General features: G+C 48.0%; 200 protein-coding genes and 4 pseudogenes (2 of these 204 cut by a window edge). 84 read left to right on the forward strand and 120 right to left on the reverse strand.

Annotation, left to right across the window (positions count from 1 at the left end; genetic code table 11):
* Together feoB and A3OW_RS0108140 are read right to left on the reverse strand one after the other, a co-directional pair.
* Window positions 1–192, reverse strand: partial view of a Fe(2+) transporter permease subunit FeoB gene (feoB, locus tag A3OW_RS0108135; RefSeq protein ID WP_020562936.1) — the 5' end (the start) only. Its footprint begins 2,145 nt before the window's first position; the window shows 192 of its 2,337 coding nt (coding positions 1–192); its start codon is at window positions 190–192; its stop codon lies beyond the left edge, outside the window.
* Window positions 189–425: a FeoA family protein gene (locus A3OW_RS0108140; protein ID WP_020562937.1), complete on the reverse strand. Its 237-nt coding sequence runs from the start codon at window positions 423–425 to the stop codon at window positions 189–191. The genes feoB and A3OW_RS0108140 overlap by 4 nt, the downstream gene beginning before the upstream one ends.
* A gap of 322 nt (window positions 426–747) precedes the next feature.
* Between A3OW_RS0108140 and A3OW_RS0108145 the strand changes: the two genes are divergently transcribed.
* Window positions 748–1,752, forward strand: a complete 1,005-nt coding sequence (locus tag A3OW_RS0108145; protein WP_020562938.1) for a class 1 fructose-bisphosphatase — start codon at window positions 748–750, stop codon at window positions 1,750–1,752.
* A 174-nt stretch (window positions 1,753–1,926) separates the two neighbouring features.
* On the opposite strand, the gene A3OW_RS0108150 is transcribed toward A3OW_RS0108145, so the two are convergent.
* Both A3OW_RS0108150 and A3OW_RS0108155 read right to left on the reverse strand, forming a co-directional pair.
* Complete coding sequence (locus tag A3OW_RS0108150; RefSeq protein ID WP_020562939.1) at window positions 1,927–4,623, reverse strand: SMP-30/gluconolactonase/LRE family protein; 2,697 nt, start codon at window positions 4,621–4,623, stop codon at window positions 1,927–1,929.
* A 376-nt stretch (window positions 4,624–4,999) separates the two neighbouring features.
* Entirely contained in the window at window positions 5,000–6,346 is a 1,347-nt protein-coding gene (locus A3OW_RS0108155) for an IS5 family transposase (protein WP_020562940.1), read from the reverse strand.
* Between the two features lie 564 nt (window positions 6,347–6,910).
* On the opposite strand from A3OW_RS0108155, the gene A3OW_RS0108160 reads away from it, so the two are divergent.
* Window positions 6,911–7,306, forward strand: coding sequence for an exosortase system-associated protein, TIGR04073 family (locus A3OW_RS0108160; protein WP_020562941.1), 396 nt, complete (start codon window positions 6,911–6,913; stop codon window positions 7,304–7,306).
* An 86-nt stretch (window positions 7,307–7,392) separates the two neighbouring features.
* Here the strand turns inward: A3OW_RS0108160 and A3OW_RS29045 are convergent, their stop codons facing one another.
* Window positions 7,393–7,536 carry a DUF3175 domain-containing protein gene (locus A3OW_RS29045; protein WP_083918283.1) on the reverse strand — a complete coding sequence of 48 codons (144 nt, stop codon included), beginning with the start codon at window positions 7,534–7,536 and terminating at the stop codon, window positions 7,393–7,395.
* Between the two features lie 203 nt (window positions 7,537–7,739).
* On the opposite strand from A3OW_RS29045, the gene A3OW_RS0108165 reads away from it, so the two are divergent.
* From A3OW_RS0108165 to A3OW_RS0108200, 7 genes are all read left to right on the forward strand, one after another.
* The gene (locus A3OW_RS0108165) at window positions 7,740–9,152 is read left to right on the forward strand and encodes a multicopper oxidase family protein (RefSeq protein ID WP_020562942.1); all 1,413 of its coding nucleotides are present in this window, start codon (window positions 7,740–7,742) and stop codon (window positions 9,150–9,152) included.
* A gap of 246 nt (window positions 9,153–9,398) precedes the next feature.
* Complete coding sequence (locus A3OW_RS0108170; RefSeq protein ID WP_020562943.1) at window positions 9,399–9,776, forward strand: nuclear transport factor 2 family protein; 378 nt, start codon at window positions 9,399–9,401, stop codon at window positions 9,774–9,776.
* A gap of 227 nt (window positions 9,777–10,003) precedes the next feature.
* Window positions 10,004–11,245 carry an RNA polymerase sigma factor gene (locus A3OW_RS0108175; RefSeq protein WP_020562944.1) on the forward strand — a complete coding sequence of 414 codons (1,242 nt, stop codon included), beginning with the start codon at window positions 10,004–10,006 and terminating at the stop codon, window positions 11,243–11,245.
* 285 nt (window positions 11,246–11,530) lie between these two features.
* The gene (locus A3OW_RS0108180) at window positions 11,531–11,887 is read left to right on the forward strand and encodes a YciI family protein (RefSeq protein ID WP_020562945.1); all 357 of its coding nucleotides are present in this window, start codon (window positions 11,531–11,533) and stop codon (window positions 11,885–11,887) included.
* A gap of 254 nt (window positions 11,888–12,141) precedes the next feature.
* Window positions 12,142–13,020: a GyrI-like domain-containing protein gene (locus A3OW_RS0108190; RefSeq protein ID WP_020562947.1), complete on the forward strand. Its 879-nt coding sequence runs from the start codon at window positions 12,142–12,144 to the stop codon at window positions 13,018–13,020.
* A gap of 53 nt (window positions 13,021–13,073) precedes the next feature.
* A complete protein-coding gene (locus tag A3OW_RS0108195) occupies window positions 13,074–13,433 on the forward strand; it encodes a DUF1428 domain-containing protein (protein WP_020562948.1) in 360 nt (119 codons plus the stop codon).
* Window positions 13,434–13,454: 21 nt separating this feature from the next.
* Window positions 13,455–14,003, forward strand: a complete 549-nt coding sequence (locus tag A3OW_RS0108200; RefSeq protein WP_020562949.1) for an SRPBCC family protein — start codon at window positions 13,455–13,457, stop codon at window positions 14,001–14,003.
* 41 nt (window positions 14,004–14,044) lie between these two features.
* On the opposite strand, the gene A3OW_RS0108205 is transcribed toward A3OW_RS0108200, so the two are convergent.
* The 15 genes and pseudogenes from A3OW_RS0108205 to A3OW_RS0108285 form a co-directional block, all read right to left on the reverse strand.
* Window positions 14,045–14,281 (reverse strand): TIGR02647 family protein, encoded by a 237-nt coding sequence (locus A3OW_RS0108205; RefSeq protein WP_026223420.1) that lies wholly within the window; start codon window positions 14,279–14,281, stop codon window positions 14,045–14,047.
* 172 nt (window positions 14,282–14,453) lie between these two features.
* Window positions 14,454–15,806, reverse strand: coding sequence for a L,D-transpeptidase family protein (locus A3OW_RS0108210; RefSeq protein WP_020562951.1), 1,353 nt, complete (start codon window positions 15,804–15,806; stop codon window positions 14,454–14,456).
* Window positions 15,807–16,067: 261 nt separating this feature from the next.
* The gene (locus A3OW_RS0108220; protein ID WP_020562953.1) at window positions 16,068–16,787 is read right to left on the reverse strand and encodes a dienelactone hydrolase family protein; all 720 of its coding nucleotides are present in this window, start codon (window positions 16,785–16,787) and stop codon (window positions 16,068–16,070) included.
* A gap of 15 nt (window positions 16,788–16,802) precedes the next feature.
* Window positions 16,803–17,297 carry a low molecular weight protein-tyrosine-phosphatase gene (locus A3OW_RS0108225; RefSeq protein ID WP_033412272.1) on the reverse strand — a complete coding sequence of 165 codons (495 nt, stop codon included), beginning with the start codon at window positions 17,295–17,297 and terminating at the stop codon, window positions 16,803–16,805.
* A gap of 192 nt (window positions 17,298–17,489) precedes the next feature.
* Window positions 17,490–18,737 (reverse strand): IS256 family transposase, encoded by a 1,248-nt coding sequence (locus A3OW_RS0108230; protein ID WP_026223421.1) that lies wholly within the window; start codon window positions 18,735–18,737, stop codon window positions 17,490–17,492.
* Between the two features lie 413 nt (window positions 18,738–19,150).
* Window positions 19,151–19,765, reverse strand: a complete 615-nt coding sequence (locus A3OW_RS0108235) for a DUF4400 domain-containing protein (protein ID WP_020562956.1) — start codon at window positions 19,763–19,765, stop codon at window positions 19,151–19,153.
* Between the two features lie 5 nt (window positions 19,766–19,770).
* Complete coding sequence (locus A3OW_RS0108240; protein WP_020562957.1) at window positions 19,771–20,331, reverse strand: hypothetical protein; 561 nt, start codon at window positions 20,329–20,331, stop codon at window positions 19,771–19,773.
* A 10-nt stretch (window positions 20,332–20,341) separates the two neighbouring features.
* Window positions 20,342–22,162, reverse strand: a complete 1,821-nt coding sequence (gene traD / locus A3OW_RS0108245) for a conjugative transfer system coupling protein TraD (protein ID WP_020562958.1) — start codon at window positions 22,160–22,162, stop codon at window positions 20,342–20,344.
* Window positions 22,152–24,350 (reverse strand): annotated as a pseudogene (gene mobH / locus A3OW_RS0108250) (MobH family relaxase). The gene traD and the pseudogene mobH overlap by 11 nt, the downstream one beginning before the upstream one ends.
* Before the next feature lie 3 nt (window positions 24,351–24,353).
* Window positions 24,354–25,055 (reverse strand): PH domain-containing protein, encoded by a 702-nt coding sequence (locus A3OW_RS0108260; protein ID WP_020562961.1) that lies wholly within the window; start codon window positions 25,053–25,055, stop codon window positions 24,354–24,356.
* Between the two features lie 55 nt (window positions 25,056–25,110).
* Entirely contained in the window at window positions 25,111–26,451 is a 1,341-nt protein-coding gene (locus tag A3OW_RS0108265; protein ID WP_020562962.1) for an ATP-binding protein, read from the reverse strand.
* Window positions 26,452–26,536: 85 nt separating this feature from the next.
* A complete protein-coding gene (locus tag A3OW_RS0108270; RefSeq protein ID WP_020562963.1) occupies window positions 26,537–27,613 on the reverse strand; it encodes a hypothetical protein in 1,077 nt (358 codons plus the stop codon).
* Entirely contained in the window at window positions 27,585–28,991 is a 1,407-nt protein-coding gene (locus A3OW_RS0108275; protein WP_020562964.1) for an MBOAT family O-acyltransferase, read from the reverse strand. Before A3OW_RS0108275 ends, A3OW_RS0108270 begins: the two co-directional genes overlap by 29 nt.
* Window positions 28,992–29,114: 123 nt before the next feature.
* A complete protein-coding gene (locus A3OW_RS0108280) occupies window positions 29,115–29,735 on the reverse strand; it encodes a hypothetical protein (RefSeq protein ID WP_020562965.1) in 621 nt (206 codons plus the stop codon).
* A gap of 1 nt (window position 29,736) precedes the next feature.
* A complete protein-coding gene (locus A3OW_RS0108285; protein ID WP_020562966.1) occupies window positions 29,737–30,321 on the reverse strand; it encodes a hypothetical protein in 585 nt (194 codons plus the stop codon).
* 811 nt (window positions 30,322–31,132) lie between these two features.
* On the opposite strand from A3OW_RS0108285, the gene A3OW_RS0108290 reads away from it, so the two are divergent.
* A complete protein-coding gene (locus tag A3OW_RS0108290) occupies window positions 31,133–31,873 on the forward strand; it encodes a hypothetical protein (RefSeq protein ID WP_026223423.1) in 741 nt (246 codons plus the stop codon).
* Between the two features lie 46 nt (window positions 31,874–31,919).
* Here A3OW_RS0108290 and A3OW_RS24425 read toward each other — a convergent pair whose 3' ends face one another.
* From A3OW_RS24425 to A3OW_RS24440, 8 genes are all read right to left on the reverse strand, one after another.
* Complete coding sequence (locus A3OW_RS24425; protein ID WP_020562969.1) at window positions 31,920–32,858, reverse strand: ParB/RepB/Spo0J family partition protein; 939 nt, start codon at window positions 32,856–32,858, stop codon at window positions 31,920–31,922.
* Between the two features lie 73 nt (window positions 32,859–32,931).
* Complete coding sequence (locus tag A3OW_RS24430; protein ID WP_020562970.1) at window positions 32,932–33,771, reverse strand: ParA family protein; 840 nt, start codon at window positions 33,769–33,771, stop codon at window positions 32,932–32,934.
* Between the two features lie 173 nt (window positions 33,772–33,944).
* Window positions 33,945–35,639 carry a tyrosine-type recombinase/integrase gene (locus A3OW_RS24435; protein WP_020562971.1) on the reverse strand — a complete coding sequence of 565 codons (1,695 nt, stop codon included), beginning with the start codon at window positions 35,637–35,639 and terminating at the stop codon, window positions 33,945–33,947.
* Complete coding sequence (locus A3OW_RS0108310) at window positions 35,636–36,556, reverse strand: DNA-binding protein (protein ID WP_033411644.1); 921 nt, start codon at window positions 36,554–36,556, stop codon at window positions 35,636–35,638. Before A3OW_RS0108310 ends, A3OW_RS24435 begins: the two co-directional genes overlap by 4 nt.
* Before the next feature lie 5 nt (window positions 36,557–36,561).
* Window positions 36,562–36,690, reverse strand: a complete 129-nt coding sequence (locus A3OW_RS28825; RefSeq protein WP_020562973.1) for a hypothetical protein — start codon at window positions 36,688–36,690, stop codon at window positions 36,562–36,564.
* A 66-nt stretch (window positions 36,691–36,756) separates the two neighbouring features.
* On the reverse strand, window positions 36,757–37,245 hold the full coding sequence (locus tag A3OW_RS0108320; protein WP_020562974.1) for a hypothetical protein: 489 nt from the start codon (window positions 37,243–37,245) through the stop codon (window positions 36,757–36,759).
* 6 nt (window positions 37,246–37,251) lie between these two features.
* Window positions 37,252–37,959: a StbB family protein gene (gene stbB / locus A3OW_RS0108325; protein ID WP_020562975.1), complete on the reverse strand. Its 708-nt coding sequence runs from the start codon at window positions 37,957–37,959 to the stop codon at window positions 37,252–37,254.
* A 32-nt stretch (window positions 37,960–37,991) separates the two neighbouring features.
* Window positions 37,992–38,474, reverse strand: a complete 483-nt coding sequence (locus tag A3OW_RS24440; RefSeq protein ID WP_020562976.1) for a hypothetical protein — start codon at window positions 38,472–38,474, stop codon at window positions 37,992–37,994.
* 891 nt (window positions 38,475–39,365) lie between these two features.
* Between A3OW_RS24440 and A3OW_RS27700 the strand changes: the two genes are divergently transcribed.
* The 6 genes from A3OW_RS27700 to A3OW_RS0108355 all read left to right on the forward strand — a co-directional run bounded on the left by A3OW_RS27700 (window position 39,366) and on the right by A3OW_RS0108355 (window position 43,279).
* Window positions 39,366–39,614 carry a hypothetical protein gene (locus tag A3OW_RS27700; RefSeq protein ID WP_157385833.1) on the forward strand — a complete coding sequence of 83 codons (249 nt, stop codon included), beginning with the start codon at window positions 39,366–39,368 and terminating at the stop codon, window positions 39,612–39,614.
* A 1-nt stretch (window position 39,615) separates the two neighbouring features.
* On the forward strand, window positions 39,616–40,566 hold the full coding sequence (locus A3OW_RS0108335) for a hypothetical protein (protein ID WP_020562977.1): 951 nt from the start codon (window positions 39,616–39,618) through the stop codon (window positions 40,564–40,566).
* Window positions 40,563–41,501, forward strand: coding sequence for an integrase domain-containing protein (locus tag A3OW_RS0108340; protein ID WP_020562978.1), 939 nt, complete (start codon window positions 40,563–40,565; stop codon window positions 41,499–41,501). The genes A3OW_RS0108335 and A3OW_RS0108340 overlap by 4 nt, the downstream gene beginning before the upstream one ends.
* The gene (locus A3OW_RS0108345) at window positions 41,485–42,027 is read left to right on the forward strand and encodes a helix-turn-helix domain-containing protein (protein WP_020562979.1); all 543 of its coding nucleotides are present in this window, start codon (window positions 41,485–41,487) and stop codon (window positions 42,025–42,027) included. Before A3OW_RS0108340 ends, A3OW_RS0108345 begins: the two co-directional genes overlap by 17 nt.
* A 220-nt stretch (window positions 42,028–42,247) precedes the next feature.
* A complete protein-coding gene (locus A3OW_RS0108350) occupies window positions 42,248–42,706 on the forward strand; it encodes a helix-turn-helix domain-containing protein (RefSeq protein WP_020562980.1) in 459 nt (152 codons plus the stop codon).
* A 3-nt stretch (window positions 42,707–42,709) separates the two neighbouring features.
* Window positions 42,710–43,279 carry a PIN domain-containing protein gene (locus A3OW_RS0108355; protein ID WP_026223424.1) on the forward strand — a complete coding sequence of 190 codons (570 nt, stop codon included), beginning with the start codon at window positions 42,710–42,712 and terminating at the stop codon, window positions 43,277–43,279.
* Window positions 43,280–43,399: 120 nt separating this feature from the next.
* Here A3OW_RS0108355 and A3OW_RS0108360 read toward each other — a convergent pair whose 3' ends face one another.
* Window positions 43,400–44,545 (reverse strand): hypothetical protein, encoded by a 1,146-nt coding sequence (locus A3OW_RS0108360; RefSeq protein WP_020562982.1) that lies wholly within the window; start codon window positions 44,543–44,545, stop codon window positions 43,400–43,402.
* Between the two features lie 329 nt (window positions 44,546–44,874).
* On the opposite strand from A3OW_RS0108360, the gene A3OW_RS0108365 reads away from it, so the two are divergent.
* The 4 genes from A3OW_RS0108365 (at window position 44,875) to iteS (ending at window position 49,732) form a co-directional block, all read left to right on the forward strand.
* Complete coding sequence (locus tag A3OW_RS0108365; RefSeq protein ID WP_020562983.1) at window positions 44,875–45,450, forward strand: hypothetical protein; 576 nt, start codon at window positions 44,875–44,877, stop codon at window positions 45,448–45,450.
* 95 nt (window positions 45,451–45,545) lie between these two features.
* Window positions 45,546–46,013: a DHH family phosphoesterase gene (locus tag A3OW_RS24445; protein ID WP_020562984.1), complete on the forward strand. Its 468-nt coding sequence runs from the start codon at window positions 45,546–45,548 to the stop codon at window positions 46,011–46,013.
* A gap of 316 nt (window positions 46,014–46,329) precedes the next feature.
* Window positions 46,330–47,487 carry an anti-phage ATPase IteA gene (gene iteA / locus A3OW_RS0108375; RefSeq protein ID WP_020562985.1) on the forward strand — a complete coding sequence of 386 codons (1,158 nt, stop codon included), beginning with the start codon at window positions 46,330–46,332 and terminating at the stop codon, window positions 47,485–47,487.
* Window positions 47,441–49,732, forward strand: coding sequence for a S8 family anti-phage peptidase IteS (gene iteS, locus A3OW_RS0108380; RefSeq protein WP_020562986.1), 2,292 nt, complete (start codon window positions 47,441–47,443; stop codon window positions 49,730–49,732). Before iteA ends, iteS begins: the two co-directional genes overlap by 47 nt.
* Before the next feature lie 186 nt (window positions 49,733–49,918).
* Here the strand turns inward: iteS and A3OW_RS0108385 are convergent, their stop codons facing one another.
* The 9 genes from A3OW_RS0108385 to mads1 all read right to left on the reverse strand — a co-directional run bounded on the left by A3OW_RS0108385 (window position 49,919) and on the right by mads1 (window position 76,737).
* On the reverse strand, window positions 49,919–52,561 hold the full coding sequence (locus A3OW_RS0108385) for a DEAD/DEAH box helicase (protein WP_033412279.1): 2,643 nt from the start codon (window positions 52,559–52,561) through the stop codon (window positions 49,919–49,921).
* A gap of 10 nt (window positions 52,562–52,571) precedes the next feature.
* Window positions 52,572–60,080, reverse strand: coding sequence for a sacsin N-terminal ATP-binding-like domain-containing protein (locus A3OW_RS0108390; RefSeq protein WP_020562988.1), 7,509 nt, complete (start codon window positions 60,078–60,080; stop codon window positions 52,572–52,574).
* 101 nt (window positions 60,081–60,181) lie between these two features.
* Window positions 60,182–65,632 (reverse strand): methylation-associated defense system ATP-binding protein MAD8, encoded by a 5,451-nt coding sequence (mads8, locus tag A3OW_RS0108395; RefSeq protein WP_020562989.1) that lies wholly within the window; start codon window positions 65,630–65,632, stop codon window positions 60,182–60,184.
* Window positions 65,629–67,311, reverse strand: a complete 1,683-nt coding sequence (gene mads7, locus A3OW_RS0108400; RefSeq protein WP_020562990.1) for a methylation-associated defense system protein MAD7 — start codon at window positions 67,309–67,311, stop codon at window positions 65,629–65,631. Before mads7 ends, mads8 begins: the two co-directional genes overlap by 4 nt.
* A complete protein-coding gene (gene mads6, locus A3OW_RS0108405) occupies window positions 67,308–71,450 on the reverse strand; it encodes a methylation-associated defense system protein kinase MAD6 (RefSeq protein WP_020562991.1) in 4,143 nt (1,380 codons plus the stop codon). The genes mads7 and mads6 overlap by 4 nt, the downstream gene beginning before the upstream one ends.
* Window positions 71,450–72,844 carry a methylation-associated defense system restriction endonuclease subunit S MAD5 gene (gene mads5, locus A3OW_RS0108410; RefSeq protein WP_026223426.1) on the reverse strand — a complete coding sequence of 465 codons (1,395 nt, stop codon included), beginning with the start codon at window positions 72,842–72,844 and terminating at the stop codon, window positions 71,450–71,452. The genes mads6 and mads5 overlap by 1 nt, the downstream gene beginning before the upstream one ends.
* A gap of 55 nt (window positions 72,845–72,899) precedes the next feature.
* Window positions 72,900–74,504, reverse strand: coding sequence for an HNH endonuclease (locus A3OW_RS0108415; RefSeq protein WP_020562993.1), 1,605 nt, complete (start codon window positions 74,502–74,504; stop codon window positions 72,900–72,902).
* On the reverse strand, window positions 74,504–76,501 hold the full coding sequence (mads2, locus tag A3OW_RS0108420) for a methylation-associated defense system DNA methyltransferase MAD2 (protein WP_020562994.1): 1,998 nt from the start codon (window positions 76,499–76,501) through the stop codon (window positions 74,504–74,506). The genes A3OW_RS0108415 and mads2 overlap by 1 nt, the downstream gene beginning before the upstream one ends.
* Window positions 76,502–76,530: 29 nt before the next feature.
* Window positions 76,531–76,737, reverse strand: coding sequence for a methylation-associated defense system helix-turn-helix domain-containing protein MAD1 (gene mads1, locus A3OW_RS0108425; protein WP_020562995.1), 207 nt, complete (start codon window positions 76,735–76,737; stop codon window positions 76,531–76,533).
* Window positions 76,738–76,897: 160 nt separating this feature from the next.
* Here mads1 and A3OW_RS0108430 point away from each other — a divergent pair, with 160 nt between their 5' ends.
* From A3OW_RS0108430 to A3OW_RS0108470, 12 genes and pseudogenes are all read left to right on the forward strand, one after another.
* The gene (locus tag A3OW_RS0108430; protein ID WP_020562996.1) at window positions 76,898–77,257 is read left to right on the forward strand and encodes a helix-turn-helix domain-containing protein; all 360 of its coding nucleotides are present in this window, start codon (window positions 76,898–76,900) and stop codon (window positions 77,255–77,257) included.
* A gap of 6 nt (window positions 77,258–77,263) precedes the next feature.
* Complete coding sequence (locus tag A3OW_RS0108435) at window positions 77,264–77,776, forward strand: hypothetical protein (RefSeq protein WP_020562997.1); 513 nt, start codon at window positions 77,264–77,266, stop codon at window positions 77,774–77,776.
* 100 nt (window positions 77,777–77,876) lie between these two features.
* On the forward strand, window positions 77,877–81,401 hold the full coding sequence (locus A3OW_RS0108440) for a TM0106 family RecB-like putative nuclease (RefSeq protein WP_020562998.1): 3,525 nt from the start codon (window positions 77,877–77,879) through the stop codon (window positions 81,399–81,401).
* Window positions 81,402–81,621: 220 nt separating this feature from the next.
* Entirely contained in the window at window positions 81,622–82,341 is a 720-nt protein-coding gene (locus A3OW_RS0108445; RefSeq protein ID WP_020562999.1) for a uracil-DNA glycosylase, read from the forward strand.
* Window positions 82,338–82,727: a DUF805 domain-containing protein gene (locus A3OW_RS0108450; RefSeq protein WP_020563000.1), complete on the forward strand. Its 390-nt coding sequence runs from the start codon at window positions 82,338–82,340 to the stop codon at window positions 82,725–82,727. The genes A3OW_RS0108445 and A3OW_RS0108450 overlap by 4 nt, the downstream gene beginning before the upstream one ends.
* 10 nt (window positions 82,728–82,737) lie before the next feature.
* Window positions 82,738–83,040: a hypothetical protein gene (locus A3OW_RS24450; protein ID WP_020563001.1), complete on the forward strand. Its 303-nt coding sequence runs from the start codon at window positions 82,738–82,740 to the stop codon at window positions 83,038–83,040.
* Window positions 83,041–83,202: 162 nt separating this feature from the next.
* Window positions 83,203–83,772: an RNA-guided endonuclease InsQ/TnpB family protein gene (locus A3OW_RS28830; protein WP_269746794.1), complete on the forward strand. Its 570-nt coding sequence runs from the start codon at window positions 83,203–83,205 to the stop codon at window positions 83,770–83,772.
* Window positions 83,735–84,076 (forward strand): RNA-guided endonuclease InsQ/TnpB family protein, encoded by a 342-nt coding sequence (locus tag A3OW_RS28835; RefSeq protein ID WP_198291299.1) that lies wholly within the window; start codon window positions 83,735–83,737, stop codon window positions 84,074–84,076. The genes A3OW_RS28830 and A3OW_RS28835 overlap by 38 nt, the downstream gene beginning before the upstream one ends.
* A 34-nt stretch (window positions 84,077–84,110) precedes the next feature.
* Window positions 84,111–84,395 (forward strand): annotated as a pseudogene (locus tag A3OW_RS28840) (zinc ribbon domain-containing protein); the annotation flags it as partial.
* A 32-nt stretch (window positions 84,396–84,427) separates the two neighbouring features.
* Window positions 84,428–84,592 (forward strand): DUF4113 domain-containing protein, encoded by a 165-nt coding sequence (locus A3OW_RS29050; protein WP_157385834.1) that lies wholly within the window; start codon window positions 84,428–84,430, stop codon window positions 84,590–84,592.
* 170 nt (window positions 84,593–84,762) lie between these two features.
* Window positions 84,763–86,109: an AAA family ATPase gene (locus tag A3OW_RS0108465; protein ID WP_026223427.1), complete on the forward strand. Its 1,347-nt coding sequence runs from the start codon at window positions 84,763–84,765 to the stop codon at window positions 86,107–86,109.
* The gene (locus A3OW_RS0108470) at window positions 86,109–86,699 is read left to right on the forward strand and encodes an RloB family protein (protein ID WP_020563003.1); all 591 of its coding nucleotides are present in this window, start codon (window positions 86,109–86,111) and stop codon (window positions 86,697–86,699) included. Before A3OW_RS0108465 ends, A3OW_RS0108470 begins: the two co-directional genes overlap by 1 nt.
* A 254-nt stretch (window positions 86,700–86,953) precedes the next feature.
* Here the strand turns inward: A3OW_RS0108470 and A3OW_RS24460 are convergent, their stop codons facing one another.
* The 10 genes from A3OW_RS24460 to A3OW_RS0108525 form a co-directional block, all read right to left on the reverse strand.
* Window positions 86,954–87,220, reverse strand: a complete 267-nt coding sequence (locus A3OW_RS24460; protein WP_033411647.1) for an HU family DNA-binding protein — start codon at window positions 87,218–87,220, stop codon at window positions 86,954–86,956.
* 155 nt (window positions 87,221–87,375) lie between these two features.
* A complete protein-coding gene (locus A3OW_RS0108485) occupies window positions 87,376–87,930 on the reverse strand; it encodes an EAL domain-containing protein (protein WP_157385835.1) in 555 nt (184 codons plus the stop codon).
* 99 nt (window positions 87,931–88,029) lie between these two features.
* Window positions 88,030–88,251 carry a hypothetical protein gene (locus A3OW_RS0108490; protein WP_083918170.1) on the reverse strand — a complete coding sequence of 74 codons (222 nt, stop codon included), beginning with the start codon at window positions 88,249–88,251 and terminating at the stop codon, window positions 88,030–88,032.
* A 4-nt stretch (window positions 88,252–88,255) separates the two neighbouring features.
* Window positions 88,256–88,804, reverse strand: a complete 549-nt coding sequence (locus A3OW_RS0108495) for a hypothetical protein (RefSeq protein WP_020563007.1) — start codon at window positions 88,802–88,804, stop codon at window positions 88,256–88,258.
* The gene (locus A3OW_RS24465; protein WP_020563008.1) at window positions 88,801–89,703 is read right to left on the reverse strand and encodes a recombination-associated protein RdgC; all 903 of its coding nucleotides are present in this window, start codon (window positions 89,701–89,703) and stop codon (window positions 88,801–88,803) included. The genes A3OW_RS0108495 and A3OW_RS24465 overlap by 4 nt, the downstream gene beginning before the upstream one ends.
* 12 nt (window positions 89,704–89,715) lie before the next feature.
* Window positions 89,716–90,063, reverse strand: coding sequence for an H-NS histone family protein (locus A3OW_RS0108505; RefSeq protein WP_020563009.1), 348 nt, complete (start codon window positions 90,061–90,063; stop codon window positions 89,716–89,718).
* A gap of 32 nt (window positions 90,064–90,095) precedes the next feature.
* Complete coding sequence (dnaN, locus tag A3OW_RS0108510; RefSeq protein ID WP_026223428.1) at window positions 90,096–91,196, reverse strand: DNA polymerase III subunit beta; 1,101 nt, start codon at window positions 91,194–91,196, stop codon at window positions 90,096–90,098.
* A gap of 65 nt (window positions 91,197–91,261) precedes the next feature.
* The gene (locus tag A3OW_RS0108515; protein WP_020563011.1) at window positions 91,262–91,537 is read right to left on the reverse strand and encodes a hypothetical protein; all 276 of its coding nucleotides are present in this window, start codon (window positions 91,535–91,537) and stop codon (window positions 91,262–91,264) included.
* An 84-nt stretch (window positions 91,538–91,621) separates the two neighbouring features.
* Window positions 91,622–94,741 (reverse strand): SNF2-related protein, encoded by a 3,120-nt coding sequence (locus tag A3OW_RS0108520; protein WP_020563012.1) that lies wholly within the window; start codon window positions 94,739–94,741, stop codon window positions 91,622–91,624.
* Window positions 94,741–95,613: a hypothetical protein gene (locus tag A3OW_RS0108525; protein ID WP_157385836.1), complete on the reverse strand. Its 873-nt coding sequence runs from the start codon at window positions 95,611–95,613 to the stop codon at window positions 94,741–94,743. Before A3OW_RS0108525 ends, A3OW_RS0108520 begins: the two co-directional genes overlap by 1 nt.
* 327 nt (window positions 95,614–95,940) lie before the next feature.
* Between A3OW_RS0108525 and A3OW_RS0108535 the strand changes: the two genes are divergently transcribed.
* Window positions 95,941–96,357 carry a ParB/Srx family N-terminal domain-containing protein gene (locus tag A3OW_RS0108535; RefSeq protein WP_020563015.1) on the forward strand — a complete coding sequence of 139 codons (417 nt, stop codon included), beginning with the start codon at window positions 95,941–95,943 and terminating at the stop codon, window positions 96,355–96,357.
* Here A3OW_RS0108535 and A3OW_RS0108540 read toward each other — a convergent pair.
* The 5 genes from A3OW_RS0108540 to A3OW_RS24475 all read right to left on the reverse strand — a co-directional run bounded on the left by A3OW_RS0108540 (window position 96,354) and on the right by A3OW_RS24475 (window position 99,693).
* A complete protein-coding gene (locus A3OW_RS0108540) occupies window positions 96,354–96,770 on the reverse strand; it encodes a hypothetical protein (RefSeq protein WP_020563016.1) in 417 nt (138 codons plus the stop codon). The genes A3OW_RS0108535 and A3OW_RS0108540 overlap by 4 nt on opposite strands.
* 126 nt (window positions 96,771–96,896) lie before the next feature.
* A complete protein-coding gene (locus A3OW_RS25930; protein WP_198291301.1) occupies window positions 96,897–97,529 on the reverse strand; it encodes a sulfite exporter TauE/SafE family protein in 633 nt (210 codons plus the stop codon).
* Window positions 97,530–97,634: 105 nt separating this feature from the next.
* Entirely contained in the window at window positions 97,635–97,910 is a 276-nt protein-coding gene (locus A3OW_RS28240) for a hypothetical protein (RefSeq protein WP_020563017.1), read from the reverse strand.
* Between the two features lie 134 nt (window positions 97,911–98,044).
* Entirely contained in the window at window positions 98,045–98,218 is a 174-nt protein-coding gene (locus A3OW_RS28245) for a hypothetical protein (RefSeq protein ID WP_198291302.1), read from the reverse strand.
* 383 nt (window positions 98,219–98,601) lie between these two features.
* Window positions 98,602–99,693, reverse strand: a complete 1,092-nt coding sequence (locus A3OW_RS24475; RefSeq protein ID WP_020563018.1) for a hypothetical protein — start codon at window positions 99,691–99,693, stop codon at window positions 98,602–98,604.
* A 374-nt stretch (window positions 99,694–100,067) separates the two neighbouring features.
* Between A3OW_RS24475 and A3OW_RS27715 the strand changes: the two genes are divergently transcribed.
* From A3OW_RS27715 to A3OW_RS0108730, 32 genes are all read left to right on the forward strand, one after another.
* Window positions 100,068–100,208, forward strand: coding sequence for a hypothetical protein (locus A3OW_RS27715; RefSeq protein WP_157385838.1), 141 nt, complete (start codon window positions 100,068–100,070; stop codon window positions 100,206–100,208).
* A gap of 76 nt (window positions 100,209–100,284) precedes the next feature.
* Complete coding sequence (ssb, locus tag A3OW_RS0108560) at window positions 100,285–100,716, forward strand: single-stranded DNA-binding protein (protein ID WP_026223430.1); 432 nt, start codon at window positions 100,285–100,287, stop codon at window positions 100,714–100,716.
* A gap of 122 nt (window positions 100,717–100,838) precedes the next feature.
* Window positions 100,839–101,816, forward strand: a complete 978-nt coding sequence (gene bet / locus A3OW_RS24480) for a phage recombination protein Bet (RefSeq protein WP_083918171.1) — start codon at window positions 100,839–100,841, stop codon at window positions 101,814–101,816.
* Between the two features lie 469 nt (window positions 101,817–102,285).
* Window positions 102,286–103,347: a YqaJ viral recombinase family nuclease gene (locus A3OW_RS0108570; protein ID WP_020563022.1), complete on the forward strand. Its 1,062-nt coding sequence runs from the start codon at window positions 102,286–102,288 to the stop codon at window positions 103,345–103,347.
* A gap of 90 nt (window positions 103,348–103,437) precedes the next feature.
* On the forward strand, window positions 103,438–103,791 hold the full coding sequence (locus tag A3OW_RS27720; protein WP_157385839.1) for a hypothetical protein: 354 nt from the start codon (window positions 103,438–103,440) through the stop codon (window positions 103,789–103,791).
* Window positions 103,792–103,871: 80 nt separating this feature from the next.
* A complete protein-coding gene (locus A3OW_RS26350; RefSeq protein WP_020563023.1) occupies window positions 103,872–104,369 on the forward strand; it encodes a hypothetical protein in 498 nt (165 codons plus the stop codon).
* 423 nt (window positions 104,370–104,792) lie between these two features.
* The gene (gene tnpA, locus A3OW_RS0108580; protein ID WP_026223431.1) at window positions 104,793–105,203 is read left to right on the forward strand and encodes an IS66-like element accessory protein TnpA; all 411 of its coding nucleotides are present in this window, start codon (window positions 104,793–104,795) and stop codon (window positions 105,201–105,203) included.
* Entirely contained in the window at window positions 105,179–105,529 is a 351-nt protein-coding gene (tnpB, locus tag A3OW_RS0108585) for an IS66 family insertion sequence element accessory protein TnpB (RefSeq protein WP_020563025.1), read from the forward strand. Before tnpA ends, tnpB begins: the two co-directional genes overlap by 25 nt.
* Window positions 105,530–105,560: 31 nt before the next feature.
* Window positions 105,561–107,120, forward strand: a complete 1,560-nt coding sequence (gene tnpC / locus A3OW_RS0108590; RefSeq protein WP_020563026.1) for an IS66 family transposase — start codon at window positions 105,561–105,563, stop codon at window positions 107,118–107,120.
* Window positions 107,121–107,461: 341 nt separating this feature from the next.
* Window positions 107,462–108,439, forward strand: coding sequence for an AAA family ATPase (locus tag A3OW_RS0108600; protein ID WP_020563028.1), 978 nt, complete (start codon window positions 107,462–107,464; stop codon window positions 108,437–108,439).
* Complete coding sequence (locus A3OW_RS26355) at window positions 108,439–109,176, forward strand: hypothetical protein (protein WP_020563029.1); 738 nt, start codon at window positions 108,439–108,441, stop codon at window positions 109,174–109,176. Before A3OW_RS0108600 ends, A3OW_RS26355 begins: the two co-directional genes overlap by 1 nt.
* A gap of 81 nt (window positions 109,177–109,257) precedes the next feature.
* Window positions 109,258–110,538 (forward strand): DUF3150 domain-containing protein, encoded by a 1,281-nt coding sequence (locus A3OW_RS24495; protein ID WP_020563030.1) that lies wholly within the window; start codon window positions 109,258–109,260, stop codon window positions 110,536–110,538.
* Window positions 110,539–110,615: 77 nt separating this feature from the next.
* The gene (locus tag A3OW_RS27725; RefSeq protein WP_157385840.1) at window positions 110,616–111,167 is read left to right on the forward strand and encodes a hypothetical protein; all 552 of its coding nucleotides are present in this window, start codon (window positions 110,616–110,618) and stop codon (window positions 111,165–111,167) included.
* Window positions 111,168–111,255: 88 nt separating this feature from the next.
* Complete coding sequence (locus A3OW_RS0108625) at window positions 111,256–111,753, forward strand: hypothetical protein (RefSeq protein WP_020563032.1); 498 nt, start codon at window positions 111,256–111,258, stop codon at window positions 111,751–111,753.
* 26 nt (window positions 111,754–111,779) lie between these two features.
* On the forward strand, window positions 111,780–112,088 hold the full coding sequence (locus A3OW_RS27730) for a hypothetical protein (RefSeq protein ID WP_157385841.1): 309 nt from the start codon (window positions 111,780–111,782) through the stop codon (window positions 112,086–112,088).
* 85 nt (window positions 112,089–112,173) lie between these two features.
* Window positions 112,174–113,973 (forward strand): VWA domain-containing protein, encoded by a 1,800-nt coding sequence (locus tag A3OW_RS0108630; RefSeq protein ID WP_020563033.1) that lies wholly within the window; start codon window positions 112,174–112,176, stop codon window positions 113,971–113,973.
* 101 nt (window positions 113,974–114,074) lie between these two features.
* Window positions 114,075–114,476, forward strand: coding sequence for a hypothetical protein (locus A3OW_RS0108635; RefSeq protein WP_157385842.1), 402 nt, complete (start codon window positions 114,075–114,077; stop codon window positions 114,474–114,476).
* On the forward strand, window positions 114,473–114,727 hold the full coding sequence (locus tag A3OW_RS27735; protein WP_157385843.1) for a hypothetical protein: 255 nt from the start codon (window positions 114,473–114,475) through the stop codon (window positions 114,725–114,727). Before A3OW_RS0108635 ends, A3OW_RS27735 begins: the two co-directional genes overlap by 4 nt.
* Window positions 114,728–115,448: 721 nt before the next feature.
* Window positions 115,449–117,056 carry an ATP-binding protein gene (locus tag A3OW_RS27740; RefSeq protein WP_020563036.1) on the forward strand — a complete coding sequence of 536 codons (1,608 nt, stop codon included), beginning with the start codon at window positions 115,449–115,451 and terminating at the stop codon, window positions 117,054–117,056.
* Between the two features lie 80 nt (window positions 117,057–117,136).
* Entirely contained in the window at window positions 117,137–117,505 is a 369-nt protein-coding gene (locus A3OW_RS0108650) for a hypothetical protein (protein WP_020563037.1), read from the forward strand.
* Window positions 117,506–117,516: 11 nt separating this feature from the next.
* Complete coding sequence (locus A3OW_RS27745; protein ID WP_157385844.1) at window positions 117,517–117,771, forward strand: hypothetical protein; 255 nt, start codon at window positions 117,517–117,519, stop codon at window positions 117,769–117,771.
* 164 nt (window positions 117,772–117,935) lie between these two features.
* Window positions 117,936–118,163 carry a hypothetical protein gene (locus A3OW_RS0108655; RefSeq protein ID WP_020563038.1) on the forward strand — a complete coding sequence of 76 codons (228 nt, stop codon included), beginning with the start codon at window positions 117,936–117,938 and terminating at the stop codon, window positions 118,161–118,163.
* Window positions 118,160–119,230, forward strand: coding sequence for a DUF7146 domain-containing protein (locus tag A3OW_RS24500; RefSeq protein ID WP_020563039.1), 1,071 nt, complete (start codon window positions 118,160–118,162; stop codon window positions 119,228–119,230). Before A3OW_RS0108655 ends, A3OW_RS24500 begins: the two co-directional genes overlap by 4 nt.
* Before the next feature lie 13 nt (window positions 119,231–119,243).
* Window positions 119,244–119,510 carry a hypothetical protein gene (locus tag A3OW_RS27750; RefSeq protein ID WP_157385845.1) on the forward strand — a complete coding sequence of 89 codons (267 nt, stop codon included), beginning with the start codon at window positions 119,244–119,246 and terminating at the stop codon, window positions 119,508–119,510.
* Window positions 119,511–119,874: 364 nt separating this feature from the next.
* A complete protein-coding gene (locus A3OW_RS27755; protein ID WP_157385846.1) occupies window positions 119,875–126,606 on the forward strand; it encodes a hypothetical protein in 6,732 nt (2,243 codons plus the stop codon).
* A 24-nt stretch (window positions 126,607–126,630) separates the two neighbouring features.
* Window positions 126,631–133,728: an Ig-like domain-containing protein gene (locus tag A3OW_RS0108690; protein ID WP_157385847.1), complete on the forward strand. Its 7,098-nt coding sequence runs from the start codon at window positions 126,631–126,633 to the stop codon at window positions 133,726–133,728.
* Window positions 133,729–133,738: 10 nt separating this feature from the next.
* Window positions 133,739–134,218: a hypothetical protein gene (locus A3OW_RS0108695; RefSeq protein ID WP_020563046.1), complete on the forward strand. Its 480-nt coding sequence runs from the start codon at window positions 133,739–133,741 to the stop codon at window positions 134,216–134,218.
* Window positions 134,219–134,902: 684 nt separating this feature from the next.
* Entirely contained in the window at window positions 134,903–136,159 is a 1,257-nt protein-coding gene (locus A3OW_RS0108710) for a TolC family protein (RefSeq protein ID WP_026223433.1), read from the forward strand.
* A complete protein-coding gene (locus A3OW_RS0108715; protein WP_020563050.1) occupies window positions 136,156–137,631 on the forward strand; it encodes an efflux RND transporter periplasmic adaptor subunit in 1,476 nt (491 codons plus the stop codon). The genes A3OW_RS0108710 and A3OW_RS0108715 overlap by 4 nt, the downstream gene beginning before the upstream one ends.
* 1 nt (window position 137,632) lies before the next feature.
* Window positions 137,633–140,770: an efflux RND transporter permease subunit gene (locus A3OW_RS0108720; RefSeq protein WP_020563051.1), complete on the forward strand. Its 3,138-nt coding sequence runs from the start codon at window positions 137,633–137,635 to the stop codon at window positions 140,768–140,770.
* A gap of 63 nt (window positions 140,771–140,833) precedes the next feature.
* A complete protein-coding gene (locus A3OW_RS0108725) occupies window positions 140,834–141,193 on the forward strand; it encodes a hypothetical protein (protein WP_020563052.1) in 360 nt (119 codons plus the stop codon).
* 329 nt (window positions 141,194–141,522) lie between these two features.
* Window positions 141,523–141,768 carry a hypothetical protein gene (locus tag A3OW_RS0108730; RefSeq protein WP_157385848.1) on the forward strand — a complete coding sequence of 82 codons (246 nt, stop codon included), beginning with the start codon at window positions 141,523–141,525 and terminating at the stop codon, window positions 141,766–141,768.
* Between the two features lie 236 nt (window positions 141,769–142,004).
* On the opposite strand, the gene A3OW_RS0108735 is transcribed toward A3OW_RS0108730, so the two are convergent.
* The 14 genes from A3OW_RS0108735 to A3OW_RS0108790 form a co-directional block, all read right to left on the reverse strand.
* Complete coding sequence (locus A3OW_RS0108735; protein WP_232422346.1) at window positions 142,005–144,350, reverse strand: heavy metal translocating P-type ATPase; 2,346 nt, start codon at window positions 144,348–144,350, stop codon at window positions 142,005–142,007.
* The gene (locus A3OW_RS0108740) at window positions 144,350–147,502 is read right to left on the reverse strand and encodes a CusA/CzcA family heavy metal efflux RND transporter (protein WP_020563055.1); all 3,153 of its coding nucleotides are present in this window, start codon (window positions 147,500–147,502) and stop codon (window positions 144,350–144,352) included. The genes A3OW_RS0108735 and A3OW_RS0108740 overlap by 1 nt, the downstream gene beginning before the upstream one ends.
* 54 nt (window positions 147,503–147,556) lie before the next feature.
* The gene (locus A3OW_RS0108745) at window positions 147,557–147,892 is read right to left on the reverse strand and encodes a YnfA family protein (RefSeq protein ID WP_198291303.1); all 336 of its coding nucleotides are present in this window, start codon (window positions 147,890–147,892) and stop codon (window positions 147,557–147,559) included.
* Between the two features lie 86 nt (window positions 147,893–147,978).
* On the reverse strand, window positions 147,979–149,463 hold the full coding sequence (locus tag A3OW_RS0108750) for an efflux RND transporter periplasmic adaptor subunit (RefSeq protein WP_020563057.1): 1,485 nt from the start codon (window positions 149,461–149,463) through the stop codon (window positions 147,979–147,981).
* Entirely contained in the window at window positions 149,460–150,824 is a 1,365-nt protein-coding gene (locus A3OW_RS0108755) for a TolC family protein (RefSeq protein ID WP_020563058.1), read from the reverse strand. The genes A3OW_RS0108750 and A3OW_RS0108755 overlap by 4 nt, the downstream gene beginning before the upstream one ends.
* 99 nt (window positions 150,825–150,923) lie before the next feature.
* Window positions 150,924–151,379: a hypothetical protein gene (locus tag A3OW_RS27020; protein WP_083918172.1), complete on the reverse strand. Its 456-nt coding sequence runs from the start codon at window positions 151,377–151,379 to the stop codon at window positions 150,924–150,926.
* A gap of 528 nt (window positions 151,380–151,907) precedes the next feature.
* Window positions 151,908–154,154 carry a copper-transporting P-type ATPase gene (locus A3OW_RS0108765; RefSeq protein ID WP_026223437.1) on the reverse strand — a complete coding sequence of 749 codons (2,247 nt, stop codon included), beginning with the start codon at window positions 154,152–154,154 and terminating at the stop codon, window positions 151,908–151,910.
* 76 nt (window positions 154,155–154,230) lie between these two features.
* On the reverse strand, window positions 154,231–154,608 hold the full coding sequence (locus tag A3OW_RS24505) for a DUF2934 domain-containing protein (RefSeq protein ID WP_232422347.1): 378 nt from the start codon (window positions 154,606–154,608) through the stop codon (window positions 154,231–154,233).
* Window positions 154,609–154,701: 93 nt separating this feature from the next.
* Window positions 154,702–157,401 carry a cation-translocating P-type ATPase gene (locus tag A3OW_RS0108770; protein WP_020563061.1) on the reverse strand — a complete coding sequence of 900 codons (2,700 nt, stop codon included), beginning with the start codon at window positions 157,399–157,401 and terminating at the stop codon, window positions 154,702–154,704.
* A gap of 179 nt (window positions 157,402–157,580) precedes the next feature.
* Window positions 157,581–158,693: a copper resistance protein B gene (locus A3OW_RS0108775; protein WP_232422348.1), complete on the reverse strand. Its 1,113-nt coding sequence runs from the start codon at window positions 158,691–158,693 to the stop codon at window positions 157,581–157,583.
* 32 nt (window positions 158,694–158,725) lie between these two features.
* Window positions 158,726–160,471 carry a copper resistance system multicopper oxidase gene (locus A3OW_RS0108780; RefSeq protein ID WP_020563063.1) on the reverse strand — a complete coding sequence of 582 codons (1,746 nt, stop codon included), beginning with the start codon at window positions 160,469–160,471 and terminating at the stop codon, window positions 158,726–158,728.
* 250 nt (window positions 160,472–160,721) lie between these two features.
* Window positions 160,722–160,979, reverse strand: a complete 258-nt coding sequence (locus A3OW_RS27760; protein ID WP_157385849.1) for a hypothetical protein — start codon at window positions 160,977–160,979, stop codon at window positions 160,722–160,724.
* A 186-nt stretch (window positions 160,980–161,165) separates the two neighbouring features.
* Window positions 161,166–161,936 (reverse strand): SLOG cluster 4 domain-containing protein, encoded by a 771-nt coding sequence (locus tag A3OW_RS24510; RefSeq protein WP_051091797.1) that lies wholly within the window; start codon window positions 161,934–161,936, stop codon window positions 161,166–161,168.
* A 230-nt stretch (window positions 161,937–162,166) separates the two neighbouring features.
* Complete coding sequence (locus A3OW_RS0108790; protein ID WP_198291304.1) at window positions 162,167–162,787, reverse strand: c-type cytochrome; 621 nt, start codon at window positions 162,785–162,787, stop codon at window positions 162,167–162,169.
* A 167-nt stretch (window positions 162,788–162,954) separates the two neighbouring features.
* Between A3OW_RS0108790 and A3OW_RS0108795 the strand changes: the two genes are divergently transcribed.
* Window positions 162,955–163,632, forward strand: a complete 678-nt coding sequence (locus A3OW_RS0108795; RefSeq protein ID WP_026223439.1) for a heavy metal response regulator transcription factor — start codon at window positions 162,955–162,957, stop codon at window positions 163,630–163,632.
* Entirely contained in the window at window positions 163,629–165,032 is a 1,404-nt protein-coding gene (locus A3OW_RS0108800) for a heavy metal sensor histidine kinase (protein WP_020563067.1), read from the forward strand. The genes A3OW_RS0108795 and A3OW_RS0108800 overlap by 4 nt, the downstream gene beginning before the upstream one ends.
* Window positions 165,033–165,145: 113 nt before the next feature.
* On the opposite strand, the gene A3OW_RS0108805 is transcribed toward A3OW_RS0108800, so the two are convergent.
* The 21 genes from A3OW_RS0108805 to A3OW_RS0108915 all read right to left on the reverse strand — a co-directional run bounded on the left by A3OW_RS0108805 (window position 165,146) and on the right by A3OW_RS0108915 (window position 185,495).
* A complete protein-coding gene (locus A3OW_RS0108805; protein ID WP_020563068.1) occupies window positions 165,146–165,718 on the reverse strand; it encodes a hypothetical protein in 573 nt (190 codons plus the stop codon).
* Window positions 165,719–165,740: 22 nt separating this feature from the next.
* A complete protein-coding gene (locus A3OW_RS0108810) occupies window positions 165,741–166,985 on the reverse strand; it encodes a hypothetical protein (RefSeq protein ID WP_020563069.1) in 1,245 nt (414 codons plus the stop codon).
* Window positions 166,986–167,142: 157 nt separating this feature from the next.
* The gene (locus tag A3OW_RS0108815; protein ID WP_157385850.1) at window positions 167,143–168,507 is read right to left on the reverse strand and encodes an HD-GYP domain-containing protein; all 1,365 of its coding nucleotides are present in this window, start codon (window positions 168,505–168,507) and stop codon (window positions 167,143–167,145) included.
* Window positions 168,508–168,940: 433 nt separating this feature from the next.
* A complete protein-coding gene (locus A3OW_RS28550; protein ID WP_232422350.1) occupies window positions 168,941–169,354 on the reverse strand; it encodes a hypothetical protein in 414 nt (137 codons plus the stop codon).
* On the reverse strand, window positions 169,354–169,926 hold the full coding sequence (locus tag A3OW_RS28555; protein ID WP_232422351.1) for a hypothetical protein: 573 nt from the start codon (window positions 169,924–169,926) through the stop codon (window positions 169,354–169,356). The genes A3OW_RS28550 and A3OW_RS28555 overlap by 1 nt, the downstream gene beginning before the upstream one ends.
* Window positions 169,927–169,956: 30 nt before the next feature.
* Window positions 169,957–170,628 (reverse strand): class I SAM-dependent methyltransferase, encoded by a 672-nt coding sequence (locus A3OW_RS24520; RefSeq protein ID WP_157385851.1) that lies wholly within the window; start codon window positions 170,626–170,628, stop codon window positions 169,957–169,959.
* A 295-nt stretch (window positions 170,629–170,923) separates the two neighbouring features.
* On the reverse strand, window positions 170,924–171,220 hold the full coding sequence (locus tag A3OW_RS0108835; RefSeq protein ID WP_020563075.1) for a c-type cytochrome: 297 nt from the start codon (window positions 171,218–171,220) through the stop codon (window positions 170,924–170,926).
* A 366-nt stretch (window positions 171,221–171,586) separates the two neighbouring features.
* Complete coding sequence (locus A3OW_RS0108845) at window positions 171,587–172,342, reverse strand: hypothetical protein (protein WP_020563077.1); 756 nt, start codon at window positions 172,340–172,342, stop codon at window positions 171,587–171,589.
* A gap of 37 nt (window positions 172,343–172,379) precedes the next feature.
* Window positions 172,380–173,693 carry a hypothetical protein gene (locus tag A3OW_RS0108850; protein ID WP_157385852.1) on the reverse strand — a complete coding sequence of 438 codons (1,314 nt, stop codon included), beginning with the start codon at window positions 173,691–173,693 and terminating at the stop codon, window positions 172,380–172,382.
* A 110-nt stretch (window positions 173,694–173,803) separates the two neighbouring features.
* Window positions 173,804–174,820 (reverse strand): sodium:calcium antiporter, encoded by a 1,017-nt coding sequence (locus tag A3OW_RS0108855; protein WP_020563079.1) that lies wholly within the window; start codon window positions 174,818–174,820, stop codon window positions 173,804–173,806.
* Between the two features lie 9 nt (window positions 174,821–174,829).
* On the reverse strand, window positions 174,830–177,964 hold the full coding sequence (locus tag A3OW_RS0108860; protein ID WP_020563080.1) for an efflux RND transporter permease subunit: 3,135 nt from the start codon (window positions 177,962–177,964) through the stop codon (window positions 174,830–174,832).
* Window positions 177,965–178,188: 224 nt separating this feature from the next.
* Window positions 178,189–178,509: a hypothetical protein gene (locus A3OW_RS0108865; RefSeq protein ID WP_020563081.1), complete on the reverse strand. Its 321-nt coding sequence runs from the start codon at window positions 178,507–178,509 to the stop codon at window positions 178,189–178,191.
* Between the two features lie 243 nt (window positions 178,510–178,752).
* Window positions 178,753–179,337 carry a cation transporter gene (locus A3OW_RS0108875; protein ID WP_020563083.1) on the reverse strand — a complete coding sequence of 195 codons (585 nt, stop codon included), beginning with the start codon at window positions 179,335–179,337 and terminating at the stop codon, window positions 178,753–178,755.
* A gap of 58 nt (window positions 179,338–179,395) precedes the next feature.
* Window positions 179,396–180,532 (reverse strand): efflux RND transporter periplasmic adaptor subunit, encoded by a 1,137-nt coding sequence (locus A3OW_RS0108880; RefSeq protein ID WP_026223442.1) that lies wholly within the window; start codon window positions 180,530–180,532, stop codon window positions 179,396–179,398.
* Window positions 180,529–181,749 carry a TolC family protein gene (locus tag A3OW_RS0108885; protein ID WP_157385853.1) on the reverse strand — a complete coding sequence of 407 codons (1,221 nt, stop codon included), beginning with the start codon at window positions 181,747–181,749 and terminating at the stop codon, window positions 180,529–180,531. Before A3OW_RS0108885 ends, A3OW_RS0108880 begins: the two co-directional genes overlap by 4 nt.
* Window positions 181,750–181,846: 97 nt before the next feature.
* On the reverse strand, window positions 181,847–182,782 hold the full coding sequence (locus A3OW_RS0108890; RefSeq protein ID WP_020563086.1) for an FAD:protein FMN transferase: 936 nt from the start codon (window positions 182,780–182,782) through the stop codon (window positions 181,847–181,849).
* A complete protein-coding gene (locus tag A3OW_RS0108895) occupies window positions 182,754–183,341 on the reverse strand; it encodes a carboxymuconolactone decarboxylase family protein (RefSeq protein ID WP_020563087.1) in 588 nt (195 codons plus the stop codon). Before A3OW_RS0108895 ends, A3OW_RS0108890 begins: the two co-directional genes overlap by 29 nt.
* A 156-nt stretch (window positions 183,342–183,497) precedes the next feature.
* Window positions 183,498–183,941, reverse strand: a complete 444-nt coding sequence (locus A3OW_RS0108900; protein ID WP_020563088.1) for a hypothetical protein — start codon at window positions 183,939–183,941, stop codon at window positions 183,498–183,500.
* Window positions 183,942–184,577 (reverse strand): methyltransferase family protein, encoded by a 636-nt coding sequence (locus tag A3OW_RS0108905; protein WP_020563089.1) that lies wholly within the window; start codon window positions 184,575–184,577, stop codon window positions 183,942–183,944.
* The gene (locus A3OW_RS0108910; RefSeq protein ID WP_026223444.1) at window positions 184,574–184,807 is read right to left on the reverse strand and encodes a DUF2933 domain-containing protein; all 234 of its coding nucleotides are present in this window, start codon (window positions 184,805–184,807) and stop codon (window positions 184,574–184,576) included. The genes A3OW_RS0108905 and A3OW_RS0108910 overlap by 4 nt, the downstream gene beginning before the upstream one ends.
* Before the next feature lie 238 nt (window positions 184,808–185,045).
* A complete protein-coding gene (locus A3OW_RS0108915) occupies window positions 185,046–185,495 on the reverse strand; it encodes a DUF411 domain-containing protein (protein ID WP_026223445.1) in 450 nt (149 codons plus the stop codon).
* Window positions 185,496–185,872: 377 nt separating this feature from the next.
* Between A3OW_RS0108915 and A3OW_RS27025 the strand changes: the two are divergent.
* Window positions 185,873–186,582 (forward strand): annotated as a pseudogene (locus A3OW_RS27025) (IS5 family transposase).
* A 465-nt stretch (window positions 186,583–187,047) separates the two neighbouring features.
* Here A3OW_RS27025 and A3OW_RS0108925 read toward each other — a convergent pair.
* Window positions 187,048–187,392, reverse strand: coding sequence for a hypothetical protein (locus tag A3OW_RS0108925; RefSeq protein WP_026223446.1), 345 nt, complete (start codon window positions 187,390–187,392; stop codon window positions 187,048–187,050).
* A gap of 1,616 nt (window positions 187,393–189,008) precedes the next feature.
* Between A3OW_RS0108925 and A3OW_RS0108945 the strand changes: the two genes are divergently transcribed.
* The 11 genes and pseudogenes from A3OW_RS0108945 (at window position 189,009) to A3OW_RS0108990 (ending at window position 196,449) form a co-directional block, all read left to right on the forward strand.
* A complete protein-coding gene (locus tag A3OW_RS0108945) occupies window positions 189,009–189,413 on the forward strand; it encodes a MerR family transcriptional regulator (protein ID WP_020563098.1) in 405 nt (134 codons plus the stop codon).
* 136 nt (window positions 189,414–189,549) lie between these two features.
* A pseudogene (locus A3OW_RS29055) lies at window positions 189,550–190,285 on the forward strand (mercuric transporter MerT family protein).
* Window positions 190,286–190,303: 18 nt separating this feature from the next.
* Window positions 190,304–191,980, forward strand: a complete 1,677-nt coding sequence (gene merA / locus A3OW_RS0108960) for a mercury(II) reductase (RefSeq protein ID WP_020563101.1) — start codon at window positions 190,304–190,306, stop codon at window positions 191,978–191,980.
* Window positions 191,981–191,982: 2 nt separating this feature from the next.
* Entirely contained in the window at window positions 191,983–192,342 is a 360-nt protein-coding gene (locus tag A3OW_RS26360; protein WP_051091799.1) for a MerR family transcriptional regulator, read from the forward strand.
* Window positions 192,343–192,375: 33 nt separating this feature from the next.
* On the forward strand, window positions 192,376–192,801 hold the full coding sequence (locus A3OW_RS0108970; protein WP_020563103.1) for a MerC domain-containing protein: 426 nt from the start codon (window positions 192,376–192,378) through the stop codon (window positions 192,799–192,801).
* Between the two features lie 6 nt (window positions 192,802–192,807).
* A complete protein-coding gene (locus tag A3OW_RS27765; protein ID WP_157385854.1) occupies window positions 192,808–193,185 on the forward strand; it encodes a YHS domain-containing protein in 378 nt (125 codons plus the stop codon).
* 24 nt (window positions 193,186–193,209) lie between these two features.
* The gene (locus tag A3OW_RS27030; protein WP_083918175.1) at window positions 193,210–193,515 is read left to right on the forward strand and encodes a hypothetical protein; all 306 of its coding nucleotides are present in this window, start codon (window positions 193,210–193,212) and stop codon (window positions 193,513–193,515) included.
* Window positions 193,516–193,539: 24 nt separating this feature from the next.
* Window positions 193,540–194,538 (forward strand): CobW family GTP-binding protein, encoded by a 999-nt coding sequence (locus A3OW_RS0108975; RefSeq protein WP_026223448.1) that lies wholly within the window; start codon window positions 193,540–193,542, stop codon window positions 194,536–194,538.
* 156 nt (window positions 194,539–194,694) lie between these two features.
* A complete protein-coding gene (locus tag A3OW_RS24545; protein WP_157385855.1) occupies window positions 194,695–194,946 on the forward strand; it encodes a hypothetical protein in 252 nt (83 codons plus the stop codon).
* A gap of 34 nt (window positions 194,947–194,980) precedes the next feature.
* Window positions 194,981–195,340, forward strand: coding sequence for a nitrate/nitrite transporter NrtS (gene nrtS, locus A3OW_RS28250; RefSeq protein WP_020563106.1), 360 nt, complete (start codon window positions 194,981–194,983; stop codon window positions 195,338–195,340).
* Window positions 195,337–196,449: a TSUP family transporter gene (locus tag A3OW_RS0108990; RefSeq protein ID WP_020563107.1), complete on the forward strand. Its 1,113-nt coding sequence runs from the start codon at window positions 195,337–195,339 to the stop codon at window positions 196,447–196,449. The genes nrtS and A3OW_RS0108990 overlap by 4 nt, the downstream gene beginning before the upstream one ends.
* 496 nt (window positions 196,450–196,945) lie before the next feature.
* Here A3OW_RS0108990 and A3OW_RS0109000 read toward each other — a convergent pair whose 3' ends face one another.
* The 3 genes from A3OW_RS0109000 to A3OW_RS0109005 all read right to left on the reverse strand — a co-directional run bounded on the left by A3OW_RS0109000 (window position 196,946) and on the right by A3OW_RS0109005 (window position 198,543).
* Entirely contained in the window at window positions 196,946–197,695 is a 750-nt protein-coding gene (locus A3OW_RS0109000; RefSeq protein WP_020563109.1) for an IS5 family transposase, read from the reverse strand.
* A 411-nt stretch (window positions 197,696–198,106) separates the two neighbouring features.
* A complete protein-coding gene (locus A3OW_RS29060) occupies window positions 198,107–198,292 on the reverse strand; it encodes a DUF3330 domain-containing protein (protein WP_408605648.1) in 186 nt (61 codons plus the stop codon).
* Window positions 198,241–198,543 carry a hypothetical protein gene (locus tag A3OW_RS0109005; RefSeq protein ID WP_020563110.1) on the reverse strand — a complete coding sequence of 101 codons (303 nt, stop codon included), beginning with the start codon at window positions 198,541–198,543 and terminating at the stop codon, window positions 198,241–198,243. Before A3OW_RS0109005 ends, A3OW_RS29060 begins: the two co-directional genes overlap by 52 nt.
* Before the next feature lie 371 nt (window positions 198,544–198,914).
* Here A3OW_RS0109005 and A3OW_RS0109010 point away from each other — a divergent pair, with 371 nt between their 5' ends.
* The 5 genes from A3OW_RS0109010 (at window position 198,915) to A3OW_RS27775 (ending at window position 202,531) form a co-directional block, all read left to right on the forward strand.
* Window positions 198,915–200,483 (forward strand): MFS transporter, encoded by a 1,569-nt coding sequence (locus A3OW_RS0109010; RefSeq protein ID WP_157385857.1) that lies wholly within the window; start codon window positions 198,915–198,917, stop codon window positions 200,481–200,483.
* A gap of 173 nt (window positions 200,484–200,656) precedes the next feature.
* Window positions 200,657–200,929 (forward strand): WGR domain-containing protein, encoded by a 273-nt coding sequence (locus A3OW_RS27035; protein WP_083918176.1) that lies wholly within the window; start codon window positions 200,657–200,659, stop codon window positions 200,927–200,929.
* A gap of 17 nt (window positions 200,930–200,946) precedes the next feature.
* Entirely contained in the window at window positions 200,947–201,234 is a 288-nt protein-coding gene (locus A3OW_RS0109015) for a hypothetical protein (protein WP_020563112.1), read from the forward strand.
* A gap of 85 nt (window positions 201,235–201,319) precedes the next feature.
* Entirely contained in the window at window positions 201,320–202,120 is an 801-nt protein-coding gene (locus tag A3OW_RS0109025) for a hypothetical protein (protein ID WP_157385858.1), read from the forward strand.
* A 9-nt stretch (window positions 202,121–202,129) separates the two neighbouring features.
* Window positions 202,130–202,531, forward strand: coding sequence for a hypothetical protein (locus tag A3OW_RS27775; RefSeq protein WP_157385859.1), 402 nt, complete (start codon window positions 202,130–202,132; stop codon window positions 202,529–202,531).
* Window positions 202,532–202,743: 212 nt separating this feature from the next.
* Here A3OW_RS27775 and A3OW_RS24555 read toward each other — a convergent pair whose 3' ends face one another.
* The 28 genes from A3OW_RS24555 to A3OW_RS0109175 all read right to left on the reverse strand — a co-directional run.
* A complete protein-coding gene (locus A3OW_RS24555) occupies window positions 202,744–202,998 on the reverse strand; it encodes an RHS repeat-associated core domain-containing protein (RefSeq protein WP_033411666.1) in 255 nt (84 codons plus the stop codon).
* A 129-nt stretch (window positions 202,999–203,127) separates the two neighbouring features.
* Window positions 203,128–203,535, reverse strand: a complete 408-nt coding sequence (locus tag A3OW_RS0109040) for a hypothetical protein (protein ID WP_020563117.1) — start codon at window positions 203,533–203,535, stop codon at window positions 203,128–203,130.
* A gap of 8 nt (window positions 203,536–203,543) precedes the next feature.
* Window positions 203,544–203,879, reverse strand: a complete 336-nt coding sequence (locus tag A3OW_RS0109045) for a YbaB/EbfC family nucleoid-associated protein (protein ID WP_020563118.1) — start codon at window positions 203,877–203,879, stop codon at window positions 203,544–203,546.
* Window positions 203,880–203,887: 8 nt separating this feature from the next.
* The gene (locus A3OW_RS0109050; protein WP_020563119.1) at window positions 203,888–207,061 is read right to left on the reverse strand and encodes a conjugal transfer protein TraG N-terminal domain-containing protein; all 3,174 of its coding nucleotides are present in this window, start codon (window positions 207,059–207,061) and stop codon (window positions 203,888–203,890) included.
* Window positions 207,062–207,084: 23 nt separating this feature from the next.
* Entirely contained in the window at window positions 207,085–208,437 is a 1,353-nt protein-coding gene (locus A3OW_RS0109055; RefSeq protein WP_020563120.1) for a conjugal transfer protein TraH, read from the reverse strand.
* 3 nt (window positions 208,438–208,440) lie between these two features.
* Window positions 208,441–209,208: an EAL domain-containing protein gene (locus tag A3OW_RS0109060; protein ID WP_157385860.1), complete on the reverse strand. Its 768-nt coding sequence runs from the start codon at window positions 209,206–209,208 to the stop codon at window positions 208,441–208,443.
* Between the two features lie 311 nt (window positions 209,209–209,519).
* Complete coding sequence (locus A3OW_RS0109065; RefSeq protein ID WP_020563122.1) at window positions 209,520–210,470, reverse strand: S49 family peptidase; 951 nt, start codon at window positions 210,468–210,470, stop codon at window positions 209,520–209,522.
* 4 nt (window positions 210,471–210,474) lie between these two features.
* Window positions 210,475–211,512 (reverse strand): conjugal transfer protein TraF, encoded by a 1,038-nt coding sequence (traF, locus tag A3OW_RS24560; RefSeq protein WP_020563123.1) that lies wholly within the window; start codon window positions 211,510–211,512, stop codon window positions 210,475–210,477.
* Window positions 211,509–212,303, reverse strand: a complete 795-nt coding sequence (locus A3OW_RS0109075) for a hypothetical protein (RefSeq protein WP_157385861.1) — start codon at window positions 212,301–212,303, stop codon at window positions 211,509–211,511. The genes traF and A3OW_RS0109075 overlap by 4 nt, the downstream gene beginning before the upstream one ends.
* A 42-nt stretch (window positions 212,304–212,345) precedes the next feature.
* Window positions 212,346–214,751 (reverse strand): type IV secretion system protein TraC, encoded by a 2,406-nt coding sequence (gene traC / locus A3OW_RS0109080; protein WP_020563125.1) that lies wholly within the window; start codon window positions 214,749–214,751, stop codon window positions 212,346–212,348.
* A 216-nt stretch (window positions 214,752–214,967) separates the two neighbouring features.
* Window positions 214,968–215,276, reverse strand: coding sequence for a TraA family conjugative transfer protein (traA, locus tag A3OW_RS0109085; RefSeq protein WP_020563126.1), 309 nt, complete (start codon window positions 215,274–215,276; stop codon window positions 214,968–214,970).
* Between the two features lie 244 nt (window positions 215,277–215,520).
* Window positions 215,521–216,009 carry a type IV conjugative transfer system lipoprotein TraV gene (traV, locus tag A3OW_RS24565; RefSeq protein ID WP_083918178.1) on the reverse strand — a complete coding sequence of 163 codons (489 nt, stop codon included), beginning with the start codon at window positions 216,007–216,009 and terminating at the stop codon, window positions 215,521–215,523.
* Window positions 215,990–216,814, reverse strand: a complete 825-nt coding sequence (locus tag A3OW_RS24570; RefSeq protein WP_020563128.1) for a thioredoxin fold domain-containing protein — start codon at window positions 216,812–216,814, stop codon at window positions 215,990–215,992. The genes traV and A3OW_RS24570 overlap by 20 nt, the downstream gene beginning before the upstream one ends.
* Window positions 216,795–218,375 (reverse strand): TraB/VirB10 family protein, encoded by a 1,581-nt coding sequence (locus A3OW_RS26365; RefSeq protein ID WP_020563129.1) that lies wholly within the window; start codon window positions 218,373–218,375, stop codon window positions 216,795–216,797. Before A3OW_RS26365 ends, A3OW_RS24570 begins: the two co-directional genes overlap by 20 nt.
* 18 nt (window positions 218,376–218,393) lie before the next feature.
* Entirely contained in the window at window positions 218,394–219,509 is a 1,116-nt protein-coding gene (locus A3OW_RS0109105) for a TraK domain-containing protein (RefSeq protein ID WP_020563130.1), read from the reverse strand.
* Window positions 219,506–220,153, reverse strand: coding sequence for a TraE/TraK family type IV conjugative transfer system protein (locus A3OW_RS0109110; protein WP_020563131.1), 648 nt, complete (start codon window positions 220,151–220,153; stop codon window positions 219,506–219,508). Before A3OW_RS0109110 ends, A3OW_RS0109105 begins: the two co-directional genes overlap by 4 nt.
* A gap of 8 nt (window positions 220,154–220,161) precedes the next feature.
* Window positions 220,162–220,443: a type IV conjugative transfer system protein TraL gene (gene traL / locus A3OW_RS0109115; protein WP_020563132.1), complete on the reverse strand. Its 282-nt coding sequence runs from the start codon at window positions 220,441–220,443 to the stop codon at window positions 220,162–220,164.
* Between the two features lies 1 nt (window position 220,444).
* The gene (locus A3OW_RS26370) at window positions 220,445–221,098 is read right to left on the reverse strand and encodes an OmpA family protein (RefSeq protein ID WP_083918179.1); all 654 of its coding nucleotides are present in this window, start codon (window positions 221,096–221,098) and stop codon (window positions 220,445–220,447) included.
* On the reverse strand, window positions 221,082–221,633 hold the full coding sequence (locus tag A3OW_RS26375; RefSeq protein ID WP_157385862.1) for a transglycosylase SLT domain-containing protein: 552 nt from the start codon (window positions 221,631–221,633) through the stop codon (window positions 221,082–221,084). The genes A3OW_RS26370 and A3OW_RS26375 overlap by 17 nt, the downstream gene beginning before the upstream one ends.
* Before the next feature lie 372 nt (window positions 221,634–222,005).
* Entirely contained in the window at window positions 222,006–223,589 is a 1,584-nt protein-coding gene (gene traN / locus A3OW_RS0109130; RefSeq protein ID WP_332309822.1) for a conjugal transfer protein TraN, read from the reverse strand.
* Between the two features lie 100 nt (window positions 223,590–223,689).
* Window positions 223,690–224,803 (reverse strand): IS630 family transposase gene (locus A3OW_RS27045; RefSeq protein ID WP_085984329.1). Its coding sequence is split into 2 segments (ribosomal slippage): window positions 223,690–224,377 and window positions 224,376–224,803, totalling 1,116 coding nucleotides; the frame shifts between segments, so codons are not numbered across the junction.
* Between the two features lie 9 nt (window positions 224,804–224,812).
* On the reverse strand, window positions 224,813–226,009 hold the full coding sequence (locus tag A3OW_RS0109145; protein ID WP_020563137.1) for a hypothetical protein: 1,197 nt from the start codon (window positions 226,007–226,009) through the stop codon (window positions 224,813–224,815).
* 5 nt (window positions 226,010–226,014) lie between these two features.
* Window positions 226,015–227,175: a TraU family protein gene (locus tag A3OW_RS0109150; RefSeq protein ID WP_020563138.1), complete on the reverse strand. Its 1,161-nt coding sequence runs from the start codon at window positions 227,173–227,175 to the stop codon at window positions 226,015–226,017.
* Complete coding sequence (locus A3OW_RS0109155; protein ID WP_083918182.1) at window positions 227,175–228,359, reverse strand: TrbC family F-type conjugative pilus assembly protein; 1,185 nt, start codon at window positions 228,357–228,359, stop codon at window positions 227,175–227,177. The genes A3OW_RS0109150 and A3OW_RS0109155 overlap by 1 nt, the downstream gene beginning before the upstream one ends.
* Window positions 228,319–228,876, reverse strand: a complete 558-nt coding sequence (locus A3OW_RS24590; protein WP_020563140.1) for a S26 family signal peptidase — start codon at window positions 228,874–228,876, stop codon at window positions 228,319–228,321. Before A3OW_RS24590 ends, A3OW_RS0109155 begins: the two co-directional genes overlap by 41 nt.
* A complete protein-coding gene (locus tag A3OW_RS0109165) occupies window positions 228,860–229,162 on the reverse strand; it encodes a hypothetical protein (protein WP_020563141.1) in 303 nt (100 codons plus the stop codon). The genes A3OW_RS24590 and A3OW_RS0109165 overlap by 17 nt, the downstream gene beginning before the upstream one ends.
* The gene (locus A3OW_RS0109170) at window positions 229,159–229,740 is read right to left on the reverse strand and encodes a TerD family protein (protein WP_020563142.1); all 582 of its coding nucleotides are present in this window, start codon (window positions 229,738–229,740) and stop codon (window positions 229,159–229,161) included. Before A3OW_RS0109170 ends, A3OW_RS0109165 begins: the two co-directional genes overlap by 4 nt.
* A 20-nt stretch (window positions 229,741–229,760) precedes the next feature.
* Window positions 229,761–230,686 carry the 3' portion of a DUF475 domain-containing protein gene (locus tag A3OW_RS0109175; RefSeq protein WP_020563143.1) on the reverse strand. It continues 136 nt past the right edge of the window, so only the last 926 of its 1,062 coding nucleotides appear in the window; the start codon falls outside the window, past its right edge — the gene reads right to left on this strand; its stop codon occupies window positions 229,761–229,763.

Here is a 230,686-nt window from a genome sequence, read left to right on the forward strand (position 1 = left end):
CAGCGAATAAGTGCCAGGCAGGTCGACCAGTTCGATCGTTTTATGGTCGAAAACGTAGACGCCCGTTTTTTTTTCTACCGTGACGCCGGGCCAGTTGCCGACATGCTGTTTGGCTCCCGTGAGCGCATTGAACAGAGTGGTCTTGCCGCAATTGGGATTGCCGACCACGCCCACGGTAAAGTCGGCTTTCATTGAAGTTTCTCGATCAGCAGAATTTCGGCTTCGTCCTTGCGCAGAGTCAGCGAAAAGCCGCGCAATTTGATTTCGACCGGATCTCCCATCGGCGCAAAACGAGTCACGCTGAACTGGGTACCGGGCGTCAAGCCCATGGCCAGCAACCGTTTCCGGTAGGCCTTGCCGCTTTTGTCGAAGCCGACTACTTTTCCGAGATCGCCCACAGCCAGATTTTTCAAGTTGATTAACATAAACGGATCCTGAAAGGTAAAGTGGCGGTAACAGTGAATTTAGAACTAATCAATAATCATTCTCATTAAGTCTAAATATAACATAGAACGGGAACGATGAACATAAGCTGAATAAAATTATCGGTCGGGCGAATTGTGGGCAAGCAGGCCCCATCCTTTTAATATAGTAGTGAATCCGGAATTTATGAGTGATAGAATAAATAAAGCGCGGCACTTGCCGAAATCCTGAACAGCCTTCATAACCGGCAACTAATCTCGCCGATCCCAACTTTTAATAACCTTTTGGTCATCCCCCCCTACAAAACGGAGATAGATACGGACAATGGTCAATCATGTCACAATGACCCAGTTTCTGATCGAACAGCAACGCGAATTTCCCGGCACGTCGGGAACCTTCACCCTGCTGCTCAACGACATCGTCACCGCCTGCAAGCAAATATCGCACAAGGTGAACCGCGGCAATCTGATCGGCGTTCTGGGCAGCGCCGGAACGGAGAACGTGCAAGGAGAGGTCCAAAAGGAACTGGACATCATTACCAATGAGATCATGGTGAATGCCTTGAACTGGACCGGCCATCTGGCCGGAATGGCTTCGGAGGAAGAGCACGATCCGATCAGGATTCCCGCCCAGTACCCCAAAGGCAAATACCTGGTGCTGTTCGATCCTCTGGACGGCTCTTCCAATATCGACATCAATCTGACCGTGGGCACGATTTTCTCGATCCTGCGCTGCCGCGAAGGCGTCGATCCGGAACCGGAGGATTTTCTGCGCAAAGGCGTCGAACAGGTCGGGGCCGGTTTTGTCCTGTACGGACCCTCGACGATGATGGTGCTGACCACCGGTCACGGTGTCAACGGCTTTACCCTGGACCAGGACATCGGCGAGTTCATCCTGACCCACCGCAACATGAAAATCCCCGAAGATACCGGCGAATTCGCGATCAATATGTCCAATCAGCGTTTCTGGGAAGCGCCGGTCAAACGCTATATCGACGAATGCGTCCAGGGCAAGGACGGTCCCCGACAGAAGAATTTCAACATGCGCTGGATCGCATCCCTGGTAGCGGAAGTTTACCGCATCCTTACCCGCGGCGGCGTGTTCCTGTACCCCTACGACACCCGCGACCCCAACAAACCCTGCAAATTGCGCCTGATGTACGAGGCCAATCCCGTCGCTTTCATCGTCGAACAAGCCGGCGGCGCCTGCTCAACCGGCCAGGAACGCATGCTCGAAGTCAAGCCGCAAAGCCTGCATCAGAGAGTGCCAGTGATCCTGGGATCGAAAAACGAGGTTGAGCGGATCGTCCGGTATCATCTGGAAGGCTGACCCAATCAGCAGTTTATCCGGAAAGAAGGCGCTGTTCGGCTTTGGAGGCCTGCCTAAGTTCCAATACCGTAATAAAAAATCTTCAATGAACTGTCCAGGAACGGAAATTAAGAAATCGACACTCAGGTCGGGACGACAAAGCAAAATTGCCATCCCGATCTGATTAATATTCGATTACTTGGTGGTGGCACCGGCGCTGTTCGAGTAAGCCGAATTACCGCCGGTATTCGAGGCGCGTACCCGATAACGATAAGCTGTCTTGCTTCTCAAGTTGCTGTCGGTATAGGTAGTGCTATTGGCCCCGACCGTTTTAATCTGAGCAAAGTTCGAACAAGTGGAACCTTGGCAGCGTTCAATCCTGAACTGCGTTTCGTTGGAGGCATTGTCCGTCCAGGCCAGTTTGATTTGGGTCGTGGATTGGGCCGTGGCCGTCAGATTGCTGGGGGCGGCCGGCAACGAGGCGGTAACGGTAATGCCTGCAATATTGGAATACGCCGAATTGCCGGTCGTGTTGTAGGCTCGAACCCGATACCGGTACGTGCTGCCCGCAGTGGCCGTGGTATCCGTCCAACCGGTTACGTTCTGGCCCACCGCGCCGATCTGGCTGAAGTTGGAGCAAGTACTTCCCATGCAGCGTTCGATCTTGAAGCCCGTTTCATTATTGCTTTGATCGCTCCAGCTCAAATTGACCTGGTTTCCCGAACCTATTACGGCGGTCAGCGTCTTGGGCGCAGACGGCGGGGTGGCGGTTAACGTCGTCGTGGTCGCGGTATTGGAATAAGCCGATTTGCTGCCGTTATTGGTGGCGCGTACCCGATAAGAATAGGATGTTCCTGCGGTTAAGCCGGTATCGCTGTAAGAGGTTGTGTTTGCTGTAACCGTGGCGATGACGGCAAAGGCACTGCAGCCGGCTCCTTTACAGCGCTCGACAATAAAGCCGGTCTCGTTATCGGAGACATCGGTCCAGCTCAAATTGATTCCCGTGGTCGATACGGCACTTGCGGTCAAGCCTGTCGGCTGAGCGGGGGCCAGATAGGTGAATTTCTGAATGCGATAGTTTCCACTGTCGTAGACATAGACGCCACCCTGGGTATCAGTGGAGATAGTATTAGGGAGAATAAACTGGCCTTCACCACTGCCAATACTCCCCCATTCACCGAGGAAAACACCGGAACTGCTAAATTTCTGAATCCGGTGATTGCCGTTGTCGGCAACATACACGTTGTCTTCTGCATCCGTAGCAAGCCCTAGATGATATAGATAAAACTGTCCGGCTTCATGTCCCCAGGTTCCCCATTGGGTTAAATAGGTGCCAACGCTGTCAAATTTCTGGACGCGGAAATTGCGGAGATCGGCTACATAAACATTCCCTTCCGTATCGGTCGCTATGTCTACAGGTCCCCAAAACTGGCCCGCATCGGATCCATAAGTTCCCCATTGAATCAAAAAGTTTCCTGAATTGTCGTATTTCAGAATCCGATTATTACTAGAATCCGAGGCATAGAGGTAGCCATTGCCGTCGAATGAAATATCGGCAGGCGTCCAAAACTGACCGCTTGCAGGATCGACCAGCTTTACTTGACTCAAGAATGAACCGGAGCTACTGAATTTTTGAAGGCGGCTATTCCCGCTGTCTATGACATAGATGTTGCCTCCAGCATCCACTTTAATCCCCCAGGGAAAGCTGAACTGGCCATTACCGCTACCTTCAGTTCCCCATTGGGTCAAAAGATTTCCGGATCTGTCGAATTTCAGGATACGATGATTATTCGTATCCGCAACGTACAGGTTGCCGCTGGCATCGTTGGTGAATCGAGGTTCAGAATAAAAATGACCTACCTCGTTAGAGCGATTGCCCCATTGCGCAATAAAGGATCCTGTACTGCTGAATTTCTGTACGCGGTTATTTCGACTGTCCGCGACATAGACCTTGCCGGTAGTATCTACTGCAATGCCTTCTAGATAATCAAAGGCTCCTTCTCCGCTGCCTGAAGTCCCCCATTGAGCAATAAAACTGCCGTCAGAGGTAAATTTTTGAATGCGGTAATTTAAATTATCGCTCACATAGACGTTGCCGTCGGCGTCGACAGCAACACCCACTGGAGATTTGAACTGGCCTTCACCAGTACCTTCAGTACCCCACAGAGCAAGAAAATTACCGGCGCTATCAAACTTCTGGATACGGTCATTAGAAGTATCCGCAACATAAACATTGCCGTTAGCATCGACCGCTATGCCTTCAGGATAAAAGAACTCTCCTTCTCCATGGCCGATAACAGAGGCTCCCCATTCGGTTAATAATGTGCCGTCACCATTGAATTTCTGAATAAGGTTATTAAAGGTGTCCACGACATAAACATTGCCGCTCGCATCGACCGCTATGCCAAAGTTATGAGCATAAAAATCTTCTCCCACCCCCCACTCACTCAAGAAATTACCGCTACTATCGTATTTTTGAATGCTATGAAAGTACCAAGGCATGGCCCCCCAGATATCGGCGTAGAGCATATAGTTATATTGGGCAACATAGACATTGCCGTTAAAATCCACAGCGACGCCATGAGGATAAATATATTCCCCTTCCCCGCTTTTCTGGATCAGAAACTGACTCAGAGGGACGCCTTCCGAAGTAAATTTTTGAATACGGTGACTGAAAGTGTCGGCGACATAAACATTGCCCAAGGCGTCTGTAGCAACCCCTCTGGGATTGTGCAAAACCCCGCCTTCATTGCCCCATGCGGTCGCAAACTCGGGAGGCGCTTCCGCGTGGACGGCAAGAGAAAATAAAAAAAGGGTTAAGACCATTAACCAGGCTTTTGCCCAGGAAAACTCACGTAACGATCCTATAAAATCAAATTCGTTCTTTTTCATTATTAATTGTATCCATGTTGTTAATTGATTTTCGTATTCATGATGAACGGTTTATCCGGTCGCCAAACCGGATGCAGTTTTCAATAAGTAAAGACGCTTAACCGATTTTAAACCTGGAATCGTCCATCATCGCGCCGGTGAAATAGCCATTCGGGCAAGGTTTGCTGGAACCCAGGACACAGTGAGATGTTTATTCGTCCGCCGTCCATGGGTCTTCATTCCGGCATGCCCCTCTTGCTCCTTTATATTTGCCGAATTACAGATTTTTCTTGGCTTGATTCTATAAAGCAATTTCATATTTTTATCGTAGGAAGTCGGTTCGCTTACGATAAGTAGTCGTCCCTGAAAAAGTCATTTTTTTGAAAAAAACAGCTCATTAGGAAACATAAACAGATTCCTGAACCGTTTTATTTTGTAAAAACCGGCAGATGGCTTCCCCGATTTCCGGCCAAAAAATCCTCAACCGCCTGAGGATTAAACGCATGTTGTGTCCAGCGGCGCAGAGAACGGCATTCATGGCATCACCGAGTTGGCCTTTCAGGTAATTTCTGCTCAGCAAGCCATCGTTCTTCATGTGTCCAATCACCGGCTCGATGGCATTGCGCCGTTTTAACGCGGTTTTCAACCGTCGGGTATGGACTCCCCGTTTTTGCCTTGACTTGTACAGGGTGACACCGGGTATTTCTCGCCCCCGATAGCCCAAATCCACAAAAGCTTCTTTGGCTCGGGTACCGCTCAGGATTTCAGCTTGTTCCAGGCAGGAGTACAAGGTATCGCCGTCATAAGGATTGCCGGGAAAGCTCCTGGCGCCCAGCACGAAATTACTTTTATTGGTCACCGTGATGCCGACTTTGACGCCGAACTCGTATTTTTTGTGTGCTTTCCCTTTACTGATGCATTCCACTTCCGGTGCATGAAAGCTGTAGAGTTTGTTTTTGTCGGTGTGTTTCTGATTCAGTATCCGCTGGGTTTTGGCCAGGGCGTCCTGAAGCCCCCTTTGCGCGGCCAGCTCCTGTTGCGGCAGTTGCCGCAGGATATCCCGATAAACACGACCGACCAGGGTTTTCAGTTGCTTCAGGGCTTTTTGCTTACGCTTCATTTGCTTGGCATGATGATAACGATGCGATTGCACTAACAGCAGCGGTGCCTTTTTATTGTAGTTCTGTCGCAGGGGCAGCCCGTGTTGTCCAGCCAGCTTGACCAGCTCCCGACGGCATTTTTCGTACAACTTGCCGTCCGTCGGAAAGCCAACCGCTTTTTCCTGAACGGTAGTATCGACGGTGACCGATTGAAAATCTCGTTTCTTCACGGTCCGGGTAGCGACGCCCGCCTCGATCGTCAATAACAACAGCCACTCACAGCCGGCTTCACCGATCCGTTGCCGCCATTTCGTCAGCGAGGTCGGATGACAGGGAACCTCATGCTGAAAAAAGGTTTCGCCACAAAAGTACTGCCAATAACCGTTTTCAACCCAGCGTTTAACGACCGCTTCATCCGATAAACCTTCCGCATGTTTCAGATAATGCAATCCGGCGATCAAACGGGTCGACAACGCCGGGGCGCCTTGTTCTGCTTCAAAAAACGGGCCGAATTCTTCGTCCAGCCGAGCCCAGTCTATTTTGCTGGCCAATCGATAAAGTTCATGTTTCGGGTTCAAAAACTCGTCCAGGCGAGTTTTGAAAAGGTCATTTTGCACAACTTCCTGAGGACGTTTGGGCTTCATTTTTCGGTGAAAATTTGCAAGAAAATAAAACCCATTTTAACATTTTCTTGCAATTTTTGACCTCATAAATATCCATTTATATGATATTAATCAATTTCTTATGAATTAATCAGGGACGACTAAGTAGGGTTAGAGCACATAGCCAGAATATTTCAACCCGATCTTTCCATCATCTAGCAAATATCCCGAGTATAATTTTATGATTTATAGCTCTTTCATTTTTTTTCGATATGAGTCAGACGTTAAAAAATTAGGAACGTGAACCAAGAAGAACGCCTAACCGGCAAGACTCTCTGCCGGTGCAGCGATTTAAATATCTATCCCCGAGAAAGTCTATTTGATCAGTATTAGAATCAGAAGTATGAAATGCCGTTTTTTGATCCCGGCAAAAAATCCGGCAAGAATATCTAACCGTCCGAATAGTGAACGTTGAAACGAAGCTGGGATGATTGGAAACTCTTTCTTTAATTTCAACGATTCTCTTTTTTGACCATTCGAATCGATTGGTTTATGATTTAGTAGTGATTCGATATCACTTTTTAAAACAAAGAAGGAGAAAAGAAAATGTTGAAATTTAATCGCGTATTGTTGATAGCTTCCATTGCGATAAGTACTTACGCGTCAATGGGCCATGCCGGCGAGAGCGAGCAAAGCTATATGTCTCAGGTATCCGGCAAATTTACCCGGGGCTTCGCCAATTTATTCACCGGCTTGGGCGAAGTACCCAAAAACATAGTCGACGCCAGTAAAAAAACCAATCCCGTCGTAGGAGGAACCGGCGGCTTGATTATGGGAACGCTGGATACGCTCGGCCGGACCACTTCGGGAATATTCGACGTCATTACCAGCCCTATTCCGACCAAAAGCCTGGTCCAACCCGAATACGTTTGGCAGGACTTCGATCATCGCACATCGTATGGCGATGCTTATAAAGTCACTGTTGGGCCTATCGCCGAGTAATATCGATTTACCCACAAGCTAAAGCGGCGTTTACAACCCGTCAAGAGCAAATCTTTCTCCCCGCTTCCATTCGGGGAGAAATTTTTTCAAGATCGCTTGATATAAAACACCAGTATCGACGTCGCCGAACGGAACGGATCGGTCTTGCGGCGCGTGCCGGCCTCGACCGAATTCCGGAGCGATTCGGCGACACGTTTCGGCTCTTTCCAGATGAAAATGCCCTCTTCCAGGCTTGGCTTTTACGCCTAACCCGGGCGGACCATTTATCGACTGCGGGAGAGACGATCTTTTTCGCCATGCGCCTTTCTCTTCAAATTCAACAGTTACGAACGGCTTGTGCATGGAACAGGTGGCTTCAGGCCGTCATCCGATCGGTATTCTTGTTAAAATAAGGCGATACGCACTTTGCCACTATTTGAACCTTCGAAACCCAATGATCGAATCTGTTAAAATCACGGCAGCCGGCCTTCTGCTAGCCTGCTTTTTTTCCGGGCCGGCCGCCGCCGACCCGGCACAGGCACCCGCCTCGCTCGCCCAGCGGCTGGAACAGGAATTCAAGGGAGGTTATCCTGAAACCCGCAAACCTACGGGAAAGGTACAAACTGTGGATCTGGTCGCGGACGAGGCTCAGTGGGGCATCGTGCCGCCTTATCAAACGGCGGTCTGGGCCTATAACGGCACGGTGCCGGGGCCGGTGCTTCGCGTCAAGCTGGGCGATACGCTGAAGGTCAGGCTGACCAATCGACTGGAACAGGCCACGACGATGCATTGGCATGGCGTCCGGGTTCCCAATGCAATGGACGGCGTACCCGGCGTTACCCAGCCTCCGATTCAACCCGGCGACAGCTTCACCTACGAATTCACGCCCAAGGACGCCGGCACTTTCTGGTTCCACCCGCACCTGAATTCTCCCGAGCAGATCGAACGCGGCCTCTACGGCGTCCTGATCGTGGAAGATCCCAAGGAACCCAAGTATTCCCAGGATCTGGTCTGGGTGCTGGACGACTGGCTGCTGGAAAAAGGCGCCGAAATCTATCCCGAATTCGTCACCCGTCACGACCTGGCCCACGACGGCCGCTGGGGCAATCTCTCGACCGTCAACGGCCGGTTTCGGCCGTCGATCCCGGTCAAGGCCGGCGAAAGAATCCGCATCCGGGTCGTCAACGCCGCCAACGGCCGGGTATTCGCTCCGGCGTTGGCCGGACTTGCCCCGAAGGTCATCGCGGTCGACGGCATGCTGACCGCAGCCCCCTTCCCGTTACAATCGTTTTATCTCGCTCCGGGCAATCGGCTGGATCTGGACGTGGTCATTCCCAAAAACGCGCAAGGCCAAGTCCTGGCGGTGACCGACGTCTTTGACGGAGACCCTGCCGTGCTGGCCTTTCTGGACGTTGCGCCTGAAGCGGCCGTCAAAACGCCCGGCTTCGAGCCTCCGAAGGCGTCTCATTTTCCGGCATGGTCCGAAGCCATGAAGGCCCCGCTGAACCACGAATTCATTCTGGATGCCGAACGCGGCGGACCTTACGGCATTACCTGGACGATCGACGGCAAGGCCGGCCACGACAACCTGGCGGCCGTGCTTCCGTTCGGGCAATTCAGCCGGCTGCGCTTCACCAACCGCTCGGGACGACTGCATCCGATGCATTTGCACGGCCAGTTCTTCAGGCTGCTCGCCGTCGACGACCAGCCCGCACGAGAAAACTTCTGGCGCGATACCGTCCTGATCGGTCCCGAACAATCGGTCGATATCGGCCTGGTGCCGATGGACAAAGGCTTGTGGGCCAATCACTGCCATATTCTCGAACACGCCGAGTCCGGCATGATGAGTACGATCCGGGTGGAATGAGCCGGCTCCCCGTCCGATTGGACTCATCCGCAGCAAGGCCGCCTCGAAAGTCTACCGCCCAAGGTAATTCTTGACAGTTCAACTTCAATTAGACGAAGATAACCGGGCCTCATAATGAGCAGGCGGCTACCCGACCTTGTCTTCAACGCTTGATCACTCTCAGGAATGCTGCCATGAATACTTCATTTAAATACAACCCGATCCGCTTTAACTGCAACACTAGGTAAATTCGACCTTCTCATTCTCATGAACAGCGAAGCACAGAAAATCGAAGCCACCAGCCGTAAAATCGTCGAAATCGAACTCAGAAGGGACGCCGACGCGTTGGCCCCTTATATTACCGAAGACTACGTCGGCATCGATCCGTCGGGTGCGCTGATCAACAAAGACATTTCGGTCGGGCGCTATCGCCGGGACGATTTTCGTTTATTCGAACACGGCATTTCCGACATAGCCGTATCGGTCTTCGACGATACCGCATTGGAGATCGGCGTCATGACTCTCAAAGGCCGGCTGGGCGGCTTCGAATTCGGAGGTCGCTACCGTTACAGCCATTTCTGGATCAAAACGACGGCCGGTTGGAAAGTTCGGGCCTCGCAATTGACGCCCATCCTGCGCGATTGAGCCGTCTCTGTATTAAATGCCGGGGCGCTCGCCGTTTTCAAAAATCAGTCCAACCAAGCGCCGACGGATTCCGGGCTGGAGCGTCAATCGGTTCGAATAGAAACCATTTAAAACAAGCCGAAACGCCTGAAGATGGCGGATAGAAACCGCCGGTTAATACAACCTTAACGGTTTAATGCTATTTTCTTCCCGATTTCCGCGCTTCCCATCGATCCCGAGCCATCGCTATGGAAAAAAATGTCATCCGGCATCAGATTGAAACGGTCTACCGCCACGAATCGAGACGCATATTCGCCACGCTGCTGCGGCTGCTGGGCGATTTCGACGCCGCCGAAGAAGCTCTGCAGGAAGCCTTCAAAGCCGCGGCGCAGCATTGGCCGGAGGACGGGCTGCCGGACAACCCCAGGGCCTGGCTGATCTCGGCCGGACGCTTCAAAGCCATCGACCGGATCCGGCGCGAAACCCGCTTGAATACCGCCAAGGAATGGCTCCAGGCACAATGGGAGGAAGAAGAGCCTTCTTCCGCCGAGGACGACGCGGCCATAGAGGACGACCGTTTGCGCCTGATTTTCACCTGCTGCCATCCGGCGCTTACGGCGGAAAGCCGGATCGCCCTGACTCTCCGGGAAGTATGCGGCCTGACCACCGAAGCGATCGCGAATGCCTTTCTGATTCCTTCCGCCACGCTGGCTCAAAGGATCGTGCGAGGCAAAGCCAAGATTCGCGCCGCCGGCATTCCTTATGAAATTCCTTCGCTCGACGAATTGCCGGAAAGGCTGGACAGCGTTCTGGCGGTCGTTTATCTGATCTTCAACGAAGGCTACCACGCTTCCAGCGGCAACGCCCTGACCCGTCCGGACCTGTCGCAGGAAGCCATCCGGCTCGGGCGGCTGCTGCTGGATCTGCTCCCGGATTCGGAAGTCATCGGCCTGCTGGCCTTGATGCTGCTGCACGAATCCCGGAGGACTGCGCGCACCACCGACGACGGAGACATCATCCTGCTCGAGCATCAGGACCGTTCCCTGTGGAACCGGCAACTGATCGACGAGGCGAGAACACTGCTGCGACGCGCATTTGCTTCCGGCCAGATCGGCAGTTATACGATCGAAGCGGCAATCGCCGGTCTGCATGCCGAGGCCGCCGGCACCGTCGACACCGACTGGAACGGCATTGTTTTCTATTACGACATGCTGCTGACCGCGGCGCCTTCGCCGGTCGTCGAACTGAACCGGGCGGTGGCCGTCGCCATGTGCGACGGGCCGGAAGCAGGACTCGGCCTGATCGAAGCGATTTTCAGGCGCGGCGATCTCATTCATTATGCTCTCGCGCACGCCGCCCACGCCGATCTGTGCCGTCGCCTGGGCCGGAAGCAGCAGGCGCGCCTGTCCTATCAAAAAGCGCTCGAGTTTTCCGTGCAGGAGCCGGCGCAAAAGTTTTTACGGCAACGCCTGGAGCAACTGAACGATTGACACGATCCGGTAAGACGGAACAGTCCGCAATGAGCCGTTTTCCTGATTCTCCGGAAGACATGGGATTTGTTTTTCGATCCTAGGCCTTCTTCCGTGTCGGCCGTCTGTTACCGAAAAATTTATCGAAAAAATTTTTCCGCGCTGTCGATTTGCCGGTTCATCGAACGTCTATAGAGCAAAGACTTTAATTTCAGCAAATAAAAATAAAGTCATGGCCGCCTCTTCATTGAAGTACGGCGGAAAACCCTTTTTTCAACGCCGATAAAACCCGTCAGGAGCGAAACCATGAAATATCTTTTACTCGTCTACAGTAAGGAACAGGACTGGACCGAACAGGAGCGCGCCGAATGCATGGCCGAATCGACGCAACTGTGCCACGAACTGCACCGCAACGGCCGGTTTCTCGCAGCTTCCCCCTTGCAGCCGGTGGCTACCGCCACTACCGTCAAAGTCCGCGAAGGCAAATGGCTGATCACGGACGGGCCGTTTGCCGAAACGCACGAACAACTCGGCGGCTATTTTCTGGTCGAGGCCGACCATCTCGACGAAGCCATTGCCGTTGCCGGACGGATTCCGGCCGCCAGAAAAGGCACCATCGAAATTCGGCCGCTGCTGGAAACGACGGGGTTGCCTCTTGTTTAATTATTTTTCCGGCTTTGGTCGAAAAAAATGATTTTCAAACGACCAGTAAGAAAACCAAGGCAGTCAAGGAGGCAGATTTCCCGAACCGCCGTTATTTCTCATTTATAGACGCAGTGGCCTTGAAAAAAAGCCGCGATATTTTTTAACCCCAGCATTTAAGAAGCTCTTATGGACAATGAAAAGGGAGATTCGGGCGCTACCCGATAAAGGCCGCGATACTTAATTAACAGTTACTGATCCTATAAGGAGAATCTATGAAAGTCATGGTGATGGTCAAAGCGAGCAAAAGTTCCGAAGCCGGAGAAATGCCGAGCGAAGAATTACTGACCGCAATGGGCCAATTCAACGAAGAGCTGGCCAATGCCGGCATCTTACTGGCGGGCGAAGGACTCCAGCCCAGCTCGAAAGGGGTCCGGGTGCGCTTTTCCGGAAACGGCCGAACGGTCAGCGACGGCCCTTTCATCGAAACCAAGGAATTGATGGCGGGTTATTGGTTATGGCAGGTCAAGTCGATGGAGGAAGCCATTGACTGGGTCAAGCGCTGCCCGAATCCGATGCCCGAAGACTCCGATGTCGAAATACGCCCTTTGTTCGAAGCCGACGATTTCGGAGAGGAATTCACGCCGGCGTTGCGCGAGCAGGAAGCCGGCGTCCGGGCGAAAGCGCTGGGGCTCGGCGCCGTCCGCTTTGCACATTACGACGAAAAAGTCATTGCCGGCCTCAACGAACGGTACACACTGGAAACCCGCAGCAACATCCCGATGCAATGGCGGCGCTTTTTGCCGTTTCTGGGCAATATTGCCGGGCAAAAAGACAGACTGGCTTACGGCGTGTGCCGATGCACCGGCGAGGACTGCAGTTTCGATTATCTGACCGGCGTAGAGGTCGATAATGATACCGGTCCATTGCCGGCCGAATTTTCTCGGGTTCGGATTCCGCAGGGCCGCTATGCCGTGTTTACCCATGCCGGGCACGTGAGCCTGATGCCGCAGACGATGGACACCATCTGGATGAAATGGGCGCCGGACTGCGGCCTCAGGATTGCCGATTCGCCCAGTTTCGTACGTTATACGGAAACCTTCAATCCGGCTACCGGGACGGGCGGGATCGAGATTTGCCTGCCTCTCGAATAAACCTCAAACCAAGCACTCTTTAACTCTGCATTTAACTCGAAGGAGAACCGATTATGCCTTATGTGGACGGCTTTTTACTGCCTTTGCCCATCGCCAACGTCGAACAATACCGGCAACTGGCCGAGGCCGCGGGAAAACTATGGATCGAACACGGCGCCCTGGCTTTTCGCGAGTGTATCGCGGACGACGTGGCGACCCAAGGAATGGCCGCTTTTCCGGACGTGATTAAAACCGGCGAAGGCGAAACGGTGGTATTTTCCTACATTGTTTTTCAATCCCGCGAGCATCGGGATGAAGTCAATGCCAGGGTCATGGCGGACCCCAGGCTCCAGAGCCTTTGCGATCCCGACCATCCTCCGTTCGACTGTAGCCGAATGGCTTACGGCGGATTTAAAACCCTGGTCGAACTTTAATCCAATAACGGAGAATAGCCTATGAACTATCTGATTGGGGCCGCTGCGGTGATCATCACCGCGATTTTGGCTGTATCGGTTTTGGCGTTAAGGAAACCGGATGAATTTGTCGTTCGGCGCACGAAAGCGATCAATGCCGCGCCTGAAGCCATATTTCCTCATATCAACGATCTGCGCCGATGGGAAGCGTGGTCGCCGTATCTGAAAAAATATCCGGCGATGAAAGGCCGCTACAGCGGAGCCGCAAGCGGAGCCGGCGCGGTCTACGAATTCGAAGGCAACAAGGAAGTCGGCAAAGGCAAGGTCACGATCACCGATTCCACCCCTTCCTCAAGAATTGCCCTGCAACTCGACATGATCGAACCCTTTGCGGCCAGAAACCAGGTCGAATTTACCTTGAAACCTAACGGTCATGACACGCAAGTCACCTGGTCGATGTCGGGAAAAAACAATTTTTTCGGCAAGATCGCCAGCGTGTTTCTCGACATGGACCGGATGATCGGCAAGGATTTCGACAACGGACTGAACGATCTGAAAATCATCATGGAGAAACAAGGCGGCCACGGATAACTTCGAAGACAGGGTGGTCACGCCCTGTCGATCCTTATCACTCAGGCCGGCTTGAGTATGCTCAGAACGGCCTGGGCCTGTTCGGCCGCTTCGCGTCCGAGATGGGTCAGGTAGCCGCCGTCTTCCTGGGTCAGCAAACCTTTGTGATAAAGCCGCCGGGTGGCTTCGATAACGCTCGGCTCGGCTGTTTTATGAACCTTGATGCCTTCCTGAGTGGTGGTGAGATTGTAGCGCACCAGCACGTTCAGCTCGTCGACAAGATCTTGGGTATAGGGCATGATAAATCCTCTTCGTTGATTGGCGACATAGCATAAAGCTATTTGCACGGAAGGAATAATTTTTTTAAACGTTTTTCCGCCGCCCGCCGGCAAGAGCCGAAAAGCGGCGGAAAGATCGGACGAAGACGGTTACAGAATAGCCTGTGGCCGGGATGGATCGGAGAGAAAATAATCAGGTCTTGTTAACCGAAACCAGGCTGGCCGGCTCCAGCAGCTCGGCGTCCAGTTCAAAATCGATGCGCAGGCGTTTGGCCGCCTTTTTGACTTCGTTCCGGTTTTTATAAGGACCGGCAATCACTTCATAGGTATCGTTTTTCTGAACCTTGCGGGCGGGAATCGGAGGCCCCTGGTGATTGAGCATGGCGACCAACTGCTGAGCCTCCACTTCATTATCGAAACTGGCCACGCGCATTGCCCAGTCGCTCTCCTTGAGTTCTTCGACCAGAGGCTGTTGGTACAGTCGGCCGGGATGCGCCAGTTGCAGGGCGTTTTGCGAAAGCTCGGCAATGTCGGGGCTCTGTTCCAGGACCGGCGTGGGCACGCCGTCTGCGCGCGTCAGGATGGCGTCGACTTTTTTCCAGTCGATGGCAACGCCTTTTTTATCGCCGATTTTGCGCAGTTGTTTCAATAACTGTTTTTGCAACTGTTTTTTGCTGCGGACCCATTTCGGCAAGGGCTCGTGGGCTTCCAGATAAAGCATGCCGCCGTCCCAGGCCACCAGGTAGGGTTGATGGACGATCCGCACCGGCAGGCCGACCGAGGTCTTCTTGAACAGCACTTCGATGTCTTCTGGATAAAGCTGCACGCAGCCGTGGCTGATCTGCATCCCGATGCCGTAGGGTTTATTAGTGCCGTGGATCAGATAACCGGGAATGGCCAGGCGCATCGCATACAGTCCCAACGGATTATCGGGCCCCGAACGCACCACGCTCGGCAGCTTGTCGCCTTTCAGCGCGTGTTCCCGGTGGATGGAAGGCGGCACATGCCAATTCGGATTCGCCGTCTTTTCGGCAATGCGGGTCAGCCCCATCGGCGTATTCCAGCCCTGGCGGCCGATGCCGACCGGATACGTATAGAGTTTGCCCGGCTCGTTTTTCGGATAATAAAAAAGGCGCATGTTGGCCAGATTGAGCACGATGCCCTTGCGCGGCGCATCGGGCAGAACAAACTGCAACGGCAACAGCACGCGGCTGCCGGTGGCCGGCGTCCAGGGCGGAATCGCGGCGTTGGCGATGCTGACGTCGTTGAAGCCCAGACCGTAGTGCCGGGCAATATCGGACAGGGTATCGTTTTCCCGGGTATCGACGACGGCCAGTTGCCCGACCATGTCCTGGCCGTCCGCCAACCGGAATTCATGGCTGGCGATGGTTTCTACCGTCGGTTTGACTTCCGGCATCACGGCGACCGGTTGCGGTTCATCGCCGAACAAACCGTTGAACGCCTGACAACCTGCCAAAAGACTGCTGAGCGAGATAATACTGAATAATAAAAGACGGGGGATCGGTGACTTATCGGTGTTGACCATAACGCTACGAACTATCTCTTGAGGAGCTGGAGTTGCCGGGAGCACGGGAGACCCGCATTATAAAGACGAACGGATTAAGGATAGATTAAAAAACTCCATTTCCTGAAGGAAAAAGCGCAGAATGAGCCCATCGGGAAATCAGGATTTTGTAAAAATTAACTCCTCGATAGGGTTGATCCTGTATGGAAGCGGCTCCCGACGAGGATTCGATTTCGGGAAGCAGCTTTTGGCCGAATTCTTAGAAGCCGGCCGCCGCAAAATCTAGCCAAAAATCTCTTCGAGAAAATTCTTCATGGACTGCCATGAACGGCGGTCGGCCTCCTTTTGATAGACGGTGCCGAAACCCGGATCGTTGGCCAAGGGATTGGTGAAAGCATGCATCGTATTGCCGTAGGCATGCAGTTGCCAGTCCGCTCCGGCCCGGGTCATTTCCTGCTCAAAAGCAATCACTTGTTCGACCGACACCATGGGATCGTCATGGCCGTGCAAAGCCAGGACTTTGGCTTTGATTCGATGGTTTTGGGTATGCTCCGGAGCGCCCAGCAAGCCGTGAAAGCTGACGACGCCCTTGACGTCCGCGCCCGATCGGGCCAGATCCAGCACGCACAAGCCGCCGAAACAAAAACCGATGGCGGCGATCCGTCCGTCGTCCACCCAGGGCATCATCTTGACCGCGGCCAGGGCCGCCTCCATCCGCCGCAGCAGCAATCGGCGGTCCTCCATGAAAGGCTGCATGAGCTTGGCGTTCTCTTCGGGCCCGGAACCGCGGACGCCCTTCCCGTACATGTCGAGCGCAAAACCCAGATAGCCCAGTTCGGCCAGTTTTTTGGCCTTGTCTGCGACAAAATCGTCTCGCCCACCCCAGGCGTGATTGATCAGCACGGCAGGACGCCGCCCGGAAACGGCATCGTCATAGGCAAAAAACGCTTCCAGCACGACGTCGCCGTCCATGTAGGATACGGTGTTCGACAGGATCGTCATCGATGAGCCTCCGTATTATGCAGTTGATTTGATTTTTCCCGCTTTCTGCAGCGCGGTCAGAAAGCCCTGGGAAGCCTCTTCCACCATGTCCAGCACCCGCTCGAAACCGTGGGCGCCGCCGAAGTAAGGATCAGGCACCTCTCGTATGCCCAGATGCGGCGCATATTCGAGAAAAAATTTGATTTTATCCTGATAAGGTTCGGGGCAGGAATGGATCAGTATCGAATAATTGTCCTTGTCCATCGCCAGCACGTAGTCGAAATTTTCGAAGTCTTCCGGCTCGACCTGACGTGCGCGCAGATGAGACAACTCGATGCCCCGCTCTTTCGCCGCTTTCTGGGAGCGCGCATCGGGCGCCTTGCCGATATGATAATCGTGGGTTCCGGCCGAATCGATCTCGAACAGATGGGTTAAATTTCGCTTGTGGACCAGTTGAGTAAACACCCCCTCCGCGGTGGGCGAACGGCAAATATTGCCCATGCAGACAAAGAGAACTTTAATTTTATTCATAATAAACAATAACATATATCAATTAACACCCCCAAAAATACACGCGTAAACAGCCAATTGCGATCTAATTAAAACAATAAGTTATGCAATTATTTTGGGGAAGGATTTATATTTCACATGGCATTATAAGGTATGTTAAATCCAGACCCAAAAACCTTCGAGCTATTGTCAAATCTGGTGTTCAGTTGTTGATCAAGCGGCGATCCGGTCAGTAGTGACTACTTCAATGCCGTCCTTGAATGGGACGCCAGTAATCACTTTGGCGAGATAATCGAACCCTCGTTGGCGTCGCCAGGTTTTCTCGGCCGATTGCCCTAGCTTAAACAGCATGTGCAACATCCCGTCCCGCGAGAGACAACCTTTAGCCCGCTGCGTCCGATGTCGAATCGTGGCGAAGGTCGATTCGATCGGATTGGTGGTGCGAATACTTTGCCAATGCTGAGCCGGAAAATCGTAGAACGCCAGGAGTTCGTCGCGATCTCGTGACAAACACTCAACCGCCTTGGGATATTTGGCGTCATACAGCGTGGCGAACTGGTCGAACGCGCACTCAGCGTTCTTCTTGGTGTCAGCCTGCCAAATGTCGTACAGCGACTGTTTCATCTTGGGCTGTACTGATTGCGGGACGCGGTTCAGGACGTTGTTCATTTTATGGACCCAGCAGCGTTGTTGCCGGGTGTCGCTGTAGACCTCATCCAGCGCAGCCCAGAAACCCATCGCCCCGTCGCCGACTGCGAGTTTGGGACTGTTCAAACCGCGCGCTTTCAAGGCCAACAGCACCTCCCGCCAACTCTGCGTCGATTCGCGTACCCCGTCTTCAATGGCTAGAAAGCGTTTCTCGCCACGCTCATTAACGCCAATAATCACCAAGGCACACAGCTTGGCATCTTCCGCGCGCAAGCCGCTGTAGATGCCGTCGGCCCAGAGGTAGACCCACTGATCGCGGTCCAGGCGGATCTTTCGCCAATCCGCATATTCCGCCGCCCACTCGCGTTTTAACCGCGCCACGGTGCTGGCCGACAAACCCTTGGCTTCCGGACCAACCAGGACTTCCAGCGCCACTTCCATTTCACCGGTAGAAATGCCTTTCAGGTACAGCCAGGGCAAGGCTGCCGATAAGGAACGGGTTTTGCGCACATACGGCGGCACCAACGCAGAACGGAACGTGGCGCTTTGGCCGTCTTTCGCCCGGACTTTCGGAACCTTTACTGACACCGGCCCGATGCCGGTCTGAATCTCCCGCTCCGGCTGGTATCCATTGCGGACGACCGCTGCTCGGCCCTCGGGCAACCGCCGTTCGCTCAGGGCTTCCATGAAAACGGCTAATTCCGCTTCGATGGCTTGCTCGATCAGCTTGCGAGCCCCTTGCCGGATCAGATCGGTCAACGGATCGGCGTTCTCTTCTCGACTCGACAGATCGATTACATTACTCTTCTTCATCGTGGCGTATCCTTTGGCTTGATTGTTTTGTTTGGTCACAAGTAATCAACCAGATACGCCGCTTCTCTTCAACTACCAAACACCAGATTTAGTTATAACTCGGAAAACCTTCGCTGAGTGCCCAATTACAGATGATTTCGTGAGCCTCAATGCCATTGCATAAAAATGAATACTTCAACTCACATCTTCAGCTAAGGAGTCAATGAACTATTCAAACCCCGTGCACTACATCACTACCAGGAAGTAGTTTTTCAAAAATAGCCCATCAACTCAGCAATTTCTGCCGACTATCTAGATCCGCCTGCCGCCATCGGCGCGCGGATTTCGGCCTAAGCCCTCTAGCAATGGCAGCCTGAACAGGTATAAATTCGTCAACCCCAATCAGCGTTTACCTCAGAATATTGCTTTTTTGATCAGTAATTCGGATAGTGCGCGATTGCCAAACTAATAAAAACGCTGATCAGAACAGCAATAGTCGGAATAATGGGTAACGGTATTGGGATAGGACAAATCAACCATAAAACCAGCATGCAACTTAATGCTAAAAGCATGTGTGCCGATGTGTTGTAAATAGGGGGCACAGGAGATGTAAAAGTCTCCGATTTCAGCCGTCTTTCAAAAACTCCAGCAAAGAAACCCATAACTATAGGGATCACTAACCAGCTTCCCCACTTTGATAAAATGACCATTCTTAAGGCAAAGCTGTAGGCTTGCAGTTTAACTGAAGCAGCCCAATCCCCAGGAATATCGGCGATCGCCTCTCCGATATGATCGCCACTATTTCGGTATTTATCCGAATCGTCATGTCGATCCCTGAAGTTATTGGCGAAAGTTGAAACCGAGGTAAGATTTTTTTTGTATAAATCAATTATTTCTTTATTGATTTCTTCTCTTTCTCCCAAAATGCTGATTGCTGAATTGTAATCGGCTTTTATATAGTTTGAAATTGTCTTGGGATTCAATAGCGCTGGGAGTAACAGCGGTGTAAAAAACATAATCATCAGCCATATGAGGAAATGTTTTCCCATCCACGTTATTCCAGTAATCCAGCTAACTTTAACTCATTCATGGTAAACACCCTTGAAGCGCATAGTAATTCGCTTTGGGCGCTGGAAAAGGCGCTGTGTGGCTCCTTGACCCATGTCAATTCTTCGCTGGTTGTCGATTTCACGATTTCATCCAAGTAACCCTCAATGCTTGGATCGTATATTGTCCACAGGCCACTACGTTTGATCATGAGCGTCAAACCAAGGCACTGAACCAATTCGGCCGAAACTCGCGTGATAAATGCTTTTTGTTCAGTCAGATCGTTGTTATCTCTTGAGATAGATTTTTCAGCCTCCGCAAAGCCAGCGTTGAGACAATTAACCAATAAACTTTCACCGTCTTTCCTATGGTCTGGCCAATACAGTGTCAACAATGAGGTTAATCGCAGCGAAGCTTCCCGAAGATTAGGCCATCTCGTAAATAACTCCTGAGAGCTGGGATAGCGTTTCGTTGCCCTGCAGGCCTTTTTCATTTCAATCGAAGCTGATTCAAGCGGATGTGGCAAAGGTTTTTTCAAAAAAATTATTTCGGCTGACTGATCATGCATGTTTTTAATCCTAATGGGTAATGATGGGCAGTCGTCCCTTAATGACCCTGCCGCCGGCGATTGATGCAATGTAATGAAAATTGGGCAGGTGCCCGAGAAGATGTTGCGGGAATAAATCATGCTCACCGAAGCTCAATGATTGCCCACTATTCCCAGAATAATTGATGATGTTTTCGGAAGAATTTACCGCGCTTGACATATTTTGTTGCACGGTTTTGATATAGGTTTGTCCAAATGTTTCCACAACAAATTGTTGGGTGTCGCCGTCCTTGATCCGGAGCGTGATAAGATTATTGCAGTTGCCGACGACCTGTCTGGCTCTTGCCTCGTCTCCCAGTCTGGCCACAATATCGGGTAACGTTTGTGTCGCCATGACAACCTGAAAACCGGCGCCGCGGCCTTTATTAAGTATTTGGATAAACGGCAAATTGACGACTTCGGCCGCCTCATCGACAAACATGGAGATTCTGCCTGGCTTTTTCCCGCTGTTGTAGATCATCCCGGCCACGGATGCGAAGTCAGCCAGCACTATCGAGCCAATTGCTGAAGAAACAATGGAATCGGATAAGGAATCTAGCCCTACGTATAAGACATGCTTACCGGAAATGATCGTTGATGTATCAAATATCTGTCGGGAATCGCGGGTGTCATCTTCGTTTGGCGATAAAAGTTCACCCAGGTCTCCAGATGTCAACATATTTAGCACTGGGATAAGAGAGGCGATCATCTTCGAAAAATGAAGCCGGTTGTGTTCGACAAGTGACAACAATCCATCGATCCCTTCAGAACCCTTAGGACCGTTGCTCATCGTCGCGCGATACCATTCAATCGTTGCCAGCCAATCTGGATTTGTAATTGTCTCCATTTTTTTCGCTTTGCCAGCCTTGGCCTTGGTAAAGAAGGGTTCCGCGCTACCCTCTTTCCAGTTAGGCTCAACGCGGTCCGCATGTGCCTCGATGGCGTGTACCAATAATGATTCCGCCCCGCCTTCTATGTAATACCGCAATTGTTTGATTGAGGGACGTTTACCCGTTTCAAGAAGACCTTGTGCGACCAGATTTAGCGCCCTGAAAGCAAATGCGGTAAACGCATCTGATCCACCGGTCTGTGATGGGAGTAATGCGGCTATCCTGGACGCAATTTCAGTTGTACGAGTGAAGTTCCGCATTGGATCCAAACGGACTGAAGATTTAGGGAATGCCGGATGAAAAAACAAGAATGAATCATCTCGTCCTGCCCTTGAGCATTCGAGTTCCATGCGATCACGCAATTCTTTGTCGCCCTTTGGATCGATCATAATGACTGTATCGCCCCGGTGAATGGCTTGGGTAACCATTACTTCGTAAGCCCTCGTTTTTCCGGCACCCGTGGTGCCAAACATGATGGTGTGACCTTCAAGCGATTTAAGCGGAATCAAAACGTCTTTTTCTTTTCCTAAGTTCAAACCATGAATCCAGGGGCTCCCAGGACTCTCTTGGTCATGGTTTATTTTGGCGCCCGACAACATATAATCGACTGCCCGTTGAGTATGAATAGGCATCCAGTCGAATCCCCAGCCAAACCACATTTTTTCTGGCTTGCCCATTTCCAGGAGTTTTTCGACATCCATAAACGTCAGCATTTCGCCAACTTTTCCACGCCCAACTAAATCAAGACCCTTGATAGCAGACTGGAGAGCCATGAATCCAAAACACAACCAAGGAATCATCATTGAGTTTCCACCAGGCAATACAATGTATCCGGCAAATGACGTTGCGGTAGCCACAAACCAAGCAGCGGCGATATACAATTCGTAGGGTTTGCGTATATAAGGATCGTAGTTATTTGCCATTCACTAAGTCCGCCTTTACCAGAAAATAACGCGATTGAGGTTTTCCTGAGCTATCAAGGCCCGTTTCATAACCATCGATCATTTCAAGTAAACCAGCTGCTTTCAGTACAGATATGCAGTCTTTCAGGTCCATTTTTGTATCTTTCAATCCGATTGATTTAATTTTTGTTATCCCGCCTGGTTGTGACTCAAGATATTCAACGGGTAGTTTTTTTAGTCTATTTAAAATTAAACATGCTCTTCCTGATCCATCATCGCTTTTTGCGTTCTCTTTCTCTTTTGCCTTTTTACCCAACAAGCTATCTAACTCGGGTGAATTTGTTTTTCCTGCTTCTTGTTCTTTATGATTTGACTTGATTTTTTTAGGCTCATTTTTTGATGAACCAATTAAAGAACCTAAGAGATCTTCAGTGCCGTTATCGTCCGTAGTGATTTTCTCATTGGCGTCCTGAATCGTTACTTGATTCTTTTCGGGTATTTCTGCCTTCTTGTCACTCTCAAAAGTAAGTTCACCATATTCGAATTCTTTTGCGGGTAGATAGTCGGCCGCATAATCATCGTCATAATTGTTTATTGCCAAGGTATCTGTATGGCTTGTGTTATCAGAACTAAATTCATTATTTCTTTTATTATTTGAATTCCTCTTGGTTTTGTTTTTTGTTTGAGTTATTTCAGGTTTTTGAAAAAAAATGCTCGTATCGATTAATTCATCATAAGTTGGCAAGACAGTCTGCATACCACCATCTGCATTAATATCGGTATTTTGGGGCTCGTCATTTTCATCGGTCCCTTCTTGGTTGTGATCTGTTTTTTTCTCTTGTGTATCCTCGATTTTTTCCGAATGAATTTCGTCGAATTGATCCTTCGATGTATGTTCATGAGCTTCACTATTAATATTTGATTGGTCATGTAATTCAATTCGATCTTCCGAATCTTCGTTGTCATCAACTTTGATCCGAAGATTTCCATCGATCGGTTTATGTTGAGTTTTTACAAACAGAATTTCATACCGGGCTAATTTAAGCGCTTCTAGATGCTTCTTTTCTTTGCTCTCGGCTACAGGGACACCAATATCAAACAAATATCCACCAAGTCTATTCTTCTCAATAATTTCGGCATCAAGGAGGATATCGGCCAATATCTCTTGCGTACTCGGAATAAATGGGCATTCAGCAGACTTTAATTGAACTTGCATATCGTTTGCTGCCAATGGCCACACCAGAAACACCCCGTCCTGACCGTGCCAAATACGGCCATTCTCATCATTGGGTACCCAACGTTTTTTCTGAACCAAATGCCGCATGGCATCGATCAACCAGGGTTCCAGATGCATGCCCGCCAATGGTTTGCCATAGCGATCCGCATAACTCCATTCGTCTCTCTCCATGATTTTGTATCTCACTGTGTCAACGATGTTAGCCAGTGGGTTGCCATGGTCTTTTTGATCTTGTAATGCTGCGTAGAGCGTTTTGTAAATTGCCTTTTCACCAGTGGCAAAAATATCCGTTTGTTCCTTCTGAATGGATTATCCTGCCATGATATAAACCGTTGACCGATCTTCCTTATCGCTCCATCGAATGTGATAGCGTTTCAATTCATTTCTTTGAAGCCATTCATAAAGTGATTCAGCACCTGGTCGCCATTCAATACCCTTATCCTCGGCATACACCGATATTTTGGATATGGCGGTAATTGCCTCGCTAAATAAGCCTGCCAGGAACGCAGCGTGAGTCCAAAGCGATTCTTCTTCTTTTCTTATTTCAGGCGTTGCTCGTGTCAATATTCTTCGTTCTGCGTACCTGATTGAAAACAGAGAGACTTCCAGGCAGAAAGAAAATAATCCTCCCAACAACTTGAAATGATTTTTCTCGGAAGCAGGCAGCAAGTGCGTCATTTCAGCAAGATGCCTTATCGGGGACATGATCTTTTTTTCTACTTCATCCTTGTTATGTGCTCCAGCCAATCCTCTTGCCAAAATGATTTGCTTGATCATTTCCTTATTTTTTTCGATCAGCAAATCAGTGGGAATAACGGGTATACCAGTCGGGAAGCCTGGCAATCTCTGTGAATATTCCTCAAAGACATCCAGACTAATTGACTGGGCATTTACAACATCTGATTTCTCAAGATTTAACTTGCTACGTGCAGGCTTTTTTTTCTTAAAAATCGCAGCAATTTTTCTGATCATTATTTATCCATGAAACTTGATGTAATGGTCGATGAGATTCTGAATATTCCGACGCATCGATATGGGATCGATGGTGTTTCTGAACTCTATGTCTACCGTTCCATTCGTGCCGGCCGAATCCAAATGAATGGTGCCAATTCCCATCAATCTGTCTAATACGCCTTGTTGAACACCAATTGTTTTTATATCGCCAAATCGTATTTGTACTTGGGACTGAGCAATAATCCCCTTTTTGAGGATGATGCCATCATCGTCAATGTAAAGTTTTTCGGCAAAGTAGCTGTAAATAAACCTCATTCCATAAAGGAAGAGGAATACACCGCTCAATCCTAGTAGATCGCCAATTCCTTTTAAATTAAGCCATTCGGGAATCGTTTCGATGCCAAAGCAATAAAATACCCAACCCATAACCCTGTATGGGTTCATGATTAGCAAGCCTCCTAGAATTATTTCCAAATAATTTGTTACAAATCCTCGCCAAGCTTGACGGAACTCGCAGGATTTGAACTCGTTTTCTGTTTCGCCTTTTTTATTTGATTTTTTGATGCTTGATTGAATCCGATTTGCCGTAAAGCCCAAATGGTTATCGGGCATTACGGTGTATTCGTCGCCCGTTTCCCGTAACAACAATTCGCACATGTCCATCGCATCGTCGAAGCTTGCAAACGAATTCATCCTTAAATTCATCAGTTTGTTTTTTGACATGACTGGTTCTCCTGAGTGCTTGGTTCTCATTTAATTAAGCTGCATTCAATTTGGTTTAGTTATGAACTCGTGAATTCGGAACTCTGACCATCGTAAATCGCGATCGCGTCTCGCCCTTGTTGCTCATTTGTGCACCGATGACTTGAAATGGCTTGATGTATTGCATGTATTTTGATTCCACCTTCATTTTTCTTACTAAGTTGTCCCAATACATTTGATCGACACCCAAGACGATCTTTGTGGCAACGTTTGAAAAAAAGTCTTCAGAAAAATGTGTAGGCGATTGGCTCGCGCAAATAAGGCCAAGGCCAAACTTCCGACCTTCTTTAGCAATGGTGTTCAGGATGTTGTTTTCATCCTCGCGGAAGAATAAATGGGCCTCATCTATGATCATGATGTCCCGCAACATACCTTCATCCTCCCTTCGAACCGGGCCTCTTTCGAGTGCAGATGAAAAAATTTCTTGGAGCCTGAACTCAACAAACATTCGCTTTTCATCTTCACGAAGTGCTGTGATGTCGTAGTGCCAAACTGGATTTGATGGATCGAATGGTGGTTGCTGATTCTTGAATATCCCGCTTGCTTTGAGATTTTCGAATCGCTCAACAACCGATTTCAAAACTTCTTTTGATTCATATTTGATGAAGTCTTCCAGTTCCTTGCCGGTTTCCAGGTTCTCTATGTAAGCTTTATAAGACTTGATCGCTTTTTGACGCAGATCCATCGCTTTCTCTAGCAAATCGCCATCAGGCTTTGCGCCAGGCGCTGAAAGCTGCTTGTTTATTTTGTAGAGCTTCGTTGTGATTTTGTTTAGTTCTTCCAGAGCTCTTCCAGCTTGTGTGTCACTTCCAATAATGAGCTGTTTGAGTTTGACGAATGCGTAACGGCAAGCGTCATCCATGGTTGGGTAACGTTTTGGGTATTTACGATCAATTCCATCATGCAAAACCCAGGATTTGTAATTGTCAGCATAGAACCCGTTGGCTGCATAGAGATCGGTAATTAAATGCCTCATGACAGCTTCTTGCCTTGAACCGATGGGACGGCATCCATTAATTGTTGCAATAAAGTCTTGTACACGCTTTCTCACGCCACCGAAATGACGATCCTGACTTACTACAAATGGATTTAGCCCGTATTCTGTGGATTCCGAGAACCTGACGGACGATGTTCCGCTTAGATCGATATCGCCATGCACGTCCATGATATGAATTCGTGGAGCGGGTGAAAAGTGATGCATTTGTTGAATCACTCTTCGCAAAAACGTGGTTTTTCCCATGCCTGTTTTTCCCATAACCAGCATATGGGCATTCACCAGGCAATCGAAATCGCAAAACACCGGGGAGGCTTGATTTTTTGACAAGAGATAATCATCTTGTCCGAGCTCTATCTTCATTTGGTCAACATCAAGTAATGATGTTGCTATTCTAAAAACGCGTTTGTGCTTACATCGGGGTGAAAGGCGCGATTTTTCAGTCTCTTTAGCTTGAGCCGATAATGCCTAACCCGCAATCAAGCACCTTGCCTGCCTCAACGTCTCTAAAATGTTTGTAGTCGTAAAATCGTTTATTTACGTCCTCATTAATGAGTAATCGAGTGCAATCACTGAGATTTGCCTGACCAGTTAACTCGGTCATCCTTTGCTTGAATTCATTTAGGCGATCTTCTCTGTATGCGTTTGCAACATAGGGATGAAGCGGGTTTAGATAAAACCTTGCATCCACTTTTTCTTGCTTGAGCCATAGAACTAGATCCTTGAATTCACTAAAGCGGTTTTCGATCCAGGGCGTTGCCATTGAAGGTTTGGGATTGATCGGAAATTGTTTGCGAATGAAAGCTTCGTGATCTTTTTTGATTTCGCGGTCGTAACGGTCGAGGTAATATCGTCCCGTTCCCTCTATGTCATACCTTACCGAGGGTTCTCCGCGTAAAACGGTGACAAGCCGGCTAAATCCGTCAGACAGACTCGATGCGAATAAATAATTAAACAACACCTTTTGCTTACTGCTTTCATCGGCTATCGGGTGTAACTGGTAAGCCGGGCCATATGACTTGATGTCCGTAAAAGCAATTGGCTCCAAACCATATACGATGTTGCTGATTGCCACGCCTTCGTGCTTCAAACCTTTCAGCGTTGCCAAGATTTCATCGGGCTTTGCGGCCAGAAATGCAAGATTGTAAAAGCGTGTCCCAGGCAAACGCGCTTCTAATAAAGATGGCTCAATCATGCCCATGATTGACGATCCCACAATGAATGCGTTCGGTAATTCATGTTTTGATTTTTGGTGCTCGTCTGGCGATTCGTTAATTGCCGAAACAATATTTCCAGATGCCAGAGGCGATCTTTCTCTTGCATCCCTTACAAGATGTTCGACCTTCAAGTATCGTTCGTTTGTAGTCGACGATGTGTATCGAGCACCAATCGAGTGCTTGTCACTGAATATCTGGTACGGGTTAACCACCACATTCCAGGTGGGTAACGCCCAGGCAACAGCTCCGGTACAAAGCAAGCTGGCTTTCCAAAATGAATCAAAACTGCCAATAGATAAAGCTTTCATGTGATCCTGACATCCAAATACTGGTTAAAAATAAAGCGGATAGATAGCCAACATTTCTTAGTGAAGGCCGCAGTGATTGAACTTCTTTTTGCGCGTTCACATACGCAATGCAAACCGAAAGTAGAATTCCGATTTGAATGAATTCCATACCAGAAATAAGACTGGTTTGTGCGCAGCTATTACAAAGGCCAGACAGCATGCTTGGGACAGCAACACCGCTGATGCCAACCATCCCTTTCCAGATTGAAATAGCATGACCAACCGATTCGGCTCGAAACACAACCCAGGCCACTGTCACCGACAGAAACGTTAATCCGATTGCCGCCGTTTCCGGAAGCGCATATCGGGTTCGTTCCCAAACTCTGTGCATACCAATGAACAAACCATGCAAGAGTCCCCACAAAACAAACGTCCATGCGGCGCCGTGCCAGAAACCACCAATGATCATTGTCAACCCCGCTGCCATGACTCCTTTAACAAATCCATTCCTATTTCCGCCAAGCGGGATATACACGTAGTCACGTAGAAATCTTGATAATGTCATGTGCCACCGCTTCCAGAAGTCGGCAATGCTTTTCGCCTGGTAAGGAGAATTGAAATTTTGAGGCAGGATGATTCCGAACATTAAGCCTATCCCTATGGCCATATCGGAGTATCCGGAGAAATCGAAGTAAATTTGCAATCCATATCCCAAAGATGCCGTCCACGACTCAAAGAACTGTAATGACGTGTCAGTTGCAAATAACGGGTCTACTTTTTCGGCGATCCTGTCGGCAATGACGCTTTTTTTGAACAGCCCAATTACAAACAAAAACAAGCCTTGGGAAAACAGCCGTGCATCAAATGCAATCCGCTCTTTGAGTTGCGGCATGACATCCGAGTAATGAAGGATTGGCCCGGCAATAAGGTGAGGGTAAAAAGAGATGGAGAAGGCAAATCGTCTCAGGTTGAAGTCTTCTACATAGCCTTTGTAACAGTCGACTAAGTAAGCGATAACCTGAAATGTGAAAAATGAAATCCCTAGCGGCAAGACCAACTTCAACGGTTCGGCGCCAGATCCAGTCAAGTCATTCCAATTTTCAATGAAGAAGTCTGCGTATTTGAAGTATCCCAGCAAACCAATGTTATAGATCAAGCCGATGGTCAATAAGGGCTTCGATTTTGTTCTGGAAATTTGCATTCCAAGAAAAAAATTGCCAATGGCATTGCCAATCAATAACGGGACGTACCGCGTATCCCACCATCCGTAGAAATACACGGAACAAATAATGACCAGTAATTGCGCGTCATTTTCACGCTCCAATTTTTGGAGCGTCCACCATGTTGCTATTGATAAGGGAAGGAAGAAATAGATGAATTCTGGCGAATTGAATAGCATGTTTGCTCCTGATTACCGGTACAAACATGCTATCCACTACACAAAAACTTATCCGTGTAAAAGGACGCTTAAAAACGCCTCTTTTGGTTGATCGACTGTCCTATTTTGGGACAGCCTAGAGTTTCACAATCTATCTGGTCGGCGAGCGCGTAAAAACCTTTCTTTTTGGGTTCTTTCTTTGATCAAAATAACGCTGATCGCGCTCAACGAGCGATGCAATTTTTTATTATCCAAATTTTCTTGCATCAAGCCGCTAACAGCTTCAAGACCCATTTCAAGCTCTCTATAACTCATTAAATACGGGCTCACTGGCAACAATCTGGGTTCATAAATCCTTTGAACCGATTTGTCTTCCAGGCGGGCCTGTTGTTCATTCAAACGATTTGCTCTCTCTACTTCTTGCTCAGGACTCAAGTATTTCGGATAGTAGGTTTCTCGAATGCGTTCAGTAACCAAATACCATGCACCCTCGTCGAAGTACTCTTGTTTATCCGGATAGGTAACTTTTCTGTTCTTTCTAAATCTTTTGTTGACTATCTTTTGATGGTTTTCATCGAACGCCTGCAATTGCTCGCATTCATTCCGCAATAGCTCATGGCTCTTATCCTTATTGAAACCCGAGCTGTTCCCTCTCTTATCGACACACTCTTCGATAGACAAATATTCCAGGAGATCACGATCCCGGTTAATGTTGGTGCATGCCGAAATCAGTATTGCCTGTATAAGTACCAAAGCCAGTTTCATTTTACCCTTGGCGTTGCTTAAGCTCGCGGCCAAACACAGATTCTAGCTCTCGGTACCGCCATGGACTGCAAAGTGTTTTATGCCCAATCGTCGATTTAGTAGCCATCAACTCGTATAGCTCTGTCAGATTCGTGCTGGAAATCTCGTTTAATCGGTTTGGAAAAAGATTCAGTTTGTCGTTACGAGCCTTAATGGATTTTTGTGCATCAATATCGGCCTCTAGTCTCGGTTGATACTTATTGCTCAGATCTTTTGGAAGCCTCATTTCTGGAAAATTCTCATCAATGTAAAGTCCTTTTACAAATTCCCAGCAAAGTGAATTTTTTTCTAATGGGTCTTTCGAGGCATGTTTTCCTTGCCCGGAATTCCCATCAAGGTTTGATTCAGAAAATTTTTGAACCATCACTATCCGATGGCATTCGTGATGGGCTTGCAAATATCCCTGCTCTCCACTGATTTTAGTTTCTGTCATACGCTTCATTGCGCATGCATCCAGCTCTGCATTTTTTTCCAGCGCGAATCGTTGGGCTTGAGTACACCCAGTCAACCAGCCCGCCATCATCATTAAAACAACCAATCTAACCATAACCTTTCTCTCGACCCCCCACGGGCGTTTAACTATCGAATTTACCCTGATCCAGCATCTCACACCCTTAAAACAATGCAAGGGTGCATCGATGTCATCTTTCTAATCCTGGGGGGCGGTGGTAAACCCGTGAATTAACCTGAAATAATGAAAAATTTATTTAGTAATTCACTAAAAAAATTCATTTATTTACATGATTAGTGATGATTACCTTAATTATCATCACTTTGCATGAAATCCAGGCAATACAATTTCAACGAGGTATTTTGCAGGCTATCAGATGCGCCGTATCTCGCTAAGAGCCTAATCTAAAAGGATTATTACGCCTCTACAGATAGACTTTGAGAACGATGCGCAAGCAAACGTCGGCGGAGAAATTCCCGGAAAGCCCGATGGCTGGACGGTTTTCCGATCAAGGAAGCTGCGGAACGTCACGAGCATTTGTTGAGTTATCTGAGCGCGAGAAACGCCAACTTCTAGGCGTAGACGGAAAGGGTTACCGGAAGCAATCTTCTTGACGACGGAGGAGTGATCGGTGGCCAAGGATGGCCGGAGAACTTTGCCTCCGGAAACCGGTTAATTGCCGCCGAATCTTGAATAGGGCACCTGTACCAGGCAGGCTCCCAACACCTGTACCAGGCAGGCTTGTGTTCTTGCTACGTTTTGGATAATCTTATTGATAAGGTGATCTGACCGAACCTGCCGCCGGGTTAAACAGATATTGCGAATTCAAGCAATCCATACACTCGACCTCAATCATGGTTGATGCGTAATCGGCGGACATCGACCGAAATTTGATTGGAGGTTTTTCATGGCTTCAATTCCGCTTTCGAAAATTTCTTTGGGTTCCGTAAAAAAATCATTACGGACGCAATACCCTGATATTCGATCATCACATTTGAGTGAAGCGCTTGCTGCTTCTTTACGTCGTCGCACACATGCATCGCTCCTTGCTGAATTGCCCAGTTTGGCCGTTGATCCTCCGATTGAACTGCTTGACGAGGCGCTGTTTGATCAACGTCTTCAGGAGTTTGGTTATCAGCCCGACCCAGAATTCAGTTTTGAATGCCTAGAAAAAACGCATGTGATCCGTACAGCCGATATGTCTGCTTGGGATATCGAGTATAAGAGTGCTCGCGAAATGGCTTGGCGCAATCTAATAGTGCTAACAATCAATGCCGGTATAGAATTGAAACTATTTTCCTTGCGCCCTGATGACAATCGCTGGCCAGGGGCTGACAAGAGGGAATCTTGTCTATTTAATTTTTTATTGCCAAATGGCTTGCCGGCTAAAGGCTACGTATGTGATGCAGGCTGGGGTGAATTATCCGTACACGCTGCGGTGAATCCTAATGGGGAATGGGTTAGGACGTCCAATGCAGGGTTTCATGCAGGTGATGCATTTGCTGCTAGTTGGCTGGAGCGTAAAAATGGCGCATGGCTTCAATCTTCCACGTCGATGTTCAATTGCAAAAAGACAATTTTACATGCCCTCGCTGAACAAGTTGTAGAGCCTTTAGGTTACGGAGATAGGGGTAGGGTTATCATGTAGCCACCCTGCCAGGTTCGGGACTCCCCCGAAGAATCGGGGGAGGATTTCAGCGCTTCAATAGTTCACTGACAAATTCATGAAGCGACTTTTCCTGTTCTGTGCTCAGCGCGGCGCATGACAATGTCAGAGTTATCTTTCTTCCATTGTTTTTTAACTTGCCTACTGCCTTGCCTTTTTCGTTAATGAAAAGCATGGGTTCTGAATTTGATTGACTTCCAGGTGATAAACTTGGTTTTTGAATGGATGATGCTAATGTCGCTATTCTTTCGATCTCGGAAGCTACTCTTATCTGGGTCAATTCCCCGGCTTCAACGAGCTCAATCGCTTGTAGCGTTGCTTCACGATATCTTTGGTGGTCAATTGTTTCTTTGGCAAAGAGTCTCTTCAGTTCCTCTGCTGCAGTTCGATTCAGTAAAAAAGGGTTTTTATCCAAAACCGATCTCAACCACTCCGGCAGTTCCATAAACGCCAAATAACGGTAGAGTTCGCTTCTCGTTTTTTTAAGATAGCGAGCTAATTCAGTTCGGCTTCCAAAATTTTCTTCCACGCCATGAATGGCCAATGCCACTTCATAATCGCTCAAGCCTTCGCGATCAAGGTTTTCAGCCACCGCAATCAATCGCATTTGCATATCATCGGCGCATTTCACTATTGCGCTGATATGCGGTTTTTTAAGTTGCTGATGAGCACGCCAGCGTCTTTCGCCAGCGATAATTTGAAACCGGTTTTCATGTTTTCTAACAACGATAGGTTCAATCAAACCGTGCACATCGATTGATTCAGCAAGCTGTTCAATTTTTAATTGGTTAAAGTCTCTCCGGGGTTGCCATGGATTCGGGTCTATCAATTCCATTGCTATGGGTTGACTTTCGCCGTCGCTACTGGTCAATGAAAAAATTGGGCCCGAGGCCAAGTGTTGATCGAGATTGTTCTTGGATAAAGACTTCAACTTATCAAGAGGGGATTGCTTTTTGGTTTCATTCATTTTGGCGTTCCTTGACTGTCTCATTCTGGGACAGAGAAATTTTTTTTTCGACCCTTTGTGAGACGAGTCCTATCTAATTCACGATGGTTTCTTGGTTGTTTTGTTCCAGGCCTAACTTTTCGATCAGATACTGCGCCAATTCCTCAAAATCCTTAGCCACTTTCCCGTCTTTTTCCATTTTCCGTATCGGCATCCGGGCAATTGACGCTTCGCCAACCTTTGCGCCTGCATGGATTACCATCGGCAATATATTGCCAATCTTCTCCTGTACTGTTTCAAAAATAGCTTTGCAGGCCCGTCTTCTTTCATCGTGTCTTGAAATCAATACACCGATATTGATCAATTCCGGATTGATGCTTTCTTTGATCCGATTTATATATGCGGTAAGGTCGGCTACCCCGTATAAAGGGTACTGGCTGCTGGTTTCGATCGGAACTATGTAGTGGGTTGATGCGGCCAACGCATTGCCAGTAAGCAATCTAAGTGACGGCGGAGTGTCGATGATGATGATATCGTACGCTTCGCGTAACATTTCAATACGCCGGCGCATCTCTTCGTATGGCCTTGGTGAATAATTTCTCAGCGACTCTTCAACTGACTGATCAAGTTCAAGCGATCCCGGTATTAAATGCACATTTTCAAATCCTGGGTTTGTTTCGATTTGAATCGACTCCATGATTTCCTCAAGACTGCCGCGAAACAATACGCTTGAGTTTTTACTTAATGTAGATGGGTGCGCGACACAAACATGAGTGCTTGCATTTGCTTGAGGATCAACGTCGATTAAAAGCACATTGAATCCTTGAGCGCCTAATTCGGCTGCCAAATTTACAGCAAGCGTTGTTTTGGCTGAGCCGCCTTTTTGAATGGCTACGGTAATGACCGGCGCTAATCCTGTTTTTTTCTCGCTCATTGTTTTTCCTGTTTTTTAAATTGAGTGATTTATGTGCCTGTGTCTCATTGTGGGACACAGCGATTCCTTCGAATCACGGTTCATTTTCCGCATATTTGAAATAATGCAACCAACCACAAAAAGATTCCTTTCCAGGAGGGTGTCTCATTGTGGGACAATTTTTATCGCTGCGACTAAGATGCCTTTTCTTTGTCACTCAATCCCAGTATGGCCTTGTATCGCTCATCCCGGTCGGTATGAACATAGATAGAGGTCGTGGCAATGTTGCTGTGACCAAGATTGTCTCGAACGATTGCTAAGGGGACACCGCTGGCAACAGCGTGACTACCATGGGTGTGCCGCAGCCAGTGCGTACTGGCTCGCTTTAGTTTTTCTGCTGCTAAAGGGTCTTTATCAGCTACTTCACTCGCCGCCTCTTCGAAAAATCCTTTGAGTTTTTGATATAGTCCTGACGCGCTAAGCGCTTCTCGACTTTCCCCGCGCAGCTTTCCGATAATGGGCGTGTTCTCTGACACGTAGCCAACTGGACCGAGCTTTCTATCCCGAAGATGAGCATTAATTCCATCCATAAGGCTTGGTGGGATGGGTATCTCTCGATGTTTATTACCTTTTCCAATAACATCAAGCCACCATTGATCGCCATCAAAGTTTGATACTTGCTTCAGGTCGCCAACTCGTGCATGCACTATTTCGTGTAACCGAAGCCCAGTTTGATATGCAAACTTTAGGATAAAGACCGTGCGCTGGTAACCATTGCGTTGCGATTCTGTTAAAGCAGTATTTTTTGCCTGATTCTCAGCAAATACGTTAATTTGCCCCCATAATGCAGGAGACAACACACGGTCTGTACTGTTGGTTCTTCGCCCATATCCTTGTGTGCTTAACCCTGTAAAAGGATTGCTATCCAAATAGCGCTGCCCCACCAGCCATTCACAAAGACCGCTCAGGATGACTTCGGATTGGCGAATGCTGGATGGTTTAAGTGGCCCTTTTAATGGGCGCCATTCCGGAGACCATCTTGGCGCTGGCTTGCCAACCCATCGATTGGCTGGATGGGGATCAGCAAGAAACCGCCTGTATTCAGCACAGTCAGGCATTGTAATTGAAGACAAGGCCTTTCCTTTCTCAAGGATCGCCCAAAGCAGGAATCTTTCAGCTTCTTTACGATATGCGCGGTGTGTTGATGTGTCGTCGCCCCAGAGCGATAGCCATGCCATAATTGACTCGTAATCATTACGCGCATCAATTCTGCATCGTTCTATGGGTGCCCGGTTTGTACCGGCTTCACCTGTTAAATGCGCAGGCGGAGCAAACCGTTCCAATGGTGCGATGCGATTACTAACGACAACCACATCAAAATTGGTCGCCTTTTTAGACGACAGGTCTAAAGAGATGCCTATATCATCCGCTGATGTCGAAAAAAAATCGTGGATTGCTTCTGCTGATTGCTTCCCAAGATTGGGTACTTTTTTCCACCAACTGCCACCGTGCTGATTGATAAACGCTGCGAGTTCAGCCAGTGTTTTTATTTTTTTGACGCAGGCTAACCGAGCCGAAATTTGCTGCGGGAGCCATCGGTTGTAATGATCTTCTGATTGAGGCTTGGGATCTGGCTTTGACTTGAGCGTATCAACAGATTTGAGTGCTCGATTCATCCATTCCTGGCTGTATTCCCGATCCTGCTCCCATAGTTTTGCATCACCATCTATTCCTAGTTGCTGTGCTTTTCTTGCAAGTTTTTCGCGTAGCAGCCTAACAACACGCATAACCTCATTTCGGTCTGCGTCGTCGAGATACATTTCCCCTATGACATCCCATGAGATGCCTTGAATCCAACTGCGTATTAATGCTAATTCACTAGGATTCAAAGTGAAATCCTTTCGCCGGTTAGTTTTTCTGCAGGGCGGCGCTGTTTTTTGACCAACGCCTGCAACTTAACGGATCGTTCTTTCTCTTGAAGCAACGCTTTTTCCGTGCTTGACAGTTCGGCCCGCAATTTGTCGACTTCTGCCTCTAGCTTACCTTGGCGTTCTAACTGATCTCCAACTTGATTCATGATTTGTGTCAGTCTTGCGCGTAACGATTCCTGATCAAGCCTTGCTGTTTCCAGGGATCGATTCAAGTTTGAAATGATTCTGGCTTGCTCGTTCTTTGCCGATTCCTTTTCTTCCTCAATCCGCTTCAGATGCCAAAGATGATCTTTCTCAGATTTTTCCGACCATTCCTTGGCTTGAATCTCGTGTGATTTTCGTGCTTCTTCGAGTGCACCTTCTGCTCTTGAAAGATTTTCTCGATTAATAGCCAATGCGAATTCTGTTTCTTTGAAATTTTGCGTTGCGACTTCCAGGTTTTCGACCAAGCCATTAACCAAAGCGATTTGTTCGGCCAAGGCTTGGTTCAGTTCGTCTTTTTCAGACTCCCGTTGCTGTTGATTTTCTATTAATTTTTGTTCGAGACATTTGAGGTGAGATTTCCATTCAGACTCTCGGAGTGATAGCTCTTTCTCTTTTGCTTCGTATCCCTTCTTTGCCTCAATAAGAGCTAGATTCCAGAGTGATTCTGACGCATCCACGATAACCGCAGGTATATTTGGATTTTCTAACTTTTTACGATGCTTTTCGACAAAATGCAGAGTCCAATCATTCATCGCCCGCTTGATTACGGCGGGGCTATTCACATGAATGCGATCCCGAATGGCTTCAATCGTAGGAAACCGTCCGTCTTCCAAAAACACTGAATTGCAGCATTCGTAGGCAAGGGAATAGGTATCTGATCGCTTTTCCATTTCGCTCACTTCCCCAGGGACATTGCCAAGTCAAAATTCAGCTGAAGTTTTTTTTGTGCCCGTGTTGCGGCAACAGAAAGAATATTCAGAGCTTCGGTTTCAACAAAGCATTTCTGTTCTTGCGTTAATTGCATGATTTCCTCGCGTCTGAGATTTTTCTAAAAAAATCTCACGGACTTTAAAAAACGCAAGCGGCACTATTAATACGCTTGCTCAATCCTCGACCTGGTTTTTTCGTCAAGTTCACTCCATACGGACATTACTGCTCTTCCTAATGCCGCCTGTTCATCCCTTTCTCGACCAAACATCCAATAGGCGCCAACAACACTGACGGCCGATCCTGAGACGGCGATAGCCAGCGCAATCAATACTTGCGACCGCAGCGACAACCCATCCGATCGCTTCACTTCGTTGACCATCCGATTCACCGTTTTGGCCACTGATGCATTTAACTTTTCCTCGAACGCCTTTTTTTCCTTCTCTGCCACTACCGCAAATTCGACCTGCTTTTCGTGTGCATGACTTTCCACTTTTGAAATCGATGAAGCCAACTTGTCTTCCAGTTCAAGAACCAGTGGAACCATTTTGGCCTCCAAATCGCCGATCCTTTCAATGAGCACGCCGACGTCACCAATCGCTTCTATAATGAGCGCGTCCCTTGTCGTTCGTGGATGCCTGGTTTCGCTCATGGTCTTTTAGGAAAATAGTTCCACGTAACAAGCGTCCAGATTTCGATTAACGCTTTTTGCCAGAGCTTTAAGCCCAAACATCTCACTCCAATGGCTTCGCTTTTTATCATCCGCGTCCCTGTTATCGTGTAACAAAGCCTTATAGTTTTTTGGGTCAGATAGCAATTTTTCGATGGATAACTTTTTTATTGCCAAAACATCAAAGAGCTCGTTTTCAAAAATGGCCGCTTTTGTATTGATTATTGCGTTGTTATTTTTACTAACATAATTAAGCAAAATCTGAAATTCATCATCAACGCTTGACTCGACACGATTAAATATCACCCTTACCTTTTCTTTCGGCACTCCTAATCCTGCCAAAGTACCAATCATCGATGTTGTTTCTCTCTGCTCTTTTGTACCGTTTGTTACCGGTATAAGAAAATAGTCGAACTCAACATGTGATTCGTCGAATTTATGCATGCCTTCCAAAAAATCTTGGATATTTGATGCACCGATATCGATTATCACATCATCTTCTACCATTAACCGTTTGAACAGCTCTCTGAACTTTTCCCCTTTTATTTTTTCAACCGCTATACCAATACTCTCCGCCGTTTCGTTAATGCTTTCCACCGCAATTATTTGCGCTCCATTCATGCGTGGTGATAATAAATGCGTTGCGATAGTGGTTTTTCCAACGGTACCCGTAAAATTCATGATGGCTACTTTCATTGCCTTATTCCATTTATTGTTTAACTTGTAATTTAATCTTCTTGTTCGTTATCTTTAATTTCATCGTACTCTTCGTCATGTTCTCTAAGGGTTTTTATCCGCATATCTCGTATCTCCTTGGGAGTCAAAAATTTTTTATTGGCTTGTTCATTAATTGATTTTTCTTGCTGAGAATCTTTTGTTACTAAAACACTTGAATTATTTTCATGGATATTCAATCTTATAATTCCTTTGTTTCCTTTTTGGTTTGTTTCTGGTTCTTGGTTATTGCCCTTTCTCTTTTTTCTAATCCGGTATAAGTTTTTCTCGAAAGTTTTAAGGCTCATACTGATACCAAGCGACTCGCTAATCGCTTCAAGAACTTTTTCCCGGCGCACCCCGGATGACAAGGCTAACTCCACTGAGTCAATTACCTCCCTTAATTTGGCTGCCTCTGATTTCCCATCAATCCCGCTTGCCAGCTTCGCTAGCTTTTCAATCGCATCAGTTTTTCTGTTACCCAACGAACGCCCCATAAAATGTCCTACTAGTGCCCTGCGACTATCCTGCGGCGGTACTGAACTGTCATGAATTATTCATTTTTTTGTCCTGCACGCGTCCTATGAATGTCCTGTGGTTTTCCTTTAAATGACCTGCAAGTGTCATGTGCCAGCTTACCTAGAACCACAATGCAAATCAGATCGAAAGAGGCGGGAAAACCGCTCCTTTCGTTTTGGCGATGGATTGACGTTGACAATAGCTATTAGCTCAGTAGAGAATAAAAATTCGTTTATGGGTTTCCTGCATCAGGACGCACTAACCCGACAAGAACTGCGGCGATCGCAGTATAAAAAGCTTCGACCTCACCTGGACAGCCCATGTGGCGGCACGGATGTCACCAGGCCTAGGCTCACCAACACTGAGTCCTTTCCATCTTTTCCCGGCATATGCGCTGGAAAATCATCGCACTCAAAGTGCGTCTGTCGATCGCAGCATTGGCTGCTGTTGACCCATAAACCCTTTATCAATTATTTGCGCTTTGAGCCCTTGGACGGTAACGCGTAATCAAATCTGACTGGTCAATTTTTTTTGCCCCTGGTCTTTTTTAAAAACATAGACACTTACAGTCTATGCCAACCCCTCAAAAATCCGCCTTGTAAAACAGAAGCCTATCCACTCCGCGCTTCCAAATTCTCAATAGGAAAAGCTGGGGTTTCTCATATTTTCACTTTGAAAAAGCTCAGAATCAGGTATGACCCGGCCAAGAATATTGCGTTGGCTGGCTCGATTGACACCCACCTGTTAGGCATTTTTCATCAAGTTTTCGCCACGCGCGGCGGAGAAGAAGTAGCGCATTGACGTTTGTTTTTTCTACACCCTGCTGGGAGGCCAGTCCCAAGCACCTTATGCTCACCGTCGAGAGAACTGTGTCCGTAGAAAAAGAGGCGTTGGGGATTCCTGTAGGAATTCCCACTGGAGCCGGTTATGCCTGCTCTCGACGTAAAAGATTTTTTTGGACAACCCGGCTCCACCCCAGAGCGGCTTGTAAAAGCTGTTCCGGCGTGGAGCTGTTGCAACATGGAGCAACAACTTTTTTCTATGAGGAATTTATGGAGACACTGACAAAATCAGAAAAGCACGCTTTCAAACATATTTCGGAATGCATGGCTTTGTAATATGGATAAAGCCATGTTGCGCCACAAAACCAGTCTTCATCAGCTATACAAAAACGGCGAGGCTGAAATAACCCGAGCTTGTAATGAGGATTCCAAAACACAAAAACGACTGATTAACCAATGGCTGAGTTTTTGTATTTGGTCGATTACCAAGGACGGTAATCACCTTGAAAGCATAAGATCGGTAACCAGCGAACATATTATCCGTTACGGACAATATCTAAAGTCAGAATTCGACAACGGAAGATTTGCCAGCACATTGAGCGCGACGAGTTATTTGTCCGGCATAAATACCCTGATGAAACTAATCCATGGTGGCAACTGGGAAAAGATCAGTCCTATAAAGGATTGCGGCTTGGAACCTATTTCTCATATTCCAAACAAGAAACCTGGATTAGACAAAAATGGCCTGCCGGATATTGAAAGTCTGGCCGGTTATTTACTCGAACTTCAAATGTCGCTTGGCGTTGTTATTCGAGAAGCCCTAATTCTGGATTTAAGAGAAGCGCTGATTGAAGGACGCTCGACAGGATTTGTAACCATTACCAACTTTCAAAATGGAATCCGGAGAAAGGTCCCTTGCCGCCCATCTGCCATCAAAGCCATTGGCAATGGTATAGCGGCCAGGCGCTTGCAAAAACTATTGCCGAAAAAGTGGGAATTTAACGATTTTCTATCAGCCCATAACAAACTGGCAGCGAGAAAGGGCTACTCAACCAATACCGCCAGAGGCATTTATGTTCGCGACCGGTATCAAGAATTGGCCGGTGTCGAACCGCCGATCATTTCCGGACTCGGTCAAACTGAACACTGTCAAAAACTTTCCCAATATTCCAATAAGACACCATCCGAAACCAAAGGCATCGACAAAAAAACCCGTCACAATATTGCCAAAGAGATCGGTGTGCTCGGCATAGAACAACTCAAAGAATACCTGGATAAAAAACCATGAGTCGAAATTACGAAATCGGCAGCCGGGATATGTTCACGGCCGGGAAAATGCTACTGAAAGATCGTTCACCAAATGGGTTCAAAACCAAATCCGATTACAGCGACCGCTGGCGTCTGTTTTGCATGTACGCAGAAGAAAATGGCGTGAAGAAAATGGAAGATGTCACCCCTGCGTTCGTCATTTCCTATGGCCAGCACCTGCAACAGCAACTTGAAGCCGGCATCTATTCCAGCGCGTCGGCGCCAAAGAATTACCTATCGACTGTGAATTGCGTCATGCGTTTGGCCACTGGAGGCCTATGGAAAACTGTTAGGCCGAGTAAAGATTGCGGCATCGAACGCAGAAAATACATTCCCAAGGAATCCAAGGCGCTACCAGAAGCCAAACACCAAGAAGTCCAGCAAACGATCGATGATCGGCTGTCCAAAATTATGGATTTGCAACGAGTCTTGGGGCTTCGCTTCAAAGAAAGCTGCCTTTTCGATGCCAAAACCGCTTTGAAACAACTCGAAAAATTTGGCTTCATTACCATCCAGGCCGGTACCAAAGGTGGTCGACCCAGGCGATTGTTCTGTGACGATAACATGCGGAACGTCATTCAAGCGGCATCCAGTATTCAAAACGGAAAATCAATGATCCCTAAGGAAATGACCTACATCAAATTCCGCCAGGAATGCTACCAGCAGGCAAAGGTGAATGAAATTGCCTTCCATCCGGAACGTCATGCCTTCGCGCAAAAGCGTTACCGCGAGTTAGTCAATGCGCCGTGTCCACTTGAGGCTGGATGGGAGCACAAAGGCCGGATCGAAAAACTGGCCGAATACCTGTCAACTTCCGTAGAAGAAGCCAAGGACATTGACTGCAAAGCCCGCCTCAAAATCTCAATGGAATTAGGTCATTCTCGCGTGGAGATCAGCAATGCGTACCTGGGCTAGGGAGCTGGAATCTTATACTCATGACTACGTACGCCGGGGTGGAAAACAAAACCGCCGCAAGCAGGTTTCCTTGATCGTGAACTTCCTGGAGTTCACCGACGCCCAAGAAGGATTGACCTCGCTTCACCGCTTGGGCAAGCGTCATGTCATCAATTTCTGGAAAGGGCATCGAGATATGCCGGAGAAATCGGCCTACGATTATTGGTTAGGGTTTTGCCAATTATGGAGTTGGCTTGGAAAATCCGAGAAGCCACCGCGACCGCATAAAATGAATGCTCATTCTGATAATCCAGGAACTGAGGAAGCCAATTCTCAAGCGGTTTTGTGCTTCACCGAAATATCTGCCGCCATCAAGACTGCCCGTGAGGCGAAAAGCATGCCGATCCTTAAGCTTGCAAACTTGTCAGGTTGCGATCCCACGATCCTCAATGAAATCGAAGCCGGTCAATATGGCGCTGCCACCATTTCAGACATCCAGAATCTGTTGAAGATTTTAAGCGTCAATCTGACCCTAGCTAGGACATAACCTTCTGAAGACTTAGTACCGTGTCTTTTCGTTTATTTCATTTGTTTCGTTTATTTCGATTGTGTATAATGTGCTAGTGACTTTTTTACTGACGACTTACTGAAATTTAAGCTTATTACCAATCTTCAAAATCACACATAACGACATACGCATTCAAAAATAGCTGAAAAATCGACATCTAAAGACTGATAAGCACAAACTGACAATACTAGAGAAAACAATGAATACTAAAGAAAGTCCAGGTCTTCCAACGGAAGCCGAAGTTTCGTTAGCAAAGGAAAGCAGCCGGTTGCTCTCCTTGTACTTGAGCACTAAAGAAGAATCACAATCGATCAGAGTCATTGATCAAGCAGGTGAACATGAAGCGGTCAGAATTCCCACTGCCGCATTTCGCTTATTGATCGATGTGCTGTCCGAAATGGCTCAAGGCAATGCAGTCAGTATGATTCCTGTGCATGCGGAACTCACAACACAAGAGGCGGCTGACATGCTCAATGTTTCCCGTCCGCATCTGATCAAATTGCTCGACAGCGGCGTGATTCCTTTTCACAAAGTAGGCACCCATCGTCGTGTGCGTTATCTCCATTTGGTAGATTACAAAGCGAAGGTCGATTCGGAACGATTAGCAGCGTTGGAAGAACTATCAGCCCAGGCACAAGAACTAAATATGGGTTATTAATTAATGACAAGCTTTTCCGTAGTCTACGACGCATGTGTATTGTATCCAGCACCCTTGCGCGATTTACTGATGCACCTTTCTCTGACCGATCTATACCGAGCAAAATGGACGGCGGAAATCCACGAAGAATGGATGCGAAACGTCTTGACCGTTCGTCAGGATTTGACACGCGAGCAACTTGAACGAACACGAAAACTGATGGATACCAGTGCCCGTGACTGTCTGGTAACCGGCTACGAATTTCTGATCCCAACTCTGGCTTTGCCAGACCAAAACGATCGGCATGTGCTCGCTGCTGCAATACGCAGTCAGTCGAGTGTTATTTTAACTTTCAACCTGAAGGATTTTCCTGAAACGGAACTCGAAAAATACGATGTTGAGGCGCAACATCCGGATGAATTCATTTCAGATCTGATCGACTTGAATGCGGCCAGGGTCTTGGCGGCTATTGCCAAACACCGACAATCCCTAAAAAACCCGCCAAAATCGAGCAAAGAATATTTGGATACCCTGTTGCAACAAGGGCTGCCCGAAACTGTTAGCCAGTTACGGCAATGGGAATTATCATTTTAAGCTCTGGCAAATGCTCCACAAGGCCAGCAGAGATTTTTCTGGATGAATAGCTACCAAATCAAAGATTTCATTTACACACGGGTGGCATTGCCACCCGTGCTTTAATAATGAACGTTTCAATTATTGAATCGCTTCGAATAATTCTTGAGCTTTTGTACGAGCTTTGACATCGTCTTCTTGGCCAAGGGGTTCAATCCTGATGCCCTCTCTGCCATCAACGAACATTGGGCCACCGATGTCATCGTCGTAATGGGATCCATCCTCATGAATAGCGTAATAGTCGTCTTGAGTCAGATCGGTACCTAAAAGTTGAGAGAGATAAATCCAGGTCCAACAACGCAACAAGTTACCCTGGTCAAATTCTTCGATGAGTCTTAGCATTGCTTCCGTTTCACCCTTTTCAGCCGCAACGGTTAACCAGGAATGGACATCCTGATAACGATCTAATTTTTCAGCTATTTCTGCTACTTTTAGTGGATCATGATCAAGCCCATTTCTGGTTTGTTCAAAAAATGTGGGATCATCAAAAAAATCTGCCAAATCGATCAAAGCGAGTTCATTTCCTAAGCGTCCCGCCTCACGGAGATGGTGCTCGTACTTTTGATCCTTCGCAACGGTGAATGCATACTGTTCAGCCCATTCTTTCTCCACTCCCGCTAATACACGGCCACTTTTTTCTTGGTTATACCAAAAATCAAACCCTGGTGACCGTTCGTCTACATCTACGGGGGAATGGATCAAAGCTAAAGCATAATGGGCACTGGCATTCCCTCTTGTAGCAGCATCTTCAAGGGTTTTCAGTAATTCTTGTGAAATCAAGTCTTGAGGTTCGTCATGGAATGGAGGCCAATCCTTGTCGACCCATTGCTCCAGATTTTCGTCTTCACTTTCGTCAACATCCTCTTTCTGCCAATCTGAATAACCTCGATAGGATAATTGCTGCCTTAGCTTCAATATCAAATCGGAAAGCAACAAGACATTGATCCGCTTCTGTTCTATTAAAACCGGAAATTCGGCGACAATGAAATCGGCGACATCATTTGAGTATTCAAGCTCCAAGCAGCGTTTATGTAAGGCCTGTGATTGCTGGATGCAAGAATGTTCCTGCTCGCCTGGCAACAAAATAGAGTGAGAACTCAGTGCCGCAAAGGAGTTATAGCCAAATGCGGTAGCTAAAAGTTCGTAGATATGAGTCCTTTTGAAAGTGGCGGCAATATGAGCCTGGCAGTATTGATGTGTCTCGAAGACAAATGCTTTGATAGTCATAAATAATTTCCTCAACACTTCATCGTTCTGGGATGAATGCACACGTTTAACGTCCCAACGACGAAGCCATTTAAGAAAATTAAATCAATGACGATATTTGATTGACCTGTTTTTACTCGTGTGCAAGTAAGGCGGGCGCCATAGATTATTCTAGTCGTTTGATTAATGCTCGTCAAAAAAAGGAAGGAAGGCAAATTCCGCGCTAAGGAACAATTTTCACGAAACCAACGCTCTTGTAACGAAAGATGCTCAAAAATCACGCCTTTCGTTGTGACCTCACATGTTGTTTTTCATTAGGATCATGCATTTCAAAGGAGACCGAATAGTTCATGCATAAGCAACAAATCATCATCTATCCAGAATACAGTGCGGATAGTCTTGGATCAGCCTGGGCCGCGTGGGAGTTTTTTGGCGATGGAGCCTATTACATATCTTATCGCTACAACGATCCTATGCCTCCGTTTGAGAAGGGTGCCGAAGTTTTTGTCCTGGGCTGTGGTATTCCTTTAGGAATGATCTATGAAGCAGCCATGCAAGCTGAACGGATCGTCGTCATTGAGAGCCAGTCGCATTATGAAGCAAAGTACTTGGAACAGCTCAATGCTCAGCTGTTAGCACACAACGTTACCTTCATTATTGATAGTTCCCGAAGCGCTTGCGTCATGTCTTGGGACTTTTTCAAACACACCAAGACGCCGCTCTTATTGGAGATGATCCAGGATCATAATCAAGGAAGGTTTTCTATTGAGACATCCAGGGATGTCGTAGCCGCGCTGAACAATCGTCTTCCTATGGATCTCATGGAATTCGGGGGAATTTCTGTTGGCGAATTAAGAGCGGGGAGTCGCTATTTTTGCGAAAGCTTGTTTTGGGCATCCCAGCCCAAGCAAGCGGCAAAAACTTAACGCGACCGCTAATGGCTGCGCCGCCCCAGCCGTCCTGCTCCCTCGTTTGATACCCAACAAGGGGTATCAAACTGAGTGCGCAATGACTCGACGCGATGTCGGATGGCTTTGCAATTTCACTCCGCAAACAGCGCTCCGTGAAATCGCCCAGCCCTATCGCTTCTGGGGACTACTCGGCTTCCCGCCTCGCAGCGTCGGAAGGGAAAGCACTGAATGAGCAGACTCGAAGAATTGCCGCCCGATTAATGCAAGCGCGTCATGCGGTTTGTTTTGGCGATGTCGTTGGGATGGCCATCAACGCGCCGCCGGCATTTGCCAACGATCTTGGCCTGATGCTATCCATGGAAAGGGGAAGCTTTGGAATAACGTATCACTTCAATGGCGAGCGTAATGCTTGGCTTTGTTCGCTTCGTTCAAATGGCTCTGTCAATGTTGGGTTACTAGCTGAGCAGTTTGGCGGTGGAGGAAATGAACGAGCTGCCGGATTTTCGGTACAGAGTGGCGAGTGTGATTTTCTTTTTCCTGCGTCAAAAGGGGTAAAACTGCAAAAACACAACATGTAGTATAGTTAGACTGACTTCGGCGCTATTTGTCGGGGTCTTTCCCGCGCGGGCCCGGGTTGGTGTATTCAAAATAGCACCCGAAGGCATTCGGTTGATCTATTACAAAATACTGGACGCCGGTAACGCTAAGATCAATATAGCGCGGTCATGAAGAATCTAAGCAATGGTGATGGCAGCAAAGCTAGATGCAGCCCCATGGCGACCAATCGTATTAGTCAATATTTATTCCATAGATAAATCTCAATATGCGAAATAATTTTCGTTTTAGTGAAACAAAAGTCGATTTTATTGAAACAAGATTATATAATTCGCAACTATGGATAATCTCTCCGAAGTTCTAAAAATTCTAGAAGGTGCCCTGCAGCATAACGTGCGCAAGGCTGCCGATTACGCCGCTTTGCTCGCTGATAAACTGGAAGAAAAAGGCGAGGTGAAACAGGCTTCCATGATCCGGCAGAAACTTGCTCGCGTGCCCCAGGAATTATTCTCTCCAGCCAGCATGAGCCACAGCCTTCCAGTAGATTCGGAAAGCCAGCTTCATACAGTAGACGAAGAGCGTCCTAACATTACAGATATCGAACTGGCTTTGCCGGGAAATGTTAGGATCAGACTAAATGAGTTTGTCGGATCAGTTCGCGCTGTCGAACAACTAGCTGCCGCTGGCCTGCGTCAACCGGCCAGGCTCTTTCTATACGGCCCCCCAGGATGTGGCAAAACACAGGCTGCCCGACTGATCGCCGCTGAATTAAACTTGCCGCTTCTTACTGTGCGTTGCGACACTTTAGTCTCATCGCTTCTGGGGCAAACCAGTCGAAATCTACGCCGAGTGTTTGAGCATGCCGAAAACCGTCCCTGCATATTATTTCTTGATGAATTCGATGCGCTTGCAAAATCGCGAAGCAATGAAAGAGAGATCGGCGAATTACAACGAGTAGTCATTGCCCTTTTGCAGAACATTGATGCGCTGTCACCCGAAACGCTCCTGATTGCTGCTACTAATCATGATGAGTTATTGGATCGTGCAGTTTGGCGACGCTTTGCATGGCATATTTCTATGGGGTACCCAGATTCAGAACTGCGTGCGCAAATTTGGTCGATGAAGCTAGGGGATCGAGCACCAGTGGAACCGTCTGCTGCTTTGTTAGCGGAGCTTTCTGACGGACTTTCCGGCGCCACTATCGAGCATGTGGCGCATGACGCTATCCGCTCTAATATTCTTCGTGGGGAATCACGAATAGATGAGGTTGATCTGCTGCGACGCCTTGGACTCACCATTGCAATGACTCGCGGCCTGCGCCTTGACTCAAAAGAACGAGAAATTGCGTTTCTAAGAGATTGGGCGCCGCGTCAGCTAACCCTGCGAAAACTCGCAAATTATTATGACGTCTCGGTAAGACAAATCTCTAATGCCGCCAAAGGGGAAATTAATGACCTCAAGTATCGAAAATCCGATTCTGCTCGTTCAGCCACGTAAACAAGATCTAAAGCAGCGCATCATTGAGGGTTTTGGCGAACCCAAGGAAATCGTCGAAGTCACGCCTACCTTCCGGAATGCGTTGGTTTCACGCATTGTAAGAGCAGCACAAGAACTACAACGTAGCTTTACAGATTATCCAACCATCCCAGCGGTAGTTGCTCTCCGGTTGCATGTTGAGGCAATGGCAAAATCACACCGGCCAATGTTACTGTTGGAGCGCGTTGGGATGCTACCTATTGGTACACGGCAATTCGGTGAATTATTACTTCCTGCGACGACCGGCAGTCTAAAGCACTTATCCGAGATCGTGGAAAATAATGATTCAAAGGCAATTCGAGCAAATCTATCAGCCATTGCCGAAATTTTCCCGTGGAGCATCAACGATGTCCTAGGTTGGAATGAGCTTAACGAAAAAGACGCAAGCGCGTTGAACCTCGCAGCATGGATCAAAGCAGATAAACCAATACTAATTGAACGTTTTATTAGTGATGAAAAAACGACAGATAGTGCTCTTGCAACAGTCGTTAACTTAAAGTTGCAACAAATTAATGCAAAGATTGGCACAACGATACCGAAGACATTAGGTGAAACTTCGGTTTTTATCCGCATATCCTCACTTGACGATGCAATGCTACTTGCCGCATGTCCAGCAGTGAGAAGGATTACTCCCGTTGACGAATTTTCTCCGATCGAAGTCCGACCACAGATGTTTGCTCTGCTTGGTGATGCCCCAGCAGATTTGTTACCACCGCCGGAGCCTGATCTTCCAGTAGTTGCAATTGTGGATAGTGGTATCCAAAAAAACGATACTATCCTTAAATCATGGATTGCAGCGAGGGAAACTTTCGTATTGCCACCGGATACTGATCATCTTCACGGCACCTTCGTTGCTGGATTGGTGACCGGTGCGAGAGTGCTAAATAATGATGATTCTCTGTTTCCCGTAGCAAGATCAAAAGTGCTTGATGTAGCTACCCTCTCTACCGGTCTGACGACCGCCGATGAACTTCTTCTCAACATAGAGACCGCAATTAAAGGCAATCCGGATGTTAAAGTTTGGAATTGTTCTTTTGGCTCCAAGGTACCAGGACATGCTGAATTGTTCGGTCAGTTTGCCCAGGATTTAGATATATTGTCCGATAAGCACAGCGTGTTATTTGTCATTTCCTCCGGTAATTATGAGACATTACCTCTGCGAAACTGGCCTCCTAGCGCCGATCTCGGCGGTATGGACAGAATCAGCCAACCTGCAGAAGCCTTGCGTGCAATTACAGTTGGTTCAGTAGCCCATAAACCCTCCTTGGTACAACCAAATGATCCTTCGCCATTTTCCCGGAGAGGACCAGGCGCTGCAAAAACGCCGAAACCCGATGTTGTACATCACGGAGGTAATTGCTCTAGCAATGGTGAATTCTTTGGCTCCGGTATTCGCTCATTCCTTCCTGGTGGAAAACTCGGAGAGTCGATCGGCACAAGCTTCTCTACACCTTTAGTATCGACTCTTGCTGCTAATGTATGGCAGACGCTTGACAGACGTGGTCACTCAGCTAACCCTGAGATCGTCAAGGCGCTGATGATCCATGCGGCAGCGCTGACATCCCCTTTGCGTAAAGCCGATGAGCGAGATTACTATGGCTTCGGTATCCCGAGTTCTGTGCTTGATGTTTTATTTTGCGCACCCGATACTTTCACCTTAATGTTCGACGCTGAACTTTACGACGGAATTTATTGGGAAAAAACACCATTCCCTGTTCCTGCCTGTCTCCATTCAAGCGGCACTCATCTTAGGGCGGAAATTTTAATGACCTTGGTGTATTCCCCACCTTTAGATGGTAAACATGGCGCTGAATATGTTCGAGCTAATGTCGATGCTTCATTCGGTAATTACGATCCAGACGACGACGGTGAATTGCATCATCACGGGCTAGTACCACTTGATGCGCCTCGGCGAGAGGACTTATACGAGAAAGCTATGGTTGATCACGGTTTTAAGTGGTCTCCTGTAAAGGTCTATCACGGTCGATTTCCTCGCGGCAAGGCCGGAAAAAATTTCCGCTTGAAGCTTGAGCTTCTGCGGCGTGCTGGTGAACCGTCGCGACGGGAACCACAACGCGCTACTGTTATCCTTAGTTTTAGGGGGCTTGAAAAGGGGCAACCGGTATATGCCGATGGTCTTCGCGCCTTGCGCGCTGCGAACTGGGTGTCGAACGCGTTAGCAACCCACGAAGTTATCCGACTTTGATATCTATGCATCCAAAAAGCTGAATTAAGCATATGCAGCGTGCGCCCTTCACTGTGATAATTGGCGCATATTAGTCCCGGCTGAGTACGGACGAAGAATCTAACGAATATCAGAGTCGAGGAAAATCGCTTAATTAAGTGAATGATCTTGGAATCTTCGCAGAATCTTTATGATAAAAAATCCAGGCTAGAACGGCATTAACAACGCATGGTCGCGTATGCTAGGGATTTTATATGGAAGACCAAGACTTGGTAAGTGATGTTCTAAAAAGTTTTTAGCATCCACGAACAAATTTGTAAGTACTGTCAAATCCATATCATTATGGATCTGATCATTTTTTGTCTCTTTGCCCCGAGCTTCGGCTAGTGTCAAAAGTACTTCCCAATCTTTCAAAAGTTTAAAGCCTTCTTCGAATAAAAGTACGCCAACTAAGGTTTCCCTCATAAGTACCCCCGTATCGGTTACCCTATCAAATATCAGAAACAGAGCGAGCGGTGCAGACAGAAATTGAATCCTTGCGAGAGGGGACTCCAAAGAAAGAGCCTGATCAATGGCCTGATCAAATATTGGATGGCCAACACCACAAACGCTGCCAGATTCTGATCGATATGATCGATCAAAATATAAACACGAATATGAAGATTTAATCGAAGGGTGATTCATCCATAATTGCGGTGTTTTGAACGATATCTCCTTACCATGAATTTCCGGACGCCGAGAGTTATAAACCAAACTTGAAAGAAAAAAGCTTTGCAAGTTGGGTAGATCTAATGGTGGTACGCTCTGCAATCCAGTGAGATCAAAACTCTGTGCATGTCCTACAAGGGTCTTGATCGTTTCTATTGCTGATTCACCTCCGAATGTTTTTGATTTCTCATCGAACCATTCTGATAAGCGTGTCTTTTGTACATCTATTGCCTCTGAGAAAATCTCGTTGAATATAGTTGATCCTGTCATACCAAGAACGAGCTGTAGCAAATCCTCAGGCTCGTCCATAGCATTACCGAGGGCAAGCATTATCGCTTCTAGCTTTGCTTCCAATTTGCTCCAAACCAGTGATTCAACAGTGTCAGGATTACGAAGTGAAACAACTTGTACGGGTTTCACCTGACCATAACGATTTAGACGGCCAACTCTTTGGTGCAATCTCATCGGATTCCAAGGTAAATCGACATGGATTAAACAGTGGCAACGCTCCTGCAAGTCAATTCCTTCACCACCCGCTTCGGTCGAGACAAGAAAACGGATTCTTCCTGAGTTAAACGCATCGGCAACATCTTCTCTCTTCGAATGGACTGGTTGAACTGTACCATCAGGAAATGGAATAGCCGCCAAATAATCGTCACCATTGATAAAGCCGACACAATTCTGCCCAAATGCTTGCATCAGCGCAGAGATCACTAACGCTTGAGTCGCCTTATATTCAGTAAACAGTAGCACCTGTTCGCCGGCAAAACGCTCCTGGATTACTTGAACAACCCTCTCTATGCGCGTTTCAGAATCGATTCGCTCAGCTAAATCTACTAGCTCACGAAGATGCTCAATCTCATTTTCCATTAACTGGAGGGAACCTTTTTTATTTTCGGTTTCCCACTTCAACAAGGCCTTTTCAAGCTCATCACTATTTTCATCTTGATCGTCAAATTGCTCTATTTCATCGCGATACTTTGCAACTACGCCCGCAAGTCTTGCCAACCTTGTTTGAAGTGCGATCCGAACTGCAGCAATCGAACTCGATGCAAGTTTCTGTAACGCAATCAAAACCAACATTACCTGACCTCTTTGCGCTTTGCTTAAACTGGATGCGTAAGCTTTTCCAGAAAGAATAAAAGCGGTCATCTTTTGATAAAAATCATCCTCAGCATCGGTGTATCGATATGTTTCTGGGAACTGTTGTATAGGTTGAAATAGCCGTTTTCCAGACATATCAACAACCTTTTGTTTCGCATTACGAAGCAGGAAATCAGGGAGTTTTTCCAATTGAGTTCCAATAGAATTCTCAGGTCCAAATGATTCACGATCTAATAATCGCATCAGTGACCAAAAGCCATAATCTTTTCCACGGTGCGGCGTACCTGAAAACAAAACGCAGGATTTTATCTTCCCAAACTCTTCAAGTTTTTCTAGTAACTGATATCCGAGGGTTTTGCTAGAACCCTCTTCAACATTTAAGTGATGCGCCTCATCAACGATAACTAGATCCCATTGATCTGCATCCAAAAGACGTTCATGTCGTTGGTTTCTATCCAACCTAATAGTTGGCAATGAAGCAACAACTTGCTGATGAGTAGCCCAAAAATCGGTTCGGATGGTATCGACCTCAGGTCTATAGACTGCAAGCCGAATATCAAACATGGTCCGAAGTCTTTGTTGCCACTGCTCAACTAATTTTGCCGGAGTTAAAATTAACAGCCTTTTTACCATTCCTTTTGATAATAACGGCCAAAGAATTAATCCTGCTTCAATCGTTTTTCCCATGCCAACATCATCAGCGATAAGCATGCGAATCGGCCATTTTCTGAGCGCCTTGTGACAGACCCATAATTGATGCGGCAATAATGAGATTCTAGATCTGGAGAAAACCCCCCAAGCTTCATTAACTGAACGAATCGCCGAAGCCTGAGCTCTCAATAATGCTGCATCAGAGTCTGACCAGTTCTCTGATCTTAAGGCTCCCATTACGGTTACGAGTTTTTTCAGTTCATTAACCGGTAATTCCTCAATGCCATGATTAAAACGGATAACAGCAGTAAAGTCTGAAATCAGTAATACTTGCCCTTGTCCATACCGGAAATGTAATACTTCATCTGCAGGGGACAACAGCGCCATTTCATTTCTCCTAAAGTATGTTTTCAAGAGCAACCTCTCCATAGGCTATGATGCGGAGTGGGATATCAAAATCACCTCCAAATGTTGGATCATCAAGCCCAGAATCGACAAGAATTTGATAAATATCCTCACTGGATTCTGGTTCTGCATATCCCAGTTTGACAAACAATTGGCGAACGCCGAAGGATGGTATGAATGCACGGCGTTTTGCTTCATAAGAATCCAGCACTTTGATTCTTAGTAGCTCTCTGATTACAAGATTTTGCCCCTTTTTCAAACTACGATTAAGCGAAGGAGCAGACAGGTCATCGTCCCCCTGAAATATTGAATCGGCACTAGGGTTTAATACCGAACCAAACTCGTTTTCAGTTCTTTGATCAATGGTTCGAAAGACGTGAACATACATTTCAAGCCAACGAGCAATTCGAAATAGCCGTGCGAAATTGTCCATCCATAAAGAATATTCCTCGTCATCTATTTGTTTTTCACAGTATTCCTTGAGCACATTGATCCATTTCTCAACGCCATCATGATCTGGATTAACGTTACAAAAGACACTCCACCAGCCTTTATCGTCCAGGGATTGAATGAATCCACGATTTTGACTATCTTTCACACGGCCAAAACGCTGCATCAAACCCAATCCAAATAGGGTCATCCATGCGCGTCTGTCAATTGGATCAACTTCAAAGTTACGAGAAACATTATGTGGCCAAAATTGTTGCTGATATCGCTCTAAGAAATTTTGACGGCCTATTTTCTCCCACCAACGGGCAATGCTTGCTAGCTTCTCGCAAGAGTCCAATGCAAAATTTGGAAGGATTAAGGGACCAGTATATACAAGAGACTCGGGAAACAATCTTAAACGGATTTCAAGCCTAGTTTCATTAGGCAAATCTTTGACAAGTTCCAAATACATATCCAAATGCTCAAGCCAGGATCCACTAAGTTGCATTCGAATCAAGATAGCCACGTCCTTAGCATTTTGGCCCTGTCCTAGATATATCAAAGCTGAACGTCGCGTCTGGTTATCATCTGCACCGAGAATAAATTCTGCAATATCGTATGAACGGAGTGATCGACTGTTCCTACATCTTAAAAAAAACTCTAGACTTTCTTTTTCCTCATAGTCGTCATCAAGTAGATGATCAAGTGGAGCGAATCCAGCAATAATGTTTTCATCGTGACCAGTTAGCTGAGAAGATACCAATGAAGATGCAGGCATCCAGGTACCGGCTTTCGAAAGAAATAATAAATCTGCGAAACTAGCACTTACTTCGAACTGTTCTGACCAAGAAACATCCTTTAACAATTCGGTGGTCAACTTGTGAAGACAAATTGACGTGGGTGGGTCGCACCGTTTCCGTTCAATACAGTTCAGCAAAGCCTTAACAGAAAGCTTACGTGTTTCATTTTGACTAAATTCACCTATCAAATTAGCAAAATCATCGGCAATCCAATTTGCAAAAGGATATATTTTTGTAAATGCAGACCAATTAGCTAATTCAGTCAGCACAGCTTCGGATCGCCACCAGCTCGTAGGAAAAGATACCCACGGTACCTCATTAGATAAAAATTTTGCCCATTGTCCTTCCATGCCATTGGGGACTGACTTTGTCTGTCTCACTAAGGATCTTAATGTGGACAAGATTAAGGATTGCGCAAGTTTAGAAATCCCAGATTCACTGGCATCAGGTTTTTGCAGCAAGGTACGCCAGAAACTATTCCAGAACTCGGTTTGTGCCAGGTCAACGGTCAGATGCAAATAATCACGGACGTTAACCCAATCTTGCCCGCATTCGGAAAACAATTCGGCCAGGGATCGCCCCAAGTCAGATCCTAAACGTTCAGCCAACTTGTGGTTATAAGAGCTATTGGATGCTAATCGAGAACGGCCGGCATCAACCTCGAATCCAGCATTCACAACAAAACCCAGAATTTCAGACTCTCGGGTGGGCGCCATTACCCATACGGACGGAACTGCTCCATCGAATTTTTCCGCGCCGCGTGATCCTACGCGAAACACAACACTTCCTTGATCCCCTCTGAAAACTAGAACTCTTGTTTGTCGCCAGCCGGTGGATGAAGGAATATCGACTTTGCCAATTTCGAAATTTCCAATCCTTGTATCAGGCAGCCAGCTTCCTTTTGGAATATGCTTCGCTAAACCAATAATTCGAATGTCGCGAATTGTCTTTGCAAAGATTGCAAGTAGTCCAGACATTGAAGCAAAGCGCTCAGTGACCTGCTCTAGCTCAGTGTTTTCATTGAGAGGTATTTCGGCCAATGTCCCGGGCCTGCGCTTCTGAGGCTGCCAATTTTTTAAAATGACTGCCGCTTTACTTGAATCTTGCCAATTTTCAGGCAGAACACCGCCTACGATTTCAAATTTAAGGTCCCCGCTGAGTATTCGCGGCGTATTTGAAGCCAGTAGTACACTTTTGAAGCCGAGTCCAAATTTTCCAGTAACGCCGGTTGAAGAACTCTTATCAGAGGCGGACAAAATTAGCATTTTCTCTAAATCTCGCCGAAATTCATCAGTGCGATTATCTTCGATTGCCGGTGGACAATAATTGATTGGTCTGCCCCAATGGCATACCCGTATAATTCGATCATTAATATCAACAACAAATTTGTTATCGGTATCAATCTCAATTGATGCCTCGCCATCCAACAGGAATTTCAGCTCGACCGTGGCATCGTCTGCATTTTGAAATAGCTCAAACAAAATGCCAGATGGGTCATACTGATAATCTCGCAATTTGTCGCGAACCGCGGACAAAACCCCTGCCTGGACACCCTGATTATTTACCAATTCGCTGGCCAATTTTTCCAAAGACTCCCGCAGAGTTTTGTTGAAACTGCCATCACTGTTAAGGCTATTCTTCGCTGATTGCTCAAATTCCGTTTTGGCACGGCGTGCTTTATCGTAGCGTTTAAGAGCCGTATCAAGGGCGGGATGTTTTTTTTGAGCCCCAATTTGACGTAGAACTATCGGCAAATTGTCAAGAATCAAGGCCCTTGCGACCGACAATTCAAGTTGATCGCTTTCTTCCAGCTGTTCCCAGAGTGCGCGCAAATCCGGCAAGCTCTGCGCATAAGCTTGTCGAAGCAAGTATTCTGTCGTTTTGCGGAGAATTTCGGATAACTCCGAGGAGGATCGTGTATTCAAGTCGGGAATCTTTCGGATCCGAATCTCTACTGAATAACCACCTTTCCAATAAAGACCGCCAGCGATAAGATTATTAATATTACTTTCAAGAAGAACCTGAATATCATCCCCAAACAGGTTGGGTAGGACAATCGAGTCGCCCTCTATTTCACAAACCCCAACCGTTAACAATCCAAATGCCTCAGCGGCCGTCAGTCCTTGCATCCAACCTCTAGCACCATCATCACGAGCTCCAGGTGTCTTCCAGCCAAGTAAATCGTACAGATTATCCACAGAATATGGGTGTAACCATCGCTCAGCTAAAGAGCTAAATTGTGTACCTAAAGTTGCTATAAAAGCTCCAACCGTGGGATGCCTGACTAAGGATTCCCAACTTTCAAAGTAATGCTCAATAATTCTGGGGGCAGCAGAAACCATTAACTTGAAAGTAGCAGTCTCGGTTTGTGCTTCAGGTTGGTGGCTTGATTTATTTTCAACGCTAACAATCAAATGCGCCAAGATACTTGAGGCTTTAGGATCAAGCAAATAGGAGTGGTCTATGCCTATCCCGCCGTCACAAATTTCGGTCGATTTTCGCCAAAAATTACTTCGCGTAGGTAGACAAATTGAATGTAAATGAATAACAGCTTCATTGCTTGGGTAAGTTGCCAACAATTTCAGGTAAATTAAAAACCAGTTTATCCTTATGCTATGTTCTATAGTAGAATTGGAGAGACGATTCAATACAGAAACGACTTTATCTATTGCAATTGGCCTTTGAATATTTGGAAGTATTTCTGCACACACCGTTTCCTGGTTAAACATTGTGCAAACATGCTTAATAAAACTCCAGCCTGACAGCCCTAATTGATCGACAAAAGGCAGTATTTCTGGCAACTCCGCTGCATCCACTTGCCGTATACAACCTACGTGATAATCCTGGATTTCCCCGAGCAATAGCCCAAGTTGTTTTGCAGCTCCTTCTGCATTTGAAAACAGGCAGCGAGCATTGTTAAAACCTGGATGCTTACGCACCTTTTCATCAATGGAGTTCACACCGCAATAACAATAATCTGCCAGTGATGCAAGCCTATCTATTTCATCCTCTAAATCAACAAGATCAATAACATCTTCCGGAGCGATTACCAATCCGTGGTGCTGTAACGGAAGCCATTTGACGGTTTTGAGGGAGTCCAAAACCTCAGTATTTAATTTTTCGTGCGACTTCGACGCCAACTGATCCAGTATCAAAGTCCAAGATGCCTCTGGTTTACCCATAGCAAGCGCGGTTTCGATGATAGCGTTCGCATCGAAAGGACGGATGAATTCCTTCTGGTTTTTCTCATGCTGAGCATTTCTTGATAATGCAATTACCCGACAATACGATGATATATCCCGGGATATTGGAAGCTCAGTCTGATAATAAGCCCTAGATTGGATGGCCCCTAATGCACCAGTGATGTCTCTATGCAGAGGCAATGCGCACCAAAGTTCTCTCTCTTCAATAGATGCGAGGATAAGATCTAGTTCCTGCTCGGAAAAATCAGAGCCATTAATTACTGAAAAGTCTCTGATTTCTCGTAACTTACTGATAACTTCCTTGGGTTCGACTGCTTTTATGCCAATTTCTTCCCATAGATCAGGCGGGATCGAGTTAGCTAGAGAAGTAGATAGAATATTCCATTGTGCCTGATCAATCATGCTCCAAATTTTGATCCAGGGTGAACCTTTAACTCTAGGCTCAATCCAGAGTGACGAGCTATCATCCTGGAAATGACCGGTAGAACCATGCAATAGATATCTTAATCCGCGCCGAGTCTCCTCATTTATGACGCCCTCATGGAGCTTCTTGATCAAGGCAAGCCGCTCAGCTTCGCCCCCCAAAACTTTCGCGCCCAACTTTCCACCAACACAACGCAATCCATCTGCCTGGTTAGAGCTTTGTAATAAAACTCCCGATCCTGACTCACGCAGAATCTTTCCAGTCTCACTATCAATGACAAGCAGTTCTTCATCGGGTAAGGCTTTAGCCAGCAATGGAACGAAACCAAGCCGCTCTTTTGTTGAAGTTCCGCCAGAAAATACAAAAAGGTTACCGCGTTGTTGGAGTGACAGAAGTGTCGCCAGATTGCTAGCAACCCGCCTTTCCTTTATGGGGCATGTGGTCCGGATGACGTGTAGCTCCTTATTCAATCTTAGCAATTCTGCACGTTCGGAATCGTTGGTGCGAAATTTAAGCAAATAATCCGCTGCTTCCAAAAAACCTTCGACATTTCCACTAGTGTCATCAGTAACAAGACGGTTGATGACCTTTAACCATATTGTCAGGTCATTATTATCCGGCTCCCCTGATGATGAATACTCACCTGTTGGATCAATATCTCTGGGAAGTAAAACGGTCTTAGTATCGGCGGCAAAGAGTTCAGAAAATATCTTGTTGGATACCGCCTTGACTGCATTCGAATCTGTAGTTCCAATCGAAACTCGTCTATCTTTGCGCAAGTGTTGTACAACAGAGCGGAAGCGTTCGCGGTTTTTGCGAATATCAGCCAGAGGTATGACGCGAAGCGCTCTCCGGATTAAACCAAATAAGATGTCCTGGGTTGACTCAACTCCAACGTATCTTCGTGTTTCTAACTCAAGAAAGCTAGCAAGGTACTCCAGTCCTGTCTGAGTTCCGAAGGTTCTACTCAAGTCCCCATCCGTGGCAAAGCTCAGCGCACAAGCCAAGCTTGCTTCATTCCATGTTGAATCTTCAATGGTTAGACGCGGCCTGGAATCGTCGATAAAGATGGCATTAGCAATCCCTTCCAGCCCAGGCAATACCTTCCAGGGTCGCTGTGGGTCATCAATCGGGGCTTTCGGTAATGGCAGCAGTCGCCTATCGCAATTTACTGGAATCAGTTCCCAATTGCGGCCAGTTGCTGTTATCACACATACCCAAGAGTGAGACTGGCAAAGGTAGTATCCATATTTTCGAAAAAAACTTTGCCCGATTGCGGAGCGCGCATTTTGAATAGCCTCCGTAAGTAACAAGATTTCTTCATCGGGCATTTTTGCCGAGCTGACAAAATCGCTCAGGGTCAAAAGTATGCTCGGCAATACTAATTTTTGGGCAAGCGCCTGATTCCAAAATATCGCTAATCCACTTTCATCAATATCATTGGCTAGATCTTGAGGGCATACTTCGTTTAGCTTTGCATAACCATTGATACCTCGCCGCCCAGCATCGACAAAAAATTGACCATGCAAAATAAATTGATAGCGGTTAGATGATCCAGGAATGATTGCTCGATATGTATTTTCGCCTTCTTCGACAGGCAAAAAAACTGCCCAATCGATTGTCAAATGACCAGCCTCGTTTGCTATGGACTGCAAAACTACAGCAGCTTCAGCCTTTGACTTGTCAGAAACTTGCTGAAATTGGTGCTGCTCATTAAACCGATAAGACTTAGGCCAAGCGTGTAATGCACGGAAACTTTCAAAATGGCTCGCGATTGGGTTCTCTTCATGGGGACAAATTTGGACCCCAGAAAACCTTATCACAGCCTGTGCTGAATTCCTGCCAAATACGTTTCCAGAAACGCGCAAATCAGCGGTTCTATGATCTAGACGCTCTTCACCCTGAGTTTTAATTTCAATTTTGAACCCTGGAAATACATCATCTCCTACATGCTCGATAACTGTAAGGTGTTTCAGTAGCGGCAGAATGCTTCCCAGTGACTTATCAAGCTTATCTTCTTTAAGGAATTGCAGTTCTTTTGAGCCAGGTTCGCCCGGAAAGCGTTCAACAATCACCCCTATGCCGTTACCAAAATCGTCACGCTTGTGGATTTCCTTACGCAATGGTATCCACATTAAGAACCAGGAATGCTGGTTTGCTGTATAGGTTTCTGCGAATTTATTCAGCTTGGACCAATCTGAATCACTAATATTTTCCCAGCTGTTGTGAAAAGCTTCTTCTTGAGAATCGGAAAACCATGGATTAAGAATCTGCTTATGGCATTCTTGTCCATCAAACGCCAAGTAAAAAAAGGCCTCACACAAATGAAAAACACTTTTCATTCCAAGTCCGAACTTGCCAATTGCAGTGTCATCACCAGCTTTAGTATTAATTCCAAAAGACGCTATGGCTGCCCCATCAGATTTTTTGAAATTACCATTGTTAAAAATCCATAATGCCGGACCGGATAACAGTGGATGTTCTATAGAATCAGCAAAGCCAGGATGATGCCCAAAAACTATTTGAGATGCTCCCGCGTCATCCGCGTTTTGGATCAATTCCTTCAGAATAGGAAAACCACTGTGATACCGATCACGAAGTGTTCGTACAATTTCTGAGATTAAATTCTGACGAAACCCTGGCATCGAATAACCTATTACTTAAAGTTAAATTTTCTGAAATGTTCTGTATACGTATGAATAATGAAACATGACTTTTAAAATTCGCTGACTAGCAAGAACACATATTAATTATTAGCAACTGCGGTCTTTGTATTGCCACCATGCCTTGTAATTCGTGGCCGACATTTGATCTTGACTGCACCTCTGGTGAAAGAATCATCAGAAGCTTTGCTCGACCAAACATAAGCTTCACCGGTACCAAGATTACTCATTTTGTCCGAGGTCAACTCACCGAGGGCGGCGTTAGCTTTCTGGATATGCTTTAACCAGGCGGGCGAGTTAAATTTATGCATGATGATCTGTGAAGACAGCTCAATCAGGGACACGGGGACCGATGGTGGGTCTTGGGATGCCACCATGATGCTGGTTCCTTTGTGGCGCATCTCACGAACCACTTCAACCAGTCCTGAAACCAAATCATCATTCTCGATGTACTTGTGTGCTTCATCGAAAACCACCAGTTTGTTAAATGCACTTCCCTGATAAGTTGCTTCCGAGAATATCTGCAGCATCACCACGAATAGACCAAGCGCCTCGTCCTTTTCGATGTACTCATCACGCAAATCCACGATAATCAGGCGGCCTGGACGAATTAAATCCTGAAGCCTCTGGTTATCGTCGATGTATTCACTTGCAAACATAAGGCGTGTTTGTGCCAGTTCCTTCAAATGATCCGACAGACCTGAGTTTTCAATTCCGGCTCTAAGCGCATCCAATGTTAGGTTTTCCCGAAGACCGCGCATGATCAAATTGATCTGACGCATATACATGCTTTGACTGCCAATGGCGCCCATTAAAAACTTCCAATGGGCTGCTTTAAGCTCAGAGGCAGAAAATGCTATTGGCTTTACCTCGATTTCCGGATATTCCGCTTTGCGATCATCCACCTTGTTCGCAGGAGTCAGTATGAGCACATCCTTTAGTGCTTCCGGATTGGCCTGGTAGCGTTCTCTCAGAATATTAACTTCTTCGTCTACCGAGTTTGGATTAATCATCGAGGTGAACTCGGGGGCATAATCTTGCGTTGGGCTGTAATGGAAAATAACAGTAGCCAGTGGACTAGGCAGTACATTGATGTGTGGAAGTGGCATGGAAACCATCTCGATCACGGTGCCCAAGGTATAACTTTTGCCGCCCCCTTGAACGCCAAACAGGCTGATCGTATGGGTATGATTCAAATCCAGGGCAATCTTTCTGCCGGACACCTCACCAATCACTCCATACTGAGGTGAATTGCCATTCACGCCTAACATAATGTCGTATCCAACTTCAGCCGAAAGAGCAGGCTCTGAATCCTTGTGTTGAGACATTTCCGCATTGAGATCAGAAGGCGTCTCCGAAACAACCGCCATTACAGGTTCTTCATCATTTATTTCCGCATCGAAAATAGCTGGAGTAGCTTCAGGTTGATGGGTTGGTTCCGATTTTTCTTCTTCCTTATCGACAGATACTGGAGCTGTATCCTCGACGACGGACACGGCTAAATTTTCTTGCTCGTCCGACAACAAATCATCAGCAGTCCAAGCTGTTGAACGGTCCCGTTTAGGTGCGATAAACGCTGCCGTTTCAAGTTTCGGCACGTTTGGAATGAGTTGTTCGCTGAGAAGACACACAGTCGGTTCTTTCTCAAGGTCGACCGAAACAGGCTTCCGGCAGTTTTCCAATAAGGCATGAATCAGGTTCTTACCAATGCGATGAAATTCAATGCCGACTTCATTATCAGGTGCTTCGGAGCCATTTTTCTCAAAATCAAAAATCAAAGCACAACGGCGAAATTGAAGAGAGTAGCCTTGTTCAATCGAATCCAAAAAGCTGCGAGCTTCTTGTCCGGCTGTCTGGTCGAAAATTCCATAGCGTAAAGACCGATCCAGATAGAATTTCAAAATCCTTGCAAGCTCTCTGCTCTTGATCAATCTGTCAGGCCGATCAGGTTTTTTAAGCGCCGGATCGAAATGGCGCTGCAAAATACGCTCGCTTTGGTTGACCTGTGAAGAGATCTTTTCCTTGAGTTGGTTGAAAGCCGCAAAGTCTCCTACCTGTGAATAACATTTCACTTCAACCAAGTTACAGCTGATGGTTCTTTTTGCCAAATCGAGATCAAATAATGCGAGATCGGTTCGCTGAAGACTGACAGCGTCAGTAACTTCATGCGCCTCTCCGCTGGAACGATAAAGATTGGTATGCGCATCCAATGGCACAATGATCTGATTATTCAGAGCACCCTGATATTCCAAGTAAAGTCTGGCCAATGCTAAACCAAGTGCTTCTGCTTGCTGAGTTGGGGCTGAAATGAGTTTTAACGCCAATTGACCGGAAAGCGATCGAAGGTTCGCCAGAATCTGTACGGCTTGCTCGCTGTCTACCGATAACCCATGCTTCAAGAGAACGGGCTTCAGCATGGCTTCAAGTTCCTCGTTCGATCTAGAAGAGATAATCAGGTTATGAGTAGCCTGGGAACTCATTCCAGGCACAAAATCAATCAAATAATCGGGCCGGTTCTTTTTTCCACCATGGTCAAAGAACTCAATGCCCATATTACGATCAATCGTAAAGACCCAATCGCTAATTTGGTGTATCTCATAGATCAGTTCTCGCTGAGGCACTTCGAGTCCAAGCGTTACAACGGGAACCGCCTTGAAATTTGATCCCGATGTCGCAACCGCGGAAATTGCATGACAAAGCTGACGGCTCATCGTAGAAAGCAATTCGAAGCATACCGATTGGTCTTCACTATTGAGAAAGCGCCCAATCACCGGGCTTTTATTCCAATAGGTTCCAGACTCATCGTCGACAAATTCCGTGTCGAAATCTTGTATCAGGCCATGAAGCGATGGGATTCCTTGAGACTTTTGGGCGATGGAAATTTCTTCTGCAGGGAATATATCCAACAAAACACTAATATGCGCTGAAAACGCTTTGGCGTTCTCATGGAATTCTTTTAGGGAATGTTTGGCTAAATTCAATTTGGAAAACAGATGGCTACCAGTCGATGTCGCGAACGCATCGGCTGCCTCATTGGCAGTGATCCCGGGACGAATCATAGATTCCAAGGATTCGCCCAGAATTGGCGAATCCGGATCTGAACTAAATAAGCGAATGTCATAGCGAAGATCAGCATGCTCTTTCTTTTGCTGCAATGAGAGCAAAGCATCAGCCATTACTACGCCGGCCCCTGGATTGAAGATATTGACGGATAATTCTCGAACGTATGGGTGCTGAGAGAGGTAACGTTCAATCTTATCAGCAATCACCTGTCCTGAAATGTCAGACGCAGCCACTGTTGGTTCTGACAACCCAAGCGCATAACAAATCTCCGCCATCAAGCCACGAGAGTTTGCCTCTGTGGTAGGAGCATAAAGCGCCCAAAATGAATTGAGATTATCGACCGGTGTAAAAGTCCTGCCATCCTCGACAGGAATCCCAACCGGAAACGCGGACGGGGCAAGCCCTTCCAAAAGTGCCGATCTGACATGCGGTATATGATCTTTTCCTCCCGTTTTGATTTTTTCAATCCAATTTTTGCCAAGCGTTACCCAGCTGGCTAACCATAATGCCCGAATTGGATGAGTCGGTGAAACCAAAACCGCTTCGCGTAATCTTCCGCGGAAATCGGTCAACACCACGTGCACAGAGTCCACCGACAGGACGTTGCGCAACGATTGAAGATGCTGCTGTCTCTCACTCCCAGACGTTGTTTCTGCTTGTCGCATCAGACTGCGAATAACGTCCAAATAGGCTTCTGCATAGGCTAAGCAAGCCTTTTCACTATCCTGGAACGAAAGTCCCTGCATTACCAATTCCGAAGACTTGTTCCGAATAACAGAAAACATCTCTTCCCGAGCCGCTAGAAATGAAGCTATAGCTGTCGTGGTTGGAAAGGTCAATCCTGCTTCTGAAAGCGGCTCAGCGATATCCATATTGATTTGCATCCGCCACCCAGAGGGATGCTTGGGTTCAGCCAATATGCGCTGCTCAATGGTTTTAAGAATGCGAGAAACCGGGATCTGGACGGTACCATCGCGACCAAATTTGGCATGCAGCGTTTCTTGCCGTGACTGCTTTTTCGAATGGCCACCCTCCGCCCAGGTGACACCAGTTACGGTAATCTCATCAGGATTCCGATCATCACTCAAAGCGGTGAACTGCAAACGAATAAGCGCGTGTTCGAGACTCCGTTCGATCGGTACCGCTCTTTGCGGTGGCTCCTCATCCAATTTTCCACCTGGCAAGACATAAAACGGCTCGCTCTCATACGAGCGCTGAGACGATTCAGAATCAAGGCTTGACTCCATTGGAATAGGATCGCCGTCAGATGTCCAAGGCAGAACCCTAATGAAATGCCAACCTTCCTCAAATTCAATTTTATTGAGCTTGTCCAAGCTGGTTGTGCATTGCAAGCGACTGGGTGTCCAGGCTTTAACTTTCTTGGATCGGCCAACGGGACCATCATTTTGGGAAATGATTTGCACAGAGAAATGCTCAAGACCACTGACCTTTCCAGGGTGGGGGGCTACCTCAAAGACGATGTTCATCTTACGTCGGTCATTGGGCACCAGAACTTGTTGGCCGATTAGATCAGATAGCTGATCATTGGCGTCTGGCGCCTGAATAACAGGAAGATCCGTTTCCAAAACCCTTATCATTACCTTGTCAAGTGAGAGCTCTTCCTTGAATTGCCATTTATCGAAAGAAATACTCCACCAACTCTTGTCGGTGGCAATTGGCAAAGTCCATATTTCTGGTTCGTGCACATCAAGCCGATCGAAATATGCGAACAAGCGCGATTCGAGCGTTTTATCGCTCAACCCAAGATCTGATATTCGGCCACGCATTGATTTATGCGATGCCATCAAATTCCGAACACAGTTTAGATTGCGACGAATCTTGCCAATCACCAGGCCAGGTTCAGCAAAAAGTTTGAAATCCGGAATAAGAGTCAATTCATAAAGACTCGCGCCCAGCGTCTCCCCATCAATACCGTTTTCAAGCGCCGTTAAAAGATATCTTGCGCGGGCAACTTCGTCCGCAAATTGCCATTCCTCTTCGGTGAGCAGGCTGAAAAGATCTCGGACATGTCCAATAAAAGCATTTGGTAAAAGAGCTAGGAGCGAATTAATCAGTTCCTCGTAAATATCAGCGAATGTCAATTCTTCAAATGTGGCGATTCCAAAGGAATCCTCGGCACTTGTTCGTAATGAAGTGGGAATAAAGACCAGAAGCGGTTGACGTAATTCTCCATTAATGTCCGGATTTCGTAATTCGACCAGCTTGGTTGACGTTACTCGGAAAGGAAGATTTTCCTGTTCGTGACGTCCCAGAATAAAAATATTGCCATTTGGCTGACTCCGCCGGAGTTCCTTGCAGACTGACTCTATAATGTCGTCATCAAGGTCTGTCACTCGCATACAGTGTCCAACACCCCTTTCGGAAAGAATGGTTTCAATCCTTGGGCACATCAAACGAGCAACGGCCGTGTTTAATTTCTCCTGAGATATTTTGACAAAGGCATTGCTCATTGCTTGCCTCCATCATTACCAGAGGTATTGGTTTTGCCAATCGAATAGCGTGGTGATATTTTCTGCGTCACATAAGCATCGGACATATCTACATAGAAACCGATTTCACGCAGGCGACGCTTGAAAGCTTCAACGTTAAGCCTCAATGCTCTGCGGTCCAAGATGCTACTGTGTACCTGGTATTTCTCTGGAAGCACATCGATATATAATCCATAGCGATTTCTCAAGAAAGCCAGCAGTTCTTCAATGCGGATTTCTCGGGTAACAAAACGACCGCCATCCTGCGTCAGAACCGCTACTTGCAACAGCACTTCCAATAATTTACTGCCGAGCACAAACCGTCGCGGACTTCCTTTAGCTCGCGATTGGGCGAGTAGCCCATTTTCTTTATTCTTCTGAAGAAGCGAGTCTAAGCATTCTGTTATGTATTGGCGATGATACTTGCCCCGATAGGCCATTAAAATTTCGATAAACGACTCGAATTCTCCAAGACCCATTGTTGTTACTTCCCGGATTTCTGGGTCGACATCATCATTTCCCGCCGTGGATTCTTCAATCAAACTCGCTAGACGAAACTTGAAATATGCTTGCCTGTCATTTTCGTATTCAGCATTCAACAGAGAAACCAAGTCACCGACCGAAAATACGCCACTGGCAGGAGAGGCAATCTTCCCTGTCTTTTTGCTCAGGTACTCAGCCATCTCATCGAGTTTCTTCACAATGAAATTAGCTTCCACGAAGGCAGGAATTTGGCGATATAAGCGATCGGTTGATTTTCGTGCCAGCTCCGACATGTGAGGGTTATTCACGTCCCCCATATCCACGATCAACGACAGTCGATAAGGACATCCTTCCAAGGCATTATCGCTTCCAGGGTTTATAGGGCAGGCCTTTATGCCGCAAAGATCGTTACCAGATCGTTGCTTAACTAATTTGGGCAGAATTTGTAAAAGCTTGAGGTGATAAATGGCCAAATGAAACGCCATCAGCGTTTTAAGATAATCGACGAGTACCGATCGTGGAACATAAGGCTCGTAGGCTAGTAGACGTAGTATGTCATCAGCCATGATATCAGCCTGCCCAATACAAAGCGGTTGGAATCGGGAAGGCTCTTTCGAATCCTTCATATCCTGAGTGACCTGGTGGTCTAATCGGAGTATGGCCTGGGTTTCCACGTCCACGGGTGAACTAGGATCGTATCGATCGGTGACAAGATCGATTCCTGGAAAGAAGAAGGCCTTCAAGGCGTCACGCGCCGCTTGTCCTTTACCTTTGCGGGCATAAAAAAGCATCCAGTAAATTTGTTCCGCTGCACCATAATCGCGCGTATGTTTGGCGTTGCGGAACTTATAGGTATTGCCATGCAGAGGCCGCGGCGCAGCAATTGCTTGGTTCGCCTTGCCTCGATTAACTACATCCATGAGATCTGTTTCAATCCAGCGGTGTACCACCTGCGGATAACGATCAAACCCTGCGAACCACTCGGGATGCTCGATAAAATCCTCCGTAAATTCTTCAACTGTTAAATCGCCTCCCCGCGGTGGGCGACGGCTGGCGTACCCATCATATTTCAACCGGGGAAAGAGCATGGTCAGTACTCGATCCATCTCGATATGCTTGAAATCAACATAGGTGGTTTTGGGAGTCCGGAACTCCTTGTCTCTACCTTTTATGCTCATGCTTCAACCTTCTTGCCTGCTTTTTCCAGGTGCAGGACACCATTTTCTTCGCGGCGTATCTGGAAAAACTCAAACCCTGTTTCCGTCAGAAGCACTTCCTGATAAGGGGCCGCGGATAGCACATTCTTGAATACCGCCAAGCTCAAATAAAAGCCTTCTTGTTCCTCGATACTCGGCAGGTAACCTTTATTCAACTGTGTCAGCATTTCATAAATATCAAGATTGATGCGAAGGTTCGCTTGGTGCCCGTCGCCGGAGTCATAGGAAAGAACGAGTGCTTGCGGTAAATATTCCAGGAATGGATGGGATGATGTTTCGTGCTCAGCGATAAGTGAAAAACGTCTACCATCGAAGATACGGTAACTGCGGATAGTGCCTTTATCTACTTGACGAACGCGTAACGCGAGCTGATTACCAAGTCTGGACGGCTCACTAAGTCCTTCACCCCGATTAATCGCTCGCAAAATAGGCGCGACATCCATCATGCTTTTGCTTGCGGAATCTTTAATTCCGGATAAAAAGGGATCAATGCTTTCATAAGGCAGCATTTCTTTCCAGCCGCCATCGCGTCTTTCGAAGAAATGCCGACGCCGCATATGACTCAGATAATTTCTATGTTGGCTGATCAGCCGGCCTCTATTTTTGGACGAATAATCACGCGGTAGATGCTGAAATAGCGTCTCGATCAATTCGTCGTCGTAATGGGCTCTCTCTGAAAACGAGAAACGACTCATCGCTTTGGTTTTTGGATTTAAGAAACCGAGTTCCCTGTCCAGGTCAGGGTTGCTGATTTCTGCAACGTCAATTTCCCGAAGCAATGAAATCATCCGGTCATTCGATCCCTCAGAGCCTCCAAGCCAGGAATTAAAATAAAATCCGTTGAGGATGCGGTTTTGGTTATCTTCTCCACCGTTCTGGTACAAGTGATGGATACCATCGCAATCTCGTGTTCCAACGAGCATGAAGGCAATGGCTGATCGCAGATCACGCATCGTGATATGTAAACGACCGCGCAGATGGGTAATGGTATAAAGCATCTTCAGACGCTCTATTACTTTGGGCCCAGCGACGGGATCTTGGAAGGTAATCGCATTGTGGTAGACATAGCACTTCCCCTTAAGATCGCAGCTCTCGCAGGCATTCCAATATTCCCTTTGCGTCATACGATCGATCAATCGCTCCATGATCGAATTTTGATCATTCTCGGTTTCGGCAATGACTGAACGCAGGTTCAAATTGATAATAGCCACTCCGTTTTCCGGTGCGAATCCTGACAAACCACGCTGAACCAGTTCTCCCAGAAATGGAAACTCGCTTTCACGTTCCAGGAAGAAATCAACCAACCGACCTTCATTGATGGCAATCAAACGTGTTTGATTACTTGGCCAACTGGCATAATTTGTACCCATAAATGGACTGAAAAACTTCTCCAGCACAGCATCATTGCGTTCATCACCTTCATCCTGGCTACCATCGTAGTTACTTTGATAGGTGTGTCCTTTAAGCGGGAATACAGCGCCGTTTGCACCGCGTTGAAACTGTGCCCCTTTGCTCTCTGCAAATGCCTCGAACTGCTGAATGAATGCGGTTTTACCATCACCGGCATTACCGCTGATGATGACCAACCGGAACTCACCCTGTAACAACGCCGGCATAAGCCTATCGTCCAAGTAGGTAGAAACATAGGTGGCTCTGCCAATGTCATCCAACCCCCGTGTTCCGGCATTGGAAATTTGACTTTGGCTATATAGCGTCAGCAGATGAGTAACGAAAGGATTGCTGTTGGGCTTGGCCGATTCGAATTCCAGCTTCGAAACCACCTTGGTTCCTACGGCAATTTCACCTGTGGTTAAAACTGAGCGATAGCGTTTCACTTCAGCCAGTGCTATCAGAAATTCATCGGCCGATGCATAACGATCCTTTCGATGTGGGGATATCGTTTTCATCAGCACATTGATCAGCGATGAATTAAGATCAGCGCACCCTTTGTACTGTTTGGGATCATTGGGCAAAACTTTGATTGGTGGTGTCGGGTCGTCAAAAGGATATTTGCCGGTCAAACATTCGTAAAAAGAGATTCCCAAGGCATAAAGATCTCTATCAATGCGATCAGCGGCAGCCGGTTCCGCCGTGTAATCGTAATCCGGTGGCAAATAACGGCGTGTTCCTCCACCGCCTTGAATTTCATCATTCTCACTGACAGCGACATTAAAATCGATTATGCGCACACCCTTGTCAGTCCAAAGCAAATTCGATGGCTTGACATCCTGATGGTACACGCCATGTTGATGAAGATGCTTTAACCCTTCTGCAGATTCCAAGGCGATACGCACGGCATCCTCTATGGACAATGCCTCTGCATCAATCAAGTCAGAAACATCAAGGCCTTCCAGATACTCGAAAACGATGTAAGGCGTTCGTTTGTCGTTCATTAAGCGATCAGCCCAAACGACTTTTACGACGTGAGGATGGTCGGGAAGATTAGTTAATGTCTTGTACTCACGACGCAAACGTTCAAAGACGCTACGTCGATCCTTCGTTACCAATTTGATAACCCGAACCACATCATTGAAAGAATCGAATACCTTATAGGCAACACCAAATCCTCCGCTGCCCAGTTTTTTCTGAATTCGAAAACGATCTGCAAGAATGAAGTCGGGAGGTAAATCAGTAAGGTCTTCTGGTGTTATCTCGGTAAGGACGACCGGCATACCGTTGTCTGTGACAGATTCCTTTTTCGCTTCTGGCAAAATTAAATCGTCCAACGTTTTGCGGGCAAGCGCTGCACTGATATGGCGTTCTTCCGGATCAAACTCACAGAATTTTTGTAACCACTCGTCCATTCCTTTTGGCAAATCAGGCTTGTGGTCCGATGGCTTCATTGGAAACTTTCCATCTGCCTCCATCATCTGATCTACATTCTCAAATGGCAGCTCGCCAGTGAGTAATTCATAGATAATCAGCCCAGCCGCGTACAGGTCAGATGCAATGCTTGCTTCAGTTGGATCACGAAAACATTCAGGCGCTTGGTAAGCTGGTTCAAGGTCATCAATAATTTGGTCAGCAATGGTCGACGTTCTATCTTTGCCCACTCTGGCAAAATCAAAATCCGTGATCCGTGTTTGCCCAGTTTTGCTAACCAATATGGCATCAGGCGTTAAATTGCGATGGATGACTTCATGTTTATGCGCATGATCCAAAGCAGCAAGAAAATCACGGATGACCTGAAGCTTTTGATCGAACGTCAAGGCCAATGACGACTTTGCCAAGTGTTGGCGGAGTACATATCCAGAGGCATCATCAGTAACCAGAACGACTTCTGTGTGATCTTCAGAGACAATCAAATCCCTCACAGCCAGAACATTGGGGTGTGCCGGCATATGGGCGACCGCTTTGTATGCATTAGCAATCCGTCGGAATTCAGCTTTGCGTTCAGCTTCCTCCTGGTAGGGATCGGTTTTGTAGACACGCAAACGGGTGTAACCACCGCTTTTCCCTAACAGGGAATGGCGGGCACGGTATTCTGTGTATCGATCAGTTCCCCCGAGTTTTTCTTCGACAAGCCAGTTATTGAATGTTGGGGGAGCCGATTTAGGTTTTGCTGTACCTTGAATGGCCTTGTCGATCTGGCCGTGGTATTGACGAATATCATTCAGTCGGTGACTAGGAATCTTACTTTTATCGGCAAAAAATTTGAGGCAACGCTTGTAATCCGTGACATCAGGACTATCGACACCAGAAGGATCGTAGAGCTGAGCATCATCGGAAGTTAATAAAACTGCAGCCTGGACATGTACTTTGCGCAGTTCGGTAAGTCCTTTGTTACTGTCAGAAAGCAGCGTGTTCATCACCTTGGCGTGGTTACGCAACTTGGCGAGTGGCGAATGGAATTTTTGTCGTCCCTCTGGGTACCATTTGGCGCCATAGACATCAATATTGCCCCGTGTCCCTTTGACATCCACCAAATAAACCGCGTGAGGAGCAAGAATGGCAATGTCGATTTCGAATACTTCTTCGCCCTGTCGAATTTCGAAGTTGTGGTAAATCAGCCATCCATCAGGTAGATGATCCCGAAGAAAACCAATAGCCTGACGCTCGGTTTCATTTGCGGGTTGCCCGATGGGTATGACCTTGGCCACTACCAACCTCCTTTCTCAATGGCTTGCTCGACAAGAGTGCGAGCTTGATCCTCAAGCTCTATAGCTCGATCGCGTGACTCATAGGCATTAATAACAAGTTGATTAATTTCATCTTGGACCTGCCGTGAAGGATAAGGAACTGGTAATTCATGAAGAAGACTGATTAATGGATACTGCAGCTTTGATCCAAATGAAATTGATCTTATCATCCGGAATGCAATTTCTGATCTCATAAACGCAAACAAGCATCCAGGAAGCATCTCTCCTTCGTCTGCAATAACGCGATAAAAAAGTTCCGAGTAAGCTCTTTCTGCAGCCTTGCCCCAAATCAACTCACTGCGGCAATACAATTCAAATTCACCAAAAGTCCCCGCACCGGCAATCAAAATCGTCCCAGGTTCAACAAGAACTTCTTTATCTACACAGGATTTTGCAATCCACCGTCCTTCAGGGCGTAACCAAAAGATCTCCTTTTGCCCAATCATGTGGTAAGAATGTTCGGGATCAGCATCTATTCTGTTATAACGCCCGCCCCGCTTAATAGACCCGGGTAGGCATATCTGCTCTAACGACTTCCAATCAGTAGACTTAATCATATCCACAAGGCGGCAAAATCTCTGATTGTAATTGAGTGCGCGAAGTGAACGAATATCTACATTTGAACTAAATCCAAGATCTGAGCCCCATGAGTGCCAGTCTGCTTGAGTAATGTCAGACAATCCAACAGAACTGAAGAAAAGGTTTGTAGCCTCATTAAGTTGGTTTTGCCCTAGCGAAAGTAGCTGAGCCGACTCTTCAACCAGCTGATGAGCATGTCCCTCTACTAGACCTAATCTCGGTACTGGTAGGTTGGCAACTTGATGTGGCTCGATACTTTGAATAATTGAGCCATAAGTTCCAGACACCACAATAGGAATGCCGAACCGTGATGACAAAAAGGCGTAGAGGTACCCTGGTTGTACCTTATTTGTATTTGGCACAACCCGCATGACATGTTCTGAGCAAGCCATTCCATCCATCGCTTTGCGCCCGTATGCCATTCGCCCGGTTGTCCCAGATCGAGTTATAAGAGTCCACCCCTTACGGATGGTGAAGTTAGGGTTCTTTTCTACTTGCCTTTTTGATAAAAGCGGCTGTGAGGATAGGTCAAATGCAAGTATATCTGTGCTCCCCATGAATGGAACGCCGTATTCTGCATCGACAACATATTGTCTTCCTTCCCTTCCTGCGTGAAAAATTCCATCGGTGATAGTTTCTAAAGTTTCAGTTCGAAGTTTTTTCAGTAGTTCGATAGCCTCGATTGCACCTGACATATAAGGTCCGCAGTCTAAGCGACGACCGTTATGTGTTAACCAAGTACTAGGAATAACTTTTGTCTGAAATTTTCTGCTCATAAAGTTACCCATATAGCTTTAAGTAAAACTTGAACATTCGTAATTACCCCTAAGATCATTTGATCATCTCAACCAAATTGATTGCTTTTGGCATAACCTGTACACCTTGAGGGCTCTTACCAGTCTCAAAAACTGTCTGCCAAAAACTATTATTTTGCTTGCCACCAAATACGGTCTCGGACAAATCTTTGTTTACCCAAAGCGGCAAGTCAGCAAGGTTTCGAATAAAGCGCCTTATGTTTTCCCAGAGTTGATCAGGGAAGGGATATTGGAAAAGTTTTTCCTCTTGGATGGGCTTTCCAGAATTTATGAAATAGAACTTGGCAATTTGCTGTACATAACGCAACCAGTTGTAGACCACTTCTTCTTTACTCATCCGGAATGTACAGAGATGCCCGTGAGGGAAGTTCTCCCCCTTCTGTAAGCGATTTTCAATTTTGTCAGTGCCGATATCGCTGTCAAATTTTCCGATATAGATTTCCTCGGCGATTATGTTCATCAGATTGAGAATCTGAGAGGTTTCGAGTTCTCGCGGGTTTTCTCCGCTTTCAGCACCGTAATCTAAACGGGTATCAAGCACTTCTTGGAAGATAAAAAAAGAATAAAACGTTTTATCGATCGAGCTATATGACAAAGGCCGTTCCTTGCCGCGACCACCGTAGTCGATAAAATCACGCAGTTTGTTATCTTGAGAAGAAGTAATTCCATCTCGCACAGCATCGAGGATATAGCGCTTCATCTCGCGTGATTGCCCTTTGAAGAAGGTAACCAAATCACGTTCGCTAAATCCATAGTAATCTTCATTGCGACCTGTTTCTTTACGATAGCGCTCAATACGGTCTTGATACAGTGTGCTACCTAAGTGCCGTTGTACAGACTTATCAAATGCTACCTGTTTAAGGGTTGTACCAGCATTCGTGTTTGTCGTGATCAAAGTATCGGGATCTGGATCTATAAACACGCGAACAGGCATTGCCTTTGCCCCCAGCATAATTTGGGCTGCCGCCTTGTGTTGTCCATCAAAAACATAGACCGCGCTCTTACCTTCAGAGGACGTAATCCAAGCCAAGGGAACATGCAGTTGTGGCCGTTTCAAGTAAAACTCTTCAACTAGCTTGCTGATATTGCTGCCGATGGATCGAGGGTTAATGCGATCATCATGCCTTAAATATTGAATGGGTAGTTTTACAAAGAAATAATTAAATCCACTTAAATCGTCTTCATAGAGTGGTACTTTGTAGATAGTGTCGTCGCCTACATCACTTAACGTGTATTCAATGAAACCAGTATTTTGTTTAAAACTAAGCTCCGCGTTGCCGCCGTTTGCTTGTTTCAAAATATCACCAAGATTTGGGCTACGATTTTCAGGCTCCACAACTTCTTTAAGGGTTGCAAAGCGTTGGAGAATACGCGCTACTTCGAGGTTTGATGCTTGCTTAGAGCGATTACAGCTCGCATGGGAAAGCGCAAAGTTGCTTGGATCGTCTTTGCCACCGGTCTTCAAAGGGATTACGTGATCAATGTCCAGGCTATCTTTATGTAACGCCATGTCCACTTCTTTCTCACAAATAAAGCAGTTGCCCCCTTGAGCTTCATGCAGTTTTTTGATCAGTAATTTTCGATCTTCGACACTCTGCCGGCTTAAAAAAAGTGAAGCCATTAGTTATGCTCCTTGAGAAATTCACGGTACTTCTCAGCGATCACAGGCAAATCGTTGTCTTCGATTTTTTCACTGCGAGTTAGTGTGCGCTCTACAAAACGACCACCTATACGGATGCGTTCGATGTGCTGTCTAGGCTCGACAATTTCTTCTCCTTCAGGCGTGCGTTTATAGAGCTTGTTGCCACGACGGTCGAAACCGACCTTATCCGCAACAGCCATGAACACTGGGTATTCCTCTGCACCGCCTAACGCCTCGATGCGCTTTTCTTCTACGCTCTTTCGTCGTAGGAATAGTAAGCTGGTGAGAATGTTTACATTGGCTTCAGCAATGAATGCTTCAACAGGGAGGTCAACGGAAGCCAAGACTTGAGTTTCCCGCATGATCCACCAACGGATGTATTCCGCTGCAGGGTTTCCAAGAATACCGTCAGGCAAAACAATACCCAGGCGCCCTGTACCGAGCTTTAACCATTTGATACACCGTTCAACAAAAAGAATTTCAGGGGCAACGCTACCCTGTAGCCTACCGGTATTCCGATAACCGCCCTCATCATCACGTTCCCATACATGCGCCAGTTCATACTGTTCCAGAATATGCCGATCTGTAATGGGAATGTCCGATCCGAACGGAGGATTGGTTGCGACAATATCGATACTGCCAAATGGAATTTCTCTTTTGGCGTTATCTAAATCAGCAAGATGGCCGTGCGGAAACTCCAGTGAATTGATGTTGTAGATATGACCACGTCCGTCGCCGGCGAGGACCATGTTCATTTGTGCGGCACGAATCAAAAACGGGTCAAAATCAGCTCCGAAAACATTGGCAGCCGCATATTCTTTCAACCGCTCGTGGACATTGAGAAATTCGGTGGTATTTTCATTACCTGCCTCAGTGTGTTGCTCAGCACGAAATTTCTTCAGCATGTGACCAAGGGTGGCAACTAAGAAACCGCCTGTACCACATGCAGGATCTAGAATCGTTTCATTTTCCTTCGGGTCGAGCATCTCGATGACCAGTTTCACCACACCCCGCGGCGTGAAATACTGTCCACGGTCCCCACGAAGGTTTACGCCAACGAGTTCTTGATAGGCGACACCTTTAGCATCAACATCGGTACGGGTGAAATCATATTTAGCCAATTCCGAAACGATGAAGGCCAAAGCGCGATCTGAGAGCGTGATTTCTTCATTTCCACGGAAAATATTTCTGTATTGTTTTTTGACCTCAGAGAAGAGTTCTTCAATACGCTTACGGACTGCCGTACGGCCCTCTGCCTCAAATTGCTCCTTGGGGCCCGCCCAGAATCGGCGCTGCCAAGCCTGACGTTGTTTGGATCGCAGATTTTCATCGTGCATCTTGCAGAAAATTAGGTAAAGAAACTGCCAAAAAGCTGCGTCTTTTGGCATTCCTTCGTTACCGTGAATAAAGTTATGGCAACGCCGGAACGTTATCTTCAGCATTTCATTGTCAGCAACGCGCGTATGGGCGTCAGACAGCACTTCTTTGGTCCCAACAGACTCTTCTGCAAGAGGCCAGTCGCCAATTGGATTACACTTGGTTTCAAAGCGCTTCTGTTCTTTCTCGACGAAAAAGAACTCCAAACCATTCGTCCATAACCCGTATTGGACCGCTGCGACTTCGCGCATAATCGTTTCAAGCTCGTCCAGATCTTTTGCCGCCTGATCAAAGTCACGAATTCGAACAACATTCTTGCCGATATTGGGTTCTTCACGACAAAGCACGGCACGACCAAGATTTTCGATCACGTGCTCCTTTCCATGATGGAAGATAGCTACGTCGATTTTCTTGCGCCCACCAATGGAGAAATCAAGCTCCATATCTTCCGGTGAAAATCCGTACTCATGAATCAAGGCACGAACCACCCGTTGCCTTACCAGTTCTTTTTTCGTTTCCTTGACTTGTTTGCCAGAAACATAATCCAGCGTGTAACCGGCTGGAATAGTGCTTTCGGCCTGATTTTTAACTGCGCTCATATTGAAACCCCGTTCGCCTCAAAATTCGGTCATTCTGGATGACCATCCCCCAAATCCTGGGGCGTTTGTTTTTGTTGTTCTATCCAAGCATCAATGTCTTTCCGTGAGAAGCGCCATTGGCCGCGAACCTTGAATGCCGGGAGTTCTCCTGATTGAGCCATGGAATAAACGGTCTTCTCGCTAACTTTGAGTAAGGCGGCAACATCTTTTAGCTTCAAGACTTCATCATTCTGCATGCCATCTCTCCTGCGAGACCGCGTTGTTCAAAGGCGTTAACGTTAAGACAGTGTGTTATCTAACTAACAGTAATATCGGTCAAAATATACCAAAGCTTGGCAATTCTTACCAGATAAATTTTGTGTTGCAAAACACTAAACAGCGGGATATAGTAATCTCATGAAAAACTTTGGCGAAACTATTCGCGATCTCAGAGTCGCCCAAGACCTTGGTTTACGAGAGACTGCTGTCAAGGTAGGAATTTCACCTGCCTATCTCAGCCGCATCGAACGAGGCAAAGAAAGCCCACCACGTCCTGACATCATCAAGGAGTTAGCCCGCATACTGGCAGCTGACCCCGATGTGCTGTTCCGCCTGTCTTCCTCAACTGACCCCGAAGTGGTGGATTACCTTCACGATCAGCCCGAGGTAATGAACCTTCTCCGTTACATTAAGGAAAGCCAATTCACAGAGGAGGACATTAAAAGCCTAGTTAAGGCGGCAGAAAATATAAAGACCCGCTCACAGCCAATGGACTGATCACACATGAGAGTGCTAAAGCTGATTTACATTATTGGTGTTTACGACCCCGCCTACGACGACTCCTGGCCGTGGCATTGCCAATACGAATACGGACGTTATCTTTCTGCAAAGCATAGAATTTGCGGACGGGAACGAGCGGCAGAATTTTCCACTGAAAAGGAAGCGAGGGATTTTTACTATCAGTGGAAGCATGCACGAAAATTCAAATTCGAACTGATACCCGTGCAGTTTTGGGTAACGGAGCCAGACCCGGTTTACCCCACAGATCATCCAAAATCAATTTTAAAATCCATTACGGAAAATGAGCCGCATTCAATAAAGATGACTGCATCTTTTTGGTTTTACGCTCAAGATATTTCTACATTGTATTCCGCGAAAACACTCAAGAAACATCGCGAAGCGCTTTTGAAATACGGCATTGATATTGACCAACCCAGGCCGGCTCATCTGGAAATAAAGCCTGAACCACCCGTTATTAACGAGCCTAAAAAATCAAAATTGACCATCGTGAAATAATTATTCTCGGGGCTTTCAAGGAGGTATTGCGTTTTTAAGATGTTGTCGATAATCGACTCATGCTTGGCAACATTAACCAATATCATAGAAAGAAAACCCCATGTATAAGAATTCCAATAATCAGCTCGTTTTCTCCCCGTCCGATCTCGTCCTTGCCATGCGATCCCCCTTCGCATCCTGGATGGAGCGTCTGGCAATTGAATCGCCTGCCATGATCGCCGGCATTGAAAAAGATCACGACCCCATGATGGCTTTGTTGGCCGCCAAGGGTAATACCCATGAGTCCAACTTTCTCAAGTCCCTGCAGGATACTCACGGCGCCGAGGCTATTGCGATCGTCAAAAGCACATCCCATCACGACAAGGCGATGGAGACCCTGCAATACATGCAAACCGGGTACCCCTTCATCTACCAAGCCTATTTGTCGCGAGACGGCTTCGCTGGCAGCGCCGATTTCCTGGTCAAGCTCGAAGGCAAATCCGATTTAGGTGATTACCATTACGAAGCCTGGGATACCAAGCTCTCTCAAACGACTCGCCCGTATTTTCTGATCCAGCTTTGTTGCTACTGCTGGATGCTGGAATCGATCCAAGGCATCATCCCAAACGAGGCCGCAATAGTCCTCGGCGATCTGACTGAAGATCGTTTTCATATCGCTCGCTATTACAGCTTTTTCGATCGCTTGAAACGCGACTTTCTCAATGCGCAATACGCATTCACCGCAGATTTCGCCTGCATGCCTGACCCGGCCTATTATAGTGATCATGGGGCCTGGGTTTCGTTCGCAAAGGATTGGATCGAAAGAACAGACAGCCTGAGCCAAATCGCCGGCATCCGGAAAAGCCATATCCGAAAACTCCGTGCGGTTGGCATTGAAACCATGAAGGAATTCGCCGTTAACGACATCCAGCCGGTCAAAGGAATCCCTAATGCGACACTGGCAAAACTGAAAGCCCAGGCAGAAATTCAACACGATTCCCGCGGTCTCGAAAAACCGCTATTCAAAATCCTCCAGAACGATAACGGCAAGGGGTTATCCTCATTGCCGCCTCCATCAGCTTTGGACTTGTTTTTCGACATCGAGGGTCATCCGTTGTATGACGGAGGCTTGGAATATCTTTGGGGCTGCAGTTACCGTTGCCCCGATGCGGCGCAAGGAAAACTCTATGCCTTCAAGGATTGGTGGGCGCACACTCCTGAACAAGAAAAAGCCGCATTCGAAGGGTTCATTGATTGGGTCTATGATCGGTGGAAACGCGATAACACCCTACATGTCTACCACTATGCCAATTACGAAGTGGCCGCCATGCGCAAACTCTCCACCCGGTATGAGACCCGAATCAAAGAAGTTGCCGAAATGCTGGCCAACGGCGTCTTCGTTGACCTGTATATAATTGTCCTGAATGGCGTCCTCATTGGCGAGCCTCGTTACAGCATCAAAAACGTCGAGCACCTGTTTAGAAGTAAGCGGACAACGCAAGTTGCCAATGGCGGTGATTCAGTCATTGCTTACGAACTATGGCGTGAACAAGGCGGCGTTACTCGCTGGACTGACAATGCCAACGGCTATCAGTCTTGGCTTGCCGATCCAGCGGTTTTTGATTGGACGCAATGGACTGAGTTGAAGGACATTCGCGATTACAACATCGATGACTGCGAAAGCACGCTGGAACTAGTCGATTGGCTGCGTGAACAACAATCCATCGCCGGCATTGCTTATGCCGTCAAATCCGATGACGCAACTCCTGACCAGGATAAAACCGAACGACAAATTCAGGCAGCTGAGAATAAACAAGCACTCCGTGAGTGGCAGCAACGCCTGTTCGAACGCTTCGAGGCGAGTGAATCACTTAAAAACGATCCCAACGCGCAATTGGTCATGGATCTGCTGGGATTTCATAACCGGGAACGCAAACCCAAAATCTGGGCTTATTTCGAGCGACTGGAAAAACCAGAAGAGGAATTGTTCGACGATGATACCTGCGTCCACGACGTGGTCATCACTGGTCAAATGCTATCCGATGATGGCGTTCTTTTCCGTTGCAAATTCGACATCAAGCAACCGGTTAGAAAAGACAAGTTTGCTACCGGGACGGTAAGAGGTACTGACATTCGAGTGAAAAGCATTCGTTTTCCGGAATCCGAAACGGATGCGCTGGTTGAATTCATCGCTGATCCTGATCAAATATCAAAGCTTGGTACCGATCGCATGACCTTGTTCGCCGACGAGCCCTTTATCAATACCGAGACTTTGGAAACCCGGTTATGCGAAGTAGCGGAAGCCTTGTTCGATGGCCGGCTGCCAGGCGCAATTCAATCGATACTGAATAAGGAAAAGCCGGTTTTCAACACGGACACTGATCCCGCTAGCGATTACTTGCCGATCACTCGCTCAAGATTCCCCGAAGACGACGCGTATCTGCAAGCCATCATTTCCGCGGTCGAAGCTATGGATAACAGTACGATGTGCATCCAGGGCCCTCCCGGTGCCGGCAAAACGTTTACCGCCAAGCACATTATCACCTCATTGGTGAAAGCAGGGAAACGTGTCGGCGTTATGAGTAATAGCCATGCTGCGATCCTGAATCTCCTGGATGCCCTCCACGAACCCACCAAACACGCCCGAATTGCTAAAGTCGGTGGCTTTGGTTTTAAACAGGACGCATTCAAGGAGAGATATTCTGAAGAAGATTTTCCGAATTACGTGTACCGGACGTCCATGAGCTTCACCAAACGCGATCCTTATCATTCGTTTGCTGTGGTCGGGGCAACCGCCTATGCCTTTGCATCCAGTACTGCTTTTGAATCCCCGCTTGATTATCTTTTCGTGGATGAGGCCAGCCAAGTGGCCTTGGCCAATCTGATCGCCGTGGCCGGATGCGCAAGAAACATCGTCCTGATGGGCGATCAAATGCAGTTGGAGCAACCCATTCAAGGAAGTCATCCTAGGAGTTCAGGTTTGTCAGCTTTGGATTACATTCTTGGTGAGCACGGCGTCATCCCTGACGAGATGGGAATCTTTCTGGAAAGGACGTACCGCATGCACCCCGCTGTTTGTCATCCACTATCCGAGGTGGTTTATGAAGGCAAACTCAAGGCTGCTAAACACAATGACCGACAAATTGTTTCGGTACCGGACTCGAAGCTGATCAAGCAGTCCCATGGGGTCATGGTGGTCAACGTTGATCACGATGGCAACCGGCAAAGCAGCGAAGAGGAAGTGGATGTCATCCAGCGGCTCATCGATGACCTCAAAACGGGGCGTTGTACCGCTAAAAATGGCGAAGCTCGCTCAATTGCCAATGAGGATATCCTGGTTGTTGCTCCTTACAACATGCAGGTGAATTTGCTCAAAGACCGTTTAGGCGACCAAATCGCCATCGGCACGATAGACAAGTTCCAGGGTCAGGAAGCGCCCGTGGTGATTATTTCCATGGCCGTCAGCGATGTCGAGGAAAGCAGTCGAGGACTCGATTTTCTGTTCGACATCAACCGTCTAAATGTTGCTGTTTCCCGTGCCCAGGCCTTGGCTATTATCGTTGCCAATCCGGGATTAGAACGCTGCCGGGTTTCATCGCTTGAGCAAATGGAAAAAGCGAGCTTTTATTCGAGGCTGGTGTCATGATGACCACTGTTCCAATTTGCGTTGCTTGCAAACACAACTGGTATTCTGCGCCGGGAGGATGTATGAGCAAGCCATACCCACATAGCCGATGTCTATTTTTCCAAGAGGATATACCTGCCGTCGTGGAAAAACCCGTTGGCTGTGATGGGACAAAAAGCCCCAAATGGACTCGAAGCGAAGTGCCGGTGGGTTGTCCGACGTTTACGGGGGCACGGCAATAATGGGCGCGATACCATTACCTTGGGTAAATCTTTTGTCGAACGCAGGGAATCCGCAGGTTCTTAATGCGATTGCGGATATTGAAGGGAAGCTTGATAATATTTCCAGGCAATCAATTGTTCTGCCAGTTGCTGATCACCGTTATAAAGCGCTTTCAATCAATCCGGAAAATGTGAAATGCGTGATTGTTGGCCAAGATCCTTATCACGGCATTGCTAAAATCGGTCTTGAATCCGGAGAAACAAAGTCGGTACCGGAAGCGATGGGGCTAAGCTTTTCGGTACCCAAAGACGTAAAAATCCCGCCTTCCTTGCGCAACATTTTCAAGGAGCTGAATCAAGACATTGGTTGCCGGGTGCCTGAACACGGAGATCTAACCAACTGGGTTGAGCAAGGTGTTCTGCTTCTCAATAGAATGCTTTCAGTTGAGAAAGACAAACCAGGCTCGCACAGCAAACTCGGCTGGCAGCCAATAACTGAAGCACTGATATCAGCCTTGTCTCAACAGCATTCCGGCATTGTGTTCATTCTTTGGGGAAACCATGCCAAATCGATTCGATCGTTCATCGCGGATAATGGGCATACCATCATCGAGTCGAGCCATCCGTCGCCGATCGGTGGATCATGCAACAAAGGTTTTTTCGGTTCGAGACCGTTTAGCCGTGCAAATGTGGCTTTAGCAACCCTTGGGAAAAAATCAATCGATTGGAGTATTTCGTGAATTATTACTTTGCCGCATTTAATAAATACGCCGTCTTCAAAGGCCGTGCCACCCGAAGTGAATATTGGTTCTTCACTCTCTTCAATATCTTCGCCGTCTTGGGATTTGGCCTAATCGATCAGCTGATGGGTATTTTTAATTTTGATGCCGGTTACGGGCCATTGAGCGCTATTTATACGCTGGCGATGATTCTCCCTGGTCTGGGCGTTTCGATAAGACGTTTACATGACACGGGGCGTTCTGGATGGTGGTTCCTTATTACAATCATTCCAATTATCGGGCTTCTGGTGTTTTTGTATTTTGCCCTGCAAGATAGCGATCCAAATCCAAACGATTATGGTGAATCGCCAACATGGAAATACAACATCCAAAATATTTCTCGATAATCGTTCAGGAATGATTGAGCTGTTTTTTTTCGAAAGCGAAGCCGAAGCCATAGCAGCTGCTCATACACTTGAAAAGCTTGGCGGAGGAGCGAAGAAATTGTTGGCTGAATGCATCGAGCATCAAAGCATCACCCGAAAATCCGTTTCAGAATCTGCCAGAGCTTTGGAAAATGAAGGATTCATATTTATCAAAGAATCTGATGATTTGTTCGACAAGTCGGTTCAAATGAAACCGTCCCTTTGGGGCGAAGAAGCTATGGACGTGCTCGAATTTCTAGCCCAGCGTGTATATTCTGGCACCCATTCCAACTGAAAACCGCTACCAGCTCCGACTAGAACCCGACCGACTTTGATCAAAATACGCGGCAAACCCCGCTCCTTCAGGTCGAGGAAGGACAGCGCGGTCGAGAAGCGGCCTCTTGCATATTCAAAAACGCGTGAGAGCATGAAGATATGAAACGTCTTCAAGCTTCAAATCCGAACTTCGACCAACCGGCGATCAGCAGCGGTATATATATGTTTTGCAGGCGCTTGCCGTTTCGTGTTCAACAAGGCATTGGCGTTGCAGATCGAAAACCATGCTGCCGGTGAAAGATTCATTAACTATGTGGCAATGGCCAAGAATCTCACCGCCTGGCGAAATGGAAGCGAAACACCTTGGCTGAAAGATGATCCCGTTCACACCTTGCAGCACGCGCTCAAAGATATGGAACGAGCTTACAAGAATTTCTTAGACAATCGGGCCGATTTCCCGCGCTTCAAGAAGAAAGGCCAAGGCAACAGCTTCCGCTATCCGGATCCGAAACAGATCAAGCTCGATCAGGCCAATAGCCGGATATTCCTGCCCAAGCTTGGCTGGGTGCGGTACCGCAATAGCCAGAACGTGTTGGGCGCCGTGAAAAACGTCACCGTGTCCAGCAAGGATGGTAAATGGTTCATCTCGGTCCAGACCGAGCGCGCGGTTGAAAGGCCGGTTCATTCATCGACCGCTATTGGTTGGCATCGATATGGGCATTGCCCGGTTTGCCACGCTGAGCGACGGTAGTTTTCTGGCGCCACTCAACAGCTTCAAGCGCCACGAACAGGCATTGGCCAAAGCCCAACGGGCGATGAGCCGCAAAGAAAAGTTCAGCAACAACTGGAAAAAGGCCAAAGCCCGAGTCCAGAAAATTCATGCCCGTATCGGCAATGTTAGACGCGATTACCTGCACAAAGCCATGACCACGATCAGCCAAAACCACGCGATGGTGTGTATCGAGGACTTGCAGGTTCGGAATCTATCCAAGTCAGCGGCAGCTAGCGTCGAAACGCCAGGCAAAAAACGTCAAGGCCAAATCCGGCCTGAATAAAGCCATCCTCGATCAAGGCTAGTATGAGTTTCGACGCCAGATGGACTACAAACTGGCTTGGAATGGCGGACAACTCATTGCTGTGCCACCCAAGAACACCAGTCGAACTTGTCCGTGTTTTGGTCATATCGCCAAAGAAAACCGGCCAAGCCAAGCTCGGTTCGAGTGCGTGGCGTGTAGCTTCCTGGAAAATGCCGATCTCGTCGGCGCGATCAATGTATTAAGGGCGGGACACGCCCGGTTAGCCTGTGCAGAGACTTCGCACGTTGGAGTGTCGGGCCAGGAACCCACCGAAGTGACTCAGGCCATTGCCGCCTGAGCGCCGAAGAAATCTTCTTCCTTTAGGGCAGAGTGGATGTCAAGAAAACCATCGATCTAATCAATCGTCGTTTCCCCAAAGGAGTTTCTATTGCATCAACGGGTTTAGCAAAACCTGGAAATCTAAAACGGAAAGAATTTCACAGCGCTATACCGACGGATTGGAATGAGTTGGTTAGAGCCAAATGTATACCTTGATTTCTATTCGCATCTGTTGCGAAGCATCGAAATGTTTAATATCAAAAATACCATCAATCTAGAAAATCATGCTTAACGAGAAATTTTCTCTTTAAGAATTGACTTTATGACTTGTCTTACTTATATTTGAGTCAAAATACACTACATTTTTATGCTTGAATGGTAGCTAAATGCTAATTAGTTTCTCTGTCAAAAACTGGATGTCGTTTCGGGATCAAGTCACCCTTTCCATGGTGGCAAGCCGGGAACGCCAGCACGGGGAGAGGGTGCCCAACCTGGGCAAGTTCCAAACCCGTGTGCTTCCAATCGCCGCCATCTACGGCGGCAATGCGGCGGGCAAAACCAATTTTTTCAAAGCGCTGAGCTTTGCCAGAACGCTGATCGTCAAGGGCACTCACCCTGACAGCCTGATTGCGGTAGAACCGTTCCGACTGGACAGCAAAACCCAAGAACTACCCTCAAGCTTTTCCCTTGAGCTACTGATCGACGAAATCATTTACGCATTCAGCTTTTCAGTCACGCGCAAAACAATCCTGGAAGAAAAGCTGGTTCTGATCAACAGCACCAGCGAGAAGGTGCTTTATCATCGGCTTCAAAGGAAACCCAACTTCGACGCCTCATTGGCAAAAGATCAATTCTTGCAGTTTGCCTTTAAGGGAACCCGAGACAACCAGCTTTTCCTGACGAATTCCGTCTCCCAGCAAGTCGACAACTTCCGGCCGGTCTATGACTGGTTCAAGGACACTCTTGAACTGGTAGCACCTGACTCCCGTTTCGAGCCCTTTGAGCAATTCCTTGACGAAGCACATCCGCTTTACGCCACCATGAATCAGATGCTGCCCCAACTCGATACCGGGATAGCGCATTTGGGTAGCGAAGAGATTCCTTTCGACAACATTCCATTGCCCGAAACAATGCGGATGATGCTCCAGGAAGATGTTAAGGAAGGCACCTCCGTTCGATTGATGTCTGAGCCAATCAACGAACGCTTAGTCGTCACACGCAAAGAAGGCGAACTGATTGCCAAAAAACTCGTCAGTTATCATCCAAAATCGGACGGTAGCGAAGCCAAATTTGAGATCCGCCAAGAGTCCGATGGTTCTCAACGCGTCATCGATCTGCTGCCGGCTTTTCTGGAATTGTCGGCGCAATTTTCGAAGAAAGTATTTGTGATCGACGAGGTTGACCGCAGTTTGCATACGTTGTTGACTCGAAGGTTGCTTGAAGCCTATCTGGCCAACTGCACCACAGAGAGCCGGTCTCAGCTACTGTTGACGACTCATGATGTGTTGCTTATGGATCAACAACTATTACGCCGTGACGAAATGTGGGTGGCTGAACGGGATAACACCGGTGCTTCGACCCTGCTTTCCTTCAGTGACTACAAAGACGTGCGTTACGACAAGGATATTCGTAAAAGCTACCTGCAAGGACGGTTGGGAGGCATTCCACGGATTTTGCTGGGAAGCGCAATGGCGAACCCTGGCCCTTCCAGAGAAAATACTGCGGAGCGCTGATGTCGGCCAAAAGACGTAAGTTTCAAAGGCCGCTTGGTGAACGCAGATATCGGAAGCTGTTCGTCATTGCTGTTGAAGGGATCAAGACTGAACCGCAGTATTTTGCGATCTTCAATAACCAGCAATCGATAATCCACGTCAATTGTTTAAAAGGCACCTCAGACAGCTCGCCGCCACAAGTTTTGCAACGCATGGAGGATCATCTGAAGAAAGAATCGTTGAAATCTTCGGATGAAGCTTGGCTGGTGGTCGACAAAGACCAGTGGACGAACGATCAACTCGGGCAACTTTATGCCTGGTCTCAGGCACGCGAAAATTACGGTTTTGCCCTCAGCAATCCCAAGTTCGAATATTGGCTGCTATTGCATTTTGAAGACGGCGCCGGGATTACATCTTCGCAAGATTGTACCGCTCGCCTAAAACGCCATCTCCCCGACTACGACAAAGGGATTAATATCCGAAAAATTAGCAATGCCCGAATTGCTGATGCCATTCGCCGTGCCAAATCGCGGGATAATCCGCCTTGCCCTGACTGGCCAAAGGCTTGCGGAGGGACCACGGTTTATAAATTAGTTGAAAAAATAGTATAAATTTTAGCTATTGAATTTGCGCCAGAAAGTCGTCCAAATACATCCACAACAAAATTCCTGTTGTCATAATAAAGATTAAGGGATCGGTGAATATAGCCACCAACACAGCTCTTCCGAACGATACAACGAAATCCAAACTTGCAGCGATGTATTTCCAAATTTGCTTGATTAAGCTGGGCAATGAAATCGTTTCGATGAAAAAATGTCCCATTATCGACAAAAATTTTCTCATTGCCCTATCGTTTGTTATGCGTTTACCGCATCCCGCAATACTTTTGCTGGGGTGATTTTAACCACCTTTTTGGCCGCGATTTAAACATCTCACCGGTTCTTGGGTTGCGGCGCTCCATTTCCGGCTTGTCGTTTACTTTGAATTTTCCGACATCCTGAAGCGTAAACTCGCCTGAGCCAATCACTTCACTTTTGATTGTTTCAGCCAGGCTTTTTAAAACGTCTTCAACCTGTTTCTTGTTCAGACTGGTGTCTTGTGCAACTTTGGCTATCAATTCGCTCTTGTTCATGTTTTTCCTCACGGTTAAAAAATTGGTTTTTTTGAAGCTTTATTTTGTGTGACTTCTTCAAAATAAGTCACGTTGAAAGACGCGTTTTTTCGACCTATTTTGGTTTAGAGATAACAGAATCTCGACTCTCTCGACCAAAACCCTTGCCAAGCATTTCAACCGATAGATCGAGCAAAACTCAGGTGCCGACTGGTTTCGATATGCTCAGCGACTATCGTCATTTTCTTTGTGGAAAAATGGCTAATCATGTGCTGAAGGATTTCACGGTTTTCTATAATGGCCATGGCCAATTTCAAAAAATTGCCATCAATTTTGAGTACATCGGGCTGTGTAAGCGTTGTTCGAAGCATACCGTCCATGCCGGCGCCAACATCATCAACTGAAATTAGTACGCCATGCTCTTTTCGCCATTCGACAAGCCGTTCAGCAGCCCCGTGAAGATCATTATTTGACGCAAAATCCTCTGTCCATTCGAGGCATAATTTCCAATTCAATGCCGCTGCTCTCACAACTTCATCTGTAATACCCTGAACCGAGTCCGTGGACAGATTGACGGCAATCGTTTTGCGTTTCCATTTGTCCGGCGCATGGTTGTTGGCCAAATACTCAAATAGTTTTCGGTCGACCTCCACCCATGTTTCATGAGCAGATCTTGGTCCGCGAAACAAAGCTTCCCAGAACAAAACAGGGCGACTATGTTTGACTGCCAAGATTGGTTCGCAGGTGTAATTGGGTATTGGGCAACTAAACATGATCCTCTCTGACTAAAATTTGAAAGTAATAGGGCATCCGTTCGAAGCGATATTGCACTAAAACAACCATCGCCACACCCCGATAGAACTGGTCACTGTGAAACCCATTTGCATGGCAACCATAGACCAGGTTCTGGTTTTTACGCCATAGGTAAGCCAGGCGGCATTCGACAGCAAAAAGGCTACAAATCCCCAGCCAGAGAATGAGGTATTGAGGCCGAGAATCAAGCTCCCAAGCAAACCGGTAATTGATCCAAACCATTCAACGAATTTAAGCATTTGATTACCTACCTGCCTTTGAAAGCTGGTTGAATCGATCCAAAAAGGATTTTCTTGCTTGTTCTGGCGACTGTGGCTTTATTCTGAAGGGTGCCATCGGTACATCAGCGATAGCACTCCATTCTGCATCATCACTTTTTGCTTCCATCAGATCCCTTTGTTCCGTGGCCAGCATAATGAGATCAGCCTTCTTTACCGATAGCGTCATACCTCCATAAAGACCGAATCTCTCAAACAAGCAAGCTTCTATCCGCTTTTCGATGGCCTTGTATTCCGGCAAAAGCTGTTTCAAAGGCGAAGGAACGTCTCCAACGTAAGCTTCGGCCGCATCATGCATCAATGCCGCAAACTGATCGTCTTCTGGGACCAGATAGCTCACCAAAACCGAATGCTGTGCCACGGAGTAAAACTCCCTCGTGTGCCCGCCAAATCGACAGGTATGAGACAAAGCATGGGCAATGTCGTGAATACAAAATACGTTTGGATCAGGCGCTACAAAGTTGATGTATCGACCGGAACGTGATTGGATCGATGGGATGATTTCTGGAATCACACAGCCTTCCGTTTCGCTTCGCCACCAAACACGGCGACCAGTTTCTCGATCAGATCAGCCATCCCGCCGGCGAATAATGTCAGATCGGCTTCGAATAAAGCGGCTGCAGAGTCGTATTCTTCATCCCGGTTCTCATTGAACAAATCGATCAGACGGATTCGCTTAATTCCAAGGTTTGCATCGAGATCAAACGCTAACTTGTCTTCCCATGTCAGCGCGATCTTTGTCACTCGACCACCGGCATCGACATGCGACCTGACATCCGGCGACAGAAGGTCAATGTTTTTCAGCTTGATGACACCATCTTCATCCGTCGAAATAGAAGCGCTGTTCCCAGGCGTGAAACCTTCAGGGAATCGGTTGCTCACCCAACCCGTCATCGTTCCCGGCACGTTGTTTTCAACTGACAAGGGCACAACAGGCAGCGAACCAATTGTCTTCCGCAAATGCGAAAGCAGTTTTTCAGCGTTGCTTGCCGACGAAGCATTGACGATGACCTGATGTTTTACGCGATCGACATAGGCTATCGTCACGGATTCCTTGCTTAGCGCGCGCGGCAACAACTCGTAAATGATTTGGTCTTTCAGCTCCGTTCGCTCTCGACCTTTGACTCGGCGTTGTTCCCTGGACTCGATTTCCGTAATTCTCTCAATGAGAATCTTGTTGATCGAAGCCGAAGGAAGAACCTTCGATTCGGTTTTAAGCGCGATAAGATCGTACTGCCCAACTCGGTAAACCAGGTTATTTTCTTCAAGGAATTCAGCCGGCCTCGTCCAGTCGACAGAAACAACATCCGTTGGCGAACACGGCGTAAACATTTTTTCATTTAGCTTGTCGACAAACTGAAGCAGATCGAGAGACTGAGTTAATGAATAGACCGAAACATTTTTGAATGACACGCGCGGAACTCCTTACTGGCCCTTGTCGATTAAAAACTCATCCTTGTTTCGCCCAGACGCAATTAACTCCTGCATCCATTTCGGCGCAACACCCCGACCGGTCCAGGTTTCTTGCGGATTGGCTGGATTTTGATACTTCGCCGTAACCTTTCCGGTCTGACCGCCACGTTTACGCCCGCCAAACTTTTCCATTGGTTGTTCGAAATTGACTTCAACAGTGGCACCGATAGAAGCAGCCAAGTCTTTGATTTGAGCAATGACTTCTTTGCGCATGGCCTTTTGTTTTTCGGCAAGTTGCTGCTGTGCTTCCGTAATCAAGGCTTGCAGTTCGGCAGGTGTTTTGTTGACCAGATCTAACATGTCGTACTCCGTTAGGATAAAAAACTGATATTTTAGATGCGCATCGGCATTATGATGTACCTAAATAGTGACTTGCCGGGCGCCTCAAGAAAACAGGCACTGGCATTGGCGGCAACAGTCATCTTGACGTTGTCATCATCGATATTGCTTACGGCATCAAGCATGTATTGCGCGTTGAAAGCGACAGACACCGAATCGCCCAGGTAATCAATCACTACATCCTCTTCGGCCTCGTCATGCTCTGGGTTATTGGTGCTGAGCTTCAACGAGCAGCTTTCTATATCGAAATTCACGCCCTTGTATTTCTCATTGGAAAGCACTTCGACGCGCATCAATGCTTCTTTGAGCGATAAACGATCAACACCAATCGAACTTAAAAAGGGCTGATTCAAATTACGACTAAAATCCGGAAATCGCCCATCAACCAACTTTGAAGCGAAAGCCACGTTTTTATATAAAACTTCAATCGTATTGCTCGAAATTCGAATTTCCGCATCCGTATCCGAATCATCCAGCAAACGACTCAACTCCTGAACGGCTTTTCGCGGCAAAATGATTTTGGTGTCTTGACCGGTTTCTCCAATATCGTCTTCATACAATGCCAGCCTGTGACCATCGGACGCCACCAGTTTCAGCTTTGAATTTTTGATACTCAATTCCAGACCATTTAGGTAAAAACGCGTGTCATTGATCGCCATGCAAAATGCCGTTTTATCAAGCCCTTCTTTTAATTTTCCGGGATTGACCTTGAAGCAAGTTTTGGTATCGTTGCGATTGAATTCCGGAAAATTATCGGCAGGCAATGTATTTAAGGTATAACGTCCACGCCCGGAAGATACTTTTACCTTGTCACCATCCAAATCAAACTTGATCGCGCTGTCTGCGGGTAATAGCTTACAAATATCCAACAGTTTTTTGGCTGGCAACGTGATATTTCCTTCATCCCGCACATCGTTCATATTCAAATTGCTGATAATTTGAACTTCCAGATCAGTGCCCGTCATAACCAAACGATTATTCCGGCATTGAATCAATACATTCGAAAGAATGGGCAATGTCTGGCGTTTATCGACAATGCGAGCGATTTGTTGTAGCGGGCCTAGTATCTGTTCGCGGTTTACTGTGAATTTCATCGGTTATCCTTATAAGTTCAGCGTTAAATCCATTTTATTGACCGAAGAAATAATGCAAGCTCATTTTAGGCCGTTTTCGCCAAACGGCTTAGCTCGGTTACCACGCAGCCAGAAACAGAGAAGCTTTCATCCCATTTTTCATTTAAAAAACATTCGAATAGACTTTCATGCGCTTTGTGAATCAAGCGATCCAGTAGTAAATACACAATATTCCCCTTGTTGTCTTTCTTGAAATCCAGCGCTTTGGCTTCAATCGCCGACGAACTTCCCCGGAACTGAATAACCAGATCACGGGTGGCTTCGTTGATGTTTATTTGTTTGATGACACGATTGTTTTTCATGGGGTGCATTTGATTTGATTATCGAGAATAAGTCAGGTTGAAAGGCTCGGGTTTTAATGCGCCTTTTAGTTTTTAACCAATTTTTCAGGCGGCGAGTCTTCTCAAATAGTCGATTCGCTCTTTTAATTCGGGTATCGAGTTGATGAAACGATACACAAACGCGTCAAAATGCACGAAGTCTTCCTCGTCGTTTTGTTCGCCATAATCCATGCCTGCTTCACTGGCCAGGGTTTTCCATTTGATAAGCTGCCCCATGTATTCATCGATCGAGCCTTTCAAATGCAGAAAATGACAGGACACTTCGCTTTTTTGTTGCGGCCGGATCAGCCGGTAAATGGCCTGAAATTCTTCCCGCGATTTGTAGGATCGGTTATAGAAAATCACGCTGTTGAGCATGGGTAGATTCAGCCCGTCCTGAGTAACACCCAGACTGGCCAGCATCACCTGATCGTTTCCGTGACGGATTCTCTCATTGAGTTTTTCCGTGCGCTTGGCTATCGTTTCTTCCCCGGTGAACACAAGATTACTGATGTTTCTTTTGTTCAGTTCTGACGACAGTCGCCGCAATACCACTGGGTTTTTCGCGAACACGATAGGCCGCCGACCATTAGCGATTTCATGCTTGATCAGGTTGATACAAGCGATCTCCTTACTGGTCAGGGATTGAAAGCCTTTGCCGTATCCGGACACCATGCTTGGCACATTGGCCGCTTTGAAACAGGCTTCGAGCCTGGCTAAGATCATAGTCAGGTTTATGGCCTTGCCTTCTTCGCCGCGCTCTTTGGCGTATTGCTTGTACCACGTTGCGAATTCTTCCGCGGTCTTGACGTAGAGCAGCAAATGATCGATTTCCCACTCGACGTTGATAGGATCGCAAAGCGTTGGTACCGGAAACTTCACATATCGACTGACGGCCGGTTCTTGCTGAACCCGGCGCTTAATGATGGGTGCAACCCATGCCCGATAATCCTGTAAGAACGCTTGCTTGATCTTCGGTACCTCACGCTTGGCGCCTCTTTCGTGGCTATCCAAAAATTCATTGGTCGCCCATTCCAGGGTGACATAACGGCGGGTGAATTCGTCCCGTCCGGTCGGCTGGCATTCGGCGCCATTGAACAACCGCTTTTCAATGAAACCGCCATTCATCGAATAGGGTTGATAAGCTCTTTCTTGATCTGCCACAAAGGCCGCTAAATTCTGCATTTCTCTTGGGTAATTGGGACAGGGCGTACCATCCAGGATGTATTTACGTTTGGCTCCTAAGCACCATACAGATCGTGTTTGCTGAGAAAAATGGTTGGCCAGCAAACCACCTTCATCGCACAGCACGTTTTTGATTTTCTTCCGCAGAAATTTAGCCAAGGTTAGCTTCGGGAACCTGGGGTCGACCGCTCTTTTCAAACGCTCATAACTAACAATATTGACCTTGCCCAGCTGCTCAGTGTCCGTTTTGGATTTCACCACCTTGTAATCCGTAATACCCAACGTTTTGAGCTCGTTGACCATTTCCGGTACCAGTCGAGATTTCAAAACGATCAGTGATTTTCCATTGATAAGCAACGCTAACGAAATCGCCAAACGAGATTTGCCCAAAGCCATCTGCCAGCCGCAAATGGCGCCCTTGGGCTTAAATGCCAGTTCACAGAGATCTTCGAGTTGATAATCCCAAGTAAGCCACTCATCGATACCGAGCTTTGTCGCCTTTGCTTTTAATCTGCCGATCTCGCGAGGGTATTTGTTCGCGATAGGCGGATAAATTTCTTCCCAAAACCCGGCATCAACAACCGCTTTTTCTGGGGTAAACAACGTAAAAAAAGTGTCATGGTCACAGGTAAATTCCCCGCGTCCAGTTTTGACAATAAATCCCTCGTTCACCCGTTTCACGGCAACGGCCTCATTTTTCGATACAACTGCGCCTTTTTGCGAGCGGTTGATCAATGCCATTCTGTTTGCCGTCGCTTTAAATTCCGGCGTGCCTTTTCGAAAAACTGTGCGTCCGAATGGAATTCCCATTTTTTCATATTCAACAACGATCAATTTAATGCCGTCGATCAATTGCCGACTAACAACCGGTTCGCCACCGGCCGACCGAATGACATCGCACACGGAATTCAACGCCCAGAAAGGATCATCCTGCATGCTGATGACATCCAGATTCAATTGAAACTGTCCGGCATAACGGGTTTTCGTGGGGTACTTATGCAGGTGGTCGGAAAAGAGCCGAGTTCGATAAACCGCGTTTTTGACTCGACCTTCCGTGGCGCCATCGAAAAATTCCAGCTTTATCCAGCGACCCGCTCTTTTTAACATCACCGTTTTGTCCCCCGTGACGGGCGTGATGATGACAGGCTTGGAGGGTTCTAAGCCGATAACACGAATGGGATTGCGGCTATGCCCCAAGTCATCGACTGCCCGGCAGCTCAATTGAAAAAGCGTTGGTGGTACCGAGTTTTCGTTGATTGGTCCGGTTTTAATGCGAATATGCTCCGGCGCATTGGCGGCAGGTCCTTGAAGCCGTCTTCCGAAGATCATCAGAACCGTGTTCACTGACTGAACATTTTCTTCTTTGAATGTATTGCTTGGCAGATCAAATAAAGCCCGCAATCTGTCGGCAATATCGGGCGATTGATTCACTAGGTCTTTCGTCGTCGCCGGCACAACCGCGGCAACAACGTCACAATGGCTCAAGGCCTGGGATAAGGCATATTCGTGAGACACGGCCGATGTGTCCGGGCCGAATTTCCCGTAATGGGTAACACCTGGGAACGCTTTAAGAAACGGGCTCGACAGCGGAATGGAAAAAGGTGGATTGATGATGGCCGCGCTAAACCTATCCAGTTCCGCCGACTCCATGTCTGCATGAACCAGATCGAACAGATAGCCATTCCCGTCAAGAATTGATGATACCTTTTCGACTATCTGACCATCGACATCCAGCCCGCACAAATGAAACCGCTTGGGATCGGCATAGCGGAACATACCGGCACTGCCAATGCTGTTATCCAATAAGCGATAACGGCTTTCGCCAACGAAGGCCGGCGATAGGGCTTGCCAAATAAAACGGACCAACCAATCGGGTGTAAAGAACTGGGATAGGGTTTCTTTGCGCTTATCATGCAAAGCGCCAAGGGAGCCGGCTTTTGATGCCGTGCTGCCTTTTGACTGGAACTGATCAAGTTCTGCAGGGAGATATCGCGTTAGCATTAGGCAGCCTCCTGCAAACCGGTTTTTTCGATGATTCGATCCGCGGCTTCTGCCTCGCCATTGATCATCAGGAAAGCAATCAACGCATCGAACGCTTGAACACTGAATCGGTACTCGTGTTTATCTTTGAAGCAGAGGATTTCAAGATGCCCACCTTTACCAAAAACCGTTCTGGAAGCGATTTTTTCCCAGGACCAACTAAGACTCTTGACAGCCGAAATGTACTCGCTGATTGCAACACCGAATGACACTCCGGATTCCTTTTCTATGATGCTGAAGGCATCCATTAAGGCGGTCAGCTCGTTTACTTTTGAATAGGCATCGTGGTAACTCACAGACCAGGTTTGGCAAATGACGCGTCCAGCTTTTTTGTAAGGCTCGTAATATCCCCGCTCGCATTTCAAATTCAAACGATCAATGATTTTACCTGCCAGCATGTTGAGGCCTTTTTCTTCCAGGCTTTCCACTTGTTCATTAATCGAATTGGCGATAGCGTCAAATTTCACTTCGGCCAAATAGGCTTCAATCAGTGCCTTGTCGGCTTCCAGATCGCCATCGGCATGAGACCAAAATTGTTCCGCAAAGGATTCTCGGCGACTCCGGTTGGATATGAGCCTGTACAAATCAGAATTCAAAGACACCCTCGCCGGGGTTCCCTTGGCATGCTGATTACTCAATTTTCCACAAAGATTTTGGAGGTAGTTTTTGGAAACAGCTTCGAAGCATTCGCCAATATAGAGCCTGGAATCACTGACGGAAATACCAAGGCCAGACAAGAATTGCGCATGCTTGATTAACTCATGGCGCGATTCCACCATTTCAAGCAGGCGAGATTGGATATTTGATTGAATTGATTTGGTAGTGATAGGCATTTCGGATTCCTGTTTTTTGTGTTTTGAATACACGGTAAAACAGGTTGCCGGGAATGCAATACCTTACAAAACGTTATTATCGGGTTTTTTATTTTTTCAGCGAGGTCCGAAACTAAATTTTTCGCATTGTATAATGATAAGACCCTATGTGATCAGAATTGACATTGAAGGCACCCATCATGATAAGTACCTTTGCAAAATTATCCAGGCAGTGCTTTCAACAAAAGTGACTGATTTACATTGAAAATATTCTGTTTAAACCGCAGGAAAAATACCGGATTATTTTCGCCAATGTACTTAGTCTTCACACTTTAAACAAATTTTTCAATGAAATTAAAAATAATCAAAAAATTTACCCCTTGTCCTATTGACGATGGAGATGAGCTATTTCCGAATGGAATATTCGAATTCAACATTACAAAGATGCTCTCATTTATTGAAAAAAATCCTGATAAATTTGTTTTAGAACAAGTTTCAGTAACTAAATATAATCAAAATTTTTCTAATCTAAATGAACATCATATCAACTCTGTCGATATTTATCGTCCTGTTATTTTTGCCGAAATAGCTCCTGGAAAATTTAATTTGATTGATGGCAATCATAGAATGGAAAAAGCTCGCAGATTAGGCACTAATACCATATCAGCATTCAAACTAACTGTTGAACAACACATTAAATTTTTGACTACTGAAAAAGCTTATTTGGCTTATGTCGAATATTGGAATAGCAAGCTGAAAAGCTAATATTTATTACCCGGCCTAGATTTCGTCCTAAACAATCTCAGAATTTCCTTGTTCGACTCTGAGCGATCCATGACAAAAATCGCTCCTTCTCGACTCAACGCCATATCTAATAAGGATTCCAAATAATTCCCGCATTCTTTTTGAACTTTGTCTTCCAGCTTACTCCGTGCTGAAACATACATGCTGACATAGCGCGAAGCATTCTTTTCGGCATCGTATTCAATCCGAATCCAGGCCTCGCCCGGTGGATCGTTGCTTTTGGTTTCGCCATCGGCTAGGAACAATACGGAATCGCCATGACGATCCTTGGCAATGGAAATGAATTCTTTCTGACTAACCTCTAATACTTCACCCGTAAAAGGCCAGCCTGATAACCCAATTCGTTGCAGAATCCAGCGTTTTTCCCAACGCATGTCGTCGTTGTCGACTTTTTTGGGTTAGGTCGAAGTGCGACTCTTTACCCATGAACCACCATGTAACCAGCAATGGTGACCAACAGAACAGCCACGAACCGCTGAAATGTTTCATGAGGCATGCGCTCAATGACTCGCTTGACCGACCACGTTCCCAGCATCATCGCTCCCCATCAGCGCAGCCAGAAACCAAAGCTCCCGATCGAGAACAATATATTTCTGGTAGACCACGGTCTTTACGCCATGCATCACAAGCGCGGTCGTCGCCTCGCTGGCAATGTATGCAACTGGAGGCAACCCGATCGACAGGAAGATGGCGGCGCCAAGAGGCCCAGCGCTGCCCACCAAACCCGACAGGAAGCCGACCACTCCTCCGCCCATCACCAACAGAATGGAGCTGCCTTTGAGCTTCAATACATCGAAATACTTCAGCGCAACGAATATCAGGATGACGGCACCAATCGCGCGCATGACCAAATCCTTCGGTAGCTGGATGAAGGACAAGGCGCCCAAGATGCTGAGAGGGATAGCCCCGAGGAGAAATAGCACGACCGGTTTCCAATGAATCTGTGAAAAGCCGAAGCCGGCCCTGGAGAGATTGCCGATTAGCTGAGCGATGGTCAGCAACGGAACCGCATGCGTTACCCCCACGGTTTTAACGTGCAGCGGCAGCAGGAGTAGCGCGCCCCCAAATCCTGCCGCACCTGAAATTGCGGCGGCGGAGAATGCTGCGACAAAGAGGATGAGAAGTTCGAGCATCTGGTTCCATGGACCCAATTATTATCCAGACCGGGCTAACATAGATATTTTTACAGTTTATTGTCAAGAATGAGCTTCAGTGTCATATTTTCTAAACTGTTTAACCTACATTTCATGATTGATGTTGTGCAGCGATTCGTTGCTCAGTCCACCTTCGGCGAAAACCAGATGCACGGTCAACGCAGTTTCGGTGGTGCTAAGCCCCCCAAATGTGCAAATGATGCGCATCGGTAACGGTCGACAACCCCAGTAAATAGTTATGCACTGCCGCCACAGGATTTCATCATAGATGAGCAAAATGCGGTCGAGCACGCCATGCTCGCGCATCAGATCTTCCACTGGAGAGACTTCTTCAACCTTGTCCTGCTTCGTCTGTTTCATAGAGCCTCTTCGGACAAAGGCAATCGTAGGCTGCACGAATACCGCCGTCCCACATGCTAAGACGCCGGCTTTTTGGATAAATTGTCTGCGTGTCGTGTTTTGCTGCAAGTCCAAGCGATAACCACCAATGTGGTTTATGCAATCGCGGGTAAATCCGGTGAAGTTAAATAGGAATGCCCGCAATGATCATTAAAGCCGACAATCGACAGGATTAACTGCGATTGTGGCTTTTGGATTGATGCCAGCCAATAAGCTCTTGCACCACGTTCAATCACAATGGTCGTTTCATAAATTATGAGATCCGACATTTAGCTCGCTTTACAAGGTTAATTTTTTGGATAAATATAAGGATAAAGGGATAAGGGGCGAAAAAATCTATTTTTGTTTATAAAAATTATTTATTTATATTTTATACCCGTACCCAATACCTACCGACGGCACCAAAGTTATCCACAGATTTGACTGTTTTCAAGCCTAAAATCTGTATCCCGTACCTTATACCTACCGCTTTTTTTGACACCCGTACCTCATACCTACCGAATTTTTCATGGGGTGTACCCTATACCTACCGTTTGTTTCTTTCAAAAACCTGATTTCTAGCTCTCGATTTACACCCCCGTACCCTATACCTACCGAATGGTGTACTCTAAACCTACCGAAAAAGTCTATAACCCGTACTCTATACCTACCGCTATTTGTCCGACTTTTCCTTAACAAGATTCGCGTTTGCATTTGCCTTTTTCGACTCGCTTGAAAATTTTCCTGCCGGGTAGGTTGTGTAAATAACATCTTGAACTTTCCCCCTTTCACTAAGAACTTTCGATTCTTCGAAAGGAATTAGACTTTCTGTTCCGTATATGCTCAAAAGTTTCGGTTCTAATATCCCTTTATTGACCAGTTCTGTAAGCGAATTCCTTACGTATTGCATCGCTTTTCGATGGCTACCGAAGCTTTCAAGTAAACCGCTATCCCGCTTGATCGTGCTGAAACGAATTTCAAATTTTTGGCCGATTGCGGCATAAGTGAATTTGGCTACGAGGTACTTATGTAACCATCGAGTAAGTTGCGTATCGTGCGACATCATCAATTCGTAGTTGAACTGCCGGTAGTCCATAGCTCGAAGCGCTTTGGTAATCAACGGATGAAATTCCACATACCACCTTGCATTTGGGTCCTCAGCAAGATCAAACCGGGAAACTGACGACAACCACTTAAAGTAGTTGCAGGTGTCAAAAATTTTTGTTTTGTTGTTTTCTGCTGTAATTTCGATCGAACTGCGAGCCATGATGCGAAGGCTCTGGACTATTTCCTGGTAGGATCTTGTATGACCTCTTTTTTTGAGTTCTTTGCGCAACTGATGGATTGAAAAACAAACACCATACCCGGATTCGTCGTGATAGCCATGATTTTGCAATGTTGCTATTTTTCGAAGTGCGGCCTCGATCAGTTCTTCATTCCCGCCTGGGTAATATTCGGTAATAACCCCGTTTTCGATAAGTCTCGCCGGCTGTATCTCAATCTTAATTTTGCTGCCCTGATATAAGCTGTTTCTAACAAGTAGTTGAGGGAAAATTCCCTCTTTTCGCAGTTTGTAAGCCCATTGCCGCGAAACAGAATAGAGCGGCAAGCAATCCCACAATGGGATTGCGTTGGACATTTTTTCACGCTGATCTTCGTTGTTGCACAGAAACGTTTGGAACAAGTCGATTTGCTTACAAACAAATGCTTCTTTCGATGGTGGATTGAATTTATTTTCGTTATCGGTTTTTTCAGATGATGACATGACCGCAAACCGCGTCGCCCAAACTATTTCTCATCCTAAGCACATTCGAAAAATTGCAACGGGGTGAATGACGCGAGAAAAACGACTCTTTTGTTTTGCGGACGCTGAAAGGCAAGCTATTTCAAGCTTCTTTTGAAATTCACAATCGGTACAAGTCAGGCATAATGTCGATAGCGTCTTTCCCGATCGCTCTTGGGGAGTGATTCGGAAAGACGGATTTTTGCAGCCCTCTAAGAGGACTCAAAAGCAAGTGCCAGTTCAGCACTCAAAAATAAAGAACCTGTTAAGCGCCTTCGGCGTGATTTTTAAACCCAACAAGGGAAACACTTTCCCTTGTTGGAGTGGTGTTTCCCTTTATTTTTTGGAGAAACACCATGAGAACGTTCATTGTCATTGCCATATTCCTTTATGGCATCGGAACCGCATTGTCTGTAGCCAAGGATACCTTGGATACTGGCAAATCATTGATTGCCAACCGGCAGGCTCAAATTGAAGCCGTTTTGGCTTCTAATTAAACCCTTTGGGAGATCTTTCACTCCCTGCGGGTGCATTGGTCTCCTTTATTACTTTCTTTTCATTAGGAGAACCAACATGTATAACAAATCTACAATCATCGGCCGTTTAGGAACCGACCCGGAAATTCGTTATAGCGCTGACCAAAAGGCCATTGCCAATTTGAGAGTGGCTACTACGGAATCCTGGAAAGATCGTCAATCCGGCGAACGCAAGGAGAAAACGGAATGGCACCGTGTCGTTCTGTTTGGAAAACTTACCGAAACCGCGCGCGACCATCTCAAAAAAGGTGCTTTAGTCTTGTTTGAGGGTCCGTCACGTACACGTAAATGGCAAGATAAAGATGGTAAAGATCAGTACACGACGGAAATCCATGCAGAAGTCATGAAGATGCTTGGTTCTAAGTCATCCTCCTCTTCTGCTGCTGGTACTTCCTCACCCTCGCAAGCGCATCACTCTGATGATTATCCACACGATAATTTTGACGATTTTGATGACATTGCATTCTAGAGTACCCACGGCGTTGCTCCGTCATTGAGCTTAGCAATTTCTTAGCTTTTCCCTTTGGGACATCATTTGCCCCTTGGGTCTCATGGTGTTCCTTTCTTAATTTCATTTTTTGGAGAAACACCATGACTTCTAATGCTAAAAATTCGTCAAACACACTAGTCAAAAAATTCGCCGATAAATTCAATTTTCCAGACGAAAAAAAATTGATTGATACCTTGAAAGCCACTGCTTTCAAAATTAAAGACGGTGTTGTCACGGATGAGCAAATGAGCGCTCTGTTGATTGTTGCTGATCAATACGGCCTCAATCCTTTTACCAAGGAAATTTTTGCTTATCCCGATAAGCAGAATGGCATCGTTCCTGTTGTGTCTGTTGATGGTTGGTCTCGGATCATCAATCAGCATTCCGACATGGACGGCTTAGAGTTCATCTATTCGGATGATGTCGTCGATTTGCCAGATGCCAAGCCTTGTTCGTCCTGGATCGAGTGCGTGATCTATCGAAAAGGTCGCTCACATCCCGTTCGAGTCAAGGAATTTCTGGATGAGGTTTATCGGCCACCGTTTGAGGGCACCAATCAAAAAACTGGCGCTCCATACAAATCATCAGGTCCTTGGCAATCCCATACCAAACGGATGCTACGCCATAAATCATTGATTCAGTGCTCGCGTATTGCCTTTGGTTTCGTCGGTATCTATGATCAAGATGAAGCTGAACGCATTATTGAAGGTCAAGCAGAAATCATGATTGATCCAGCTGCCATGGAGCCCAGTGACAATGCTAAGCGCATTCTTCCAAAGCTCATCAAAAGAGCCTCTGAAAATGCGTCATGGCAAGCCGCACTTGATTATGCCGGTGAAAACTTCTCTGGCATTGATTTGAACTTCATTACGCAGGAACTCAATAAGGCCAAAGTTGCTGCTGAAGCCGCATTACCTTCTGCTCACAATGAAACCAAATCACCTCACCAAAACGCTTCAGCGCCTGACCAGAGGGAACCCGTTCCTACTGTTGCCACTACACAGGCAGCACGGGGAGCAACTGTCAATAACAAACCACACAGACAGCATTTGTCTGAAGATCGCAACGCTTTAGGATGATTTGTCTGCTTTCGTTCAACCCTAATGGGCATCCTTTAGGCCCATTTTGGAATTTCATGATGCCTCAACTTTTTTGGGAGAGTCATCATGATCAGAAACTTAATTTTGGCAGTATTAGGTTATTTCTCAATCGCAATCCTGTTCATGGCAAGCATGCTTGGAAAACAAATTTGCACCGAACTTTGGAATGACATGTTTCGAGTTTTGATGCAGTAATTTTCTATATTTTTCACCCACATGGGCGTCCTTGATGCCCAATGGGGTCTTGTGACGCCCTTCTTTTTCCTTATTTGGAGGCCGTTATGAGTTCTATCGTTTTAAATTCGCTTTTTTATTCACGGGATTACAGTGAGTACGATAAGCCTACGTTCTTGCGCAAACATGGCAGTGTATTCCGGGAAAGGTTCTGGAAACCCATTCACCAGCCGCATAAAAGCCGCTTTACTCGTACTCACTCCGGGGATCTCCAATGAAAATTGTGGACATTCCCCAGAGAACACCTGAGTGGCACCAATGGCGAAATGAAGGCGTCACCGCTTCTGAAGCGGACATAGTTCTGGGGATTAGTTCCTACAAAACGAGATACCGGCTTTATGCTGAGAAGAAAGGTCTGATTCTTCCTGAGAATCTCGATCACAATCCGCATGTTAGACGCGGTATTCGATTGGAACCTGTCGCCAGACGAGCGTTTGAAAATCGACATAACACGATGCTGTTACCCGTTTGTGCCGAATCTGATGAACACCCGTTCATTCGCGCTTCGTTTGACGGTATTGACGACAACGGCGTCCCCGTTGAAATCAAAGCGCCAACCGAAGCCAACTTTCGTGACGCCCAGTGTGTTGAAGATCCTGAAACATCTTCTTTCATTTCAGAAGAGGATTTTCGCGATGCTCAACAAAATCGAAAGGAATCCAAGTTATACAAGCGCTATTTCTTTCAAGTTCAGCAACAGATTTTGGTTGCAAATTCGGACAGCGCTTGGCTTTCGCTTTATCTCAATGAATGCGAGTATCTGGATATTCCGATTCTTCGTGATGACAACGTCATTAACGCGATCATTTTTGAAGCAAGAAAATTTTGGGAATGCTTGAAGACCAATACACCTCCAGAGAGAGATCCAAACCGGGATGTTTTCATACCTTATGGTGTACAGTTCGATCAGTGGAATACGTTGGCTTCCTCATACCACAATGCCGAGAGTTTGATTTTGGATTACAAGTCCAAAATTAAGGCACTTGAAGAAGAGCAAACTCAAATCGAAAACAATTTGCTGCAATTGATGGGAGATTTTGCTCATGCCGAAAGTGCTGGATTGCGTGTTAGTCGTTATCTACAGCAAGGCAACATTGATTACAGGGCAGCCCTGAAATCAATAGTTCCCGATCTTGATCCAGCTGTTTTAGAGCAGTTCAGGAAATCGCCTTCTGAGCGTTCGCGTTTCACGATCAAAGATGAAGGCAATGCTTCCGTGCCTTATTCCATGGAAGAAATCATGTCTTCCGCCCAACAAGATGATTTTTGGTTTTAGCTAGCCATTAGTCATTTTTTCATTTACCCACCGGGGAACCTCGTCCCCGTTTGGGTGCGCACGTTCCCCTTGTTTTTTTGGAGGTGCCATGTGCGCAAAATATACTTCAAAGGCAAAGATCGTACTTTCAATTGGGATTTATTTGACGATTGGGCTTGGCTATTTGGTCCGGAACCTGTCGTTGATGAAATTCCGTCGTGGTCCGAACAAGACATCATGCACATCAGCGAATGTCTTCTAGAGGATTCATTACGAAATTTATTTGATGGTCGCTGTTCAATGGAAACCGTTGTGGAAATTCACCAGTGGATGACCGACATCGACGATCCCAATCCGTTTAGTTTCGTGAATTGCTGCAAACTAACAGGCCTTGATGCCGATGAGCTTCGAGATACGATCCTGGATCGCTTGAAACGAATTCGTCGAACCAGCCATTTACACTAACCCAAACCGGGGAAACACGCTTTCCCCTATCTAAGGGCATTGTGGTGTTTCCCCTTTTTTCTTGAATTAGGAGAAACACCATGTCCGAAATGAAAAAATTCGCTGTCAGCTACACCATCGACTACCAACATCGAGTGGTTGTCGGTGTATCAGCATTGAATACCGAATCCGCCATCGAAATTTCCTCCAAAGCATTTGATGAAGGCGTGATTTGGGACGATACGCCTGATATGCCGCTTCTTTTCGATGACTACGAAGAAGTTGAAAGCGAAACTCTGCAATTTTCGGCTGAAGAAATTCAGGCTTTTCCAGAACCCGATTCTTCGGTCAAACAACTCATGGCCAATCAGTTCGCGTTCTATTGCGCCCAGGCCTTGTTGTCTGGCGAAACAACTTCCGCGCTTGAATTTGCTCAAAAGGCATTGCCTCAGTTCGTTGCTTCCCAATCGGAAGAAATGATCTGGCAAGTTAAAAGTGATAACGGCTGCGATCCTTTCGAGGTAACCGCTGTAAATCGTGAAGATGCCCTTCTTGATGCTTTGTTTGCTATCGGTTGGTCAATTTCACTCAAAACTTAGCTAACCGAAAGAGCCAGGCGAAATTTCGCTGTGTCGAGTGCGGCTATGAAAACCAAGCCGATCAGGTCGTCGCCTTGAATGTATTGGCGAGAGGCCAGGCCTTGCTTCCCGGAACACAATAACCGCAGGGCATGCGGGGTTCGCCTGTGAAGTGAACAGTGCAGTCATGCCGTCAGCAGCAGGAACCAGCTCCGTGTCATCAGACACCCTAGGAATCCTTGGCCTTTAGGCCGGGGAGGATGTCAATGGGCCTGTGATGACGAACATCATTGGTTTGAGGATGTAATGGGATCGTTTCTTGAGTGTTGCTCACGACAAAGTATCCCAGAAGGGTGAAAGATGGTAAGCGCTCTTTAAACTGCGTCTATCCCTCCTGATTGAAAGAGCAGAAGATAGTGTCCACGTATAACAAGGTGGACACCTATGATGGAGAACAAGAGTCGATTATCACGATCACTGGTGGTGGGGCATCGGAGCAATGGCCGTTGTCGTTATGATCCAGAAGCCAAACGGGAACTCGTCGAAGCCTGTCTACGACCAGGCGTTTCGGTCGCCCGGATGGCCCTGGAACACGGCATCAATGCCAATCTGCTGCGCAAGTGGATTAACCAGTACCGTGAAAATTCCAGCTCAGTGCCGCCCAGTACCCCGGCCACGCTATCGGCTTTTGCACCGGTTCTGTCAATGGCGGTGCCGAAGCCGGTAGAAGCCACCCTCAATGTGGCGTTACCCAATGGGGTTAAACTGGAGTTGCAGGGTGTTGGGCTGACCGATCTTTCCTTTTTATTGAATAATCTGGCCGCTTTGCCATGTTCCGCTTCGAATCGGGATTAAAGGTCTATTTGCACCGCGAGCCGGTCGATGGCCGCAAGGCCATCAATGGTTTGGCCCTGCTGGTCGAGCAGGCGTTAGGCTTGAATCCGTTTGAACCGGCCATCTACGTGTTCAGCAATCGTCGACGGGATCGGATCAAACTGCTGTTGTGGGATCGCACCGGCTTCTGGTTGATGATCAAGCGACTGGAAACCGATCGATTTCGCTGGCCGAAAGAAGCGGCCGTGGTGATCTTGACGGTCGAGCAACTCCACTGGCTGTTAGCCGGTATTGACTTGGCGGCGATGCGGCCGCATCCGGCGCGAACGTATACAAAAGTGGGCTGAAGCGATGGCGTAAAGCCTGTAAAATAACAGCATGACGACGACCATCACGCTGTCCACCGAAGACTATCAGACCTTGCTAGGCGAACAGCAACGGCTGGCCCATCAACTGCGGTTGATGACGGTCGAGCGTGATCTGTTGAAAGAACGCCTGGATGCCTTTTTGCATCGTCTGTTTGCCGCCAAGTCCGAGGCCAGGGCCAATCCGGCTCAGCGTGACCTATTTCTGAACGAAGCCGAAGCACTAGCACCAACAGGTGCGCCGGTGGCCGAGGAAGTCACACCCGAAGCGATCGACGTGGCTGGCCATAGCCGCAAGAAGCGCGGCCGTAAACCGCTGGATCCGCATCTGCCGCGCGAGATCGTGCGCCACGAACTACCGGAAGCCGAACGCGTGTGTACGCACGATGGTGCGCGTCTGGTGGAAATCGGCACCGAAATCAGCGAGCAGCTCGACATCGTTCCGCAACAAGTGCGAGTCATTCAACATCACCGCGTCAAATATGCCTGCCCCTGCTGCGACGAAAGCATTCGGGTCACGCCGGCACCGGCACGCATCATCTCCAAGGGCTTACTCACCGAAGCGGCATTGGCCTGGGTTGTCACCGCCAAATATCAGGATAGTCTGCCGCTGTATCGGCAAGCCACCCTGTTAGGCCGCTTCGGCGGCGATCTGTCGCGTACCACCCTGGCAGCCAGCATGGTGCGTGTCGGCCATGCGGTGCAACCCATCATCAACTTGCTGCGCGACCATCTGCTGGAGGCCGACCTGATCCTGGGCGACGAAACGGTCATCCAGGTGCTCAAGGAATCCGGGCGAGCGGCGCAAAGCAAAAGCTACCTGTGGGCGCAAATGACCGGTTCCGGGCCGCCGATCCGGCTGTTCAGCTACACGCCGGGGCGCGGGGGAACTCATGCACAACCACTCTATGAAGGCATCAAACTCGGTGCGGCGCTGATGAGCGACGGCTATGAGGTATATAACGGCATTGCCACGGCGCGCGGTGTGATTCATCTCGGCTGTTGGGCGCATGCACGCCGTTATTTTGTTGAAGCAGAGGGCGTCATTCCCAAGGCCGCACGTGGACCGGAACAACTGGCGACGCAGTTTATTGCGGCGATTGGCGAGTTGTATGCCATCGAAGCCCAGGCGAAAGAACTAAGCCACGATCTGCGCGGACAACGGCGCCAGGAACAAAGCCGGCCGGTTTTGGCCAAAATCGAAGGGCTACTGTTACAACATCTGCATGGGGTAACCCCCGGCAGTTTGCTGGGCAAGGCCTTGCATTATCTGTCGTCGCAATGGCCCAAATTGACGCGTTTCATCGAGAACGGAGCTTGGCCTATCGACAACAACCTCTGCGAGAACGCCATACGCCCGTTTGTCGTGGGTCGGCGCAACTGGCTGTTCTGCGACACGGTGGCCGGAGCTCGTGCCAGCGCCAATCTCTACTCGCTCATCGAAACTTGCAAAGCCAATGGCATCGAGCCTTACACCTATCTGGTGGAGTTGTTCCGTCAGTTGCCCTTAGCAAAAACCGTCGAAGACTTCGAAGCTTTGCTACCCTGGCGTCTCGCCAATCCAACGGCCTAACCAAACTCGCACGGCTTTGTACGGAAATTCAATAGCGTCGTTTAAAGGGCGCTTACGAAAGATGCGCTAAAACAGTCGTCTTTCGAATTCAAAAACATTGACGGTATTTGGCATAATGCCAGTACCGTCTTTCCAGAGCACTTGTGTTGAGTGTTGTGGAAAGACGGATTTTTGTAGCCCTCTAAGAGGACTCAAAAGCAAGTGCCCATTCAGCACTCAAAATAAGGAACCTGTTAAGCGCCTTCGGCGTGATTCTTACTTTAACCCACCGGGGAAACAACTTCTCCCGGTATGGGCGTATATGTTTCCCCTTTTTCTTTTCGAAAATAAGGAGAAACATCATGACTGCGATTGTAAAAAAATTCCCAATCAACACCACTTTCAACATTGCCGCCCCTGCTGCAATGATGGTTGAAGGATTTGAGGATGAAACTCATCCATCGATCCCCACCAAGAAAGATTACGTGTTTCGCAATGAGCATCTTCGTGATGTGATTGCGTTCATTTCCAACCCACTTGGCGATGCTTTGTATTTGACCGGTCCTACAGGTTCCGGCAAAACCTCGCTCATCTGCCAAGTTGCAGCACGTTTGAATTGGCCAGTTCATCAAGTGACCTGTCATGGTCGACTTGAGCTGAACGATTTGATCGGTCAATTCATGCTACTCAACGGTTCCATGTCTTTCGTCCACGGGCCTTTGGCTCAGGCTGTCCGAGACGGACATCTATTGATCTTGAACGAGATTGATTTGATGGACCCCTCTGAACTGGCAGGTTTGAACGATATTATCGAAGGTCAACCTTTGGTGATTCCTCAAAACGGCGGCGAAGTCATCAAGCCTCATCCAAAATTCCGTTTGATTGCAACCGGCAACTCAGCTGGCCAAGGCGATCAATCCGGACTTTATCAAGGCGTCATGCAACAAAACTTGGCTTTCTTAGATCGTTTTCGCCTGATGGAAGTTGGTTATCCTGAAGCGTCTATCGAGCAATCCATTCTCAAGTCTGTTTTAACGGGAATGGGTGTCCCTTTCGATTCTGTCATGGAAAATTTGACGGAAAAGATGATTCAAGTGGCCAATGAAATTCGTCGACTCTTTGTCGGCGGTACTGATGGTGCCGGCGAGCTCAGTGTAACCATGTCTACTCGGACCCTGGTTCGCTGGACAAACTTGATGATTGCCTATAAGCGTGCTCCCAATGCACTGGCTTATTCGTTGGATCGGGCTCTCACCTTGCGTGCTGAACCAGCTCAACGCGAAGCCATTCACAGGATTGCCGAAGATGTTTTCGGTGATTCCTGGGGAGATGATGCCTAATGGCTGCTTTAGATTACGACCTTTATCGTTTTACTAATCCGGATGGTTCAACAAAAGATTGGGCAGTTCGAAATAATGGCGATGGCACCTATACCTCTAAATGGGGTAAAACAGGTACTAAGCTGCAATCTAAAACTTTTGATAGGAACATGTTAGCTATGAATGATCATGTTCAGTCAAAAATTAATAAGGGATACAAAATAATTGACCGGGTATTGATTGATGACGACGGCAACATTACGCTTCCATCATCGAGCAAACCATTCGGTCAGGACCCTAATCCAACTGAAGACCCACCTTGTCTATTTTGGCGCCTCAGAGTCACACAGACTAATTTGGCTGATACTCAAGCTATTGGACAATTTCATGCAAACGTTTTGTCTATGAGCAAGACGATTACTGGAGTTTTTGGTGCATCTGCTTTTTTGGAAAATTTCTTGCGTGCGTTGATTAATGAAAAGGCGTCTTCCGCAGGTAAATTGTTCAAAGAACAGAGCGTTGCTTCATTGTTGCTATTCATGGCCATGATGAAAGTTGCTCCGAATCAAGTCAGCATTCATTTATCGCATGATGATGGTGTTGGTATCAGTAACCAGCTCAAGCTTGAATCCAAAGCCTTGTCGTTTTTCGATACGGATCTGGAAACGGTGAGACCTGTTGCTGAGGCATTAGGTCTACTTGAGAAACGACTCGATTTGTCGGCCGTTACATCTTCTCAGGACGATTTTTACTTTTAACTTTTTCTAATCCTAAAGGGGCAGTCCTACGCCCCTTGGGTCGTGTGCTGCCTCTTTTTTATTTATTTTTTGGAGGTAGTTATGTCACACAAAGCAGAAATGATTTTGGACCAAATCGATGTTGTCAAACTCGACATCAACCTTTGGACCAGTTCAAAAAAATTAAGACCCGAGGATCTCGTGTTAGCCGACGGTTCCAAACTTCCACCAGAAGATTTGGCTTACCTTGGCACCAAAAAAACCATTGATCCCGACAAACTTAAAGAATTCAACCGAATTAAGAAAGAAGCGGAGCGAATCTGTCTTCAATCGGGTACTCGTTTCCTCGGTGGCTTTGCCAATCCGCGGGATGAAATTCCTCGTATTACTCAAGAACTGGATGATTTGTCGAAGACTTTTTATGAAGCCAGAGACCAACTCCTAGCCACTTATCACGAGGACACAGAAGAATGGGTCGCTCGCCATGCTGAATTTGGTGACGCCATTCGACGTGCGATTGAGCCTGTTGAATCCGTAGCATCTAAGTTGCGGTTCGATTACGTTGTGTTTCGCGTCACCGTTCCTCAATCCGATGCGGTTTTACCTAATGCAACACCAGCTGCTGTCGATTCCCTGCAACGTCGTACCAATTCCATGAGCGATCAGTTGTTCCATGAAATTGCTCAGGAAGCCAGTCAGCTTATCGATCGATCTTTCGTCGGTAAGGATACTGTCACCGGGCGCTCTCTCAATGCTTTTCGGAGAATGCGGGACAAGCTGGACAGCCTTGGTTTTCTTGATCATCGGTGCATGCCGGTTGTCGATAAGATCGATGTTGTTTTGAATGCCTTGCCCAAACAAGGTCCTTATAACGGTGTTGCTTTCAACAGCCTTTTCACGCTTGGTTTGTTGTTGTCAGATCCTGACAAAATCAAACGTCACGGCAGTGGTTTGTTGCAAATGGAATCGATCTTGGTTTCAGATACCGTAGCTGCAGTTGAAACTGATGAGGAAGATTTCGATTCAGAAATGATCGACTCACCATCTGCTGTAACTACTGTAGATGAAGAAGCGACTGTTGCCGATACGTCTGCTGTCGATGCCGAAGACGATCATCTTCCTGGTTTTGACGACTTCCTTTCAAACTACAATCCAGTGCAGGATGTATTTGATGTTGCCCCCTCTGTTGATGCAGGTATCAGCCTCGATAATGTTGCTCAAGATGTTTTGAATCTGATTCCAGAATCAAACAGCTTCATGGCTTCTGTCAAAGAAACCGTACAAGTTGCCGCTGAAATTGCTTCAACGTCAATTCCTGTTCAATCTAAGGACGAAACTGAAACTCCAGTTGCTGAAGAAGTAGTTGAGGATTTCTGGTTCTAATTTTTCTACCCGGCGGGTGCAATTTCATCCCGCATGGGGTGTTTTGCCTCCGCCTCCATTTCTTTTTTGGAGGCTTTATGGCTACTAATAAAAATATTATCTCACTTAGTCCGGAAAAAGCTGTTTCCTATTGTGAGATCGTTCTTTCTGAGCTTGCGTTAAAAGCAAGCGATGAAAACACAATCATTTCGTCAACCTATATTCACTTCGGATTCTCTGGTGTTTCGATGCCAGTTATTCGATTTCGTGAGTTGGTTGATTTGGAAATTTTTCCTCCGCTGAGGCCGATTATCATAATTGATAGCCCATTTTCTTTCGAACAACTTGAGTTCATTGAAGGGCTATTTAAGAACAATCGTGATGCTAGTATGTTTCGCTTTGCCAAACTTCTTCATCATTACAGGCGGAAAATATCGAGATGTCTCAACTCAAAACGTCTTGATTCTGCCCAACAGAGATGGCTTAACGATCCTGAAAACGTAGACCGTGATGTTAAATTTAGTCCTCGCTGTATTGCCGAGGATCGTTTGCATAAATGGTCTCGAAAAGCTTCACATAAGTCGTTACCTGGTCTCTCTGACCAGTCTTATTCGGATTACCTGGAGAATGTTTTTTCTCGTCTAGCTTAATCCAATAACATTTAATCTTTATTTTTAACCCTTGAGGTAAACCATTGCCTCTTGGGCCCATGGTTTGCCTCTTTTTCGGAGAAAAACTATGAAAAAAGAATTATTCGAATCAAAATTGTCCAACGGCAATGCCATCAAATACGCCAGACTGCCTTCAGGCACCTGTTACCATCAGGAAACATCTGATCAAGTTATTCGTATTCTCGAATCTTGTATGAAATCCGGCGAAATCGTCCGTGTTTTCTATGGCGATACGAAAACGGGTCAATCCTGGCATGATGAGTTTGATATAGTCGGTCGAATTGGACGTTCAACTGGAATTATTAAAATTCCGTTGTTAGTGCCAAAAGGTGATTGTGGTGGTCCTGGTTTACTGGATCATTGCATTATCCGTATAGACTCACGCGAAGAAACGCTTTACCAGCACAAGAAATTTCGTGTTGGTGATATGACTCTGAGCAAAGGCGAGACCAAAGGTTATCCATGGGAGGTTTTCATCGATAACATTTTACACGCTCGATTTAAGAAAAATGTCGAAGCAATTAGATTTATGGACTTTATTCAAGGCAACCTGTTTGCTATCTGAGGTAGTTTATGAATCGGAACCAGATTGTGAAGCTCATTCGCAGTTGCCTTTCATCTTCCGGTTGGAATGATTTTGATCATCCTTCCGCGGCATTGTCATACAAGTTTTATGACACTGCTGTTGGGAAAAAAGAGGCGCAAGCCTATTTCTCTGGTGATCAATATAACTGGAGGTTGTCCGGTCTTTATGAAAGTCATGGACGCAATATTCTGGAAACGGAATCCGTCCTTATTCCTAAAGATTGTAGTTCTACAAGGCTACTCAATTTAACCGATCTGTTCATTCAAAGAGTCGAAATGGCTATAGCTAACAGCTACGCCGTTCGATTGCTTTAACTTTACTGACTTATTTTTTCAACCCTTGAGGTAAACCATTTGCCTCATGGGCTCATGGTTTGCCTCCTTTTTGGAGATATAAACCATGAAAAATCAAACCTTGAATAATGCCTTTCCCATAGTTGCAGCTGCATTGGGCAACAAGTTTGGCGTCAAAGTTTCGGTAGGTGGAGACGATGCCTATACAACCGGCGATCGCATTCACCTTCCGGCCCTAGATACTGATGATTCCAATATCAAAGATGTCGCTTGGGGCTATTTGGCACATGAAGCGGCGCACGTTCGTTTCACCGATTTTGGTGAATTTCGCAACGCCGCGACAAATCCTTTACGGAAAAGCATTGTCAATATCCTGGAAGATGTCCGCATTGAGAAGTCCATGCAGGAACCCTATCCAGGTACAAAAGGGACGACGGAAAAAGTCGTTGAATATTTGGTCCAAACCGGTAGTTTTGGTTTTGTCACAAAAGATCAAGATCCCCATCCGGCCAAAGTTCTATCGCAATTTCTGTTATTCCGTTTGAGATACGATGTTCTTGGCCAAAAAGCCTTGTCGTCGCTTGCAGATTCTGCCGAATCCCTACTGGAAGATACTTTTCCTGTGGGTGCTGTTACCCGCTTATTTGGTCTTTTATCTGATGTGCCTCATTTGAGTGAAACCCGTCATTGCGTTCGGCTTGCCGATCAAATATTGCGGATGATCCAAGAGGAACAGGAAAAAGCAAAAGAGCAAGCTAGGCAACAACAATCGTCAAACGGTAGCGCTGGTGGACAATCGGATTCGTCTGATGATGCCGACGCAGATGATCAAAGTGATGATTCGTCGTCTGGTGCAGATGATTCCCAATCGAATCAATCGACTCAACCTGATAATGCCAAATCACAAGCCAATCCGTCTGATACTGATGACTATCATGCTGATCAACAGTCTGGACAGGGTGCAACGTCATCCCATGTCGGTGGTAATGATCAATCTCAGGATGCCGACCAATTGGCGCAAATCTTGTCTTCGGTACTCTCTGCCGGCCAAGATGATCTACCTGATGATCTGTTTGAAGCAGCTCAAGCGCTGTTGGGTAACCAACCAAGAAATAGTTACGATTCAGAAATCCACTTGCCCCTGGCAATGGAACCGAATCGTAATCCTTCGATTGGTAACGCAATATTGAATCGAGCGCTTTCGGAATCCGGCAAAATCCGGGCTTCCTTACAAGGACTGATTCAATCCAGCCGTTATGAACGTCCTGTTAACAAGCGATCTGGTAATCGTATTGATGGCCGTAAATTGGTTCGCTTGTCTCAAGGTGATTCTCGCGTTTTCGAGCGTAGAGCTCACAAGCAGGCGCCAAATACGGCTTTACACTTGTTGGTCGATGCATCGGGCTCGATGAATAACCGCATCAACCAGACTTCTCCGATTACCCTGGCTCATGTTGCCATGGATTCGGCGGTTGCTTTGGCTTTGGCGCTGGAAGGTATTTCGGGTGTCAATCCAGCGGTCACACGCTTCCCTCATGGAAATACTGATAACGTCAATCCATTGTTAAAACACGGCCAAAAGGTTCGCCCTAATGCGTCGGCGTTTTCTGCAATTACCAATGGAGGAACGCCGCTTCATACCGCACTTTGGTATGCTGCTGCGAGCGTTATAGCAACCAAGGAAGAACGCAAGGTCATCATGGTTCTCACTGACGGTGAACCAGATGATTACGATGCTGCCGAATCAGTCATTCGCCGCTGCAAAGCGACCAACATTGAATTGGTTGGTGTTGGGATTGGTATCGATACCAGTCATTTGTTTGACTACTCGATCTGCATCAACAATGTCTCCGATCTGCGTTCTGAACTTTTTAGAATCAGTAAGGAATTGTTGTTGGCTGCTTAATTAACCCTTTGGCGATGCTCCGGAATCGCCATTTTTCACCCAGTCAGGGAGCCTTTCCCGCTGGGGATGCTCCTTGTCTTTTTTCTTTTGGAGATTACACAATGAGCAAAAGTAATAATCTGACCCAACAATTGGTTTCTGTGTTGCAAGAAATGGTTAATGACTATGGCTTTAATCGTTGCGACGACAAACGTTTAGAAACTATCGGCATGGCTAAAAAGCTACTTGATAATACACGACAATCGATGCCCGATTCTTCAGTTATTGAGCCTACTCTTACCGCCACTATTGCTGATTTAAAAGCGGAATTGGATCAAGTCAAAAATCGTAATAATCAACTGGAGACATATCTTGAGGAATCCAGTCAAACCATGTCTTCAATGCGCGAGCAAATCGAGCAAATGAGACCTATGTTTGATGACGAAGATGACGCGATCCAATCTGTTTGCGATTCTCACGATGAACTACTCTCAACAATCGCTGTTTTGGGAGGTGTCGCGTGATTTCGTCTTTTCGTGAAGCACTGGAACAAGTTCGAGCGGCTTTACCTGATTCATCTTTTGCTAAGCAAGAAGGGATTGATCCTGATTTGATTCATCGCATCAATGCGGCTTTAGGTTCTACCGATTTCAATTATGCTCAACTGAAACAGTTGTTGGTTGAATCTAGGACAGCACTGCCGACTGCTTGGCAAAATCATGGCGGTTGTTCTGATGATTTGCTCAATCTTATTGATTGTGTCATTGCTCAGTAACCTCTAACCCGACCAGGGACCATTCTCCGTTTCGGATTTTTGTCTCTGTTAGTATCCAGACGAAAGACGCGCTAATTCAGGCGTCTTTCAAAATTTACCAATTCGACGGTATAGCGGCATAATGCCCTTTGCCGTCTTTCCAGAGCGTTCTCTCGAAGAACGCTCTGGAAAGACGGATTTTTGCAGCCCTCTAAGAGGACTCAAAAGCAAGTGCCCATTCAGCACTCAAAATAAAGAACCTGTAAAGCGCCTTTGGCGTGATTTTTAACCCACTTGGGAAATCTCTATTCCCCGGTAGGGCCATGATGATTTCTCGCAATTTTTCAGGAGGTTGTCATGTGCCAATTCTATTTCGAAATTTCGCTCACCAATAGCGGTGACAAAATTGATTTAGGCCTTGTTCTCGACAAGAACGAGTCCAACTCCTTGGCCAAGGTATTTTCCATTTCGGATGACTCTACGACGTACATCAATACCAATGACCATAACATTTGCCGCATCCTTATAACTTCATTGAAGGAATACGCGCAAACACGTCGATTTTTCAAAGTTGAAGACTTCCTTCGGGATTGTCTTTTCAGTTTGAAGAACTGCAAAACATCAGGATTAAGCTATTCGCTCAAACTGATCTAAATCATCCTTTTTTTAACCCAACTGGGAACAAAATATTTCCCACTGGGATTGTTTTGTTTCTAGTGATTTTTCTATTTGGAGACAAAACATGAAACAAGTTGCTATGAAAGTTAATCAATCCAACTTGGTCAAAAGCTTGAAATTCAGCTTTACCAACAAGACCACGGTTTTGGGAGAGCTGATGCAAAACGCTCGTCGTGCCGGCGCAACTTCGGTTAATTTCGAATTTGCACCCGAAACCAAGATTCTTCGCGTGACAGACAACGGTTGTGGAATCGATTCTATCGAGACCTTGTTGACTGTTGCTGAATCCGGTTGGGATGCCGATGTCGTCGCGCAAGAACATCCATTTGGTATTGGATTCTTATCTGCTTTATTTGCTTGTCACCACATGACCGTTGTGAGCAAAAGCGGACGAATTTCGGTAAATACCGATGATGTTCTGTCATTTAAGCCAGTCAATATTACGCCTGTCCCAGAATGGGACAACATAACAAGCATTACCATGGTTGGCGTTGACCTTGAATTGGGCCGTATCGAACATGAACTAAAACGTCTTGTTTCGGCATTTCCAATTCCAGTTCTGTTCAATGGCACCGAACTTGATCGTCCTCATGCGATAGATTCAGGTCTTGAATTTGTGAATACTAAGGTTGGCTTGGTTTCTCTTGCCGGCTTTGATAAGCCGACTTTGAACAACTATGCCTATGTGATGTATTTACAGGGCTTACCTATCTATAAATCCTGTATCTATGCCTCATACGGCTCAGCGGGTTACCACGTTATTCATCTCGACTCATCAAAGTTTTTCGGCCGGTTACCTGACCGCAACGAATTGGTTGATAAAGATGACGTGGTAAATTTGGTAAAGGCTGCTTTAAAAGGCGAAATCGAGAAACGCTTGCTCGACATGAAGTCCAGTATGTCTTCCGAGGCATTTGTGGCTTATTACGACATGATCAGTGACTGGAGTTTATTGCCTATTCTCAACGATGTGCCAGTAATTCCCGTTCAAGCGTTAACCGAATATTCAAGCTATCCAAATTGCTCTGAAGAGAGCTTTGGAAAATTTGAAACTCGACCTGTAAAACCTGTTCATCAAGATGAGGTAATGACTGGTCAAATCCAGCTAGCTACTTTCGATGAATATATTCAAGATGAAGGATCTGCTCTTTCGATGTATGTATTTAGAAATGGATTCTACGTCTATCCTGCAGGTTCTAAAAATCTGGATGAAGGCCATTGGCTGCACAATCATCTCCGCGATCTCAACAAAGAACCCGTTCGTATTGAACTGATCAATAAAACCCATGAAGCCTATTTTGATGGCCAGTGGATTTCTCTTGATGCTGTTTTTTGTCAGTCCTATCGGATTTGGGTTAGCGACGATTCTGTCGAAATTGGCGATGACTCTATGTTTGATGGATCCAAAGCCATTGTTCCCGAAAAGGATACCTCTGGCTCGGTTGTTACGCAGGCATCATCGTTCAGGGATGAATACGACTTTCAACAGTCGGCTTACGATCAAGATGAATATGATTTTTCGCAATTCGTTATCGCAAATATCTCATCAGATCCAACTCATGCCTTGAAACAGTTGTTACCTAGTTTTGGCGCCTGTCCTTCAGTATTTGGCAAATCATTCGTCATTACGCTTGATGAAAATGGCCGTGTTGCTTCGGTAACTTCAGCCTGATTCATTTTTCTAACCCGGCCGGGAACTCATTCCCGTTCGCGGATTGTGTTTCCTGGCTTCATTCTAAGAGGAAACACACCATGTCTATTGGACAACCTTATCAAAACTCTAACGGCGATATCCTATGTGATGCTAAAGGCATTTTGGGTGATTATGTCATCCGCAAAACGGTTGACCACACCTGGATTGCCATTCGATTGTTCGGCGAAGTCGGAAGCATTGCTGCAAAAGCATTAACACCGGAAGCCGCTTTTGAACAAGCTGAAAATCATTATTCAGCCAAGAACCAAAAGCGCCTGAAAATGATGCTTGAGATTGAAGGTGTCGAGATCTTTGGTTTGGAATTGGCTATGAATGAAGCTCTCAAGCAGGTTTCCGAGGGGTATACATCTGGTTTTGATCGTAATGACACCGGTAGGTATCAGTTCTCGATCACCACTATCAATTAAGTGGCGCCGGTATGCGTGAAGTCGATGAAGTCACTTCAGATGATTTGGATGCAGCTGCCGAATATTTCGGCCAATTAACTTCCGGATTATTGCCACAGCAAGGAGGCTTGCAGAATTGCTCAAGAGCAATTTGGAGTATCGATTCAAGGCACGAATCATTTAGACCGTATTTTGATGACGTATGCCGCTACTTTAGCCTCGCTCGAAAACTGTGTATCTGGTTGCCTGAAAAAAGCAGGCTACCAACCTTTAGCCTGTTAAGTTAGGTATTTTTTTAACCCATCTGGGAGAAACCGATCTCCCTTATGGCGTATGGTTTCTCTCGGGTGGTTTTCTTTTCCATCCCGCCTGCCGGGACTTCCTCGATTCTCTCCCTGGCTGGTGGGTATCTAGGAAGTCTCGGCGGTCGGGACATCACTAGGAGAAAACCATGTTTGCTGTAAAAGTTAAAGTTGGAACCAATGTACGTCTTGTATGTGAAGACGCGCTCCGTGATGTCACCAAAAACTCTTTGGGTCAAGTTGTCGATCTCAAAAAGGTTGGTCGTTATCGGAGCGATTTATACGTCACCATTCGTTGGGACAATGGATGCGAATCTTTTTTGAATGCGCTGTTTTTCGTCAAGACTGTTGCCATTGTTGATGAGGTATTTGTATGAACGCTTCTGCCATTGAGTCGAACGTTGTAAGAGATGCGGCTCGCGGCTCCTGGTTGTCCGTCTTGGATGATTTGGCGCCGGAAATCAATAAGGCAATCGAGAAACCAGGACACAGGCATATTGCTTGCCCTGTCCATGGTGGAAAAGATGGATTCCGTCTGTTCCGTGATGCCAATTTATCAGGTGGTGGCTGCTGCAATACTTGTGGACCAAAACCCGATGGATTTTCGTTGCTGATGTGGTTGCGTGGCTGGACCTTTCCTGAAGCGCTTTCTGCGGTTGCAGAGGTGCTTGGTGTGTCTAAAGGTTTCCAGGCTTCAAAGCGAATCGTTCAGAAAAAAACTCACATTGAACAATCGAAATCGTCAGTCAATGACGACAAGATCAAGTCGCTGCTGAGAACTGTTTGGCAAGAGTCAAAATCGATCCGTCATCCCGATGCCGACCCTGTAAGGCTTTACTTACAATCGCGCGGTTTGGATGGTTGGCTTCAAAATTGGTCAAGCCTTCGCTTCCATCCGAAGATGCAGTATCGAAACGAGGATAATCAGGTGATTGGTTATTTTCCTGCCATGCTGGCTTTGGTTGAAAATGGTAATCAGCCTATTACGATCCATCGCACGTTTTTGACGGATGATGGTCGCAAAGCACCGGTTGATTCTCCCAAGAAGTTGATGCCGGTACCTGCGGATCGATTGATTGTGGGATCAGGTATTCGTCTTGGAAATACTGGTCGTGTTCTGTCTGTTACCGAAGGCATCGAAACAGCCTTGGCTGTTATCGAGGCTACCGGAATGGTGACATGGCCATTGATCAGTGCCACGTTGATGAGTCACTTTGTCATTCCGCAAGGAGTGGAAAAGCTCATCATTTGGTCTGATCTGGATCGATCGCTTGCAGGAAGTTTCGCGGCTCAAAAACTTGCAGAACGTGCTCAAACGCAAGGTATTCAAGTTGAAATCCGTGAGCCGTCAGGACCTTTGCTTGCCGATGCCAAAAGCATCGATTGGCTTGATGTCCTCAATCAATGTGGGCCGAATGCATTTGTCTTTCGGTCTGTAGATTAATCAGGAGGTTGCTATGTGTCAGTATGTTTTCGACGCCAGTCGAATTGATACATCTCCGGGCAATCCTCTGTCTCCTTTTTCACCTCCCCATGGATGGGATGGTGAAAAGGAGCGTTATCGTGACTGGCTCCTCCGCGAATTTCGTGTCAATCCGAACTTTCGGCAAAGACTTGGAATTGCTGTGCGTGCCAGTAGCATGAATAAAGAGCTCCATGTTTTCGGCTGCTTCAGAACGGAGCTGCTTGAGATCATAGAAACTTTCGGAAAAAAGGGGCGTTAATTGCAATGTTGACGCCAATTCCAATCAAAAACCGAACCCTACTTTTTCAATTCAGCGTTCGGTTTTTTTCTGCCAACTAAGCAATCTCGCCTTTCCGCCGACGATTACCGTTAGCTGTTCTAATCTGATCATTTTGGGTTCGCAGTGTCTCGCAGACGCTTTCACCCAGTCATCTTTTGTGACCCGGGTGACCATTCAAGCCCCCATCCTCGTAACTACTTCACAAGCTCAAACATTCGCAATCAGCAAAACCACTACCTCTCTGGAAGCAAATTAAAAGACACACCTATTTCATGGCCTTTTGAAGTTATCAAGCAGCTTTAATTTTGTGTTAATGATCAGAAATTCTGGACGGATCATCCTAATGCGCATCTTTACTTTTTTAACGTTATTTTCATTTTTCATGACCGCATGGGGGGCACAGCCAGCTCCGTCTCAGGTAACAGGCGTAACGGCAACTCAAGGAACATTATTACAACGCGTAACGATTTCATGGTCATCAGCGCCACGGGCTAGTGCGTATGATGTCTATCGATCCGCGACAGCCGGCACCAAAGGTTTCGTCCTCGCTTCAAATTTAACGGTTCTCACTTTTGACGATCCTACTACAAATGCTACCCATTACTTCTACACAGTTGTAGCCAAGAATGCATCTGGTAATTCACCAGATTCTGTTCAGGTTGAAGGATGGGGAAATATAGTACCTCCCGTGGACACATTGGCAGCCACTCAAGGGACAGTTATTAATGCTGTTCATTTGACATGGAACCCAATCGCAAATGCAATAAGCTATAACATTTACCGAGCAACCAGCTCTGGTGGAATATTAAGTGGTCTTGGCACATCTACAACACCTTCTTATAACGATGCATCGTCCGGATTTGGGACCGCTTATTATTACAAAGCGACGGCAATTGTCGGTGGAGTTGAAGGGCCGCTGAGTAATGAGGCTATAGGTTGGGGTCAGCAACCCGCGCCAGCGCAAGTGTCTGGAGTTACTGCCTCTCAAGGTATCTACTATGAGAAGGTAAGCGTTTCATGGCCCGCTTCTAGCGGAGCATTTGCTTACGACCTGTATCGTTCGACAATCTCTGGCGTAAAAGGCACTGCAATTGCAACTGATTTGCCAGGACTAAATTACGATGACACATCGGCAACAGGCGGCACCAACTATTTCTATACAGTTGTTGCAAAGAATGCAACGGGGAATTCACCAGATTCCACCCAAGCCGAAGGATGGATGAAAGTTCCAGGGGTTATCAGCACACTCTTGGCGACTAAAGGTACGGTAATCAATGCTGTTGATCTGACCTGGTTACCGGTTACTGATGCTACATTCTACAAAATTTACCGCGCCCCCAGTTCAGGCGGTACATTATCTCTTTTAGGCAGTTCGACAACGCCAACTTTCACTGACGCTACTTCAGGTTTTAGCACCGCTTACTATTACAAAGTGACCGCCGTCGTTGGGATGATTGAAGGATCACAAAGTAACGAAGCAGCTGGATGGGGAAAGCAACCAGTTCCTGATCAAGTTACTAGTGTTTCCGCTTCTCAAGGACTCTATTATGACAAGGTGCGTATTGTTTGGCCGGTTGCTGCTAATGCTAGTTCTTACGACATTTTTCGTTCAACAAGTACAGGTGTCAAAGGTTCATTGATCGCATCCACCCAGTTGACTCTCAGTTATGACGATACTGGGGCGACTGGTGGCAGTCACTTCTTTTATACAGTGGTGGCAAAAAATGCCGCTGGTAATGCAGCAGATTCCAGTCAATCAGAGGGCTGGGGCAAAATACCAGCTACGATAGATGGGCTATCGGCGACTCAAGGTACGATCATTGATGCTGTTACGTTGTCATGGACAGCAGTTCCGGATGTAACGGGTTATAACATTTACCGCTCCAGTGTTTCAGGTGGTTCCTTTACTTTAATAGGCAATTCTTCCGTCCCCGGTTTTACAGACTCAACTACTGGTTTCGGGAGTGCTTTGTACTACAAAATCAGTACGATGGTAGGCGCTGAGGAAGGACCGATAAGTGCCGAAGTTTCAGGATGGGGAAAGCAGCCAATTCCTGATCAAGTAACAGGCGTTTCAGCTTCCCAGGGAGCATATTACGACAAAATCTTAGTCTCCTGGTCTTCGTCTGCCAATGCTGTCACTTATGATCTCTACCGGTCATCAAATTCAGGGGTCAGAGGGACAATCATTGCTTCTGATTTAGCCCTTCCTAACTACGATGATACAACTGCAACTGGCGGTGGTCATTACTTCTATACGATAGTTGCCAAGAACGGCACCGGCAGCGCTTCTGATTCCGCCCAAGCCGAAGGTTGGGGCAAGTTGCCGGCGGCAGTCAATACGCTTTCCGCTACACAAGGAACATTGAATGCCAAGGTTAAATTAACTTGGGTCAGCCTTCCTGACGCAACCGGGTATGAGATTTATCGAGCAACCATTTCCGGAGGCGCCGGCACGCTAATAGGAACTGTCGGTACGACTACTTCCTACGATGATAATAATGCGCTCCCTGGCAGTGCCTATTACTACACCATCAAGGCAAAAGTGAGTGCGCTTGTTGGGCCGGTAGGAAATGAAACTGCTGGATGGTCAAAACAACCAGCACCGGTTACAACATTAACAGCAAGTCTTGGGACCGTCACTGGTGCAATATCATTAAATTGGACAGCAGATCCAGAAGCTTCGAGCTACGAAGTTTGGAGAAGTGTCGCAAGCGGTGGTTCTGCAACTCTAATAGGAAATCCAACATCCTCAGATTTTGTTGACTCAACAACCCAGGGTGTTGCTTATTACTACTACACCGTTAAAACAAGGGTGGGAGGATCTGTTGGACCGGTAGGGAATGAAGCAAAAGGATTCGCCAATGCCGCTACGACATCGGCATCAGTCACTCTATCCACAACATCCTATGTTCCCAGCGCGGAAACATCGCCCATCGTCGTTGACCCTAATATTGATGCTGGACAAGGCGAAAATCTTTCGTTCGCGATTACTGAACAAACCACTTCCGGAATGGTAAGTATTAATAATGGGAAGTTTAAATATACGCCTCCTGCCGATGGCTCATTTTCAGGTCCATTGTCGTTTAAGTTCGTTGTTACTGATCGTGGCGGTCAAACATTTACTGGAAATGGTTCTGTAAATGTTTCGTGTACAGCACCTTCTATTTCAGCACTTTCACCAACGACACCTGTTCTGATTGCAACGGAATTTTCCTCTTCAATAACCTACTCAATACCGGCATGTTCGAAAACAAAGCAGATTGATATCAATATCCTTGATAACAATAATGTTTCCGTGTCGTCAGCAGTTTTACAAAATATAACCAGCGGCATAGGTAATGTTGCCTTATTCAATACCAAGGGCTTATCTAAGTCAGGTACTTTTTCCGTTAAAGCTCATATATCAACCGATATCGGTGAAGATGTAAAATCTGCTCAACTGGTTGTGAAACCCGTTAATTTGCCGATCATGGGTATCTTGCCGTCAACCTCGGTAATTGATGGCCAAGATACTATTGACGTTACCTTGCAGAACCCATCAGTTGTTAATTGTCAATTTACAAGTGATAAGGCAACTGCTCTGGTGGATGCTTCTAAGTGCTTGGTTGAATTATCTACGCCACCTGCTGGATTAACGCTGGATAATTCAGGCGCTTTACCTTCGCTTCACGGCATTATTCAAAATTCAGGTCAATATACTATTGATGCCACGGTTAGTAAGTTCAACGGCCAATATTTATTTGTCGTCGGAAAGGTGTCAAAAACTATAACCGCTTCTTGTCCACAGCCAACAATTAATTCGTTTTCAACGACATCGAACTTACTGCCATATATTAAACCTACCTATAAATTTAATTATGACGCGCTGGCTTGTAATGGTGCTTTATCAGCTAATTTTGTTATTACAGCCAATAAGGATGGAAGTACCGTTGAATCGCGCCCAATCACTCTCACAGATTTTGGTAGTGATCTCGAATATTCATTGATTGGTCAAGGATTGTCAGAAGGGGGTTATACCGCCAACTTATCAATTCAAGGCGCAGAAGGAACAGCATCGAAGACATTTGCTTTCAATGTCAAACAGACACCATTGCCTTCTATTTCAATTTCACCTTCTCTTATTGACCAAGGAGAGACAAAAATTTCAATTGGGGTTGTTCCTTCTCAGGACAAGAGTTGCCCGCTTACCTCGACACAAAGCGATGCGGAAAACGATCCGAGAAAATGTTTTGTTTACTTCAACTACTCGGTCCCAGGACTTCAGACGGTTATCGATGGCAATGGACTGCCTTCAATAACTGGATACACTTCGCAATCTGGAAATTTTGGTATTGACCTAAATGTGTCACGTTGGGTTGATGGTCAACGATACGATTCAAAGCCTGTAACAAAAACGCTTGTAGTTAGAGGTTATAGCATTCCAGTCTTTGCATTTTCTGGCGCCACAGAAATGTTTACTGGTGTTTCCAAGTCTGATTTAGAGCTTAAACAGACTTACGGTACCAATTGTTATTTGTTTTTGAACTATGACGATGCATTGAAAAATGCTATTGCTGGCAAGAAATCATGTTTAGCAACATTCTCGCTTCCTCCTGAATTAAAGCCAACCGTTAATTTAAACTCCATTCAACTGAATGGGGCTTTTGCGACAGTTGGCGATAAATCAATTTCTTATTCAGTAAACAGAATATATGCGGATGGAATGTCCCTTCAATTAGGAAGTGGTTCTTATACCGTTCAGGTTACAGAACCACCCGCTCCTGGAATGGCATTTTCCGGAGGCGCCAAAATTGCTGAGGACAAATATTTCCTTCAGTCCGGTTCTGCCTTCACACGACTAACCGTATCCACAAACCCAATCCTTTCAGCCAAGGTAAAAATTACTTCCGACGATGGCGTTCAACCCATCACAAGAAATAACGTAACTAATGGCAGCTCTTTTTGGCTAGCAACAGAAAATCTACCTTTGCTTCAGGAACGCGATGTCAAGGTTCGTGTGGCATGGATGGATTACCCATCTATCTTCAGTGAAAAATTGTTAAAAGTTGTTGGCGGACCACAAGGAACGCCAAAACTTATCGTCGAAGTTCCGCAGACGGCCAATAGCACTGATGAGTTAGTAGCTAAGGTAAAAATCGGGCAATACACCGCTGCCGGATTTATTTATGACAAAACAATGTTGGGTGATTGGAAAGGGCAATTGTTCGTTGAAACGAATAATTCAGCTAGATCACCTGTATCCGATGTCGTCGATTTAGTGAATGGCGAGGCCGAGTTCAAAATAAATCCAGCTAATAAGCTGTTTATGAAAATATCGGCGTCAGCCGATATTGTCTCGTCAATCGATGGATTGCGTTACCCAATTCAGTCATCAACCAAATATGTTGGCATAGTCAATACTGCGCCTTTGGTCGGAACCATTATCGCGAAACAACTCGAAGCGCCCGCTCCGAAGGTGTTTACGCTCGACCTTGATATGACCGTCGATAACAAGGTCGCATTAAAAGAAACCCACTGGGAAGAAAGTCTCGATAACGGGGCAACATGGCAGGAAATTGAAGCGTTGAGCCCTGTTAGAGTCAGTATCGGAATGCGAACACCCGGCCGCAAATTGATTCGGGTAAAAATGGTCAGTGAAACTGGCATCGAAAGTTATACCACGCCTGTAGAGGTGTGGGCATACTCAAAGCTCGACGTAAACATTATTGGCCCAAGTCATGTTGCACCTGGTTACCCAGTAACCATCAGCGCAGAGCTCTATCGCGATGGAAAAGCAACAGCTGACGCAGCTTATGACTGGATGGTTGAGTATCACGATCGAACCGAGACAGCTTCGGGTGCAACCGTAACCATTAATGACAGCACAGAAAATAAAATCTTCATTTCTTTAAGGGCCAGGCCGTCTGATACCAGCGCGAATGATAAATACGCATGGACTATAGATCGCCATGTCATAACCACCAAGATTCCTTCATATCCTTCTGTTTCGGCCGCGGGTTCTCGTGATGTCGAAGTTGGAAAAACCTATCACTATGTTGGTACAACGCGTCCCTCCTGGGGCACTGTGCCCAGTGTTCACACGATTGGGTCTGAATGGGAGTTGCCTGATGGTCGCATAGTTGCCGGAAGTGAAATTGATTGGTCTCCTTCACAATCAGATTTGGTCGATCCTAAGCCTTTGAAATTTAGAGCCTGGGTTAATGAGTTCAAGGAATCCACTACCAAGGAAACTACCGTTTCCTATGTGCCTTGGAAATATGTTTGGCCTAATTTCTCGATTGCGCTCAAGCAATTAACTGTTCAAGCCCCCGCGGATTTGTTCTTCATCGTAAGTCACGATCGTCCTGATATGAATAGGCGATTTGAAGATCTGAAATATGAATGGACTTTCCCTGCCAATGTAAATGCCCGTCAAAACGAAGCATTCCCAAACCGTGCCGCTGGACAGGCAGTATACGCGGGCGAATATGGCATCACGGTCAAAATTAGCGATTCCCGAGGAAACCAAACCCTTTTGACCCAACATGTCGTTGCAGATGCGGCCATTCCTTATGCACCGACGATTAAGGTTGGAAAATCCAATTACTTTGATCGTGTTCCAATGACTGTGACCGTTCGCCCGACCATTTACGGCGGACATCCGCTTGATTCAGTAGTTGGTCAAATATGGAAAGTCGATGGCTTGCAGATTGATGATTACACCAACCGAAGCTTTATGGTTTCCACCATTACCGAGCCAGGCGATCACATCATCAGTTACACGCTGAATAGCAAGATGGGTGAGACCGCTACTGTGAGCCAGTCGCTACATTTAGTCGCCAACCAAAAGCCAACCTGCCTATTAACCTCCATTCCGAATGCCTATGTGGTTTATGCAGAGGCCAAGTGCACGGATGCGGATGGAAAGGTGGTCGGCTATGCCTGGCAGGTCAATGACCAACCAATCGGTGCGACATCCTACCGAATTAGCTTTGGCAAAACCGGTACGCCTCAATCAGCCAAGGCAACTATCACCGCCATTGATGATGCTAAAGACTCATCAGACCCTGTATCCATCACTATCAACTACTAATTTCTCACCAAAGGTTTATCGGTCATGTCATCAATCAGAAAAGTCCTTTCTGCTTTACTGCTGCTGTTTGCAACACTGTATGCGGGAAATGCAAAGGCCCTTATTAACTCCACTGCGACTGATGGAACCCAAATTAACAAGGTTATTCATTCGTTTGTTTCAGGAGGTAGTTGTAGCTATGTGAGTTACAACCATTATGAGTTGCATTATAGGAAGCTCCCTTCAGCCTCTACGTGGACGCTTTATTTCTCTAGATATGTTCCCGGTGGATATTACTACCTGTATGCGGAAGATACCGGTGGAACCCCTGGTCAAAGTTACGACTACTACATGGAAGTTGCAAGTCCATCACTCTATTTATGGTGCAATGGCTATACAGACCGTGGTTGGGCCAACAATCCCCCAACTGCATTAAGTGCCTCAATGCCGGGTTCTACTATTGGCGGTGGCACAGTATGTACTACGATAAGTGTCTCTGATCCAAACCAGTACCAACCAAACACTACTGTACCTGAAGTTCTTACTTACTTTTTGGTTTCTCAACCGGCCGTGGGTAGTGCTTACGTATCCGGCAATCAGGTTTGTTACACGCCTCCCGCTTCGGGACCAACACAAAATTACAGTTTTACGATTCGCGTTACAGACAAGGCAGGCAGTGTTCTGGATGGTACGGCTTCGGGTACGGTAACTAACCCCGTCCCACCTCCATCTCAAATATCGAATTTGAGTGCAACGGATGGAACGGTAACAAATGCGGTTAATCTTACTTGGTCTGCATCAACGTCGACCGATAGCTACGATATTTATCGCTCGACTGCATCAGGGACACTGGGTTCTCTGATTGCCAATACAACAACACCGGGTTATTCGGATACACAGTATGTTGCCACCGTTTATTACTACAAGGTAATTCCAAAAAATATAAACGGTCCTGGGCCTAATAGTAATCAAGACCCTGGGCATGCGAATCTTGCGCCTACGTCTTCATCAGCAACGATCAATGCTGCTGTTGGTGGCAGTCAGCAATGTGTAACTCCTTCGGTTACAGATGCCAATATGTCACAGGGGGATACGTTTACATTCACGATTCTTAGTCAGCCAACAATTGGTACTGCCGCTAGCGTTTCAAATAAGGTGTGTTACACCCCTGTGGCAACTGGAACGGGTGGCAGTTATTCCTTTATGTATCGAGTTACAGACATGGCTGGCGCAACTTTTACTGGTTCGGCAACTGTTAATGTGCTTGGTCAACCCCAAAACGTAACAGCGACACAGGGTACTTTGTATGGAAAATCAACGGTTAGCTGGTCAGCCGTTGCGTCTGCTACCAGCTATGACATTTACCGGTTTACATCGGCAGGAACTAGGGGCAGTATCATTAGCGCCGGCTTTATTGGAACAGCATATGATGACACGACAGTATCTGGATCAACCCATTATTTTTATACGGTTGTTGCAAAGAATGCTTCGTTCACGTCTCCTGACTCCGCTCAGGCCGAGGGTTGGGGAAAAGTTCCAACCAACATTACCGACTTAACAGCCACAAAAGGGATTTTGCAGAGTAAGGTCGGTTTGAGTTGGTCTAAAAACCCAGATGCCACAGGCTATCAAATTTGGCGAGCAACAACATCAGGCGGTGTTGCCACTCAAATCGGCACGGTCGGCGCCATGGCTGTTGGTTATTACGAAGACACGACGACTGTTGGAATGACGCGCTATTACTACACTGTTAAAGCCGTAGTTGGAACCACGGTTTCAGCTCCAAGTAATGAAGCGATGGGTTATGCGATCGTCCCAGTCTCACCAGTAACCGGTGTGACAGCGACACAAGGGACTCTCTACGGAAAATCTACAGTCAGCTGGAAAGCCGATTCCGCTGCGGCAAGTTACGACATTTACCGTTCTACAATTGTCGGTACCAAAGGCACACTTCTTGTCACCGTTGGGACGAATACCTACGACGATACGTCTGTATCCGGATCAACACATTATTTTTATACTGCCGTTGCTAAAAACCTGATCAGTACGGCCCCTGATTCCGCCCAAGCCGAAGGATGGGGTAAAGTTCCAACAACAATTACCGATTTGACGGCAACTCAAGGTACGCTTCAATCAAAAGTTGGGTTGACTTGGACTAAAAACGTCGATGCCACGGGCTATGAAATATGGCGAGCAACGTCTTCCGGTGGAACGGCAACACTAATCACTACTACCGGCGCTCTAGCAACTGGCTATTATGAAGATACGACGACTGTTGGCATGACCCAGTATTTCTACACGGTTAAGACTGTTGTTGGGACTGTCAAATCACTATCCAGTAATGAAGTCATGGGTTTTGCGGTAATTCCGGTTTCTAAAATTACCGGAGTAACAGCTACTCAAGGTACTCAGTACGGCAAATCGACTATCACCTGGAATGCTGATTCTGCCGCATCAACCTATGACATTTATAGGTCTACAACTGTCGGAACCAAAGGGACACTCATCGGTTCTTCCTCGTCGCCGACTTATGATGACACTACAGTTTCAGGCATTACTCATTATTTGTATACGGTAGTAGGCAAAAACCTCCTGGGTGTCTCGCCTGACTCAGATCAGGCCGAAGGCTGGGGTAAAGTTCCTGGTGTCGTTTCGGACTTAGTGGCAACTCAGGGGACGGTTACCGATTTAGTTAGATTGAATTGGTCTGCCGTGACCGATGCGACATCCTATGAAGTTTGGCGCTCGACAACGTCAACAGGTGCTGCTACTAAAATAGGCACTGTCTCCGCGCCTTCCATCACCTATGATGACAACAGCGTAGCCGGTGTTTCCGTTTATTACTACACCGTAAGAACCGCTGTTGGTTCTCTAGTCGGCGCTGACAGCAACCAAGCATCAGGCTATGCCAATCGAGCGGCTACAGCGACGTCACTGATATTGACTTCGCCAACCTCGACTACTGCAAGTTCGGCTCAAGTGCCCGCAGTAACAGATCCCAATAAAGAGGCGGGGCAGGATGATAATTTCACCTTTGCTGTTCTGACGCAGCCTAGTAATGGGGTAGTGTCATTGAATGGTGACAAATTTACCTATACCCCGCCAAGTGATGGTGCAACATCAGGTCACTTTACGTTTACTTATAGTGTCAGTGATAAAGTCGGTGCAATGCTTAACGGGACTGGTGATATTTATGTCTACTGCAAAAATTACATCAACGGTGTCAGTCTTGCCAGTAGCTATCTAGAGCAAACACCCATAAATGTCACTATCGACTACAGTGTTCCGCAATGTGCTACGGGCGTTGCTGCCAACCTCGATGTAAAAGATGGGAACGGCACCCAAGTTTTCTTGATTGATAATCTTTTCTTGCCTGGAATTGGGAGTAACCTCATCAAGACGTTTACGATCAATCCTTTGCCTATTTCGGTTGGAGGCCCCTACATCTTTAACCTGAATATGGTTAATGATGTGATTACCTATGCAGATGGTGATTCATGGCAGCAAAGTTTTTCTGTCGATCCAGTGGCTTTGCCGATCTTAACTATTACGCCTAGCCTAAATATTACGGTAGGCCAGGATACTCAGGTTAAGGCTTCGCTTTCTAATCCTCCAGCGGCTAATTGTCCATTCACGACCGATCTTGCTGCAGCCCTAGCCGATCCAAGTTTGTGTTATGTCAAGTTCACGAGCATTCCTCCTGGAATGACCGAGAATAATTCCGGTTCCTTACCTTATTTGACGGGCATTATCACCGACGGTGGAAGTTTTCCTGTCACTGCGGAAATCCAAAAATCGAATGGAGCACAAATGCTCAAAATGGGCGAGGTCACTCAAACCATTGAAGTTGCCTGTGTCCCAGCTGTTATCGCTTCCCTAAATGTCCCAAGTGTCTTGTCATATGAGGACATAACCTTTGACACAACCTATAAGGGTTATGGTTGTAATGCGCCAATGACTGGTTCCCTGGTCATAAAAAAAGGGACATCAGTTGTTGATACAAAAGATCTCGGTTCGCTTGATCCAGGCCTAGATTTGCCGATATCTTTGACCGCAAATGGTTTGCCTGGAGGTTATTACACTGCTGAACTCAGCATTACAGGAAGCAGCGGCACGAAAATTCAAGCCAAATCATTTTTGGTCAAAGAACCGCCCATGCCTAATTTGATGGTTTCCCCAACTTCTGTATTCCAATCTGAAGGTCGTGTCGATGCATCATTACAACCATCAGCAGATACGGCTTGTCCACTTACTGTTATACAAGCAGAAGCAGAGGTAAACCAGAGAAAATGCTATGTGATTATGACCACGACTCTATCGGATATGGTGCCGGGGATAGACACCAACGAATTGCCAACGTTATCCGGTCACCCTGGTACTCCAGGTGATTTTGAGGTCAAGGTCATAATATCGCGTTGGATAAAAGGGACTCGTTACGATTCGGAGACTTTGGTTAAAACCGTCCATGTTGATCCCTTAATCCAACCGACATTCAAATTTACTGGCGATGCCGACATTTATGTTGGCGTTGAAAAGCTAAGCCTCGTTTTTATCCAAGACTCGGGGACTACATGTACCTTGTATTCTGATGTATCAGTTGCACAAGCTGAAGCGGCAAAAAGTAAAAGGACTTGTATCGCTGAGTTCCAGGATGACTTCGGATTAATGAAATCTTTGGCATTCAATCAGTACAAAATTACCGGCACGATTGGGACAACTGGTACTCAGACAATTTTATACGTTGTCAGTCGTGTTTTCGCCGACGGCCTGAAGTCTGCTATTGCGGCCGGCGAACAGCTAATCACAGTCAATGACATTCCTCCGCCTATCATCAAACTAAAGGGTGGATATCCGATTAGCGACGGCAAGTATTACGTTCCGTTAAATCAGCCGATTACTAGAACCACAATTTCTGCCGGTGTGCCGACAAACGCCAAAATGAAGCTCACGGTCACTGATGCGCAACAAGGCTTTGTTCGTAACGATATTGTTAGCGATAGCTCATATTGGATCTATACGCCAAACCTTGGCCTACTGGAACAAAGGCCTGTTACGCTTCGGGTTGCCTGGCAAGATTATCCGTCGGTTTACACCGAAAAAGTGATCACCGCGGTTGGTGGCGCCGAGAGCAATATGAAGTTAACCCTGGATGCGCCTAAAGTTACTCCGGATACCGAGAACATCACAGTGCGCGTCAATGTCGGTAAATACATCAATAACGTGATGAGTTATTCCGCTGCTACGATGGGTCAGTGGCGTGCCCAAATTGTTGCTCAGACTAATACGCAAAGCGTAAAGGTTCCTGTTACAGAAATGCAGGACTTAACAGATGGGGTGGCGGAGTTTCAAATCAATCCTGCCGGCAACCTGTTCATGAAGCTGACAGCCGTGGCCGAATTAGTGACTAATGTAGATGGGCTGAATACTACATTAAGCTCACCAACTCGCTACATTGAAGTTGTTAAGGGTTCGCCCATCGAAGGCCAAGTTACGAGCAAGTCGCTGGATGGCCCAGCCCCCAAAACGTTTACCTTGAACCTTGTCATGACGCAGGACAATCGCGTTGCTTTGAAGGAGATCGCCTGGGAAGAAAGTGAAGACGATGGATTGACTTGGACAGCGATCGAAAAGTCCAATACGACTCGTAGAATAGTGTCCATGCAGTCGCCTGGCAAACGTCAGGTTCGCGCCAAGATGATCAACAAGAACACGCTGGTGGAAAGCTATACCACGCCTGTCGAGGTTTGGGCTTATTCGAGACTGGAGTCAGCGATAACAGGGCCTCGACACGTATCGCCAGGCTATACCGCATTGCTGACAGCTGAACTATTTAGAGATGGACAGCTTACAAATGACACTGTCAATGAATGGATCATTGAAGCGCCAAGCGGCAAAACCACAGCCGATGGTTCATCTGTTGCTATTACCGAAGAGCTGGAAGGCAAGGTAAATATAACCTTGAGGTCTAGACCTTCAGATACGCGTGCGGATGACAAGTATGCTTGGTCCGTAGCACGGCATTACTTGGTAGTTAAAACCCCTGATGCACCCGCAGTATTGTTAAAAGGTCCTCGTGATGTCGAAGTTGGAAAAACCTACCAATACGAAGGCATTGTAAAACCCTCCTGGGGGGCGATGGAAAGTGTTCACGCCATTAAGTCAGAATGGCAATTACCCAATGGCAATACCGTGCCAGGGGATAATTTAAGTTGGTCTCCTTCACAATCAGATTTGGTCGATCCAAAGCCCCTCTTATTCAGAGCTTGGGTTGATGGGTTTAAGGACACGACGACCAAGGAAACCGCTCTCAACTACGTACCTTGGGAATACTTATGGCCAAATTTCTCGATTGCGCTCAAACAGCAAACGATACAGGCCCCATCAGATATCAATCTGATCGTTACACATGATCGTCCTGATATGGGGCGTCGTTTTGAAGGTCTAATTTATGAGTGGTCTTTCCCGCAAAATGTAGATGGACGCCAAAACGATGCGTTCCCAAATCGAGCCGCTGGACAGGTAATCTTCGCCGGCGAATATGATGTGTCAGTAATGATTCGCGATACTCGTGGACATCGAACAATATTGACCCAGCATGTCATTGCAGAGCCCGCAGTTCCTTATGCGCCAACGATTAAGATTGGGAAATCGAACATCTATGAACGTGCCCCAATGACTGTGACTGTTCGCCCGACCATTTACGGTGGACACCCGTTGGATTCGGTAGTAAATCAGATATGGAAGATCGATGGTACAACGATCGACGAATACACCAATCGAAGCTATATGGTCTCCACCATTACCGAGCCAGGTGATCACACCATCAGTTACACGTTGAATAGCAAGATGGGTGAAACGGCTACCGTAACGGAGCAGTTGCAACTTGTGCCAAACCAGCCACCTTCCTGCCTATTAACCGCCATTCCAAATGCCTATGTGGTTTATGCCGAGGCCAAGTGTACAGATTCGGATGGAAAGATTGTTGGCTATGCCTGGCAGGTCAATGACCAGCCAATCGGTGCGACATCCTACCGAATTAGCTTTGGCAAAAGCAGTACGCCTCAATCTGCGAATGTCACTATCACTGCTCTTGATGATGCCAAGGTAGAGTCAACCCCAGTTTCAATTGTCGTTAATTATTAAGGGGATGTTGATGAGCAAAAACTTGTCCTTCGTGATTCTATTCTCAACAGTTTTATCATTGGCTCCTGCTTGTGTTGTTTATGCGGGCTCATCGAAATTGATTATTCATGAAACCAAGCAAGACAGCAGTTCGAGCAATAGTTGGGGCCAGGACAGCCAAAATCAAAAGCTGAACGAAACTGGAAATCAATTTGATCCACCGGGCAACAATGCTCAAGGAGAAATAGAGCAGGCCGCCGAAAGTTTTGATGCCTTTGCTTTACTGATGCCAAAGGTAATTAAAGCAAGATTCCAGGCGTTCATGACACACGGATTTAAGGCTGTACTTTTGCCAAATAACGAAACAGAACCCAATGAAACTCGGATGATTGATGCGCTAATTAGAGGCCTGCAGGCATTGGGCAATTCATTGGCTCAGGACATGCCCCCAAAATCTCAGCCGCTAGATGAGCAGCATTCTGCTGAAAAACAGATTCGAGCAAGACATTAATAATAGAGGTCCCCTGAATACAATCCAGTTGCGAAGGATAGCTTTAAAACAATATATTTGAAGTCAAAAAGCCGATGTGGTAGTGTAAACTGTATAGTTTTCCACGGTAAGACCCTTTGTGCTGATTCGGTTGCGCTCTCCCAAAAACCGCCCTTATTTGATCTCACTCATCTTCGTATTGATGGTGAGCTGGCTTTCCATGCTGATCTCGAATACCTGCATGATGCCGGAACCGGTCTTCAAAAGTTCAGTCACTACTATGCCTGCGGGATGCGGGGAAATGGACTTATCCGCTATGCACGATGGCAGCCACACAGCCATGCCCCATCAGGATTGCTCTTTCAAACCCTGTCTTGATTCTCATCCTAATCCGGTTTTTGAGGTTAAGATCGATAAACCGCAAATACCGATCTTCGTTCTCTGCCTGATAGGGCTGATCGGCTACCTTTTTCAGTGCCTTTTTTCCACTCCGCTTATTCCGCGCGCGAAAGCGCCGCCGATCGGCAGACGCGTTCTGTTGATCTATCGTTTCTGTACGCTTCTGAATTAGCCTTTCTCTCGAAATAAAACCGCGCTTTTTAAAGCGCGATGGCGGTTCCGCAACTGGCGGGGCCTTATTTTCGTTTGTGAAAGGAACATCTCATGGTTTCCGTGATATTTCGGCGACTGCGGCGAGTCTTTACCATGACTGCAGTCTGCTGGTTCGTACTATTTTCAAATTCCCTCTTGGCCGATGAGCCCGTTCTTACGCCTCAGCGGGCGGTCGACATCGCTCTCGAAGACAATCCCAGTCTTGCCGAGATTAAGGCACGCGCCGAAGCCATGGCGGCGATTCCTTCTCAGGAAGGCAGTTTGCCCGATCCGACAGTCAGTTTTGGAGCACTCTGGCTGCCGGTCGCGTCCGGGCTTGACCTCAACAAGGACGATTTCACGATGATGGAAGTCGGCGTCAGCCAGACTATTCCGTTTCCGGGGAAATTGGCACTACGAGAAAAAGCCGCGATTTTCGAAGCCGAAGCTATCGCGGAAACGGCAGAGGAAGCTCGGCTTCAACTTGTTCGCGAGGTCACCCTGCAATGGTGGCAACTACTTTTCATACACCGTTCGTTGCTAATTATCGACGACACCGAACACCTGCTAAAGCAACTGGCCGAGATTGCCGATAGTCAATACCAGGTGGGAAAAGGACTTCAGCAGGATGTGCTGTCGGCGCTTCTGGAACAGACCAAACTGGCCAAGGAAAAGGCGCAGCACATCGGCATGCATCGTGCCGCCATGGCGCGCCTGAACGCCTTGCTCAACCGGCCTGCGGATCATCGCATTCGGCTACCTGACGACGTCGCAACCGAGTTGCCGGATATCCGATCTGCCGGGGACTTGCAAACGCAAAGCGAGCAATCGCGGCCTCTCTTGGCCGAGCGCAAGAAAGCAATCTACGCCGCGCAAACCCGGCTGGATCTGGCTAAGAAAGATTATTATCCGGATTTCACGGTGGGCACCGCCTATTCGTTCCGTCAAAACCATCCGAACGGTCAAAGCCGCAGCGATTTTGCCAGTTTTCAGATCGCTATGACGTTGCCGATTTATACCGACCGTAAACAAGCCAAAGCAGTCGATCAGAGGCAAAGCGAATTACTCAAGGAGCGATATGCGCTGAATGACGCGGAACGGAAAATCCAGACCGAAATCAACGAGTCGCTGGCGCTTTACCAGGCCAGTCGAGAACAGTTTGAGCTGTTGAAGAATAGCGCTCTGCCGCTCGCCGAACAGACGATCACCGCCGCTGTTGCCGCTTATCAGGTCGGAAAGACCGATTTTCAGAGCGTAATACGGGCTGAAAATGCCTGGTTTGACTACCGGAATCAGCACTGGCAGGCTTTGGCCGAAGCTCATCAGGCCCTGGCGCAATTAGCCGCTGCCGTCGGCAAGGAGGCATTATGAACAAAACCATTCTATGGACAGCGCTCGTTGCTTCCGGCCTGGGCGTTCTCGGGGGTTATTGGCTGACTTCAAGTCTTGCTCCCTCTACACCGCTGCCGGTCGTACAGGCCGAAAAGACACCGCTCTTTTACCGCCATCCAATGAACCCGTCGATCACTTCGCCGGTACCGGCCAAGGATGAAATGGGTATGGACTATGTTCCAGTCTACGAACAATCCGAGAAAGAGACAAAACCAGCCGCCCCTTCCGAAAGCAGTTCTCGCAATCAGGAAGGCAAAATTTTGTACTATCGCCACCCGATGGGCCTGCCGGATACTTCGCCGGTACCAAAAAAGGATTCGATGGGCATGGATTACATACCCGTCTATGCGGAAGAAAACGCAGAGAGCGAAGTTTCTGTATTGCGTGTGAGCACGGAAAAAATCCAGCGGCTCGGCGTCAAAACAACGTTAGTGCAAAACATCGACATTGCGCAGACGGTACGCAGCGTTGGCATTGTCGAAGCCGATGAACGCCGGCAGCATAACGTGACGCTCCGTTTCGACGGCTTTATCGAGAAACTGTATGTGAACGCCACGGGGCAATCGGTAGTGCGTGGCCAACCTTTATTTGAACTGTACAGCCCGGATTTAATTTCCGCCCAGCACGAATATCTGATTGCACAAAAAGGCCAAATGATGCTCTCTCAAGGTCAGGACTGGCTGCAAGACGGCATGAAGAGCCTGGCGGACGGCAGCCTGGAGCGTTTGGAAAATTGGGGCATCTCGGCCGCCGATTTGGAGCGGCTTCGACAGGGCAAGGCTGTCAAAACGGTGGTCGTGCGTTCGCCCGCCTCCGGCGTCATCCTCGAAAAAAAGGCTATCGCAGGCGCACGGGCCATGGCTGGAGATACGCTGTATAAAATCGCCGATCTTTCCACGGTGTGGGTAATCGCTGAAATCTATGAACAAGACATCGGCTCGATCAAGCTCGGCCAGACGGCGCGGGTGACCCTCGACGCTTATCCCGGCAAAATCTTTACCGGCAAAGTGGGATTTATTTATCCGACGCTGAATGCGGCGACGCGAACGGTCAAGGTACGCGTCGAACTCGCCAATCCCGGTCATCTGCTCAAGCCGATGATGTATGCCCAGCTTCAGATCGATGCCCAAATGCATCGGGCATTGGCGGTGCCGAAATCCGCGGTTCTGGAAAGCGGCCGTCGCACGCTGGTGCTTGTCGATCGCGGCGAAGGACGTTTCGAACCCCGGGCGGTTAAGCTAGGTCTTCGCGGTGAGGAGATGACAGAAATTCTGGACGGACTTCATGAGCAGGAAAGCGTTGTTGTTGGAGCAAACTTTCTGATTGATGCCGAGAGCAATTTGAAGGCTGCAGTAAGCGCATTCGAGCCGGCTGATGCAAAACAAAACAGCGCCGTCTCATTCGAACCGTTGTCGTCGGCCGGAGAACAGGCCCATCAAGGAGGAATGTAACATGTTGGGACGAATCATCGAATGGTCGGCTCGTAACGTATTCCTGGTGGTGTTGGCAACCGTCTTTATCGTGATCGCCGGCGTTTATGCCGTACTGAAAACCCCACTCGACGCCTTACCTGACCTGTCGGACGTGCAAGTGATCGTCTATACCGAATACCCCGGCCAGGCGCCGCAAGTGGTCGAGGATCAGGTCACTTATCCTTTGGCTACGGCGATGTTGAGTGTTCCTCACTCGAAGGTCGTACGCGGTTTTTCGTTTTTCGGCGCCTCTTTCGTTTATGTGATATTTGAAGATGGCGTCGACGTCTATTGGGCGCGATCGCGCGTGCTGGAGTACCTAAATTTCGCTTCCAGCCGCCTGCCGAAGGGCGTCTCTCCAAACCTGGGTCCGGACGCGACCGGCGTCGGCTGGGTTTTTCAATACGTGGTGCAAAGCGCCCGGCATTCGCTGGCAGAGCTCAGGACCTTGCAAGACTGGTTCATCCGTTACCAGCTGACCAAGGCACATGGAGTCGCCGAAGTGGCTGGTGTTGGCGGCTTCGTTCAGCAATACCAGGTGATTGTCGATCCGCGCAAACTCCAGGCTTACGGCATTCCCTTATCCGCCATCGGCCGGGTAATCGCCGAAAGCAACCGCGATGTGGGCGGACGCGTGGTCGAAATGACGGAAACCGAGTACATGGTGCGCGGCAAAGGCTATCTGCGAGGCATTCAGGATATTGAGGATTTGGTGGTGAAAGCCGAGGGGGGCACGCCGGTACTGATTCGCGATGTTGCTCGTGTGGAACTCGGACCTGACGAGCGCCGCGGTGTTACCGAATTGAATGGTGAAGGTGAGGTGGTATCCGGTATTGCGATTGCCCGTTACGGTCAGAATGCGCTGGAAGTGATCGAGAATGTGAAAGCCAAACTCCGGGAAATTGCTCCGGGGTTACCGGCGGGTGTTTCGATCACTCCTGTTTATGATCGCTCCCTGTTAATTTTGAAAGCCATTGAGAATCTCCGCGACAAACTGCTCGAAGAAAGTTTGGTCGTGGCTTTTGTCTGCATCGTGTTTCTCTATCATATACGTAGTGCTCTGGTCGCGATTGTGATGCTGCCGGTCGGCGTGCTGATCGCCTTCATCGTGATGCATGGTCTCGGCATTAATTCGAATATCATGAGTCTCGGAGGCATTGCGATCGCGATCGGGGTAATGGTGGATGCGGCGATCGTCATGATAGAAAACGCGCACAAACATCTGGAGCGCGCCCCGCCTGACGCCGACCGTCTTGGCCTGATAATCAGCGCCGCCAAGGAAGTCGGTCCTGCGTTATTCCTGAGTCTTTTAGTGATTACCATCTCATTCCTTCCTGTTTTCGTTCTCGAAGAACAGGAAGGCCGGCTATTCAAACCCCTGGCTTACACCAAGACCTTTGCGATGGCCGGAGCGGCCATTTTGTCCGTGACTTTGGTGCCGGTATTGATGTGGCTGTTCATCCGGGGCAACATCGTGCCGGAGCATCGCAATCCGCTGAATCGACTGTTGATTTGGCTGTATCGGCCGGTGATCGAAGGCGTATTGCGCTGGAAAAAGCTGACCATCTGTATTGCAATGGCCATTCTGCTCGTCTCGGCTTATCCGGCGTCGAAATTAGGCAGCGAGTTTATGCCGACGCTGAACGAAGGCACTTTGCTGTTCATGCCGATGAGCCTGCCCGGTTTGTCAGTCACTAAGGCTGCGGAAATCATGCAAACCCATAACCGGATTCTGAAAGGCTTTCCGGAAGTCGAATCGGTATTTGGCAAAGCCGGGCGCGCAGCCACCGCGACCGATCCGGCGCCGCTGGAAATGTTCGAAACGGTGGTCAATCTGAAACCGGAAGCCCAGTGGCGTTCCGGGCAGACCCTCGACAAACTAATCGCGGAAATGGATCGGGCGACGCAGATGCCTGGCGTCACGATCGCGTGGACCATGCCAATCAAAAACCGCATCGACATGCTTTCGACCGGTATTCGGACACCGATCGGGATCAAGGTGTTCGGTACCGACCTCACGCAAATGGAACGGCTAGCGACCGAAATCGAAGCCGCCGTCAAAACCGTGCCGGGCACCACCAGCGCCTATGCGGAACGGATTACCGGCGGCTATTACCTCAACATCGAGCCGGATCGAAAGCAATTGGCTCGCTATGGGCTGAGCATCGGCAATTTTCAGGATGTGATCGCCACCGCGTTGGGCGGCGAGACGGTCACTACTACGGTGGAAGGCCGAGAACGCTTCAATGTGAACGTGCGCTATCCGCGCGAACTGCGCGATTCACCGGAAATGATTGCAACACAAGTTCTGGTTCCTATTGCGGGAGGAGCTATGGTTCCGCTCGGACAACTGGCCCGGGTCAGCCTCGATAAAGGCGCGCCGGGCATCCGCACCGAAAACGCGCTGCTTTCCGCCTACATCTTCGTCGATATCCGGGGTCGCGACATCGGCGGTTATGTGGTCGACGCGCAACAGGCCGTGCTGGAAAAGGTAAAGTTTCCGCCCGGCTATTACGCGACCTGGAGCGGCCAGTTCGAATATATGGAGCGCGCGAAGGCCAAGCTGGCCGTTGCCGTTCCAATGACATTGTTCATCATTTTCTTGCTGCTGTACCTGAATTTCAAGCGCATCACCGAAACGCTGATCGTAATGCTGTCGTTGCCGTTTTCACTGGTCGGCGGCATATGGCTGCTCTACTGGCTCGATTATAACCTCAGCGTGGCGGTCATTGTCGGCTTCATCGCCTTGGCCGGCGTGGCGGCCGAGACCGGTGTCGTGATGCTGATTTATCTGGATCAGGCGCTAGAAAGGATCAGGGCGATCCGAACGGCGGAAAACCGGCCGCTGGTCAGATCCGATCTGTACGACGCGATCCGGGAAGGCGCCGTTGAACGGGTCAGGCCGAAAATCATGACCGTGGCCGCGATCATGGCAGGGCTGCTGCCGATCATGTGGGGAACGGGAACCGGCTCGGAAGTGATGCGCCGCATTGCCGCCCCGATGGTGGGAGGTATGGTGTCGTCGACATTGTTGACGCTGATCGTGATTCCGGCGCTTTATGCTCTGTGTAAACAAAATTCTATCAACAACGGAACTCGCTTAAGGGGGCAAAACTGAACGATGTATTGACTATATAAAAAATAATTTCATTAACCTATTGAGATATTTTGGAGAAAACCCATGAAAACATCATTACTGATTATTTTGTTTTTAGCACTTGGTTTGTTGACTTCATGCGCTGAATATAACCCGCACTCGATGGACATGGATCAAGCGGTTCATAACGCAAAATCCAAAGCCGATCACGAGGCGTTGGCACAACACTATGAAGAAGTGGCGAAAGAAATGCAGGCCAAGGTCGACGAGCACAAGAAAATCCTGAGTGAATACGAGAGAGAGCCGTGGCTAATTGGTAAGCAGCAGGCAACAGGATTCGGAGTCCATTGCCAAAGGCTGATTGATGTCTATCAAAAAGCCGCCGAGGAAAATCTGGAAATGGCGAAGATGCATCGTGAATTGGCAGAAGGCATAAAGCCATAGCGAAATAGTGAATTTAGGGACGCCATCAATCTGTCAAGCAGATTGATGGCTAATTCCTTTTTTATCTAAATGTATGGCTGCTTTGATTGAGTATTTTCAGAATGAAAATTGATTTTCGTATTATCGATGGAGATCAATATAAATAAATTTAGGTATTTGTACTAATTGAACTATTACTAAGGTTGTAATATTTCAATAGGTTAGAATGCAGCCGGATATTTCGGCTGTGGCCTACGTGGGCACGAGTTATAGCGCTCACTTTTCTAATCAGCTCGTAAGGAGGTTAACATGAAAACGCTCTCCCTATTATTCATGATGGTTTTATAACATTGAATAGTCCTTTCACGGTTGCCGCTGAAGAACAACAGAAAAAAATGACCGAAAAGGAGATGCAGGAACAACTGAAACAAATGGAAAAGGAACTAGCCGAAATGCGCCAGACGAAGAACCCCCAAGAGCGTAGGCAGATGATGGATCAACACATGCAGCACATGCAAAACATGCACAACATGATGAGGGATGACGGATGCTGCGCTGGTGACATGCCTATGATGGGGCATGAGCCCAAAAAATAGCGGGCGTAAAGCAAAATGAGGGGAAGCTTTGTCCGACTTCTTAGCCTGTTATTTCTGTAGGGAAAAATCTAGAGAGAGCGGGCATAGGCATTTGTGCCAACTCGAAATCAGGGGCAGCTATCGACAAGGGCTGCGCGGAACACGGTAGGCCGGATAGGATGGGTAAAACCGCATAGCCATCCTGCCGGTCACCCAAAACCGGATACTTTTTTGGTTGCGATAGCTCAAAGAAAATCCTATTTTGTGTGTAGCAGCCGCAACCCATTGCCAACAACCAGCAAAGAAGCCCCCATATCGGCGGCAATGGCTTCCCATAAGGTTGCAAGCCCTGCAAAAGCGAGGAGGGCAAAAATGGCTTTGATTGTGAGTGCAAAAGTAATATTTTGCCGAATGATCGCCAGCGTTCTTTTGGAATGCCCGATCAGCCAAGGAAGCTTGGAGAGGTCGTCGCCCATTAAGGCGACATCCGCTATTTCTATCGCCGCATCCGAACCCAGCACGCCCATGGCAATGCCCAGATTGGCCCGGCCCAGGGCCGGTGCATCATTAACCCCATCGCCGATCATCGCCACTTGGCCGTATTTCTCGACCATTTGACTGACGATCTCAACTTTATCGGCCGGCAGCAATTCAGCATGCACTTCATCAATACCGATTTGTTTCGCGATGTTGTTAGCCGTCACCCGATTATCGCCGGTCAACATGACCAAATGTTTGATGCCTTTCTGCCTGAGAGATTGCAAAATCGATTTGATTTGAGCGCGGGGCTGGTCGGCGACGGCAATCAGGCCGCAAATGTGCCGGTCATTGCCGATGGCGATAACGGTTTGGCCGTTCTGTTCAAGTGCGATCGCTTTTTCACTGATTTCCGGGACTTCCCGGCTACGTTCCAATAGATAACGGCGCGATCCCAACCAGAAATCGGCGCCGTTAAAGAGTCCGGTGACGCCTTTGCCCGGCAGAACCGTCACGTTGTCGGCGCCGGCAATACGGATGCCCCGGTTTTCCGCGTATTGTAAAATGGCTTTAGCCAAAGGATGAGTGCTGCGAGCTTCCAGTGCGGCAGCACGGCTTAACAGTTCTTCTTCGCTATGGCTATTAAATGGGTAAACACCGGTGACTGTCGGCTCGCCACTGGTCAGCGTACCGGTTTTATCAAAGGCAATCGCATTCAGATGGGCCGGCGCTTCGATATAAATGCCGCCTTTGATCAGAATGCCTTGCCTGGCGGCGCTGGCCAATGCCGCGACAATACTGACCGGCGTTGAAATGACCAACGCACAAGGGCAGGCAATCACCAGCAACACCAAGGCGCGGTAAAACCACTCGTTCCAGATGCCCGCTAAAAACAGCGGCGGAATGATAAACACGGCCAGCGCCAAGACCATCACGACCGGCGTATAAACGCGGGCAAACTTATCCACCCATTGCTCGGCTTCCGCCCGCTTGTTATGGGCTTCTCCAACCATACGCGTGATCTGCGCCAGCGTGGTGTCCGCGGCGAGTTTGCTTGACCGGATTTCCAGTGTTCCTTCGCCATTGATGCTGCCGGCAAACACTTCGTCTCCGGCTTGCTTGGCAACAGGAATGCTTTCCCCCGTAATCGGCGCCTGATTGACCGAACTGACGCCGCTAATCACCTCGCCATCCAGAGGGAATTTATCGCCTGGCGCTACGATGAAACGGCTGCCGATGCCGACTTCTGCGGCGTGCACGCGGCGTTCCTGGCCGGTTTCATCCTTGACCGTCACCGTCGAAGGCGCTAAATCCAGCAACGCTTCAACGGCATGACGGGCACGGCCAATACTCCAGCTTTCAATTGCTAGGGATAGGGCAAAGAGAAAACTCACGGTGGCCGCTTCAAACCATTCGTCGATGACCATGGCGCCGATGACGGCAACCGTCATCAACAAATTCATATCGGCACGCAACCGTCTCAGGGCATAAAAAGCCTTAACAACCACATGCCGGCCACCGAAAATCACCGCCAGGCCAAAGGCGATTTTTTCAGGTAAGGGTATAGCTTGCTGAGTATGGGCGTTAAATAAGCTAGTGAAATAATCAGTGATCACCTCCCAGTTGAGAGACCAGTTTTCAGGATGGCTGAGAAACATTTGTACATCACTAAAGCCACCGACCATCGCGATATGAATCAACATGCCGACCACGATAAATAAACCACTGAGTGTGGTATAAACGGTCTTTGAACGGTGCAGTTGTTTTACATCCGCTTGTGCCTGACCGGATTGCCAGCGGGTCGCTTTCATCCCGGTTATGGCAACGGCTTTAATGATGGATTTTTCAGCCACAGGCTCAGCGTCCGGCAAAAGCGTCATTCGCCCATTTAAAACATCAAACGCCAGTTTGTCACTGCCACCCACTATCGGCCCGATCGCGCTTTTTAAAGTGGCGACTTCTTCGGCGCAGTCCAGACCTTCGATCTTGAAAGTCATGCCACTCGTAAGTATTGATGCAATTGGCTGACTACTATCCGATTTCTCTCCTGTACAACCGCAGGATTTTTCAGTTTTATTACATGAGCCCATAATTTTTATACCGTATAAAATTAATTGGCACTTCACTAGACGGTGTTGCCGCTTTCCTGTTCGTCTTTGCGGTGTGCAAACCAGTACAGAATCGGCAACACCAGCAACGTCAGCATTGTTGATGACAGGATACCGCCAATCACCACCGTTGCCAAAGGACGCTGTACTTCGGCGCCGGTCCCCGTGGCGATCGCCATCGGCACGAAACCGAATGACGCGACTAATGCGGTCATCAGCACCGGCCGAAGACGCGTGAGCGCTCCTTCATGAATCGCTTTATCCAGCGGCATGCCTTCTTCGCGTAGGCTGCGGACGAAGGCAATCATCACCAGACCATTAAGCACCGCCACACCCGAAAGCGCGATGAACCCGACCGCCGCCGAGATCGACAACGGTATGCCGCGCAGCCATAGCGCGACCAAACCGCCTGTCAGCGCAAAAGGAATGCCGCTAAAGACCAGCAAACCGTCCTTGACGTTGCCAAACATCATGAACAGTAGTGTAAAAACCAGCATTAACGCCACCGGCACCACGATCTGTAAGCGCTGCGCGGCCGATTGCAATTGTTCGAACTGTCCGCCCCAGGTGGTCCAGTATCCCGCCGGAATCTTGACTTGCTGCTGAAGCCGCTGCCCGGCCTCGGCAACAAATGAACCGATGTCGCGGTCGCGCACATTGGCGCTTACCACGATCCGGCGTTTGCCGTTCTCCCGGCTGACTTGGTTGGGTCCTGGGGCTAGATCAAGGCTGGCGATTTCGGCAAGCGGAATATAGGTAGCTCGGCCGTCGCCGCCTTGTGCTCGCGGCAATGGAATCGGAAGACGCTTGAGCGCTTCCAAGTCGCTGCGTAGGTTTTCCGGTAGGCGAACGATAATATCGAAACGCCGATCCCCTTCAAACAATGTACCTGCTTCTGTCCCGCCAATCGCGGTGGCCACCGCATCCTGCACGTCGCCGACGTTCAAGCCGTAACGCGAAGTTTTGTCCCGGTCAATATTGACCGTCAGCATCGGCAAACCCGTCGTTTGTTCCACTTTAACCTCGGATGCGCCGTGAATAGCTTCCATGACCGCCGAGATTTTAGCGGCCGTGGCATTCAGTACAGCCAGATCATCGCCGAATACCTTGACCGCAACGTCGCTGCGGACGCCTGAAATCAGTTCATTGAAGCGCAGCTGGATAGGCTGGGAGAATTCGAAAATGTTGCCGGGGAGTTTGCCGGCTGCCGCCTGTATCGCAGCCAGCAGTTCGTCCCGCGATTTCTCCGGATCGGGCCACTGCTCGCGTGGCTTGAGCATGATGTAACCATCCGAAATATTGGGCGGCATCGGGTCCGCGGCGATCTCGGCGGTGCCTGTCCGCGCAAACACCCGGTCGATTTCCGGGAATTGCTGTTTCAGAGAATGTTCAATTTGTTGCTGCATGGCGACCGATTGCGACAAACTGGTACCGGGGATCCGCAGCGCCTGAATAGCGAAGTCTCCTTCGTTCAAACTAGGCACAAATTCACTGCCCATACGCGTCGCCAAGAGACCTGACAGGATTACTGTGACGACAGCGAACGTCAACACCACAGGTTTGTTAATCATGACCTGATCCAGCGCTACCGCATAAAGACGCTTAGCCGTCTGCATCAGAACATTTTCTTTCTCGGCCACTTTGTCGCCGATAAACAGCGCTACGGCCGCCGGAATAAACGTGACTGACAGAATCATGGCACCCACTAAGGCAATCACGACCGTGAAAGCCATTGGATGAAACATTTTTCCTTCCACGCCGGTCAGGGCGAAGATCGGCAAATACACGACCATGATGATGACCTGACCGAACAGCAGCGCTCGCCGCGCTTCTTTGGAGGCGGTAAACACCTCATCAAAGCGCTCGTCGCGGGTCAGAGCACGACCTTGCTGCTCCTGGGCATGGGCAAGCCGCCGCACGCAGTTTTCGACGATCACGACGGCACCATCAATGATCACGCCAAAATCGAGCGCCCCCAGGCTCATCAGGTTCGCGCTAACCTGGTAAGTCACCATGCCGGTGAAGGTGAACAACATCGACAATGGAATCACCAACGCCGTGATGAGGGCCGCGCGGATGTTGCCAAGGAACAGGAACAGAATCACGATCACCAGCATCGCGCCCTCAGCTAAGTTCTTCTTGACGGTGTTGATTGCTTTATCGACCAGCACCGTCCGGTCGTAGACGGTGATTGCCTGCACGCCTTCAGGCAAGGTGCGGTTGATCTCCTCCATTTTTTTGTTGACCGCCCGCGAAACGCTACGGCTGTTCTGGCCGATGAGCATGAAAACCGTGCCCAGCACGACCTCGCGGCCGTTTTCGGTGGCGGCGCCGGTGCGCAGTTCGCGGCCGATCTTGACCTCGCCGACATCGCGAATGTGGATCGGCACGCCCTGCACATTGCCGAGAATGATGTTGCGGATATCCTCTATCGAGTGTACCTGGCCCGGCGCACGGATCAAATACTGTTCGCCGCGCTTTTCGATGTAGCCGGCTCCGACATTGTTATTGTTGCGATCCAGCGCGGTGACGATGTCCTGTAAAGTCAGGCCGTAGGAGGCGAGTTTTTCCGGAATCGGTGCGACCTGATATTGTTTGGCAAAACCGCCGATGGAATTGATCTCGGTTACACCCGGCACATTGCGCAGTTGGGGTTTGATGATCCAGTCCTGAATCTCGCGCAGGTCGGTTGCTGTGTAAGGCGAACCGTCAGGCTTCTTGGCACCGTCTTTGGCTTCGACAGTCCATAGGTAGATTTCCCCCAGGCCGGTCGAGATCGGCCCCATCGCCGGCGTGATTCCGACAGGCAGTTTATCCTTGGCTTCCTGGATGCGTTGATTGACCAATTGCCGTGCAAAGTAAATATCGGTGCCGTCCTGGAAGATCACTGTCACTTGCGACAAACCGTAGCGCGACAGTGACCGGGTTTGCTCCAGATGGGGCAGGCCCGACATGACGGTTTCGATCGGATAGGTAATGCGCTGTTCGGTCTCCAGCGGCGAATAGCCGGGCGCTGAGGTATTGATTTGCACCTGGACGTTGGTGATGTCCGGGACGGCATCGATCGGCAGGATTTTGTAATTGAAAATGCCGAGCGTCGCCATAGCGAGCACGGCCAGGATAACCAGCCATCGGTGCTCGATGGCTAAACGGATAAGTCGTTCAAACATGATGGGCGGCCTCCTGCACTGTAGTTTTCCTTACGAAATCAATAAAATCATGGTCTAAACTTCGCTGCGCCAGCCCAGCACAATGATCGCCATTCCGAACAAAGCGATTCCCGCCCCCATCCAATCCCATATGGACAACCTTTCTCCATCCACTACTCTTAGCCAAACCAGAGCGGTAGCCACATAAATACCGCCATAAGCAGCGTAAATACGGCCACTGGCGGCCGGATGTAATGTGAGCAGCCATACGAAAAGCGACAGGCTGAGCACTGCCGGTAGCAGCAACCATGGGGAGCCACTCTTGCGGAGCCACAGATAGGGCAGAAAACAGCCGATGATTTCGGCAAGGGCGGTAACGAGGAAAAGAGCGGTGGTTTTCAGTATCAACATAATTCTCTCCATTACGTATGAATAATTGCCCTGCATCAACTATCCGGAGTAGTGGCAGGTCTAAGCGAGTAGAACTGGCTATTACATTAATGCTCATGTGAGGCTCCTTCTTTACCCTGTTCAGATTTGAGCACGAAGCTGCCATTAACGGCGTATTCGGTACCGGGTTTGAGTCCGGTCACGATCTCGGTGGCTTTGCCATCGGATAATCCGGTCGTGACCGGTTGGGCGATAAAGCCCCCCGGCACGCGAATAAAAATCGTCGGTTTATCGTTGACGGTCTGGATGGCATCGGACGGCACGGCGACCGGCACTTCGGTCTCTTTCGCAACAATCTCGACAGTGATAAATAACCCCGGTCGCCATGCCATCTGCGGATTCTCCAGTGTCACGCGAGCCTTGGCGGTGCGGGTTTGTTCGCCCATCAGTGCGCCGACATAGGACACGGTGCCGGATGCCGTGGAGTCGAGTGCCGTGGCCTTGATCGTGACCTTGTCGCCAACCCGAACCACATTGAGATCCTTCGCCGATACGATGATCTCGGCCCACACCGACGACAAATCGGAAATGGTGAAGATGCTCGCATCTTCTTTGACCGCTTCACCCAGGGCAATATGCTTTTCGACTATCATGCCGTCGAACGGCGCACGAATCTCGTATCGGTTGAGCGAACCGGAGTTGACCGATACATTTGGACTTGCGCCAAGCGCCATCAACTTCTGTTGAGCATTATGTACGGCGATTTCCGCCTCGTTCATTACTTGTCGGGCTTGCAGGTAGTCCTGCTCCGCCGAGATCTTTGCCCCCCACAAGTGCTTTTCCCGCGCAAAGGTGGCACGAGCCAGTTCCAGACGTTTTTGTGCGGAGAGCAACTCGCTACGTTGTTCCGCCAGTCCGGTACTTGCAATCACTACCAGCACTTGACCTTTCTTAACCGGGTCTCCGAGGTTGGCGGATATAACCTCGACCACACCGGCTAGACGAGGGACGACGTGAGACGTTTTATCTTCATTGAAGCGAATTTCACCCGGCAGGGTCACTACGTTTTTGATGTGCGCGCCACCTGCTGTCTGGGTCTTTACACCTGCTTCCTTGACCTGCTGATCGGTCAGATTGATTTTCCCCTCTTCTTTAACCCAGGAAAATTGCAGCGACTGGCTATCATGCTGCGCAATCACGGTTGCCTCGAATACGTGCGGCTCCTCGATTGGCTGGGCGCTCTGCAAAAAATCCTTTTCCGACACAAAGCCGATGTTCTGCTTCTCGCCATCCGGCCGCGTCACTATCACCGACACCTGGGCGGCATTCGGCGGCAGAGGCTTATCCTGATTAAACAGATAAATGCGGAAGCGCGGTTCGCCTTCGTCTTCCGCGAGCAGGATTTCCAGTTCGAAGTCGCCTTTGACGAAAAGCTTGCCGCCGTGCGGACCTCCGTTATCATCAGTTTTTGCTTCATGCGACTCGCTTTCTTCCTCTGTATGGGTAGGCGGCTCTAGGCGCAGGATCAATACGGCAAGCACGATGCCGACCGCGATCAATCCGGAAATAATCAAACTCTGTTTCGTTTTCATTGCGATGCCTCCTGTTTAAGACTGGCCAAGGCACCGTCGTCCAGACCGCCGCCGATCAATCGCTCCACCTCGGCCACCGCCTTGTGATAATCCGCCTGCGCCTGCAGGTACTGGGTTTTGGCTCCGAACAGGGTGCGCTGCGCATCGAGCACGTCCAGAAAGCCGAACTTGCCTAAACGATAGCCTTCGCGGGCGGCAGCGTAGGCGCTTTGCGCGCCGGGCAAAACTTCCTGCCGCAGCGCCGAGACCTCGGCATGTGCGGCGTTTAAGCGCTGATAGGCGGTGTTCAATGCGGTCGCAATCCTCACCTCTGCGCTGCGGCGGTCTTCCTCCGCTTTGGTCAGCCGATGCTCGGCTTCGAGGATGCCGCCCTGGTTGCGGTTGAATGCCGGCAGCGGTATCGAAAAACCGACTACGAGCGCATAATCGTTAGGCATCAGGTACTTGCTCGCCCCTAGCGTTGCCGTCACATCGGGAATGACCTTGGATTTTTCCACCGTAATCAGCGCCTGCCGCTGCGTGATTTCCGTAGCCCAGCGGGCCAAATCCGGATTGTTGGCGAGCCGCTGCAGCAGCGACTCTAAAGATGGCGGGGGACGAATGGCGTTCAGATCGCCGGCGACCGCCTCGAAGCGGGGAGCGGCGCTGCCCCAGCTCGCGGCGAGACGCTTGCGGGCCGCTTCCAATTCTCTTTGGGCGCGCATCAGTTCAATCTGCACCGAAGCGCGGGCCGTTTTGGCCTTGGTCTCTTCGACGGGCGAGACCTTGCCGGCCTGGACCCGCGCGGACGTCATCACCAGCATCTGATTCGCCAGTTCCTGAATTTGCTGTGTCAGCGACAGACGTTGTTGCGCCGCCAGCACCTCAATGAAGGCCTGGGAGACCTGGGTTAGGACATCAATGCGCTTGGATTCGTAATCCCAATCGGCCAATTCTTTGGTCAGGGCGGCGGCCTCCGTTCGAGCCGCGCGCTTGCCGCCCAATTCGATCAACTGGCTGAGTTCCAAGGTCACCACATCGCCGTCGAAGCCTTGAATCGAGCGGTTGCCGAAGTTCGCCGCATTCGCGCCGAAAGTCGGATTCGGGAAAAAGCTCGCTTGCAAAGCGGCCGCTTCCCGTGCGCGGGTCTCCCAGGAAAAGGCGGCGAGTTCTGGGTTTTGGGTCAAGGCCAGGGCCAGCGCCTGCGGCAAAACCAAAGTTCCGGCCGGTTCGTCGGACGCGCTTGGATCGCGCTCCGCCTGATTCTGGTTTTCCAGATGGACGAGCGGCGTTTTCTGGTCTGTCGGATCGGCACCGGCTGGACCGGCTGCAATGATGATACTGAGGGCGATGCCGAACGGCAGCGCATAATTCGAGCACATGGATAGTCTCTCCGTAGCGTGGATTGGAACGAACGCCGAGCGGACAAGCAGGCGCAAACCTGCGCCATCGGCCGGCGGGTTACGGCTATGAAGAGCGGGCTAAATCAGAAGAACGGTACTGCGTAGGCTAAGCAGCCGGGAATCCGTGAAAAGAGGATCGGAAAAAAAATGTCGCTGTGGAATTACCCTGGCGTAGGGTATGAGGAAAAAAACAAGGAAAAATAGGGGCAACAGCCCAAGATCGAGCGATATTTTAGATAAAACTGATAAGGGAACATGGGCGCCATGGTCATCGCCGGCTAGGGGGATATCGGTGCAAGGCGACGTGCAGGGTGAATCGCCGTCCGTGATATAGGCGTTAGCCCCGTCCTTGTGCTGAGTAGCTTTATCCGCATTGGCGCCATGATCTTGACTGATGCGCTCTACGGCGACATGACCGTCAGCACCAAAACACAGCACAAAGGCCGACTCCTCATGACTAAGGCCGAAATGACCAAGTACCGTAAGGATTAGCACAAAAGAAAGCCAAGTTTTGGAACGTCGTAAAGTATCCATAATTAGTCATTATACCATAAAGTCAAAAACACAAGCTTTCTGGCATATATGGAGGTATTTGCGCCCCGACTAGATGGGCATGAGCATGTGAACGGAGGCTTTTCCAAACTATGAATGTCTGCAATCTATAAATGTGCAGCCTTATAGAAATATAAAGCGAATGTCGCCATAGGGCCCAGACCGTGTCAAAACTCATCACTAAACTTGCCTGACATGTAAAATGCTCTACCGATCAGCCTAAGAGGAGCAACAGATCAATGATTGGCTCCACTAAGGCTAATATTTTGTCCGTAATCAGGCATTACCAAACCACAGGCTTTTGGATTTTTGCGTTTTGACACAGCCTCGGTCGAAAGCGCCAATTCGTCTTACCTAAAAACCGACATTCACTACTGGCGTAATTGTATCGGAATCAATGGCCTGGGTTTGAATCGGAACTGTTGGCGGTTTTCAATCGGAAGGAGCGGCTGGTTTGTGATGGAATATGAATAGGCACTCTTCTCCCCCTTTGCCCTGTCAATCTCTCATTTATAGTGTGATACGCCTTAGCCGCAACGCATTGCTGATGACCGAAACCGAACTCAGACTCATTGCTGCCGCCGCAATCATCGGCGACAAGAGAATACCGAAAAACGGATAGAGCACGCCGGCGGCAATAGGCACGCCAAGGGCATTATAGATAAACGCGAAGAACAGATTTTGGCGGATATTACGCAAAGTCGCTCGACTTAAATGGCGGGCTTTGACCAGCCCCATCAGATCACCTTTCACGAGCGTAATACCGGCACTTTCCATCGCGACGTCCGTGCCCGTACCCATCGCGATCCCGATATGGGCCGCCGCCAACGCCGGCGCATCGTTGATGCCGTCGCCAGCCATCGCGACGGTGCGGCCTTCGCTCTGTAGTTTTTTGATCACTTCAGTTTTTTGCTCCGGCAACACTTCCGCCTGCACTTGATCGATTCCCAGGCTTTTGGCCACAAACGCGGCTGTTGTGCGGTTGTCTCCGGTCAGCATCACCACCCGAATGCCTTCTTGATGCAAGTCCGCCAATGCTTTGAAGGTTGTGGGCTTGATCGGATCGGCTACGCTGAGAAGTCCAGCCGCTTTACCGTCGATCCCGATCATCATCACCGTGTGTCCTTGTTTGCTCAGTGCCTCTATCGAGTTAGCCAGCAAGTCTGTCGTGATGCCAGACTCCTTCATCAGCTGCGCATTCCCCAAAGCAACCTTCCTGCCGTTTATCATCCCTATGACCCCTCTGCCGGTCAGCGATTGAAACTCGGTGACCGGCAATGGCTTTATCCCCTGCGCTTCTGCGCCTTTGCTGATTGCCGCCGCAAGCGGATGTTCACTGGCACGTTCCAGACTGGCCGCATAGTCCAAGACCTCTTCCTTACTGAAGCCATTGACCGCCTCGACCATGATCAGTCGCGGTTTGCCTTCGGTCAGCGTGCCGGTTTTATCAACGACCAAGGTATCCACTTTTTCCATCACTTCCAGCGCTTCGGCATTTTTAATCAGGACGCCCGCCGTCGCCCCGCGCCCAGTACCGACCATGATCGACATCGGGGTAGCCAATCCCAGGGCGCAGGGACAAGCAATGATCAACACCGCTACTGCGTTCACGACGGCATGCGCTAATCGGGGCTCAGGACCCCAACCCCACCAAACTACAAGTGTAATGACGGCCGTCAGTACCACCGCGGGAACAAAGTAGCCGGAAACCGTATCGGCCAATTTTTGAATCGGCGCCCGGCTGCGTTGCGCTTCACTGACCATATGCACAATTTGAGAAAGCAGGGTTTCGCTGCCGACCCGTTCGGCACGCATCAACAAACTTCCTGTCCCGTTAATCGTCGCACCGATCAGCGGCATATCCGCCACTTTTTCGACCGGAATCGGCTCTCCTGTCACCATCGACTCATCGACCGAACTGGTGCCCTCGATCACGACACCGTCCACTGGCACTTTTTCGCCTGGTCGCACCCGCAGAATATCGCCGGGTTTCACCTGCTCTAGGGGAATATCCGTCTCACTGCCGTCGGCATGGTGAAGCCGCGCGGTCTTAGGCGCCAATCCCAGCAAGAGTTTAATTGCCGCGCTGGTTCGGCTTCTTGCCCGCAATTCCAGCACTTGGCCGAGTAAAACCAGAGTCGTGATCACGGCCGCCGCTTCGAAGTACACGGCTACCAAGCCATGCTGATCTCGTAACGACGGCGGAAAAATCTGCGGCAGAAAGGTGGCCAGCGCGCTGTAAATCCAGGCTACGCCGATTCCCAACGCAATCAAGGTAAACATATTCAGGCGGCGAGTCAGTACAGAAGTCAAGCCGCGTTGAAAAAAAGGCCAGCCGCCCCACAACACGACCGGCGTGGCCAAGGCGAATTCCAGCCATTGGAGTTGGCGTAGAGATAACCAACCGGACACAGAGGCCGGCATCAGGTCATGCAGCATCGCGACCAAAAACACCGGCAAGGACAGGGTAAAACTGACCCAAAACCTTCGCCGCATATCGCTAAGTTCTTGGTTTTCCTCTTCCTCATCTGAAGCATTGCGAGATTCCAGGGCCATGCCGCACTTGGGGCAGAATCCGGGCGCCTGGCGGACCACTTCCGGATGCATCGGGCAGACATATTCCGTGCGCCCACCGGGAGCGGAAGCTATCGCTATCTCTAAGGCCATGCCGCATTTGGGGCAGTTGCCCGGCTGTGTCTGGCGAATCTCGGGGTGCATCGGGCAGGTGTAAGTATTTTCATGAGCGTAATTTGTCATTGTCATACCCTATAGTCGTAGACGGTAGGCAAAAGAGCCGCTTACTCTGTCTGGCTGAAACACCAGTATTTTCCGGTTAGCGATACCACACCGCAATCAATTTGTGACATTCAGCTCTCCATATACAGTCTTCTTCTTGACAGGTATTGCTTGTATCCGTTCGAAAGCAGGGTCGATGCTGACTCGCATTCTGGATGGAATGAATCAGTTCGATTTTCAAATTGTTACATTCAGGGTTTTCAACCCCCACCAATCTTGCCAGTTGTTGTAGACCCAGGAGAGTCATAGCACCATCTTCTTCAACCATAGTCAGATAAAGTGCAATTTGCATCTTTACATATTCTTTTTCGGCTGCCAGCCAATCCTCAAGCTCCCTGCCGGGTGCAAAATTTCTGGCTTCTGCTTTGTAATAAGCATTTTCCGAAATCCATTGGAGACGAATTATGTTTTCCACAATTTGATTTATGGTGCAATTTAGATGAAAAATTAAAGGATCGCCATTTCCAAAGCATAAGATAGTGTGTTTTCTTGAAACTTCAGTTCTATTTCAAACCTTCTTTGTTTGAGGGCGGCGGATGACTTTTCTCAGTTCCAGGATAATCAGCGGTATAGATCCAACCCCGATCCAGACCACACATTGATTTAACGTTACTGGTTCGATCTGAAACAGCTTTTGCAGCATGGGCACATGGTGTATCGCCAACTGCAAGGCGAAACTTACTGCCACAATCAGAAACAAACGCAAATTGGAAAACAGGCCGATCTGCCAAATGGTGCGCTGCTCACTCCGTGCGCCGAAGGCGCGCAGCAGTTCTGCTATCACCAGGGCGGTGAAGGCGGCATCGCGGGCTTGTTCAAGGCTGTTGTCGATGTAGAGTTCATAGGCGAACACGCCAAGCGTGACGCCGGCGGTCAGCAAGCCGGTGAGCAGGGTTAATTTGAGGAAGTTCCAGTTGAATAGGGTTTCTTGGGAGTGTCGCGGAGGGCGATTCAATACGTCGGGATCAATCGGATCAGTCGCCAGAGCGAGCGCCGGCAAACCGTCTGTCACCAAGTTGATCCACAGAAGATGCAGCGGCAGAAGCGGCAGCGGCCAACCCAGAAGGACCGCGCTCAGCATCACGATCAATTCGCCGGTATTCCCTGCCAGCAGATAGGCCAAGGTTTTGGCGATGTTGTCATAAATGCCCCGTCCTTCTTCTACGGCAGCAACAATGGAGGCAAAATTGTCATCGGTGATGATGATATCGGCGGCCTCCTTGGTCACCTCGGTGCCGGTGATGCCCATGGCGATACCGATGGACGCCTCTTTGATCGCAGGCGCATCGTTAACCCCATCCCCCGTCATCGCCACGACTGCATCCAGCGACTTCCAAGCGCGGACAATCCTGAGCTTGTGCTCAGCCGTAACCCGCGCATAAACCGAAACCTGAGCTACACGTTCCTTCAGCGCTTCGTCATCCAGCCTGTCAAGCTCGGCGCCTACGAGAACTTCGTCACCCTTGCCCAGAATGCCTAATTCATGGCCTATTGCCCGTGCCGTATCCGGATGGTCGCCGGTAATCATCACGGTTTTGATGCCGGCCCGTATGCACTTGCCCACGGCCGCCTTCGCCTCGGCACGAGGTGGATCCTGTAAGCCTACAAGCCCCAAAAGGGTAAGCTCCTGCTCGATTTCGCTATCGTTTACCACCATGCCATCTTCGAAGCTGAAGCCACCCAGGGGGCGCTCAGCGATGGCAAGGACGCGTAGGGCATCATGTGCCAGTAAGGTATTAGCCTGGAGCAACCGGCTGCGATCGATCTCAGTCAATTCCCTTACTCCCTGGCCGGTACGGATCAAGGTGCAACGGTGAAGGATAACTTCGGGCGCGCCTTTGACGAATGCCCAGGAACGGCTTTCCCGACTACGGATAACCGTCATGCGTTTGCGGTCGGAATCGAAGGGCACAACAGCCAGACGCGGCATTTCAGTTTCTATAATCGCCCGGGTAATACCGCCTTTTGCAGAGGCTACCAGCAGCGCCCCCTCGGTGGGATCGCCCACTATTCCTGGCCGGTCATCGATTAAGGTCAATTCGGCATCATTGCAGGCGGCCGACGCGCGCAACAAGGCTAGGAGTTCTGGGATTTTCCATGGCGGACTTTCTATGTTGCCGGAAAAGAAGGCTCCTTCCGTGACATAACCTTCGCCGGTGACACGATATAAGCTCTCCGAGGTAATCAACTTGCGGACCGTCATTTCACCCATCGTCAGCGTGCCGGTCTTGTCGGTACAGATAACCTGAGCTCGGCCTAGCGTTTCAACCGAGGCCAGGCGTCGCACCAAGGCATGACGCTGCACCATGCGCTGCACCCCCAAAGCGAGCGCGACAGTCACCACCGCCGGCAGACCTTCGGGAATGGCCGCTACGGCAAGACTCACTGCGCTCAAGAAAAGCTCAAACGGTGCAATTCCTCGCAATAATCCGAGGCTGAAAATCAGCGCGACGATGCCGAAACAGGCCCACAACAACAAGCGCGCTACCCGATTAAGTTGACGTTGCAGTGGGGTTTCTCCACTTTCGGCGGTCTCCAGCAGTTTGGCAATATGGCCGAGTTCTGTTTCCATCCCGGTATCAACCACTAAGGCGCGACCGGTGCCACCTGTCACGCTGGTGCCGAGGAAAACCATGTTTTTCCGCTCCGCCAGTGGGGTTTCCGGAGGCAAATTGCCGGTGAACTTACCAACCGCTTGTGATTCCCCGGTCAGTGGTGCTTCATTGATGCGAAGAACAGATGCTTGAATCAGGCGAGCGTCCGCAGCGACCAGGTCCCCGCCTTCAAGCAATAGAATATCGCCAGGGACTATTTCAGTCGCAGCGACTACCACGCTATGGCCGCCACGCACCACCCGGCAATGGGGTGCGGTCAGACGAGCCAACGCTGCCGCCGCCTTTTCGGCACGATACTCCTGAAAAAAACCAATCACGGCGTTTAAAATTACGATGGCAATGATGGCGATGCCGTCTACCGTTTCGCCCAATGCGGCGGAAACCGCTGCCGCACCCATCAATACCCAAATAACTAGGCTTTTGAACTGGCTAACAAAAATAGCCAAGGCCGAAAATCGTTTGCCCTTGCGGAGTTTATTCTGCCCATACCGTTCGAGCCGTTTTTTCGCTTCCTTATCGGAAAGTCCATGCTCTATATCGGTAGTAAGAAGGCTGGCGGCTTCGGTAATCGAGGGGTTGTGCCATGTGTTCATGGTGGTGTTTCTCCTTCCATTGACATCAAGAATGAAAATTAACTAACCGGAACGGATGGTAATACGCCCATCCTCAGTTTTGTATGAAGCCATATATCTGCGATATATATTTACCCTGCTCAAACGTAATCCGGCGATTTCCATGGGGCGTTAAAAATGTACGATGAAGTGCCGAAGGATCAAAACCAGAAGCGTACCCCGGCAACAAGTCGCGTTTCGTCGGCAGCATTACCCGAAGCCCTGATATTATCCGCCGCAGAGCCAAATCGACTGGCCCATTCGATGCCGACATAGGGGGCCAATTCCCGGCGAATCTCGTAACGCAGGCGCAGACCTGCTTCAATGTTGGACAAGCCGCTGCTCACGTTCCGCGTATCGTCTCGTTGGCTATAAAAATTCATCTCAATGCGTGGCTGCAAAATGAGCTTTTGCGTCAGCAATAAGTCGTATTCTGTTTCGAGACGGAATGCGGTACGGCCTTGCTCATTAACATAAGCCGTCGCTTCCACATATAACCAGTAAGGTAACAACCCTTGAACACCGAAGGCGAGCCAGCCGCGATCAGTTCCTTTGCCACTATCGTAACGTATGCCCAACTGGGTGTCCAAATAAGCGGTAATGGCGTGGGCCCAAAGCAGCTCGTTACGTGCGTCTTTAAATGTTCCGTCTTCAATCTCGCCTTCGGCTCGAATGAGTGCGCGGTCATAAGTCTGGCCATACCAGGCTTGCCAGTCATAAGTCATGGACGTGTTGTTGCGTGCCATCACACTTTCGAGTCGATCGACCAGCAACGAACCAAAGTTATCTTCGTCCCCCATCCTGGGTCGTGGGATCGGGCCGAAGTCGTAACCATCTGAGTAGGCATGTGGATCGCGAGCATCGGGTGGGGCCGAGCCGCCCTGCATGGACATCGATTCGTCACTCATCTGGTTCATATGGTCAGTCTTGCCTGAAACCTCGCCATGCTTCCTATCATGCCCTGAACCTTCATCTGTGCCAGACTTATTCCCTTGGTTCATGCTCGGCATGATATTGTGATTCATCTTGCTATGATTCATGCCATGCACCGGTCTTATCTCTTCGGATGTTTTTTCCGGGGCTGGCTTTGTTTTTGCACCGTGCTTTATTTTATGCCGCTTCTGCTCCGTCTGTACGGAATGATTGGCGTGCTCGGCATGCGTTTGACCGTTTTCCACGGTTGATAGGTCTTGTGCCCAGGAGGAAGACAGTTTAAAAACCAACAAAGCGACAATCCTATATATTCGCCGGGTCATCATTGTTTTCTGTTTCACTCTTCGATTACGCCTGTTTGATGCCTTCATCTTCAGGCCACAACCACTTCACGCATCATGCCCGCATGCATGTGCAAGAACAGGTGGCAATGCCACGCCCAACGGCCCAAGCCGTCGGGGGTGGCGAGGAAAGTCACACGCTGCGCGGGCTGCACAATGATCGTATGTTTGCGCACCTGGAAACGTCCGTCCGGGCTTTCCAGTTCCTGCCACATGCCATGCAGATGCATGGGGTGGGTCATCATCGTGTCATTGACCAGAATCACGCGCAGCCGCTCGCCGTAACGAAAATGTATCGGGGTGGATTCGCCGAACTCGAGGCCATCGAGCGACCAACTATAACGCTCCATGTTGCCGGTGATATGAAGCTCGATTTCCCGAGCCGGTTTGCTCGTATCCAGAGGCCCACCGACGGTATGCAGATCGGCATAAGTCAGCACCCGGCGGCCATTGTTGCGCAGGCCGATGCCGGGATCATCCAGATTGGTGCGCGGCGTGTCCACCCGCATATCCACGCTGGCGCCATATTCGGTACTGGCGTGACGCACGCGCACCTGTCCGCCGCCCTTGGCATGAGCGCTGTGATCCATAGCCATACCGCCGTGATTCATTCCCGCCATTCCGCCACTGCCCATGTCGCCCATCATATCGGCCATCGTGAGTGGTTGGGGTTTATCTGGAGAAGGCACCGCCGCTGCCATGCCGGCACGCGTTGCCAGCGTGCCGCGGGCATAGCCGGTACGGTCCATCGACTGGGCAAAGATGGTATAGGCTTCTTCTTCGGGTGTCACAATGACATCATAGGTCTCCGCCGGTCCGATGCGGAATTCATCCACCGAGACCGGCTCGACGTTCTGTGCGTCGGCCTGAACCACCGTCATTTTGAGACCCGGTATCCGCACATCGAAAAACGTCATAGAGCCGGAATTGATGAAGCGCAGCCGCACCTTCTCGCCAGGACGGAACAGCCCGGTCCAGTTGCCGGCCGGCGTCGTGCCGTTCATCAGGTAAGTGTAGGTATAGGCGGAAATGTCTGACAGATCGGTGTAGTTCATGCGCATCATGTTCCACATGTGCCGCTTCTGAATAGCCGATACCATCCCTTCATTGGCGACATCGCGGGAAAAATCGACAGACGTCGGCTGGTTGAAGTTGTAGTAGTCGCTTTGGTTCTTAAGCTTATCGAAGACCCGCATCGGGTCTTCGTCGGTCCAGTCGGACAACTGCACCACGTAGTCGCGATCGGCGCGGATCGGGTCGGCGCCGGCCGGCTCAACGATGATCGCGCCGTATAAGCCGGTCTGCTCCTGCATGCCGGAGTGGGAATGGTACCAGTAGGTGCCGGATTGTTGCACCTTGAAGCGATAGGTAAAGGTTTCCCCCGGCGCGATGCCTTTAAAGCTGATACCCGGTACCCCATCCATTTGATAAGGCGGGAGGATGCCGTGCCAATGAATCGACGTTTCCTCGGCGAGGCGGTTGGTGACGCGAAGCGTCACCGTATCCCCCTCTCGCCAACGCAGTGTCGGCGCAGGAATCGAACCATTAACGGTGGTTGCCGCACGTTGCGCACCGGTAAAGTTAACCGATGTTTCCGCTATCGTAAGGTCGAACTCCGTGCCGGCCAGTACCTCGGCGAATTGCTTTGTTTCCTTGGCTTGAGCCGTTTTGATCCACGGCGATAGCCCTAATAAAATTCCTCCAGCCGCTAGCCCTTCAATGAAGCGCCGGCGAGAAAGGTTAGGCAATATTAACGAAGATTTGGAAATAGGCTTCATTGTGATGTTTACTCAGGCAAGTCATCATATTCGGCCGAGTCGCCTGACGATGAAGTCATCGGGATCTCAAGCTGTCATTACTTTAGTGGCTATGTCCGCCGCTGCTGCCATGATGTGAGTGATCCTCATCTTTAGATCTATTGGGATCTGTTGCGCACGCAGAAATAGCGGCTAACAGTGCGGTTATTAATGCTAATTTTACGTATTTCATAGATTTATTAAGAACATGCATAAAATGGTGATGAATTTATTATTTGGCGTCTGGATGTTTATGCGCATGGCCGTCTGAAGAGGATGGCCGAGAATGACTTGCATGATTTTTCGACTTAGACGGCGCCTTGACTTTGCCAGCCGATTTGTCGATTGTCTGCCCAGATACTTTGATCGACGGGGTTTCGGCGGTGCTAGGCGCATGTGTCGCGCCATGACCGTCATGTGCGTTATGGTCTGTAGCGGCGAAGCTGTGCGCGGAAAAGACGACAGCGGCGAGGGGGATCAGTTTTTTCATAGATTTTTTCTTTAGAGTTATTTAGTGGATTTAGTATTTGGCAAAAACGCTAGTGTTGCCGTCAAAGTGGACGAACAGGGTTTCGTAGGAGTTAGGCGGTCTACTCGCGGACACCCGGCAGAAGCTGTGAAATAAAGCCCGTCATGAATAAAAAGTCTCCGTCAATTGCCTCCCAAGGCATAGAGTTCAGGATTCTTGCGCTATCACGCCACGTTCGGCTGGCTGCCGATCCGCCCGTTCCATACAAAAGCAAGAAGGACAACGATAGTGCTGTTGGATATAAACCTCGATCATCCGCGCGACCAGCTCGAATGGATCGGGAGAGTAGACCAAACGGGCGCCGCTGTCCTTATCGATGCTTTTGACCAAATCGGGGATCCGTTCGGTGATGCCGCCGCTGCCTTGAAGTACGCCAATGAGTTTGCCCTCGTCGTAGGCGATGGCGAATTCGCCAAGGGTGCCCGAACGTCCGCCAATGATGACGACCATGTCGCTGGAGCGGATATTGGTCACTTCGCGTCCCATCAAGCCGCTGCCTGTATAGACGATGACATCGTAGGCGTCGGCCGGAGAGCGGTATTGGAGCAAGTGTTCATCCAGGCTCAGGGCCGGCGAAATGCCGACGGAGGTGCCGCCGTGTTGCTGGGCTCCCCGTGCGCACTCGTAGGGTAGACCAGGGCAGGCGCCGGTGATTAAGATAAACCCTCGTTCAGCGATGGCTTTTCCGAGGCTGAACGCTTTCTCACTCACTTCCAATAGCGTCGCGTCGCTTGCCGAACCCATGACGCCAACGGTTAGTCGCATGGCCGGAACCTTGTCCGCGAAAAGTTGGGGCTGAGCCACGAATCGATCCCGACAGCCCGGCGAACAGAAATAGTACAGCTTGCCGCCATATTCCACGGTGGCTCCTGCCTCGCGCGGAGTAAACTTCATCATACAAACGGAGTCTTGAACCATCTTGATCTCCTATTTCAGAAATACTGCCAATGCTGCATGGGTTTTCCCATAATATACTCCCTAGTGATTACCGGCTTCTTCAGACCTTCAGGATACGGAGATGGGGTTTCAGAACTGATTTCATGACGGTTTCCTAGTTGATTTGAATGTAGTCAGTTTAAACGGTTGTTCCTTACGGGAGGCTGACCGAGACATTACATTTCCGTAATTTTCCGGGGCCTAGTCAGTGCTTATACGCCGTGCTTGTGGGCATGCGGTTTCGTGGCGTGAGTGTGTGCGGCGCCGGACTTGCTTTCCATTTCGGCTCCGTGCTCCTCCAGACCGCCATGGGCATGCCCATCGCTTGCTTCGACCAGCCGGCGATACTCTTCCGGTGAAAGATCCGGCATGATCTTGAGGAAAGCCGTCAGATCCCATATCGCCTCATCTTCCATGCCGCCTTTCGACCAGGCCGGCATGCCGGACGCCTTGACACCGTGTTTGATGATCCAGAACCGGCGGGCATCCGTCCGGTCGGAATCGTCGGCATTTGCAGGTTTGGAGAGATTCGGCGGGAGCGGATAGAGGCCTTTTCGTATTTCGGAATCTTCGATGCCGGGTGAGAGGTGGCAGTTCGCGCACATGGCGTCGTAGTTACCGGCGCCCCGGCGAATCCGTCCGGCATCGGACAAGTCGTCCGGTGGAACGATGGCGGCGGCCCGGCGTACAATAGACTGTTCCCGCGCCCACTCAATGAGGCGGTAGACGGCGGGGCTGTGGGGTGTATCGGCCGCCATATCGATCGCTCCGGCCTGGAGCAGGCCAATCACCGCTAGGGCGCCGAGGCTAAGGACACCTAATATGCTCAGCATAATTGTTTTCATGGAAAGTTCTCGCAGATTGTCTGAACGTGTATTCTACGGTCCCCAGTTAACAGGAAACTGACGCGTAGATTACTTTTATGTAATCTTCGAGACTGGAATCCTGCTGCCAGTATAGAATGAGGGCATTCCGGGACAAATTACGCGTGAGAGTTAAGATGAAAATCCTGATCGTGGAGGACGAACCTAAAATCGGGGATTATCTAAAGCAGGGTCTGAAGGAGGTCGGCTTCATCGTCGATTTAACGCGGGATGGGCAGGATGGCTTGCATTTGGCGCTAACAGAAGCTTACGACTTGGCAATTTTGGATGTGATGCTGCCGGGTATCGACGGGTGGCAACTGCTGCAAGGTATCCGCAGAGCGGGAAAAGACATGCCGGTACTTTTTCTCACGGCTCGCGACAGTGTGGATGATCGGGTCAAGGGACTTGAACTCGAGGCGGACGATTACTTAGTGAAACCTTTTGCCTTTGCGGAGCTACTGGCCCGTGTCCGAACCCTTCTCAGGCGCGGGACGGTGGCCAAAGAGTCCGAGTTTCTGAGAGTCGCCGACCTTGAACTCGACCTGATGCGGCGCCGGGTAACCCGATCCGGTAAGAAGATCAATTTAGCATCCAAGGAATTCGCTTTATTGGAACTCCTTTTGCGGCGCCAAGGCGAGGTGCTTCCCCGTTCCCTGATCGCCTCCCAAATCTGGGACATGAACTTCGACAGCGATACCAACGTGATCGAGGTTGCTATCCGGCGCCTGAGAGCCAAAGTGGATGATGATTTTGAGCCAAAACTGATCCACACCGTCCGCGGTATGGGCTACGTGCTGGAGGCGGCTGAATGAGGTTGAGCGTAAGCAAATCCATCACCTTCAAGTTGACTTTGCTCTTCGCGTCGGCTTCGACGACGGTACTCCTGCTGTTGGGGGTGCTGATCGGCTCGCTCGTCGAACGGCATTTTGAAGATTTGGATATGGAATTGCTCGGCGGCAAACTGGAACTTCTCCGCCATTCCGTGGAAAAAGTTCGCTCCAGCCAGGAACTGAAGGCACTACCGACACAATTTCACGATTCCTTGATAGGACATCCCGGTTTGGCGGTAGTCGTCTTGACGCCGGATGGTCAGGCTCTGTATCCAACTGAGGATGCGAAGTTACCCAAAGAGTTACTTGCTGTTGCCAGACAGAAAAACCCTCGCCCGATACTCTGGGTCGATCCTGAGAATCATCGCTATCGCGGCATTGCCGCCGAACTGCCGACTAATCTCGAAGGTGCAGCTTCTGTGGTGGTGGGGGTATCCACCGACCTGTCGCACCACGAGCATTTCATGCACTCGTTTCGGACGGCGTTATGGACGGCCATGGGTCTGGCGGCCCTAATTACCGGCTTTTTGGGGTGGATAGCCGCGCGCCAGGGATTGGCACCCCTTCGGGACATCAGTCGTAGTGCCGCTAGGATTACAGCAAACCATCTCCACCAACGGTTGTCGGCCGACTCCATTCCCGTCGAACTGGCTGAGGTAGCGCTAACCCTGAATGAGATGTTGGCTCGTCTCGAACAATCCTTCCGCCGGCTGACCGATTTTTCCTCGGATATTGCCCACGAGCTACGCACGCCGGTCAGCAATTTGCTGACACAAACTCAGGTTACTCTGTCCAAGACCCGGTCACTCGACGAATACCGGGACATACTGGCTTCCAACGTGGAAGAGTTCGAGCGTTTGTCGCGAATGATTGCCGACATGTTGTTCTTGGCCAAATCGGACAACAATCTCTTAGTTCCCCATCGCGAGAAGGTCGATTTGGTGGCGGAGGTGAAGAGCCTCTCCGACTTTTATGAGGCGTTGGTCGAGGAAAAGGATGTCAGGATGATCTGTTCCGGAAGAGGAGTCGTTTTCGGCGACAGATTGATGCTGCGCAGGGCCGTCAGCAATCTGCTCTCCAATGCAGTGCGTCACACGTCAGAAGGAGGAAAAATAGAGGTTCGTGTTGATAATTCCCGCGGCTCGACCGTCGTTATGTCGGTAAAAAACACGGGGGAAACCATTGCCCCTGAGCATTTGTCAAGGCTGTTCGACCGTTTCTACCGGGTGCATGGCTCACGGGAGCGTTTTGGTGAAGGCGCAGGACTCGGTTTGGCGATCACACGTTCTATTGCGCAAGCGCATGGCGGTGAGGCTTTAGTTCATTCGGAGGACGGCTCCACAACGTTTGAGATTCGGCTTCCGGTTAATGCGGATCTATAGAACTGCTTCCGTCCGCATCGGTATCCCTGAGTGGTGAAACAAAGTCAATATTGTCGGGAGGGCAGTTCGTGGCCGTCCTCTCTATTCTCTGTCCTCAACTGCGCTTACTTAGCTTATTCAGGAATGCTGTTTAATAATGCGTCAACTGCGACTGAAATAGCTTTATCGCCACTTCCGTCATTTACTAATACTCCAAATATCCCACCATCTCCGACCAGACAAATAACTGTGTCCCGCCATAGGAGTAAATCCTTCTCCTTGTCATATAAAAAGCCTGATGCTTCCACCTTGTCGGTGTTGCCATCCACATTTAGATCAATAAGGGCTAAGACCATTATCCAGCGTGCTTCTGGCGGGCCGAGGCGTTTTATCAAGGCAGGGTCAGCGGCCCGTAGATTATCGCCCCTCAATGCAGCGGTCTCGCGCGAAGTACCACTCAGGACTACAGCGTATCCTTTCCTCTTGAGGATCGTTGCCGCCTCTCCACGCAATTGATCTTCGAGATTTGCCTCGACATTCTTATCAATTCGCGCATCAACAGCTGGCAATAGCGTAATCTGACCTATGAATTCAGGCTTAAATTCGGAAGCCCGATAGAATGCTGGCTGGGTAACCGCACATCCCTCCAGCAATAAAAGTACGCCGACTAAAGTGATTATGATCAATTTATGCCAATGGATAGTCATGATTCCCTCCTCTATGCTTGGGTCACGCGGGTTTTGCAATTTTTTGCATTATTTGGTGGTTGTCCCCAAACTTACAAAGTGCCTCACAGTGCTGCTGAAGTTCTGAAAATAAAATGTATTTGATTGGGGTTTTGATTTGCCTAATCGAAGGGCGTGAGAGTTGTAAAACTACATCCTTTTCTCTACTGTCAGGTACAACTAAATAAAAAGTTTCATTGCCGGTAGCAATGGAATAAGAAAGATCGGTCAGTCGTAAAATTCCCGAATAAATACTGGTGCTTTTTTCAACTTCAAAGGCACAAATCACATTATTTGTCCCTTTCTCAAACCATAACACATCTATCAATCTTATAGTACTGGCAGTTTCCTTATCACAATTGATAGCCGGATATTTATCGGGACTCATAAACGAAAAACTAACTCCCGCATATGACCTTGAACGGTCATTTGAAGCCACAAAAGCATCGTAACCTAATCTTTGACCGATTTTCAACAGATGAAACTGCATTTCGTAATGAAGGTTTTCTTCCTGTTTTTCATCTTGAATTTCTTTTTGGCGTTTTTCAATGTTTCTCTCTAATTTATTCCGCTCATGTTCACTTAAATATTCATCATCGCCGATGAGCATCTTTTGTGTACCAATTTCGAAACACAATCCCGCAATCGCCCCTAGATCATTAGAAAGTAAAGCTTTATGTTTGTTGTTGGTTTCAATTAATATTTCTCTGATTTTTAGGTATTCCGTCCACGAGCCTAATTTCTTTTTATCATTAAATAAAGCATTGAAGCCATTGAGGATAGCCGTATTGAAAGGCGGAAATAAAGTTGGGTGCAAAAAATATAAAATACTTCCCACGGCAGGACCCAAGCCTTTAATTTTTAACGCATCTAACCGCACTATTTCCTTAATAATTTGCTCTTCCGATTTAGCATTGAGGCAGTTTTCTAAAAATTGACCAAAGGCAGTTTTATTAATTTGATTTTCATAGATGTCGGGTATACGTAACTTAGGTTTCCAATAAAACGGGTGCGATACCCCGACAAATACTTGTTTTTGTTCGGCAATGCAGTCCAAAACAAATTCTAAAGAACTCCCCTTGAAATCGTTTGGAAAAGCTTTATTTTTAATATCGTCGACAACCTGTAAAACCCCTCTGCGAATGGTACGAAAGGCTTTTAGCCGTTGGTCATTATCAATAAACCAAGTATTGTAAACGCTCTGCGTATCGGTTTTATATTGTGTAATAATTTGTAAGAGGTTATTCATCTTTTATTATTTTACAGAAGCTGCGCACTGAAATTATAAGTCTAAATGCGTCATGCTCGGCCAAAAAAGAGCCAGGTTAAACAGGCTTCTTTGCCTTTACGCCCTTGGGCAGACGGTTTGTTTTTTGCTGTCATTGGTAATTTTCAGCTTCATTACTCTAATATAGAGCGCTATGTTTTTTGGCAGCGGCTCCGTTGGGGGCGGCCAAAAAATAGTAACCAATGAGGTGCTGCAGCATCATCTCCATTCGATGTTCCTCAAGGCTGCTCATCTCTTCATGAAGACGGTGTGCAATCCTTGCAAAAACCCCCACCAGTTGCGGGTCGAAGTGGCTGCCGCTGTCCCGTTCGAGCGCAGCGATGGCGTCCGGCACCGGCCACGGTTTCTTGTATGGGCGATGGGAAGTCAGAGCATCGAATACATCCACGATGGCAAATATCCTGGCATTCAGTGGAATTGCTTTGCCCTTAAGCCCTTGCGGGTAGCCGCTGCCGTCGTATTTTTCATGATGAAATTCGACGACGTCCCTGGCGCCGCCGAGCCAGCTCGATTTACTCAGAATATCGACGCCCAGCAATACGTGAGTTTTCATGACTTCGAACTCTTCCTGCGTCAATTTGCCCGGTTTGAGCAGAATCGGATCGCGGATACCGATTTTGCCGATATCGTGTAGAAAGGCGCCGGCGATTAGATGACGCATGTTTTCCGGCGCGAGCCCGATGGCCTCGCCCAGCCGCAAGGCGTAGTAAGTTACGCGATAATTGTGACTATTGGTGTCGGAATCGCGCTCAGCAATTGCATAACCGAGCGCATTCATCAGCTCCAGATTACCTTTCAACAGCGTATTGGATAGGCTGATAAGCCACCGGTTGAGATTAAGCATGATGGGATACATCAGTAAAGTCGTCAGGGAAATGCCGAGTGTCACGAAGGCCAGCGTGCGAAAAATCTCCTGTTCAATACCGACCAACGTTTCCCGGTCTACCTGGTAGATACCCTCGAAGTAGCCAATTTTCGTATTTTTGGCGTCCTTCAGAGGAACCACGATGACCAGCAACCATTCGCCGTTAACGAAGTGCAGTTGATGGGAAAACTCCTGTTCATTAGGAAACCTATGCCGATATTGGTCAATTGTCTGTTCGGACAACTCTTTTCCACTCCGGACGGCTTCAAGTTTAAGTTGCTGGCCTCTGTCGTACAACTCGACAACAAGGAAGTGTTGCTCGACCAACTGACGAGCCAGCTTAGTCAAATGCTCAAAGGCGCTCCGATCGATGCTGTCTAAATTATGGGCGGCTTCTCCGCTGAAGCTGGCTGACTCCTTGAGAGCCAACTGATAAACCCATGCTTCGACCCTATAGATTTCCAGGGTCAACACGATACCGCTCACCACCAGGCTCAACATTAACCACCCCCAAAACAACCGGATCAGGATTTTTCGATGAATGAGCATGCTGGCAAGAAGTGCGTTTCGGGGGTCCGCGCTGGCCTGTTTCATTGGGGGTTTCGATCGTGTCTTCATGGAGTTCGCCTTCAGTATCTGCCGAACTTGTTTTTCCGGCTCCGAACCTGGCTGTTACACTGGTACGATTTGCACGAAAAAGGCGATACTCTCTGGCCGGCGTAATGGGGTGCAGCGCAGGCGTTTAATGCGGGGATGACCACCAGCAGAAGGGTAACGGCAGAAACGAGCTTTACGATACCAATGGAGCGGATGCAGTTAAGGATGACTTTAAACATGGTTCTAAATACTAATTTTACTGAAGGGTTCGGGCAATCTTTCTCAAAATGGAATGATCTTCGCCAAAGATACAAAGGGCTTTACAGTGTTCGCACAGATCACTGAACGGAATGAAGGCGATGGGAACGTCGGCAAGATTTTCACGAAAAGCAGGACGGGGCAATTGCGCCATCACTTCTTTCTCACGGCGATCCGGCGCCACCAGATAAAAATCTCATAGGCGGTGGGGAATCGATCTCGCCAAATCCTCTAACCGGAGAATGCCGGAATAGATGGAAGTACTTTTCTCGACTTCGAATGCGCTGACGATTTCCCCTGTTTCCGGTTTCAGCCAGATCAGATCGATCAGGCTCACCGTTTCCATCACTTCTCGCGACCAGTCCCTGGCAGGCAATTCAGGCACGGTGAGCAAGGCAAAGGCTTCACCATCGCAGGCACGATGACGGTCATTGCGTGCCACGTGCACCGCTAAGTTGAGTGCGCGGCCAATCGTAATCAGCAGATGTTGAATTCGCGTATGCTCGGATTCTTCGCGCTGCTCCTCTACTATCGCTGCATGTCGAGACTTGGCGGTTTTCTCGGCTTTTGCCTTTTCCGTAGCGAGGACGGCTTGCGCGTTGCCGGGCATCAGTAGCCGCCCCGAGCCGATTTCATACAGCAAGCCCGCAAACACACCGAGATCTTTTGATAGATGATTCCGTACCTGATCGTTCGTCTGAGTGACGATCTCGCGCATTGCCAGATAACCCTCCCAGGAGCCGAGTTTCTTGTTGTCCGTGAACAGTGCATTGAAGCCATTGACCATGGAGGTATTAAAAGGCGGCTCATTTCGGTTAATACCCAATCCGACTGCGTAGTATTGAGACGGGTGTTGAGAAAAGCGCCAAACGTGCGTTTATTGATCTCGTTTTCGTAGATGTCCGGGATGCGGAGCTTGGGTTTCCAGTAGAACGGATGGGCCGCCCCTTCAAAAACCTGCTTCTGTTCGGTGATCGCGGTCAGCACCACCTCCAAGGATGAGCCTTTGAAATCATTGCCGATACTCCCGTCAACGATGCTGACCACCACATCGCGCACACCGCGCCGTATCGCGCGGAAGGCTTTCATGCGCTCTTCCTCATTTACAAACCAGGTGTTGAACACGGATTCCGGATCGGCCTTATAGCGATCGATCAATCCGATTAATGCTGAAATCTCCATTGAGATAGTCGAACCTCTTACTATTTCTCGTTATAAGCGTTTTGCTTCCACAGGACGGAATACGGCGGAGTAAGCAAAGCTTGGACCGATACTCCGCTGGAATACAAAACCCGAGATCTTGGCCATCTCGCGTAGAGCCGAAAGCGATATGAAATCCGGATCGATGAGCAGTTCGCTGATGACGAGCCGGCCGCCGGGCTTCAGGACTCGCCGGAGTTCAGCAAGTGCTGCAGCCGTCTCCGGGATTTCCCCCAGCACCCCAACCATATATGCCGCGTCGAAGAATCGGTCGGCATAAGGAAGCTGCTGAGCATCTCCTTGTTTCGGCACAATGTTGCCGATATTGCGTTTCGCGGCATGCAGTACCAAGTCGTCAAGCATTGCTTGTTGCACATCGAGAACATCGAGCACGCCGTCCGGAAGCAATGCAGCCGCTATCGGAAGCGCATGAATACCAATCCCCGGTCCGATCTCCAGGATGCGTTCTCCGCTACGGGGTTGAAGAACTTCCTTAAACCGCTTCGGCGAATGTGGGCCTCTGGGGAAAAATAGCACCCAACGCATGGAATAAGGCATAGGAATGGGACACTTGCGGCTCCAAATCCGGCCCGCTGTGTCGGCGCCGAGGGCGAACAGGACAAACGCCAAAGCCCACAGTAACTCGCCTCTGAACGCCACGATCAGGGCCAGAATCCAGGCCAAGTGCCCCCCGAAAAATGTCCAAATTCTCAAGGCTACCCAAGATTCCGGTCGCATTTGCTATCGAATCTCCCCTTTTTATTCGTTGTCACGCGCTGCGCTCGTCTTTATACGCATTTGACCTGAATCTGAATTCTTGCAGGGATTTTGAGCTTTATAATGCCCAAAATCCCTGCAGAAAGTATGTGGCGCCAGACACCTTTGCGAAAAGCCTGTAACCGGCAATCCCCATAATGCATGAGCACGGCTAGGGACTGGTCGATGTTGTATGACGCTGCATCGCCTAAGCCCATAGCGGTCACTTGACTTGATCCAACATATAGTTCAATGCGGCTTTAATGTCTTCCTCGGACAAAGAGGAATTACCGCCTTTGGGCGGCATTGTGCCTTTGCCGTTTACGACAGCGGCCATCAGGGCGTCCTGGCCTTGTTTGAGACGCGGCTCCCATGCTTGTTTGTCACCCATTTTGGGCGGCATAGCGTCATGGCAGACAGCACAGTTGTTGCTATATACTTCCTGACCATCGGCTGCGTGAGACTGTGTCGCAAATAAAAAAACAGCTAAGACGGCGCTGGTGGTAAGCATGAATTTCATAGTTTTCTCCTGTCATTGAAAGATTGGAATTGCTTGAAAAATTTATTTTTTATTCGGTAGCGTGTTTCCCGATATTGCTGCCGAATAGCGAAACAAACATGGGTGCTATTCTGAACCCGAAGCGAACCCGTCGCGCATTGAACGCGTAGCATGCTTCCCGGGATGAGCAGGGCCATTTCGACTAGCAAAACCCCCTCGGCTATTTCCACTTCATCAACGACCTTGCGTTGATCTTCTGATCCAGTTGCCTTCATTTCCAATGAAGAAAATGAAAATCGCTAGCAGCATAATATCAGGCGTTCTAAAGGGTAGAATATTCCCTTTTTGCTTGTTGATCTCGTTTCCCCTTTTTCTATCCTCCTATGCTTAGTTTGGATCGACAGGTGCAGTGCCCTGTTTTTTTAACCACATTTCCCATAGTGAAATAAGGATCTGTGCAGCCAGCGCCAGACCCATTAAGCCTCCCCCAATAATGACAATATAGGCAAAAAAGGGTTGATACTTTGTGATCCACCAGGATCCGATATCTATCCAGATCGCGACGTAAGGTATCACAAGGATGGGCAATTTCAAGGCTGAGGTGATTTCGCTCAGCGAAAATATCATTCCAGTCAGAAGGAAAATGATGCTGATACCGAACAAATGAACATGAGATACACGTGCAAGCTGATCTAGGCTTGGTCCCATGTCAATGCGTGTCACTTCGCGGACTTCTTCATAGGTGGCTAAGGACGGAACGGAAGGATTCGACTTTGCGTTGTGGCAAATAACGCAGCTTTTATCCAACAGCGGTTTTACCTTTTCTCGATAACCTTCAACTGACGCCCCCGTGTTTATCCAATGAAACACCTCCTCTTTTTCCGAAGAGGTGATCTTATTCGACATTATCCCTCGCAGAGCAGATTCAAGGCGGGAATTGCTTGGCACGCCGTGATATTTCATGGTAATTCCTTCGACTAACCCCATCCCCATCCTTTTGTGTGGATCTACGTCCACAAGAAACAAATAGAACAGCGCCGCCAAATATCCTATTCCTATCGTCAGTAAAAAAACGCTAAACAATAGGCGCAGGGACGCCGGCAGGATCTTTAAAGAAAAACGTGATTTCACAAGCGCTTGCATGGATGCCTCCATCTATCGTAGCTAGAAGCTTTTGGCTTCAAAACAAGAGCCAGGCCAGCAAAAAAATGCTGTTATTGTCGGACGCATTTCTGCCGAACCCGTCATAGTTGTGGCTGGCTCCATTGAATTGTCCATAGGCTGTATACCGTGCCGCCAGTTTCACATTTGACAAAGGCAGATAATTTAGTTCTGCAATCAAGCCATTGCTGTTTGGCTTGCCGTTGGCGCTGCCTGTAACCGGCTCTCCGGTGTTGTATTTGAGAGCATTGCTATTGCCCCAGGTGGAAAAAAACTGGATGCCGCCGCCAAAAAGGCGTTGATAGTAATAATGGGCATCAATCCTGAAAGTTTGCAGAACATCCGATTTATTAGACGTGAAGCCTTGGGCAAAACTTGCATTCCAGTCTTGCGCTTCCCTGATCCAGGTCGCAGCGGTGCTAACAATATGCTCTCCGCCGATATACTGGTATTGGGCATCGAGGGCAACGTCCGTAAAACGATCTGCAGGCCCTCCCGTATTATCGGGGTCCGGAAAAACGTCAGCCACCATGCCGTAGGTTCCCGCCGCCAAGCTATGAGATCCCCATTCGTGTTGTAAGGCAACACGCCAATAGGGTGCAAAGTCATTTACTACGTTTTCTGTTGGGACGCCAGCACCCAACGGACGTAGCAACCCTCGTCTGGCGCTACGATAAAAGGCCACTTCCCCATAGACCAGATTATCCCATAAGGTATAGACACCCAAGCCTCCTACTTGGCTAGCCAGTGTTGTGTCGATCTGTGTTCGCGCGGCCGGTGACAGTGCAGCCGTTTCGGCATGGGGAAAACTCCATTGCGGTGTGCTGTTATAGATATCCGACAGCGTCGGATTATTGTTGAGCGTAAGACCATAAACCATCTCCTGGTTATCAGCAAAAGAAAGGCTATCGGCATAGCGGGCGTCAAACATCTCCACCACGACCTTGTCCTCTATGCCGTCATAAGAGGCTTGGATTAAAGCCCCCGATTTCTTGGTTATTTTCCCTCCATAATATAAACCTACCGCCTGCGGGATGACTTCATCGTTATGGGGAAAATTCTCTGGATCTGTATTTTTCGTTTTCTGGGTAGAAACCCAGGAAACCTGCAATAGGGCTGAAATAGGGAGCGAGGCAGGAAATTTGACATTGGGAGCTTTTTGACTGAAGCCGCGCAACTTGAACTGCCGCCCGAACGGCGTCAGTTCCGGGAAGACCGTATGGCAGGAGGAGCACTGCATACCTGTCTGGCGTCCCATGCTGGGGACGGCGTAGATGTTGGCTGAAGCCAATAATCCGAGAAATACTGTAATTCCTATCCGAAACCTTGCCATATTCATTCACCTCTATTGATATGATCTAGTGACTACCTGCGACTCTTTTTATCATTTTTGTTTTCCGAGCAGATTTCCGTAGCATTAGTTAGATGGCCGCTACTCTGAGATTAACGCACCAGTATGGCAATGAGGTAGCTAAGGTACAATGCTCCATTAATGCCGAACTGCCAGACCTGTAAATAACCGCGCCGGATCGCCAACCTGAGCCAAAGCGCGGCAGCAAAAGTCACCAGTACACCTGTAAGTACTTCTACACGTAATGCCGTCCACGGGGTGAGCAATATCCCGATGGAAGGCAGGATCGTTCCCTGGAATACCATCGCACCGGTAATATTGCCGAAAGCCAGGGTATCTTTGCGTCGGCGGATCCATAGGATGCTATTAATCTTTTCCGGGAGTTCGGTCGCAATGGGAATGATGAGCAAAGACATCAACAGCACCGAGATCCCAAGGTCCCGTGACACATGTTCCACGGCGTGGACAAAGCCTTTGGCACCTAATACCACCAACCCCAACCCAAGTACAAGCTGGGATAGGATTACAACCATGTAGTTAGGTAGTCCCAGGTAACATGAATACAGGCGGGAGTCTGCATGCGTGCCGCGTCCATCTTCGACCAATTGGGCCGACTTGCCTATGGTAAGCAGCATATAGATAAAGTAAGTCAACACCAATGCGGCGACGAGCGCTACATGGATCGCCAGGAAATACCGGGGATTATGGGGAACAATCAATGCGATAGCGGCAATGCCGTAGGCCAGCAGGAAACAATCGAGATCGCGCGTAAGTCCCGATAGCTCCGGGGTGAGTTGCCCTTTGAATCCACGTTGTCTCAATACCGAGAAAGCCATCAAGCTGAGGGACAAGGTTGACAACATGAGCGGGGCGCCAAGAATTACACCAACGCCAATTTCCTCATTGACATTAACGCGCTCTGTGCCGGCGAAAACCGCAATAAGGGGCACCATACTTTCGGGCAGAGCGGTTCCCACTGCCGCCAGCAGCGATCCAGTCACGCCTTCAGAGATATGAAGCCGAGTCCCAAGATGTTCTAGCGCATTGGTAAAAATCTCGGCGGCAATGAGAATAACGAGCAACATCGCCACTAACAGTATGGCCATCATTTTGAGTTCCTATTCGCTTACCGAAAGGCGTCTGATGTCTTTATGCCAACGCCAAATCACATAAAGCGCCGGGATGACCAGCAACGTCAATAGCATGGCCGAACCGATGCCGCCGATCATAGGTGCCGCGATTCGCTTCATCACGTCGGCACCGGTGCCGGTGGCAACCATAACCGGAAACAACCCGACGATATTGGCCAGACCTGTCATCATGACCGGCCTGATGCGCTCCATCGCGCCAGCTTGTACGGCTTCCAGTAAATCGGTTAGCGAATGCAACTGTCCGGCTTCCTGGCGTCTCCGGACGGCTTCATCCAAGTAGGACAGCATCACGGCGCTGGTTTCGGCGGCGACCCCCGCCAGCGCGATTAAACCCACCCAAACGGCGATACTCATGTTGTATCCTAAACCATACAGCGCCCATACGCCCCCGACCAGAGCCAGCGGCACACCCAGCATCACCATCAGCGTTTCGGCGACGGAACGGAATGTGAAGTAATACAAGACGAAGATGATCGCGAGGGTTAGCGGCACAAATATCTTGAGGCGCTCTTGCACCCGCTCCATGAATTCGTATTGTCCCGACCAGGTCAATGTGTAGCCTGCCGGCAACTCGATTTTTTCCTTCACGATACGCTTCAAATCCTCTACATAACCGCCGACATCCCGCCCGGCCATGTCTACGTAGACGTAACCGGACAGCATGCCGTCCTCGTCCCGTATCATCGCCGGGCCGCTGACCATGCGTAGCTCCGCGAGCTGAGTGATGGGCACCTGTGCACCATTCGGAGTGCTCACCAACACTCGTCCCAGTTTGGACAAGTCGTCGCGTAGTTCACGCAAATAACGCACATTGACGGGATAGCGCTCGCGTCCCTCAATGGTGGTGGTAATGCTTTCCCCGCCAATGGCCGACTCGATGATCTTGCTGACATCCATCACCGTGAAGCCATAACGGGCGATCTCATCGCGCTTGATGACGAAGTCGAGAAAATAGCCGCCCGAAACCCGTTCCGCGTAAACGCTGCGAGTGCCGGGAACCTCTTTGGCAATCATCTCTATGGCCTTACCGATCTCCTCGATTTTTTTGAGGTCTGGCCCGAATATCTTGATGCCTACTGGCGTGCGCACGCCAGTGGTGAGCATGTCGATGCGCGCCTTGATTGGCATGGACCAGGTATTGGTCACGCCTGGAAACTGCAAGGCACGATCCATCTCGGCGATCAGGTCTTCGTAACCCAGGCCCTCTCGCCATTGCCCCTTGGATTTGAGTTCCACCACGACTTCCATCATGCTGAAAGGGGCCGGATCGGTGGAGGTTTCAGCGCGGCCGGACTTGCCGAATACATGCTCGACTTCTGGAAACGCCTTAAGTTTCCTATCCATTTGTTGCAAGAGCTTCCCCGCTTCGGTGACTGAGATACCCGGCAGCGTGGTGGGCATATATAGAATGGTACCTTCATACATCGGTGGCATGAATTCCGAACCCATGCGCTGATACGGCAACGCGATGCTGGCGATAAGCAAGATAGCCATGGCGACAAGAATTGTTCGGTAGCGCAGCGCGAGCCTGAGAACAGGCGCGTAAGCCCACTGCAGCAAGCGACTGATCGGGTTGCGCTGCTCCGGGATGATTTTCCCTCTGATAAAAAGGGACAGCAAGGCCGGGATCAGGGTGACCGCGATTACTGCGCTCATGGCGATGGACAGGTTTTTGGTCAATGCCAACGGTTTGAACAAGCGGCCTTCCTGACCCTCCAGGGTGAAGACCGGCATGAAGGCGACGGCGATCACCAGCAGCGAGGCGAAAATAGGAGGGCCCACTTCCTTGGCGGAATTGATGAGCACACGGTTGCGGTCGCCCACGCGGCCGCCGCGCTCCCATTCCTCCAGGCGACGGTGAGCATTGTCGACCATCACGATGGAGGCGTCCACCATGTCGCCGACGGCAACGATGATGCCGCCGATGGACATGATATTCATGCCGACCCCAAGGAAATACATCGGAATAAAAGCGATCAGGATGGCGATGGGCAAGGTGATGATGGGAATCAGGGCGGAGCGGAAATGCAGCAGGAAGACGATGATCAAGACGCTGACCGTGATCAACTCCTCTATCAGGTTTTCATTGGCGGTGGAAACAGCCTCCTTGATCAAGTCACTGCGGTCGTAGGCAGTGACGATTTTGACCCCTGTGGGAAGAGACGGCTCGATCTCCTTGAGTTTGGCTTTGACGCGATCAATCACCTCCGTGGCATCCTGGCCGTAGCGCATGATAACGACGCCGCCCACCGCCTCGCCTTGGCCGTTAAGCTCGACCAACCCTCGCCGCATGTCCGGCCCCAGGCTGACCGTGGCGACCTCGCGCAGCAGGATCGGCGTGCCGCTCGGGCTGGCGCCGACCGCGATCTGCTCGACATCGGCGGTCGATTTGATATAACCTCGCCCCCGGATCATGTATTCGATGCCGGAAAACTCGACGACCCGGCCGCCGACATCAAGGTTGCTCATGCGCACCTTCTCGATGATCTCGTTCAGGTTAAGCCGATAGGCCAGCACTTTGGTGGGATCGAGATTGATCTGATACTGGCGCACGAAACCTCCCACGCTGGCAACTTCGGCCACGCCGTCCACGGCGCGGAGCCAGTAGCGCAAATACCAGTCCTGGAACGAGCGCAGCGACGCGAGATCTTGTTGCCCGGTTTCATCGACCAGCGCGTATTGAAACACCCAGCCCACCGCCGTGGCGTCCGGCCCAAGCTGCGGTGTCACGCCTTCCGGCAGGCGCCCCGAGAGCTGGTTGAGGTATTCCAGCACCCGCGAGCGCGCCCAATAAATATCGGTGCCGTCCTTGAAGAGGACATAGACGTAGGAGTAGCCGAAATCCGAAAATCCCCGTACGACCGTCACATTGGGTGCGGACAGAAGCGCCGTGATGATGGGATAGGTGATCTGGTCTTCCACCAGATCGGGGGATCGCCCCATCCAGGTCGTATATACAATCACCTGAGTGTCGGACAAATCCGGCAGGGCGTCTAGTGGGGTGTTTTTCATCGCCCACAAGCCGCCCGCGGAAAGTGCGAAAACCAGCAAGAATACGATGATGCGGTTTTTAGCGCAAAATTCGATGATGTTCTCGACCATGCAATTCTCTATGCTGACATTGAAAAATTCCCACCCTGATAGCCTGGCTTTTTCTTCTGATAAGGAAGAATGTTGGACTGCATAAAACTTGAACGTAAACTCAGTATGATGCCTTCACTTCCCACAAGGCTGCCATTACCCCATTAGAAGCTGAACGCCCAAGTGGGGCGATAAAGGATTCCATCCGCTTTTCTCAACAAATTTTTGGAACTAAAACTGCCGGATTATTTCAGTTTCTCGATCCGTTGCAGAGCTGCCACGCCGAATGCACTATCGGGTTCCTTTTGACAGATACGTTCCAATGTATCCAAACTTTTGTCATTCAATAACGCGATCGCCTGCAGACGCACGGAGGGATAATGTGCCCTGAGCGCCGCCAGTTCCCGGAGATAGGCATTGGATTCGTTTAGTAACCGGAGCAGGATTCTTTCAGGGTTGCCGGTGAAGAGATCACGGACCAGATTATCATAGTGCTCTTGTTCCCGAAGGACGTCTCGGGGATCGGCTCTAGGCGGTTCGGTGGGGTCGTGGCAGCAGGAACTCATGGTATTACTCCTTTTGTGGTTGTCATGAATCAGGTTACAGTCAAACTTTGATAAATTGTGAAAAATTCAGCCTTTCATGCCCGCCATGCCACCGACTTTTTTTGGCACGGAATTCGATAATATCCTCGACCATAAATTCCCCTATATCTCGTCCTTGAAGCCCTTCCGAAAGGCATAAAGAGAAGATGAAGTTTTCGGGTTCTCACGCTCCGTGAGAAAACAGAAAAGGTTAAACTTAACATATCAGGCCGGTACCCGAATCTCTTCCAATGCAGCAATCATGACGCCGATTGCGGATATTAAAAGAAGCAACACCAGACAAGAGGCTACGACAATATCAGGCCACCCTGTACCTGTGTACCAAACCGCTCCGGAGGCGATAAATACAGACAAATTCGAGGCAATGTCGTTACGAGAGCATTCCCACACCGAACTCATATTGATATCTTCATGGCGGTGGCGCCATAAAAGAAAAAGGCAAAGGGAGTTGGCGGCGAGACCCAGTAGACTGAACACGCTCATCACCTCAAAGAGAGGGAGGGTTGGCGTAAGCAGTTTAAACACAACTTGAGCCGCTACAGCATAAGCAGCTAGAAAAATGAGGGCGCCTTTAAATAAGGCCACTCTGGCCTTGAAGACAGCGCCTCTGGAAACTGCGTACAGGCTGATGCCGTAGGTCAATGCGTCTCCGAGATTATCAAGACTGTCGGACAGGAGGGCGGATGACTTGCCATAAAACGCAGCGGCAACAATCACAATAAACATTAAAACATTGATGCCGAGTACAGCCCATAACGTGCCGCGCTGCCGTTTTTGCAGCCGTTCCAAAGCACAATTCTGATTGCAACAGCCAGCCATGATGATCCCCCCTCTTATGCTTCAAAAATCAATGCTTCATGCCCGGCATGCCGCCGACCGCAGCCTTTAGCTGGCTCTCGGAGTCGAGCAGAAAGTTGGCCGAGGTGACGATGTGTTCGCCTTCCTTCAAGCCTTCGACGATTTCCACCCAATCACCGCCACGCAGTCCAATTTTGACGTTACGCCATTCCAATCTGCCGCCGCCATGATGGATGAAGATGATTTGCCGCTCGCCCGATTCCAGCACCGCATCCTTGGAAACCGCCAGCCGCGTCCCGAGCGGCACCGCAAGTTCGACATTCGCATACATACCGGGCTTCAATAACTCCTTCGGGTTGTCCAGTTCGAAACGGACTTTAGCGGTACGCGTTTCGGGGTCGACGGTCGGATAGATAAAGGCGATACGGCCGGTAAATACCGTTTGCGGGGCGTAAGACAAGCTCACCTGTGCGGTTTGTCCGGCTTGGATCAACGGCAGTTCGTATTCGTAGATATCGGCGATGACCCAGATTTTCGACAGATCGGCGATCGTATAGAGCACTTCACCCGGCATCACGCGCATTCCGGCCAAAGCGGTTTTCTCGATTACCGTACCGTTCAGCGGCGCATGGAAGGGCAGGGTCTTCAATACCTTGCCGGTTCGTTCCAGATCCTTAATGTGATAATCGGCGATATCCCATAATTGCAGGCGGCGGCGCGATACCTCGAGAATATTGCGCGCCCCTTCCGCAACTTCTGGAAAGTCGCTGGTTCCCAAGGTCTTCGCGGCGCGCACGGCCAGCAAGTATTCTTCCTGAGTGGCAACCAGATCGGGGCTGTACAGCGTGAACAGCAGCTGGCCTTTTTTGACTTTCTGACCGGTCGTATTCACGTACAGCTGATCGATCCAGCCTTCCAGCTTGATGTTGACGCGCGCTAACCGGCGTTCATCGGTTTCGACGCGGCCCACGGTGCGAATGGTTTTGTTGACTTCCCGTCGCGTCGCTTCTTCGAATTTGACGCCAATCGATTGCAGACGCTCGTTGCTGATGGTCATTGTGTTGGGAATCTTACCGGTCGCCGCCGCCGAGTGCGCAGCATGATCCTGGTTTTCGGCAGCCGCGCAACGAATTGACAATAACCCTATGAGGAGCAAACCTCTTGTGGAAGTGACTAAATTTATCATGGCTGTTCTCCAATGATCGCTTCGAGTCTCGCCAGCGCCTTCTCATGCTCGACCATTTCGCCATGCCGTTCGATTTCGTTTTCCTGCAAGGTCAACAAACTGTTCAGCAAGGTTAGAAAATCGACTTTGCCGACCGCATAGCCGGCCTGCGCCGAGGCCAAGGTCAATCGCGCCTGCGGGATAATTGCTTCACCGAGGATTTTGACCAGTTGTTCGGCCCGTTCGGACTGGACGACATTGTCCTTGATCCGAAACAACAGTTCCTGCCGGATCGATTGCAGATCCTCGACGGCGACTTCTCGTCCGGCTTGCGCCTCGCGCACCGCCTGACTTTGCTTGGTTTGAAAGTACAAAGGCACCTCGACGCTCAGCATCACCTGGTAGCCGTTTTTGCCCATCGGCTCTTCACGGAGCCCTGCAGCACCAAGCTCGAAATTCGGGTAATAGTCGCGCTTGGCCAACTCGACCGCCTTGCCACCACGCTCTACGCTTTTCGCACGCTGCAGCAACAGCGGAGCCGACTGATCCAGCAGCGAGTTCAGCCCTTCCAGCTTATGCTTCAATGGCGTCATCTGAATAGCCTCGGGGGATCCTAAAGGATCGGCCGGCGGACGATTCAACAGCCGGTTAATGTCCGCATGCAGGGATTGTTTCTTTTGCGCCAGCGTCGCTAGACGGGCCAGCAGCCGGGAAATTTCCGCCTGCGCCCGAAAAATGTCCTGTTGTGCGCTCTGGCCGACGCCGTAGCGGGCTTCAGCAGTCGCTTCGAATTGGACCAAAACCCGGCGTGTGTTCTCCAAGATCGCTTCAGACTCATGGATGAAGTGCAGATCGTAATAGCTCTGTTTCAGCGCGGCGATCACCTGCAGCGCGGTTGCCAGATAATCCTGTTCGATGATATCGGCCTCGCTCGCCGCGACTTCACCGCGCAGGCGCAGCTTCCCCGGAAACGGCAAGGCCTGGCTGAAACCGTAACTCGTTTCACGAGCGCTCAACTCGCGATAACCTAAGTTGATTTTTGGGTCGGGTAAAGTTTGCACCTGCGGAATCCTGGCCTTCGCGGCTTCCCAGCGTCGTTCAGCCGCCTTGATGTCAGGGTTTTGATCTAACGTCTCCTGGATCAGTTGCGTTAATGGTAACACCCCTTCGACTTTGTTTTCAGCAGCGAGAGCCCAAGCAGGCACAAACAGGCAGGCCCATAGCAAGGCAGATTTCATGAGGAGCACAAAATAATTAATGATTGTCTGTTTTCTCTTCATCCACTACTTCTCGCTATCGCAGCTAAAAATCCTCTGAATGACTGGATATTCCCTTTTACTTCCGCCATACGATTGAATCGACAGACTTTGCAGTAATCGACCCTGCTAAAACACTATGCACATCAACCCAAAGGTGGGGTAATCCTAGCTCCTCCAACCAATCAGGTCCTTGGAGTTCCTTAAGCCGGGCTATTGTAGATGCGCTGCCAGCCACGACACAAAATTCACCCACTACGCTCACTGCCGTAAGATAGCGCACCGGCCAGCCTGTCTTGGGGTTTAATACATGTCCGTAGCGCACACCATTGACCAGAATGCAACGCTCATAATCTCCACTGCTTGCTAGAGCGCCTTTATACAGCCACAAGGTACCCAGCAATGCCTCGCGGCTGCGCGGATGCCGTATGCCTATCCTCCAGGGACGGCCATCAACACGGGGGCCGATCACTTTAATGTCTCCGCCAAGATTAACCATGCCATGCCTTATCCCTAGTCCGTAACACAAGGACGCTGCTCGATCCACGGCATATTCCTTGACGATGCCGCCAAAATCAATTTCCATGCCCGGCACGGAAAAAGTCAGCACAGGCCTTTTCCAGATCACCTTATGCCAGCCAACTTTGTCCAACAGTTTATCAATCAACGATTGTTCGGGCAGAATGTTTTGGTCGAAGTTCCAGGCATGCCGCAAAATGCTGGCGGTGATGTCAAACAGGCCACCACTCTGCTCATAGCAAGTGACCGCATAATCCAGCAAGCAGGCAGTTTCGTCATCCACGCCGATACTGCCGCCAATGGCCGCCACCCGATTGATTTCAGACAAAAAACTGTCAGTCTCGTAACGCGAATATAGTGATTCCAGTCTTTGCACATCAGCAATGACGGCATCCGCAGCCTGTCTGGCTTTCGCTTCGTCACGGGCAAACAGTTGTATATCGCACGGAGTGCCCATGGCTTTGAACTCACGGCGATAGTACGTTAGATTTTTCATTATTGCGATCTGCACTTTCCGGCAAACGGCAAAACCCTTGTGCCGGCAAATCCAGGGCACTGTTGAATTTGCTGGATAAGTTTTGAAAGGCAATGAGTCCGGTGAGTTCGACTATTTCATCTTCGTTAAAGTATTCATAGAGGCGCTGAGTCAAATTCTCGTCAACCTGCCGATCGGTATACGTCACCGCCTCGACATATTCCAGAATAACCCTTTCTTGGTTATCAAACAACTCGCTTTCTTGCCATCGTTCAAGGGCTTCCACCTTGTTCATGGAGCCGGTTCTTTGTGCTAACACGGCAGAGTTAATATCAATGCAAAAACGGCACTCGTTTATTTGCGATACTCTCACCGTAATCAAGGATCGGATGACCGGATCGATAGGGCTGCTTTTCCTATCCAGCACTCCATAGAGTACCGCTATCGCGGCAAACAACCTGGGAACTCTGGCCCAAATCAATGCCGGTTTAAGGATTTGTCCGTATTTTCTTTTTTGATTCCAGAAGAAGGGACGAAGGTACCATGGATAACTGTCAAGAGGTTTTTCTGTGACTCTCATAGCCTCACCGAAGCAGATAGTAAATTCCGGACTCATCCGAAGAAAGTACGGGCAATGACTGACGTTTAAGCCGTTTGCCCGCTCTGACTAAGGCTTCAGTCTGTAAAGTCGCATTGGGGAAAGGTATCATTCCCATCCCCTTGCTCGTACGAAACATTACATCTCCCGATGCAGTTTTGCCATTTCCAAGTTTTCTTCGGCAGCATTTTCATAAATATTAATTAACCTTCGGCAATGCGCCTTTAAATCTAGCGCCCGTTTACCGTAAAGATAACTTTTAGCTTCATATTGGCTAAGAAGTCTCTTATGCTCATCGACTTTAAGCTGCATTTCTTTTGCCACTTCTTCATAGTGTTCCGCCAGCGCCTCATGATCGGCTTTAGTTCCTGCGTTTCGCACGGCCACGCTCATGTCCATCGGATGCGGATTCCTCTCGGCGCAAGCAGCCAGCAATCCGAGAATAATGAACAGGGAAATTAATGATTTGGTTCTCATGGGCTTTCTCCAGAATAATTCAATAGTTAAAATGACATTTTTTTTCGGATTGTTAACGTATAGTTCAGTGTTCAGTTGATAATGACTCGCTACATCAACCGCCATTTAAATTTCGAATCGTGGAAAGAATGCCGGCACACGATCAGCATATTTTGAATATTTCTCCCCAAATTCAGTATAGGCTTCTCTCTCTTCGGTTCGGGCCAGTCGGACATACATGTAGAGCAAAATCGGAAACATCGCCACTGTCACGATGGTCGGCCATTGCAGCAGGAATCCGAACATGATCATCACGAACCCGGCGTACTGTGGATGCCGGATTTTTGCGTAGGGTCCGGTTGTGGCCAAGGTATGCTGGCGTTGCGCCCGGTACAGCACCCGCCATGCGCTGGATAACAGAAAGAATCCGGCAACGATCAGAACGCTGCTGATCAAGTGAAATGGTCCGAAGTGGGGGTTGCCGCGCCAGCCGAACAGGTCTTCCAGCAGATGGCCGGCATCATGTGAAAGCGGATCGATGCCGGGAATACGCTTGGTGAGCCAGCCGGAAAGCAGGTAAATGGTAAGCGGGAAGCCGTACATCTCGGTGAACAGTGCCACGATGAAGGCGGAGAATGCACCGAAAGAGCGCCAGTCGCGCTTGCTTTGCGGCTTGGCGAAGCTGAAGGCGAAGATGATGAATACCAGCGAATTGATGATGACCAGCGACCAGAGCCCATAGGACGGTGACGGAGCATTCATTTTTTGTCCCCATCGGTTTTGTGGTGGTTGTGGGCATGTTGTCCATGGCCGCCGTGACCGTGATGCATGAACAAATGCATCAGCGGGCAGGCCAGCAGGAACAGATACGGCAGGATGCCAAGCACATGGGCGCGATGCTCTGTGAACAGCAGGAATCCGGCAATTAAAAGAAACCCGTAAAACACCCACCTGCCCTTGGCGATGTGGTGCGTCTCGTGCTCATCGGTCATGATGCTCTCCTCTTTTGTCTGATTAATCAAAGGTAAACACTCGGCTTTTCTGGGGGACTCCAAGAGTTTGACAATTCCGGGAATCATCGTGGGTCTCCCAATTGAGAACCGCCTAAAGTTCAATAGATGAGGAAACTCACGATGAATTCACCAAAGGGTTTATATCATACAAAATGGGAATGTAAGGTCTGTAGTAAGGACGGGGCAATCAAACTTTTCATGGGGTTTCTCCTAGGGTTTAGTGTCTAGCAAAAACGCGGGTGCTGCCGTCCGCCTGGACAAGCAGGGTTTCATAGGGAACGGGCTTGGCGGTTTCCATGCCCGGAGAACCGGGTGGCATGGAGGGAACGGCCAAGCCGAGAGCTTGGGGTTTTTCCTTGAGCAGGCGCTGGATGTCGGCGGCGGGAACATGGCCTTCGATGACGTAGTCGCCGACCCTGGCGGTGTGGCAGGAACCCAGGCGATCGGGCATACCCAGTTTTTTCCGCGCTGCCGGAACGTCGTTCACTTCGTGGGTGTTTACCTGAAAACCATTTTGTTGCAGGTGTTTGATCCATTTTCCGCAGCAACCGCACTGGGGACTCTTGAACACTTCCACTTGCGTCTCAGCTTGCGCCCAAGCGGCGCCGGTGCTAACGAGGAAGACTAACAGCAGGGAGCGAAAGTGTGGTTTCAGAACTGATTTCATGACTGATTCGCAATTAATTTGAACGCGTCCAGTTTAATCAGTTGTTCCTTACGGGAGGCTGACCGGAATATTACATTTGCGTTATCTTCCGGGACTTGGTTTGTGCTTAGAAAGGCTAAACAACTGATAATGTCAAATCGGCCAGAGCCTACAGTATTCTATACAAGGCCTTTTAAGCCTCACAAAAAAACAAGCCAAACTTCGCATCCATTTTTTCCCCCAACGATAGAATATATGCCCCGGGACGTTACGTCGCATTTAACTACAGGATGTTCTCAATTAGAATTTAAAAAACGGCTCAGTCTGGTGTATGGTACTGGTATTTGTGCGTAAAAAAGATGATACGGGTGCTACTCAGGGACGATTAATGGGAAGGGATCAAGGAGCATTTACCTGGTAAAGCCAGTGATTGCGGTGTGAGACGGCTGCTGATAATCGATTATTTGTCGAAGCGGTACTCTGGATTGCCATAACCGGTTCACCGTGGCGAGATCTGCCGGCCTGCTTCGGACATTGGCATCGGGTTAATGTGCGCTATCACCGTTCGCGTGATAAAGGCACCTGGGCAAAACTCTTAGCCGCCGCCAGTGATGATCCAGACCTGGAGTATCTGATGGTAGACGGCCGCATCGTTCGCGTTCATCCACACGGCGCGGGAAAAAAAACAGCAGCACGAAGAAGCGATGGGCAAGTCCCGCGGCGGCTTGAGCACAAAAATTCATGCAACGGTGGATGCCTTGGGCAAGCCGGTTCGCTTATTGCTCACTTCCGGTGAGACTTCCGAATTCACCCAGGCGGAAGCGCTTATCAATGGGTTTGAGGCAAATTATGTGTTGGAGATAAAGGTTATGATTCCGATGCCTTTATTGCCGCGATTATCACCCAACAAGCACGGCCTGTTATTCCGCCGAAGGCATAGAAAAGCCCCGAGAGATGCAATAAGGCATTGTATAAAGAGCACATTCTGGTGGAACGCTGCTTTCTGAAATTGAAACATTTTCGCCGCATCGTCACGCGCTATGAGCAGCTGGCTATCACTTATCAATCGATTCTTAACTTGGTCGCCAGCATGATTTGGCTTAATTGAGAACGCCCTGTAGGTTAACTGTAACCGTGAAACGCGTTACGGCATCGTGTTGCAAATGCCGCAGAGCCGGATCCGTAGCCAGTCCTATAGTCGGATCGCCAGCAAATTCCGTGATAATAACAGCAACGGAACGATCATGCACTGATCGTCGGTCTACATATTAAAGAATCGATGAAAAGGATTTTTTCGTTTACGGAAAAATCCCGAATAACAAGCAGTGCAGCAAAAGCGCCAGCTGTCGGATGCCATGGAAAAGTTCAACAAAGGGCAATTACGCACCAAAACAAAGATTATTGCACCAACAATGTGCATAAAACCTGTTAAAAGCTCGGATAATATCCAAGTCTCAGAAAAATCATGTGTTTTTGTTATCGAATTACATCCCAGCAAGTATTATTTCATAGTTACTTCGCTCTGAATTGGTGCGCCCTTACGCCAAAAAGCGCACCAAGACTCTTAACATTATTACTGCGCCATTGTCCGATGCAACTCGGCCATCGCGTGGTTCTCGGTTACGGCGTTCTGATAGACGCCTATCAAAGTTTGACAGTGTTGTTCAAAAATTGGTGCTTGTCTGCCATACAAATAACTTTTCGCCTGATATTGTTCGAGAAGCTTTTTGTGTTCCTCAACTTTGGCCTGCATTTCGTTCGCTGTTGCATCATAATGCTCAGCCAGCGCCTCATGATCGGCCTTGGTTCCCGCGTTTCGCACGGCCACGCTCATATCCATCGGATGCGATTTTATCTCGCTACAGGCTACTAACACTCCGAACAATAATACTAGAACAATGAATAGTTTATTTTTCATCACCATACTCCAAACCAGTTGACAGAAATTTGTATATAACGGGCAAACATAGAGCAATATCTATACCATCTTGCCAGTTACTTAACAGGGAACGACACTGAAAGTTGAAAAAGAATACGGCATTATAGCGATGCTCATGCTAATCACAATGTAAAGTCTGTTGGCATTTGTCTGTAAATTTTGGAATTAAGTATGCTATCTGGGTGGTTCTAGACACATCAGTCCTCTGAGTTTGAAAATGATAAAATATCTATACGATGCCCTGCATATGCATGTTAGGGGGACATTGACTAATTTGACCGATAATATTTACTTGTTTTCAGAGGCCCTTCTTTTTGTTAAAGGCTGTGTAACATAATTTATCACGGAGATTATAAAAATTAGACCAATTTTCGGAGAAAAGTAGTCAGTAGAAAGTACTGTGGGCGTTTTATGATTATTGTTATCAATACCGATTTTTTGAGCAATTTCTGATTCTTAAATATCCAAGATTTTTTTAAAATGAAGCAATGTTGCAAAGTCACAAAAACCTGAAAAATAGTGTAAAAACAATAGCCTACATTCATTCTGTATTGCCACTCCTGTGCTCGATTGGACTGACAAATCAAGTAATCACATTAGTAAACAATGGCTTATAAAAATAAAATTTTCACTTGTGCAAAATTTGAGCACCATTATGATGGTTAGCAAATCGATGATCGACAAAAAGCCGGGGAAACAAAACTTCGACCGCATCGCTTGTAAAACGAAGCGACACGGGTCCTTTAAGGGTGGCCGACGCTAAAATCCCGTCGTTAACCAAATCCGAAAGTATCATCCTGGCGCTACACTTCTTTAAGCCTGTGATTCTGCCGGCTTCTCCGCGCGGGCATCTCGCCCATGATCAGAACTCTTTCCAGAATGAGAAAGGCTTCCGGTTTCATTTCCGAATGTGCGCCCGAGCTTCGATTTGCAAATTACGCCGCGATTCGTCTTGTTCCAGGTCGTCCGCCCATGCCCGCTCAATATCCCTTGGCTTTGTATTGTGGCCCTCAATGAGGTTCGAGTAATAACAGTTCATCATCCGAACCAAATTAGCCAAGCTCGCAGCCGTGCGCGGATGCAATCTCGCTCCCAGCAGTTCGCTCAAAGACGTGAGTTCCGCTATACGGTCCGCAAGATCAAGCGGAATGTTTTCAAGCAGACAAGGTTCAATTCGATAGGGATTTTCAATGGGAGAGGGCATGCCGATCTTACAAAAACATAACTTATTGTTTCAAAATATTTTAATATACAATAATTGTCGTATTTTGCCGATTTTAATGCGGATATTGTAACTTGGCTTAGCGCATTGTTTTTATTGAGAAGTTTTGTAAATGAGCCGGTAATATTGCCGATCTTGCATAGTTCGAGCAGAAATGCGTGATAGGTCAGCCTGCAAATAGGCTCGTCGTTCTTGTTTTCCCATTGTCGTAACCCGTTTCTTTTCGGTTACATACATGGGAGGCACGGCCCTTCTTTTACCGAGTCATTGGGTTATTTTTAAGTTGAGGCAATTCGTTTATTCATTTTGACATTGCCTGTAAATTCGCGGTATATAAAATGCCAGCACAATTTTTATCTACCATCCATAAATCATGTTTACGATAGGCAAGCTTGCAAAAACCGCCGGAGTGAATGTCGAAACCGTTCGCTATTATCACCGTATCGGTTTGTTAGTAGAACCGGAAAAGCTCTATAGCGGTTATCGGCACTATCCGGCCAGCGCCGTTGCCCGTATTCGGTTTATTAAACGTGCGCAACAACTCGGCTTTACTTTGAAGGAAATTTCAGAATTGTTATCGCTGGATGGAGGCCATTGCGACGATGTTAGAAAAATGGCGGAACAGAAATGCCGGCACATTGATAATCAGCTAAAAGACCTGCTTGCCTTGCGCAACGTATTGGAAAGCCTGATTAAAGGCTGCCAAACCGATCCGGCGGCGCAACATTGCTCCCTCATTGACGCCATTGCGGATGCGTCGTCAGATTCAAAACTTTAAACAGTCTTTAAAAAAATCCCCAACCGCTCTTGACTCCGTACCCGTGTACGTAGTTTAGACTCCTTATTCAAGCCCTAAGGTGCACAACGCCCCATCCATCAAGGCTATGTTTTTTATTTTTATGCAGGAGAAAACCATGTCAACCGAGCAAGAAACATTAGAAAAAACCCTGTCAAACGCCCAAGATATAGTAGAAGAAACCCCCGCCTCCTGGCTAGGAATAGGAGCCGTGCTTGCGGCCGTCGGCGCATCCCTCTGCTGTGTCGGGCCTTTGCTGCTGTTATCGTTAGGAGTTGGCGGCGTCTGGATGAGCACTTTAACGTCAATGGAAACTGTCAGGCCTTTTTTTCTAATTCTAACGCTGATTTTTATCGGCCTGGGGTTTTACAAACTCTATTTAGTGCCGGACAGTTGCAAAGCAGGCGATGTTTGCGCCTCGCCTGACGTTAAACGTAAACAACGTTTGATTTTCTGGATTGGCTCCGGTTTTTTAGCGTTACTGGTGTCCTTTCCCTGGTACGCGCCCTTTTTTATGTAAATACAGGAGAACCGTCATGGAGATTAAAACCGCAGTTATTTGTTTAAGCTTGTTAGCCGCTCCTTTTGTAACGCAAACGGTATATGCGGCGGCGCCCGAGCCAGCACAAGCGAGCCTGCAATCGGTTACGTTCGACATGCAGAATATGACTTGTGCAATGTGTTCCATCACCATCAAAAAGGCGCTGCAAGGCGTTGACGGCGTGAAAAATGTAACCGTCGACGCGGATGCAAAAACCGCCACGGTGACTTTCGACCCTCAAAAAACCACGCTTGAAGCCTTGATAAAGGCCACCACGAATGCGGGGTATCCTGCAACCGTGCGCAAGCAATAATAATTCGAGGAATCTTTCATGTGGATCAAGCAACTCAAAATTGCGGGGATGACCTGCCCCAGTTGTGCTCAGGGTATCGAAAGCAAACTCAACGCCATTCAGGGCGTGGAAATCAAGGTTTCTTATCCGGAAGGGATCGGCACGCTTAAAGTCAAAGGAAAATCCAGTCCGGAATCCCTGATTAAACAGATTGAGGCAAAAGGTTATCAAGTAACGGAACTGGATAACGAACAAAAGCAAAGCGATGCGGATCACAAAACGTCCGCTGCAAATCCTGGCGAACCGCTTCATGTCGCCATTATCGGCAGCGGTTCGGCGGCTTTCGCCTGCGCCCTGAAAGCGGTAGAAAACGGCGCCAAAGTGACGTTGATCGAACGCAATCCGATCATTGGCGGCACTTGCGTTAATATCGGCTGCGTGCCTTCAAAAATCATGATACGCGCGGCGCACATCGCGCATTTGCAAAAAACTCATGCCTTCGGCGGCATTAAAAAACAACATCCGGTGATCGACCGCAAGCAATTGGTGGCGCAACAACAGGCCAGAGTCGATGCACTGCGAGCGGCCAAATATGAAGATATTTTGCAAACCCAACCGGATATCACGTTGCTCAAAGGCAACGCACGGTTTAAAAACGCCCAAACGCTTATTGTTGACCGGGAGCATGGCAACTTTACCGAAATCAGCGCCGATCGCTTTCTGATCGCTACCGGTTCGTCATCTGGGTTGCCGCCGATTCCAGGACTGGCGGGCACGCCTTACTGGACATCCACCGAAGCATTGGTGGCGGAAAAACTGCCGGAACATTTAATAGTGATCGGCTCATCCATCGTTGCATTGGAACTGGCACAAGCCTTTTTAAGGCTGGGTTCCAGAGTGACCTTGCTCGCCCGCAGCACGATTTTGTTTAGAGAAGACCCGGAAATAGGGGCGGAACTGCATAAAATACTGGAATCCGAAGGCATGACCATCCTGACCCATACCCAGGCCGAAGCGGTGAGTTATAAGAAAGGGCGCTTTTCAGCCGGAAAATTCACTCTGAAAACCACCACAGGCCGGATCGTTGAAGGCGATCGGTTGCTGATTGCCACGGGCAGACCGCCCAATACGGAAGGCCTGGGTCTGGAAAACGCGGGAGTCGAACTCAATAAAGATAAAAGCATCAGGATCGATGATCACATGCGCACCAATGTCGAACATATCTATGCCGCCGGCGACTGCACCGACCAGCCGCAGTTTGTCTATGTCGCGGCAGCGGCGGGTACCCGCGCCGCGATTAATATGACCGGCGGCGATGCGGCCATCGATCTGGCGGCGATGCCCGCGGTCATGTTTACCGAACCGCAAATGGCGACGGTAGGCATGACCGAAGCGGAAGCACATTTGAAAAACATCGAAACCGATAGCCGTCTGTTGCGGTTGGAAAATGTGCCGCGCGCACTGGCTAATTTTGAAACGCAAGGCTTTATCAAACTGGTGATTGAGGAAGGCAGCCGCCGCCTGATCGGTGCGCAAATTCTGGCCCCGGAAGCAGGCGAGATGATCCAGACGGCGGTGTTGGCCATCCATAACCGGATGACGATAGAAGACTTGGCCGGACAATTGTTTCCGTATTTGACGATGGTAGAAGGCGTCAAACTGTGCGCGCAAACCTTCGCCAAGGACGTGAAATTATTGTCCTGCTGTGCGGGGTAAAGGTGAGTGCCTGCCTTAAAAATGAAAAGTTGATCAGGCTTTCCAAATTGGCTGAGATATCCGGCATTAGTATCCACTGTATTAGAGTTTATATGGACCGGGGCTTGATTCAAGCCGGCGAACGCACGCAGAGCGGATATTATTTGTTTTCACAGACGGCGCTTGAGCGCTTGCAGTTTATTCGCAGCGCTCGCGATGCAGGCGTGCCATTAGAACAAATAGCCCGTTTATTAATAGCCAGTGATGAGAGGGATGATAAAGCAACCACTGTCAGTCTAACGGAACTGACCCTCTACATTGAAGAGAGCCGAAGCAGACTAAATCATTTTGAGCGAAGCCTGAGGCGGCATTTTGCGATCTAAGCTTGAGCGGATTATCGTGGAGAATTGAAAGAAATGAACGAAAAATTGAGTCAATTTGGCGGTTTGTTCGGCGCCGCGATTGCCGCGGCCTGTTGTCTCGGCATCCCGCTCGTGCTCAGTGCCGTGGCTGCCGTCGGGCTTGGCTTTCTGATAAACGATGCCTTTTTATTGCCGATGTTTGTAGGGTTCGCCGCGTTAAATTTATGGACGCTTTATCGTTCCGCCAGGCAACACGAAGCGCTATCGGAAGAAGCGATGCTCGCGTTCTGGACGGGCAGTATCGGCGCATCGGTCAGTACCCTCGGCTTGGGGCTTACCGTTACCGGGATATTGCCTGTCGCCGTGATATTAGTTTATATAGGGCTCACGCTTTTTATCGTCGCCAATATCTGGGATTTTATGATTGGACGCAAAAGTCCTGCCTGTGCGGATGACGAGTGCAAGACGGAAAACCGGTAATAAACGATGGAATCCCCCATTTGCCCGGCTTGCGGATGCTCATTAGTCCGATTGGGCCTTACTAAGGAAAAAGCTGTTCAGCATAATTATGCAGGGAAGCAATACTGGTTTTGCTGCAAGGGATGTCTGGAGTTATTCATGACCGACCCTGAATCATGTCTGGCCGAAACATCCGGTTTGACGGTGTGTCCTGTTTGTTTGGCTGAAAAACCGGTTAATGCCACAGTGACAATCGATTTTAACGGAAAACCTGTTGGGTTTTGTCGCTGCCCTCATTGTCTGGATGTATTCCATACAGATCCGCACTATTTCATTGCGCGTTTAGCGTGGCAAACAAACTACGCCGGTGTTTTTGGCGAAGGAATTGGCTGTTGTAGTCAATGAATCGAAACAAAGAAAGGCGGAATAATGAAAGCAAATTTAAAAATAGGCCACTTATCCGAGTGCGATAGCAAGTCTTGTGCAACTTCATTAATACAACAAGATTCCGATCAACCCCTTTCGCCGGGAAGGAGTTTATCCGGTTGGTGTTTTGCGTCCTTGGCATTACTCGTCTGCCCTTGTCATACTGCTTTTTGGATCATGCTGTTTTCCGGGACAGCATTAGGTAGTTTCTTGTCAGCAGATACGGTAACCGCAGTCATGGGGTTTTCGGCGATATTCCTGATTTCGTTAACTGCGGCGCTGTTGGCGTTTAATAAAATCAAGTTGTAAAGACGCACAAGGGATTAAGCCTAAGTGCCCAGAGAGTTTACCAATATCCCAACCAACATGGTGATGGGTTTCCTCGGCGCCGGTAAGACCACGGCTATTCTTAATCTGCTTCAACAAAAACCGTTTGGCGAAAAATGGGCGGTATTGGTCAACGAATTCGGACAAGTCGGCATTGACGGCGCTATCTTCGCCGCTTCGGGTGCGATAGTGAAGGAAGTAGCCGGGGGCTGTCTGTGTTGTGCGGTGGGACTGCCTTTTCAGATTGCTGTCAATCGCTTGTTAACGGAAGTCGAACCGGACCGTTTGCTGATAGAGCCAACGGGGTTAGGCCACCCAAAGCGAGTGTTTGATATGCTCGCCGACGGATATTTTCGGACCGTGCTGGACATGCGCGCCAGTATTTGCCTGGTTGACCCGAGAAAATTAAGCGATAGCCGCTACACATCGCACGAAAATTTTGTCGATCAAATCGCCTTATCCGATGTGCTGGTCGCCAATAAAATGGATTTAGCCGACCAAGCGGCGGTACAGCGGCTTAACTGCTGGGCTGAACAAAGCCATCCCCCTAAAATTGTCGTCGCCCAAACCGTTCAAGGCAAACTGGATATCGCCTGGCTGGATTTAACGAGAAACCCGGAAAGACGGGCCGTTTTTCCAAATGCCCATCAGACCGGCGCAATTCATCAGATACCCGAACTCATCCTGACGCATAAGGATCGCCCAAGTCTCAATGAAGCGGATGGATACCGTAGCTTCGGCGCCGTATTTCCGGAGCAAAGTTGTTTTGATTATGCACGCACAGCGGATTTTTTAAGCCAACTGAAAGCAGAAAGAATAAAAGGCGTGCTTTTGACGAATAAAGGCTGGTTCATTTTTAATGCGGCGGACGGATTAATGACTATCGCTCAGTGCAAACCTTCCGCAAACAGCCGGATAGAAATAGTCGCCAGACAAAATAATTGGCAGGATATTCCATCAGCATTAAACCGCTGCATCATAAACAGTTGTTCGGATTCGAATTAAGCACTCTCTTTTTAACTTTTTGCTTGACTCTGGCCTTGGGTACGGCATTTATGATCCAAACCGAACTTTGGTTATTTCAAAGTGGTCACCCGGTTATTTTTCCTTTTACGAAAAATAATCGACCTTGTTTATTTTTTAAAAATCAAGGTGAATAAAATGACTGATTTTATGTTCTTTGTTTTTACTAAAATTTTACGTATTGACCTGAAAGACCCGCACGACATACCGTGGGGTACGCAATTATTCTTCTACCCGGTTATTGGTTTTCTTATTGCCTTTGTCGTACTTAAGTTCATGGGCTTTCGTTTTAATCTTTTTGAAAAAGATTTTGGGCTTTATGATGAAGGAGAAAAAGAAGAAAAAAGAAAACAACTGCAATCTATATCCGATGAAAAGGATGAAAAATAGGCTTTGTTGCCTGGCACCATAAGGATGACACAGTATGATAAATGAATGGCTTAAAATTGCCTTACAAACAAATATTCTGACGCGCGCCATCAAGGTTGCGCTGGTAGTTGGTTCAATTCTGATGTTGATTAATCACGGCGATGTAATACTGAGCAATGGATTATCGATAAAGGAGTTCATCAAAATTGCTCTGACCTATTTCGTACCTTATTGCGTTTCAACCTATTCAAGCACTGAGGCGGTTTGTGCTACGAAAAACAAGCCCAGTATTAATCCATTAATAGGGGAATTTATTAAAAAGAAAGGGGTTGAATTGGCTCATTATGCATTAGCTATTTTTAAGCGACACATAAGTAGGACGCCTTTTAGTTTTTTGAAAGGAAAAACGCCATGATGCAAGTGAAATCCACACTTATGGGGCACTGGCGGCATTGCCGGGATTGGGCTTCCTTATACGGCGGTGCTCCCGGCACGTTTATGGCGGGTCTTGGCAGCGCGGGCGTCAGTAATCTGCATACGCTGGAAACTCTGCGCCCGTTGTTCATCACCCTCGCCGCAAACTGTCTCGTGCTCGCCTATCGCAAGCTGAGCCACGCCTCCACCCAGGTTTGCCAGATATGTTCGATTTGTACTGAGGTGCGAAGCCTGCGTGCCTATAAGAATCTTTTCTGGATCATTGCGGCACTCGCCTTGGGGTCAATAGGCTTTTCGTACTTTATCTACCTGCTTTTGGGCGCCGTGGCAGGATTTCTTTCCGGGCTGTTCGGCATCGGCGGTGGCATCATCATCGTTCCCTTCCTGGTCTGGCTTTTTTCGGCGCAAGGGTTTGCGCCGGACTTAATTCTGCTGATGGCCGTGGCGACTTCTCTGTCCACGATCATCTTCACGGCGGCCGCCTCGCTTAAGGCCCATCACCGCCTTGGTGCAGTCGACTGGCTGGTCGTAAAGCAACTGGCGCCCGGTATTCTGGTCGGTTCTCTAATGGGTTCGGTCGTCGCCGATAGTCTACCAACCGGTCTGTTCAAAATATTGTTCGCCTTTTTTCCGCTATGGGTAGCCTTTCAGATGCTCAAGCCCTACTTGCCAGCACTTGATCCTGACCAGCCGCCAGATGAGCGAAACCTGCTCGGAGTCGGCGGCGTCATTGGTGCGCTGTGTACCCTGCTGGGCGCTGGCGTCGGGATCATCACCGTCCCGTTTCTGGTCAAGCGCCGGTTTAACATGCGCCAAGCCGCGTCCATTTCCAGCGCTTGTGGCTTGCCCATCGCCATTGTCGGTTCTCTTAGCTACATCGCCCTGGGCTGGGGCAATGCTGGTGTTCCCAGTTGGAGCATGGGCTATATCTATATACCGGCATTTCTCTGCATCGTGACCAGCAGCCGGATATTCGTCCCAATGGGGGCGCAACTCGCGCATAAGCTGCCGACCGAGAAACTGAAACGGGTATTTGCGCTGTTCTTGTTCGCGATTGGAATACGGCTACTTTGGCAGGCTATCCTATGATCCCTCGTTATTCTGCCCTTCTGGTTGCGCCGGGCAATAACTCATTAGCAAAAAACTTTCCGTATTTCACGCTGTGGCTTTTTGTACTCACTCTTATCTGGCTTGCCGTTTACGGGTATGTATTTACAAACCCAATCGGGCTTGCCGATAGCCATTAGCTGGTGATTGCCGTCGGTGTGTTCGGCGCATACATCGGTAACGCCACCGCGATTGGGGGCGGCATTATTTTTATCCCTGTGCTCAGGTTTGCTTACCAAGCGGATCCCGTCAGCGCCTTGACTTGTGTTTGTCAAGCAGGCCGTCGGCAAGACCAGCGGCACATCCGGCTGGTTGCGGCGCGTCGAAACCGTTGCAGCTTTTTGCAGTGGGCCGTGCCCGCGCTTATTATTAGGACGATGATGTCTGCTTGAATGTTAAGGGTCTTGTCAACCCCTGATCAAAAAATGATAGGGACGCAGTGGACAAAATTTTTTTCATAATAGGGACTGTTGCCGTTTCACATCGGTAGCCAGATGAAAGCGCAGGCCAAGGCGATGACGCTTTCAAAATTGCGTTTCAATTTATCATATCGCGTGGCGACCGCTCTGAAATGCTTTAGCCGCGCGAACAGATTCTCAACAAGGTGGCGATATTTGTAGAGACACCAATCCATTTCATCATTCCCGATGGTTGAATTCTGTTTTCTTGGAATGACCGGCACAGCCCCTTGATCGCGAATTTGCATCCGTAAAGGTTCACTGTCATAGCCTTTGTCAGCGACCATGAACTCAACCGAGGGAAGTTTCGCTACCAATACCGGAGCCTCTTTGCAGTCATGGACTTCCCCTCCGGTGACCGAGAAATGGATGGGAAGGCCGCCCGCATCAACGGCCATGTGAATTTTAGTCGTGTTGCCCGCAACCGATTTCCCGATCGCCGTTTCCTGTTCATGGGCTGCACCGCTGCTATGCTGATGGGCTTTCACGATACTGCCATCAATGAATGCCCATTCCAAATCAGGCTCCACAACCAGCGCCTGAAAGAGCCTCATTAATTTTTCTTGGAGCGACCAGGCGTTGAATCGCTTATAGACCGCATTCCATTTTCCAAAGGTTGCTGGCAAGTCTCTCCAAGGACAGCCGACTCGCATACGATAAAAAATGCCTTCAACTGTTTGCCGAAGCGTGGGTTTGTCATAAATCCCCAAACTCAGCAGGACGGATTTAAGTTTATTCCAAAGTTTATCCGTAAACAGTTGTCGCGGCATGGATGGCTTTTCTTTGTGACTGAAAAATCCAGTCAATGAAGCCAATCCAACTGCGTTTCAAGGCCATGATTGTAAAATGGCAACAGCCCCTAGATGTTACGGTTGAGCGCTTACACAGGATGTACTGAAAATGAAGCGCACCGTTCGCGTATATTCCGCGAACGATGCACCTCCTCGCATCGCCATATCCTTAGCTATGAATCGGCAATCGATTCTCGCTTCATTAAGCCGTTTAACGTCATGCCCAGGACCGGCGCCTACAACCTTGGCTGCAATGCGCCACCGGACGTAATAGCCAGCGTTTACGCAGCACGGGGATCACCTCCTTCTAAGACGTAAATTCACAAATCGCTACCGCTTTAAGTGACTTCTTTTCAGCGTCGACTTGTTCAGTCGACGTCATCTGAGAAATCATTTTTGATAGCACTCCGCGCCACAAAAATAACGGATATAATCCGCCCCCTCGACAGGTAGCGCGGCTGATCTCGGGAATTCTTTGCTGCAAAAATCAAGTTGGACAAGCCACCGTGATCGCAAAGGAAGCATCAAGGTGCGTTGGACACCGGAGCACCGTTCATGTTCATACCGGCACCGCATTTACCTTCCATTGGTTTCTGCTGCGGTTTCTGCTGCGTGCTCTTGTCTTTTTGCGGCTTCATCGTTTCAGCACTGCGCTTCTCCCCGCCGCAAACCATTTCCCTCTTGTCCTTGGCGGTGTCCGCCTCGGCGACAAGGGCATAGCCGCTCGACAACTCCTTTATCTCAAATGGGTTTTCAGTCGCGTTCACCGCTCCCGCCGAAAGCGTCCCGACGAAAACGGCTAAAGGTTTTTTGTTGATTTTCTGCATGGAAATATTTCCTCTCGTGTAAATAAATTAAGGTGTGACATTGCCACGCCCGCGTTTAAACCTACCGGTCTTTCTCCGTTCACAGGATTTCGTCTTTGCAAGGAAAGAAATGAACATGGTCAGCTTAAGTGCGTAGTCGAATACGGAGTCAAGAGATTTTTTTCGCTCTGCCGTATCATTACGTTTTTTAATTTTATGCTTGACTCCGTATTCAGGTACGGCATTTACGATCCTGTCCGTGCTTTGGATTTTTTCATAATCGGTGGTCGATTAACCTATTCCTTCATCAAAAAAGCTAATTGGCCTCCCTTTTTTCAGAAACAAGCACGTTTATATCTTTTAGCTAACGGACGATAATGGGAGTACAAAGAATGGCGGATTTAATTCTTTCTAAACAGAACCGCCTCAACCACGCTGCTTTCTGGCTTGGCACAGCCGCTGTTGCCTTTGGCGTTCTCAGCCATATTCCTATGTTCATTGAAGCCGCACCGAACGATTTCAAAATGGCCGGCATGCCTATGTCTGCGCCGATGCTGTGGGGCATGGCCACGATTGTCGCGGGGACGCTTTTGGCCGCCTACGGCTTGTTGCCCACGACTTTCAAACAGACACAACACGTAGACATCGGCGCCATCCACGAAATAAGCGACGGCCAACTGACCCAAGCGCATGGGCAATTGCTGGCGGTGCTGATGGCCGCACTCGTCATTGATATGATGAAACCTGCAACGCTCGGCTTCGTTGTCCCCGGAATCATGAAAGAATACGGCATTGCCAAGTCAATGGTGGCGTGGCTGCCCTTCTGTGGTTTGACGGGCACGACGATCGGCTCCTGGATATGGGGCATTCTGGCCGACCGTATGGGCAGACGCGCCGCGATTTTATTAGCGGCGATACTGTTTATCGGCACCTCTATTTGCGGAGCGATGCCGACGTTTGAATGGAACCTTGCGATGTGCTTCGTGATGGGCTTGTCGGCAGGCGGCATGCTGCCCATTGCCTATACGCTGCTGGCAGAAACGATTCCGGCCAAGCACCGCGGCTGGTCGCTGGTTTTGATTGGCGGCATCGGACTGGCTGGCGGCTATTTCGCTTCCAGCGGACTTGCCCACCTATTGGAGCCGCTCTATGGCTGGCGCGTTTTGTGGCTGGTCGGTTTGCCGACAGGCCTGTTGCTGATTTTTTTCAATCGCTTCATTCCCGAATCGCCACGCTTTTTGCTGATGAACGGCAGGCGCGAAGAAGCGCTCGATATCATGGCGCGCTTTGGCACAACCATGACTTCCAGTATCGTTGCTCCGACGCATCACGACCTAGCGAACGATGGCGCCAGGGCACTGGTAAAAAAACCTCTGTTCGGCAAAACGCTGGCGCTTAACCTTATGGCCTTCGCCTGGAGCCTGGTTAATTTCGGGATTCTCCTGTGGATGCCCGCGAATTTGAAAGCGGCGGGCTATGAGGTGGGCGAAGCCAGCAAGCTGTTATTCGCCTCGTCTCTCCTTGCCATGCCGGCTTGCGTTATTACCGCATGGATTTATAGCCAATGGAGCACCAAGGGCACTCTGGTGTTAATGTCACTGCTGACCGCTATCGGTCTGCTGAGCCTTTCACTGTTGGGTACAAACCTGACTATGCTGCATATACCGCCCATCGTTGTTTTTGCCGTGCTGTTAACAGGCTCGAACGGGATTATTGCTGTTTTGTTGCCCTATACGGCAGAAAGTTACCCGCTTTACATTCGCGGCCGCAGCACCGGCCTTGTTGCAGGCAGCAGCAAGCTGGGCGGAGTTGTGGCGCAGATCGTCAATATGCTGGCGCTTGTGCCACCGCTCGCAACCGCAGGGCTTACCCTTGCTGGTCCCATCATGATTGGTGCGGCCCTTGTCGCCCGCATGGGCGGGGAAACACGCAACCGCGACCTTGAAGAACTTGATAAATAAAGCAAATACCTTTAATACCAAATGGATTACCGTAAATTCAGCTTAGGTGGAAAATAAAATCTTTACATAGCCAACTCTGTCATGACAATACATTCACTGTATCTGTTGACAGCCTATGATTCAGTTTGTACTCTGACAAAAATTGTAAAGTCCCCATAAGAAAATAGGGTTTTATGTCTTTGACCTACCTTGAACGCCACGATTCTTTAAAGAATATGCACCGCTTTTACCAGATTTCCGTCTCCCCAGGCATTCTTGGGGATTGGTCTTTGGTGCGCGAATGGGGAAGAAAGGGATCTCCAGGGACCATTAAAAAAGACTGGTATTTATCTAAAAAAGAGGCCATAGATGCAGGTCTGCAAATCATGGAAGCAAAGCGGAGAAAGGGTTACCTAATTATTTCGTTATCAAGTTTGGATCAAAATATCCAGCAGTCTCGCTCATAAAAAGGCAGGTTCTAATTATGGAAGCAATCATTAATTTTTGGAATTATCTAAAAACATTTTTAATAGTAAAACTTGGTTTTATTTCGATCGCAATTGATCGTCGAATGGCACGCAGATCTATTGCAGATATCGATGAGTTGAAATTTGACTTAAACGGTCTGAAAGAGGATGGAGAAGGCGATCACTCTGTGATCAGCCACTTGAATGCTATCCCAAAACCGGGAATTTATTTGTCATGGACCGATGCAGCAACCAACGGCTGCTTGTTGGGACAAAAGGATGATGGTCCTGGCCTTTATTACTGACGAACATATGGATTAGATGAAATATTGTATTTACTCGATTATTTTTTCTACTGCTTTTTTGCTGACTGGTTGCGGATCGCCTGGCATGAAAACTTATGCCCAAAATCCATTTAACCCTGACGCCAAAATTACCCGCGTTTCTGCACGATCTTCAAGTTCTCAGAATTCTGGAAAAGCTTCGGATCCGACTGTATTGAATGCTGCCTCTGTTGGATTGGCTGCTGCCAGTAGACCTGTCCACGGTGCAATTATTTCTCACGGCGCCGATATAGGTATTGCTGCTGCACTTTTTCTGGGGTCTCTTGGCTCCTCAACACCCAAAAATATTGCTTACAATGTAAATTATCTTGCTGTGGCTATGCCATTGACCGAGGTTTCAAGCGAGCTAGATGCCCAACTAAAGATGAGCAAGCATGTGGAAAGAGCCATTACGCGAGCTCTTGGCACGGATTATCAGACCAGAATTGAGGAATACGACGATCATTATGCGTTCGACAGGATGCTACGGCCGAGATGGATTCGAGTCAACGGCCCGTTATGTGAAAACTGGTCCTGCCAGATCCATGCTCCTGTCCCTTCTGCAACAGCACTGCAATGGGAAGGTCGTATGACAATAAAGAAAGTTGTCACTGGTCAGGAAGCTTATGTTTATGAAAAGCCATGTGAGCAACAATCAATTGGTCTTGTAAAAATCACAAATGAGTATAACAAGGAAGGTTTCATTGCAGGAAAGCGACATTATGTCGAAGGTACCGAAATACCTGATTTCGATTATGCTCAATTTTTCCAACGGATTTCTGAGAATCTGCCGGAATGGGCATATCTCAGGGTAGCCCAAAAAGAAACTACGCCATACACGCTCAATCGAGGTGTAATTGTTCAGTAAGGGGCAGGAATGAAAAAGTTAGCTAGGTTTTACTTTTTAACTTTGATGATTAGCGTCCTATCCGGATGCTCAGGGAACACTGTTGCTCTGATCGATCCGACCATCCAACAACAGGCGCTAAAGCTCGTTATCGTTTCCCACCCTGTCGGCGAAGGTTATTATGCCGTTCTGGATAAAGCCCAAGGCCATTGGCAAGTTTTGTCGATTTCTTCTACGCCTGTAACTCGTCGCGCTAATGACAATCAAGAAATTTTGTTCGTTAACCGCAGGCTCAGAAGCATTGCCCCAAGTTTCGATTCGAGGGTGTACACCGGTCAAGCTACTGAATGTACTCCCTATATTGACGATGATCGGTTTTATGGCTTGTGCAACAGCTATTTTTCCACTTCTGATGTTGGTCCAGCATTGTGAGAAACTTCGCTTCATGCGTTTTTACGCTGTGCCTGGCTGCCGGCACTCGGGAGGTTTTGGATCACGGCAAAATTCAACAGGTCGTACTTGAAAGCAATTTGTTCGATATCGTGAAACAGTTGAATTCGGCCGAAAGTCATCAAGTTTATTTGGCTGGACTTTCACGATAACACTCCTTTATTTCACTGATTGGCTAAAATAAACGGATCGTACTAACGCTGGCCGTTGTTGTGGAAGCCGGTCTCGCTGTCAAAGTAAAAGTATTGGCCGGGAAAGCGGAGATTAACGGTTCTGGTCAACGTCGACGGTTGGCTAAACCCGAAGGCTTCGCCATTACCTAAAATTGACACCACCTGTCTGTAGCTATCGCCAAGGTGCAAACCATTAACAGTAGGAACGGAATTTTGATCATAGGCCGCCGGCGGCAGTGACAAAACTGCCAATAGTCCTAACAGTAGTATTTTCATTGCTTTTGCGCGAGAAACCGGGCTTTGGAATCCGATTGGGATAGCGCCTGCCGCGGCGGCCAATCTAGCTTCTTCTTATAGAATGCTATCTTGGGAAAATTTGGGGGTATCTTGAAAACGAGGGCTTAGTTACTTTTTAAAGTGTTTACCAGAGGAAGAACGCTTGGTTTTTGTTTCTTCCCCTCTGTTTTCCGAATGCTGTTTGGCGATATACTCGTCTCGCATTCTTTGCAGTTCTGGAGGTAGACTGCCAAGCTTAACATCTGTGGTTTCTCTCATGAACATCGGTACCCGTCCACTTGGAGCTGGGCCGATCGTATTCAATTTTCCCGGTACCGATGACGATTGTTCGGTCGATATTGGCGGGGCTTGAAGCTCAATCTCCGACGGCATCGGAATATCACCATTTTTCAGTTGAACGGCTCCTCCGGCATCGATCAATTTTGGTTCGTCGATTTGAAGGCCGTGGTCCGCATATGCGTTTACCGTGGATACCGCTAATACGGCCAAAAAGGCCAGTAAAAATTTGTTCATCATAACCGTCCTTATTTAACTGTGATGCCGTTCTGTGTGTTGAATCGTTCAGCAACTTCGGCGGTTAGTCGTTTGTTTGCTTCTCTTACCGCTGACAATGCTTTGTTTACTACCAAAGTCAAGGCTGCTTCGACTGTTTCGTGAGAATTTTTCAAGAACTCATCTGCGATGGATAACTGTTTGATTTCTCGCATGCCGTTTACGATAACGCTGACGTTGCCATCATCGCTCTCACTAGCAAATTCTTTTTTCTCGAATTCCGCTTTTGCTTGATCCAGTTGCATTTTGTATTTCAAACCAAGTTCGGCTGATTTCTTTCTGTTTAATTTGTTTTTGGGTCTTAACATGATTTCCTCTATTTTTTAGTGATTGGTGGTAAGTCGTTATCTGAAACATCACTTGGTTGAATTGGCCGCTTGTCACTCGAATCCGATAATGCGCCTGATACTGCGTTATTTATGTAATCTTCAGCTGTTTCAATACCTTCTCGAAGACCGGTCATCGCCGATTTGGCGGTTTTAGCTACCGGGGTAACTGTGCTGTCATAAAGCAACGATCCTTCGTTTCGGAAGGCTCTATCAGCCATCTCAGACATGTCCTTGCTGTTATCGATTTTGCCGCCTTTTTCGATTTTCTGACGAACATCATCTGCTTTGTCAAGGTTTCCGCCTTTAAGAGCAGAATCGATCTCCGCTTTGCGTGAATCACCTTCTGCCGATAGGTTCACTGGTTTGATCTGTTTTGCGGCTTGCTTGAGGTCTGAAGTGTACCCAGAACCATGCTTATTGCCACCGGCATGATCTATTGACGCCTGTTTCGGTTCAGCGGTGTGGCTAGTTTTTGTGCCATGAGCCTGGTGTTCCGAAACGTGTGGTGTTTGGTGCTTCGATGTGGTTTTATGATCACCATCGCTGCCTTCAGATTCAGAATTGTTATTTCCGCGTTTTGTTTGGCGGCCACCCGCTAACTCGGCTTTTTCAATAGTAGGGCCTTTACCCGCTTGAGTGGATTTGCGATCACCATCACTATCTTGGCTTTCGCTCCAATTCTCAGCCAAGGATTTAATGTCATCAGCGGATTGATCCCCCATGATGTCCTTAATGCTTTTTTGGTCGTTTTGGAATTGTGTTGGCGTAATATCGACTCCAGATCCACTGGATGTTGGCATTAGTGCTTTGTTAACAATTTCCGCCGCTTTTATCGGATCGGCTTGGTTGAGCTTCAAAAAGCCAGCCAACGCATCTCTATCACCACCAAAAATGCCGCTGGCACTAGATCGATTGATTTCATATTGAGCATCGTCAGAAAGCTTTTGGTAAGCCTCGGCCCCCACGCTTTCTGCAATGGCTTGATTTTCCAGATTGATATCCACAATCGCAGCAGAATTGTTAAGCCGTCTCGCCAAATCTTGGAAAGACATAGATAGCGATTTTCCAGAAGAGTCTTGCATAGACGAGGTTTGACTGAATGTCTCGCTGGCCTGGCTCACGGCTTGTAATTGGCTTAGGTATTGTTCTGCATGCCCCTTCATCTCTTCTGAACCGAAATAGGTTTGGTCTTGATGCTGCTGAGCACTTTGCTGCATTTTCTGAACTTGAGTACTGCCTGAGTATTCGCGGTTCCAAACGTTTTGGATAGCGTCGGACAATTCTTTCGATTTTCCAGCATCCATTCCGACCTGAGACTGTAGTTGAGCGTTACCGGAGGCGCCGATAGAGGAAGACTGAATACCCATGCCCGTGCTAAGACCAGCAGAAATGGCCGAACCTACACCGGTGGCGATCGCTTCCTTCTCCGCATCTGTCCGTCCTACCTTGTCGGCAATCGTTCTTCCCGTAGATGCAGCCCAACGGTCCGATTCAGCCGTAGAATTGCTCAAAGCACTCATGATGGAATTTGCATCAGAGCTAGTGGTTCCCGATTTTTGAGAGGTTTGCAAGGAACTGCTAAGCGTCTGACTTGCGGACGAACTTGCACTTCGTAGCGAGGCCGTAGCGCTTTGCGCCGCCCTCCCGAATGTCGAGGATGTTGAGAACGTGGTGTCGGCCATCCCCGATTTCTTTGGCCCTGTGTTCGGTGAGTATTCGGATTTTGATCCCAGCGTCATAGGAGAATCAATTTTGATCGGATCAGGAGCCGTCGCTCCTGTTTTAACGCTGCTGGATGCTGCGGAAGTCATTTTTCCAGACAAGTTTGTTGCTGCAACAGAACCGCCATAAACGATCATGAGTGCAAGTGCAGGGACGCTTGAAGCCAGCATCCCGCCAGCCGATAACCAGGTTTCAATTGTTTCAAATACCTGATCATGCATGACCATCGCATCAAGATCCGTACCATTGGAATCCGCATAGTTCGCTACGGCATCAAGAGCCCTGGTTGTGACAACGGTGATATACATGTTGCATACCGCCATCAATGGGCCCCATAGCGATATCCAAAGCATGAGCTGGATATACCTGACCATCATGGTCATCCCGATAGGACCCAATGTTGTTAGAAAGGCAACAATCGGTGATATCGCCACGGTGAACATTTCAACAAATGCCATCAATGGACGGGCAATTTCATTGAACATGGTTTGTTCGGCGGCCCATTGTTGCTTTAATTGCTCTTTGGCAGGACGGTGAATGAAAGCGGCTCGCCCATCTTCAAGATAGGATTTTAATAAGGCGTTTTCCATGTAGGTTTGCGAATCTTGCCCAGACATATTAAGAGCTGCTTTAGCTTGATCGATTTTTTCAGATGCTCTTACTGAGGCATCAGTTATCCCTAAAACGCCTGAAACATAACGATCCATTTGGTCAACGAAGTCCTGTCCTCTCAGATATGAAATCAATGCAGCGTAAGCGTCTTTGCAGGATTTCTGTTCCCCCTGGGGAGGTGAGGAAGGGAGTTTGACTAAGATATCGACGTTGACGAATGATGTTTTGATTGCATCAAGTAATCCAGTCGATTTAAGGAGCGTTTCTTTGGTGACTTCATGATCACTTTCGTTAAGATCCAAATCCAGCATCACACAATTTTCAATGTATGTGTCAATCGTTTCCCCAACCGATCCTGATATGTCGCTATCAGAACCAGCGGTGCCAAGACCCAGGTTCTGAAGTTTCATTAGGGTTTTAAGAGCATTCAAATACCCGTTTTCCAATAAACTGGCCTCCGACGGTGTCGAGAATGCGGTCTCAAACATAGTTGTCATTTTTACGCCCATGGTCGAAATAATGGACATCGGTGCAGCAATGCCGAGCGGAACGTTGGCAACTGTTCTTACCTGCCCGGTGTATACGTCCTCGATAACAACGGTATCTTTTGGCACGAATAGGACTAAATACGCAATCAAACCAATCAATGAATACCGGAGCGGGAATTCCTGATTGGTCAAGTAATTGATGGATACTAAAAGAACTCCTAGCGTTGCACCGGCGCGAATGAGTTTGGTTAAACTTCCGTTACCAAAAATCATCGCAGCACCTTGGTAGGTGTTGTAAAGCATTTCTGCGTCACCAATACTTAATACTTCGTAAGCCATAAAAATACCTTTTGCTAATGGTCTTAATGAACCCTGTTGTTCATTGGTATGCGCAAGCTGTCTTTGATACTTTTTTGCAATTGGATTAATGAATTGATGCCGGCAATGCTTTCGCCTGTGATCCGTCTTTCTTCTTTGATCTGATCCCTAACATCGCGCATAACAGCCAGCATGGATGAATCGAGTGGTCGGCCAGTACCTTTAACTGCGTTATCAACCACACCATACATTTCCTCGACAATGCGGTTTGTTAATTCTGATGCCACGACATCCACCAAACGATCTGCGATTAGGCCAGCCGACTGCGGTTCAGCCGCTGCACCTCTTAACAACCCATAAACACCAGGGGATGATGCTTCGATAAATTTCTGCTCATCAGCCGTAAATGCATCATTCGTGTCGCGGCTAGTCATTTTGCGAATAATGCCGCCTGTACCGGTTGATTGTGGGCCCGTGCCCCATACCATCGCTTTCGCTCGGGAACGCATACCTTGGATTGTGATGGTTTCTTTCTCTCCTCCGCTAGGTAACAAGCATTCTCCGGATTCGCATTTGTAAATCTCAATGGAGCCGCCCTCGATCAAATCTCTGACTTTGACGATCGGTTGTCTGAAGTCATATTTCACATCGCTTCCGTCATCTTTTTTACTGATAATCAACGTTCCCGTTAAACTCATCAAAGTCATTTTGATTTGATCGTCACCATTCACAAACCAGTTCGCTGCATTCGATTCGGTTAATGCCTCATACACCACATTGCCGGTAATTTCGTCAGAACGGCCATTTTGAATAAGCACCTGAGTAGGTGAACTTGCGTTTTTTTCTTCTGAATTGAAATAGTCATCGACAAATCCAAGGCCTGTGTTGATTGTTGATGCTTCCCGTCTGCGTTCGTGAGCCCAATTTTGAAGACCGGTAGCATTTACGATTGCTTTACCCGCTTCGCAGGAATTTCTCATCAAAGCGTTGATTTTTGCGATTTCGCTTTGCAGTTTAGAAATGACTTGGGCGCAAGTTGGACACATACCCTCGATTGCAAGCTGGAATGCATATCCAATCGCGGCTTGGGCAATGCTTCTTGCCAACTGAGTGAATTGGGCTCCATTGATGAATGAGAATGAGCCTGCAAACATATCGATACCATTACATCCGCCTCTTGCGCTTGGTGGCACAAATGAGATCAGGTTTGGGTGAACAACCTTATTGCGCATCGTGATTCCGCCACCAGTAATTACGCCTCTCCGTTGTGTCTCGTAAGAGCCACCTGGAGTGACGTTGATCATGTCGGTAAACATCCCTTTAATTTCATTGTCCAGGTTGGCATTAGCCGGACTGACCCAAAAAAGCGGCAACAGGATTAGTAACAGTTTTGACATAAATCAAACCCATGCTAAGTCATGGAAAAAATCGATTTTTCGATTGTAATAAGGATTGCCTTGGATTTTTTTCAGCTTCCTAACAGGCTTAGGCGAAGAATGGTTTCTTGATAAAAAATAACCCTGTCCATATTTTATCCCCATCAAAATGGCACAGGTCACATCTGATTTTGAATAAAGATCATCGGCAACAATTTTGATATTTTTGGCATTCAGCTTTTCAATGACCGAATGACATTGAGATGCTGAATAGGTGTCTTCTTGCATTTCTCTAATATCGCCTTTTTTTATTTTTAAAACATCAACGAATTCGTATAAATCGCTCAAATTGGAATCTAATAGTCTAGCGTTTGATAATCCTCTTTTTATGCCAATATTTTGAAACCATTCTAAAAGCTCCGTCTGATGGGGCATGACACCCTCAGCATTAATGACTTGCATATTTAACATCATTTCAACTTGGTTAAGTGGCACGTGGTGAGCTAATTTTTCAAGAAAAATTCCCAGCCTCTTTTTGTCCATGTGGATATTGACAGACCATGATAGATAAAGCCTCTCGCCAGACATTTCTGACCAATGCTGTAAGTATTCGCTGATTTGGGGAAGTAAGTTTTTTTCATTACTCGACTCAAGAACATTAAAAACTTCTAAATCACTTAGAAATTTTTGTCCTATCTTGACTTGCACATCCAGCCCGACAATTTTTGCCTCTGCAAGATGAAAAACCGGGGTAAAAACAGGTGTGTAAAGTGGGTTCTGCAAAGCCTTCATAAACATATTACAAGTCGATGTATAAAAGCCTACTATGCAGAAGTTTTCATCAACATGTATTATCGAAAGACACTGTTTTTAAGCGTCTTTTTCGGAGATTCTTGATTTTTCGAAGTCTTATTTGGGTGTTCACGCCTTCAAAAGAGCCAAAAATTAAGCAATCACATAATCGATCAGGTCAAAATTTGCTCGCATGAATCCGCCCACTGCTAAAGCCTCTGACTTATAGCGTGGGTTTTTCGCCTTGGAGAAAGGGTAATTTGACACGGGGATCGCCGGCTAAAACTCTACTTAGTCACAGGTTATCGGCGTTATTCGACTAGAGCCAAGACTTTTTCAACTGCTTTTGTTCCAAGCTGAGGAAGAAATCCCTTGGCTTGGTTAGTTGGTCCAAAATCGTGTGTTTTGGCATGCCATTCATTACTCACCACTCCCTCGATCGTACCGATTTCATCGATTAGGCCAATGGCTAACGCTTCTTCGCCTCCCCATATTTCGCCGGTCGTATAATCGAATCCTTCCTTGAGCTTAGCACCTCGTTTACTTTTAAATTCGTCAGTAAAGACTACGGCCATCTGGTTGACCATTTTCTGGGCTTTGGCTTCGGACTCTTTTGACATAGCCACAAAGGGGTTAAGCATATTTTTGTGGACTCCTGATGCATAGACTCGTTGGATTACGTCAAATTTTTCGGCCAACTTATGAAGATCCCAACCTGTAATGACTGCGCCAATTGACCCGACCAGGCTATACCTGCCTGCAATAATCTTGTCGGCGTGTAAAGCAAGCAGATAGGCGGCCGACGCACCAGTGTTACCAATAAAGGCATAGACCGGCTTCCCTGTCTCACTCTTTAGTCGATCAATGGTTTGGCCAACGCGTTCAGACTCAAATGGTTGTCCGCCTGGGCTGTCGATATTCAGAGCAATAGCCTTCACCTTGGGCGAATTGAAGGCTTTTTCCAGTACCGGTACCAATTCTTCTGCTGAGGCCAGCTGACCTGACCCGATTGAGCCGGTTACATTCACAACGCCAACTATCTCCGTATTAGGAATTAGTCTGTAGCCCAAACTGCTCGCATAAAACGCTAGATAGACAGCAAATAGTAAGGCGCCGATAGTGGAAAAGGTAAATCGTTTGATCCATTTCCACCGACGTTCACTTTTCCTTTCGTTCATCAGATCCATTAGAACTTGATCTGCTAATAGAGATTTAATGTCTTCTTGAGGTTGATTGTTTTGATCGACTACTTTGTTGGTCATAAGGTCACATTTTTTTCTTTAAATTATTTCGAATGATTTTTACCAGTTCACCAGGCTTGTCCATGGTGTCTTCATCAATACTCTTGATCGTCTCGTTATCAACCTGGATAGGTGTCACGGTTAAGGTTCCGTCGTATTCATCGTTATTGAGCCAACCGTTTTCATGAGAAAGTGCAATGGCACGGCGAATAATCTCGTCACCAGATAACAGTCCTTGACCTATTTGAATAGCGCCGCCGTTTTCACCGGGCTTGACCAGAAATAAGGCAGGAGTTGTCTCAACGCCTAGTTTTTTGCCCTGTCCATGATCGGTCGTGAACTCCGGAAACGCTCCTCCCGGAAGAGGCAAACCATCAAGTGCGATCGGCAGAACTTTGAATCCGAATGCATTCATAAGGCCTTTCAAAACACCGGCTTCTTTGACGCAAAACTCGCAGGTGCTGTAATAGAAAAACCAAATGCCGGCTTGCTCAGCCAATTTCTTAGTTGCTTTTTGGGTGCCACGGTTTGACATATCGTCTTTGGCAAATGCCCCGAAAGTTGCAATCGGCCGCCTGGCGTTTTCATCCAGAACCGCGTCCATCATTACCAGCTTCTGAGATGCATCGGCAAATTTTTCAGCCTTATCCAGCATGACGCGCTGCAGGTACATGTACGTCGATACGTTTTCAGCGGTTGGATCATCAATAGCTTTATCCCTAAATTTCTCCATGTTTTTCCGAAACCATTCCGAAGACAAGGGCTTTGGCTCTAATGGTTTCGCGAGCGTCGGTTGTTCTTTTTTCTCAGGCGTAGTTAGCGGCGGAGGCTCTTGGATGGATTGTTCAACATCATTGACTTCTTCGGTCAAGGGATCTTCATACCAGAACCACCCCCTTTCCTTATTTTCGTAAAAGGGGGCATTGTCGGGTATTACGGAGATTTGTTCGCGACCATCTGAAACACCGAAAAAATTAGTTCCTTCACTTTCGCTACCATGTACATGCGTAATATGGCCGACTAGAGAGGCGGCCACCACATAAGGCAGGAGTCGATTTATCACGCGGTTGTGTCTGATAAGTTTTCGTCAGCACTCAAGGCATCGACAGGTAGGTTAGAAACGCCTGCTGAGCTTGACTGGCTTTTCTTTGCGGATTTTTTTTCAGGCGTTGGCAAGGAATCGCTTTCGTCAACATCTGTATCTTTTTCAATTGCCTCGATGATTTCGGTTTCAGATACAGCAATTTCTTCAGACGTTGAACCGCTTAAAGCATCCCTTGCAATTTCCCTAGCTCTTCTTTGTTCATAAAATCGATTCTTCACGCCCTCCATCAGCGCCCTGCAGCGTTGGTGAACATCAGTAAATTCTTTCTCGATTTCGGCCAAAGCTTGACGCTTTTGCGTGTCATCCAACTGGCAAGCTAACCACAATGCTCTGAGTTTCTCTTCCAAATCCCGTGCCGCATTAAGCGTATTCAAGAAAAGCTTGGCAATCGGATCGATGATCGTTACGTTGACGCTTTCGTACTGGGCTTCGCCGACCTTAATGTTCGCCTTTTTGATGAGTTGGTCTGCGACAACGATTTTTTTCGCAATGTTTTCGTTTACATCTTTGATCATTGCGGTCATTTCTTTTGTAATTTGTTGCTCAACATCGAAACCTTGGCCGTTACTACAATAGAACCTTGTCAAATAAGCCGCCCTTGATACTTCTCTAAACCTACGTCGATAGATCCTTAGCACAGTTTCAGAAAAGTTTGATTTTTCGTGAATCCTGCTATTCCGGCAATTTTGAATGAAGTTTCTTCTAAGAGCAGTTTCTCTGCTGAGTCGATTTTGAGTATTTTCCGCCATGGTATTTCTCTTGCTGAGTTATTAAGATTTAATGCTTATTCGCTATTCGTCTGATAATAGGATGTCTTCGATCGCTTCGGCAGTTGTCATGCCTCGATTAGTTCTTTCCGCAATCTTTTTGATATCGTTCGGATGAGTCGAATAGAGAAGTTTTGTGTACTTATCAACCATAAGACGACCGATTCCAACGCCATAACTGGTAACGAAAAATATTTCCGAATACTGTCCTGTTACCGTATGAACCGATTTAAGAAAGGTGTAGCCACCTTCTCCAATCATTAAGCGGTTTTGCCGTTTAATGGATTCAATCGTTTCTGGTTTTTGATACAGCAAGTACAGGTTTGCCGAGTTTTCTGCAATTGCAATGCCTGATGGTGAGCTGTAAAGGTCATTAAGCGATTGAGTAATCGTTATGGCCGCTCCGTTGTACTTCCGGAACCGACGGTAGCCCGTCTCAATGAACCGCGCGATATTGCCTTTCGCCAATAAATCCCAGGCTTCGTCAATGATCAGAATTTTCCTTTGATCACGATTACCGAGGTACATCGCCTGTTGAATTTGATAAATCAAGATCAACAGTACAACTTGTTGCAAGTGACTCCTGCCTTTTAGCTCTTCAAGCTCAAGACATGTTAGTGATTTGTTGAAGTTCACGTTGTTCACGCCGTTAAAGAATCGACCGTATTCACCCTGAGTTGTAAAGGCAAATAGCTGATGCCCCATATCTACAACCCGCCGATCTTCATCTTCGAGCAACTTGTTTGCTACCAAATCAACGGTCATCGAGCTTTCATATTCGTCCCACAATTCTTTCAGAATCGAACGTAACCGGGCATGCTGAAGGTCCGACAGTTTGTCTTCCATGGCAGCCATTGATACGATGATGCCTACTAACATATCGGCTTCTTCGTTATAGTTTTTGATGATCTGAAATGGATTCAGACAAATTTCACTATCTTCACCAAACTCAACGAAGTCGCCTCCGATCATCTTTGTCAGTTTTTCGTATGACCGCCCGATGTCGATTACCCAGCATTTGGCGTCTGAGCTGATATAAGACGTGATGATATCGTTCGTCAGGAACGATTTACCTGAACCTGACGCGGCAACAACACAGGTGTTGTAGTTCGTATTCGAATCGAATATATCCATATTCATGATCTGTCCTCCACGCGATATAAACGTCAATTGTGGCGTCCCAGTCCCACTCCAGTCGGCAACGATTGGCAAAAACTCAACCGCATGCTTTGAGCCGCAACGTTTATATCTTTGCAAAAACTTTACGGCTTGAAGATCGGCACAAAAGGGTATCGAATTGACCAGCATTGGAAGCGTTAAAAACTTGTCTTCCTTCATGGCCCAACCGATTTCACTGAAATAGGTTTGAGCCTCTGTTAGCCGTGTTTCGCTTTGCCCAAGTGAATCAGTGAATAAACCGACGCATAATTTGATCTTGAGAATCCTGTCGCCGTCATTGATGGACTTAAACAAAAGATCTGAGCTTTCTTTTTTGAAGATCAATTTGGGGTTGAACTTCAGCATAGGACCGAATGCCTGGTAGTTGATTACGTTCCGCTCTTTATCCGCTTTTTGTTTCTCAACAGCATTGTCGGGAATGAAGATATTCAAGTTGATAAAAAAATTTCCGTGAATTCCTCGATTACCAGTCAATGGATCACCAATCATTCTTCGGATATTTTGCAGGCTCATCTGTGCCGGCAAGCGTCCAGGGGACAGTATCCTTAGCCGTTTATCACCTAACCACACGCCGTTGGAATTTGTTTGCAACATGTCGTCATATTCGCTCAACTGCTCGCTGATGGAAGATGTGTCATCGTAATACGGGGCCGGCGAACGCCAGTTTGCAGATGGACCCCAATGCAGAATTTGCCCAACCACGCGCAAGTACATTTCGGCATCGATGGTTTGCGGAAGAAACCCAGCCGATTTCAAGGTTTGTTCGAACGATAACCGGAGATCTTTTGCCGCAGAGATTTCATGCTGAGTTGGAAGCTGGTTTTTCTTTTCGAGAGGTACTTTGATGGTGAATATCGTCTTGTATTCTCGAATGAATGATTGAGCATGAAGACTAATCGCCTGGCTAGAACCATCTGTTAACATCTTCAATCGATTATTCATCGATTGTTTCAATGCTTCATCCTTGGTATCTCGAATGTGCTTGATTTTGTCCAGGGTTGGCCGAATGTCTTGAGACCCCATCAACATTACTTGAATGAAGCTTTCTTTGGGATAGTCAAACGAAAACAGAACGTTTAGACGTTGAGTTATTGAGTCGTCGCCACCAGGCAATGGCTTACAGATAAAACCAAATCCAATATATCCATCTGCCATTGTGAACAAAGACGTTTCTTCATCAAATGACTCGACAGGTACAAGCTCACTCAGCGTATGACGCTTGAGTTGCTTTTCATATACAAATGCACCCACAAATTACTCCCCTGATGTTTGGCTACTGAATCCATTCTAGAGGGATGTATTTATTTGCGTCGCAGTGAAAGGCGCTGTTTTTCGGCCTCTTTTGTTTCTTGTTGAGCTTTTAAAAAAAAGGCCGCTCACCAATGACAATGAGCGACCTTTTTGGGGGTACAACTAACAACAATTTACTGCTGCGCCCGCCGGTTAGAACGGGCGCTTCCGTTGGAGTTACACCAAAGCGGAAACAACACCGCTGATGACGGTTGGGCCGTAGTACAGAGCCAGCGCTCCACCGATGCCAACAACAACAGCAACGATAGATTGGTTGATGATACCGGCAGACAAACCCACCATGAACATACCCAGAGCAATGATTTTGCCCAAAGTACCTTGAGTCCAACCTACTAACAGAGTGTAGATGTCGTCGAATTCGGTACCGCCAGTACCAGCCATCGCGTCGGTAGACAAGAGAGCGGCAGCAGCCACGGCAGAAGCAACAACAGCTTTGTTAGCAAAAAGGGCTTTCAATTGTTTCATGATTTACAACTCCAAAAATATGCTTGATTAAGGTGGCCAGCTATTTGCAATTCGCCGACCGGGGTTCTGTTCCGGAACAAGTTCATTTTCAAGAAAAAATCAACTTTGGTTAAGCTCGAAAGATGTCAAAAATAGATGCTCTTTCAGTGGAGAATCTAAAGGCTATGTGTTTTGCCAGCCTTTCGACCGCGCATAAAAAAACCGAACACGAGGTTCGGTTTTTTGTTGAACTTGAAGCGTTTTACTATTTTCCTGATGTAGGTGTTTGTACCGATAAAGGAGATATCGCCGTCCCAGGCGATCGAAAACGATCGCCAAGATTCCATCGCCTGCTTTCAATTTCTGTGTACAAGTATCCGTCAGCATGCAGATCGCCATCATCATCTTCCCAGGGCGCCATCCAAATACGCATCACCTTGGCCTGCGTTCTGATTGGAATCGGTTGCTCGATACTTGGCACTGCCACCTGACTAGTTCCGTTCTGAATATGATCGGTGACGATTGCTGTTTTTCTCTTCTCAGACTTATCGGATTCCGCTATCGTTTTTACGTAATCCGAAGACTCGGTGGCTTGATAAACCTGACGTGCTGACATACAGCGCACCCCATCAACACCACCCGGACAGGAAAAGTCGCCTTGTCCAATTCCTAAGTACGAACACCCATTTAAAAGCGACGCAAACAAAGCCAAAAATATAGACTTGAAGTATCGATTATCTACCATTGATTTCATCCTCAAGGTCTTTTTCCAATAAAGTTTTGAATGATGGAACGCCACCTTTGAATGTGTTTTTTGATGGCAAAAAGATGAAAGGTACTCCCTGTATATCCAGCAATTTAGTTGCCACAACTGCTTTTTGCAGGGGTTTTAGATCACATGCCCCTTCTTTACGAACCAGTGCTGGTAGTTTGGAATAATCCTTCGCAATCAACGCCTTCAAAGATTGATCTTTATCTTGATTGCATATCAGCTTTTTGCTGATCTCAGCTGATTCTTTTCCGAGAACAGGGATCAAGACCAACTTGAATGAATACTCTTTACCCAACGGTTCAAGCTGAACAATAAGGTCGTGACAATAGTTGCATTGAGGGTCTACAAATATAGTCACCTCTTTCTTGCCTTTGCCTATGGTGAACGTAGAGAGTTCATCAGGATTTAGGCCAATTTTCCTCAAGTCGACTTTGTCAATTCCTTTGGTATCCGATACTGATCCAATAACCTTTCCTTGCCACATATCAACTAGCTTGAAATTACCCGCAACGACAAAATGACCGTTATCCGTGATCAAGAACGTTCTTTCACCCGCCTTAACCATCGATAATCCCGTCACCGGTAATCGCTTCACTTCGTCGACGCTACGCATGATGTCTTTGACTTCTGCCGTCATTTCAGTATCTGTTTTTGGTTTGTTAGTCTGAGCCACATCTAGCCCTACTGCATGTGCTTCTACCCAGAACATAACTAGGGCAAACAAAACCGATGTCTTTTTCAACATTATTTTCTCCAAAATATTTAATTTAGCGTCGATAGCCGCCATAACCGCTGCCCATACGAGAACCTAAATAACCGCCAACACCCTGTCCGCCACTACTGAGCATTCCGCTCATCATGTTTCCCATCATTTCGTTTCCATACGTCTCATTACCACCTACGTAACTTGAACTCGCACTACGTGTACTTCCGCCCGTACCTGATCCTTGTTGGTTAGATTTCGATTTCGGCGACAACGACATGCCGCGGATCATGATGAAGTCGATTTTCCGGCCGGCATCAACTTCAATAATTGGGAAGATGTTCTTTGCCATTTCCAGGTAGTAATCAGCAATCTGCTCCGCAGCGCCTTTAATGCCACCCATCAGCGCTTGTCCTCCTATCATCTCGGGAGATGGGTACTGAAATACCTGTTCCTGGCCAGGCGTTACATTGGCATAAGCCCTGACTTTCTGAGGAGCAAATGCATTGGTAATCCCGGATACGAAACCAGACAGCAGTGAATTTGAAATGATTTGTCCGTTTTTGCTGACCAACCGACCTCTAACACCCGCTTTCCCGTCTTCGCCAACAGAGTACGCATCGATAGCTGTTTCAATGATTGCGCCGTCTTTCTTCACACATGAAATCCTTTCTGCTCTCATATATGCTCGTTCAGCACTCAAATCGCCATAACCACTGGCAATAAGAAAACATTCCCGAATATCCATCCTATATCGGTTAGGCAAAATTGCCTCATGCTTGACCCGCAATAGAGAAGGAAAAGGATCATTACGAGATTGGTTAGATGTAGGCGCATCAAGACCGGTAACCAATGTACCGCTCAAAATACTGCCTGCGGGTAAAAACATATCCGGAATACCGGTTTTACTTGACGGTTTTTTGATGTTCACATATTCAGTGATTCTTTTTTCTCCCTGTTTTTTGGCAGCGCCGGCATCAGAGCTGGAGCCGCTTTTGGCATTTTTTTGTGCTTCTTCACCGGCACCAGTTACCACGCGAATTTTCGGGCCAGTTTCTGCCGACGAAACATCGCCATTTGAGGCTGGAGGACCTTGTTGGCCTAACAAATCTGGCTGAGGAAGCTCTTTGCCTCCTTTTTTCCCGCGGCCCTTTCCATTTTCATTGCCCTGGTCATCCAGCGGCACATCGGGCAGCGGGATTTGATTTTTCAGGTTTTCTTGTGCCGCGCTCATTTGCTGCATAAGATCGCCTGTCTGTTGCGCTAATCGCTCTGTTTTGCGATTCAGCTCGTCAGTTTGCATTTTTAGTGATTTTGACGCTTCTTGAATTTTTTGATCCTGGCGTTGAAACAGGGCTCGAATCTCAGAAAAATCTTCGGTCAATTTTTTTATTTTTCCTGCCATGGCATCAATGGACACGTCACGCGGGCTTTTGCCGTTGAACAACGTGTATTCGACTTTCCTGGGTTTTTGAAGAAAGTTATTAGAAGTGTTATCCGATGTGGCCGAGATGAGAATTGCTGCCACAATGAACAATGCACCGCTCCCGCCGAATAACGTTAATTGCTTTCGCTTGGTAGGATCGAGCTTTTCATACCATTCGATGATTTTTTCCTTGGCGGTCTTCTTTTCAAGATCGATCATAATGATTCTCCAGAATTATTAGAGCAGGGAAGGTCTGATTTCTTCGCCACTTTTACCTTCTGGCAATCGTAATAGAAGATAAATCTCGGTTTTTTCTCCAGGCTCCAACCTAACCTTCGGCCATGCTGCAACCGCCATGGTGTTTTCGCTGGCACAGAATGACTCTTCAAACGTTGTTGCCAAAAGTCCATTGTTTTGCGCGATAAGCACAACGATTCTTGAGTCGTGGCCTGACAGCAATTGACCCGGCCAATAGGTCAAGCCAGAGTCATGGCAAAAGGTCATTGCGCGCAATTCATCCGTCAAATCTTCTAGCGTGAATCCTTGCGGGATTTGTTGCTTGCCGAGATTTTGCATAATTGATTTCACCTCGGTTATATATGGCGAGTCCTGTCTGAATAGCCTGTCATTTTTCGATGACCCTGCTTCACTTGTATTGGCTTTTGGATCGCCCTCGATTCTGATTTCTACCGGCATGACTAGTTCTTGAGGTGATAGTTGTAGTGATGCCGCATTGCCAGATTCGCTGTCCGATATAAACATGCTCACCGGAGATTCCGAATCGGTTGCGATGTAAATTGCAGAGCCGTCGACCTTTGTTTCAACATTGTCCACTGTTAATACTTTCGGTTCCGCATAAGGCGTAACGATTCTATTAAGCTTACCTTTGGCGATGATCACGCTTTCTGTCCGCCCCGGTTTTGGCTTGATCGTAATCCCTGATTGCAAACCGAGATCGAGACCTTTCGAATTTTCCGCTGAATTTTCAGGAGCTTTATCTAAAACCTTTGGTCTTTTTTTGGGTTTCGGCGCGGGTTTTGGCTCTTCCTGTGGAATTTGTGTTTGTTGATCCTGTAACAACGGCTCATCCGGCACCCCTTGTCGCGGTTGAAAGTGCGTAGGGGGCGTTATTTGATTCGTTGCCTGCTTGAACACGGGATCGACTATCACCTGATTATTGCTATTGTCATAGGCGCCCAGGTCACCGGCTTCACCATTCTGATAAGAAGTTAAGGATGACCCATCAGCAGCTTCGAATGGCAATTCTGGTGGAGGCGGTGAATCGCTATTTGCGTAAGCGCTAGTAAATGCAATTATCGCCATAGAGTTAATAATTAATTTAACTTTCATCATGGTTGGCTCCTATTTTTTTGTAATGCTTTTTGGCGTTCTTCTTCAGCTTTTTGTTTTGCTTCTTCTTTTTGAAGAACGCTTAATAATTTGGGCATTCCTTCATATGAAGCCATTTGAGTAATAATTGGTGAATACTGTTTTACATCAATTTTGAATTCAAAGGTTTGTTCGGTTGCGTCAGATTTTCCTCCGGCACCAGTCATTCTGTTTTTCCCGGTCACAAATACCTTGTCTGTTTCAGGTTCATAAGTAACCCTGACAATATCAAAACTCGATGTAACCTTTTCTTGCTTTAAGGTATCCAGTTCCTGGGCAATCTGTTCAGTTACGAGCGCTCGAATTTCCCCTGTTACCATCCCAGCAAAAGAATCCAAGACGAAATCCGCATTTTCTGGCGTGACATTTCCAATGAGTGTTGCGGTATACATTGCCCAAGCTTTTTTATAGCCTTCCGACGCTTTATTTTTTGCTATCTCGGCCTTTTCTGACAATTCAGGCGGAATCAATATTACGGAGGAATCCTTTTTTAGCCACCCGATAACAGTCAGTAGATTCAAACCTACCAAACCGATAATAACTAATTTTAAAAATCGATTTGATGCCTGCAGGCTTAACCATGTTGAAGCAAAATTTTTATAGTTCATATCCTGCTCTAAAAAAAACGACGAATAAATGAAATCGGCAATGATGTAGGAAATGATTCTTTTGAACCCATGCCGCCATACCAATACATTGCATGTAGAAGGAAACCAGATGCTTGCCTGTCTTTGATTTTGCGATAAAACTTGATCCCAACAAGTCCCATCACCAGCAATACACCGAGATAACCCACCATAATCCCGGCTCCAAATGCTATTGCCAGAAGAATGAATTCATCGAGCTCCCAGAATAATATTTGCTGTGGGTCATCTAAATAATTTGGTATATCTCGCATATCAATTACCTGTCATGGGTATTAGGTTTGCTCTGCGGTTTTGAGCTCGATGAATTTCTGTATCGTTCTGAAATTCAGGCGAGGTTTCTCCAAATCCTTTCGTAGATATTTTCGATTCGCTTATTCCATGCTGAACTAAATAGTCCTTTACAGCTATGGCTCTTTTAACAGAAAGTATTTTGTTGTATTTTGCGGAACCTTTCGAGTCAGTGTGTCCTTCAATGCTGACATGCATTAAGTTCGATGATTCGATCTTATGAATAAGATCATCAAGTTTTTTTGATTCGCCATCTGATATTGATGATTGATCAAACTCAAATAAAACGGTTTCTGTTTTCGGAATGTAGTTTTCCGAAAGCGCATTAAATGGATATGATTTAAATGCCGGCGTTACAGGCGCTGAAATCGATTTTTTATGACCCGAAACAGTTAGCGCATGCTGAAATTCACTTGGGATAATCACCTGGTCTTTGGCGCCTTGAATACTCTTGTAATCCAAATCTGAAACGACCGTAGGCAGGAAAGCTATTATGGTAATTTTTTCGCAACTATCATCGCCAAACAAAGAGTCAAAATGAAATGTATCCGTTGTAGCGCAACCCGATAAAACTAAGGTAATAGCCATTAAATGCGGTAATTTATTTGATTTTTTCATTAATTATTTTCTCGTAACGTTTTATTTTTCCCACGTAATCGATTCCTCTGGCAGGGTTGGACGGAGAGTGGTAATCGGATACCGTTTTAGTAATATTTCTGTTAGTTTTTAAATCTTTCAAATAATCCGCAGCAACCCTAATATTCGTTCTTGGGTCTAATAGGTCAGTTTCGTTCTCAACTTTGTCACCATGCCAATAGAGATTTACCTGCATGATTCCCACATCAACATTCCTAATTCCTTTTTTAATCAAATCGACCAAAGCCGCTTCGGCAGCCTGCCTGGAAGCGTATCGCCGTGGTCCGGCTTGAACACCTTCATTGCCTTTATTAACGTTGAGAGTCCACGGCCAAGGTCTGAAACTGCCATCTGACCAGTGCATACCGCTTTCGTGTACTGCTATTCCATACAGAGTCGCGACATTTATGCCTGCATACTTTGCTGCCACACCCCAAAAGCTGTTTGCCAACGCGGTATCAGGGAAAGCTCTTTGAGAAACCAACAATGAGAACGCGAGAATAAGATGTTTTTTCATGCCGTCATCGTAAACGGTCACGAGAAAATGCATCATGGTGAAAGGCGCTGTATTTCGGCCTCTTTTGATATTTAGCTGGAGCGCAGCGATACTGCGCCTGTGAAAAATGGTGGAGATACTGCGGCAGCAGAGCTCTAAAGGTAAAACAGGTTTGCTAATCCCGTGACCGATGTGGCTCGCTGTATGCCCGCGATATCAATGCAGCCAGGAATATTCTTGCGGCTGGGCATAGCCGCCCATCCGGAGGGAGCCAACCCATCCTTTAGGATGAGGTGTCAGTTATCCACAGAATCTGTGGATAACTCTGTTAATCATTAATCTCCTGGCTACGCGCTATCTGGTTATCACTCTGATTGGCCAATAAATAGACAGCTACATGTTGTCAATTAAATATTGTCTTTGAGCATCGATATCGGTTCCTTGGGTTTGCAGATTGATCCTATCAATAACACTATTCGTCTCAGTGTTAGGTAGGTCACCAACGGTTGAAAACTGGGTGCTGTACATTTCGTCTGCTTTAGCCCCGTCAAGCGGCATGACGTTTGCCACTTTCAACATATTGATCCATTCACCAAAATCCATTTTGTCAAAATCAAGTTGACTGATTTCCTCTATCGTTAATCCTTCGCAACTTGGCGCCAATGGCTCACCAAAATCATTGCCCATTTGTTTCCTGGCCTGCTCCTGAAACACCCTAGCAAAAGGGCTTGAAAAACAGCAGTAAACTTGCTTTTCGGCGACACAGCTTCCTAAGAATTTAGACGAACAATAGGTCCCAATCTCATCGGGTTTGGTGCACATTTTTTGATTTTTATACATTTGAAGCTTTATTTCTTCTTCCGTACAAGCAAAAACCAACTGGACAACAAGTTTTGCTATTTGATAAATCGCATAAATGATTCCGACAACGGTTACGATTGAGGACAGTAATGATCCGGCCATTGAATACGTTGTCGTTGCGGCTGCACCACTGCCGCTTACCGTTGCTGATAGCAATGTTGATGCCGCGGTTTCCCCGAATGTCGACGCAATCCATTCACCAAGCCATTGCACGACTTGCTGTTTTATCGCCTCAATCCCTAAATCAACGCCTATCTCCTCGCCTAACATCGAAACAACAGAATCGGACATCGATGTAAACGTATCGGTAATTGCCGTATAGGCTTCTGATATTAAACTGACGGGCGTTTGAAGGACTGTTCCGCTAGTTAGTACCTGCCAGGCACCGCTCTGACCAATGCCTTCCAGTCCATACGCATATATTTGTACAGATGTGTCAGCTAAGCTCCATGTATTCTTTGCCAACCAGATGTAATCGATCCAGCTTCCGCCTATAGGCATATTGCAGCAATCAACCGATCCAAGGATTGATAAATCGGCCATTTGGCACGTGTAAGCCTCACCTGCAAATAGCTTGCATGCTCCTGAAAGCGGATCGCAAGACAATTGTTTTTGTGACTCATTCAGAGTTTGCAGCGCGGTTGCTGCTTTAATGAAATCCTCATTTGATTCTTGCTTGGGATCAACGCACTCCCCACCCATGCATCGAATTTGCGCGTCACAAATAGTATTTTCACCGTTGTTTGTTGTGTCGCATGTCGATGGGGTGTCGGTTCCGCAGTCATAAGTGACAATAAAGTCCTTGCAGGCTCCCGTGACCGGATCGATCAACTCGTTACCATACGCATCCTTCTCGCATTCTTCTTTGATGTAAGCACAGGAAGATAAAGATTCGCATGTGTTATGTTCGTTAGTGTCGTAATTATATTGCGGACAAACTTGATAACCTTGGTAGTCTGTGTAACAGTCCAGAGATATCGTTCCCGATGTTCGCGTTTCCGCTTTATTACAAATTGGGTTAGGAGGTATGTCAGGAGCATCCGGTAGGATGTCCGTATTATTTGAAACGTTAGACGTGTAATTGTCCGGAGTGATGGTTACGGGGCCAACAACCAGTGCATTTGTTGCTTCGGAACACTGCCACCAATCCGTCGATGCCTGGTCATTTAACGAACCAGATGATACAAAGGTAGGGGCAGTTCCACCTAGTAGTCAGTCACGAAGAAACACAAGGATACAGGCGAGCCAGTTTACGTCGTGCCTGTTGCGTCGTAAATCGCCAATTGACGGGCGTCGCCTTGGTGTTGCGCGGTAGGATATTGGCTTCGACCTCACGCCGGAGGCTCTCTGTGTCCGGTATCCGCTGTGATAAACACATGTTCGACAAGACGGCCAGTTCGATCTCAGCGATGTTTAGCCAACTGCCATGCTTGGGCGTGTAGTGGAACTCCAGCCGTCGCGCCAATTCACGGGCTTGCTCTGCTGGAAAGGCTTCATACAAAGACGCCATTTTATGGGTATTCAGATTGTCCAGCACCACCCGGATCACCGCCGCGTCCGGATAAAGTTCAGCGATATGCTTCATGCTGTGCGCGAATTCGATTTTGGTCCGCCGCGCGGTGATGTCCACCTGCCGAAAACCGCGTTTAGGTTCGCAGATCATCATCAAATCGCAGACGCCTTTCCGTTCATAGCCGGTGTCATAGCGGGCCGGTTGACCGGGCTCAGGCGGGAGAGGTTGGCGGACTTCCGCAATGAGTTGCTTCGGACTTTCGTCGAAACACACAACCGGGCGCAACGGATCGTAGGGTTCTTCATAAAGGTCCAGCACGTCTTCCATCGCCGCGACAAATTCAGCACTCACCTCGGGAATGCACCACTCTTGCTTCTGCCAGGGTTTGAGAGTGTTTTTTTAAAAGCTGACGGATGGTTTCATAGCTGCAACGGTCGGCATACGCTAATTCCACCACTTTGTCCGCCAACAACCGCAAGGTCCAGTGATCATGCCCTGTCGGCGCCTCACTACAAGCCAAGGCGATAATATGGGCGGCCTGCTTCTCCGTCAGTTTTGGGGCACGTCCTGGACGGGGGCGTTCTTTCAGGGCGGCTTCCGGGCCTTCTTCCACACACCGTTGGCGCGTCGTCAACACCATTGATTCCGAGACACCCAAAGCTTGGATAATGTCTTTATCCTGAATACCCGCTGCCGCTTTTAATAAAATTCGCGCGCGTGTCAGATGGCGTGCCGCGGCTTTTCCTTTGTTGATCATGGCTTCCAAGCCACGCTTTTCGTCTTCAGTCAGACTGACTTTGTATTTAAGAGCTGGCATTGCTTGACCTCAATCAGTAACCATCAATGCCACTATAGAGTGACTTACAAGCCCAATATATCCTTTTGATTTAAATTGACTGACTACTAGTGGCCATGCGCTAAACAATCTCTCCCTGCATCCAGCTGGGCTATCAATAAATTGTTCTTCGATATCGGGTTCAGCTTCTACTTTTATTCTCGCGTAACCTTCTCCATTTCCATCGACCCTGGTTTGTTGGACGAAGTTAATTAATGTATCAGCCGCAGCTTGCTTGAATGTTGATGTTATATCCAAGTCTGGATATTCATCCCAACTGGTCCCGTGTTCGCAGCCTCCCCAACCCGATTGCCCGGTATAAACCAATGCTCCATTCATCCATATTCGGGTCTCGTCGTCATATTTGACGCGATAAATTGTCACTCGCTTGATTTTGTCGGGTCTTAACACTCTAAACGAGACGGTTTGCGTATATGTGTCGCAATTACCAGCCCAATAGTTATCACCAACTATCCCAAGATTGAGAAAGGTACAACCTATACCACAGCTCTCTATGTTTCCATCTCCTGAACCGAACCCCATTACAGGACTATAAGCGAGGGATCGGGTCACAGAACACTTTTCTGTCTTAAAAGATTTTTTACATTGCTTCAGGTCCTCGATGTGGATTGAACATGATTTTTCACCCCAATTTGTTGTTTTTTCACAGCCGTTGAACATATCGTCGATCAATGGCGAGGTGAGAGACAAAACGTCATCCGATTGCTTCCAAATCGGATCGTTCAGCATGTTCGGCATTGCCGTATTGGCACCCATGAGCGTTTGATACGCATTGGCGTGTTGTGTTGAGCCAGTACTTAAATTTTCGATGTTGCTATTAACATAACTTCCCTGAGCGCCAGCATTTCCATAAGCTGCGGCTGCGGCATCCATCGATCCCGGCTGGATCTCTTGGAACATATCGTTCTGCTCTATGGTTTGGCCTGCAACCAGTCCATTTGTCAGGGTAATCTGACCGGTCGAGCTATTAACATTTGGAACAGTAAAGCCTGACATGAGCGAACCACCCAATGCCTCACCTTCAGCCGCCTGGTCGAGAAAAGCATCAGCGAATACAGGAAATGGCACAAAGAATGCTGCTAGCGTCAATAAATAAAACGCTGCAATAGAATTGTGAAATATGCAAACAATCAGTATGTGTGCTATTGGTTTTTGGATTTTATCCATGGCTTTTATTCTTCAATGTAACTCAGGCAGCAATCGGTATAGCGCCAGATCAGGTAAACAAAATCCTCACCTGTACCTGGTATGTTTCGCCACTCACCCCATTTAAAGGGAGATTCTCCGATGTAGTGGCAACAGTTTTCGCCGGGTACGACCTTTTCAACCATTTCTGGCTGTCCGTTTGCTCCAATAACTGTGTTGCCATTTGCATCTTTCTTCTCAGTCAGCAGTTTTTCGGCTTCCGCTTCAGCGACCGGGAACATCATGCTCATTTTGTATTGTTGCTTTGGGACCATGGGGTAGATCGTTCCGCTACATAAAGCGTCATTGCCATAGGTCTTGTGGGCTAGTCCACGCCTGTGAAGTGCGGCCAATACCCTTGCCGATAATAAACTGGTGTCCCTCGGTGGCGAGGCATCGGAAGCAATATTTCCAACAAACGGATACAAGTTGCCCCAGCATCCTGCACACCACCATAACGAGGTCATCGGCTGCGATGCAGTAGTTACGGTGCAGTCGACTGTGCAGGCCGCTACAGCCAGAGGATTAGCGAATACCACTGCTTCAGGATTGAGAAAAAAAGCCAATTCATCAATATTCCATGTCGGGTCCAATTCAGACATGTACATCATGTCCATACTTCTAAATCCGCCCGCATTGCAGCTATTTTGAACGAACAGATCCAGGATCATGTACAAGGGATAAGCCCAATAGTGGTAGTTGTAAAAGGTCTTGTCTGTTCCATCGCCTTCCACCTCTTTATGCCCACCCCAAAGTCTTACGCCATTATTGAACGATATGCCCCCAAGGGCTGGAGAACAGTAAGGCTTTCTAACGACTTCAATGAGTCTTGCGGGAAGCCATGCGCTAGCCGTCATGCCAATATTTGGAATACCATTGTCGTCGCTACAAAAGCAAAAGCTTTCATCCGTCGCTCCATCCGGTATATCGTTATCCATATCGTAAAGCGTCATACCCAAAAGCCTGACGGGGAACAAACAACTCCAGCAAATACCTGTAATCATTTTCTTTCCCCAAAGATCGGCATCGGGGCATAATAATTTCTCTGCTGAAATCGTATTACTTTCGGAAGTATTGATTGTTTCTTGCGCCAAGAGTTGGCCTGAGAGCATCAATCCAAATAGGCTCAATAGTATTTTTTGACGCATCAGTGAACCTCGCCGCTTGAAAGTTCCTTGGCAACAACGTGATCGCCTTGACCTTCTATTACGGTTGGCAACACCTCTAGCTTGAACCGGTCCATGATGCTTTTATTGAGCTTGTACAAAGGACCGTTCACGAAATCACCAGTCTCGTTGTAATGGCTCCAGCCACGCTCCTTGTCGATTTTGGAAAACAGGTAAATAACTGGTTTACCCTTTTTGAGAATTTCGTCGCCGGCTTTTTTGGCGATTTCAACCTGTTTTTTACTGGTGGCATCAAATATGATGTAGGCGTGCCGCATTGGCATCATTGCTTGCGGATTGATCCTGTCGCCTTTTTTGATAATTAATCGTCCGTCAGGATGGAAAATATCCTGCGTCGAAACGATTGTCATGTCGATAGCCCTTTCCCTGGTCTTTTCGGCCGGTCGTAAATTAAATTCGTCTTGTTTCTTCCAGAAATTGGCGATGGCTTCGGTTTTTTGTTTTTCCCAATCGACATTTGCCGCCCTGCGCTGGATTTCTTCAATCATGTCAGGCTCTAAAATGCCGTAAATTGGTCCCTTTTGGCCATGATCTCCAGGTTCTTGCTTGCTTAACCAATCGAATCCCGGTAAGCCACGAGCACTACGTGTTTTTCCTTCTGCATCGGTCTCGACTATTGTTGGTACTGCTGTAACATTGAATCTCGTAAACAATGTTGGATCGATGACAGCACCTGGGACTGGCTTTAATTTCTGCACAATCGGCAAAAGCTTTTTGGTGATTGACCCCGTGTTTTGGTCTTTCTCCACTCCTCGAAAAACCAGTATCGACTTGGTGGCCGCTGCTTCTTCAGCCGCAGCTTTCATTTCATGCATCGGCATGCCGAACGAAACGAAAATCCAGCGTCCTTGCACAGCCTGAGCAAGTGACCGCTTACCCATGTCAATATCGTTATCAGAACCTGGATTTGCGATCCGATTGCCTTCATTAAATAGCTTTTCTAACGGCGGACTTAAATGCATGGGTTTGGTTTTCAACCAATCGGGCAATTGTCGATTCATATTGGGCTGCTGTTGTTTAAGGATTTCCTTTAGAAAAAAATCGTCTTCTCCCGCCATAACGGAAGAAGACGGCAGGTGCAGCACCAATGCTGCCAGGAAGCAACTAGAAAATAGGGTACGCGCGACCAATGACATCTTTTTCATCTACCAGTCCAAGAAGGTTATAACGAGAATCGAGGCTGTATTCATGATCACCGGCCACGAAGTATTTACCCAATTGGATCGTATTTTTCCCATCATGCAACTCATCATTTGGAAATAATTTCTTGAGGCTAAGACCATCTTCTTTACCGACGAGCGTCCGGTCGCCCACGGTGAAATCCCGGCCTTTCTTAGTAACAATGTTGCCTGGACCAGCGAGTAGGCGTTTAGCGAAGATATATCCATCTGGATAGGGATCGCCGTTGTGCCATTTGAATGCTATAAAGCCCCCGGTTTGGACATTTTTATCAAGACAAATCAGGAACAGCGTGTAAGGCAGGCTAGGCGTTTGATTGATAGCCAAACGGTAGTTGGCGTGTATTACGCCATACAATGAAATCAACAATACCCAAGTAATCGAATGCGACTTAAGGTGGTTGACTAAAATAAGGCCGAATGTCTTTGTTCGTTCGATAAAGACATGTATCGTTAACGGCTCGTCTCTATTCAATGTTGACATAAGCCTCCTCTGGAGCGCTCAGGACAGACTGCGCGTCGAGAATGACCACGCCGCGCTGGATTAACTCTTCAGTCGATGATTTAACTTTCGTCATAAGAGCTTTGGCGTCTTCTTCGGTTTGAGCCTGGTCTGTTTCTACAGCTTTTTTGACTAAGGCTTGCACATCGACAATGGCAATTTGTGCCGGCACTGGTGAAAGAGAGGCGGCGAAATAGCCGCCCAAGGCACCAGAGAGGACACAACAAAGTAATAAAACCAGCATTTTTAGTGGGGTTAGAGAAATCATGCGTCGAGCCCGTACATCCTTGCGAATTCAGCAATGCCGCCTTTAACCCCGCGACCAACTGCTTTGAATTTCCAGTCACCCTGGTAGCGGTAGATCTCTCCAAAAATCATTGATGTGTAAATTGCCGTATCTCCCTCTTCACTTAGGTCGTAACGAGTAACTTCTTCTTGAGTATCTTTATTGACTAGTCGTACAAATGCATTAAGGACTTGGCCAAAGTTTTGTTTGAGTTTGTCAGAGTCGTGAATGGATACAAAAATGATAAGTTTTTGAATTTCATCCGGCACTTTGTCCAAAAATACGTGAATAGACTCATCGTCGCCTTCGCCGGCGCCAGTTCTGTTATCACCCGCATGATTCACCGAACCGCAAAGCGACTTCTTATTGTTGTAAAAAATGAGATCTTTCTCATTTTTTGCTTTTTCGTTGGGACCCACCATTAGAATGGAGGCATCTAAATCAAAGGTTTCCTGGTCACTCTCTCTAACATCCCAGCCAAGGCCGACGATGATATTTTTTAATGAAGAGTCCGTTTTTGACAGGTTGATATTCCCGCCTTTGGTCAAACTTAAAGTCATTTTTTACCCCTATGAGTTGGTTAAGAATTGTTGTGAAGGTTGGGATAACGCTGCTTGAGCGATTCCGGAGCAACAAGCAATGCCTGTTGTTTTTTGTATGAATTTGAGGACCAGAGAGATAGACCAATCAAGACGGCGCCGGTAACTCCTGTTATCACTTCTGGTATCTCATGAACGATGCTGACCAGCATGAGCATTGCCAGTGCGAGAATGGCGTAATGAGCGCCGTGTTCGAGGTAAATGTATTGATCGAATACGCCTTTTTTGACCAGGTAATTGGTCAGTGATCTAACGTATAGAGCTCCAATCCCCAAGCCAAGCGTGATGATTAGGATTTCTTGAGATATTGCGAAAGCCCCAATGACACCATCGAAGGTAAATGAGGCGTCGAGCAATTCAAGATACAAAAACGCAATGAGACCACCTCGTTTAGCGGTTTGCGTGATTGACATTTGATCTTCGGAAACCGCAAACAGACTGTCCAAACTGCTCACGAATCCGTAAAGGAATATACCCCAAATACCACCGATCAAAACCGTGGCCTTGATTTCAGAAGGTACTGTGGCTCTAATGGTTAATAGACAAGCGAGCGAGATTGTCGTGTTTACTGCATCGATTTTGCCCAGCGATTGAAGACGTTTTTCGATAGCCCCGATCCATAAGACATCACGCGTCTCGTCAAGCATGAAGCTCAATCCGACCATTAACAGAAACATGCCACCGAGCGATGCGATCATCGGATGAGCCTGATGTAAGTGATGGGCGTACTGCTCGGGTGAATTTATCACCAGCAAGATCACATCATGAACACTTAATCCTGTTGCAAATGACACTACCAAGACTGGAAAAACCAGGCGCATGCCAAATACGGCAATCAACATGCCCCATGTAAGGAAACGCTTCTGCCATATCGGTTCCATGTTTTTTAGCACACCGGCATTCACGA

Source organism: Methylosarcina fibrata AML-C10 (assembly GCF_000372865.1).
GTDB lineage: Bacteria > Pseudomonadota > Gammaproteobacteria > Methylococcales > Methylomonadaceae > Methylosarcina > Methylosarcina fibrata.

What these genes read in the sequence shown, in the direction of transcription:
- A3OW_RS0108140 (WP_020562937.1), bottom strand. Translation starts at nt 425, where the DNA reads ATGTTAATCAACTTGAAAAATCTGGCTGTGGGCGATCTCGGAAAAGTA.
- A3OW_RS0108145 (WP_020562938.1), top strand. Translation starts at nt 748, where the DNA reads ATGGTCAATCATGTCACAATGACCCAGTTTCTGATCGAACAGCAACGC.
- A3OW_RS0108150 (WP_020562939.1), bottom strand. Translation starts at nt 4,623, where the DNA reads ATGAAAAAGAACGAATTTGATTTTATAGGATCGTTACGTGAGTTTTCC.
- A3OW_RS0108155 (WP_020562940.1), bottom strand. Translation starts at nt 6,346, where the DNA reads ATGAAGCCCAAACGTCCTCAGGAAGTTGTGCAAAATGACCTTTTCAAA.
- A3OW_RS0108160 (WP_020562941.1), top strand. Translation starts at nt 6,911, where the DNA reads ATGTTGAAATTTAATCGCGTATTGTTGATAGCTTCCATTGCGATAAGT.
- A3OW_RS0108165 (WP_020562942.1), top strand. Translation starts at nt 7,740, where the DNA reads ATGATCGAATCTGTTAAAATCACGGCAGCCGGCCTTCTGCTAGCCTGC.
- A3OW_RS0108170 (WP_020562943.1), top strand. Translation starts at nt 9,399, where the DNA reads ATGAACAGCGAAGCACAGAAAATCGAAGCCACCAGCCGTAAAATCGTC.
- A3OW_RS0108175 (WP_020562944.1), top strand. Translation starts at nt 10,004, where the DNA reads ATGGAAAAAAATGTCATCCGGCATCAGATTGAAACGGTCTACCGCCAC.
- A3OW_RS0108180 (WP_020562945.1), top strand. Translation starts at nt 11,531, where the DNA reads ATGAAATATCTTTTACTCGTCTACAGTAAGGAACAGGACTGGACCGAA.
- A3OW_RS0108190 (WP_020562947.1), top strand. Translation starts at nt 12,142, where the DNA reads ATGAAAGTCATGGTGATGGTCAAAGCGAGCAAAAGTTCCGAAGCCGGA.
- A3OW_RS0108195 (WP_020562948.1), top strand. Translation starts at nt 13,074, where the DNA reads ATGCCTTATGTGGACGGCTTTTTACTGCCTTTGCCCATCGCCAACGTC.
- A3OW_RS0108200 (WP_020562949.1), top strand. Translation starts at nt 13,455, where the DNA reads ATGAACTATCTGATTGGGGCCGCTGCGGTGATCATCACCGCGATTTTG.
- A3OW_RS0108205 (WP_026223420.1), bottom strand. Translation starts at nt 14,281, where the DNA reads ATGCCCTATACCCAAGATCTTGTCGACGAGCTGAACGTGCTGGTGCGC.
- A3OW_RS0108210 (WP_020562951.1), bottom strand. Translation starts at nt 15,806, where the DNA reads ATGGTCAACACCGATAAGTCACCGATCCCCCGTCTTTTATTATTCAGT.
- A3OW_RS0108220 (WP_020562953.1), bottom strand. Translation starts at nt 16,787, where the DNA reads ATGACGATCCTGTCGAACACCGTATCCTACATGGACGGCGACGTCGTG.
- A3OW_RS0108225 (WP_033412272.1), bottom strand. Translation starts at nt 17,297, where the DNA reads ATGAATAAAATTAAAGTTCTCTTTGTCTGCATGGGCAATATTTGCCGT.
- A3OW_RS0108230 (WP_026223421.1), bottom strand. Translation starts at nt 18,737, where the DNA reads ATGAAGAAGAGTAATGTAATCGATCTGTCGAGTCGAGAAGAGAACGCC.
- A3OW_RS0108235 (WP_020562956.1), bottom strand. Translation starts at nt 19,765, where the DNA reads ATGGGAAAACATTTCCTCATATGGCTGATGATTATGTTTTTTACACCG.
- A3OW_RS0108240 (WP_020562957.1), bottom strand. Translation starts at nt 20,331, where the DNA reads ATGCATGATCAGTCAGCCGAAATAATTTTTTTGAAAAAACCTTTGCCA.
- traD (WP_020562958.1), bottom strand. Translation starts at nt 22,162, where the DNA reads ATGGCAAATAACTACGATCCTTATATACGCAAACCCTACGAATTGTAT.
- A3OW_RS0108260 (WP_020562961.1), bottom strand. Translation starts at nt 25,055, where the DNA reads ATGTCAAAAAACAAACTGATGAATTTAAGGATGAATTCGTTTGCAAGC.
- A3OW_RS0108265 (WP_020562962.1), bottom strand. Translation starts at nt 26,451, where the DNA reads ATGAAGATAGAGCTCGGACAAGATGATTATCTCTTGTCAAAAAATCAA.
- A3OW_RS0108270 (WP_020562963.1), bottom strand. Translation starts at nt 27,613, where the DNA reads ATGAAAGCTTTATCTATTGGCAGTTTTGATTCATTTTGGAAAGCCAGC.
- A3OW_RS0108275 (WP_020562964.1), bottom strand. Translation starts at nt 28,991, where the DNA reads ATGCTATTCAATTCGCCAGAATTCATCTATTTCTTCCTTCCCTTATCA.
- A3OW_RS0108280 (WP_020562965.1), bottom strand. Translation starts at nt 29,735, where the DNA reads ATGAAACTGGCTTTGGTACTTATACAGGCAATACTGATTTCGGCATGC.
- A3OW_RS0108285 (WP_020562966.1), bottom strand. Translation starts at nt 30,321, where the DNA reads ATGGTTAGATTGGTTGTTTTAATGATGATGGCGGGCTGGTTGACTGGG.
- A3OW_RS0108290 (WP_026223423.1), top strand. Translation starts at nt 31,133, where the DNA reads ATGGCTTCAATTCCGCTTTCGAAAATTTCTTTGGGTTCCGTAAAAAAA.
- A3OW_RS24425 (WP_020562969.1), bottom strand. Translation starts at nt 32,858, where the DNA reads ATGAATGAAACCAAAAAGCAATCCCCTCTTGATAAGTTGAAGTCTTTA.
- A3OW_RS24430 (WP_020562970.1), bottom strand. Translation starts at nt 33,771, where the DNA reads ATGAGCGAGAAAAAAACAGGATTAGCGCCGGTCATTACCGTAGCCATT.
- A3OW_RS0108310 (WP_033411644.1), bottom strand. Translation starts at nt 36,556, where the DNA reads ATGGAAAAGCGATCAGATACCTATTCCCTTGCCTACGAATGCTGCAAT.
- A3OW_RS28825 (WP_020562973.1), bottom strand. Translation starts at nt 36,690, where the DNA reads ATGCAATTAACGCAAGAACAGAAATGCTTTGTTGAAACCGAAGCTCTG.
- A3OW_RS0108320 (WP_020562974.1), bottom strand. Translation starts at nt 37,245, where the DNA reads ATGAGCGAAACCAGGCATCCACGAACGACAAGGGACGCGCTCATTATA.
- stbB (WP_020562975.1), bottom strand. Translation starts at nt 37,959, where the DNA reads ATGAAAGTAGCCATCATGAATTTTACGGGTACCGTTGGAAAAACCACT.
- A3OW_RS24440 (WP_020562976.1), bottom strand. Translation starts at nt 38,474, where the DNA reads ATGGGGCGTTCGTTGGGTAACAGAAAAACTGATGCGATTGAAAAGCTA.
- A3OW_RS0108335 (WP_020562977.1), top strand. Translation starts at nt 39,616, where the DNA reads ATGGATAAAGCCATGTTGCGCCACAAAACCAGTCTTCATCAGCTATAC.
- A3OW_RS0108340 (WP_020562978.1), top strand. Translation starts at nt 40,563, where the DNA reads ATGAGTCGAAATTACGAAATCGGCAGCCGGGATATGTTCACGGCCGGG.
- A3OW_RS0108345 (WP_020562979.1), top strand. Translation starts at nt 41,485, where the DNA reads ATGCGTACCTGGGCTAGGGAGCTGGAATCTTATACTCATGACTACGTA.
- A3OW_RS0108350 (WP_020562980.1), top strand. Translation starts at nt 42,248, where the DNA reads ATGAATACTAAAGAAAGTCCAGGTCTTCCAACGGAAGCCGAAGTTTCG.
- A3OW_RS0108355 (WP_026223424.1), top strand. Translation starts at nt 42,710, where the DNA reads ATGACAAGCTTTTCCGTAGTCTACGACGCATGTGTATTGTATCCAGCA.
- A3OW_RS0108360 (WP_020562982.1), bottom strand. Translation starts at nt 44,545, where the DNA reads ATGACTATCAAAGCATTTGTCTTCGAGACACATCAATACTGCCAGGCT.
- A3OW_RS0108365 (WP_020562983.1), top strand. Translation starts at nt 44,875, where the DNA reads ATGCATAAGCAACAAATCATCATCTATCCAGAATACAGTGCGGATAGT.
- A3OW_RS24445 (WP_020562984.1), top strand. Translation starts at nt 45,546, where the DNA reads ATGTCGGATGGCTTTGCAATTTCACTCCGCAAACAGCGCTCCGTGAAA.
- iteA (WP_020562985.1), top strand. Translation starts at nt 46,330, where the DNA reads ATGGATAATCTCTCCGAAGTTCTAAAAATTCTAGAAGGTGCCCTGCAG.
- iteS (WP_020562986.1), top strand. Translation starts at nt 47,441, where the DNA reads ATGACCTCAAGTATCGAAAATCCGATTCTGCTCGTTCAGCCACGTAAA.
- A3OW_RS0108385 (WP_033412279.1), bottom strand. Translation starts at nt 52,561, where the DNA reads ATGGCGCTGTTGTCCCCTGCAGATGAAGTATTACATTTCCGGTATGGA.
- A3OW_RS0108390 (WP_020562988.1), bottom strand. Translation starts at nt 60,080, where the DNA reads ATGCCAGGGTTTCGTCAGAATTTAATCTCAGAAATTGTACGAACACTT.
- mads8 (WP_020562989.1), bottom strand. Translation starts at nt 65,632, where the DNA reads ATGAGCAATGCCTTTGTCAAAATATCTCAGGAGAAATTAAACACGGCC.
- mads7 (WP_020562990.1), bottom strand. Translation starts at nt 67,311, where the DNA reads ATGAGCATAAAAGGTAGAGACAAGGAGTTCCGGACTCCCAAAACCACC.
- mads5 (WP_026223426.1), bottom strand. Translation starts at nt 72,844, where the DNA reads ATGAGCAGAAAATTTCAGACAAAAGTTATTCCTAGTACTTGGTTAACA.
- A3OW_RS0108415 (WP_020562993.1), bottom strand. Translation starts at nt 74,504, where the DNA reads ATGGCTTCACTTTTTTTAAGCCGGCAGAGTGTCGAAGATCGAAAATTA.
- mads2 (WP_020562994.1), bottom strand. Translation starts at nt 76,501, where the DNA reads ATGAGCGCAGTTAAAAATCAGGCCGAAAGCACTATTCCAGCCGGTTAC.
- mads1 (WP_020562995.1), bottom strand. Translation starts at nt 76,737, where the DNA reads ATGCAGAATGATGAAGTCTTGAAGCTAAAAGATGTTGCCGCCTTACTC.
- A3OW_RS0108430 (WP_020562996.1), top strand. Translation starts at nt 76,898, where the DNA reads ATGAAAAACTTTGGCGAAACTATTCGCGATCTCAGAGTCGCCCAAGAC.
- A3OW_RS0108435 (WP_020562997.1), top strand. Translation starts at nt 77,264, where the DNA reads ATGAGAGTGCTAAAGCTGATTTACATTATTGGTGTTTACGACCCCGCC.
- A3OW_RS0108440 (WP_020562998.1), top strand. Translation starts at nt 77,877, where the DNA reads ATGTATAAGAATTCCAATAATCAGCTCGTTTTCTCCCCGTCCGATCTC.
- A3OW_RS0108445 (WP_020562999.1), top strand. Translation starts at nt 81,622, where the DNA reads ATGGGCGCGATACCATTACCTTGGGTAAATCTTTTGTCGAACGCAGGG.
- A3OW_RS24450 (WP_020563001.1), top strand. Translation starts at nt 82,738, where the DNA reads ATGATTGAGCTGTTTTTTTTCGAAAGCGAAGCCGAAGCCATAGCAGCT.
- A3OW_RS28835 (WP_198291299.1), top strand. Translation starts at nt 83,735, where the DNA reads ATGGGCATTGCCCGGTTTGCCACGCTGAGCGACGGTAGTTTTCTGGCG.
- A3OW_RS0108465 (WP_026223427.1), top strand. Translation starts at nt 84,763, where the DNA reads ATGCTAATTAGTTTCTCTGTCAAAAACTGGATGTCGTTTCGGGATCAA.
- A3OW_RS0108470 (WP_020563003.1), top strand. Translation starts at nt 86,109, where the DNA reads ATGTCGGCCAAAAGACGTAAGTTTCAAAGGCCGCTTGGTGAACGCAGA.
- A3OW_RS24460 (WP_033411647.1), bottom strand. Translation starts at nt 87,220, where the DNA reads ATGAACAAGAGCGAATTGATAGCCAAAGTTGCACAAGACACCAGTCTG.
- A3OW_RS0108490 (WP_083918170.1), bottom strand. Translation starts at nt 88,251, where the DNA reads ATGCTTAAATTCGTTGAATGGTTTGGATCAATTACCGGTTTGCTTGGG.
- A3OW_RS0108505 (WP_020563009.1), bottom strand. Translation starts at nt 90,063, where the DNA reads ATGTTAGATCTGGTCAACAAAACACCTGCCGAACTGCAAGCCTTGATT.
- dnaN (WP_026223428.1), bottom strand. Translation starts at nt 91,196, where the DNA reads ATGAAATTCACAGTAAACCGCGAACAGATACTAGGCCCGCTACAACAA.
- A3OW_RS0108515 (WP_020563011.1), bottom strand. Translation starts at nt 91,537, where the DNA reads ATGAAAAACAATCGTGTCATCAAACAAATAAACATCAACGAAGCCACC.
- A3OW_RS0108520 (WP_020563012.1), bottom strand. Translation starts at nt 94,741, where the DNA reads ATGCTAACGCGATATCTCCCTGCAGAACTTGATCAGTTCCAGTCAAAA.
- A3OW_RS0108525 (WP_157385836.1), bottom strand. Translation starts at nt 95,613, where the DNA reads ATGCCTATCACTACCAAATCAATTCAATCAAATATCCAATCTCGCCTG.
- A3OW_RS0108535 (WP_020563015.1), top strand. Translation starts at nt 95,941, where the DNA reads ATGAAATTAAAAATAATCAAAAAATTTACCCCTTGTCCTATTGACGAT.
- A3OW_RS0108540 (WP_020563016.1), bottom strand. Translation starts at nt 96,770, where the DNA reads ATGCGTTGGGAAAAACGCTGGATTCTGCAACGAATTGGGTTATCAGGC.
- A3OW_RS25930 (WP_198291301.1), bottom strand. Translation starts at nt 97,529, where the DNA reads ATGCTCGAACTTCTCATCCTCTTTGTCGCAGCATTCTCCGCCGCCGCA.
- A3OW_RS28240 (WP_020563017.1), bottom strand. Translation starts at nt 97,910, where the DNA reads ATGAAACAGACGAAGCAGGACAAGGTTGAAGAAGTCTCTCCAGTGGAA.
- A3OW_RS28245 (WP_198291302.1), bottom strand. Translation starts at nt 98,218, where the DNA reads ATGTCGGATCTCATAATTTATGAAACGACCATTGTGATTGAACGTGGT.
- A3OW_RS24475 (WP_020563018.1), bottom strand. Translation starts at nt 99,693, where the DNA reads ATGTCATCATCTGAAAAAACCGATAACGAAAATAAATTCAATCCACCA.
- A3OW_RS27715 (WP_157385838.1), top strand. Translation starts at nt 100,068, where the DNA reads ATGAGAACGTTCATTGTCATTGCCATATTCCTTTATGGCATCGGAACC.
- ssb (WP_026223430.1), top strand. Translation starts at nt 100,285, where the DNA reads ATGTATAACAAATCTACAATCATCGGCCGTTTAGGAACCGACCCGGAA.
- bet (WP_083918171.1), top strand. Translation starts at nt 100,839, where the DNA reads ATGACTTCTAATGCTAAAAATTCGTCAAACACACTAGTCAAAAAATTC.
- A3OW_RS0108570 (WP_020563022.1), top strand. Translation starts at nt 102,286, where the DNA reads ATGAAAATTGTGGACATTCCCCAGAGAACACCTGAGTGGCACCAATGG.
- A3OW_RS26350 (WP_020563023.1), top strand. Translation starts at nt 103,872, where the DNA reads ATGTCCGAAATGAAAAAATTCGCTGTCAGCTACACCATCGACTACCAA.
- tnpA (WP_026223431.1), top strand. Translation starts at nt 104,793, where the DNA reads ATGATGGAGAACAAGAGTCGATTATCACGATCACTGGTGGTGGGGCAT.
- tnpB (WP_020563025.1), top strand. Translation starts at nt 105,179, where the DNA reads ATGTTCCGCTTCGAATCGGGATTAAAGGTCTATTTGCACCGCGAGCCG.
- tnpC (WP_020563026.1), top strand. Translation starts at nt 105,561, where the DNA reads ATGACGACGACCATCACGCTGTCCACCGAAGACTATCAGACCTTGCTA.
- A3OW_RS0108600 (WP_020563028.1), top strand. Translation starts at nt 107,462, where the DNA reads ATGACTGCGATTGTAAAAAAATTCCCAATCAACACCACTTTCAACATT.
- A3OW_RS26355 (WP_020563029.1), top strand. Translation starts at nt 108,439, where the DNA reads ATGGCTGCTTTAGATTACGACCTTTATCGTTTTACTAATCCGGATGGT.
- A3OW_RS24495 (WP_020563030.1), top strand. Translation starts at nt 109,258, where the DNA reads ATGTCACACAAAGCAGAAATGATTTTGGACCAAATCGATGTTGTCAAA.
- A3OW_RS27725 (WP_157385840.1), top strand. Translation starts at nt 110,616, where the DNA reads ATGGCTACTAATAAAAATATTATCTCACTTAGTCCGGAAAAAGCTGTT.
- A3OW_RS0108625 (WP_020563032.1), top strand. Translation starts at nt 111,256, where the DNA reads ATGAAAAAAGAATTATTCGAATCAAAATTGTCCAACGGCAATGCCATC.
- A3OW_RS0108630 (WP_020563033.1), top strand. Translation starts at nt 112,174, where the DNA reads ATGAAAAATCAAACCTTGAATAATGCCTTTCCCATAGTTGCAGCTGCA.
- A3OW_RS0108635 (WP_157385842.1), top strand. Translation starts at nt 114,075, where the DNA reads ATGAGCAAAAGTAATAATCTGACCCAACAATTGGTTTCTGTGTTGCAA.
- A3OW_RS27740 (WP_020563036.1), top strand. Translation starts at nt 115,449, where the DNA reads ATGAAACAAGTTGCTATGAAAGTTAATCAATCCAACTTGGTCAAAAGC.
- A3OW_RS0108650 (WP_020563037.1), top strand. Translation starts at nt 117,137, where the DNA reads ATGTCTATTGGACAACCTTATCAAAACTCTAACGGCGATATCCTATGT.
- A3OW_RS27745 (WP_157385844.1), top strand. Translation starts at nt 117,517, where the DNA reads ATGCGTGAAGTCGATGAAGTCACTTCAGATGATTTGGATGCAGCTGCC.
- A3OW_RS0108655 (WP_020563038.1), top strand. Translation starts at nt 117,936, where the DNA reads ATGTTTGCTGTAAAAGTTAAAGTTGGAACCAATGTACGTCTTGTATGT.
- A3OW_RS24500 (WP_020563039.1), top strand. Translation starts at nt 118,160, where the DNA reads ATGAACGCTTCTGCCATTGAGTCGAACGTTGTAAGAGATGCGGCTCGC.
- A3OW_RS27750 (WP_157385845.1), top strand. Translation starts at nt 119,244, where the DNA reads ATGTGTCAGTATGTTTTCGACGCCAGTCGAATTGATACATCTCCGGGC.
- A3OW_RS27755 (WP_157385846.1), top strand. Translation starts at nt 119,875, where the DNA reads ATGCGCATCTTTACTTTTTTAACGTTATTTTCATTTTTCATGACCGCA.
- A3OW_RS0108690 (WP_157385847.1), top strand. Translation starts at nt 126,631, where the DNA reads ATGTCATCAATCAGAAAAGTCCTTTCTGCTTTACTGCTGCTGTTTGCA.
- A3OW_RS0108695 (WP_020563046.1), top strand. Translation starts at nt 133,739, where the DNA reads ATGAGCAAAAACTTGTCCTTCGTGATTCTATTCTCAACAGTTTTATCA.
- A3OW_RS0108710 (WP_026223433.1), top strand. Translation starts at nt 134,903, where the DNA reads ATGACTGCAGTCTGCTGGTTCGTACTATTTTCAAATTCCCTCTTGGCC.
- A3OW_RS0108715 (WP_020563050.1), top strand. Translation starts at nt 136,156, where the DNA reads ATGAACAAAACCATTCTATGGACAGCGCTCGTTGCTTCCGGCCTGGGC.
- A3OW_RS0108720 (WP_020563051.1), top strand. Translation starts at nt 137,633, where the DNA reads ATGTTGGGACGAATCATCGAATGGTCGGCTCGTAACGTATTCCTGGTG.
- A3OW_RS0108725 (WP_020563052.1), top strand. Translation starts at nt 140,834, where the DNA reads ATGAAAACATCATTACTGATTATTTTGTTTTTAGCACTTGGTTTGTTG.
- A3OW_RS0108740 (WP_020563055.1), bottom strand. Translation starts at nt 147,502, where the DNA reads ATGTTTGAACGACTTATCCGTTTAGCCATCGAGCACCGATGGCTGGTT.
- A3OW_RS0108745 (WP_198291303.1), bottom strand. Translation starts at nt 147,892, where the DNA reads ATGTTGATACTGAAAACCACCGCTCTTTTCCTCGTTACCGCCCTTGCC.
- A3OW_RS0108750 (WP_020563057.1), bottom strand. Translation starts at nt 149,463, where the DNA reads ATGAAAACGAAACAGAGTTTGATTATTTCCGGATTGATCGCGGTCGGC.
- A3OW_RS0108755 (WP_020563058.1), bottom strand. Translation starts at nt 150,824, where the DNA reads ATGTGCTCGAATTATGCGCTGCCGTTCGGCATCGCCCTCAGTATCATC.
- A3OW_RS27020 (WP_083918172.1), bottom strand. Translation starts at nt 151,379, where the DNA reads ATGGATACTTTACGACGTTCCAAAACTTGGCTTTCTTTTGTGCTAATC.
- A3OW_RS0108765 (WP_026223437.1), bottom strand. Translation starts at nt 154,154, where the DNA reads ATGACAAATTACGCTCATGAAAATACTTACACCTGCCCGATGCACCCC.
- A3OW_RS0108770 (WP_020563061.1), bottom strand. Translation starts at nt 157,401, where the DNA reads ATGAACACATGGCACAACCCCTCGATTACCGAAGCCGCCAGCCTTCTT.
- A3OW_RS0108780 (WP_020563063.1), bottom strand. Translation starts at nt 160,471, where the DNA reads ATGAAGCCTATTTCCAAATCTTCGTTAATATTGCCTAACCTTTCTCGC.
- A3OW_RS27760 (WP_157385849.1), bottom strand. Translation starts at nt 160,979, where the DNA reads ATGAAAAAACTGATCCCCCTCGCCGCTGTCGTCTTTTCCGCGCACAGC.
- A3OW_RS24510 (WP_051091797.1), bottom strand. Translation starts at nt 161,936, where the DNA reads ATGGTTCAAGACTCCGTTTGTATGATGAAGTTTACTCCGCGCGAGGCA.
- A3OW_RS0108790 (WP_198291304.1), bottom strand. Translation starts at nt 162,787, where the DNA reads ATGCTGAGCATATTAGGTGTCCTTAGCCTCGGCGCCCTAGCGGTGATT.
- A3OW_RS0108795 (WP_026223439.1), top strand. Translation starts at nt 162,955, where the DNA reads ATGAAAATCCTGATCGTGGAGGACGAACCTAAAATCGGGGATTATCTA.
- A3OW_RS0108800 (WP_020563067.1), top strand. Translation starts at nt 163,629, where the DNA reads ATGAGGTTGAGCGTAAGCAAATCCATCACCTTCAAGTTGACTTTGCTC.
- A3OW_RS0108805 (WP_020563068.1), bottom strand. Translation starts at nt 165,718, where the DNA reads ATGACTATCCATTGGCATAAATTGATCATAATCACTTTAGTCGGCGTA.
- A3OW_RS0108810 (WP_020563069.1), bottom strand. Translation starts at nt 166,985, where the DNA reads ATGAATAACCTCTTACAAATTATTACACAATATAAAACCGATACGCAG.
- A3OW_RS0108815 (WP_157385850.1), bottom strand. Translation starts at nt 168,507, where the DNA reads ATGAAGACACGATCGAAACCCCCAATGAAACAGGCCAGCGCGGACCCC.
- A3OW_RS28550 (WP_232422350.1), bottom strand. Translation starts at nt 169,354, where the DNA reads ATGCCCGGCAACGCGCAAGCCGTCCTCGCTACGGAAAAGGCAAAAGCC.
- A3OW_RS28555 (WP_232422351.1), bottom strand. Translation starts at nt 169,926, where the DNA reads ATGGAGATTTCAGCATTAATCGGATTGATCGATCGCTATAAGGCCGAT.
- A3OW_RS0108835 (WP_020563075.1), bottom strand. Translation starts at nt 171,220, where the DNA reads ATGAAATTCATGCTTACCACCAGCGCCGTCTTAGCTGTTTTTTTATTT.
- A3OW_RS0108845 (WP_020563077.1), bottom strand. Translation starts at nt 172,342, where the DNA reads ATGCAAGCGCTTGTGAAATCACGTTTTTCTTTAAAGATCCTGCCGGCG.
- A3OW_RS0108850 (WP_157385852.1), bottom strand. Translation starts at nt 173,693, where the DNA reads ATGGCAAGGTTTCGGATAGGAATTACAGTATTTCTCGGATTATTGGCT.
- A3OW_RS0108855 (WP_020563079.1), bottom strand. Translation starts at nt 174,820, where the DNA reads ATGATGGCCATACTGTTAGTGGCGATGTTGCTCGTTATTCTCATTGCC.
- A3OW_RS0108860 (WP_020563080.1), bottom strand. Translation starts at nt 177,964, where the DNA reads ATGGTCGAGAACATCATCGAATTTTGCGCTAAAAACCGCATCATCGTA.
- A3OW_RS0108865 (WP_020563081.1), bottom strand. Translation starts at nt 178,509, where the DNA reads ATGAGTTCCTGCTGCCACGACCCCACCGAACCGCCTAGAGCCGATCCC.
- A3OW_RS0108880 (WP_026223442.1), bottom strand. Translation starts at nt 180,532, where the DNA reads ATGATAAATTTAGTCACTTCCACAAGAGGTTTGCTCCTCATAGGGTTA.
- A3OW_RS0108885 (WP_157385853.1), bottom strand. Translation starts at nt 181,749, where the DNA reads ATGAAATCTGCCTTGCTATGGGCCTGCCTGTTTGTGCCTGCTTGGGCT.
- A3OW_RS0108890 (WP_020563086.1), bottom strand. Translation starts at nt 182,782, where the DNA reads ATGAAAAATCTAACGTACTATCGCCGTGAGTTCAAAGCCATGGGCACT.
- A3OW_RS0108895 (WP_020563087.1), bottom strand. Translation starts at nt 183,341, where the DNA reads ATGAGAGTCACAGAAAAACCTCTTGACAGTTATCCATGGTACCTTCGT.
- A3OW_RS0108900 (WP_020563088.1), bottom strand. Translation starts at nt 183,941, where the DNA reads ATGGCGGTTGATGTAGCGAGTCATTATCAACTGAACACTGAACTATAC.
- A3OW_RS0108905 (WP_020563089.1), bottom strand. Translation starts at nt 184,577, where the DNA reads ATGAATGCTCCGTCACCGTCCTATGGGCTCTGGTCGCTGGTCATCATC.
- A3OW_RS0108910 (WP_026223444.1), bottom strand. Translation starts at nt 184,807, where the DNA reads ATGACCGATGAGCACGAGACGCACCACATCGCCAAGGGCAGGTGGGTG.
- A3OW_RS0108915 (WP_026223445.1), bottom strand. Translation starts at nt 185,495, where the DNA reads ATGAAATCAGTTCTGAAACCACACTTTCGCTCCCTGCTGTTAGTCTTC.
- A3OW_RS0108925 (WP_026223446.1), bottom strand. Translation starts at nt 187,392, where the DNA reads ATGAAAAATAAACTATTCATTGTTCTAGTATTATTGTTCGGAGTGTTA.
- A3OW_RS0108945 (WP_020563098.1), top strand. Translation starts at nt 189,009, where the DNA reads ATGTTTACGATAGGCAAGCTTGCAAAAACCGCCGGAGTGAATGTCGAA.
- merA (WP_020563101.1), top strand. Translation starts at nt 190,304, where the DNA reads ATGTGGATCAAGCAACTCAAAATTGCGGGGATGACCTGCCCCAGTTGT.
- A3OW_RS0108970 (WP_020563103.1), top strand. Translation starts at nt 192,376, where the DNA reads ATGAACGAAAAATTGAGTCAATTTGGCGGTTTGTTCGGCGCCGCGATT.
- A3OW_RS27765 (WP_157385854.1), top strand. Translation starts at nt 192,808, where the DNA reads ATGGAATCCCCCATTTGCCCGGCTTGCGGATGCTCATTAGTCCGATTG.
- A3OW_RS27030 (WP_083918175.1), top strand. Translation starts at nt 193,210, where the DNA reads ATGAAAGCAAATTTAAAAATAGGCCACTTATCCGAGTGCGATAGCAAG.
- A3OW_RS24545 (WP_157385855.1), top strand. Translation starts at nt 194,695, where the DNA reads ATGACTGATTTTATGTTCTTTGTTTTTACTAAAATTTTACGTATTGAC.
- nrtS (WP_020563106.1), top strand. Translation starts at nt 194,981, where the DNA reads ATGATAAATGAATGGCTTAAAATTGCCTTACAAACAAATATTCTGACG.
- A3OW_RS0108990 (WP_020563107.1), top strand. Translation starts at nt 195,337, where the DNA reads ATGATGCAAGTGAAATCCACACTTATGGGGCACTGGCGGCATTGCCGG.
- A3OW_RS0109000 (WP_020563109.1), bottom strand. Translation starts at nt 197,695, where the DNA reads ATGCCGCGACAACTGTTTACGGATAAACTTTGGAATAAACTTAAATCC.
- A3OW_RS29060 (WP_408605648.1), bottom strand. Translation starts at nt 198,292, where the DNA reads ATGCGGTGCCGGTATGAACATGAACGGTGCTCCGGTGTCCAACGCACC.
- A3OW_RS0109005 (WP_020563110.1), bottom strand. Translation starts at nt 198,543, where the DNA reads ATGCAGAAAATCAACAAAAAACCTTTAGCCGTTTTCGTCGGGACGCTT.
- A3OW_RS0109010 (WP_157385857.1), top strand. Translation starts at nt 198,915, where the DNA reads ATGGCGGATTTAATTCTTTCTAAACAGAACCGCCTCAACCACGCTGCT.
- A3OW_RS27035 (WP_083918176.1), top strand. Translation starts at nt 200,657, where the DNA reads ATGTCTTTGACCTACCTTGAACGCCACGATTCTTTAAAGAATATGCAC.
- A3OW_RS0109015 (WP_020563112.1), top strand. Translation starts at nt 200,947, where the DNA reads ATGGAAGCAATCATTAATTTTTGGAATTATCTAAAAACATTTTTAATA.
- A3OW_RS0109025 (WP_157385858.1), top strand. Translation starts at nt 201,320, where the DNA reads ATGAAAACTTATGCCCAAAATCCATTTAACCCTGACGCCAAAATTACC.
- A3OW_RS27775 (WP_157385859.1), top strand. Translation starts at nt 202,130, where the DNA reads ATGAAAAAGTTAGCTAGGTTTTACTTTTTAACTTTGATGATTAGCGTC.
- A3OW_RS24555 (WP_033411666.1), bottom strand. Translation starts at nt 202,998, where the DNA reads ATGAAAATACTACTGTTAGGACTATTGGCAGTTTTGTCACTGCCGCCG.
- A3OW_RS0109040 (WP_020563117.1), bottom strand. Translation starts at nt 203,535, where the DNA reads ATGATGAACAAATTTTTACTGGCCTTTTTGGCCGTATTAGCGGTATCC.
- A3OW_RS0109045 (WP_020563118.1), bottom strand. Translation starts at nt 203,879, where the DNA reads ATGTTAAGACCCAAAAACAAATTAAACAGAAAGAAATCAGCCGAACTT.
- A3OW_RS0109050 (WP_020563119.1), bottom strand. Translation starts at nt 207,061, where the DNA reads ATGGCTTACGAAGTATTAAGTATTGGTGACGCAGAAATGCTTTACAAC.
- A3OW_RS0109055 (WP_020563120.1), bottom strand. Translation starts at nt 208,437, where the DNA reads ATGTCAAAACTGTTACTAATCCTGTTGCCGCTTTTTTGGGTCAGTCCG.
- A3OW_RS0109060 (WP_157385860.1), bottom strand. Translation starts at nt 209,208, where the DNA reads ATGAAGGCTTTGCAGAACCCACTTTACACACCTGTTTTTACCCCGGTT.
- A3OW_RS0109065 (WP_020563122.1), bottom strand. Translation starts at nt 210,470, where the DNA reads ATGACCAACAAAGTAGTCGATCAAAACAATCAACCTCAAGAAGACATT.
- A3OW_RS0109075 (WP_157385861.1), bottom strand. Translation starts at nt 212,303, where the DNA reads ATGGCGGAAAATACTCAAAATCGACTCAGCAGAGAAACTGCTCTTAGA.
- traA (WP_020563126.1), bottom strand. Translation starts at nt 215,276, where the DNA reads ATGAAACAATTGAAAGCCCTTTTTGCTAACAAAGCTGTTGTTGCTTCT.
- traV (WP_083918178.1), bottom strand. Translation starts at nt 216,009, where the DNA reads ATGAAATCAATGGTAGATAATCGATACTTCAAGTCTATATTTTTGGCT.
- A3OW_RS24570 (WP_020563128.1), bottom strand. Translation starts at nt 216,814, where the DNA reads ATGGCGGCTATCGACGCTAAATTAAATATTTTGGAGAAAATAATGTTG.
- A3OW_RS26365 (WP_020563129.1), bottom strand. Translation starts at nt 218,375, where the DNA reads ATGATCGATCTTGAAAAGAAGACCGCCAAGGAAAAAATCATCGAATGG.
- A3OW_RS0109105 (WP_020563130.1), bottom strand. Translation starts at nt 219,509, where the DNA reads ATGATGAAAGTTAAATTAATTATTAACTCTATGGCGATAATTGCATTT.
- A3OW_RS0109110 (WP_020563131.1), bottom strand. Translation starts at nt 220,153, where the DNA reads ATGAACTATAAAAATTTTGCTTCAACATGGTTAAGCCTGCAGGCATCA.
- traL (WP_020563132.1), bottom strand. Translation starts at nt 220,443, where the DNA reads ATGCGAGATATACCAAATTATTTAGATGACCCACAGCAAATATTATTC.
- A3OW_RS26370 (WP_083918179.1), bottom strand. Translation starts at nt 221,098, where the DNA reads ATGAAAAAATCAAATAAATTACCGCATTTAATGGCTATTACCTTAGTT.
- A3OW_RS26375 (WP_157385862.1), bottom strand. Translation starts at nt 221,633, where the DNA reads ATGAAAAAACATCTTATTCTCGCGTTCTCATTGTTGGTTTCTCAAAGA.
- A3OW_RS0109145 (WP_020563137.1), bottom strand. Translation starts at nt 226,009, where the DNA reads ATGGATAAAATCCAAAAACCAATAGCACACATACTGATTGTTTGCATA.
- A3OW_RS0109150 (WP_020563138.1), bottom strand. Translation starts at nt 227,175, where the DNA reads ATGCGTCAAAAAATACTATTGAGCCTATTTGGATTGATGCTCTCAGGC.
- A3OW_RS0109155 (WP_083918182.1), bottom strand. Translation starts at nt 228,359, where the DNA reads ATGAAAAAGATGTCATTGGTCGCGCGTACCCTATTTTCTAGTTGCTTC.
- A3OW_RS24590 (WP_020563140.1), bottom strand. Translation starts at nt 228,876, where the DNA reads ATGTCAACATTGAATAGAGACGAGCCGTTAACGATACATGTCTTTATC.
- A3OW_RS0109165 (WP_020563141.1), bottom strand. Translation starts at nt 229,162, where the DNA reads ATGATTTCTCTAACCCCACTAAAAATGCTGGTTTTATTACTTTGTTGT.
- A3OW_RS0109170 (WP_020563142.1), bottom strand. Translation starts at nt 229,740, where the DNA reads ATGACTTTAAGTTTGACCAAAGGCGGGAATATCAACCTGTCAAAAACG.